Source organism: Acidovorax sp. 59 (assembly GCF_002754175.1).
Taxonomy (GTDB): domain Bacteria; phylum Pseudomonadota; class Gammaproteobacteria; order Burkholderiales; family Burkholderiaceae_C; genus Acidovorax; species Acidovorax delafieldii.
Window position 1 is genome coordinate 4,038,053 of the sequence record NZ_PEET01000001.1, and the last position, 224,136, is coordinate 4,262,188.

Below are 224,136 nucleotides of genomic sequence, written 5' to 3' on the forward strand. Positions count from 1 at the left end.
CCCCTTCCACCGCAGTGTCGCCATCGACCACCGCCCCGGTGTCGGGGTGCAGACGCAGGTTCTGGCCGGTGTTTGACACCACCCGGATACGGTCGGCTGCCGGGTTGAAATCAAAGCCGAAGACTGCGCCTTGCAGCGCCAGCGCGGCGGGTGCAGGGCCCACCGGGCGCAGCGCGCCGGTGGGGATGTCGAGCGTGTACAGGCGGCCCGCCTGCGACAGCGCATAGAGCACGCCCTTGGCCACGCGGAAGTCGATGCCCACCAGCCGCTCGCCTGGCGCCAGGCCCGTCACGGGGCGCCGCTCCAGGATGCGCTCGGGCTGCGCGGCCTGGAAGGTAATGAGCTCATGCGAGGCCGTCACGGCCACCAGGGTATCGCGCAAACCGGTGTCGTGCCGGGGTGCCGCACAGCCGGCCAGCAAGGCCAGGGCGGCTGCAGCGAGGGTGGTGCGCAGCGTGGAGGAGGGAAAAAACGGATGCATGAAAGACCTCGCAAGTGTTACAGGTTTATACCTGATCGGTAGCGCCCGTGGCGTGGGCAAGGGCAAACCCCAAGCCCCACATTCACTTTGTTTTTGATAGCAACACAGGTATTCATTACAGGCGACTGCGATGGTTTTGCGAATAATTTCAGCACCACCTTCTGTTGCACTTTGGCGCCAGTGCACCAGGGTCGTGCGGCGCGGCATTTGTAACAAACACGGCTATGCAGATCGGGCATGGGACCATCCTCAACGCTCATGACACATTTTGTTGTTATTGCCTACACTGCACCGACTCCAGCGCCCGTTCAACGGACGCGCGGCGGCCGGTGGGCACCGTTATTGCTTTGCGCAGAGGCCCCCGTTTGATCACGCTTTGATCCTTTTCGATACCCAAGGACCCCCATGCCGGCTGCTTCCACCTTCAAATCCCTGTCGATTTCCAGCCGGCTCAGCCTGGGGTTCGGCTGCATGCTGGTACTCCTGGTGGCGGTGGCGGCAGTGGGCCAGCTGTCCGTGGGCAAAGTGCACGATCAGATGACGCAGATCACCGGAGTGGGCGCCAACAAGGCCAAGCTGGTCAACGGCATGCTGGAAAGCGTGAGCGCCATCGGCATCCAGAGCCGCTCCGCCGCCATGCTCAACGACATCGACCCCAAGCAGGCGCGCGAGCAGATCGGGGCCGTGGGCAAGACGCTCAAAGAATACGCCACGCAAGAAGCTGCTTTGACCCAGTTGCTCACCCCTGCCACGGCCACCCCCGCAGAACTCAAGCTGCTGACCGAGGTGCAGGCCCTGGGCGGCAAGACCCGCCCCGAACTGGACAGCGCCATCAAGGCCGCTGACGACGGCGACACCGTGAGCGCCACGCTGGCGCTGATGACACGCGTGGCCCCCGCAGAAACCGCCTGGCGCGCCAAGCTGCGCGAACTGATCGAGCTGCAAAACACCTTGAATGCCGAGGCCACGGTCTCGGCAGAGCAAACCCAGAGCAGTGCCCGCGTGGTGGGTGGGCTGCTGGTGCTGCTGGCCATCGGGCTGGGCGCGCTGATTGCCTGGCGCATCACGGCCAGCATCACCGCCCCCATTGGCCGCGCAGTCGTGGTGGCCGAACGCATTGCACGCGGCGACCTCACCTCGCAGGTCGAAGTGCGTATCCACGACGAAACTGGCCGCCTGCTCGAAGCCATTGCCGCCATGCAGGAGCGCCTGCGCACCCTGGTGGGCGAAATCGGCCAGACCGCCGACTCCATCCTGGTGGCCAGCTCCGAAGTGGCTTCGGGCAACCTGGACCTGAGCCAGCGCACCGAACAGACCTCGCACAACCTGCAGGGCGCCGCGACAGCGCTGGTGGACCTGACCGGCACGGTGTCGCAAAGCGCCGACTCGGCCCGCCAGGCCAACCAGCTCGCGTCCACCGCGTCCGATGCGGCCACACGCGGCGGCGAAGTGGTGGGCCAGGTGGTGCGCACGATGGACACCATCAGCGCCAGCTCGCGCAAGATCGCCGACATCATCAGCGTGATCGATGGCATCGCGTTCCAGACCAACATCCTGGCGCTGAACGCCGCCGTGGAGGCCGCCCGTGCGGGCGAGCAGGGCCGCGGCTTTGCGGTGGTGGCGGGCGAGGTGCGTAACCTGGCGGGGCGCTCGGCCCAGGCCGCGCGCGAAATCAAGGCGCTGATCGGAACCAGCGTGGACCAGGTGCAAGAGGGCAGCGCGCTCGTCAACCACGCCGGCAAGACGATTGAAGAACTGGTGCAGTCGGTGCGCCGCGTCTCCGACATCATGGGCGAGATCACGGCGGCCACGCAGGAGCAAAGCCAGCGCATCGGGCATGTGAGCCAGTCGGTGGGTGTGCTGGAAGAAATGACCCAGCAGAACGCCGCCCTGGTGGAGGAAGGCGCAGCCGCTGCCGACAGCCTCAAGGATCAGGCCGGGCGCCTGACACAGATGGTGGGTACCTTCCGCCTGACGCGCGACGGCGGCGACGAAAACAGCTGGGGCACAGCCAGCGCCTCCGCATCGCCCACCGCAGTGCCAGCGCCCACGCGCACGGCAGCCCCGCGCCATCTGGCCTCAGCCCCATCATCCCGCGCTCCCGCACTGCCACGTAGCTGACGGGACCTTCAATCGGGCGCACTCCACGCCAGGGGCGCCAAGCAAGGACCGCCCCGCAGCGAGGGCGTCGCCCCCCTAAGGGGGAAGGCGCACAGCGCCTCAGGGGGGAGTCACACTGGATCGCAACGCCGCCAGGTCCAGCACCCGCAGGCCGCCGTACTCCACCCGGATCGCCCCCTGCGCCTCCAGCGCCGCCAGCGCCTCGTTCACCCGCTGACGCGACAGCCCCACCAGATAGGCCAGCTCTTGCTGCGTGATACGCAGCACCTCGCCCACGCCCGGGTACAGCACGGGGTTGAACAGCGACGCCAGGCTGCGCGCCACACGCACATCGGGATTGTTCAGGCGGTCGATCTCGCGGGCTGCAATGAACTGGCCCAAGCGCTCGTTGAGCTGGTTCATCACAAAGCGGTTGAAGCCGATGGAGTGGTCCAGCAGCCAGTGAAAGCTGTCAATCGGCAGCCCGGCCACCACGCTCTTGCGCAGGGCCTGGATGTTGTAGCGGTAGGGCTCGCGCTTGATGGTGGTGCCCTCGCCAAACCAGCCGCCGGGCGGCAGGCCCGCATAGGTCATGGTCTGGCCCTGGGCGTTGTCGGTGCTCATCTTGAGCAGGCCCTCCACCACCCCAAACCAGTAGGTCACCGGGCGCCCCACTCGGCACACATAGTCGCCCGCCTTGGCGTCCCCCACCAGCAACGAGGCCACGGCGCGCTCTCGCTCGGCGGGCAGCAGCAAGTCGAGCCACGGAATACCGTCAAGCTCCTGCGGCGTGGGCGAACGGCGCCGCTGGTGCAGCGACAGGTCCTGGTGGGTGCGTGGGTCCATGGCGCAAAGGTTCTCACGAAAAAGGGCGCCCGAAGCCGCCCCGGCATGCGGGAATACCACGATCCCAATTGTCGCCAGACCGACAAAAAAATGCCAATCGTGACGGGATGATGTCGCCTCGCGCCCCGCCCGTACAGGGCCGGAGCCCCCGAGGAGACAAGCACCATGACCCAACACCCTTCCATCACCGCACGCACCGTCCCACCCGCGCCCACCGCGCCGCGCCCCCTGGCCCGCCGCCAGGTGCTGGCCGCCGCAGCCGCCACCGCAGCGGCCGTCGGCCTGCCCGGGCTGGGCTGGAGCGGCGCGGCCCGCGCGCAGGAGGGCGCAATCAAGATCGCGCAATCCACCGCCCTCACCGGCCCGCTGGGCGACCTGGGCTCGGCCATGCACCAGGGCGCCAAGGCCGCATTTGCGGGCATCAACGCGCGCGGCGGCGTGCATGGCAAGGCCATCGAACTCGTCACGCAGGATGACACCTACGACGTGCCCAAGGCGCTGGCCAATGTGGAGCAGTTTCTGGCCGACCCTGGGTACTTTGCGCTGTTCAACTGCATGGGCACGCCCATGATCGACGCCATGCTGCCCAAGGTGATCGAAAGCGGCATCCCGTTTTTTGCACCCTTCACCGGCGCACAGCTCAGCCGCACCAAGAACGCCCGCAACGTGTTCAACATCCGCGCCAGCTACGCCGACGAGGCCGAGAAGCTGGTGCAGCACCTGTCCACCATCGGCATCCAGCGCATTGGCATCGTCTACCAGAACAACTCGTTCGGCAAAGAGGTGTTCAACGCCGCCAAGCAGTCGATGGACCGGCTCAAGCTGCCTGAGGCCGTCACGGTGACCGTGGAGAACAATGCCTCGGACGCGGGCAGCGCCGCAGCCAAACTGGCGGGCGGCAACCTGGAGGCCATCGTGATTGGCCTGGCGGGCAAGCCCACGCTGGAGTTTGTGAAGGCGTTCCGCGCGCTCAAGCGGGGCGTGACGCTGTACGCGCTGTCGGTCATGGGCACCCCGGCCACCGTCAAAGCCCTGGGCGCGGACGCCACGGGCATGGCGATTTCGCAGGTGGTGCCCCTGCCCTCCAACGTGGTGATGCCCGTGGTGCGCGAATTCCAGGCCGCCTGGAAGGCCTCCGGCGCCACGGCCGAGCCCTCGCACCTGGCGCTGGAGGGCTACATCAACGCCCGCGTGTTTGCCGAGGCCCTGCAGCGCGCAGGCCGCAACCCCACGCGCGCGGCCTTCATCGACGCCACCTGGAACCTGAAAAAGTGGGACCTGGGCGGGTTCGAGATCAGCGCCAGCACGCCCGACCGCAACGCCTCGCGCTTTGTGGAGCTCACGCTGGTGGGGCGCGACGGGCGGTTCTTGCGATAGCCCTGGGTCCCCCCAGTTCTCAGCGAATGTGAGCGGCACAGGTGGCTCAGCGCATGCCCACACAATTGCTATCAATTAAATAGCTGCCAGCGCATATTGCACTAGCGCTACCGGCCAATTTTGCCCAAATACTGCTATTGCGAAGCCAATCCGTACCGGTAGCCCTTGAACGACCAGATGGTGCGGCCGGGCTCGATCTTCTCCAGCAGCAGGCCCGGCCCGGCCGGGTCGCCCTCGTGCAGCACCTGGCCGTTGACGATGGCCATGCGGTACACCGGGTTGCTGGAATAGGTGACCCCAGAGATCTTGAGCGACGGCAGCTGTGCCCGCACAGCCTCGGGCAGATCGGCCTGGGCAAACACGGTGCCCGTAGCCGCCGGGGCTGCTGAAGGAGCTGGACTGGCCGCAGCCATGTCGGGTACACGCGGCGCTGGGGCCGCAGGCACGCGCTCACGGGGGGCGGGCTCTGCAGGGCGTGACCGTTCGGAGTCTGTGGCGGGGGAGCGCGGCGCGACCGGGCTGCTGGACACCGGCGCGGGCCGCTCCCGCTGCGGTGCCGCCGCGCGGGGCGCGGCTGCCGGAGGGGGCGTCACCGCCGCCACCACCGCAGGGGCCGCTTCGGGGGCTGCTGGCAGAGCTGCAGGCGCTGCCGGCGGCGCCGTGGACGCTACCGCCGGCATGGACGGCGCCACAGCGGCGGATGTGGCGGGCGCGGCAGCAACAACGACGGTGCCCGCAGGCACCGGCCGCTGCATAAACCACCAGGTACCACCGGCCGCCACAGCAGCCACAACCACCACCGCCACGGCCACCAGCACCGGGCTGATGGCCGATCGCCCTGCCACCGGCACGGCACCGGGGACAGGCACCGCCGGGGTATGGATGCCGGGCACGGCGCCACGGCCGCGCTCAGCTTCTGCGCGCCGCAGCGCATCAAGGATGTAAGACACTGGGTTCAGCCTCCGGTGCGCAAGCGCGGTTCGCTCACGCCGTTGACACGGTTGAGCAGCATGAGGGTCAAGGGGCCCGCCCGGCCGTCCGGGGTCACCCCCTGGGCGAGCTGGAAGCGCTGGATGCGGGACTGGCGCTGGGCCGGCGTGGTCGCGCGGCCGGCTGCAGGTACGGCAGCCCGCGTGCCCCCGGCTGCAGCCGTGGCCAGTTGCTGGTCCAGCCAGGCGGCGCCAGCGGGGGTCTCCGCCAGGTCGCCTTTGTCGGGCATATCGGGCGGCGTGCGCCACAGCGTGGCGATGTCGCCGCGCCACACCTGGGCCAGCTCGGCCACGGGCACACGCACCGTGCGGCCCCCGCCTTCCAGCGTGGCCGTGTCGCCGTCCAGGCGGCGCAGCACGGCCGACACCGCCACGTCGCCCTCTTCGGACGGGAACAGCGTGAGCAGCACTGGGCGATCGATCTGCCGCACCAGGTTCAGGCCGGCGCGGCGGTTGCGATAACAGCGCAAGCCGTCGCGGGGCAATGCGGCGCAGGCGTCGGCACCATCGGCCACACTGGCACCCCAGGCCGAGGCCAGCGCCTGCCAGGCGGCGGTGTCGCTGGCGGGCAGTGCGGCCACAAACTGCTGCAGGTCCGACAGGGCCACCGGCGCTGCCCCGCGCGGGGCCGAAGCCCCTGACGCAGGGGCTGCGGGCATTACCCCCGCTGTGCTGGCAGCGCCGCTCGTTGGCGCGCTGGCAGATGTTTTGCTGGCCATGGCGCCCGCAGGCACGGCGGATGTCACGGCGCCTTGCCGAGACCATTGCGGCCAGGCCCCCAGGGCCCATCCGCCCGCCACCAGGGCTGCTCCCGCCACCACGCCCAGGCCCGTAACCGCCCAGCGCGGCCACAGGCCACGGGCGTTGCGCGCAGCAGCGGCCGACGCTGGCGCATCAAACACCTCAGCCGCCGCGCGCTGGACGATGCGGGCGCTGACCTCGCGCACCCCGGCGGCATAGGCACCCAGCAGCGCCCGGTCGCACAGCAGGTTGATGCGCCGGGGAATGCCGCGCGACAGCGCATGCACCCGCCGCAGGGCGCTGCGACTAAAGGGCAGCGGGCCTTGCAGGCCCGCCACGGCCAGGCGGTGGGCGATGTATTGCTGGGTCTCCTGCGCGCTCAGCGCATCGAGGTGAAAACGCGCAATCACCCGCTGGGCCAGTTGCTCCAAGGCCGGGCTGGCGACCATGGTGCGCAGCTCTGGCTGGCCGATCAGGATGATCTGCAGCAGCTTGCGCTCGCTGGTTTCCAGGTTGGTCAACAGGCGCAGCTGCTCCAGCACGTCGGCCGACAGGTTCTGCGCCTCGTCAATGATGAGCACGGTGTTGCGCCCGGCGCCATGCGCCGCGAGCAGCGAGGCATTGAGCGGGTCGATGTAATCCTTGACCGTTTCCACGCCTGCCACCGAGGGCCGGTGCGGCACGCCAAACTCGTCGCAGATGGAGCGCAGCAGCTCGCCCACGGTGAGCTTGGGGTTGAAGATGTAAGCGACGTTGCAATGCGGCGGGATCTGCTCCAGAAAGCAGCGGCACACCGTGGTCTTGCCCGCACCCACCTCGCCGGTCAGCAGCACAAAACCGCCGCCGGCGTCCAGGCCATACAGCAGGTGCGCCAGCGCCTCGCGGTGCCGCTCGCTCATGAACAGGTAGCGGGGGTCGGGGGCGATGGAGAACGGCGGGTGCTGAAGGCCGAAGAACGGGGCGTACATGCCCCGGAGGATACCGCCCGCCCGTGGGCAGGGTTTTACCCACCCGGGAGTTACCCCTAAATTGTCGTCGGCAAGACAAGATGACGTCAAAGTGGGTCCTAGCATTCCCCCATCGCGCAATCACAAGCTTGCGCGCCCGGCAGTCGCCGGGCTGACACCTTCTCACTTTCAGGAACCTGCAATGTTGACCACGTTCCCGCAACTGCTGCTCAAGCATGCCGCCGAGCGCCCCAATGCCCCGGCCCTGCGCGAAAAAGAATATGGCATCTGGCAAACCCACAGCTGGGCCGACCTGGTGCGCCTGGTGGAACAGGTAGCGGCCGGCCTGCACCTGGCGGGCCTGAAGCGCCATGAACACATGGTGGTAGTGGGCGCGAATCGCCCCCGCCTGTACGCCACCATGCTGGCCGCCCAGTCGCTGGGCGCCATCCCCGTGCCGCTGTACCAGGACGCGGTGGCGGCCGAATGCATCTTCCCGCTCAACAACGCCGAGGTGCGCTTTTGCCTGGTGGAAGACCAGGAGCAGGTGGACAAGCTGCTCGAAATCCGCGAGCAATGCCCGCAAATCTCCAACATCTTCTTTGACGACCCCCGCGGCCTGCGCAATTACGCAGAGCCCGGCCTGGCATCGCTGGATGCCCTGATCGAGTCCGGCAAGGCCTTTGCTGCAAAGAACCCCGGCTGGTTCAAGGCCGAGGTGGCCAAGGCCCAGCCCGGCGACGTGGCTGCAATGTTCTTCACCTCCGGCACCACGGGCAACCCCAAGGGCGTGGTCCACACCCACAGCACGCTGCTGGACCGCGCCAGTGCGGGCGCCGAGTTCGACAAGCTCACCAGCAGCGAAGAAGTGCTGGCCTACCTGCCACCCGCCTGGATCGGGCAGAACATCTTCAGCTATGCCCAGTGGCTGGCCTGCGGCTACGTGGTCAACTGCCCCGAGTCGGCCAGCACGGTGACCATCGATCTGAAGGAAGTGGGCCCCACCTACTACTTTGCGCCACCGCGCATCTTTGAAGGTCTGCTCACCAGCGTGATGATCCGCATGGAAGACGCGGGCGCCTTGAAGCGCAAGATGTTCGAGGCCTGCATGCGCGTCGCCAAACGCGTGGGCCCGGCGCTCATGGATGGCGAGCCCGTGGGCACCCTCGACCGCATCAAGTACGCGTTGGGCAATGTGCTGGTGTACGGCCCGCTGCGCAACAACCTAGGTTTCAGCCGCGTGCGCGTGGCCTACACGGCGGGCGAGGCCATCGGGCCTGACCTGTTCACCTTCTACCGCTCCATCGGCATCAACTTGAAGCAGCTGTACGGCTCCACAGAAACCGCCGTGTTCGTGTGCCTGCAGCCCGACAACCAGGCACGCGCCGACACGGTGGGCGTGCCGATTCGCGGTGTGGAAATCAAGGTGGCCGACAACGGCGAGATCCTGGTCAAGTCGGCAGGGTTGCTCAAGGAGTACTACAAGAACCCGGCCGCCACGGCGGAGGTGCTGACGGCCGACGGCTGGTACCACACCAGCGATGCGGGCTTTCTGGACGCCCACGGCCACCTCAAGATCATCGACCGCGTCAAGGACGTGGGCCGTATCATGGGCGGCGCCAACGACGGCGCCATGTTTGCGCCCAAGTACGTGGAGAACAAGCTCAAGTTCTTCCCGCACATCAAGGAAGTGGTGGCCCTGGGCGACAAGCGTGAGAAGGTCTGCGTGATGGTCAACATCGACTTCGACGCCGTGGGCAACTGGGCCGAGCGCCGCAACCTGCCCTACGCTGGCTACACCGACCTGGCCCAAAAACCCGAGGTCTACGAACTGATCCGCGAGTGCATCGAGAAGGTGAACGCCGACTTGGCCACCGACACCATGCTGGCTGGCAGCCAGGTCAGCCGCTTCCTGGTGCTGCACAAGGAGCTGGACGCCGACGACGGCGAACTCACCCGCACCAACAAGGTCCGCCGGGGCTTCATTGCCGACAAGTACGGCGTGCTGGTGGATGCGCTGTACGCAGGCCGCACCGAGCAGTACATCGAGACCCAGGTCAAGTTCGAGGACGGCCGCACCGGTAGCGTGAGCGCCACGCTCAAGCTGTCGGACACGAAGACATTTGCGCCTGTGAAGAGTGCCGCATGAAGCCCGCGCTCTACCCGCTGGAGAAGCCCCCCACCATGACCACTAAAAAGATCGGCGACGTCATCCTCGACGTCAAGAACATCAGCCTCCGGTTTGGCGGCGTGAAGGCGCTCACCGACATCTCCTTTAACGTCAAGGAGCATGAGATCCGCGCCATCATCGGCCCCAACGGCGCAGGCAAAAGCTCCATGCTCAACTGCATCAACGGCGTGTACACGCCGTCCGAGGGCTCCATCACCTTCCGGGGCAAGACGTTTGACCACATGAACTCGCGCCAGGTGGCCGAGATGGGCGTGGCGCGCACGTTCCAGAACCTGGCGCTGTTCAAGGGCATGAGCGTGATCGACAACATCATGACCGGCCGCAACCTCAAGATCAAAAGCAACCTGCTGATGCAGGCGCTGCGCATCGGCCCGGCCGAGCGCGAGGAAATCCGCCACCGCGAATACGTCGAGCACATCATTGACTTCCTGGAAATCCAGGCCTACCGCAAGACACCCGTGGGCCAGCTGCCCTACGGCCTGCAAAAGCGCGTGGACCTGGGCCGCGCCCTGGCCATGGAGCCGCAGGTGCTGCTGCTGGACGAGCCCATGGCCGGCATGAACGTGGAAGAAAAGCAGGACATGTGCCGCTTCATCCTGGACGTGAACGACGAGTTCGGCACCACCATCGTGCTGATCGAACACGACATGGGCGTGGTGATGGACATCAGCGACCGCGTGGTGGTGCTGGACTACGGCAAGAAGATCGGCGACGGCAGCCCCGACGAAGTGCGCAGCAACGAAGACGTGATCAGTGCCTATCTCGGCACCTCGCACTGATCAGGAGAAGACAACATGGCATTCTTTCTTGAAACACTGATCGGCGGCCTGATGGCCGGCATGCTGTATTCGCTGGTGGCGCTGGGCTTTGTGCTGATCTACAAAGCCTCGGGCGTGTTCAACTTTGCACAGGGCGCCATGGTGCTGTTCGCAGCGCTGGCCATGGCCCGTTTTTCCGAGTGGATCCCCAAGTGGACGGGCATCAGCAGCCCCATCGTGGCCAACCTGGCGGCCTTTGTGATCGCAGGCGCCATCATGTTTGTGGTGGCCTGGCTGATCGAGAAGCTGGTGCTGCGCCACCTCGTGAACCAGGAGGGCGCCACGCTGCTCATGGCCACGCTGGGCATTACCTACTTCATGGAAGGCCTGGGCCAGACGCTGTTCGGCAGCGACATCTACAAGATCGATGTGGGCATGCCCAAGGAGCCGATCTTCATGCTCGACAGCCTCTTTCAGGGCGGCATCCTGATCAACAAGGAAGACGTGATTGCCGCCGCCATTGCCGCCGCGCTGGTGGCCCTGCTGTCGGTGTTCTTCCAGAAGACTTCCACCGGCCGCGCGCTGCGCGCCGTGGCCGACGACCACCAGGCCGCCCAGTCCATCGGCATTCCGCTCAACCGCATCTGGGTGATCGTGTGGTGCGTGGCCGGTGTCGTGGCCCTCGTGGCCGGGATGATCTGGGGCAGCAAGCTGGGTGTGCAGTTCTCACTGACCACGGTGGCGCTGCGTGCGCTGCCCGTGGTGATCCTGGGCGGCCTCACCTCGGTGCCCGGCGCCATCATCGGCGGGCTGATCATCGGCGTGGGCGAGAAGCTCTCCGAGGTGTACCTGGGCCCCTTCGTGGGCGGGGGCATCGAGATCTGGTTTGCGTATGTGCTGGCGCTGGTGTTCCTCTTGTTCAGGCCACAGGGCCTGTTCGGAGAAAAGATCATTGACCGCGTGTAACGCATAACAACAAGAACAGGAGACTTCCATGCTCTACCGCGAAAACGGCCAGTTCAAGACGAGCTACCGCGCCGATCAGCAGATCTTTCCGATCGCGCAGGATCGCATTGCCATCGGCATCATCCTGGCCATTGCCTTCATCGCCGTGCCCATGCTGGCCAGCGACTACATCTTCCGCGCCATCCTGATCCCCTTTGTCATCATGGCGCTGGCGGCCCTGGGGGTGAACATCCTGGTGGGCTACTGCGGGCAGATCTCGCTGGGCTCGGGCGCCTTCATGGCCGTGGGAGCCTACGGCGCCTACAACTTCTTCGTGCGCTTTCCAGGCATGCCGCTGATCCCTGCACTGATCCTGGGCGGCCTGTGCGCCACGTTTTTCGGCATCCTGTTCGGGCTGCCCAGCCTGCGCGTCAAGGGGCTGTACCTGGCCGTGGCGACGCTGGCGGCGCAGTTCTTCAGCGACTGGATGTTCCTGCGCATCAAGTGGTTCACCAACAACTCCGACTCGGGGTCGGTGTCGGTCAACAACCTGCAGGTGCTGGGCATGCCCATCGAAAGCGCCACCAGCAAATACCTTTTCTGCCTGGCGTTGCTGGTCATCGTGGCCCTGCTGGCCAAGAACCTGGTGCGTGGCGCCATTGGCCGCGAGTGGATGGCGATTCGCGACATGGACGTGGCCGCCGCCGTGATCGGCATCCGCCCCATGTACGCCAAGCTCAGCGCGTTCGCGGTCAGCTCGTTCATCGTGGGCATGGCCGGTGCACTGTGGGCCTTTGTGCACCTGGGCGCGTGGGAGCCAGCAGCCTTCTCGGTGGAAATATCGTTCCGCCTCTTGTTCATGGTGATCATCGGCGGGCTGGGCTCGATCATGGGCGGCTTCTTTGGTGCGGCCTTCATCGTGGTGCTGCCCATCGTGCTTAACCAGTTCCTGCCGGCCTTCATGGGGCTCTTTGGCATCGAGGTGTCCACGGCGGGCGTCTCGCATGCCGAGCTGATGATCTTCGGTGCGCTGATCGTGTGGTTCCTCATCGTCGAACCCCATGGCCTGGCCAAGCTGTGGTCCACCGCCAAGCAGAAGCTGCGCCTGTGGCCCTTCCCCCATTGACCGGACGGCATTGCAGGAAACCCCTTACTCGCAAGTCCCGATACGTGCCTGTCGCATTGCCGCGTTAACTGTCTATCTGTCCTGTTTTTTCCCGTGCTTCAACACATTCATCCAAAGGAGACATCCATGAAGCTTTCGAAAATCGTGATCGCCGCTGCGGTGGTTGCTGCCGGTGCATCGTCCATCGCGACGAGCGCTTTCGCACAAGCCAAGGAGCAGTTCTTCCCGCTGCTGTCGTACCGCACCGGCCCCTATGCGCCCAACGGCGTGCCATGGGCCAACGGCAAGCAGGATTACATCAAGATGATCAATGCCCGCGACGGCGGCATCAATGGTGTGAAGCTGACTTTTGAAGAATGTGAGACGGGCTACGCCACGGACCGTGGCGTGGAATGCTATGAGCGCCTCAAGAGCCGCCCTGGCGTGTCGCTGTTCGACCCCCAGGCCACCGGCATCACGTTTGCGCTGACCGAAAAAGCCCCCGTGGACAAGATTCCGCTGATGACGCTGGGCTACGGCCTGTCGGTGGCGCAGGACGGCCAGGCATTCAAGTGGAACTTCCCGTTCATGGGCAGCTACTGGACCGGCGCCGACATCCTGATCCAGCACATTGGCAAGGCCAACGGCGGTCTGGACAAGCTCAAGGGCAAGAAGATTGCGCTGGTGTACCACGACAGCCCGTTTGGCAAGGAGCCTATCCCGCTGCTGCAGGAGCGCGCCAAGATGCACGGCTTTGAGCTGCAGATGCTGCCAGTGACAGCCCCTGGCGTGGAGCAGAAGGCCACCTGGCTGCAAGTGCGCCAGAGCCGCCCCGACTACGTGCTGCTGTGGGGCTGGGGCGTGATGAACTCCACCGCCCTGAAGGAAGCCCAGGCCACCGGCTACCCCCGCGACAAGATGTATGGCGTGTGGTGGGCTGGTGCCGAGCCCGATGTGCGTGACGTGGGCGAAGGCGCCAAGGGCTACAACGCGCTGGCCCTGAACACCTCGGGCCAGCAGCCCAAGGTGATCCAGGACATCCTGAAGAACGTGCACGACAAGGGCCAGGGCACGGGACCCAAGGACGAAGTGGGCTCGGTGCTGTACACCCGTGGCGTGATCATCCAGATGCTGGCCGTTGAATCGGTGCGCCGCGCGCAGGAGCGTTTTGGCAAGGGCAAGGTCATGACTGGCGAACAAGTGCGCTGGGGCATGGAAAACCTGGCCCTGGACCAGAAGAAGCTGGACGCGCTGGGCTTTGGCGGCGTGATGCGTCCGCTGTCCACCAGCTGCGCCGACCACATGGGCTCCACCTGGGCGCGCGTGCACACCTGGGATGGCAGCAAGTGGAACTTCTCGTCCGACTGGTACCAGGCCGATGAGCAGATCCTGAAGCCCATGGTCAAGGCCGGTGCGGACAAGTACCTGGCCGACAAGAAGATGACGCGCCGGGATGCGGCGGATTGCCAGTCTTGAGCTCATCCCCCTGAGCGGCTGCGCCGCTTCCCCCTTCTCTCTTAGCGCTTCGCGCTGCGGGAAGGGGGACGCCACCGGTGCGGCGGGGCGGCCCTTGCACGGTGGCACTGGTATTTCAGGCTGCGACCGTTTCAACGGCCAGTGATTCGCGGTTGCGCTCTCGGGAGCAGCCGCCAATCCAAAGGGTTGACCCACAGCCTTTTGGATTGGTACAGGAAGGCAAGACCATGGACTCCAACAGCAATATCGTTCTCAACGTCAACGGCATCGAGGTCATCTACAACCACGTGATTCTGGTGCTCAAGGGCGTCTCGCTGCAGGTGCGCGAGGGCTCCATCGTGGCCATTCTGGGCGGCAATGGCGCGGGCAAGACCACCACACTGCGGGCCATCTCCAACCTGCTGCAGGGGGAGCGCGGCGCGGTCACCAAGGGCTCCATCGAGCTGCGTGGCGAGCGCATCGAGAACCTGTCGCCCGCCGACCTGGTGCAGCGTGGCGTGGTGCAGGTGATGGAGGGGCGGCACTGCTTTGCCCACCTGACGATCGAAGAGAACCTGATGACAGGCTCCTACACCCGCACCAGCAAGGCCGAAATCGCGGCCAACCTGGAGAAGGTCTACAACTACTTTCCGCGTCTCAAGACGCGCCGCACCTCGCAGGCGGCCTACACCTCGGGTGGCGAGCAGCAGATGTGCGCCATCGGCCGCGCGCTCATGGCCAACCCCAGCATGGTGCTGCTGGACGAGCCCTCCATGGGCCTGGCCCCACAGATCGTGGAGGAGGTGTTCAACATCGTGAAGGATCTGAACACCAAGGAGAAGGTCACCTTCCTGCTGGCCGAGCAGAACACCAACATGGCCCTCAAGTATTCGGACTACGGCTACATCATGGAAAGCGGCCGCGTGGTGATGGACGGCGCCGCGAGCGACCTGGCCAACAACGAGGACGTCAAGGAGTTCTACCTGGGCGTGGGCGGCGGCGAGCGCAAGAGTTTCAAGGATGTCAAAAGCTACAAGCGGCGCAAGCGCTGGTTGGCTTAGGGAGCCTCCTGAGGCGCTGACGCGCCATACCCCTCAGGGGGACGCCACCAGCGCGGCGGGGCGGCCCTTGCGCGGTGGCGCTGGCCTTCGGCAGCGTGGGAGACCAGGGCTGTACTCCTTTTCAGACTGCGGACGAATTCACTCTTAAATTTATAGCTGCTTACGCTTGATCGAAAAGCGCTAGAGGCATATTTCACTCAAACAATCTCACAAGGAAACCCAGGCATGAGCACGTTCTATGACGCCCTGGAAACACGCAGCCCCGCAGAGCGCGAAGCGGCGCTGATGGCTGCGCTGCCGCAGCAGATCGCCCATGCCCAGAAGGCATCGCCCGCTTTTGCCAGCATCCTGGCTGGTGTGGATGCCACCACCATCACCGGCCGCGCAGCCCTGGCGCAGCTGCCCGTCACGCGCAAGTACGAGCTGCTGGAGCGCCAGCAGGCAGGCCGCGCGGCCAACGTGTTTGGCGGGTTCAGTGCACTGGGCTTCGGGCCGGGTATGACCCGGGTTTTTGCCAGCCCCGGCACCATCTACGAGCCCGAGGGCACGCGTCGCGACTACTGGCGCATGGCGCGGGCGATCCACGCAGCGGGCTTTCGCAGCGGCGAGTTGATCCACAACAGCTTCAGCTATCACTTTGTGCCTGCGGGTTCGATGATGGAGACCGGCGCCCACGCGCTGGGCTGCACTGTCTTCCCCGGTGGCACGGGCCAGACCGAGCAGCAAGTGCAGGCCATGGCCGAGCTGAAGCCTGCGGGCTACATCGGCACGCCCAGTTTTCTGAAAATCATCGTCGAGAAGGCTGCAGAGATGGGCGTGGCGCTGCCCACCGTCACCAAGGCCCTGGTGTCGGGCGAGGCCTTCCCGCCCTCGCTGCGCGACTGGTTTGCCGAGCGTGGCATCGCGGGCTACCAGTGCTATGCCACCGCCGACCTGGGCCTGATTGCGTATGAAACCTCGGCCCGCGAAGGCCTGGTGCTAGATGAAGGCGTGATCGTCGAGATCGTGCGTCCCGGCACGGGCGACCCCGTGCCCGAGGGTGAGGTGGGCGAGCTGGTCATCACCACGCTCAACCCTGACTACCCGCTGATCCGCTTTGGTACTGGCGACCTGTCGGCGGTGCTGCCGGGCCAGTGCCCCACCGGCCGCACCAACACCCGCATCAAGGGCTGGATGGGCCGGGCCGACCAGACCACCAAGGTGCGCGGAATGTTCGTGCACCCCGGCCAGATCGCCACCATCGCGCGGCGCTTTCCACAGGTGCAGCGCGCCCGGCTCGTGGTCAGCGGCGAGATGGCCAACGACCAGATGGTGCTGCAGGTGGAGACCACCGAAACCGCCGAGGGCCTGGCCCACCAGCTCAGCGACGCCATCCGCGAAGTGACCAAGCTGCGCGGCGAGGTGCAGATGGTGCCCCCGGGCACACTGCCCAACGATGGCAAGGTCATCGAAGACGCGCGCAGCTACAAGTAGCCCCTGAGAGCCCGCTGACGTTCTCGCAGGGGCCGCAGGAGCGCTGCGTGAGCCGGTGCTGGCAGCGCCGGCACGCATGCTAGCGCCCAAAAGATGTGCATGCACATCAATGGCCAGGACATCGCGCCTGCACTTGCGACAGCGCAAAACATGTCCACTTTGCGTGCCGGGGTACCGCAGTGTTTACCCTTACAAATGCTATCTTTTGAATAGCATTCAAGCCAATAAATATCTGCGCTACAGACCTTTTTGGCTTAAAGACCATATGGCTTGTGTGCTACGTACTATCCGCAATGTTGCCGGAAATGCCCCTCGCTATCATGGCCCGTCATTTACAGGAGCACCCATGAAAACAACGCTGAAACTCGCCCTCGTCGCTGCCGCTGCAGTGGCCGCCTTTGGCGCCCATGCGCAGGATTTCCCCGCCAAGGACAAGACAGTCACCCTGGTGGTGCCCTTTGCGGCGGGTGGCCCCACCGACCGTGTGGCGCGCGACCTGGCCGAGGCGCTGCGCAAGCCTTTGGGCGCGACCGTTGTGGTGGACAACACCGCCGGCGCAGGCAGCTCGATCGGTGCCGCCCGTGTAGCCCGCGCCACACCCGATGGCTACACGCTGCTGCTCAACCACATCGGCATGTCCACCATGCCTGCGCTGTACCGCAAGCTGTCGTTCAGCGTACCCAACGACTTTGAATACCTGGGCATGGTCAACGAAGTGCCCATGACGCTGATCGCTCGCCCCACCATGCCCGCCAACAACTTCAAGGAGTTGACCGCCTGGATCCAGCAGAACAAGGGCAAGATCAACCTGGGCAACGCGGGCCTGGGCGCGGCCTCGCACCTGTGCGGACTGATGTTCAAGTCCGCCCTGCAGACGGACATGACGGATGTGCCTTACAAGGGCACGGCCCCTGCCATCACCGACCTGATCGGCGGCCAGATCGACCTGCTGTGCGACCAGACCACCAACACCACCAGCCAGATCGAAGGCAAGAAGGTCAAGGCCTATGCCGTGACCACCGCCAAGCGCCTGACCACGCCCGCGCTCAAGGACCTGCCCACCCTGGCCGAATCCGGTCTGAAGGACTTCAACGTGAGCATCTGGCACGGCCTGTACGCCCCCAAGGGCACGCCAGCCGATGTGCAGAAGAAGATCAACGAAGCCCTCAAGGTCGCGCTGAAGGACCCTGAGTTCATCAAGAAGCAGGAAGCCCTGGGCGCTGTGGTCATCACCGACAAGCGCATCGATGGCCCGGAACACAAGAAGTTTGTGGCGGCTGAGATCGACAAGTGGGGCGCCGTCATCAAGGCCGCTGGCACCTACGCGGACTGATGCTCCCGCACCCGGCAGGGGTCTGAACGCAGCCCTGCCAGTCCCCCAAAAAAGCCGCCGCGTTGCGGCTTTTTTCATGGGTGTGTGGTGGGGTGTTACTCGCACCATGCGCAAGACATAGCGCCTGGCAAATCCCATGCGCCGACAGGATTGGGGTTATCCATCTGCCCCCAATGCGCCAACGCGCGTAGAACCAGGGCAGACCTTTCTCCTCTCCCCGACATCAAGGATCGATCTCCATGGCACGCATTCCCCTCCACGCACCCACTCGCCCATCCGGTGCGACAGTCGCCGTGCACCCACTTCGTGCGCGACGTCGCCAGGCGCTGACCCTGGCCGCCAGTGCGCTGGCACTGGCCTGCGCGGCGGCGCTGCTGCCCACCATGGCGCGCGCCCAGGGGGCATGGCCCACCAAGCCGGTGCGCATCGTCGTGCCCTTTGCGCCCGGTGGCACGACCGACATCCTGGCCCGCGCCATGGCGCCCGAGCTGTCCAAGGCCTTCGGCCAGCAGTTCATCGTGGACAACCGTGCCGGCGCCGGCGGCAATGTGGGCGCGGAGATCGTCGCCAAGTCGCCCGGCGACGGCTACACGCTGTTGATGGGCACCGTGGGCACCCACGGCATCAACCGTGCGCTGTACGCGAAGCTGCCGTACGACCCCATCAAGGACTTTGTGCCCATCACCATGGTGGCGGCTGTTCCCAATGTGATGGTGATGAATGCCGACAAGGCCAAGGCCCAGGGCATTCACAACGTGCAGGATTTCATCCGGGTGGCCAAGGCCAACCCCGGCAAGATGAACATGGCCTCCAGCGGCAACGGCACGTCGATCCATCTGGCCGGCGAGCTGTTCAAGAGCATGACCGGCACCTTCATGCTGCACCTGCCCTACCGTGGCTCGGGCCCGGCGCTCATGGACATGGTGGCGGGCAATGCGGACGTGATGTTCGACAACCTGCCCTCGTCCATGGCGCAGATCAAGGCCGGCAAGCTCACCGCGCTGGCCGTGACCAGCTCCGAGCGCTCGGGCGCCCTGCCCGATGTGCCCACCGTGGAGCAGGCGGGCGGCCCCACACTCAAGGGCTACGAAGCCAGTTCCTGGTTCGGTCTGCTGGCCCCGGCGGGCACACCCGCCGACATCGTCAACCGCATTCAGCAGGAAGTCGCCAAGTCACTGGCCACGCCCGCCATGAAGGAGCGGCTGCTGGCACAAGGCGCCATCCCCGGCGGCAACACCCCGGCGGAATTTGCCAAGCACATCGACAACGAGCACAAGAAGTGGGCTCAGGTGGTGAAGACGTCGGGGGCCAAGGTGGATTGAGGGTTGGCGCCACCGCATCAGCCGTGGCGCGACCATTGGCTGCGGCGCCAGCCGAACGTACGCAGCCAAGCTTAACAACGCTCGCTAGCGGCAGACGTACTCGCGATCAGGTCACACACCCCACACTACATCCACGTCCGCCGCAGCACTGCGCTTGAGCATCTCGATGAACGGCGCAGCACGCTGGCGCAGGCGCACGGCCTCGTTGATTTCTTCAGCCGCGGCCTCATCGTTTTCCTGGGCTTCGGGCTGGGCTTCGTCGGCGATCACGGCCGCCTCCAGCGCGGCAATGGCGCCGGGAATCTGGGCAGCGGTCACGATGCCGCTGGCGCCGGGTGTCTTGCCGATGATGGTCACGATCTGGCGCCCCTGGGGTTCGAGCATGATCAGGTCGGCGGTGGCACGGGATTTGAACTTGTAGAGCATGGTCAAGGCCTATCGGAAGAGGTTGCCAGGGTCCGCATACATGTAGTCGCGGGTGAACGGATAGCTCGATTGTGCGCCGGGCAAAAGGCCTCTGGCCGTGTCGCCATCCGGCTTGATGGCCAGCATCTGGTGCAGCGCCATCCAGCCACGTTCAAAACCCAGGGCGCTGCCCGCAAGGTACAGGCGGTACGCACGCAAGACCTTATCACCCGGTTCCTCCCCTCCCTGTGCGACCAGCACCTCACGGGCTGCAGGCAATCGGACTTCGAGCCCGTCGGACCACGCCCACAGCGTGCGCGCATAGTGCGGGCGCAGGTTCTCGGTGTCCACCATCTCCAGGCCCGCGCGCGCCATGTCGTGCAGCACCGCGCTCACATGCAAAAGCTCGCCGCCGGGGAAGATGTACTGCTCGATAAAGTCACCCATGCCTGCGCCCAGCTGCGCGTTGTCTGAGCCCCCGGCCGTGATGCCGTGGTTGAGCACCAGCCCGCCCGGGCGCAGCAGGCGGGCCACGGTTTCAAAATAACGCAGCATCTGCGCGCGGCCCACATGCTCGAACATGCCCACCGACGCGATCTTGTCGAAGGGCTGCTCCACCTGCAACTCGCGGTAATCCACCAATTGCATGCGCACGCGCCCCTGCAGCCCACGCTCTTCAATGCGCTGCTGCACATGCGCATGCTGGTTGCGCGACAGCGTGATGCCTGTGGCATCCACGCCGTAGTGCTCAGCCGCCCACAGCAGCAGGCCACCCCAGCCCGCGCCAATGTCCAGGAACCGGTCGCCGGGCTGCAGCTGCAGCTTGCGACAGATGTGGTCGATCTTGGCCTCTTGTGCCTGGGCCAGTGTCAAGTCGGGCGATCGGTAGTAGGCACACGAATACACGCGGCGCGGATCCAGCCACAGCGCGTAGAAGTCGTCCGACAGGTCGTAGTGAAACTGCACATGGCGCGCGTCGTGCGCCAGCGTATGCGACGCCATGGACCGCGCGCGTGCCAGCACCCGCCGCCACCAGCCGAGGTGTTGGTCGCGGGCCGGGTCGCGGGTCAGCAGGCCTGCGGCCGCAACCATCAGGTCGCGCATCCCGCCTTCCAGCGCCACACGCCCCTCGACGATGGCAGCCCCCACGCTGCCGATTTCGCCTGTGGCCAGCGCCACCAGGGCCATGCGGTCGCGAAAGCGCAAGGTGACGGCGGGCTCGGGCGCGCCCAGTTGCTGGCCCGCAGGCAACTGGACCGCCATCGGCACCGGCAAGGCCGCCAGCCGCCCCTCCAAGGTGTGCAGCAAGTGCTTCATGCGGAGCATCTTGAAAAATTTGCTGCACTGCGTCAACACCCCGCAATGGCATCAGGGGTTTCGCCGGGAAGGCCCCATTGACAGTATTTTGTTTAAGCCTAAACTATTTTGACATGAACATCCTCTGCATTGGCGGTGGGCCCGCCGGTCTCTACTTCGCACTGCTCATGAAGCAGCAAAACCCCTCGCACCGCGTCACGGTGGTCGAACGCAACCGGCCGTTCGACACCTTCGGATGGGGGGTGGTGCTGTCGGACCAGACGCTGGCCAACCTGCAGGCGGCGGATGCGCCCACGGCAGCCCTGATCGGCGACGCATTCAACCACTGGGACGATATCGAGGTGTTCTTCAAGGGGCGCAGCGTGCGCTCCACCGGCCACGGCTTCTGCGGCATTGGCCGCAAGCGCCTGCTCAACATCCTGCAGGACCGGTGCCTGGCGGTGGGCGTGGAGCTGGTGTTCGAAACCGACGTGGCCGACGACCAGGCGCTGGCTGCGCAGTACAACGCCGACCTGGTCATCGCCAGCGACGGCCTCAACAGCCGCATCCGCACCCGCTACGCAGCCACCTACCAGCCAGACATCGATCTGCGCCAGTGCCGCTTCGTATGGCTGGGCACCAAGAAAAAGTTCGACGCTTTTACGTTTGCTTTCGAGCAGACCGAGCATGGCTGGTTCCAGGCCCACGCCTACCAGTTTGACGCCGACACCTCCACCTTCATCGTCGAAACGCCCGAGGCCGTGTGGAAGGCCCACGGCCTGGACCAGATGGAGCAGCCCGAGGCCATTGCATTCTGCGAAAAGCTGTTTGCCCAATACCTGGACGGCAACGCGCTCATCAGCAACGCCACGCACCTGCGCGGTTCGGCCAACTGGATCCGCTTTCCGCGCGTGATCTGCAACACCTGGGTGCACCGCGAGACCGTTGGCGGCAAGCGTGTGCCCATCGTGCTGATGGGCGACGCAGCGCACACGGCACATTTCTCGATTGGCAGCGGCACCAAGCTGGCGCTGGAAGACGCCATCGACCTCGCCAACGAGTTCGCCACCGGCCTGCCCATGGACGAAGTGCTGCAGCACTATGAAGCGCGCCGCAGCGTGGAGGTGCTTAAGATCCAGAACGCCGCGCGCAACAGCACCGAGTGGTTTGAAAACGTGGCGCGCTACGCCGGCATGCCCGTGGAGCAGTTCACCTACTCGCTGCTCACGCGCAGCCAGCGCATCAGTCACGAGAACCTGCGGCTGCGCGATGCCGCGTGGCTGGAGGGCTATGAGGCCTGGCTCGCGGGTGGCAAGGCCGCGATTCTGCCCATGCTCACGCCCTTCACGCTCAAAGGCCTCACGCTCAAGAACCGCATCGTTGTCTCGCCCATGGCCACCTACAGCGCAGTCGAGGGCGTGCCGCAGGACTTTCACCTGGTGCACCTGGGCGCGCGCGCCCTCGGCGGCGCGGCGCTGGTGATGGTGGAGATGACCAGCCCCACGCCCGAGGGCCGCATCACCCCCGCCTGCCCCGGTCTGTGGAACGACGCACAACAAGCCGCCTTTGCGCGCGTCGTCAACTTTGTGCACGGCAGCAGCACGGCCAAGATCGGCCTGCAACTCGGCCACAGCGGCCCCAAGGGGTCCACCCGCGTGGGATGGGAGGGCACGGACGAGCCGCTGGAGGCGGGCAACTGGCCCCTGCTGGCCGCCAGCCCCATCGCCTATGGCGCGCAGAACCAGACACCCGCCGCCATGACCCGCGCCGACATGGACCGCGTGACCGCCGCTTTTGTGGACAGCGCCCGCCGGGCCATGGCCTGCGGCTTTGACTGGCTGGAGCTGCACTGCGCACACGGCTACCTGCTGGCCAGCTTTTTGAGCCCCGCCACCAACCAGCGTACCGATGCGTACGGCGGCAGCCTGGAGAACCGCTGCCGCTACCCGCTGGAGGTGCTGACCGCGCTGCGCGCCGTGTGGCCGGCCGACAAGCCGCTGAGCGTGCGTATCTCGGCCCACGACTGGCTCCCTGACGGAAATACTGCCGACGACGCCATCGCCATTGCGCGCTTGTTCAAGGCCGCAGGCGCGGACCTGATCGACGTGTCCTCCGGCCAGACCACGCGCGACTCGCGCCCCGTCTACGGCCGCATGTACCAGACGCCGTTTGCCGACCGCATCCGCAACGAAGTGGGCATTGCCACCATGGCGGTGGGCGCGATCACCGAGGCCGACCACGCGAACAGCATCATCGCGGCCGGCCGCGCCGACCTGTGTGCCATGGCCCGCCCCCACCTGGCCGACCCGGCCTGGACGCTGCACGCCGCTGCGCAACTGAGCCCCGTGGCCGCAGCGCACACCGACTGGCCCGTGCAATACCACAGCGGCCGCGACCAGATGCTGCGCGAGATTGCCAAGCAAAAGCAGATGGCCGCGCAGGACGCCCCGGCGCAGGAATCCAGCAAACCCGCAGCCATCGAGTAAACCACCATGGACCTCGAAGCCCGCCTGCACGGCGCCGCCCCCAGCGAACACCCCGAGGCCCTGCGCCTGTGGCTGCGCCTGCTCACCTGCACCCAGCTCATCGAAAAGCAGGTGCGCAGCCACCTGCGCGCGCAGTTCGACACCACCTTGCCGCGCTTTGACCTGATGGCACAGCTGGAGCGCGTGCCGGACGGCATGAAGATGAAGGAACTCTCGCGCCGCATGATGGTGACGAGCGGCAACATCACCGGCATCACCGACCAGCTCGTGGCCGAAGGGCTGGTGGAGCGCATGGACGTGGAGGGTGACCGCCGTGCGTACCTGGTACGCCTCACGCCACAAGGCCGCGAGCAGTTCAACACCATGGCACGCCAGCACGAGCAATGGATCGTCGAAGCCTTCGCCACGCTGGGCGAGCGCGACATAGCCACCTTGTACCGCCTGCTGGGTAAGGTGAAAGAGCACACACAAAACAATTCTTTGGAGGCAGCCGAATGAAACACTACATCGGGGCGAACAACCCCATGCGCGATCAGTTCAACCCGCAGGCCAGCTACGTCGCTGAGCACTTCGCATGGAGTTTTGCCGATGGCGTGGGCACCGTCACGCTGAACCGGCCGGACCGCAAGAACCCGCTGACTTTCCAGAGCTATGCCGAGCTGCGCGACTTCTTCTACGCGCTGCGCTTTGCCACCGACGTGAAGGCCATCGTCATTACCGGTGCGGGCGGCAACTTCTGCTCGGGCGGCGACGTGCACGAGATCATCGGCCCGCTGACCACCATGACCATGCCCGAACTGCTGGAGTTCACGCGCATGACGGGCGACCTGGTCAAAGCCATGCGCGCCTGCCCGCAGCCCGTGCTGGGCGCCATCGACGGCATCTGCGCCGGTGCGGGCGCGATGATGGCGCTGGCCTGCGACATGCGCTACGGCACCGAGGCCACCAAGACCGCCTTTTTGTTCACCCGCGTGGGCCTGGCCGGTGCCGACATGGGCGCCTGCGCACTGCTGCCGCGCATGATCGGCCAGGGCCGCGCCAGCGAACTGCTGTTCACCGGCCGCGCGATGACGGCGCACGAGGGTCTCGCCTGGGGCTTCTTCAACGATCTGTATGAGAGCGCCGACCTGCTGGCCAACGTGCAGGCCACGGCGCGCACGCTGGCCGACGGTCCCACCTTCGCCCACGGCATGACCAAGACCATGCTGAGCCAGGAGTGGAGCATGACCATCGAGCAGGCCATCGAAGCCGAAGCGCAGGCCCAGGCCATCTGCATGCAGACCGAAGACTTCCGCCGCGCCTACGAAGCGTTCGCCGCCAAGCAAAAGCCCGTGTTCCAGGGAGATTGAACCCATGCACGTCGCAACGCCCCCGGCCCCCCGCCCGCCCTCGACGGCGCACCTGGCCCTGCCCTTCTTCGACGATGCCCACCGCGCGCTGGCCGAGGGCCTGCTGCCCTGGGCCGCTGCGCAAGAGGTCGATGAAACCGACGACCGCGCCGCCTGCCGCGACTGGGTGCAGCGCCTGGGCGCGGGCGGCTGGCTGCGCTACTGCGTGCCCGCGGCGCACGGCGGCGCGCTGCCGGCGCTCGACTCGCGCGCGCTGGTGCTGCTGCGCGAGACCCTGGCCTACCACTCGCCGCTGGCGGACTTTGCGTTTGCGATGCAAGGACTGGGCAGCGGTGCGATCACGCTGGCGGGCAGCCCCGCGCAGCAGGCGCACTACCTGCAAGGCGTGGCGCGTGGCGAACTGATTGCTGCGTTTGCGCTGAGCGAGCCCGAGGCGGGATCAGATGTGGGCGCTATGCAAACCATAGCTGCCAGCACAGATTCGACTAGCGCTACAGGCACTTTTTGCTTGAACGGCACCAAAACCTGGATCAGCAACGGCGGCATCGCCGACTTCTACTGCGTGTTCGCTAAGACCAACCCGAGCGGCGGCACGCGCGGCATCAGCGCCTTCATCGTCGATGCGAACACGCCGGGCCTGGACGCCTCGCGCCATATCCATGTGATGGCGCCCCACCCGCTGGCCACGTTGCAGTTCACCAACTGCAACGTGCCCGCCACCGCGCTGCTGGGCGACGAGAGCGGCGGCTTCAAGCTGGCCATGCGCACGCTCGACATCTTCCGCGCATCGGTGGCCGCCGCCGCACTGGGCATGGCGCGCCGCGCACTGGCCGAGGCCGTGCACCACGCCCGCCAGCGCCGCATGTTCGGCCAGACGCTGGCGGACTTCCAGCTCACCCAAGCCAAGATCGGCGAGATGGCCGCGCTGGTGGACAGCGCCGCGCTGCTCACCTACCGCGCGGCCTGGCTGCGCGACACGGGCCAAGCCCGGGTCACTGCAGAAGCAGCGATGGCCAAGATGACCGCCACTGAAAACGCCCAACGCGTCATCGACATGGCGCTGCAGCTGCACGGCGGGCGCGGCGTGGAAGTGGGCAGCAAGGTCGAATCGCTGTACCGCGACATCCGCTCGCTGCGCATTTACGAAGGCGCCACCGAAGTGCAGCAGCTCATCATCGGTAAGGCCGTTTTGCAGGAGTAATCGCATGAAAGCCCCCTCCGCCCAGCCCGACCATTTCGTGCACGACCGCATGCCTGCACCCGAGGCCTGGCCCACGCTGCGCTACGACCTGCCGGAGCTGCAGATCGCCAACCAGGCCAACCTGGTGCAGGCGCTGTTCGACCAGGCCGAAAGTGCGGGCCACATCGACCGCCCCCTGTTGCGCGGCCCGCACCGCACGTATACCTACCGCGACGCCCGCATCGAGGCCGCGCGCATTGCCGAGGTACTGACGCAGGACCACGGCCTCGTGCCCGGCAACCGCGTGCTGCTGCGCGGCGGCAACACGGTGGAGATGGCGCTGGCCTGGCTGGGCACGGTCTACGCCGGTCTGATTGCGGTGGCCACCATGCCGCTGCTGCGCGCGGTGGAGCTGGGCAGCATCATCGACCGCGCCCAGCCTACGCTGGCGCTGTGCGACGGCCGCCTGCTGGCCGAACTGCAGACGGCGCAAACACAGCTCCCGGTGCTGGCTACCGTCGTGCCGTTTCACACCGCGCCCGATGCGGCAGACCTGCTGCAGCGTGCGCAGGGCAAGCCCGGCACCACGCCGCCCTGCCCCACGTCGGCGGACGACATCGCGCTGATGGCGTTCACCTCGGGCACCACAGGCTCCCCCAAGGCGGCCGTGCACACGCACCGCGATGTGCTGGCAGGCTGCGAGGCCTGGCCGCGCCATGTGCTCAAGGCCACGCCCGACGACATCGTGGCGGGTTCTCCTCCGCTGGCGTTCACCTTCGGCCTGGGCGGCTTGCTGGTGTTTCCGATGTGGGCCGGGGCCAGCGTGTACTTTCCGGACCAGCCCTACACCCCCGAAACCATGGTGCGGCTGATGCGCGACGCGGGCGTGACCATCTGCTACACCGCCCCCACCTTCTATCGGCAGATGGCACCGTTCGCCAAGCAGATCGGCCTGCCCCAGCTGCGCACCAGCGTGAGCGCGGGCGAAGGCCTGCCCGACGCCACACGCCAGTTGTGGAAGGAGGCGACTGGCCTCGACATGACGGACGGCATCGGCGCCACCGAGATGTTCCACATCTTCATTTCCTCGCCCGGTGGAGAAAGCCGGCGCGGCGCCATCGGCAAGGTGGTACCCGGCTACACCGCGAAGGTGGTAGATGACAACGGCAACGAGCTGCCGCGCGGCACCGTGGGCAAGCTCGCGGTGATCGGCCCCACGGGCTGCAAGTACCTCGACGACCCGCGCCAGGCCAAGTACGTGAAGGATGGCTGGAACTACCCGGGCGATGCGTTCACGCAAGACGCTGACGGCTACTTTTTCTACCAGGCACGCGACGACGACATGATCATCACCGCCGGCTACAACGTGGGCGGCCCCGAGGTGGAAGACGCCCTGCTGCGCCACCCGGCCGTGGCCGAGTGCGGGGTGATCGGCGTGCCCGACGAAGAGCGCGGCATGGTGGTCAAGGCCATCTGCGTGCTCAAGCCCGGCCACACCGGCGACGCCGCCATGGTCAAGACCCTGCAGGACCACGTGAAGGCCACCATCGCCCCGTTCAAATACCCACGCGTGGTGGAGTTTGTGACAGCCCTGCCACGCACCGAAACCGGCAAGCTGCAGCGTTTCAAGCTGCGCCAGGGTGCGGCCGCATCACCCTCCACCACATCGCCCACTTCCACAAAAACAACATGACGATGAAAAACACCCTTTTGCAGCCCGAAGGCTGGGTCACCCCCAAGGGCTACGCCAACGGCGTGGCCGCACGCGGCACCATGGTCTTTACCGGCGGCCAGATCGGCTGGAATGCGCAGCAGCAGTTTGAGAGCGACGACTTCATCGACCAGACGAGGCAGACGCTGCTGAACGTGCGGGCGGTGCTGGAGGCTGGCGGCGCAGGCCCCGAACACCTGGTGCGGCTGACCTGGTACGTGACCGACCGCAACGAATACAACAGCCGCTTGAAGGAGCTGGGCGCGGTCTACCGAGAGGTGCTGGGCAAGAACTTTCCGGCCATGGCCTGCGTGCAGGTGGCGGGGCTCATGGAAGAGCGCGCGAAGATCGAGATTGAAGCAACCGCTGTAATCCCGGACTGAGCTTTTCCAGCCACCGCTGCAGCGCTTGCCCATACAGAATGAACGCCAGCGCCGCCCCAATCAACGGCAGCGCGGCAAACACCCAGCCCGTGAGCAGCTCGCCCCCCAGCGCCACGCCCACCAGCAAAGCCACCGCAGGGTTCACAAACGAATAGCTGCCCGCCAGCGCGGCCGACGTGTTCTGCAGCAGCCACAGGTACGCATTGAGCGCTACCAAGGTGCCAAACACCAGCAGGTAGACCCACGCTGCCCACGACTTGGCAGTGACCTGGCCCAGGGCGCTCAACGGCTCAAACCACAACGCCACCACCAGCCCCATGGAGCCCCCCGCAAACCACTGCGCGGCCGATGCCATGGCGGGCGCAGGTAGCGACAGCTTGCGCGATGCATACGAGCCCACGCTCCAGCACAGAGGTGCACCGAAGGCCAGCAGCGCACCGAGCCAGGTGGCTGAAAAGTCGCCCTCCAGCGCCAGCAGCAGCGCACCCACCACGCCCAGGGCCAGACCGATCCAGCTGGTGAACGGCACGCGCTCGCCGCCCCAGCGCGACCAAAGTGCCAGCCACATCGGCATGGTGGTGACCACCGTGGCCATCAGGCCCGAGCCAATGCCCAGCTTTTGCGCAAAACCCATCAGGTTCATGGCCAGAAACACCATGCAGCCGCCCACCACAGCCGAGTTGCGCCATTGCACCCACGTGGGCAATGCATGGCCTTGCCACAGCGCAATCAGCAGCATCACCCCCCCAGCACACAGAAAGCGGATCGCATTCATCAGCAGTGGCGGCATGCTCTGCAGCGCAATACCAATGGCGAAATAGGTAGTGCCCCACACGATGTAGACCAGGAGCAGTGCCATGGCCACCGCCCCTTTGCGCTGTGCATGGGCTTGCGCATTGAAAATTGCCGGCATATTCTTCACCTGACCGAATAATTTATGGAAGCCGCGAGGTTTTCGGAATTTTTACCAAAATCGAGCGGTTATGCAAGCAAATATTCAGACAGATGACATGGACGCCAGAATTATTTCGGCGCTAGGCGCCGATGGCCGACGTTCCTATGCCGATGTGGGGGCCGAAGTGGGACTGTCCACCGCCGCCGTGCATGAGCGCGTAAAGAAGCTCCTGGACAAGGGCGTGATTCGCCGGTTTTCGATCAGCGTGGACCCGGAACGCGTGGGGCTGAACTTCACCGCGTTTGTGGCGATCCGCAACGATGGCGGCGCGCACTGCCGCGACATTGCGCCGCGCCTGCGCGGTATCCCCCAGGTGGAGGAGTTGCACAGCGTGGCTGGCGAGCACGACTTCCTGGCCAAGATCCGCACCACGCACGCGCGCGGGCTGGAGGACGTGCTCTACCAGATCAAGGCGATTCCCGGCGTGGCGCGCACCACGAGCACCGTGGTCCTGAACACCGAATTCGAGGACCGGCCGCTGGACCTGGGCTGGGTGAATGGCGACAAGGGAGGTTGATGCGTTGGGGCGGCCTCGGCTTGGTCGCGCGGCTTTTTACGCAGCCACCGGGGCGAGTTCAGCCGCAGCGGCAACCGCCGCCGGAACTGGCACCAGCCGCTGCACCAGCGCCATGTAGTAGCCCAGCGGGGGCGTGACCAGCCCCGGCACCTTGGCATGGTCGTCATAGCGGCGCAGACGGATGGCCTCCTGCGCAAAGGGCTGGGCCGCAAACTGCATCGCCTCTTTGGGCGTGAAGGGCCCGCCCTGAAGCACCAGGCTGTGCTGCGATGCGGGCGACAGTGTCTCCCAGTACCCCGGCTCCATGGTGCACAGGTAGCGCTTGGCATCCACATGCAGGCGGATGGGCTCCAGCACCGCGTCGGGCAGCAGGCCCCGCAAGAACGGGATGGCCATGTACTGGTGCAGGTCGTCCTGCTCGGCCGAGTCGCCCCCGGGCGCCAGCAGGTGGCCGAGGTCGTGCAGCAGGGCCGCGACGACAGTGGCCGGGGTTTCACCCGATTTTTCGGCCCACTGTGCACACTGCAGCGCATGCTCCAGCTGGCTGACCGCCTCGCGGCCGTACTGGTTCACGCCCCGGGTAGCGAGCAGGTGGGCAATGTCTTCAAGGTTCAATGCCATGGTGTGCTCCTTGTCAGACCAGTGCCTTGCGGATGCGGGCCGACACCAGGTCGATGACGCTCACCGTGACCACGATGATGAGCATCACGGCGCAGGTTTCGGCGTATTGGAAGCCCCGGATGATTTCCCACAGCACCACCCCAATGCCTCCGGCGCCCACCATGCCCACCACCGAGGCCGAGCGCACGTTGGCCTCGAAGCGGTAAAGCGTGTACGAGATCCACAGCGGCATGACCTGCGGAATCACGCCATAGATGATTTCATGCAGTGCGCTCGCACCGGTGGAGCGGATGCCTTCCACGGGCTGCGGATCAATCGCCTCCACGGCTTCGGAGAACAGCTTGGCCAGGGTACCCGAGGTGTGGATCCACAGGGCCAGGACACCCGCAAAAGGCCCCAGGCCGACGGCCACCACAAACAGCATGGCAAACACCATTTCGTTGATGGCGCGGCACGCGTCCAGCACGCGGCGCACCGGCTGGTAGACCCACCAGGGCACGATGTTGGACGAAGCCAGCAGTGCCAGCGGCACGGCGGTGACCACCGCCAGCGCCGTGCCCCACAGCGCGATCTGCAGCGTGACCAGCATCTCCTGCACATAGATCTGCCACTGCGAAAAATTGGGCGGAAAGAACTCCGCCGCATAGCTGACCATGTTGCCCGAGTCGTTCCACAGATCGAACGGGCGCATGTCGGCGCCCTTCCAGGACGCCGCCAGCAACACCAGCAGGATGCCCCACGACAGGTACCAGGCCAGGCTGCGCTTGGGCGACGTGGTGTTGGCCAGCGTGGCCAGCGAGGGATTCAAAGCAGAGGACATGGAGACACCCGGGTCGCAACAAGAAACCTACGGATTACTTCAACGACGCCAGCTGCTGGTCGATCTCGGCCAGGCGGGTCTTCTTGTCAGAATCAGCCAGCGTCGCGTCGGCCTCGATCTTGTTGCGCTTGCCGAACAGGTCCAGCTGGCGGATGGGGGTGAGCTGTGCGTTCGTTGATGGCTTGAAGCCCGAGAGCTTGGAGATCTTCATCACGATCTCCTTCTCGCGCGCATCGGTCTTGGCGTAGTTGTAGAAGAAGTCGCGGATCTTGGTCTTGGTGGCCTCGGGCAAGTCCTTGCGCATCACCAGCGGGTCCAGCGGAATCAGGGGCGAGGTCCAGACGATCTTGATGTCCTTGAACTTCTCGGGCTGGCGCTCCTTGATCTTCTCCAGGTTCTCGCTGTTGTTGGTGGCAACATCGACCTGCTTGTTGGCCACGGCCAGCGCGTTGGTCTCGTGGTTGGCACTGCGCGTGATCTTGAAGTGCGTCTTCGCGTCGATCTTGTTCTGTGCAAAGGCGTAGTAGCCGGGCACCAGGAAGCCCGAGGTGGAGTTGGGGTCGCCGTTGCCAAAGCTCAGCGACTTGCCGTTCTTGAGCACGTCATCCAGGGTGGCCAGGGGGCTGTCCTTGTGCACGATGAGGTGCGAGTAGTAGCCCTGCGTGCCGTCTGCGTTCACCATCTGCGCGAAGACTTCGCCATTGGCGCGGTCCACGGCTTCCATGGCCGACTTGTTGCCCAGCCAGGCCACCTGCATTTTGTTGAAGCGCATGGCTTCGATGAGGCCTGCGTAGTCGGATGCAAAGAAGGCGTTGATCTTCAGACCGGTCTGCTTGGCCATGTCATCCAGCAGGGGCTGCCAGTCGGCCTTGAGGTTTTGCGAGGCCTCGGTCGAGATCATGCCGAAGTTGATGTCCTGAGCCAACGCGCCCGTGGTCAAACCCAGCCCGATCGTCAGGGCGGCACACAGTTTCTTGAACATGTTGAAAACTCCAGAGAAAGGAATTGAAAAGAAACAAAAGACCGTTCAGGCGGCCTGGACCATGGCGGGCGTCCACTGCGGGACGGGTGTTGGGGCATGCACGGGTGCTGGTGGGGCACCCGCTGCATCCGACAGAATTTCGTCGGCGTGCACGCCATACAGGCTGCGCAGCAGTGCGGGCGTGAGGGCCGCCGACGGGCCGTCGTACACCACCTGGCCGTGGTGCAAGGCCACCACGCGGGGGCAGTATTTGATGGCCACATCCACCTGGTGCAGCGACACGATGACGGTACAGCGGTCCTCGCGGTTGATGCGGGCCAGGATGTCCATGACCTTGCGCGAGGACTCGGGGTCCAGCGAGGCGATGGGCTCGTCGGCCAGCACCACCTTGGCGCCCTGCACCAGCGTGCGGGCAATGGCCGCGCGCTGCTGCTGCCCGCCGGACAGGGTGGAAGCACGTTGTGCATGGCATTCGGCAATGCCCACGCGGTGGAGCGCTTCCAGCGCCAGTGCGCGCTCCTGCGGCTTGAACATGCGCAGCCAGCCGCGCCACCAGGGCGTGCGGTGCAGCAGGCCCACCAGCACGTTCATCAACACCGGCAAGCGGTCCACCAGATTGAACTGCTGGAACACAAAGCCCACCTGCGAACGCACCTTGCGGATGTCGCTGTGGATGCGCCCGCCCTGCTGCACGCAGCGGCCGTCCACCTCGATCAGCGAATCGCTGGCCGCATCGGCTACCACCAGGCCCGCCACATGACGCAGCAGGGTGGACTTGCCCGAGCCCGAGGCACCAATCAGCGCCACCATCTCGCCGCGCTGCACGGTGAGGTTGATGTCGCGCAGGGCGTGTTTGCCGTTGGCGAAATGCTTGTTCAGTTGGTGGATGTGCAGTGCGGCGGTCATGGCAGCCTCCTGGGGGTTAAGTCGTCTAGACAACCGGAGTGTGGTTGTCGGGCGTGACAGTGCTTTGACAGTTGGGAGAAGTTTGGATGTCAGGAAACGACCTGCACGCGCTCTACAGGACGCGCTGCCCTTCACGCCACACCCCACGCACCACGGCCTGGCGACCGCCATCAGGCAGCTCAGCCATGTGCACCTGCACCAGGTCGGCGCGCAGGCCGGGCGCCAGCGCGCCCCGGTCGGCCATGCCCGCGGCCTTGGCGGGGTTGCAGGTGACGGTGGCCACGGCCTGTGGCAGGGGCAGGATGTCGTCCTGTACCAGCCGCATCACCGCGCTCAGCAAGCTGCCGGGCACGTAGTCGGACGAGAGGATGTCCAAGAGCCCCCGGCGTGCCAGATCGGCCGCCGCCACATTGCCCGAGTGCGAACCACCGCGCACCACGTTGGGCCCGCCCATCACGGTGAGCAAGCCACGTTCGTGCGCGGCCTGGGCTGCGGCCAGTGTGGTCGGGAACTCCGACATCGCGGCCCCTTCGGCATGGGCCTGCTCCACATGGGCCACCGTGGTGTCGTCGTGGCTGGCCAGCGAGATGCCGTGCGTGCGGCAGTAATCCACAAAGTACGCACGGTGTGGCTCGGCGTACTGCGCCTGCAGCGTGGCAGCGTGCGCCACCTGGCGCTCGAATTTCTCGGCGCTCCAGCCCTTCTTGCCGGTGTAGTAGGTGCGCGCCTGCTCGATGTTCTCCCACTGGCGCTGACCTGGGGTGTGGTCCATCAGCGAGATCAACGACAGGCGCGGGTGCCCGTGGAACGGCTCGAACAGGTCGATGGTGTTGGGCGCAGGCAGCTCGCAGCGCACATGCAGGTGGTGGTCGGCCCGCAGCAGGTTGCGCTCGGTGCAGGTGTCGATGGTGTCGAGCACGCGGTTCCAGGCGCTGCCGCGCAGGCTGTCCACGTCGGCCTCGCCCACGCCCAGCGCGTCGAGCACTGTCGTGATGCCTGCGGCCGCAATCTCGGCGTCGTGCGCAAGCAGCGCAGGCATCTCGGCCCATTGCACCTTGGGTCGCGGCATCAGGTGGCGCTCGAAATTGTCGGTGTGGATTTCGACCAGCCCGGGCAGCAGGTAGTCGCCCCCCAGGTCGATGCCTTGCAAGGCCGCGGTGGCCCCGCTGTCCAGCGAGGCAATGCGCCCGCCATCCACGTGCAGGCTGCCCAACACCACTTCGCCCGGCAGCACCATGCGGGCGTTCTTGAACACGGTCGCGGTCATGCCGATGCTCCCCGGAAGTCACCCACATTCACGCGGCGCGTGGCCACGGCAGCGCCGACCTGTGCATCGTGAAAGATGCCCACCAGGGCCGACCCGCGCGCCACCGCCTCGCGGATCATGGCGATCACGGTCTCGGTGTTGGCTGCATCGAGCGATGCGGTGGGCTCGTCCAGCAGCAACAGCGGCTTGGGCTTGATCATGTTGCGGGCGATGTTGATGCGCTGCTGCTCCCCGCCCGAGAAGGTGGCGGGTGGCAGATGCCACAGCCGCTCGGGGATGCGCAGGCGGGTCAGCCACTGGCGGGCGGTATCGCGCGCGGCCTCGATGCCCGCAGGGTCGTCTCCGGCGTCTTCCGCCAGTGGCTCGGCCACCACGTCCAGCGCCGACACACGTGGAATGACCCGCAGGAACTGGCTCACGTACCCCACGGTGTCCCGCCGCAGCTGCACCAGCGCACGCGGCGTGGCCTGCGTCACATCCACCACGGCGCCATCGGCCGAGCGCACCGTGATGCGGCCCGCATTGGTCCGGTAGTTGGCATAGATCATCTTGAGCAGCGTGCTCTTGCCCATGCCCGAGGGGCCGTCCAGCACCACACATTCACCGGGCTGCACGGCCAGGTCCACCTGGGCGAGCACGGGCAGTTCAATGCCGTTCTGGTGGTGCAGGGTGAAGCGCTTGGCCACTCCTTGCATCTGGAGAATGGGCGCAATGGAAGGGGGCTGGTTCATGGCTGCAGTACCGAAGAAACGAGGAGCTGGGTGTAAGGGTGTTGCGGGTCGTCAAGCACCTGGTCGGTCAGGCCAGCCTCCACCACGCGGCCGCGTTGCATGACCACCATGCGGTGGGCCAGCAGGCGTGCCACGGCCAGGTCGTGCGTGACGACAATGGCCGCCAACTGCATCTGCCGCGTGAGCTGGCGCAGCAGGTCCAGCAGGCGCGCCTGCACCGACACATCGAGGCCCGAGGTGGGTTCGTCCATGAACACCAGGCGAGGCTGGGTGACCAGGTTGCGCGCAATCTGCAGGCGCTGGCGCATGCCGCCCGAAAACGTGCGCGGTGCATCGTCGATGCGCGCCGCGTCGATCTCCACGCGCTGCAGCCATTCCGTGGCCGTGGCGCGCAGGCGGCCATAGTGGCGCTCGCCCAGGCCCATCAGGCGCTCGCCCACGTTGGCACCGGCGGACACATCCATGCGCAGGCCGTCCGCCGCGTTCTGGTGCACAAAGCCCCAGTCGGTGCGGGCCAGCAGACGCTGCTGCGCTTCGGTCATGGCGTAGATGTCCTGCAGCTCGCCGCTGCGCTGGCGGAACTGCACCGTGCCTTCGTCCGGGGCGCTGCGCGCCGCAATGGCGTTGAGCAGGGTGGACTTGCCGGAGCCCGACTCGCCCACCACGGCCAGCACCTCGCCGGGCCACAGGTCAAAGGACGCGCCTTGCAGCGCCACGCGATCGCCATAGCGCTTGCTGACATTGCGCACGCTCAGCAGCGGCGCAGAAGATTCGGGGTGATTCATGTGAGGGTCTCGACAACAAAGCTCAGGCCATGCTGCGCAAAGCCCAGGGATTCATAGAAGGCATGCGCGCCCTTGCGGCGGGCGTTGGACGAGAGCGCGAGCTTGTAGCAGCCCGCGTCGCGCGCCTGCTGCATGGCGTGGGCCATCATCTGGCGGCCAATGCCTCGGCCCTGCTGGTCCTGCGCCACCACCACGTCTTCCACGATGGCCGAGGGCGTGCCCCGGTGCGCCAGGTTGTGCATGACGAGCAGCGCATAGGTGCCCACCACGGCGCCGTGCTGCGAGGGGTCGCAGGCCACCCACAGGCGGTAGCTGGGGTAGCGGGCGAACTGGGCCCACACGGCCTGGGCTTCTTCCAGGGTCAGCACGTCGGCCGGGCTGTCTTCAATGGCGGCATACAGCGCCAGCACGCTCTCCAGGTCTGCCTGCCGGGCTTCGCGGATGTGCACGGTGCTCATGCGGCGCCGCCTTCCACGCGCGCCGTTTCGGCCTGCTGCGCCTGGCGCTCTTGGCAGTAGTCCGAATCGGAACAGACATGCATGCGCCCGCCCTGGTCGTCGGTGATGACCTCGTCCAGAAAGCTGTCGGTGGCGCCACACAGCGCGCAGGCAGCATCCCAGCGCTGCACCTCGAACGGGTGGTCCTCAAAACCCAGGCTCTCCACCGGCGTATAGGGCGGCACGGCGTAGATGCGCTTTTCGCGGCCCGCACCAAACAGCTGCAGCGCGGGGTTCATGTGCATCTTGGGGTTGTCGAACTTCGGGATAGGCGACGGCGCCATCACATAGCGGCCGTTGACCAGCACGGGGTAGTCGTAGGTGGTGGCGATGTGGCCATAGCGTGCGATGTCTTCGTAGAGCTTGACGTGCATGAGCCCGTACTCGGCCAGGCCGTGCAGGGTGCGTGTCTCGGTCTCGCGCGGCTCCAGGCGCTGCATGGGCTCGGGCACGGGCACCTGGTAGACGATGACCTGGCCTTCGGTCAGCGGCGTCTCGGGGATGCGGTGGCGCGTCTGGATCAGCGTGGCCTCGCGCGTGCGGGTGGTGGTGGCCACAGCCGTGGTGCGTTCGAAGAAGCGGCGGATGTTGACCGCATTGACCGTGTCGTCCGATCCCTGGTCGATGACCTTGAGGCAGTCCTCTGGTCCGATGATGGACGCGGTGACCTGGATGCCGCCCGTGCCCCAGCCATAGGGCAGCGGCATCTCGCGGGAGCCAAACGGCACCTGGTAGCCGGGGATGGCCACGGCCTTGAGGATGGCGCGGCGGATCATGCGCTTGGTGCGCTCGTCCAGGTAGGCAAAGTTGAAGTGGCCGTCCACCGGTGCGGCGTCGGCGGGCAGGCCCATCACGGCGGGTTCCATGGGCGCGTTCATGCGGCATCCTCCTCAGCGGGGGTGGTGGGGTGGGCGGCAGCGGCGCGCATCTTGCGCACCAGCTCCAGCTCGGACTGAAAGTCCACGTAGTGCGGCAGCTTCAGGTGCTGCACAAAGCCCGAGGCTTCGAGGCTGTCGCTGTGGCCCAGCACGAACTCCTGCATCTGTGCGGGCGACTCCACCGGCTCGCCCAGCTCATCCGCGCGCAGGGCGCGGTCCACCAGGCTCATGGCCATGGCCTTGCGCTCGCTGTGGCCAAACGCCAGGCCATAGCCGCGCGTGAACTGCGGGGGCTGGCTCTTGCTGCCTGCAAACTGGTTCACCATCTCGCACTCGGTGATCTCGATGTCACCGATGTCGATGGCAAAGCCCAGCTCTTCGGGGTCGATCTCCACCGCCACCGTGCCCAGGCGCACCTCACCCACAAACGGGTGCGAGTGCGAGTAACCGCGCTGCGTGGAATACGCCATGGCGAGCAGGAAGCCCTCATCGCCGCGCGCCAGGTTTTGCAGGCGTGTGGCGCGGTTGGCGGGGAAGCGCAGTGGCTCGCGGGTCAGGTCTGTAGGCGCCGGGTCGCCCGGGGGCACGGGGCGGGTTTCGATCAGGCCTTGCTGGTTGAGCAGGTCCACCACGCGCGGCGTGGGGCCAGATGGCACAGCCGCTGCCGCAGCGACAGGCCGCGTCACCGTGCCTTCGGCCAGCAGCTTGAAGTCGAGCAGGCGCTGCGTGTAGTCGTAGGTGGGGCCCAGCACCTGGCCACCGGGCAGGTCCTTGAAAGTGGCAGAGATGCGCCGGTCCAGCACCATGCGGCTGGTGTCCAGCGGGCAGGTGGTGCCCAGGCGCGGCAGCGTGGCGCGGTAGGCGCGCAGCAAGAAAATGGCTTCCACCAGGTCGCCCGCCGCTTGCTTGATGGCCAGCGCGGCGAGTTCGGGGTCGTACACCGAACCCTCGGTCATGACGCGGTCCACCGCCAGCTTGAGCTGCTGGCGGATCTGCTCCACAGAGAGTTCAGGCTGTGCGGCGTCGCCCCGACGCTGGCGGGCCAGCAACTGGTAGCTGTTGAGAATGGCGGCTTCTCCGCCTTTGACGGCTACGTACATGCTCAGGCCTCCTGAAGGGCAGTGGCACCGCGCGTTGCCCGCGTGGTGCGTGGCAGACCCACGATGTGGTCCGCAGTGGCCAGTAGCAGATCCACACCACGTGGAAACACCCCATGGTTGGCCGCCCACTGGGCCTCGAAGTCGTCGGGCAAACCATCCACCTGCAAGGCCGCCACCTCCTGGATGCCGGGGCCACGCAAGTGCCACGCATCACTCGCGTCCGCCGTGGTGGCGGCGGCACGCGATACATCGACCACGCAAGTCGCTGACTGGTCGGGGTAGATGTCGGTGCCCAGAGCCAGACGGTTCAGGGCCGGCAGCGCATCACCCTGGGCCACCCACACAAAACGGGCTTGTGCAGCGTCGGCCACCACAGTGCAGCCCGTGTGAAAGCGCAGCCAGGCACCGGCATCACTGGCTGCCAGCCTGGGCGAGAGCCACAACGTGCAATCGCTGTCGAGCAGGGCCAGCAGCACGGCCGCCGACGCGGCATGCCCCACGGCAGGAGCCTCCGCGTCGTGTTCTACCGCCACCGTGCGGCCGGGGTGCGACAGCGCCTGCAGCACGGCGCGGAACACCGCCTGGCTGCCAAAGGCTTCGTTCGAGAATCCGGCACCCAGCGATGCCAAGGGGGTCGTGTTCATTCGGTGTCCTCATCGTTGTCAGAACCGCTCTCGCGCGCCACGGTGAAGAAGTCCACCTTGGTGCTGGCGGCACGGGCCTGGCGCTCGGCCTGGGTGGTGCGCAGGTGGGCGCGGATGGGTTCCAGCAGCTGGGCGTCCAGCACCGGTTGTTGTGCGGGGTCTTGCAGCAGCGCGTCGGCCAGCGCGGCCAGCTGCACCTGGCGGTGCGAGCGGCCCAGCACGTAGGCCACGCCCACAGTGGCCTCAGCGGCGTCCGATGCGTCGGCCACGCGCAGCGCGCAGCGGGTGACGGTGACCTCACCCAGGTTGAAGCGCTCGCCCGTTCCGCCAGCGCGGCCCTGCACCATCATCAGGCCGGTCTCGGGCGCACGCAGCCAGCGCGCGGGGCGCGTGGCATGCTCGTGCAAGGCAGATTCGAGCAGCCCCAGCGGTGCCCGGGCCAGCAGCGCCATCCAGTGCGCGCGGCCCAGGGGGCGGCCCGGTCCCGGGTTGTCAAAGGCTTGAAACATGGAAGTGGTACCCTGAAAGTTGTATAGACAAATTGAACAACTGGCGCCAGCTTAAAGAGCGCGCATGTAGGTTTCATGACAGCCAGCACCACCTCTCTCACGACCCCGCTACAGGTCCTGCAAGCACCACCACTGCGCCCTGCGCGCGACAGCTTCTGGACGCGCATAGCCGCCGAGCTGGCCGAGGCCATCGGCAGCGGCGTTTATCCGCCGGGCCAGCGACTGCCCTCGGAGCACGCGCTGGCCGAGCAGTTCGGCGTGAACCGCCACACCATCCGCCGCTCGCTCGCCAGCCTGTGCAGCCAGGGGCTAGTGCGCATCACGCAGGGCAGCGGCACCTATGTGGAAGACTTTGCGGTGGACCTGGTGCTGGGCAAGCGCACGCGCCACCAGCAGGGCCTGGCACAGGCGGGGCTGCGCGGCAGCCTGGTGGTGCTGCAGGCCCAGACCACGCGCGCCACGGCGGCGCTGGCGAAGGCGCTGCAAGTGCCCGCGCGCAGCCCGCTGCTGGCGCTGCGCGTTCGGGGCGACGCCGAGGGCCAGCCCCTGCACATCAGCGAGCGCTACTTTCCCCTGCCGCGCTTCGAGAACCTGGCGGCCGTGGTGCGCGAGACAGGCTCCATCACCGCAGGCTTCACCGCCCACGGCGTGGCCGACTACACCCGCCGCGAAAGCCGCATCACCGCCGAGCTGCCGAGCGCCGAAGTGGCCGCCCAGTTGCGCCAGCCCACCTCACGCCCCGTGCTGCAGGTAGAGAGCTTGAACGTGGACCTGGCAGGCAGGCCCATCGAATGGGCGCGCGCCTGGTTTGCGGGCGACCGCGTGAAACTGACCATTGACCACGATGAACACGCCTGACATGCCACCCACCCACCACCGCTATGCGGTCTATTTCGCACCCAACCCGGGCAGCCTGGGCTGGCTGGCCGGCAGCCACTGGCTGGGGCGCTGCGCCGCGCTGCTGCAGCCACTGCAACAGCTCGCCATCGACGGCGTGGCGGCGGACGACCTGCACCGCCTGACCGCAGCACCCCGCCGCTACGGCTGGCACGCCACGCTCAAGGCGCCGTTTGCGCTGGCGCCCGGCACCGACTGGATCACGCTGCACCAGGCCGTGCAGTCCGTGGCGCGCTGTCTGCAACCCTTTGTGCTGCCGCCCCTGCAGGTGCAACGCATCGACGACTTTCTAGCGCTGGTGCCCCCGGCGTTGCACCCCGCCAATGCGCAGATCCAGGAGACCGCCGCCACCTGCGTGACGGCGCTGCAGCCCTTGGCCGCACCCTTGTCCGACGCCGACCTGGCCCGGCGCCGCTCGGCGGGGCTCACTGCCCGGCAGGACGCGCTGCTGCAGCAATGGGGCTACCCCTTTGTGCTGGACGAGTTCCGCTTTCACATGTCGCTCACCGGCAGCCTGGCGCAGGTGGACAAACAGACGCAGGCGCTGGTGTTCGAGGCCGCGCAGGAGTTCTTCTCGGACCTTCCCATGCTGAAGTTCAACAGCCTGGCCTTGTTCGCAGAGCCCATACCCGGCGCCGACTTTGTGCTGCTGGATCACCTGGAGATGGGCGCATGACCACCGGCAGACTGATTTACTGCATGGGCCCCTCGGGTGCGGGTAAGGACAGCCTGCTGAACTGGTTACGGACACACCTGCCCACCCCTTGCCCCGTGCACTGGGCGCAGCGCACCATCAGCCGTGCCGCGACGTCTGCCGGCGAAGTGCATGAAAGCGTTTCGCCCCAAACGTTTTTTGCGCTGTGCAGCGACCACGCCTTTGCCCTGCACTGGCAGGCCAACGGCCTGGGTTACGGCGTGCGGCATGCGCAACTGGCGCCGCTGGCGCAGGGTCACTGGGTGCTGCTCAATGGCTCGCGCGCCTACCTGCCCGAGGCCCTGGCGCGCTTCCCGGGCCTGGTGGCTGTGCACATCACTGCCAGCCCGCAGGTGCTGCGCGAACGTCTGCTGGCGCGGGGCCGCGAGACGCGCGAAGAGGTGGAGGCCCGCGTGCAGCGCGCGCTGGCCTACAGCCCGCCGCCGGGCGCGGCCAGCCTGGAGGTGCACAACGACGGAGTGCTGGGCGATGCGGGCCTGCGGCTGCTGAACGCGTTGGAAAATTTACCGGGCTGGCCCCAGCGCAGTGGCAAACTTTCGCCCATTGTTTCCGTACTTTCCAGCACGCCATGACCACCATCACGATCTATCACAACCCCAAGTGCGGCACGTCCCGCAACACCCTCGCCATGATCCGCAACAGCGGCATGGAGCCCGAGGTCATCGAATACCTGAAAGCCCCGCCCGACCGTGCCACGCTGGTGGCGCTGATTGCAGCGACCGGCGAGCCGGTGATCAACGCCGTGCGCACCAAGGAAGCGATCTTCACCGAGCTGCAACTGGACGCACCGGGCGTCACCGACGCGCAGCTCATCGACGCGATGCTGCAGCACCCCATCCTCATCAACCGCCCCATAGTGGTCACGCCCCTGGGCACGCGGCTGTGCCGCCCGTCCGAGAAAGTGCTGGACATCCTGCCCGCACCGCAGCAAGGTGCCTTCACCAAGGAGGATGGCGAAGTCGTCATCAACGCGCAGGGCCAGCGTGTCTGAGGCAACCTCGCGCGCCCCCGCCATGGCCCACCGCGCGGCATGAGCGCCGCGTCACAACGCTGGACCGTGGCGCGCCTGGGCACGGCCCAGACGCTGGCCTGGGCCTCGTCCTACTACCTGCCTGCCATGCTGGCCGCGCCCATGGCGCGCGACTTGGGTGTGGCCACCCCCACGGTGTTCGCGGCGTTTTCCGTGGCGCTCATCGTGTCGGCACTACTCGGGCCTTTCGCGGGCCGAGCCATCGACCGCCATGGCGGCCGCCCGGTGCTGATGGGCACCAACCTGCTGTTTGCAGCTGCTCTGGCGGGCATGGCCCTGGCGCAAGGCCCGGTGGGCCTGTTTGCCGCGTGGGTGCTAATGGGCGTGGCCATGGGGTCGGGCCTTTACGAGGCGGCGTTTGCCACGCTGGTGCGGCTGTACGGCCAGGGCGCGCGCAGCGCCATCACCGGCATCACGCTGATCGCGGGGTTTGCCAGCACCGTGGGCTGGCCGCTGTCGGCCTGGATGGAGACGCAATGGGGTTGGCGCGGAGCGTGCGCGGGCTGGGCCGCATTGCACTTGCTGGTGGGGGTGCCGCTCAATGGCTGGCTGCCGCGCGCCGACGCCGCAGAAAAGGCCACCGAACCATCGACGGACGCCATCGCAGCGCCCGCCACAGAACCGGCCGTATCCGCCCCGCCCACTCCAGCACGCCCGCTGCGCACCACCGTGCTGCTGTCCTTTGTGTTTGCGGTCACCTGGTTCACCAGCACCGCCATGGCAGCCCACCTGCCCCACCTGCTGCAGGCCAGCGGTACGTCGCTGCAGGCGGCAGTGGCAATGGCCGCGCTGGTGGGCCCTGCGCAGGTGGCTGCACGCCTGCTGGAGTTTGGTTTTCTGCGCCGCCTGCACCCGCTGCTGTCGGCCCAGCTCGCTGCCGCCGCGCACCCCGTGGGCGCGGGCCTGCTGATGGTGCTGGGCGGGCCTGCGGCTGCAGTATTTACCGTGCTGCACGGGGCAGGCAACGGGATACTGACCATTGCCAAGGGCACGCTGCCACTGGTGCTGTTTGGGCCAGCAGGCTACGGCGCGCGCCAGGGCCTGATGATGGTGCCCGCCCGCGTGGCGCAGGCGTTTGCACCGGTGCTGTTTGGCATGCTGCTGGACAGCGCCGGGGCAGCGGCCCTGTGGCTCACCACACTGCTGGGCCTCGCCGCGTTGGGAGCGCTGTGGCTGCTGCGTCCCGTGGCTCGGGTCTGAACGATCAACCGCACGGCACCACAAACGCCTTGCGCGCAGCGAGCGCTGCGGGGCGCGAGTGGCAGCCTTCCAGGTGGTCATTGACCAGCCCCATGGCCTGCATGAAGGCGTACACCGTGGTGGGGCCCACAAAACTCCAGCCACGTCTCTTGAGGTCCTTGGACATGGCCATCGACGCGGGCGATGTGGACAGGGTGCGCGCCACGTCGCGCGTGAGGCGCTCGGGCCGGTCGGTGGCAGCGGGCTCGTAGCGCCAGGCGTAGTGCGCCAGCGAACCAAACTCGCGCCGCAGCTCCAGCACACGGTGGGCATTGTTGATGGTGGACTCGATCTTGCCCCGGTGGCGCACGATGGCCGCGTCCTGCACCAGGCGCTCGATCTCGGCCGGGCCGAAGGCTGCCACCTGCTCGGCGTCGAAGTTCGCGAACGCGGCACGAAAGCCCTCGCGCTTGTTCAGGATGGTGAGCCAGCTCAGGCCCGATTGAAAACCCTCCAGGCAGATCTTCTCGAACAGCCTGCGGTCGTCGGCCACCGGAAAGCCCCACTCGGTGTCGTGGTAGTGGCGGTACAGCGGCGTGGACTGGCACCAGGTGCAGCGCGGGCAACCGGCCTCGTCAGCGAACAGGCCGTCGGCCAGCGCAGGTGGGCGAGCAGGATCGGGAGCGGTCAAAGGGGTCATGCGCGGCATTCTAGAAAGCGCAACAGCCAGGCTGCTGACAGGGCGAACGCAAAGGGTTCAATCTGCCCATAAACTGCGCTGCATGCGCCAGCCACCTTCCCGCCTGCGGGCCACTTTCAGCCTGATGTTTTGCCTGGTGCTGGCCGGCTGCGCCAGCACCACCGGTCCCTCCAACGCGCTGGGCTACTACTGGCAGTCGCTGCGCGGGCACATGCAGATCATGCATGCCGCAGAACCGATTGACGAATGGGTGGCGCGCAAGGACATCTCGCCCGCCCTGCGCGAGCGCTTGCAGCTGGCGCAACGTGCGCGGGCCTTTGCGGTGGCAGAACTCGGCCTGCCCGACAACGCCAGCTACCGCCGCTATGCCGACCTGAAGCGCCCCGCCGCCGTGTGGAACGTGGTCGCCGCGCCGCCCTATTCGCTGGCGCTGCACACCTGGTGCTTTCCGGTCACGGGCTGCATCGGCTACCGGGGCTATTTCACCGAAGCTGCGGCGCAGGCCGAGGCCGCCGAACTGTCCGCACAGGGCCTGGAGGTGGAGGTGTACGGCGTGCCCGCCTACTCCACGCTGGGCTACATGAACTGGGCGGGCGGCGACCCGCTGCTGTCCACCTTCATCGCCTGGCCCGAGGGAGACTTTGTGCGCCTGCTGTTCCACGAGCTGGCGCACCAGGTGGTCTATGCCCAAAACGACACCTTGTTCAACGAGTCCTTTGCCACGGCGGTGGAACGCATTGGAGTGGCGCGTTGGCTGGCCACGCAGTCCACCCCCGCCGCGCGCGAGGCCTACGCCACCAGCGAAGCGCGGCGCAGCGCCTTCCGCATGCTCACCCGGGCCACGCGCACCCGCCTGGCGGCCATTTATGAGCAGAAGGAGCTTCAAGCGCTAGAAGATCATGCCTTGAGTGCTATGAAAAAAGAAGCAATGCAAGCGTTTCGAGACGACTATGCCGCACTGCGCGCACGCTGGCTGGACGCCCCCGGCGGCACGCCCCCCCGGGCCACCACTGCCCAGGTGGCAGGCTACGACCGCTGGGTGGCCCAGGCCAACAACGCCAGTTTTGCCGCCCAGGCCGCCTACGACGAACTGGTGCCCGCGTTCGAGGCCTTGTTTGAACGCGAGGGGCGCAACTGGCCCCGGTTTTATGATGCCGTACGGCAACTGACGCAGCAGCCCCAGCCCGAGCGGCACGAGGCCCTGCGCGCCCTTTTACCTGACCCCCAACACCTCAAGGAGACACCCGGTGCCTGACATCCATATCCACCGCGACCACCACCTGGGCTTCAAGGAGGCCCGCAAGGTCGCCTTCTCCTGGGCCGAAAAGGCAGAAGAAAAATTCGACATGGAGTGCACCTACGAAGAGGGCGAGACGGAAGACCTGCTTACATTCACCCGCTCGGGCGTCAAGGGCACGCTGCTGGTGGATGCGCACCAGTTCGAGATGAAGGCACAGCTCGGCTTTCTGTTCGGCGCGTTCAAGGACCGCATCGAGGCCGAGATTGGCGAACAGCTGGATGCACTGCTCAATGCACCGCACCCCAGTGCCAAGAAGCCAGCGGCCGACAAGAAGAAAGCGGCGGCAGACGCGGATGCTGACAAGCCGGCCCCCAAGGCAGCGGCCAAGCCTGCCGCCAAGGCCAAGAAGGCCTAGCCACCGCCATGACATCCCCTGCGAACGGGACCGCCGCCCACAGCCCGGCGTTTGACACCCTCTCCACGCTGCTCCACACCCGCTACAGCTGCCGCGCTTTTCTGCCCGAGCCGTTGCCGCGCAGCACCATCGAAGCCATCCTGGCCACCGCTCAGCGCACAGCATCGTGGTGCAACGCGCAGCCCTGGCAGCTCACCATAGCCAGCGGAGCCACGCTGGAGCGCCTGCGCAGCGCACTGCAGTCGCACATGACCACCGCCGCCCCCAACCCCGACCTGCCCTGGCCCCGCGAATACCGGGGCGTGTACCAGGAACGGCGGCGCGAATGCGGCTGGGGCCTGTACGAAGCCCTGGGCATTGCCAAGGGTGACCGCGAAGCCTCGGCCCGCCAGGCGGCGCAGAACTTCACGATGTTCGGCGCACCGCATGTGGCCATCGTCACCAGCGACGAGGCACTGGGCGTCTATGGTGCGGTGGACTGTGGCGCCTATGTCAACAACTTCATGCTGGCCGCGCACAGCCTGGGCGTGGGCTCCATCGCACAGGCGGCGCTGGCGTCCTACCCCGGCGTGCTGCGCGAGGTGCTGGGCATTGGCAACGACCGCAGCATCGTCTGCGGTATCTCCTTTGGCATGGCGGACCCAGCCCACCCGGCCAACCATTTCCGCACCACACGCGCCGACTCCGCCAGCAGCGTGGTCTGGAGGGACTGAGAAGGGGTGACCGGACAGGCGTCAGGCCACAGCGCGCAGCAGGGGGTTGTCCGTGCGCAGCAGCCCAAACAGGTTCTTGGGGTCTGACAGCTGGGGGATGAGTTCGATGGGTTGGCCCATGCCCAGCTCGGCGGCCGTATCGCGCAAGAAGCGCAGCGCAGAAAAGTCCTCCAGCGCAAAGCCTACGGAGTCAAACACCGTTATTGCAGCATCGCTGGCCCGGCCGGTGTGTTGGCCTGCCAGCACTTCCCACAGCTCGGTCACCCCAAAGTCGGCCGGCAGCTGCTGGACGTCGCCTTCGATGCGCGTCTGCGGCGCGTATTCCACAAACACCTGGGCCTGGCGCAGCACGTCGGCATGCAGCTCGGTCTTGCCGGGGCAGTCGCCCCCCACGGCGTTGATGTGCATGCCGGGCGCCAGCATGCCGGGCGTGAGGATGGTGGCGTTGGTCTTGTCGGCCGTCACCGTGGTCACGACGTCAGCGCCGCGCACGGCCTCGGCCGTGCTGTTGCAGGCCACGGTGCGCAGGCCCGTGCCTTGCAGGTTGGCCTGCAGCTTGGCGGTGGCGGCCGGGTCGGTATCAAACAGCCGCAGCGTGGTGATGCCCAGCAGGTGGTGGAAGGCCAGTGCCTGGAACTCGCTTTGGGCGCCGTTGCCGATCAGCGCCATGGTGCGGCTGCCAGGCCGCGCCAGGGCGCGGGCGGCCACGGCCGACATGGCGGCGGTGCGCAGGGCGGTGGTGAGCGTGAGTTCGCTCAGCAGCAGCGGCGCGCCCGTGGCCACATCGGCCAGCACGCCAAACGCCATTACCGTAGGCAGGCCCCAGCGCGTGTTCTTGGGGTGGCCGTTGACGTACTTGAACGCATAGGTCTGGTCATCGGCAATGGGCATGAGTTCGATCACGCCGTCGCGCGAGTGGCTGGCCACACGTGCGGATTTGTCGAACGCGCCCCAGCGCAGAAAGTCGGCCAGGATGTAGTCGGCAATGCCGCGCAGGCAGGCCTCGACGCCCTTGCGCTGCACCATGTCGATGACATCGGTGGCACTGAGGTAGCGGGTGGAAAAATGATGGTGTGAGGGCATGGCGCTTGTCTCCGAATGGGAATGGATACGGCTCCAAGCAGTGTCCCGAAGCGCCAAAACAATGGGAATCGCCCAATCTGCTGCATATTGCTGGGCTGTTTGCCGGTATGGCATCACAAATTGCCACTTTGTTCAAAAGCCCCAGAGCACCTTCTGGCAGCACCAGCGCGCTATCCTCGGCGGCATCCTCCGTCCAGCACCATGACGCAACCCCAAGTAATCATCAGCGAAGTCGGCCCGCGCGATGGCCTGCAGTCCGTCAAAGCCACCATGCCCACGGCCGACAAGCTGCGCTGGATCGACGCCCTGGTGGCGGCCGGCCTGCGTGAGATCGAAGTCGGCTCGTTCGTGCCCGCCCGCCTGCTGCCCCAGATGGCCGATGTGGCCGAAGTGGTGCGGCACGCGCTCACCCACCCTGGCATAACCGTGATGGCCCTGGCGCCCAACCTGCGCGGCGCCGAGGCGGCGCTGGCAGCAGGGGTGCACAAGGTCACCCTGCCGGTGTCGGCCAGTGCTGCCCATTCGCTGGCCAATGTGCGCAAGACACGCGAGGCCATGGTCGAGGAGGTGCGCGCCGTGGCACAGCTGCGTAACGCGCAGGCGCCCGGCGTGCTGGTGGAGGTGGGGTTGTCCACCGCCTTTGGCTGCACGCTGCAGGGCGTGGTGCCCGAGGACGATGTGATCTGGCTCGCAGGCCTGTGCGCCGAGGCCGGCGCCGACGAGGTGGGCCTGTCGGACACCACCGGCATGGCCAACCCGGCGCAGGTGCGCCGCCTGTTCACGCGCCTGCGCGCCGAGCTGGGTGCCAAGGCCGGTGCGGCCCACATGCACAACACCCGCGGGCTGGGGCTGGCCAACTGCCTGGCGGCCTACGACGTGGGGGTGCGCACCTTTGATGCGTCGCTGGGCGGCCTGGGCGGCTGCCCCTATGCGCCGGGCGCGTCGGGCAACGTGGTGACCGAAGACCTGGTGTTCATGTTCGAAGCCATGGGCATTGCCACGGGGGTGGACCTGGAGCGCCTGATGGCCGCCCGCGTGCCGCTGCAGGCGGGGTTGCCGGGCGAGGCGGTCTACGGCATGACGCCGGAAGCCGGGCTGCCCAAGGGGTGGGTCCAGCGTTAGGCGCCTCTGCCCCCAAAGAAAAAGGCGACCAAGGTCGCCTTTTTCTTTGGGGGTCACCGCCGTATCAGCTCAGCGAGGTGATCAGGTCCACATACAGTTGCTTGGCCTCGTCGGCACCCGTGCCCTTGAGCTTTTCCCAGGCGTCCCACTTGGCACGGCCCACCATGTCGGAGAAGCTGGGCTTCTTCTCGGTGTTGTCGCCGGCGGTGGCTTGCTTGTACAGCGCGTAGATCTTGAGCAGCGTGGCGTTGTCGGGACGCTCGCTCAGGTTCTTGGAATTGGCCACGGCGGCTTCGAAGGTGGCATTGAGGTCGGCCATGTCGGTGTGCTCCTTGGGATGTGTGGGGGGAGGGAAAGAACGGTGTCGGCAAGGGTTTGCTGCGTTGTATCTTACGGGCTGAGCACGGCCCGGGGCCGCTCAATCCATAGAGGCAAGCCCCCAAAAATCAAACAATAGGTGTACATCTGATGGTGACCCGCATTCCAGCCCCCCGCAAAGCCGCCCCAGGCCGCAGCACGAGCCCCCTGCGCACCATGCGCGACCAGGCGCCTGAGGTGGCACGCAAGGCCGCCCAGGCCCTGCCCCCCGCAGCCCGCAAGGCCGCCACCGTGGTGCAGAAGAACGTGCGCCGCGCGGCCACCGGCATGCTGGGCCTGTCGGGCGAACGCATGAGCAAGGTCGATACCGCCTGGCTGCGCATGGATTCGCACAGCAACCTGATGATGATCAACGGCGTGTGGACCCTGTCACCCGGCATCACCTGGGAGGCGTTGTGCGAACGCGTACAGCAGCGCCTGCTGCAGTACCCGCGCTTTCGCCAGCGGGTGGTGGAAGATGCCGCAGGCGCCACCTGGGTGGAGGACCGCAACTTCGACATCGCTGCGCATGTGCTGCGCGAAAAGCTGCCCCACCGCACAGGCCACAGCATGCAGCGCGCACTGCAGGACCGCGTGGGCGAACTCGCCATGCAGCCGCTCGATACACGCCGCCCGCTGTGGCAAATGCACCTGATCGAAGACTTTGTGGGTGATGACGGCGCGAAGGGCAGCGCGCTCATCGTGCGCATCCACCACTGCATTGCCGACGGCATTGCACTCATCTCGGTGACCATGTCGCTGGTGGACGGCGGCTCGGAGCCCCCCAAGCGCAAGGCGCGGGCAGACAAGGAAGCCGCCACCGCCGAGGACTGGATCGCCGACGCACTCATCAAGCCCTTCACCGGCCTCACCGTCAAGGCCCTGGACCTGGCGGGCGACAGCGCCGCCAAGTCGTTGCAGATGCTGGGCGACCCGGAAAAGGCCATGCACCACGGGCTGACCGGCACCATGGATATGGCCCGCGTGGCCTACCAACTCGTCAGCGACGCGGCGGCATTGGCGCTGATGCCAGACGACTCGCCCACGCGCCTGAAGGGCCAGCCCGGCAGCGCCAAGCGCGTGGCCTGGTGCCCGCCGATTCCGCTCGAAGAGGTCAAGGCCATCGGCAAAGCACTCAACTGCTCCATCAACGATGTGCTGCTGTCGTGCGTGGCGGGCGCCATCGGCGGCTATCTGCGCAGCCAGGGGGACGACCCTACGGGCCAGGAGATCCGCGCCATGATCCCGGTGAATCTGCGCCCCATGGAAGAGGCCTGGAAGCTGGGCAACCGCTTTGGCCTGGTGCCGCTGGTGCTGCCGATTGGCGTGGCCAACCCTGTCGAGCGCGTGTACGAAGTGCGCAAGCGCATGAATGCGCTCAAGGGCAGCACCCAGCCCATCCTGGCGTTTGCCATGCTCGCCGTGGCAGGCCTGATGATCAAGCCCGCACAGGACGCACTGCTCAACCTGTTTGGCCGCAAGACCACGGCGGTGATGACCAACGTGCCCGGCCCCAAGGAGCAGCTCACGCTGTGCGGCGCACGCGTCACGCAGTGCATGTTCTGGGTGCCGCAGTCGGGTGACATCGGCCTGGGGGTCTCCATCCTCAGCTACGGCGGCGGCGTGCAGTTTGGCGTGATCACCGACACCACCCTGTGCCCCGAGCCGCAGCAGATCATCGACGCCTTTGCGCCCGAGTTTGACCAGCTGTCGCTGCTCACGCTGATGCTGCCGTGGGGCGACTGAACGCATCTGCGTTGCCAGAGCCACCACCCTGCGTGCGTCTGGGGTGGGTGGTGGCCTTGCTGCTGTCTGCGGGCGGGGCACACGCGGCCGTGGAGGAGGAAAGCACCCAGCGGCCCTACGTGGTGCGCGCCCAGCCCGGAGAGACACTGCGCGAGGCCCTGCATGCTGCAACCCCCATTTCGGTGGGTGGACAGCGCTTTCATGGCTACACCCGCTGGAACGTGCGCTGGACCTTCCGCTGGTGGCGCGAAGCCTCGGGCCGCTGTGCGATCACCGAAGTCAACACCCGGCTGCGCACCGAAGTGCAGCTGCCCGACCTGCAGGCCGCCAGCCCGTCGCAGCAGGCGGTTTTTGACCGCTATTTGCAGGCGCTGTCCCACCACGAGCAAGGCCATGTGCAGATCGGGCGCGACGCAGCGCAGGCCATTGACCAGGCCATCCGCCAGATGCCCGCAGCGTCCGACTGCGCCACGCTGGAGCGCGAAGCCAACGCCTTGGGCCACCGGCTGCTGCAGGACCACGTGGCGCGCGAAAAGCAGTACGACCAGCGCACCCGCCACGGTGCCACACAAGGCGCACGGCTGGACTGACCATGGGGGTGGCCGCCAGAAACGTTCCCATCTTTCCTATCGACCGACAGGCTCACCCGTTGCGCTGAGGAGGCGCCGCCACCAGCGCATCCGTCAGGCGGGACACTGCGGCCACCACCGCGGCCACGGGTTCGCCCATCTGCGCACGCACGATGGCGCCCTCCACCACCAGGGTGAGCGCCTGCGCGTCCTGCGCACGGTGGGAAGGCGCTGGCAACAAGGCAGCCAGCAACGCCGTCATGTCGCGCTTGTGGCGCTGCGCAATCTCCAGCACCTCCGGCACGGTGTCTCCCAGCTCGCTCACGCTGTTGATGAACGCACAGCCCCGAAAGTGCTTGCTGCCCAACCATTCCGCCAGGGCAGGCGCCAATGCCCGCGTGCGATCCGCCCCTGTGGGCAGCGCGTGCGCATGGCGCTGCAGCGCGTCGGCGAACCAGCCCATCCAGCCCGCATGCCGGTACTCCAGATACGCACAGATGAGCGCGTTCTTGCTCGGGAAATGCCGGTAGAAGGTCACCTTGGTCACGCCAGACTCCGCAATCACCCGGTCGATGCCCGTGGCGCGGATGCCATCCCGGTAGAACAGCGCGTGCGCCGTGTGCAGCAGGCGGTCTCGGGCGGGCAGGTCTTGCCAGCCGACAGGGAGAGGATCAAAGGTCATTCGCTCATTGTAGACAAGTCTGTCTACATGGCTTTATGATGACACGTAGACAGACCTGTCTACATCAACCCTTCACCGTCGAGGTTCCCATGGAAACACGCCCGCCTTTGCCGCCCTTTACCCAACACACCGCCGTCCAGAAAGTGCGCCTGGCCGAAGACGGCTGGAACTCGCGCGACCCGGCCCGCGTGGCCCTGGCCTACACAGAGGACACGCGCTGGCGCAACCGCGCCGAGTTCCCCGTGGGCCGCGAGGCCGCCCGGCAGCTGCTGGAGCGCAAGTGGGCACGCGAACTGGACTACCGCCTCATCAAGGAGCTGTGGGCGTTCAGCGGCCACCGCATCGCCGTGCGGTTTGCCTACGAGTGGCATGACGACGCAGGCCAGTGGTACCGCAGCTACGGCAACGAGAACTGGGAGTTCAACGACGCAGGCCTGATGGCCGTGCGCCACGCCAGCATCAACGACCGCCCCATCCAGGCCGCAGACCGGCTGTTCTTCTGGCCGCTGGGGCGCCGGCCGGACGACCATCCGGGGCTGAGCGACCTGGGCCTTTGAGAATCGGCGGACGCCCAGGGGACCGGCAAGCGCTCAGGGCTGCGACGCCACCTGTGCCAATGCCAGTTCCCATAACGACTCCGCCACCGGCGACATCTCGGCGCGCTGGCGGTACAGGCGGATCTGCACCGGCACGTTCCAGTCAGCGCCCCCGGCGGCCACCAGTGTGCCGGTGCGCAGCTCCTCGGCAATCAGGCTTTCGGGCAGCCAGGCCACACCCCGCCCTTCCTGGGCCAGGGTCTTGAGCAACACCGCGTGGTGCGCGGTGAACACCACCGCCACCGGGCCGTCAGCACCGTCAGCAAACACCCCGCGCATGCGGGCCCGCATGATGCGGCCCAGGCCCGACGCCTCGCTGTAGGCCAGCACGGGCACCGAGGCCTGCTGGCCCAGCGCATGCAACGGCTGGCCTGCTGCGCCGCCGGGCTGCGGCGCACTGACTGGCAGCAGCCGGTCGTCCGCCAGGCGGCACATGGGGTACTGCGCCTCGTCCAGGCGCCCCGGCACCTCGGCGTGGCCATGGCACAGCACAAACTGCACACGCCGCTGGAGCATCAGGTCTTCGCAGGCCTGCGAGCTGTCGGACATGGTCTGGATGGGCCCCAGCCGCAGCCGGGCCTCCATGCCCACCAGCCAGCGCGGAAAGAACGTGAGCGAGAGCACGTGCGTGGCCGCAAAGCGCAGGCTGGCAGCCGCCAGGTCGTGTGCAGCACGGGCCTTGATGCGGGCAGCCTCCAGATTGGCCAGGATGGTTTCGAGCAGCGGCAGAAAGCGCTGGCCTGCCGCCGTGAGCGCCGCGGGATGGGCACTGCGGTCGAACAGCTCCACGCCCACCCAGTCTTCCAGGGCGCGGATATGGCGGCTGAAGGCGGGCTGGGCAATGGCGCGGGCCTCCGCCGCGCGCGAGAAATTGCCCGTCTCGGCCAGGGCGAGGAAATCCTCCAGCCATTCCAGGTCCAGGGGTCGGTTGCCGGGTCCCATGTGTCTCCGCGATGGATCGGTAGATAGTTGTATGCGATTCGAGTATTGGACCGCTGCAGCATGGCGCGGAATGATCCACCCCGTTGTTCACCAGCTTTTCCAACGGAGACAAGAAAGCATGCCTGCCATCTCGAATTATCGCGGGATCATCCCCGCCATCTCGTGCCCCTTCACCCCCGACCACCGCATCGACGAGCCCGCGCTGCGCAAGCTCGCCGCCTGGCTGGCGGGCCACGAGGGCGTGGTGGCCGTCATGACCAACGGCCACACCGGCGAGGTGTTCTCCCTCACACCGGCTGAACGCGCCGAGGTCACCCGCATCGTGGCCGACGAACTCAAGGGGCGCACGCCTGTCATTTCGTCCATCGTCTGCGAAGGCCTGGCCGACGCGGCCGACCATGCCCGTGCTGCCGTCGAGGCTGGTGCCGTGGCGCTGGACGTGATGCCCCCGCACCACTGGCTGCGCTTTGGCTTCACGCCCGGCCATGCACTGCAGTACTTCGAGGCCATCCACAAGGCGGCGCCCAACGCCGATCTGGTTTGCCACGTCTACCCGGCCTGGACGCGTGCCTCGTACTCGTCGCAGCTGCTGGCCGACCTGGCCCGGTTGCCCTACCTGCAGGCCTTCAAGGTGGGCCAGCGCGACATGAACAAGTACGCCCGCGACATCCAGGCGATCCGCGAGGCCGACGCGTCCAAGGCCATCCTGACCTGCCACGACGAGTACCTGCTGGCCTCGATGGTGCAGGGCGTGGACGGCGCGCTGGTGGGTTTTGCGACCTTCATCCCCCAGCTCATCATCGATCTGTGGAATGCGGTGAAGGCCGGCGACTTGAAGAAAGCCATGGCGGTGCAGGCTGTCATCACGCCCCTGAAGGACGCGGTGTATGGCGGCGGCGAGCCCACTGGCGAGGCCCACGCCCGCATGAAGGGTGGCATGTACCTGGCAGGCGTGATCGACGACGCCACCGTGCGCCCACCGACCGAGGCGCCCAACGCCAAGGAAGTCGAAGCGCTGCGCGCTGCGGTGAAGCAGGCCGGCCTGCTCAAGCGCTGAGCGGTCCCTGCGAGGCTCGGGGGATTTTGAGTCCCCCGCGCCTCATTGCACACAAGAAAACCGACAAGGAGACAAGACACCATGCAACGCCACCTTTTCCTCCGCGCCGCCCTGGGTGTAGCCACACTCGCGATGGCGGCCAGCAGCTTTGCGCAGGCTTACCCCACCAAGCCCATCCGGATGGTCATCCCCTTTCCGCCAGGCGGCACGCTCGACACCGTGGGCCGCATGCTCGCGCAAAAGCTGGGCGACCAGATGGGCCAGAACTTCATCGTCGAGAACAAGGCGGGCGGCAATGGCGTGATTGGCGGCGACGTGGTGGCCAAGGCCCCGGCCGACGGCTACACGCTGCTGTTCAACGCATCCACCTTCACCACGGCGCCCATGACCATGAAGTCCGTGCCCTACGGCGTGGTCAAGGACTTCACGCCCGTGGCGCTGGTGGCCAAGGCCCCGCTGTCGGTGGCCATCAACAAGAACCTGCCGGTCACCGACATCAAGTCGCTGATGGCCTACGCCAAAGCCAACCCCGGCAAGATGACTTTCGCCGTGGGCTCCATCGGGTCGGCCGGGCACCTCTCGACCGAACTGCTCAAGCGCGCAGGCAACCTTGACTACCTGATCGTGCCCTACAAGGGCACGGCGCCTGCGTTCCAGGACCTGATCGGCGGACAGATCGACGGGTTCATCGATCCGATCCTGGGGTCTCTGCAGTACCACAAGAGCGGCATGCTGCGCGTGGTGGCCGTCACCTCCGCCCAGCGCGCAGCGAGCTTGCCCGACGTGCCCACGGTGGGCGAGACGATTCCGGGCTACGAGTTCTACAGCTGGTATGGCCTGTGGGGCCCGGCCAAGCTGCCGGCGGACATCACCCAGCGGCTGAACACCGAGGTGAACAAGGCCCTGGCCGAGATGACGCCCAAGCTCAAGGAGCAAGGGCTGCTGACCACGCCGGGCAGCGTGGAGGACTTTGCGAAGTTCCAGCGCAGCGACATGGAGCGCTCGCAGAAGATCGTCACCGAAGGGAACATCCGTGTCGAGTAACGCCCGCCACGCCGTCGTCACCGGCAGCAGCAGCGGCATAGGCCGCAGCATCGCCGAGTCGCTGCTGGCTGGCGGCTGGCGCGTGACGGGCCTGGATGTGGCCCAGCCGACGGTCGTTCACCCCTCGTTCACCCATACACCGGTCAACCTGGCCGATGGCACCGACATCGCCCGCGTGGCCGCTGCGCTGCCCGGCGTGGACGCGCTGGTCCATGCGGCCGGCGTGCTGCGCGTGGGGCCGCTGGGCCAGCTCGACCATGCGGGGGGCGAGCTGATGTGGCGCCTGCATGTGGATGCCGCCACCCGGCTGGCCGATGCCATCGTGCCCGGCATGGCCCAGCGCGGCCAGGGGCGCGTGGTGTTCATTGGCAGCCGCGTGGCGCAGGGCATGGCCGGGCGTGGTCAGTACGCCGCGACCAAGGCCGCACTGATTGCACTGGCGCGCAGCTGGGCCGCCGAGGTGGCCGCGCAGGGCGTGACGGTGAATGTCGTCTCGCCCGCAGCCACCGCCACCGGCATGCTGAACGACCCCGCCCGCCAGGGCAGCGCGCCGCGCCTGCCGCCCATCGGCCGCCTGATCGAGCCTGCCGAGATTGCCGCACTGGTGGGCTTTCTTCTGTCTGAATCTGCCGCCGCCATCACGGGGCAGGACATCGCGATCTGCGGGGGCTCTTCGCTCGCCCGCTGATCTTTCCTTTTGATCCCGCCCCTTTCCCTCTTTGCCAACCAACGCGACCACCATGAAGATCGTCAACATCCTCGAATCGACCCGTCCCATCAAGTCGGACATCCGCAACGCCTACATCGACTTCTCGAAGATGACGCTGAGCCTCGTGGCCGTGGTCACCGACGTGATCCGCGATGGCAAGCCGGTGATCGGCTACGGCTTCAACTCCAACGGCCGCTACGGCCAGGGCGCGCTGATGCGCGACCGATTCATCCCCCGCGTGCTGGAGGCTGAGCCGGCCAGCCTGCTGGACGAGACGGGCGAGAACCTGGACCCGCACAAGGTCTGGGCCCGCATGATGATCAACGAAAAACCCGGCGGCCACGGCGAGCGCTCGGTGGCCGTGGGCACGATCGACATGGCCGTGTGGGACGCCACAGCCAAGATTGCGGGCAAGCCGCTGTATCAGCTGCTGGCCGAGCGCTACGGCAACGGCACACCCAACCCGCGCGTGTTCGTCTACGCCGCTGGCGGCTACTACTACCCCGGCAAGGGCCTGGACGGCCTCAAGAAGGAAATGGAAAGCTACCTGGCGCGCGGCTATTCGGTGGTCAAGATGAAGATCGGCGGCGCCACGCTGGCCGAAGACTGCGAGCGCATCGAGTCAGTGCTCAAGATCCTGGGCCCGGGCCAGCAACTGGCAGTGGACGCCAACGGCCGCTTCGACCTGAAGACCGCCATCGACTACGGCAAGGCCCTGTCGCAGTACCCGCTGTTCTGGTACGAAGAAGCGGGCGACCCGCTGGACTACGAGCTGCAGGCGAAGCTGGGCGAGGTTTACAAGGGCCCCATGGCCACGGGCGAGAACCTGTTCTCGATGCAGGACGCGCGCAACCTGATCCGCCACGGCGGCATGCACAAAGACCGCGACTGGCTGCAGTTTGACTGCGCGCTGAGCTACGGTCTGGTGGAGTACCTGCGCACGCTCGACATGCTCAAGGAATACGGCTGGTCTCCCAGCCGCTGCATTCCACACGGGGGCCACCAGATGTCGCTGGCGATCGCGGCAGGCCTGGGCCTGGGCGGCAACGAGAGCTACCCCGATCTGTTCCAGCCCTACGGTGGCTTCCCCGATGGCGTGAAGGTCGAGAACGGCTACGTCACGCTGCCGCCGCTGCCGGGCATCGGCTTCGAAGGCAAGTCGGACCTGATCGCAGAGATGCGCGCGCTGGCGTCCTGACGACTGGACACACAAAAAAGGCACGCCCAGGGGCGTGCCTTTTTGCATCCAGCACCGCGTTCAGGTCGCAGAACAGGTAAAGCTCTCGGCCTTGGCCGGATCGCCCGTGCCGTTGTAGCGCGGGAACTTGGGGTACTCGCACACCGGGCGCTGGGCCACGGGGGTGCTGGTGCCGGGGGCGAACTTCGTGGCGACCAGCTTGTCAGGCGCCGCGCCCTTTTCCACCCAGGCGTCCATGGCGGCGAGCAGGTCGATGGAGCGCGGCTCGGTGCCCGCGCCGTCCAGGTCATGCCCGTTGGAGGGCGAGGTGACCATGCGCGCAAAGCCCTGCACCTTGCTGGCGCCCAGGCGCTGCTTGACCGTGTCGAAATAGTCTGCCGTGCGGTACAGCGACACGCAGGTGTCACCCAGGCCGTACCAGATCAGCAGCTTGCCGCCGTTGTCGGCAAAGGCGGAGATGTCGGGGTCCGTGCCATCGATCATCTCGGCCAGCCGCGCGTACTGCGCCTGGTACTGCGTGGGGTCGTGGCTCAGGATGTTGGCGTTGGGGTTGCCCTCCACCAGGCGCGCGGCCTCCGTCACGGCCATGTGGTTGAACGAATCGGGCGCGTCAAAGCTGGTGCCGAACATGTACGACTGCCAGTCGGAGGTGGACGCCCCGCCCCGGCCATAGCGCGGGTAGCCCACGGCACCGCGCGACAGGGTCACGGGTGTCTTGTGGTCGCTGTAGATGAGGCGTATGGATTCGATCTGGCCGGCCGTGAGACAGCTGTCGTTGTCCGCCCCCTGGCACAGCAGCTCGGTAGGCACGTAGTTGCACGCCTCGATGTTGCCGATGACGCCGTCCTTCAGGCCATCGAGGCCATCACACGCCGCCACCTCGGCCTTGGCATACAGCGCGATCTTGGCGGGGCTCATCCAGTTGTCGCGGCTCTTGAAGATGTGGCGCAGCACCGTGGGCCCCAGGTTGACCTGATGCGCCTGCTGGCTGATGGCGGGCTCCATGACCACCACGCCGTCGTAGTCCTTGGGGTACTTCTGCGTGGAGATGAGCCCCGACCGACCGCCGTTGGAATGGCCCATGTGGTAGCGCCGCACGGGGCGCTTGCCATAGAACTCGGTGGCGATCGTGGTGCCCACCTCCAGCACGAAATGGTTGGCGTCGAACGCGTGGTTGCGCAGCGCCACGTCGCTCTTGCCCCAGGCAAAGCCGCGGATCTGGTGGCCGGAGTCGGAGCTGATCTTCACGTACGGGTTGGCCGACGGGCCCACCAGCTGCTGGTACCACGGGTCGTCGGTGGGGACGAAGCCGTCGAAGCCGCCGCCGCCAATGGTCAGCGTCTTGCCGTTCCACTGGGCCAGCGTGGGCAGCTCCACCGCCCAGTTGATGGTGGACTCGGGCGACGAGACGATCTGCCCGCGCACGATGCACACGTCGGGCAACGTGCCCTCGGCCTTGCGCAGCTCGGTACGGGTGACCTTGGCGCCATGGGGCAAGGCGGTGGATGCGTAGGCGGCGCAGGCCTCAGCCAGGGGCTTGCTGGCCAGCGGGGGATTGGCGTCGCTGCGGCCGCCGCCGCAGGCGGTCAGGGCCAGGGCTGCCACAGCACCCAGGGTGCAGGCAGCGGTCCATCGCACTGCGCGTGCCAGGGGGTGAGGGTGGCGCCGGGGCGCCACGGCGAAGGGGTGGGGGTTCGGGAACATGCAAGGGTCTCCTGTTATGACGGTTCTTCAGGAGCCCAGGCCGGGCGGCGGTCTGGCCCACACCGGTGTCTGGACTCCGGTGCGGACGATAGGAAAAGGCGGCGCGGTTGCAGCCTCTGCAAATGCAGAGGGAGCGGGAAACTACCGAGCCCTGCAAACCTGCCCGGGCCCCCCGCAGCCGCTCGCTACTGGTGGCGCAGTGCGGCCACCAGCTCCAGCTTGTTGCTCACGCCCAGCGCGGCATAGGCCGTGCGCAGGTAGGTGCGCACCGTGGCGGGCGTGAGGCCCAGCGTGGCCGCAATGTCTTTGTGCGAGCGGCCCTGGGCGTACAGCATGGCGGCACTCAACTCGCGCGGTGCCAAGGCTTGCTTGTGCTGGCGCGACGCCAGGCTCACGGCCACCAGTGGCCCGCAGGGCTCCAAGCGCAGGCGGCAGGCCTTGCCCACCGACAGGGTGCAGGGCGCGCCCGCCAGCGCCTGCGCCACCACCGGGGGCAGGCGGGTGCCGTGCCAGCCGGGGCTGGCTTCGCCCAACACCCGGCTGATGCGCAGCCCGGCAAACAGCAGTTCGCCCGACGGCCGGGCCAGGGCAAAGCTGTCCCAGGGGCGGCCGGGCGTGTCGCTTTGCAGGCGCTGCAGACGGTGGTGCCATTGCTGCAGCAGGTGCAGGACGAATTCGCCGAACAGCACGGTCTCTCCGTCCGAGAATTCCGGCCGCGTTGGCGGGCGGTAGATGGAGACAAAAAACATGAGCCCGCTGTGGGGCAGCTCGGCCGTGAGGGCCATGCAGTGGTACAGGCCGTGGCGCTGGCTGAAGGCGGCCACCTCCGGGTGCTCGGGTAACGGGCCCACCACGTCACGCTCACGGATCACCACCCCCAGCTCCTGCATGGACTGCAGCCCAAACAGGTCCACCGCCGCCAGCGCATTCCACTCCTCGGCAAAACTGCGGCTCAGGCCAATGCTGCCGTGCAGCCAGTTGCGGGGTGCCACCTGCACATCGCCCGCCGAGACCTCGCCCCACCAGGCGGAATCAAAAGGCACCAGCCCCTGCAAGGTCTGCATGGCCTGCTGCAGCAAGTCCTGCGGGGCCACCTGCTGGGCTTGCTCCGACAGCCGGAGCAGGCTGCGGCTCAGCGCGCGCAGAGGGTCAGAGGCCATGGTGTCTCCTGGTTTTTGGGGCGATGGTAGCCGCCCCACGGTGGCAACCCCAACCCTCCTGAACCCGTACTACCCGCCAAACCCCTGCGCACCAACTACCATATTGATAGCATCTCAGGCATATAAAACTAACGCCCGAGGCCTCTGGAACACAAAATCAGACCGTCAACCCGTTCACCGCCTGGAACATCGACTGCCGTGCCTGGCTGATGATCTGGCCCTTCCACACGTCCGTGTCGGTGTAGAAGGCCGCCAGCATTTGCGCCTTGATCTGGGCAGCCTTGTCAGCCGGAGTTTCGGGGTGCAGTTGGAGCCATTGCTCGGCACGGATGGCGTTCATCACGTCGAGCACGGGCACGGTGCCGTACTCCATGGCAATGCCGGTGTATTCGGCATGGGGGCACTCGTCGTAGATCGAGGTCCACATCAGGCCGGTGAGGAAGGCCGAGGTGGACGAGCCGTCGTAGATCGACGTGACCGGCGTGGCGCCGCCGCCGTCCCACCAGGCGCGCGCCCGGGCCACGGCCACGGCGTTGTCATTGCCCGCGTAGATGCGCTCGCCATGGCCGCTGGGGCCCAGGCCCGTGTGCAGGTCGATCCAGGCGATCTTCGACGCGGCCGCACCGTGCTGGCGCAGCACCTGGCGCAGCGTGCGGTTGCTCCAGGTGGGCTCGGTGCCGCCAAAGAACACGCCCTGCGGAAACTCGTGCTGCCCTTGCGAGATGGCGGCCTGCCACGCGGCCTCGCCCTTGGTGGCGATGTACTCCGCCACCGCTGCCTGGTTCTCAGGGCCTGGTGGCCACTGCTCGGGCAGCAGCAGGGGCTGCACCTCGCGGTAGGCCGTGTTCACGGGCAGGGGCTTGCTGAAGTCCTGGAAGTTGCGGTTCAGGTCCACGTTCTCGTGTGTGAAGCGGCGCACGTGCGAGAAGCCATACGGGTTGAGCGCGTGGATGTAGAGCGTGGCCACACCGGCATCGCGCGCCTTGGCGCGCCACTCGGCATCGTGCAGCGCAAACACCTGCACGCCGCTGCCGCAGTAGCCCTCGACGCCATGGCAGGCGCTGCTCACGATGAGCAGCTTTTTGGCATCGGCCGGGCCGTCGCGCACCACGTCCATGGCCAGGTCTTCGCCGTCGCGGCCTTGGAGCGGGTGGGCGTGCGATTCGATGGACAGGCCCGCGGCTGCGGCGGCCTCCAGAAACTTTGTGCGCGCCTGGGCGTAGCTGGGCGAGAAGGCTTCAACGATTCCGATCATGGGCAGGGCTTTCAGGAGTCAGTGGGAAGACAAAAAGAAAACCCGGGCACGCGCGCTGCGCACGCCCGGGTGGAGGAGGATCAACAGCTCGTCAAGCTGCTTCAGGCCGCTTTGGCGGGCTGGGCCAGCCATTCCTCGGCCAGCTTGACCCAGTAGGTCGCGCCCAGCGGGATCAGGTCATCGTTGAAGTCGTAGCTGGGGTTGTGCAGCATGCAGGGGCCGCCGCCGTGGCCCATCTCGCGGTGGGCGCCGTCGCCGTTGGCAATGAAGCAGTACGCGCCGGGCTTGGCCTGCAGCATGTAGGCAAAGTCTTCAGCGCCCATGGTGGGCTCCTGGACCACCACACGCTCTTCCCCCACGATGCCGGTCATGACCTTGCGGGCAAATTCGGCCTCGGCGGGGGAGTTGACGGTGGGCGGGTAGTTGCGCACGAACTCGAACTCGCAGCTGGCATCGTGCGCAGCACAGTGGTTCTCGGCGATCTGGCGCATGCGCTTTTCGATGAGGTCCGTCACCTCGGTGGTGAAGGTGCGCACCGTGCCCTGTAGCTCGACGCTGTCGGGAATCACGTTGGTAGCCTCGCCCGCGTGGATCATGGTGACCGAGATCACGCCGGCGTCCACGGGCTTCTTGTTGCGGCTGATGATGGTCTGGAAGGACTGCACCATGCCGCAGGCAATCGGCACCGGGTCGATGCCGGTGTGCGGCAGCGCCGCATGGCCGCCCTTGCCACGCAGGGTGATCTTGAACTCGCTGGTCGATGCCATCACCGGGCCGGGGCTCACGGCAAAGGTGCCCACCGGCATGCCGGGCCAGTTGTGCATGCCGTACACGGCTTCCATGGGGAACTGCTCGAACAGGCCGTCCTCGATCATCACGCGGGCCCCGCCACCGCCCTCTTCGGCGGGCTGGAAGATCAGGTACACGGTGCCGTCGAAATTGCGGTGCTTGGCAAAGTGCTGCGCCGCCGCCAGCAGCATGGCCACGTGGCCGTCATGGCCGCAGGCGTGCATCTTGCCCTGGTGTTTGCTGGCGTGGGCGAAGGTGTTGAACTCCTGCATGGGCAGTGCGTCCATGTCGGCGCGCAGGCCAATCGCGCGGCCACTGGCGCCACCGTCGCGCCCCTTGACGATGCCCACCACGCCCGTTTTGCCCATACCCCGGTGGATGGGAATGCCCCACTCGGTGAGCTTTTGCGCCACCACGTCGGCGGTGCGCACCTCTTCGAAGCACAGCTCGGGGTGGGCGTGAATGTCCCGGCGCACCGCTGCAATACTGGCCGCCTGGGTGACGATGGAGTCAATAACGTTCATGATATGTGTCCTTACGATCTCACAGTCTAGCCCGACAGCAACACACGTGCCAACCCGGGTTATTCGCTAGCCACCCATGATTTCTGCCCACGCCCTCGAACTTGCGCAAACCCTGGTGCGCATGAACACCGTCAGCCACAACTCCAATCTGGAGCTGATCCATTTCATCCGCGACCACCTGGCCAGGCTGGGCGTGAAAAGCCGCCTGACCTTCAACGACGACAAGACAAAGGCCAACCTGTTCGCCACCCTGGGCGAGGGCAAGCCGGCGGGCGTGATCCTTTCGGGCCATACCGACACGGTGCCGTGGGATGGACAGGACTGGACCATGGACCCGCTGAGTGCCCTGGTCAAGGACGGCAACCTGTACGGGCGCGGCAGTGCCGACATGAAGGCCTTCATTGGCATTGCCGTGTCGCACGCAGAGCAGTTCCTGAACAGCGACGCGCCTTTTGCGGTCCATCTGGCATTCAGCTACGAAGAGGAGATCGGCTGCTTTGGCGTGAAGGAACTCATCGCCGACCTGCGCGACGCGAGCATCAAGCCCCTGGCCTGCATCGTGGGCGAGCCCACCAGCATGATCCCCGCCATCGCGCACAAGGGTGTGTACCGCTACAAGTGCTGCGTGCGTGGCAAGGAGGCGCATTCGTCCCTCACGCCGCATTCGGTCAACGCCATCGAGATGGCCGCCCGCGTGGTGGGCCGGGTGCGCGACATGGCGGAAGACTTTGAAAAGAACGAGCCCCGCTTTGAGGGCTTTGACGTGCCGTTCTCCACCAGCAGCGTGGGCCAGTTCCACGGCGGCATTGCCGACAACGTGGTGCCGCGCGACGCCGAGTTCCGCTACGAGTTCCGCGACCTGCCCACGGCCAACGCCGCGCAGATGCAGTCCGAGGTGGTGGCCTACGCCAAATCGCTGGAGCCCGCCATGAAGAAGGTGGCGCCCGCAGCGGGTTTCGAGTTCGAGACCATCTGCGAAATCCCGAGCTTCCTGGGCAGCAAGGACGACCCGGTGACGCGCCTGGCGCAAGAGCTGTCGGGCGAAAAAGGCACCACCCTGGTGGCCTTTGGCACCGAAGCGGGGCTGTTCAAGAACGCGGGCATCTCCACCGTGGTGTGTGGCCCCGGCAGCATCCAGCAGGCCCACCAGCCCGACGAGTACGTGAGCCTGGAGCAGCTGGGACGCTGCGAGGCGTTCATGCAGGGGCTGGCGCGCACGCGCACGCTGGGCTGATCGCTTCGGGGCGGCGGGGGCCGGCGCGCGCCCGCCACCCGTTCGGGATCAGGTCCTGACCCGGCCGTCCCCGGTCAGCATCGACATCTCGACAAACTTCGAGGCTGCGTGGCTGGTGCCACTGAACGACACCGGAAAGCCCGAGATCACCTGGTTGCCGATGGACTCGGTGCCCGTGATGAAGCTCTCGCGCGTGATCTTTCCGCCGGCCTGGGCCTGGCGCAGGCCCTCGGCGAACACGCGTGCAGCCAGATAGCCTTCCATGCTGGAGTAGTTGGGCTGCACCTTGTCGCCGCCCTTCTTGATGGCCTCCAGAAACTCGCGCGTGATCTGGCGCGAGGGCTGGTAGGGCGAGGGCACCACCTGCGACACCACCACACCCGCACCGTCCTTGCCCAGCTCGTCGGCCAGCGCCTGGGTGCCCACAAACGACACGTTGTAGAACGTGCCGCCAAAGCCCGCCCTGCGCGCCGCACGCACAAACGCGGCAGCCGACGCGTAGGCCGTGATCTGTACCACGGCATCGGGCGTGGCGGGCACCAGCTTGTCCACGGCCGCTTTCACGTCCGTGGAGTTGCGCTCCACGGTGGCCGTCGCCACAGGTGTCAGCTTCAGCTCGGCCAGCGCGCGGTTCACGCCATCGAGCCCCGCCTTGCCGTAGGCGTCGTTCTGGTAGAACACCGCAATCTTCTTGAGCCCCAGGTTGGTGAGCTGGCGCACGATGAGTGCGGTTTCGTCGTAGTAGGAAGCACGCACATGAAAGATCAGCCGGTTGAACGGCTGGCGCAGCGCCTCGGCACCGGTAAAGGGGCCAAAAAACGGCACCTTCTCCTTGGTGAACAGCGGCAGCGCCGCCAGGCTGGTGGGAGTGCCGATGTAGCCAAACAGGGCAAACACCTCGTCGGCAATCAGCTTGCGGGTGTTCTCGGCGCACCGGTCGGGCTCATAGCCGTCGTCCATGGTGCGGATTTCCACCATGCGCTTGCCCACGCCGCCCTGGGCGTTGAGCTGGTCAAAAAAGAGCTTGGCACCCTGGTTGAACTGCACGCCCAGCTGCGCCGCCGGGCCGGTGAAGGCGGCCGACTGCCCCAGCACGATGCGCCCCTCGCCCTGCGCACGCGCCAGGCCGAACCCGCCCAGCGCCACGGCGCCCATGCCCACCGAAAACTGCCTGCGCCCCAATACTGTCTGGTTCATGGTGAAATCTCTGCTCTTGTAAGAAGAAAGAAAGGGCATGCCCCTCTGCACTGCCGGTAGGCAGCCCCTTGGAAACGGGGGACCCATATGCACGCCCGTTCCAACCCTGACAGCCAGTTTAACGATCCAGCCCCCGAATGCCCACGCCTTCTGACGCTAATTCCCCTCCATCGGCACTGATTCAGGTGCGTGGCGCTTGCCCCCACGACTGCCCCGACACCTGCGCTCTGCTCACCACCGTGGACGAGCACGGCGTGGCCACCCGCGTGCAGGGCAACCCCGACCACCGCCACACCGATGGCGCGCTGTGCGCCAAGGTGAGCAAGTACACCGAGCGCAGCTACCACCCCGAGCGCGTGCTCACGCCGCTCAAGCGCACGGGCGCCAAGGGGGCCGGCCAGTTCGTGCCCGTGGCCTGGGACGAAGCCCTGAGCGACATCGCCCAGCGCCTGCAGGCCATCGCCGCGCGCGCGCCCGAAGCCATCCTGCCCTACAGCTACGCGGGCACCATGGGCATGGTGCAGGGCGAGAGCATGGACCGCCGCTTCTTCCACAAGCTGGGTGCCTCGCAACTGGACCGCACCATCTGCGCATCGGCCGGCGCCGAGGCCTTGGTGCAGACCCTGGGCGGCAAGGTGGGCATGAAGGTGGAGTTCTTTGCCGAATCACAGCTCATCATCATCTGGGGCAGCAACTCCATCGGCAGCAACCTGCACTTCTGGCGCTACGCCCAGCAGGCCAAGCGCAATGGCGCCAAGCTGGTGTGCATCGACCCGCGCAAGAGCGAGACGGCCGACAAGTGCCACGAGCACATCGCCCTGCGCCCGGGCACCGACGCCGCGCTGGCCCTGGCGCTGATGCACGAGCTGATCGCGAACGACTGGCTGGACCACGACTACATCGCCCGCCACACGCTGGGCTGGGACCCGCTGCGCGAGCGCGCACTGCAGTGGCCGCCCGAGCGCGCGGCCGAGGTCTGTGGCGTGCACGTGGAGCAGATCCGCCAGCTCGCCCAGGACTACGGCACCACCCAACCCGCCGCCATCCGCCTGAACTACGGCATGCAGCGTGTGCGTGGCGGCGGCAATGCGGTGCGCGCCGTGGCCTGCCTGCCTGCGCTCACGGGCGCCTGGCGCCACCGCGCGGGCGGCGTGCTGCTGTCCAGCTCGGGCCAGTTCCCGGCGCAGCGTGCCGTGCTGCAGCGGCCCGACCTGATGCCCGCCAAAACGCCGCGCACCATCAACATGTCCACCATTGGCGACGACCTGCTGCTCGAGGCCTCGCCCGCGTTCGGCCCGAAGGTGGAGGCCATCGTGGTCTACAACAGCAATCCTGTGGCCGTGGCGCCCGACTCGGGCAAGGTGGTGCAAGGCTTTGCGCGTGAAGACCTGTTCACCGTGGTGCTGGAGCACTTCCAGACCGACACGGCCGACTACGCCGACTACGTCCTGCCCGCCACCACGCAGCTGGAGCATTGGGACATCCACCTGAGCTACGGCCACACCGACGTGCTGCTCAACCGCCCCGCCATTGCGCCCCAGGGCCAGGCACGCAGCAATGCGCAGATCTTCCGCGACCTGGCGGCGCGCATGGGCTTTGCCGAGCCCTGTTTTGCCGAGAGCGACGAGGCCCTGTGCCGCCAGGCGTTTGGCGACGCAGTGGACTACGCACTGCTCGAGAGCCAAGGCTTTGCCACGCTGGCGCTGCCCGATGCGCCGTTCGCCGAAGGCAACTTCCCATCACCCTCTGGAAAGTGCGAGTTCTACAGCGCACGCCTGGCCGCCCAGGGCCTGGACGGTCTGCCCGACCACCTGCCCAACTACGAACTGCAGGGCTCGGACGCCCGCTACCCGCTGGCCATGATCTCGCCGCCCGCGCGCAACTTCTTGAACTCCACGTTCGTCAACGTGACAAGCTTGCGTAACATCGAGGGCCGGCCAATCCTGGAAATCCACCCCGACGATGCCGAAGCACGCGGCATTGCCAACGACGCCGTGGTGCGCGTGTTCAACGACCGGGGCAGCTACCTGTGCCACGCCACCGTCTCGCGCCGCGCACGGCCGGGCGTGGTCAACGGCCTGGGCATCTGGTGGCGCAAGCTGGGGCTGAACGGCACCAACGTGAACGAGGTGACCAGCCAGGCGCTGACCGACCTGGGCCGCGCGCCCACGTTTTATGACTGTCTGGTGGAAGTGGAGGCCACAGGCGCCGCCGATGTCGGCATGGATGCCGGGGCCCGCGTCGGCACCACGGCCTGAGGGCAGCTTGAGATGCCGAGTTTGCTATCTATTCAATAGCTGCCCGTGCAATATCCACTAGCGCTTGCAGCCATTTTTACCCTTAACCTGCGCAAACACCCGTTCTGCGCAGGATCTGCGGCTGTGCAGGGTTCCTTCGCGGCCCCTTACCCCAACAGCTTCAGCAACGCATGGGCGCCCTGCTCTGACGATGCCGGATTCTGCCCCGTGATCAGCGTGCCGTCGGTCAGCACATAGGGCGCCCAGTCGGGGCCTTTGGAATACACGCCGCCGTTGGCCTTGAGCATGTCCTCCACCAGGAAGGGCACGATCTGGGTCAACTGCACCGCGTCTTCTTCGCTGTTGGTAAACCCCGTGACCTTCTTGCCCTTGACCAGCGGCGACCCGTCGGGCGCCTTGGTGTGGCGCAGCACGCCGGGTGCGTGGCACACCAGCGCCAGCGGCTTGCCTGCGGCAAAGGTCTTTTCGATGAGGGCAATGGACTGCGCGTCTTCCGCCAGGTCCCACAGCGGGCCGTGGCCGCCGGGGTAGAACACGGCATCAAAGTCCTCGGCCTTCACGCTGGACAGGGGCACGGTGCTGGCCAGCTGCTGCTTCGCTGAAGCATCGGCCTTAAAGCGGCGCGTGGCATCGGTCTGGGCGTTTTCGTCGTCGCTTTTGGGGTCCAGGGGCGGCTGGCCGCCGTGGGGCGATGCGAGCGTGATCTGCACGCCTGCATCCTTGAACACGTAGTACGGTGCCGCAAACTCTTCCAGCCAGAAGCCCGTCTTTTTGCCGGTGTCGCCCAGTTGGTCGTGGGACGTCAGAACCATGAGGATGTGTGCCATGGAGGTCGCTTTCGGTGTGAGGGAATTGATCGGAAAAAGCAAACCACCACCGTACCAGCCATCGGGCCCGTTGTCCCGCGATGCGGGCAGGTTTGCGGCATTGGCTTACAGCACGGTGCTACCGCGCTGCGGGCCCTCAACCTGTCAACGCAGCTGCCTGGCCAGAAACTCCGCCACCTCGTTCTCCAGCGTGGCGTGATAGGCCACCCGGTCAAAGCCTTCGGGGTTGGCGGCGGCGTCGCCCGCCTCGGACGCCAGCGGCCAGACAGACTGGGCCATGAAGGCGAAGTGGCCTGCACCCGGCACCGTACTGGCCTGTGCAGACGGCAAATTCGCTGCCACATAGCCGCCATGGTAGGGGCCCACAAGCACGGCATCGCGCTCGGCCACCATCAGCCGCACGGGCACGCTGATGGCCTTCAGGCTGTCTGGCGTGAACACCACGGCCATGGGCGCCATGGCCACCACGGCGCGGATGCGGGGGTCTGCCACCGAGACCAGCGGGCCATCGAGCACGGGGGCGCCAGCCTGCGTGGGTGCCGCTGTGGCGGCCGCAGGTGCCTCCTTGGAAGTCTGAGCGGCCTGGCCACGGGCGGGCAGCTTGCCCAGGCTGCAAAAGCCGGGGTCGTCCGACACGCTGCGGCAGTGCTGTGCCGCACGGGCCGGTTCGGCCTGCGCACCGGCCAGGGCCAGCACGGTATAGCCACCTGCCGAATGCCCCACGGCACCAATGCGCCCGGCCGGAATGCGGGGGCCCCATTCGGGGCTGGCCAGCAGCGCGTCCAGCACGCGGCTTACCTGGCGGGGGCGCTCGCGGAAGTAGCGGCCCGAGGTAATCATCGACCGGTCTTCCCAGTTGTCGCCCGGGTGGCGCAACGCCGCCACCAGATAGCCGTCGGCCGCCAGGCGCGTGGCCAGGTTGTGGTGGCCCAGTTCATGGCCGCCCGTGCCGTGCGAGATGAGGATCAGGCCCTTGAGGGGCGCGGTTGCCACCGGGGCGCCCGGCGTGACCACGGGCCGCCAGGGCCCCATGGGCTGGGTGCGCGCCACCACCGGCGTGGGGTAGAACAGCGCCACGGTCACGGGCTCTGCGCCCGGTACCACCAGGGTGCGCAGGCCGGCGTGCTGGGCCGATGCCGGCGCGGCCCAGGCCAGCATGGCCACAAAAGCTGCCAGCAACGGGGCTCGGGCGTTGCGCCACGCGGAGCGGAGGGCCAGGATGAGGATGAGGGTCACGGTGCGCCTTTCGTCAAATGCCACCCAAGGAGGTGGCTTGACGGCACTGTAGGCGGCGCAAGGGGCGGGCTCCAGCGCCCTGCGACGAAACGCTGCTGCGCGGCGCGAAATGCAGCGCAGGCGGGGCAAGCAGGAGAGAGGGCCTGGGACCCCGCCCTCCCCGTCCACCTCCATTTACAGCGCCGCTTCGAGGATGCGGCGGCTCACCGCCGGGGTGATCTCGCGCTGTTCGCCCAGCGTCACCATGCCGTGCGCTTCCAGCTGCGTCACCACGGTGTTCACCACCTCGCTGCCCAGGCCGTAGCCCGACAGGCGGGTGGCGATGCCCATGCTCTCAAAGAAATCGCGCGTGCGCTCGATGGCGGCAGTGATGCGTTCGTCCTCGCTGCCGGTGGTGATGCCCCACACGCGCTCGCCGTACTGCAGCAGCTTGGCGCGCTTGGCCACCCGGCGCTCGTTCAGCAGCGCGGGCAGCACGATGGCCAGGGTGCGCGCGTGGTCGATGCCATGCAGCGCCGTCAGCTCGTGGCCGATCATGTGCGTGGCCCAGTCCTGCGGCACGCCCGCGCCAATCAGGCCGTTGAGCGCCATGGTGGCGGCCCACATCAGGTTGGCGCGGTCGTCGTACACCGGCTCGGGGGCAGTCAGCAGGCGCGGGCCGATCTCGATAAGCGTCTGCAGGATGCCTTCGGCAAACCTGTCCTGCACGGGTGCGTTGACCGGGTAGGTCAGGTACTGCTCGACCGTGTGCACAAACGCATCCACCACGCCATTGGCCAGTTGCTGGGGTGGCAGGGTGTAGGTCTTGGTGGGGTCGAGCACCGAGAACACCGGGTAGGTGTGCACGCTGCCAAACGACAGCTTGGCGCCCTTGGCGCGGTGGGTGATGACGCCGCCGTTGTTCATCTCCGAGCCTGTGGCGGGCAGCGTGAGCACGGAACCAAACGGCATGGCGCCCTTGATGTTGCGGCCGTGCTTTTCGAGGATGGCCCAGGGGTCATCGCCTTCAAAACGGACAGCGGCTGCGATGAACTTGGTGGCGTCGATCACCGAACCGCCCCCCACGGCCAGCAAGAAGTCAAACCCGCCTTCGCGGATCTGCGCCACGGCCTTCATCGAGGTCTCGTAGCTCGGGTTGGGCTCGATGCCGTTGAAGGTGGCGTGCTGGCGCTCGCCCAACGCGGCGCGCACCTCGGCCAGGGTGCCGGTCTTTTCGGCGCTGGCACCGCCCACCAGGATCAGCACCTTGGCGGCAGCGGGCACGAGCTTGGCCAGGTCGGCAATGCGGCCTTGGCCGAAGGCGATGTGGGTGGGGTTGTGGAAGTCGAAATTCAGCATGTTGGTCTTTCTCCGTCAAAGGCCGTCGCTGCATCACCAGGAACCCGGCCGCGCGGGTGGGCGCAGGGGGCGCGCCGCCCTGGGTAGCGACAGCAAGGGCGCGATTGTGCGGCGCACGGGGTCCCGGTGCCGGTCGCGCGTGCGATAGCCCTGCCGCCAGCAGAGCCTCATGCAGCACGTCGGGCGTAGCGCATGCGACTGCTGCTAGCGCTGGGAGCCTGTTGACGATCCAGCGGGGGTCGTCAACAGGCACTCAGTGCGGCGCCCGCTCCATCAGCGCCTGCAGCCGCTCGGCCATGAAGTCGCGCAGCGCCCGCACCAGCGGCGTGAACTGGCGGCGGCTGGGCGCCACCAGGAAGAGCGGCACGGCCTCGGTGGTCCAGCCGGGGCACAGCGGCACCAGGCGCCCGGCGGCCAGGTCGTCGGCCACATCAAAGTACGACTTGTACGCAATGCCCCGGCCCAGCACCGCCCAGCGGCGCACCGCGTCGCCGTCGTTGGCCACGTTGCGGCTGCGCACGCGCACCACCACTTCCTGGCCCGATGCGTCCCAGAAGCGCCAGCGGTCGTGCACGTCCTCGCCCAGCATGAAGCACAGGCCATCGTGCGCGGCCAGGGCGTGGGGCGTATCGGGTGTGCCGTGCGCGGCCAGGTAGGAGGGGGCGGCGCAGAGCACGCGCCGGTGTTCGGCGACCAGCGGCAGCGCCACCAGGCTCGAATCCTGCGGCTTGCCGTAGCGGAAGGCGGCATCCACCGGTTCGCCGTAGACATTGGCCATGCGGTCCGACAGCTGCAGGCGGATGTCGATGCCGGGGTGCAGCGCCTGGAAGGCATCCAGCCAGGGCAGCAGCACATTGCGCCCCAGGTCGGACGGGGCCGCCAGTTGCAGCAGGCCACGCAGCTCGCCCGCCCGGCCGCTGGCGAGCTGGCCCTGCACCTGCTGCAGCGCGGCGAGTGCGGGGCGGCAGTGCTCCAGAAACAGCGCGCCCTCCTGCGTGAGCCGCAGGCTGCGCGTGGAGCGCACGAACAGCGCCACGCCCAGCTCGGCCTCCAGCCGCTTGAGCGCGGCGCTCGTGGCGGCGGGGGTGAGGTCCAGTGCACGGGCCGTGGCCGAAAGGCTGCCGCTGTCGACGGTGCGCACAAAGATGTCGAGGTCTTGCAGGCTTTTCATGGCGAGGGTGGATGGGAAAGGGAAGACGACGGCAATGGAACGACACCACCACCAGGGGCTAATATTCAAATTTTCTTTGAATATTCTTTCAATCAGCCGTCTATTTAAAAATTATTGCAGAAAGCCCACCATTCACGTCATGTTCCACACCGGCCTGCCGCCGACCCGAGCCCCTGCCATGACCACCACCCCACACACCGCCACACCCGCCCTGTTCCGCCCCCTGCAGATGGGGCCGCTGGCACTGCCCCACCGCATCGTGATGGCGCCCATGACGCGCGCCCGCAGCAGCCAGCCAGGCGACGTGCCCAACGCGCTCATGGCCGACTACTACGCCCAGCGCGCCAGTGCGGGCCTCATCGTCAGCGAGGCCAGCCAGGTGTCATGCCAAGGCCAGGGCTACAGCTTCACGCCCGGCATCTACAGCGACGCGCAGGTGCAAGGCTGGCGCCGCGTGACCGAAGCGGTGCACGCCGCGGGCGGGCGCATGGTGCTGCAGCTGTGGCACGTGGGCCGCATGTCGCACGCCAGCTTCCATGCCGATGGGCTACCCGTGGCGCCCTCGGCCCTGGCCCCGGCGGCACGGGTATGGGTGGCAGGCGAAGACGGCGTGGGGCGCATGCTCGACTGCCCCGTGCCCCGCGCGCTGGAGGCCGCCGAGATTCCTGGCGTGGTGGACGACTTCCGCCGTGCCGCCGCCAACGCCATGCGCGCAGGGTTCGACGGCGTGGAGATCCACGGCGCCAACGGCTATCTCCTTGACCAGTTTCTGCGCACGACCTCCAACCACCGCATCGACGCCTATGGCGGCCCGGTGGAAAACCGCACCCGCTTCGCCCGCGAAGTGGCCGCTGCCGTGGCCAGCGAGGCCGGCGCCGAACGCACGGGCATGCGCCTGGCCCCGTTCATCACGCAGCGCGGCATGGACTGCCCGGAGATCATCCCCACCATACTGCACCTGGCGCGCGAGCTGGACACGCTGGGCCTGGCCTACATCCACCTGGCAGAGGCCGACTGGGACGACGCCCCCCGCATTCCAGATGAATTCCGCCAGGCTCTACGCACAGCCTTCAGCGGCCGTGTGATGGTGGCGGGCCAGTACACCCCCGAACGCGCGCAACAGATCCTCGCGTCCGGCATGGCCGACCTGGTGGCGTTTGGCCGCCCGTTCATTGCCAACCCCGATCTGCCTGCGCGCTATGCCGCCGGGCTGCCACTGGCCCCGTTCGATGCGGCCACGCTGTTTGGCGGCGATGCACACGGCTACAGCGACTACGCACCGGCCCATGCGCTGGCTGCGCCCAAGGCCCGGGCTGGCGCGGCTGAAGTGGCCTGAAAACGGCACCACGCGCCCGTCCGAACCTCGCATATCCCCAGCTTCAACGCCCTTTGCACCTCAAGGAACCCTTCATGAAAGCCGTTGGCTACCAAACCGCCCACCCCATCGACCACCCCGAGTCGCTGCTCGACATCACCCTGCCCGACCCGGTGGCCACGGGCCGCGATCTGCTGGTGGAAGTGCACGCCGTTTCGGTCAACCCCGTGGACACGAAAGTGCGCAAAAGCAGCTCACGCAGCGGCGACGGGCCCGACTACAAGGTGCTGGGCTGGGACGCCAGCGGCATCGTCCGCGCCGTGGGCCCCGATGTGACGCTGTTCCAGCCCGGCGACCGCGTCTGGTACGCGGGCTCCATCGCACGCCAGGGCACCAACAGCGAACTGCACCTGGTGGATGAACGCATCGTGGGCCATGCCCCCCAATCGCTCGACTTTGCCGAAGCCGCCGCGCTGCCGCTGACCACCATCACCGCGTGGGAGCTGCTGTTTGACCGCCTGGGTGTGGCCCCTGGCAAGCAGCCCACCCACAAGACCCTGCTCATCATTGGCGCGAGCGGCGGCGTGGGCTCCATCCTCACGCAGCTGGCGGCGCGGCTCACCAGCCTCACGATCATCGGCACCGCATCGCGCCCCGAAACGCAGCAGTGGGTGCGCGACCTGGGCGCCCACCACGTCATCGACCACAGCCAGCCGCTCACGCAGGAGCTGGCGCGCATCGGCCACCCCATGGTGGACATCATCGTGAGCCTCACGCAGACCGACGCGCACTTCGACCAGACCGTGGAGGCCATCGCGCCCCAGGGCCAGTTCGCGCTGATCGACGACCCGGTGTCGCTCGACGTGACGAAGTTCAAGCGCAAGTCGGTGTCGGTGCACTGGGAGCTGATGTTCACGCGTGCGCTGTTCGGCACCGCCGACATGATCGGCCAGCACCGCCTGCTGACGGAGGTGGCGCAGTTGGTGGATGCGGGGCTGATTCGCACGACGCTGGACCAGCGCTTTGGCGCCATCAATGCCGAGAATCTGAAGCGCGCGCATGCGCTGATCGAGAGCGGCAAGGCGCGGGGCAAGCTGGTGCTGGAGGGGTGGGCCTGAAGAACTGCGGGCCACGCAGGTGGCGTAGCACCACCCGCGCGACAGATTGTGTGTCGGGCTGAAAAATACTGTATTTATAAACAGTCTTTCAGGTATAAATCAGGGCACCACAACCCGAGGAGACCTCCCATGCTGGACCACATGACCTTCCGCGTCACCGACATTGCCCGCACCAAGGCGTTCTACACCGCTGCCCTCGCGCCTTTGGGCTACAGCCTGTGTTTTGAAGGCAACTACGGCTCGAACATGCTGGGCTATGCCTACCCGGCTCCGTCCGAGCCCGACGGCAAGAAGGCGGATGTGTGGTTCATCGACGGCCCCTCGCCCTACGGCGGCCCGCCCGCCACCACGGGCTGCCACCTGGCGTGGCGGGCCACCACGCGGGCCCAGGTCGATGCCTTCTACCGCGCCGCCATCGAAGCCGGGGGCCAAGACAACGGCGCCCCGGGCCTGCGGCCCGACTACCACCCCCACTATTACGGCGCGTTTGTCATCGACCCCGAGGGCAACAACATCGAAGCGGTGTGCCACCTGCCGGAGTAAGAAACACCGCTGCACCCTCCGCAGAGGGCGCGTCGCCAAGCGAGTGCACCCGTGGAACTGGCTTTGCCAGGCCACCAGGTGCGTCCCCCTGGGGGGAAGCGGCGCAGCCGCTCAGGGGGGTCAGTCGAGTTTCACGCCTGCCGCTTTGATGATCTCGCCCCAGCGCTTGGACTCGGAGCGTGCCATGGCGCGGAACTGCTCCGGCGTGCCGGGCAGGGCTTCCATGCCGAAGTCGGCCATGCGCTTGACCACGGCGGGGTTGAGCAGAGCCTTGTTCAGGTCGCCGTTCAGGCGCGCCGTGATCGCAGCGGGCAGACCGGCGGGCGCCAGGATGCCCTGGAACGCAAACACTTCGGTGTTGGGCACACCGGCTTCTGCCAAGGTGGGCACGTCCGGCAGCGCGGCCACGCGCTTGGCCGAGCCAATGGCCAGCGCACGCACCTTGCCCGAGGTGATGACGGGAAGGCCAGCGGCCAGGTCCAGGAACATGCAGGGCACCTGGCCGCCCATCACGTCCTGCAGCGCAGGCGCCGCGCCGCGGTAGGGGATGTGGGTGAGGAAGATCTTGGTGCGGTTCTTGAACATCTCCATCGCCAGGTGGTGTGGCGAACCATTGCCGGGCGATGCGTAGTTGAGCTTGCCGGGGTTAGCGCGCGCGTAGGCGAGGAATTCCTTCACCGTCTTGGCTTCAAACGCCGGGTGCACCACCAGCGCCAGCGGGAAGCGGCTGATGCCACCCACGTAGGTGAAGTCCTTTTCAGGGTTGAACGGCAGCTTGGTGAACAGGTGTTCGTTGTAGGCCAGGATGGCGTTGTCGGCCGACATGAAGGTGTTGCCGTCGGGCTTGGCCGTGGCCACCATCTGGCCGCCGATGTTGGTGGAGGCGCCAGGGCGGTTGTCCACCACGATCTGCTGGCCCAGCGTCTGGCGCATGGCCTCGGCCACGGTGCGGGCCAGCACGTCGGTGCCGCCACCGGCGGGGTACGGCACCACCCAGCGCAGGGGCTGGTCGGGCCAGGCGGACTGGGCGGCGGCCCAGGGCGCGGCGGTAGTAGCGCCTGCGGCGGCCAGGGCGGACAAGAGGGTACGGCGTTGCATGGGGTTGTCTCCTTGATACTATGAATTTGATAGCTGCAAGCGCATGTTCCTCTAGCGCATGCAGCCGTTTTTATTCAAATTTTGCTCTGCGGGGCCTCAGGCGGCCGGTGCGGCAATGGTCTGGTCGATGGCGCCGAAGATGCTGGCGCCGTCCTTGCCCTTGACCTCGATGCGGATGGTGTCGCCGAACTTCATGAAGTCGGTGCTGGGCTTGCCGTCCTGGATGGTTTCGATGCAGCGCTTTTCTGCGATGCAGCTGTAGCCCTTGGGCCATTCCATGCGGCCGTTCTGCTCCACGCCCTTGTTGCTGACGGTGCCGCTGCCCACGATGGAGCCGGCGCGCACGTTGCGCGTCTTGGCGATGTGGGCAATGAGCTGGCCGAAGTGGAAGGTCATTTCAGGACCCGCGTCGCACATGCCGACCTTGCGGCCGTTCCAGGTGGACTGCACGGTGAGGTTCACGCGGCCGTGGTCCCAGGCGTCGCCCAGCTCGTCCAGTGTGACGGCCACGGGGCCGAAGGCGGTGGCGGGCTTGCTCTGGAAGAAACCAAAACCCTTGGCCAGCTCGGCCGGGATCAGGTTGCGCAGGCTCACGTCGTTGGCAATCATCACCAGGCGGATGCCGTCCAGCGCCTGGTCGGCGTTGGTGCCCATCTTCACGTCGCCAGTGATGACGGCGATCTCGGCCTCGAAGTCGATGCCCATGGCTTCGCTGGGCACCACGACATCGTCGCAGGGGCCGATGAAGTCGTCGCTGCCGCCCTGGTACATCAGGGGGTCGGTGTAGAAGCTTTCGGGCACTTCGGAGTTGCGCGCTTTTCGCACCAGTTCGACGTGGTTGATGTACGCAGACCCGTCAGCCCACTGGTAGGCGCGGGGCAGCGGGGCCATGCACTGGGCGGGGTCGAAGGGGAAGGCGTGGCGCGCGCGGCCGCTGTTGAGCTGGTCGTACAGGTCCTGCAGCTGGGGTGACAGGAAGCCCCAGTCGTCCAGCACCTGCTGCATCTTGCTGGCAATGCCGGTCGCATAATGGGCCGTGCCCAGGTCGCGGGAGACGACAACAAGTTGGCCGTCGCGCGAGCCGTCTTTGTAGGTAGCGAGTTTCATGGTGGCAGGACCTTTGTCTCAGAAGGGTTGATGGGCACCGCTAGCGAAGATTACGCTTGGGTAAATTGATTTAACTAAACAAAACTCGCAAATTTTAGTGCACATGGACAAAGAACGTGCAGGAATTCAATCGGTCGAGGTGGGTTTTGCCCTGCTGGAGGGGCTGACACGCTCGCGCGGACCGCTGATGCTCAAGGATGTGGCCGCCTCGGCGGGCATGAGCGCGGCCAAGGCGCACCGTTATCTGGTGAGCTTTCAGCGCCTGGGCCTGGTCACGCAAGACCCCCGCACCGCGCGCTATGACTTGGGCCCGGCCGCACTCAAGCTGGGGCTGGCCTCGCTGACGCGGCTCGATGGCGTGCGCCTGGCCCGCGAACGCATGCCCGCGCTGATGGAAACCATCGGCCACACGCTGGCGCTGGCCGTGTGGGGCAACCACGGCCCCACCATCGTGCACTGGGAGGAATCGCCCCAGGCCGTCACCGCCAACCTGCGCCTGGGCGACGTGATGCCGCTGCTGTCGTCGGCCACGGGCCGGTGTTTTGCGGCCTTCATGTCGCCCGAGGTGGTGGCGCCGCTGCTGAAAGAGGAGCTGGCCCGCGCCGTGAAGATGCGCCGCACCGACCTGCCCGCCACCATGGCCGAAGTGAACGCACTGCTGGCCGAGGTGCGCGAGCGCGGCGCCGCCCGCGTGGTGGACACGCTGCTGCCGGGCATCGTCGCCTTCTGCGCGCCGGTTTTCGATGCCGACGGTCACCTGGAGCTGGGCATCACCACGCTGGGATCCATCGCCACCTTTGACCCCGAATGGGGCGGCGCCATTGATGCACCGCTGCGCGCGGCCGCAGCCCAGCTGTCCAGCGACCTGGGCGCAGGCAGCGCCTGACGGCCCCGTACCCGGACACACAAGCAGCGAGCAGATGCCACGGCGCGCGCTGGTTTTCATCACGGCCCTGGTGCTGGCCCTGCACTGGCTGGTGCTCAGCGGCGTACCCCTGGCCTGGGACAGCCCCGCGCAGCCGTCCCGCCAAGTGTTCAGCACGCGCAGCATCGCGCCCGCACCGCCCCCACCAGCCGTTGCGCCCTCCGGCGTGACCGCCGCGCCCGTCGCCGCACCGCAGCCCCCGGCCCGTAAAAAGGCTCCCTCCCCCAAGCGCCCCCCAGCCCCTGTTGCCACAGACCGTCCCGAGGCGCCACTGGCTGCCGCCCCTGTCACAGAAGCCGGCGCGCCTGCGGACCCTGGTGCCGCAACCACCGTGGCCAGCGCAACCCCTGAGACGCCTGCCGACGACGCCGCCCCTGCGCCCGCGCCTGCGGCATCTGCACCGGCCGCCCCCCCAGAGCCCACGGCTGAAGACGCCCAGCCCGGCACGGGCGTGGACATCCGCCCGCCCGGAGGCACCGGCCGCAGTGCCAGCGCCCCACCGCCGCCCGTGCGCATGCCTGCCCCGACGCGCCTCGCGTTTGATGTGAGCGGCCAAGCCAAAAAGTTCGCCTACAGCGCCCGGGCCGAACTGCTGTGGCAGCACGACGGCAATCGCTACGAGGCGCGCCAGGAGATCAGCGCCTTCCTGGTGGGCACCCGCACGCAGCGCAGCGTGGGCACGGTCACGGAGCAAGGACTGCTGCCCGAGAAGTTCTCCGACAAATCCCGCAGCGAGCAGGCCGCGCATTTTGACTACGACAAGGGCCGCGTCACCTTCAGCGCCAACACGCCCGATGCCGTGGCAGGCCCCGGCGTGCAGGACCGGCTGAGCCTGTTCATCCAGCTGGGCGCGATGCTGGCCGCAGACCCGGGCCGGTTTGTGCCTGGCACCCAGATCACGCTGACCACGGTGAGCGCCCGCAGCGCCGACCGCTGGACCTTCACCGTGGAAGGCCCCGAAACCCTGGACGTACCCGCCGGGCCCACGCCTGCCCTCAAGCTGCTGCGCCTGCCCCGCAAGGACTACGACCAGAAGGCCGAACTCTGGGTGGCGCCGGGGCTGGGTTATCTGCCCGTGCGCATCAAGCTCACCCAGGCCAACGGCGATTTCGCCGACCTGCTGCTGCGCGCCAGCAGCCCACCCTGAGAACCTGTTCAAAGCACTGCCTCCGATCGCTCGCGCCGCACGGAGTGTTGCGCCCATACGCCATCCGGGCAAAAAAGCCCCGCGAACCCGGCGTGCTCCGTTTTTCATGAAATACTGCAACGCAGCAGGGGACAAAAGCCGTGGCTTGGCCCGGGGCCCTTGAACTCTGCGCACCCGCTGTCATCTGACATCTATATCGACAAAGGGAACACGATGCACATGCTCTACGACTCAGAATCCTTCGTGGTGGTCCATATGCTGCCCGATGCCGTGGAGAAAAAGAGCGCCCAGGTGCTCAACGACACCGCCCCCGCCGTTCCCCAGCTTGCGCGCCATGGTTTTGAAATCGTGGACAAGCGCTCCGGCAAAGAGGTCTACCTGGACGGTTCCTGGGCCGAGATGTTCCAGGAACAGATCCTGGCCTGGCAGCGCGACACGCCGACCCAGGAAGAAGTGGAAGACGCGCTAGACCGTTACGCGGGCCTGGCACAACACCCGGTGGTGGTGCACTGACGCCGCAACCAAGGCCCGTGCGTTAGTTCAGCCCGCCGCGCCTTCGGGTGCGCCGGGCGGATAGATCCGCCGGTACAGCGGGTCCACCAGCATCAGCACCGCAATCAGCCGACACACCTGGAACGCCGTGACCACCGGCACTCCCAGCTGCAGCACCTTGGCCGTGATGGCCATCTCGGTGATGCCGCCGGGCGAAGTGCCCAGCAGCAAGGTGACCCAGGGCAGCCCCGTCGCCCAGGCCAGGGCAGCGGCAAACAGTGCGCACACGCCCATCAACGCCACCGTGCCCAGCGCCACCGACGCCAGCCAGCGCGGCGCAGTGTGCAAGAACTCCGCGCGAAACCGCACGCCCAGGCTCACCCCGATCACGAGCTGCGCTGCGTTGACCATGCCCTGGGGCACCGCCGACAGGCTCTGGCCCGCCATGGTCAGGCCCATGGACACCAGCATCGCCCCCATGAACCAAGGGTTGGCGCGGCCCAGCCGGTCCATCAGCAACGCCCCTGCACCGGTCAGCAGCGCCATCAGCGCCAGCCCCGGCCAGTTCACCACCCGTAGCGTGGGCGGCAGGATATCGAGGCCGTGCAGGCCGCTGAACTGCAGCGCGAACGGAATGGTCAACGTAACGATGAGCAGCCGCAAGCTGTGGCTGGCGGCCACCAGGTCAGTGCGTGCGTTTTCGCGCTCGGACAACAAGGTCATCTCGGACGCCGCCCCAATCGCGCCGGCAAAGTAGCTGGTGGCGCGCAGCATCGGTGCAGGAACACCGTGCATGCGGGGCGCATGCACGCGGTAAAGCCAGGCACCAAACAGCCAGCCCAGGAACAGCGCCCACGCAATGCCCAGCACGATGGCCCACCACAGGCCGCCGATCAGCGCGACCACCTGGGGCGTGAAATACAGGCCTAGCGCGGCGCCAATCGTCCATTGCCCGGCGTTGCGCAGCGGGCCCCAGCTTTCGGTGGGGCCGCCGGCCATCGACACGACAGAAGTAGCCAGCAGTGGGCCGATCATCCAGGGCAGCGGGGTCTGCAGGGCCACACAGGCAGCGGCAGCGGCCCACGCCAAGGCCAGGGTGGCCAGGGTGCGAACAATAAAGAGGGGGCGCATACGGGAAACGGCAGGCAGGCAAGCAAACAGGCGCGGCGGGGCGCGCGCGCAACCCCGCAGTATCGCGCGAGCCGCTGGCCCCGCAGCCGCCAAGGCGCTGCCCAGACGGAACGGCTGGCATCGCCACCGGGCAACGGCCGCGTGGCACCGGGCGCCAAGCTGCCCCTGGGGCAGCAGGCGCCTAAATTTCAGCCCTAGCGGCCTCTTGCGCTAGTCGAATATGCGCTTGAAGCTATATTTTTGATAGCAATCAGATCGCACCCCGCCGCGCAGCCATCTCCTGCCCCATCGCCGCAAAGGACGCGGGCGGCAGCAAAGCGGCAGCAGCAGGGTAGGCCACGCCTTCTTCGGCGGCGATGTGGGCGTCATACCGCATTGCAAAACGGTCCAGCGCGGCCTCGTCCTGGGGCGTGAAGCCGGTGGCGCTTTCATCCAGCAACGCTTGCAGCCCGGGCCGGGCCGCTGCCCAGTCGGTGGTCATGGCCACGTGGTCGTGCTGCAGGCGCGTGACCAGCGCCCGGACCTCGGGCGTGGCCTGGGCGAGCAGCAGGGGGAACACATGCAGTTCTTCGTCCTGGTGGTGCAGCGGTGCGGCGATGTCGAAATAACGCAGCACATCCCGCGCGGCCTGGCGGGCATCGTTGTCAACGCCCTGCTTTCGCACATGCTCACGCAAGCGGCCCAGCAAACCCAGCGTGCGTTGCACGCGCTCGTGGCAGGCCTCCAGCATGGCAAAAGGCTGCTCAAAGCCCACGGCCGGTGCGCTGAAGCCGGGCAGATGCCTTGGCGCGGCAGCAGATACGGGTGCAGATACGGGTGCAGATGCGGGTGCAGATACGGGTGCAGGTGCGGATGCGGACGCAGGTACGGACGCCTGTGCCATGGCAGGCCTCAGCCAAACCGCACAGGGTGGCCCTGGCGGTCAAACGGAATGAACGCCCCATGCGCCCCACCCTTGATCGCATCCACCATGCGCTGCAAGGGCGCCTCGGCATCGGCGCTGCTGGGCGCCTGGTTCAGCGTGCCGGACATCGCCGCCGCAAACACGATGGCCCAGTCGTGGCCGGGGGCGGTGAACTGGCGGGCCTCGGTCACCAGTGCGTCGAACGATGCCAGTTCCTGCGGCGTCTTGTCCACACACATCAGCGGCACCAGGGCACCGCCCTGCCCGGCCTCGAAGCGCGCGCGCTGCGCCGGGGTGGCGTCGTCGGGCAGCTCCACCGCCGCGAAGACGAACAGCAGGCGCTGCGGCTCGGGTTGCATGCGCGCAGCCTGCAGCAGGTCGTCAAAACTGGAAATATCCATGAAAAGGTCTCGCAATCAATGAAAGGTGGGGGCCACCGGCGCGCTTCAAAATCCAGGCACCACGCCCCGCTTGGCATCCAGTGTGCTCACATAGGCGCCTGCCGCAGGGCGTGCGCGCACCGCCTTGCGCGACAACACGGTGCCGATGCTGATGAAACACAGGGCCTGCTCGGAGGCCGCCAGCTGAAACAAGGCCCGCAGGCTCGGCGCCTTCAGCGCCTTGCCGCTGGTCAGTGCCGAACCGTAGCCTTGCGCGGTGGCCATCAGCAGCATGTTCTGCACGGCACAGCCCGCAGAGACGGTGCGCTCGGCCAGATCAATCTCGGCGTCGCCCCGCTCGGCATCCACCACCGCCAACAGCAACACCGGGGAGCGGTACGCCTTCTCGCGTGCCTGCTCGGCCTGCTCGGGGGTGGCGGCAGAGTCGCGCTCCAGCAGGGCCTGCGCAAACACATCGGCCAGCGGCGGACGCGCGGCCTGCGGCACCAGGATGAAGCGCCAGGGCAGCAGCTGGCCATGGTCTGGCGCGTGGGCTGCGGCCTGGAGGATCTGCGCCAGCTCGGCAGCATTGGGGCCTGGCCCGCCCAGGCGCTTGGGCAGAATGGTCTGGCGTGACTGGATCAACGCCGCCGCCAGCCCGGCCACATCGTCAGGCGCACTGGCCCGCGCTGCAGCAGGCTGCGCGCGAGACGAAGGGTTCAACGGCCAGGGAATGACAGACATGGGGAATCCTTCCAATGCTTACCGTGTGTGCCGGGAAGGCCGATGCGGGACCCGACCGTTCATCCACAGCTCCCCAGGTGCCCACACTGCGTGCAGTAGTCGCAGCCGTCCTTGCGGATGACCGCATGGGCGCCACATTCGCTGCACTTCTTGCCCGCCATGGCCTGGGGCACGGCCACGGGCAGCGGGGCGGGCTCGTCCAGCGGCAGTTGCTGCTGCACCGGGTCGGCCACGCGGCGCGCCAGGATGTTCTGGATGGCATAGGCCATGGCCGCCACCTCGGAGTCGTGCCACATGGGCACCAGCGTGCCGTCGTCCTTGCGGTGGGTGCCCAGGCGCACCGGGCCGCGGTCCCAGGCGACTTTGCGCATGTCCGACAGCGCCCGCTCCAGAAAACCGCCGCGCGCTGCGAGCGACAGCATGCGCATGCTGGACGTGATCCACTGCTGCGACTCGCCGCTCTGGCCCACCGGCATGAAGAACTCGATGGCGCGGTCCACCGTACCGTTGCCCACGCCCGTGGGCACGGGCAGGAAGGACACGATGAGGTACAGGGTCTTGTGGCCTTCCTGCGTCCAGTATTCAAGCTTCTCAGCCACCGCCGAAAGGCCCCCTTGCGGACGGCTTTCGATCACGGTGCGCATGGGGTCCACCGGGGGTGCGGGTGGCGCCACAGGCGCCGCAGCGGGCGCGGACGCAGGTTCCGCATGGGTTTCGAGCACCGAACCCAGAATGCTGTTGGGCCGGTAGGTGGCCAGGCCCTTGAGCTTGGCGCGCCAGGCCTGCAGGTACAGGTCCTTGAACCCTTCGTAGGGGTAGTCCGCGGGAATGTTGACGGTCTTGGAGATGGCCGTGTCCACAAAAGGCTGCACGGCTTCCATCATGGCGATGTGGCCTTCGGCCGGCATGGCCAGGGCCGAGACGAAGTAGTCCGGCAACGCCTCCACATCCCCACCCAGCTCGCGGTACAGGCGCCAGGCATGGTCTTCCACAGCGTATTCGGTGGTGCTGCCGTCGGACTCGCGCTTCTTGCGCTTGTACATCCACGAGAACGGCGGCTCGATGCCATTGGAGGCATTGTCGGCAAAGGCCAGGCTCACGGTGCCCGTGGGCGCGATGGACAACAGGTGGCTGTTGCGGATGCCGTGCTGGTGGATCGCGGCCTTGAGCGATTCGGGCAGCCGGCTCGCAAACGTGCCTTCCGCCAGGTAGCCCCGCGCATCGAACTTTGGAAACGCACCTTTCTCGCGCGCCAGATCCACCGACGAGGCGTACGCGGCGTCGCGCATGCACTCGGCAATGCGCGCGGCCATGGTGCGGCCCTCAGGCAGGTCGTAGCGCAGGCACAGCATGGCCAGCGTGTTGCCCATGCCGGTAAAGCCCACGCCAATACGGCGCTTGGCCATGGCCTCATCGCGCTGCTGCGGCAGCGGCCAGTAGGTCACATCGAGCACGTTGTCGAGTGCACGCACCTGCAGCGCCACGGCTTGGGTGAATGCGTCAAAGTCAAACGCGGCCACGCCCCCAAAGCCAAAGGGGTGCCGCACAAAGCGGGTGAGGATGATGGGGCCCAGGTCACAGCAGCCATAGGACGGCAGCGGCTGCTCTCCGCAGGGGTTGGTCGCCGCAATGTCTTCGCAGTAATGCAGGTTGTTGTCTTCGTTGATGCGCCCCAGGAACAGGATGCCAGGCTCGGCAAAGTCGTAGGCCGACTTCATGATCGTGTCCCACAGCTCGCGCGCGGCCACGGTAGCGTAGACCCACAGGCCATCGGCGCGCTGGCGAGCGCCCTGGGCCAGCAGTGCGGTGCCGGGGCGGGCCTTGTGCACCAGCTCCCACGGTGCGTTGTTCTGCACGGCCTGGATGAACTCGTCCGACACCCCCACCGACACATTGAAATTGTTCCAGCGGCCTGGCGTGCGCTTGGCGGTGATGAACTCGTGCACATCCGGGTGGTCGATGCGCAGCACGCCCATCTGCGCACCCCGGCGTGCGCCAGCGCTCTCCACGGTGGAGCAGGACTGGTCGAACACGTTCATGTAGCTGCACGGCCCCGATGCCATGGAGGCGGTGGCCTTCACCTGCGCGCCCTTGGGACGGATGCGGGAGAAATCGTAGCCCACGCCCCCGCCACGGCGCATGGTCTCGGCCGCCTCGCGCAGCGCTTCGTAGATGCCCGGAAAGCCTTCGTCATCCACGCCCTGGATGCAGTCACCCACGGGCTGCACAAAGCAGTTGATGAGGGTGGCCTGGATGTCGGTGCCTGCTGCGCTCATGATGCGGCCTGCGCCGATGGCGCCCGCCTTCAGGTTGGCGAGGAACAGGGCCTCGTACTTTTCGCGCAGCTCGGGTTTTTCGACCGAGGCCAGGGCCCGTGCCACGCGCTGGTACAGCTCGTCGGCCGTGGTTTCGCCGGGTTTGAGGTATTTCTCCCGCAGCACATCCAGGCTGATGGGCTGCAGGGACGAGGTGGGGTTGAGTGGGGGCTGGGGTTCGCGTTTCATGGGGGCCGATGATTTGGGTTTCAGGCTGAAACGGGGTTGCGTTCCGTCAAGGAGCGCTCATTCCACTCCGAATGCAGCGCCATGGCAAGTCGGTGGCCGCTCACTCGTCCACCAGCACCTGCCCATCATGCTCCACGTAGGGCTGGTAGGGGCCGGTGCCGCTGTGGTCCGACTGCGAAGCGGGCACAAATCCACCGGTCTGGACATCGAACACATGCACTTCGCCGTCCTCGATCACATAGTGCCAACCGTGCAGGCTGATCTGGCCCGACTGCACCCGGCTGCGCACCATGGGGTACTCCATGAGGCGCTCCAGCTGCAGCACCACTGCGCGCTGTTCGGTGCGGCGCAATACCTCGGGACCCGGCTGCATGGGCAACAGGGCCTCGCGCCCCAGGTCCAGCCAGCGGTTGAGGTTGGGGGCCTCGGGCGACACCTCACCATACATCGCCTTGATGGCCCCACAGTGACTGTGGCCGCACACCACGATGCGGCGCACCTGCAGATTGAGCACTGCGAACTCGATGGCCGCCGTGGTGCCATGGTGGCCATGCGACCCGTCGTACGGCGGGATGAACGCCCCCACATTGCGCACCAGAAACAGCTCGCCCGGCCCCGCACCAGTCAGCAGATAGGGCACCAGGCGGGAGTCGGAACACCCGATGAACAAGGTGGTGGGATGCTGCCCTTCGTCCACCAGCGCCTGGAACTGCTGGCGATACTGGGGGAAAGCGTCGTCATGGAAGCGGCGCAAGCGGTCCAGCAACTCGTCGGGCATGGGCAGGCAATCAGATAACGGTGGTGCGTGGAGCAATTACTGTACGAGCGGTGTGTCGGCCGCGTCCAGCGCCACCCCTTCGACCACGGCGGCGCCCGCCAGCAGCTGCAAATATTGGCGCAACGCATTCACCCAGGCCTGTTGGCGCAGGGTGAGCGCGATGGCCTGGCGCACTTCCTCAAACGAGGGCTGCTGCCCGGGGTCACGGGCCACCACCTCCACCACATGCAGGCCAAAGCGGCTGTGCACCAGGCGCGCCAGCACGCCGATCTCGGCGCCGCCAAACACCTCGCGGGCGAACTCGGGGGCGCAATCGGCGCGGGTGAGCCAGCCCAGGTCGCCGCCCTGCTGGCCACTGGGGCAGTTGGACCACTGGGCTGCTGCCTTGGCAAATTGGGCACCGCCATCGTCCGCGCAGCGCAGCTCAATCAGCAAGGCCTCGGCCCGCAGGCGCAACTGCTTCACATCTATCCCCGGCGTCACGGCAAAGAGCACATGGCGCAGCTGGGCACGCTCTCCCTGGGCGTGTGCCGCAGGGTGGGCGTCGTGGTAACGGCGGCAGGCTTCTTCTGAAGGGTCAGGGAGGTCCAGCTCACGCTCCAGCAACTGCTCAATGGCATTGGAGGCCTGGACGCTGATAGCCCCCTCAACACCCGGCACATCGCTCGCGGGCAGAAGGCCCGCCTGTTGCGCCGCCTGGCGCAGCAGCTCGGTACACGCACGCTGGCGCAGGGCCTCTTCGTCCAGCGACTCGTGCGGGGCATTGAGGGCCACGCCATTGACGCGTGCCACCTCGGCTGCCACCAAGCCCCTGCCCCCCATGGCGCCGGCTTGTGGTGCCAGGGTGGCTTGCAGAGGCACATCGTCCATCGTTGCCACCAGGGCCTCGTAGGCCGCAGCCTGCGTCGGGGTCAGCGTGCTGGCAGGTGCTGCCGCCACGCCGCTGTCAGTGGAGCCGCATCCGCAGCTCCCGGTTCCACATCCGCTCATGGTGTGCTCCTTGATAGTCGGTGGATTTCAGGCGCGGCGGTCTTGCGACTGCATGTGGCCTGGGGGCAGGTTCAAGCGGCGCGCACGCACCACCTGGTAGGGGCGCAGCACATAGGCCAGCGTGCCAAAGCCACTCCACACATGCACCAGACGGGTGAAGGGGAAGATCAGGAAGATGCTCATGCCCAGGAACATGTGGGCCTTGAAAATCCAGCCCGCCTCGGCCAGCAGCTCCACCCCGCCACTGCGGAAGGTCACCACCCGTTGCCCCCACTCGGCCAGCTTCATCATCATGGAGCCATCCAGATGCTGCGCCGACAGCGGAATGGTGGCCAGGCCCAGTGCCAGTTGCAGCCACAGCAGCACCAGAATCAGGATGTCGCTGGTCTTGGACGTGGCGCGGATGCGAGGGTCCGACAGGCGGCGGTGCAGCAGGATGGACAGGCCGATGAAGCCCAGCGTGCCCGCGATCCCGCCGGAGACCATGGCCATGAGCTGCTTGGCGCCCGCACTCATGAAATGCTCGTACACAAAGTGCGGCGTGAGCATGCCCACCGTGTGGCCGAAGAACAGGAACAGCACGCCGATGTGGAACAGGTTGCTGCCCCAGCGCAGGCTGCCGGTGCGCAGCAGCTGCGACGAATCACTCTTCCAGGTGTACTGGTCACGGTCAAACCGCGCCCAGCTGCCGATGAAGAACACGGCCAGGCAAATGTAGGGATAGATGCCAAACAGCAGGGTGTCAAGCCAGGTGGTCATGCTGAGACTCCTTCGGGTGCCCGCTCGGCGCGGGGGGTACGAACAAAATGCAGGGGCTGCGGCTGGTCGGGCTTGGACTGGCCCTGGGTGCTGCAACCGCCAAACGCTTCGGGCTCGGCCCAGACCTCGTCCATGGGCGGCTCGGGCGTGAGCGCCACCGACTGCACACGCTGGCCCGAGACTTCGAGCACGGCGGCGATCACGCTGGCGTAGGGACTGTTGCGCGCCACGAGGGCGCTGAACAGCGCATTGAGGATGTGGGCCATTTCGCCCAGAAAATCCCTGGCCACTTCGGGCGGCTGGGTAGAGGCGAACTCCAGCACCACCGGCAGGTGGTCGGGCAGCTCCTCGGCCTGGAACTGCAGGCCTGCCTTCTCGTAGGTCTGCAACAGGTCGACGAGCGCCGGGCCCCGGTCACGCGAGTCGCCGTGCACATGCTCGAACAGGTGCAGCGAGGTCTGGCGGCCGCGATCAAAGTTGTCCACGTAGCGGGCTTCGGCTTCCAGCGGGTCGAGTGCAGCCAGGTGCTCGCACACCGCCTTCAACTCCTCCATGCGCTCGGCCGTCAGGGCTTGCTCGGCCTGCAGGGCGTCGATGAGCTGTGGCATCACGCTGCGCAGCTGCGCATCGGGGTAGCTCAGCAGGTAGCCCAGGGCGCGCAGGGTCAGGCGCACGGAGGTCGGGTTCTTCTTGAACATGGTGATTCCTTCCGTGTCGCTCAAACAGTCGCTTTGATGGGAATGGTCCGCGGCTTCTTGCCACCGAACATACTGGTCTCGGTGGCGCCGTCGGAGCAACCGTTGCCAAACGAGAAGCCGCAGCCGCCGCGGATGTCGAACGCGTTTTCTGCGTATTCGCGGTGGGCCGATGGGATGACGAAGCGGTCCTCGTAATTGGCAATCGCCATCACGTGGTACATCTCCTCCACCTCCGCCATCGACAGACCCGCCTGCTTGAGCACCGACAGGTTCTGGCGCTGCTCCACATGCTTGTCGCGCTGGTAGGTGCGCATGGCCAGCATGCGCTCCAGCGCCCGCACCACGGGCCCGGTGTCACCGGCGGTGAGCAGGTTGGCGAGGTACTGCACAGGAATGCGCAGCTGCGACACGTCGGGAATCTCGCCATTCACGCCCACATGGCCGGCATTGGCAGCGGCCGTGACGGGCGACAGGGGCGGTACATACCAGACCATGGGCAGCGTGCGGTACTCGGGGTGCAGCGGCAGGGCCACCTTCCAGTCCACCGCCATCTTGTAGACGGGGCTGTTGCGGGCGGCGTCCATCCAGCTGTCCGGGATGCCGTCGATGCGGGCCTGCTTGATGACATCGGGATCGTTCGGGTTCAGGAAGATGTCGAGCTGGGCCTGGTACAGGTCCCGGTCGCGCTCCACGCTGGCGGCTTCCTGGATGCGGTCTGCGTCGTACAGCAGCACGCCGAGATACCGGATACGGCCCACGCAGGTCTCGGAGCACACGGTAGGCTGGCCCGCTTCGATGCGGGGATAGCAGAAGATGCATTTCTCGGCCTTGCCCGATTGCCAGTTGTAGTAAATTTTCTTGTAGGGGCAGCCTGAGACGCACATGCGCCAGCCACGGCACTTGTCCTGGTCGATCAGCACGATGCCGTCTTCCTCGCGCTTGTAGATCGAGCCGCTGGGGCACGATGCCACACACGCCGGGTTCAGGCAGTGCTCGCAAAGGCGCGGCAGGTACATCATGAAGGTGTTTTCGAACTGGCCGTAGATGTCCTTTTGCACATCGTCGAAGTTCTTGTCCTTGCTGCGCTTGCTGAACTCGCCGCCCAGGATTTCTTCCCAGTTCGGGCCCCACTCGATCTTCTCCATGCGCTTGCCGGTGATCAGGCTGCGCGGGCGGGCCGTGGGTGCGGCCTTGGTTTCAGGCGCGGACTGCAGGTGGTCGTAGTCGAACGTGAAGGGCTCGTAGTAGTCGTCGATCTGCGGCAGGTTGGGGTTGGCGAAGATGCGCATGAGCAGCTTCCACTTGCCGCCCTGGCGGGGCGCGATGGAGCCGTCGGGGCTGCGCACCCAGCCGCCATTCCACTTGTCCTGGTTTTCCCATTCCTTGGGGTAGCCGATGCCGGGCTTGGTCTCGACGTTGTTGAACCAGGCGTATTCCACCCCGGGGCGGCTGGTCCAGACGTTCTTGCAGGTGACGGAACAGGTGTGGCAACCAATGCACTTGTCCAGGTTCAGCACCATGCCGATTTGTGCGCGAATTTTCATCGTGTTTCTCCTTGGCTTCAGGCGTGGGCTGCGGTACCGGAGACAGGCTCATCGTCGAGCCAGTCCACGCGGTCCATCTTGCGCACCAGCACGAACTCGTCGCGGTTGGTGCCGATGGTTCCGTAGTAGTTGAAGCCGTAGCTGTACTGTGCGTAGCCGCCAATCATGTGGGTGGGCTTGAGCACGATGCGCGTGACCGAGTTGTGGATACCGCCACGGGTGCCGGTGATCTCGGAGCCTGGGGTGTTGATGATCTTCTCTTGCGAGTGGTACATCATCACCATGCCGGGGTTCACGCGCTGGCTCACCACCGCGCGGGCTGCAATGGCGCCGTTGGCGTTGAAGAGCTCGACCCAGTCGTTGTCCACGATGCCCGCGACCTTGGCGTCGTCTTCGCTCAGCCACACCACGGAGCCACCCCGGTTGAGCGTGAGCATCATCAGGTTGTCGCTGTACGTGCTGTGGATGCCCCACTTCTGGTGCGGCGTGATGAAGTTCAGCGCAATCTCGCGGTTACCGTTGGGCTTCTTGCCTTCGACTTCTTCCAGTGTCTTGAGGTGTACCGGTGGACGGTAGCTCACAAAGCCTTCGCCGAAGTCACGCATCCACGGGTGGTCCTGGTAGAACTGCTGGCGGCCCGTGAGGGTGCGCCATGGGATGTACTCGTGCACGTTGGTGTAGCCCGCGTTGTAGCTGACCTTCTCGCTCTCCAGGCCGGACCAGGTGGGCGAGCTGATGATCTTGCGCGGCTGCGCCTGGATGTCGCGGAAGCGGATCTTCTCGTCCTCGCGGTGCAGCGCCAGGTGCACGTGGTCGCGCCCGGTCTGCTTGCCCAGGGCCTCCCAGGCCTTGCAGGCCACGTGGCCGTTGGTTTCGGGGGCCAGCATCATCACCACTTCGGTGGCGTCGATGTCGGTCACGATGCGGGGCATGCCCTGTGTCACGCCCTCTTCCTTGACGCGGCCGTTCAGGTCACCCAGCTGGCCCACCTCGGTCTGCGTGTTCCAGCCAATGCCCTTGCCGCCGTTGCCCACCTTCTCCATCAACGGGCCCAGCGCGGTAAAGCGTTTGTAGAGGTTGGGGTAGTCGCGCTCCACCACGGTGACCTGCGGCGCCGTCTTGCCGGGGATGAGTTCGCACTCACCCCGCTTCCAGTCGCGCACACCATAGGGCTGGGCCATTTCGCCGGCCGTGTCGTGCATGATGGGTGTGAGCACCACGTCCTTTTCCACGCCCAGGTGGCCCACGCTGACCTCGCTCACGGCCTTGGCGAAGCCCTTGTAGATCTCCCAGTCGCTCTTGGCCTGCCAGGCAGGGTCCACCGCTGTGGACAGCGGATGGATGAAGGGGTGCATGTCGCTGGTGTTGAGGTCGTTCTTCTCATACCAGGTGGCCGTGGGCAGCACGATGTCGGAGTACAGGCAGGTCGTGCTCATGCGGAATTCGAGCGTGACCAGCAGGTCCAGCTTGCCTTCGGGCGCGTTCGTGTGCCACTGCACTTCCTCGGGCTTGGCTTCGTCCTTGCCCAGATCCTTGCCCTGCACGCCGTGGGTGGTGCCCAGCAGGTGCTTGAGGAAGTATTCATGCCCCTTGCCCGACGAGCCCAAAATGTTGGAGCGCCACACGAACATGTTGCGCGGCCAGTTGGCGGGGTGGTCCGGGTCTTCGCAGCTCATCTGCAGGCTGCCGTCTTTCAGTGACTGGACCACGTAGTCCTTGGCGTCCATGCCCCGGGCTGCGGCGTCCTTGGCCACCTGCAGCGGGCTGGTCTTGAGCTGGGGGGCGGATGGCAGCCAGCCCATGCGCTCGGCGCGCACGTTGTAGTCGATCTGCGCGCCGTGATAAGCCTTCTTGTCGGCCAGCGGCGAGAGGACCTCCTCCATGCCCAGCTTCTCGTAGCGCCACTGGTCGGTGTGGGCATAGAAGAAGCTGGTGCTGTTCATCTGGCGCGGTGGGCGGATCCAGTCCAACGCAAAGGCCAGCGCCGTCCAGCCGGTCTGTGGGCGCAGCTTTTCCTGGCCCACGTAGTGCGCCCAACCGCCACCACTCTGACCGATACAGCCGCAGAGCATCAGCATGTTGATGATGCCGCGGTAGTTCATGTCACTGTGATACCAGTGGTTCATGGCCGCACCGATGATGACCATGGACTTGCCGTGGGTCTTGTGCGCGTTGTCGGCAAACTGGCGGGCCACGGTGATGATCTGATCGCGCGGCACACCGGTGATCTTTTCCTGCCAGGCGGGCGTGTAGGGACGGTCGCTGTCGTAGGTGACGCCCTGCTCTTCGCCGGGCAGACCCCGATCAATGCCGTAGTTGCCAGCCAGCAGGTCGAACACGGTGGCCACCATCACCCGGCCCTGGGCTTCGTGCCCAGCCAGCTCCAGGTGGGACACCGGCACGCGGCGCACCATCACGTCGCCGCCTTGTTCGTTGGCCGTGAAGTTGGGCGTTGCCACGCCGCCGAAGTACGGGAAGGCCACATCAGCTACTTCATGGGCCTGCGCGCCGTCCTCGATCACCGAAAGCTTGAGCTTGACAGTGTTGCCGGTGCGCGCTTCCTTGTTCTCCAGGTTCCACAGGCCCTGGTCGGCACGTCCGTCGGCCCCCCAGCGGAAGCCGATGGAGCCATTGGGCAGCGTGACCTGGCCCAGTTCGTCGTAGCCCACGGTCTTCCAGTCGGGGTTGTTGGACTGGTCGAGCTTGTTCGGAAAGTCGCTGGCGCGCACATAGCGGTCGGGCACCATCACCGTGCGGCCATCCGGCAGCGTCTTTTCCTTCAGCACCACCAGGAGTGGCAGGTCGGTGTAGCGGCGTGCGTAGTCATCAAAGTACGCCGAGCGGCCCTTGCCGCCGTCCTTGAAGTAGAACTCCTTCAGGATCACATGGCCCATGGCCATGGCCACGGCAGCGTCGGTGCCCTGCTTGGGATGCATCCACAGATCGCCCAGCTTGGCGACTTCGGAGTAGTCGGGCGTGATGGACACCACCTTGGTGCCCTTGTAGCGCACCTCGGTCAGGAAGTGCGCGTCGGGCGTGCGTGTCTGGGGCACGTTGGACCCCCAGGCAATGATGTACGAGCTGTTGTACCAGTCGGCCGACTCGGGCACGTCGGTCTGCTCGCCCCAGGTCTGCGGGCTGCTGGGGGGCAGGTCGCAGTACCAGTCGTAAAAACTCATGCACACGCCGCCGATGAGGCTGAGGTAGCGGCTGCCAGCGGCGTACGAAATCATCGACATCGCCGGAATGGGCGAAAAGCCGATGATGCGGTCCGGCCCGTGCTTCTTGATGGTGTACACGTTGGCCGCAGCAATCATCTGGTTGACTTCTTCCCAGGTACTGCGCACGAAGCCGCCCAGGCCGCGCTGCTTTTGCCATTCGCGCTTGGAGGCATCGTTTTCGACGATGCTGGCCCAGGCATCCACCGGGCTCTTGGCCAAGGCGATGGCAGCGCGCCAGTGCTTGAGCAGGCGACCACGCACCATGGGGTATTTGACGCGGTTGGCGCTGTACAGATACCAGCTGTAGCTGGCGCCACGCGCGCAGCCACGGGGTTCGTGATTGGGCAGGTCGGGCCGGGTGCGGGGGTAGTCGGTCTGCTGGGTTTCCCAGGTGACGATGCCGCCCTTGACGTAGATCTTCCACGAGCAGCTGCCCGTGCAGTTCACGCCGTGCGTGGAGCGCACGATCTTGTCGTGTGCCCAGCGGTCGCGGTAGGCATCTTCCCAGGTGCGGTCTTCACCGTTGGTTTCGCCATGGCCCTGGGCAAAGGTCTCGCGGGGTTGGGAGAAGTACGAAAGGCGGTCGAGGAAATGGCTCATCGGGGGCTCCTTGTTCTGTTCTGTTCTGTTCAGGGGTCATCAGCAAGGCATGGCGGCGTTCTTGCGCGCGTAGTGCCACCAGGTGATCACGATGCAAACGAGGTAGAAGGCGAAGAACGTCCACAGCGCGGCATGGGGGCTGCCGGTCAGCGCAATGGAGCTGCCATAGCTCTTGGGAATGAAGAACCCGCCGTAGGCCGCCATGGCGGCCGTGAAGCCCAGCGTGGCGGCGCCCAGGGTGTTGCCTTCCTTGTTGGCCTGGGCCGCGGCTGCAGTGTTGCGGGGGTCCACACCGCGCATGGCTTCGGTCAGGAAGATCACGGGGATCATCCGGAAGGTGGAGCCATTGCCGATGCCGGTCGTGAGGAACAGCACCAGGAAGCACACGAAGAAGCCTGCAAACTGACCTTCATTGCCTGCGGATGGCAGGAACACCGTGACGCCCACCACGGCAATCGCCATGACGATGAAGTTCCACAGCGTGACGCGCGCGCCGCCGAGCTTGTCGGCCAGCCACCCGCCAAACGGCCGGACCACCGCACCCACCAGCGGCCCCAGCCAGGCGTAGGCCAGGGGGTTGATGTTAGGAAACTGGCTCTTGATGAGCAGCGGGAAGCCTGCGGCATAACCGATGAACGACCCGAAGGTGCCGAGGTACAGCACACACATCAGCCAGTTGTGCTTGCGCTTGAAGATGGCGGCCTGCGCAGCGAACGAGGCACGCGCATCGGCAATGTCGTTCATGCCGAACCAGGCGGCCAGCGCCGTCAGCGCAATCCATGGCACCCAGATGAAGGCGGCGTTCTGCGTCCACACCTGCGCGGTCTGGCCGTTCTTCACAATGGTCTGTGCATCGCCACCAAAGACCCCAAAGATACCGGCCGTAACGACCAGAGGGCTGAGGAACTGCACCACCGACACGCCCAGGTTACCGAGGCCCGCATTCACACCCAGCGCGGAGCCCTTGCGCTCCTTCGGAAAGAAGAAGCTGATGTTGGCCATGCTGGAGCTGAAGTTGCCGCCGCCCAGGCCACACAGCAGCGCGAGAATGAGCATGGTGGGGTAGGCCGTGGTGTTGTCCTGCACCGCAAAGCCGATGCCGATGGCCGGGATCAGCAGCGAGGCGGTGGAGATCGCCGTCCAGCGGCGGCCACCGACCAGCGGCACCATGAACGAGTAGAAGATGCGCAGCGTGGCGCCCGAGAGCGCGGGCGCTGCCGCCAGCCAGAACAGCTGGTTGGTCGAATACTTGAAGCCCAGGCCCGGCAGGCTCACGGCGACTACGCTCCAGACCTGCCAGATGGCAAAGGCCAGGAACAGCGCGGGCACCGAGATCCAGAGATTGAGCTTGGCGATGGCTTCGCCTTCGCGCTCCCAGAACGATTTATCCTCCGGGGCCCAGAGGGTGAGCAGACGCCCCTGGCGCCCGCTGGTGGTGGTGGCAGACATGGTGAGTTTTCCTTGAAAAATCAACGGGCGGCAGGTTGCGCAACAGCGCCCTGCGAACCCATGAGACGGGTGTTGCGCACTTCGGTGAAGTACATCCAGATGAGCGAGACCCACACCACGCCGTACATCAGCATGAAAGCGCTGGAGCGGATGCCGGTAAGGTCCATCAGCGCACCGAACAGGATCGGCAGCACGAACCCGCCCAGGCCACCAGCCAGACCTACGATGCCGCTGATGGCGCCGATGTTGTGGGGGTAGTCGTCGCTGATGTACTTGAAGACACTGGCCTTGCCGAAGGCCCAGCAAATGCCCAGCAGAAACATGAGACCGGTGAACAGGTACACGTTCAGGCCGATGTGGAAGGTCTTGGGGCCGTTGACGGTGACGATGGTGAAATCAGTCTGGGGGTAGCTCAGCAGGAACAGGCAGATCCAGCTCACCCACATCACCCACCAGGTCACGCTGTGGGCGCCGTACTTGTCGGACAGCATGCCTCCAATGGCGCGCAGCACACCACCGGGCAGCGAGAAGCACGCGGCCAGCAGCGCCGCCACGCGGATATCAAGGCCAAACTCGCCCACGTAGTACTGCACCATCCACAGCGACAGCGCCACATAGCCGCCAAACACGATGCTGTAGTACTGGCAGTACTTGAGGACCTTGGGATCCTTGAGCGCCTTGAGCTGATCGGTGAACTTAACGTTGCTGGGCACCAGGTGGGCCGGGTCGCTGTAGCTGAACAGCCAGAACAGCACCAGGGTGCCCAGCATGATGGCCGCATACACCTGCGGCACCATGGTCCAGCCGAAGGCCACCAGCAGCACCGGCGCCACGAACTTGTTCACGGCTGCACCCGAGTTACCCGCACCATACACACCCATGGCCGTGCCCTGGCGATGCTTGGGGAACCAGCGCGCCACATAAGGCGTACCCACTGAGAACGAGCCCCCCGCCAAGCCCACGAACAGGCCGATCGTCAGGAAGTGCCAGTACTCCGTGGCATAGCTCATGAGCCAGATAGCAGGCACGGTGGTGGCCATGACGGCCGCCATCACGATGCGGCCACCGAACTTGTCGGTCCAGATGCCCAGGGGCACCCGCACCAGCGAGCCCGTGAGCACGGGCATGGACATCAGCAGCCCAAACTGCGTGGAGTTCAGGTTCAGCATCTTCTTGATGGGGATGCCGATGACGCCAAACATCATCCACACCATGAAGCAGACCGTGAAGGCGAAGGTGCTAACGATCAGCACCGACCAAGCCTGGCGAGTGCGCTGCGGGCTGTCGCCCGGGGGCAGGGTTGCATTGGCCATTGCGCGATTCCTCTCTTTTTGCATGAGAGGAATGGTCGCGTTTGTGGCGACCTTTGCACATCCTTCACTAGAGGGTGTGCGGCGCGGCAGAGGGACTAGTTACCCGGTGCAGGGCATCGTCCGAAAGAACTATGGAGTATGTGTTGTACGGCAGTAGCGCCTGCACGCCACGCGCAGGAACCCGCGCTATTCGGCGCGCTGCCGGTCCGAGGCGTACACCGCTGCCTGCACGCGCGAGCTGAGGCCCAGCTTGCGCAGGATGTGCTGCACGTGGATCTTCACCGTGGTCTCGGCGATGTCGAGCGTGCGGGCGATCTCCTTGTTGCTCGCACCCCGGGCGATCTCGCGCAGCACGTCTTCCTCGCGCGGCGACAGCGGGGTGAAACCGTTGGGGGCAGCCACCGCTGCGTCAGCCGGGGCCATCGGCGAAGGTGGGACCTCGGGCGCACCCTGCGACTGGAACGCCGCCACCAGCTTGCCCATCAGCTCGGGGCTGACCACGGGCTCGCCCCGGGCAGCGCGATGAATAGCCTGGGCCAGCAGCTCGCCGTCGATGGTCTTGAGCAGGTATCCCTGGGCGCCGTTGCGCAGCGCGGTTGCCAGGTCCTGCGCGTCCTCGCTCACAGTGAGCATGAGCACGCGCGAGGTGGGTGACACCTCGCGCAGGCCCTGGATGGCATCCACGCCCATGACGCCGGGCAGGTGGTTGTCGAGCAGGATCACCTGCGGCTGCAGCTGGGGCGCAAGCCGCAGGGCCTGCGCGGCATCCCCCGCCTCGCCCACCACGGACAGGCCCTCATACTGGCACAGCAGCGCGATCAGCCCGCGACGGAACAGCGTGTGGTCGTCCACAACCAGCAGCGTGACCGGCGGTGTCGTCGGCGCTGACGCGGGGGTTGTGGCAACGGGCGATACGGAGGTCGTCATGGCATGATGGCTTGTTGGGGGGCTACGGCGTATATCGAACCCGCTGAATGGGTGGATGCGGCGGGCTGGTGAGGCGGCGTGGGTGCGATCGAGGGAAGCTCGATGCACACGCGGGTGCCCTGCCCCGGAGCGGACTCCACCTGGACCACCGCGCCAATGCGCTGGGCCCGTTCGCGCATGATGCCCAGGCCTACATGCAGCGAGTCCGGTGGCACGGAGGCCACCTCAAAGCCAGTGCCGTTGTCCTGCACCTCAAAGCGCCAGCGTGGATGGCGGTGCACCAGCACATCCACCCGCGTGGCGCCCGAATGTTTGCGCACGTTCGACAAGGCCTCCTGCACCATGTGCAGCACCTGGATCTGCACGTCCTGCGCCAGCGGCAAGCCGTGGCCCACCATGCCCAGCGTGGTGGCCATGCCGGTCTGGTGCTCAAACTTGGACAAGGTGGCGCGCAGCGCTGACTCGATGTCTTCCTCGCTGGTGCGGGTGCGGAAGTGCACCAGCAGCTCGCGCACATCGGAATAGCACTCGCGCACACCCACATCCAGCTCGCCGATGCTGCGGTCGCGCTTGGCCTCATCGCCGCGCGCCACGGCATCGCGCAGCAGCTGGGTCTGGATCTTGAGGAAGGCCAGCGACTGGGCAATGGAGTCGTGCAGCTCCCGGGCCAGCAGGCTGCGCTCCTCAGCCACCGCCGCCTCGCGCTCCAGCGCGGTGGCACGCAGGCCCTCCATGGCACTGGCCAGGTGGCGCGTCATGGCTTCGAGCAGGTCGCGCAGTTCATCAGTCAGCTCCACCGGCGAGCGGAAGAACAGATCCACCTCGCCCAGCAGGCGCTGCAGCATCTGCACCGGGATGGTGACCATGGTCTGGAACCCCGCCTCGCGGCAATGGGGCAAGGCAACCGTGGTGGACGGTGTGATGGGAATGACCCGGGTGCGCGCCTGGGCCTGCGGCTGGCCGCACAGGCAGGTGCCCGTGTGCAGGCAGTGTTCGCCTTCGGCCATGGTGCGCGGCAGGCCGTCGCCCGCCAGCAGCACATAGCGTTCGTTGGCCTCATTGGACCAGCGCACGGCAGCTGCGTCGGCCCCCGCCACGCGGCGGATCTGCTGCACAAAACCCTGGGCCAGCAGCTCCAGGCTGCCCGCCGTGCTGGCCAGCGCGCTCACCTCATACAACGCGGCCAGGCGCTGGTTCTGCACAGCGATGCTGGCGGTCTTTTCGCGCACCTTGTGCTCCAGCTCGTCGTGCGATGCCTGCAGTGCATGCGCCATGAGGTTGAAGCCCGCCGACAGCTGACCGAACTCGTCATCCGTATCCACCGGCAGCCGCGTGCCCAGCTCGCCCTGGCGCAGTCGGGCCTGAGCCTGCTGCAGACGTGCCACGGGATTGATGACCAGCAGATAGCTCACCGCCATGAAGGTGACGGCAGCCACGATGGCCAGCGCCATCATGAACAGCTGGAACAGGTGAAGCGCGGCAGTCCAGCCCGCGATCTGGATCTCGATGGCATCCACAAAACCATCGACCTGCTGCACAAAGGCATCAGCCTCTGCCAGGTTCCGGGCGCGGTCCGGGGGCGATGCGCTGACCCACCCGGTGCGGGCCTCGGCCCATCGGGCGCGGATGCCATCGAACCGCGTACGTGTCTCATCGCTCCACGGCACAAACAGGGGGCGCGACGGATCGCCCGTGCGCAGCAACTCCAGGCTGGCGTCGAACTGGCGGGCGCGTTCTTGCACGGCCTCGGGTGGCTCGGTCTGCAGCACCAGCACCATGCGCAACATGTTCATGCGCAGGCGGCCCGCCTCGTTGACCGCAGCTGCGCCGCCCTCAAGCTTCCAGGTCACCCACAGGGTCAGGCCGATGGACGCGAGCGCCACCAACAAGAAGCCCGCGCCCATGGCAAGAAGTTTGGTGGAGAGCGTGGGACGGGAGCGCATGGCGCAGTGTAGGGAAGGGGCATCACCACAACCTTGACCTGGGTCAAGAGCGGCCCGCGTAGCATGGAGCCATGCAACGACTACCCCTCCCTCTCCTGCGTACCTGGCTGGTGCTGGGAAGCGTCACCGTGGCGCTGGCTGGCTGCGCCTACGCCCCTGCCACCGGCACGCCGCTCTCCCCCCTCTGGACCGACCGCTTGCAGAGCCTGCTTCCCGCCGATGTACTGCTGCTGGGCGAGCAGCACGATGCACCCGACCACCAGCGCCTGCAGCGCGAGGCCGTGGCGTGGCTGTCTGCGCGCGGGCAGCTGGCGGCCGTGGTGATGGAGATGGCCGAGCGGGGCCACAGCACCCGGGGCCTGCCACGCGATGCCAGCGAAGCGCAGGCCCAGGCCGCCCTGCAATGGGACAACGCCGCCTGGCCATGGCAGGCCTATGGCCCGGTGGTGATGGCGGCCGTGGGCGCCGGCGTGCCCGTGCTGGGAGGCAACCTGCCCCGCGCCCGCATGCGGGCCGCCATGGCGGAGACCGCCTGGGACCGGCACCTGCCCGCCCCCGCGCTGGCGCAGCAATACCAGGCGCTGCGCGACGGCCATTGCGGGCTGCTACCGGAGTCGCAAATTGCGCCCATGGCCCGCATCCAGATCGCCCGCGACGCGAGCATGGCCCGGACGGCCCAGGAAGCGTTGCGATCCGGCCAGACGGTGCTGCTGGTGGCTGGCGGCGGCCATGTGCTGCGCCACCTGGGCGTGCCAACGCATTGGCCGGCAAATCTGGTGTCAAAAGTAGTGATCGCGCAGGTGGAACATGCGCCGGCCGCTATCAAATCAGGTGCACAAGCAGATGCCGTGGTCCAGACCCCGGCGCTGCCTCCGCGTGATGTGTGCGCAGAGTTGCGCGAGCAGTGGCGCCCTGCGCCCCCCGGACAGAAGGTCTGAGCGCACTCAGGGCCTGTTCACCCTATTCAGCCCTGCGCGGCGGCAGCAGTCTCCGCCTGCGCGCGCAGCAGCGCCACAAAATCGTCGGCGGGCACAGGGCGGCTGCACAGGTAGCCCTGGTAGGCGTCGCAGCCCCGATCACGCAGAAAGGCCAGCTGGCCCTCGGTCTCCACCCCCTCGGCCAGCACCGACAGGCCCATGCTGTGCCCCATGGCGATGATGGCAGCGCTGATGGCCATGTCGTCCTCGCTTTGCGGAATATCGCGGATGAATCCCTGGTCGATCTTGAGCACGTCGATGGGAAACCGCTTGAGCTGCGCCAGCGACGAATAGCCGGTGCCAAAGTCATCCACCGCGATGCGCACCCCCAGCTCGCGCAGGCGCACCAGCACCTGGCGGGCTTCTTCGGTACGTTCGGCCAGGGCGCTTTCGGTGATCTCCAGCTCCAGCAGTGCCGCGGGGAACCCGCTGGCCTGCAGCGCGGCCGCCGTGCAACCGGCCAAGTCGGTCAGGTGGAACTGGCGCGGCGACACATTCAGCGCCAGGGTCAGCGGGGGCAGCCCGGCATCACGCCATTGCTGGCCCTGGCGGCAGACCTCGCGCACCACCCATTCCCCCAGCGGGCCGATGACGCCAGAGGTCTCGGCCACGGGAATGAAGCGCGCGGGGGAGATCAGCCCCTCTTGCGGGTCGTTCCAGCGCACCAGGGCTTCGGCGCCCTGGATGCGACCGGTGGCAATGTCGATCTGGGGCTGGTAGTACATCTGCAGATGGCCCTGGGCCAGCGCCAGGCGCAGGCGCGACTCCAGCTCCAGCCGCTCGCGGGCCGCCTGGGTCATGGCCTCGTGGAAGAAGCACCACGCCCCCCGGCCGCGCGCTTTGGCGCCATAGACCGCCGCGTGGGCGCCCTGCAGCAGCAGCTCGGTGGTGCCAGCGTGCTCCGGGAACATGCAGATGCCCACACTGACGCCCGCCACCACCTCGAGCCCGTCGGGCGAACGCCAGGGCTCGGCCACGGCGCGGATCAGGTGGCGCGCCACGGCGGCGGCGCCATCGGCATGGCGCAGGTTGCGCGCCACCACGGCCAGCTCGTCGCCGGCCATGCGCCCCAGCACGTCTCCGGGCCGCAGGGCGGACTGCACCTGCCGCGCAATGTGCTTGAGCACCTCGTCGCCAGTGGCATGGCCGTAGCTGTCGTTCACGTCCTTGAAGCGGTCCAGGTTGAGCAGCAGCACGGCGATGTGCTCGCCACTGCCCTGCGCCTCCTGCACCGCCAGCTCCAGCTGGTGCCCGAACCAGGTGCGGTTGGACAAGCCCGTGAGCGGGTCGTTGTGCGCCAGGTATTCCAGTTGCCGCTGCTGGGCCTTTTCTTCGGAGATGTCGGTGAACATGCACACGTAGTGCGTGATCTCGCCCGCCGGGTCGCGCACGGCCGACAGGGACATGTGCTCCGGGAAGATCTCGCCGTTCTTGCGGCGGTTCCAGATCTCGCCCTGCCAGTACCCGGTTTCGGTCAGCGCCGACCACATCGCCTCATAAAAAGCCTTGTCGTGGCGGCCCGACTTGAAGACGCGCGGGGTCTTGCCCAGCAGCTCCTCCTCGGTATAGCCCAGCAGGCGGGTGAACGCCGCGTTGACCGACAGGATGCGGCTGTGGGCGTCGGTCACCACCACGCCCTCCATGGTGTTGTCCACCACCGTGGCCGCCAGGCGCTGGCGGGCCTCGCTGCGCTGCAGCGCGGCCCGCGCGGCCTTGATCTCGTCGAGGTCCTGCACCACACACACGAGGTGCGCGGGCTCATCGCCCACTTCGGGCGCCAGCGTCACGGTGCACAGCACAGGCGCCCGGCGGCCGTTGTCCAGCCGCAGGCAGTGGCGCTCGCCCACATAGTGGTCGATCTCGCCAGCCAGCAGGCGCTCCAGTTGCGACGCCGCCCAGTCAGGGTCCTGGGCGATCATCACATCGCGAAAATTGAGGCCCAGCGTCTGCGCGGGCGTGGCCCCCAGCAGGTCGCACAGGCGGGCGTTGGCCCACAGAAAGCTGCCGTCCAGCGCCACCCGCGCAAACCCGGCCGGCGCATGGCGCACGATCTGCGTCAGCTCCTGCGCCATGGCCATGCGCACCTTTTCGGCGCGGCGCATGCGCCGCAGCAGCCACCAGGCCAGGCCGCTGGTCAGCGCCACATAGCCCCAGCCCTTCCAGGTCTGAAAACGGGTCAGCAGGGCCGGGTCGGTCACCCAGTGGGCCAGCAACACATCGCCCGCAAACACCCAGGCCACCCCCAGCACCAGGTACAGCAGCATGCCCCGCCAGGGGACCAGTGATGAGGCATAGCCCTCGTTGCCCATTGCGCTTCTTGCGCTCCTTGTTGATTTCACGGTTTCACGGCCTTTGGCCCTTGCTGCGACAATTGCACAGCTATGACCAACGCCTACATCCTTACCCTGTCCTGCCCCGACCGCCTGGGGCTGGTGCACGCCGTCTCCGGCTTTTTGCTGGAGCATGGCGGCAACATCGAAGAAGCCGCGCAGTACAACGACCACGCCACGGGCCTGTTCTTCATGCGGGTGCAGTTTGCCTGCGACCAGCACGACCACCCCACCCTCAAAGCGCGCCTGACCAGCTTTGCCGAGCCCTACAACATGCACTGGAGCCTGCACGCCACGGCAGCCCCCATGAAAACCGTGCTCATGGTCAGCAAGGAAGGCCACTGCCTCAACGACCTGCTGTTCCGCTGGAAGAGTGGCCTGCTGCCCATCGACATCCGCGCCATCATCAGCAACCACCGCGACTTCTACCAGCTGGCGGCCAGCTACAACGTGCCGTTTCATCACATCCCGATGACGGGCAGCACCAAGGCCCAGGCCGAAGCCAAACAGTTTGAGATTATCGAGGGCGAAGGGGCCGAGTTGGTGGTATTGGCCCGTTACATGCAGATACTTTCTCTTGACCTATGTCAAAAGTTGGCCGGTCGGGCCATCAACATCCACCACAGCTTCCTGCCCAGCTTCAAGGGCGCCAAGCCGTACTACCAGGCCCATGACCGGGGCGTGAAGCTGATCGGCGCCACGGCCCACTATGTGACGGCCGACCTGGACGAAGGCCCGATCATCGAGCAGGACGTGGCCCGCGCCGACCACACCGACACCGTGGAAGACCTCACGGCCCGCGGCCGCGACACCGAAAGCCAGGTGCTGGCCCGCGCCGTGAAGTGGCACAGCGAGCACCGCGTGATCTTGAACGGCCACAAGACAGTCATCTTCCGCTAGTCCAGCTTTCCCATGGCCACGGCAGCCCCGTCCTCCTTCCTCAGCAGCGCCGCCCGGCGCATCCCGCCCATCCAGTGCCTGCTGACCTTCGAGGCGCTGGCCCGCCTGCGCAGCGTGACGCAGACGGCCGACGAGCTGTGCGTGACGCCCAGCGCCGTGAGCCACCGCGTCAAGCAGCTGGAGCAGATCCTGGGGGTGCGGCTGTTTGGCCGGGCCGATTTTTCGCTCACCACCGAGGGCAGCGCCTACCTGGCCCATGTGCGCGAGGGGTTGGGTGCGCTGCAGCGGTTCCCCGGCCAGGCGGCCGCGCCTGGGCGGCGGCGGCTCAAACTGGCCGTGACGCCCACGTTTGCGCGCACCATCCTCATCCCCCGCCTGCGCCAGTTCACCGAGGCCTATCCCGAGATCGACCTGGCGCTGCAGGTCTCCATCCCGCTGCTGGACGTGGTGGCCGAAGACGCCGACCTGATGGTGCGCTTTGGCCCCGGCCACTATGCCGACGTGGAGCATGTGGAGCTGGCGCGCGACGTGGTCACGCCCCTGGCCTCGCCCGCGTTCGTGCGCGAGCATGGTCCCTTTGACCGGCCCGAAGACCTGGAGGGCGTGCCCCTGCTGCGCAGCCCGCTGGAGCCCTGGCGCACCTGGTTTGCTGCCACGGGTCTCGACTGGGCCGAGCCCAGCGAGGGCTCGCAGTTCAACGACATCGGCCTGATGTGTGATGGCGCCGCTGCCGGCATGGGCGTGGCGCTGGTACGCCTGAAGCTGGGCGCGCCCTGGCTGGAGAACGGCACACTGGTGCGCCTGTTTGACACCGACACCGCCAGCCCCCACGCGCACTACCTGTGCTGGCGCACGGGCACCATGGACCGGTGGGAATGCGCAGCGTTTGCCGAATGGCTGCGCAAAACCATGGCGTAGTAGAGGTATCCCCCTGAGTCGCCTTGGGCGCCTTCCCCCTTCTCTCGGCTACGCCGGGAAGGGAGACGCAGCCCTTGCTGCGGGGCGGCCCTTGCTCGGCTGCCCTCGCCCGAGTCACGCCCGCCTCCATCAGGCTCAGGCAAATTTGCCTCCAGCGCTTGTCCAACAAGCGCCAGAAGCTATCAATTGATGAGCGATCCGGTGTTTTTCACAATCACCTGAAGAAAAGCTCAAGCCCGGGCACCGAGCCATCCCCTACAGTGACAGCCATGAACACTGCCGCCGACCCCACCGTAGCCCTGTCCGAACGCGCCGCGCGCCAGGCCGAGGTTGTCCAGGCCCTGGGCCGCGTGCTGCCCGCCCACGCACTGCTCTGGCACAACGAGGACACCACGCCCTACGAATGCGACGGCCTCACCGCCTACCGCCAGCGCCCGCTGGTGGTGTGCCTGCCGGAAACCTACGACGAGGTGCAGGCCGTGCTGCAGGTGTGCCACCGGCTGCAGGTGCCGGTGGTGGCGCGCGGTGCGGGCACGGGCCTGTCGGGCGGCGCCATGCCCCACGCCCTGGGCGTGACGATGTCGCTGGCCAAGTTCAACCGCATTCTCGACATCAACCCCGAAAGCCGCACGGCCGTGGTGCAGTGTGGCGTGCGCAACCTGGCGATCAGCGAGGCGGCAGCCCCCTACAACCTCTACTACGCGCCCGACCCCAGCAGCCAGATCGCCTGCACCATCGGCGGCAATGTGGCCGAGAACTCGGGCGGCGTGCACTGCCTCAAATACGGCCTCACCGTGCACAACGTGCTCAAGGTAAAGGGCTTCACGGTGGAAGGCGAGCCCGTCGAATTCGGCAGCGAGGCACTCGACGCCCCTGGCTACGACCTGCTGGCCGCCGTGATCGGCAGCGAGGGCATGCTGGCCGTGACCACCGAGGTCACCGTCAAGCTCATCCCCAAGCCCCAGCTGGCGCGCTGCATCATGGCCAGCTTTGACGACGTGCGCAAAGCGGGCGACGCGGTGGCCGCGGTCATCGCGGCCGGCATCATCCCGGCCGGCCTGGAGATGATGGACAAACCCATGACCGCTGCCGTGGAGGACTTTGTGCACGCGGGCTACGACCTGACTGCGGAAGCCATCCTGCTGTGCGAGAGCGACGGCACACCCGAAGAGGTAGAGGAAGAAATTGGCCGCATGAGCGACGTGCTGCGCGCTGCAGGCGCCACCGCCATCTCGGTCAGCAACGACGAAGCCGAGCGCCTGCGCTTCTGGAGCGGCCGCAAGAACGCCTTCCCCGCCAGCGGCCGCATCAGCCCCGACTACATGTGCATGGACTCGACCATCCCGCGCAAGCGCCTGGCGGACATCCTGCTCGCCATCCAGGAGATGGAGAAAAAATACCAGCTGCGCTGCGCCAACGTGTTCCACGCGGGCGACGGCAACCTGCATCCGCTGATCCTGTTCGATGCGAACGATGCCGACCAACTGCACCGCTGCGAGCTGTTTGGCGCCGACATCCTGGAGACCAGCGTCGCCATGGGCGGCACGGTGACGGGCGAGCATGGCGTGGGCGTGGAGAAGCTCAACAGCATGTGTGTGCAGTTCTCTGCAGCGGAAAACGCACAGATGTTCGGGCTCAAGCACGCGTTTGATCCGGCAGGGTTGCTGAACCCCGGCAAGGTAATCCCCACGCTGAACCGGTGCGCGGAGTACGGGAAGATGCTGGTGCGTGGGGGGCAGATCAAGCACCCCGACCTGCCGCGTTTCTGATCGCCATGAAGGCGCTGCAAGGGCTGGCCTTTCTTCTGCTCATGCAGTCGGGGGGCGAGGCGCTGTCTCACTTTTTGAAGCTCCCGGTCCCAGGGCCGGTGGTCGGCATGGTGCTGCTCTTGCTGGCCTTGCGTTGGCAGCCCGTTCGGGATGCCGTAGCCCCGGCGGCGGGCTTCTTGCTCCAGCACCTGTCGCTGCTGTTTGTGCCGGTGGGCGTGGGGGTCATGACCCACCTGGCGCTGCTGAGCACCTATGGCCTGCAGCTGGTGGCGGTGATTGTGCTGTCCACCTGGGTCGGTATGGCCGTGACGGCGCTGGTGCTGCGTCTTTTGCAGCCCAAGGAGACCCATGGCGAACTTCGTTGAGCTGTGGGTGTACCTGGCATCGGCCCCACTGTTCGGGCTGACCGCAACGCTGGCGGTGTATGTGCTGGCGCAGGCGCTGTCGGTGCGCTCGGGGCACGCGCCCTGGGCCAACCCGGTGATGCTGTCAGTGGCCATTCTGGCCACGGTCATGCTGGCCACCGGCACGGCCTATCCCACGTACTTTGCGGGCGCGCAGTTCATCCACTTCTTGCTGGGCCCTGCGGTGGTGGCGCTGGGCTGGCCCCTGTGGCAGCGCCGCGCGGCCTTGCGCTCGCGTTGGGGCCGGCTGGTGCTGGCCTCGCTGGCGGGTGGCAGCGCGGCGGCCGCCAGCGCTGTAGGCCTGGGCTGGGCACTGGGCCTGCCGGGTGATGTGCTGATGTCGCTGGCCCCCAAATCCGTCACCGCCCCGGTCGCCATGGGCATTGCCGCACAGATCGGCGGCGTGCCCGCCCTGGCCGCCGTGTTCGCGGCGCTGACGGGCATGGTGGGGGCGCTGTCTGCGCGCTGGTTGTTTGGCTTGATGCGCCTGCCCACCGACGCGCAAGGCATGGCACTGCGGGGCTTTGCGCTGGGCACGGCGTCACATGGCATCGGCGCGGCGCATGCGCTGCAGGTGCATGCCGAAGCGGGGGCGTATGCAGGGTTGGCGCTGGGGCTGCAGGTGGTGCTGGCTGCGGTGCTGATGCCGCTGGTGTTCCGGTTGTTGTGAGGGGTGCGGCAGGGGCATCACCTCTTGTCCCACGCTGCGCCGCGCTCAGCGGCCCTCACCCGCCCCACAAAGCCCGCCCCATCTCCCCCACATGCGACACAGCAAACAGCACCAGCCCGATGAGCCCGCCCACCACGGTGCCATTGATGCGGATGTACTGCAGATCCTTGCCAATGTTCAGCTCGATCAGCTGAGTCATCTCTTCCGTATCCCACCGCAGCACCGTGTCCTCGATGTGCTGCGCAATGAACGCCGACACATCCGGCGCCAGACCCTCCACCCAACGCTCCAGCCTGTCATTGAACGACTGCCGCAGCGCCGCGTCCCCCGCCAGCGACTCGCCCAGCCATAACCCCAGCTTGCCCACCTGCCGCGCCAGCACCGAGTTGGCATCGGCCAGGTCGCGTTGCAGAGCGCCGCGCAGATCCAACCACAAGGTCTGCACATAACCTGCCACCGTGGCGTCGGTCTGCAACCATGTGCGGATCTCCTCGCCCTTGCGCTCCCATTCCGGGTCGCTGCGCAGGCGCTCGATAAAGCGCTGCACCGCCACATCAAACTGCGCACGCAATGCGTGCTGCGGGTTGGCGGCCACATCGGTCATCAGGCTCTCCAGCGCGCGGGCCAGCAGGGCCGAACCCTTGTCGCCCAGCCAGTCGCTGGGCAGCAATTTCTCGGTGCGCGGGTGGTCCTTCTTCAGCCAGACCACGATGGACTGCGCGACCCAGGTGCGGGTTTGCTCGTTCTGCAGCAGTTCGATGAGCTTGGCCAGCACGTCGTCCAGCAGCGCCTGGTGACGGCCGTTGTGCGTGAGGGTGTCGAGCACCGCCGCCAGGGCGCGCGACATATCCACCTGCCCGATCAAGGCACGCGCGGCCTTGTGGATGAAGCGCTCCACCTGCGCGTCCTGCACCGTCTCCAGCGCGGCCGATGCCAGGCGCGTGGCCTGGTGTCCCAGCAGCGCGGCGTTGCCTGGCGCCGTGAGCCACTGCGCCAGACGCTCGGCCGGGTCGTGCCGGCGGATCAGCGACACGAGCGAAGGCACGTCCAGGAACTTGTCGCGTACAAAGGTGGCCAGGTTGCGGCCGATGCGCGCCTGGTTGCGCGCGATGACTGCGGTGTGCGGAATCGGCAGGCCCAGCGGGCGCCGGAACAGCGCCACCACCGCAAACCAGTCCGCCAGCGCACCCACCATGGCGGCCTCGGCCATGGCCTTCACACCGTTGAGCCACAGTCCGCGTTCGACCACGCTGGTGGCGATGAACACCGCCGTCACCAGCAGCAACAGTCCCAGCGCCTGCCGTTTGGCACGCCGCAGGGCTACGGTTGCGCTGTCAGTCTCTGGCTTCATCCGGGCCAGCCCGCCGACCTCGACCCCAATGCGTCAGGCAGTCGCCGCAATCTGGTCCAGCGCCTTCGACAGGTGGCCCACCGTGCGGTCCACGTTGTGCCACTTCTCCAGGCCAAACAGGCCAATGCGGAAGGTCTTGAAGTCCGGCCCCTCATCGCACTGCAGCGGCACACCCGCAGCCGTCTGCAGGCCCACTTCCATGAACTTCTTGCCGTTCTGGATGCCGGAGTCGGTGGTGTAGCTCACCACCACGCCGGGCGCCTTGAAGCCGTCGGCCGCCACGCTGGGGAAGCCGCGCGATTCGAGCAGCGCGCGCACCTTGGCGCCCAATTCGATCTGCTCGTCACGCACCTTGGCAAATCCATATTCACGCGTCTCGCCCATCACCTCGCGCAGGCGCACCAGCGCATCCGTGGGCATGGTGGTGTGGTACGCGTGCTGGCCCTTTTCGTAGCCCTCGGCAATCTGCATCCACTTCTTGAGGTCGCACGAGAAGCTGCTGCTCGTGGTGCCCTCGATGGCTTCGCGCGCACGCTCGGACAGCATCACCATGGCGCAGCAAGGCGATCCGCTCCAGCCCTTTTGCGGTGCGCTGATGAGCACATCCACGCCCGTGGCCTGCATGTCCACCCACATCGCGCCCGACGCCACGCAGTCCAGCACAAACAGCGCGCCCACCTCATGCGCAGCTGCCGTCAGCGTGCGGATGTAGTCGTCCGAAAGGATGATGCCGCTGGCCGTTTCCACATGGGGCGCAAACACCACCTTGGGCTTTTCTGCCCGGATGGTGGCGGCGACTTCTTCAGCGGGGCATGGTGCCCAGGGCGCCTGCGGGCCACTGCCCTGCTGGCGCGCCTTGCACACCACGGAACCACCGCCCAGGCCCTTGTCGGCATCAAAGATCTGCGTCCAGCGGTAGCTGAACCAACCGTTGCGCACGATGAGCACCTTTTCCTTGTTGGCAAACTGGCGCGCCACGGCCTCCATGCCGAAGGTGCCGCTGCCGGGCACCAGCACGGCGGTGTGGGCGTGGTAGACCTCTTTGAGCGTGCCCAGGATGTCCTGCACCACGCCGGTGAAGCGCTTGGACATGTGGTTGAGCGCGCGGTCGGTGTAGACCACCGAAAATTCGAGCAAACCATCGGGGTCGATATCGGGCAAAAGGCCAGGCATAGAGGAGTCTCCGCGTGTGAAACTGAGGGAGGAAAAAGGGACGATCAGGTCAGCTTATCATGGCCCCGCGCCACCCCAAGGCCGCGCGCCATGCAGCAAAAACCCTTCCGATTCCTGCCCACCGCACTGCCCGGCATCGAAGCGATGCAGGCCGACTCCCGCCTCGTCTTCGGCAGGCACATGCACTTGCAGTTCGGCCTCGGCGTGATCGAGCGGGGTGCGCAGAAATCGGCCAGCGGCCGGGGGATTGTGGAATCGGGCCCAGGCGACACCATCACGGTCAACCCCGGCGAAGTCCACGATGGCATGCCGCTGGACGAGCGTGGACGCGCCTGGCGCATGCTCTACCTGGAGCCCGCCCTGGTGGCGCCATTGGCGGCAGAGGTGCATCCGGGCCCGCACGGCTCCGCCTTCGAATTCCATGCTCCGACCATGCGCGATGCGCGGCTGGCGGACCAGGTACTGGCGCTGTTCGACGCGGCCACCCACCGCCCCAACCACTCGGCCGCAGCGCTGCATGTGGAGGAATGCCTGTTGCGGGTGCTGAGCGGCCTGCTGCGGCCGAAGGGCCACCAACAATCCGCCGCGTCCATCGCCAGGGCTCGCACCATGATGGACGACGATCCCACCGCGGCCTGGAGCCTCGCGCAACTGGCCGATGCGGCAAGTTTGAGCCGCTACCAGCTCGTGCGCCAATTTGCCCAGGCCACGGGCCTGACGCCGCACGCCTACCTGCTGCAGCGCCGACTGCAGCTTGCGCGCCATCTGATGGGTGCGGGTACGCCCCTGGCCGATATCGCCGCAGCCAGTGGCTTTGCCGACCAAAGCCACCTGACGCGCCTCTTCACGCGCAGCTTTGGCATCACACCGGGCGCCTACGTCCGCGCACGCGGCTGACAGCCCGGACCCTGCAATTTCGTTCAAGACCGTTGTGCGGGGGTTGGCGGATGCTGCGGGCATCGCCACTTCACGCCGCCGCCGCGCGGCCTCTCGCCATGGGCATCGAATTTCTCATCACCTCTCTCATCGTGGTCGTCTCGCCGGGGCCAGGAACCCTGCTGACCGTGGCGGCCGGACTCTCGGGCGGCGCGCGGGCCGCCGCCGTGACGGCGCTGGGCTGCACGCTCGGCATCGTGCCGCACCTGCTGGCGGCGATCACCGGGCTGGCCGCACTTCTCAACGCCAGCGCCACGGCATTCGAAGTCCTGCGCTACGCGGGGGTCGCCTACCTGGTCTACATGGGCTGGGCCACGTGGCGCTCGCCCGCCACACTGGAGGTGCGCGCCGACGCACCCGCACGCACAGCCGGTGGGCGTATCGCGGAAGCCATGCTGATCAACCTGCTCAACCCCAAGCTGTCGCTGTTCTTCCTCACCTTTCTGCCGCAGTTCATCGCACCGGGTGAATCGCAGCCCGCGTGGCGCATGGTCCAGCTCTCGCTGGTCTTCATGGCCATGACTTTTGTGGTGTTTTTGGGCTATGGCGTCTTTGCCGCCCGGTTTCGTGACCAGGTGCTGCAGCGCCCCGGCGCGCTGGTGTGGCTGCGCCGCGGCTTTGCGGCCGCGTTTGTCGGGCTCGGCGCAAAGCTCGCCCTGATGCACCGATAGGCACCACCGTGCCAGGTGCCGTGCTGCTTCACCAGGTATCGATGCAACGTGGACCCAGCGGAGCCACCTGCGCCGACGCCAGCCCCCGCGCCAGCCAGGCCCGCGTGTCCGCCGGGTCGATCACCGCGTCGATCTCCAGCGTGGCGGCCATGTGCATCGCCTCGCCGTTGGCGTAGGACTTGGCCAGCAGCTTGGCAAACAGCGCGTCGCGCTCGGCGCCCTCGGGCAGCGCCTCCAGCTCCTTGCGAAAGCCCAGGCGCACGGCGCCTTCGAGCCCCATGGCACCGAACTCGCCCGTGGGCCAGGCGACAGTGAACACGGGCGCATGGAAGCCCCCGGCCGTCATGCCCATGGCGCCCAGGCCGTAACCCTTGCGCAGCACCACGCTGAAGGTGGGTACGCGCAGGCTGGCTGCGGTGACGAACAGGCGGCTCACGTGGCGCACCTGGGCCGTGGCTTCGACCTCGGGGCCGACCATGAAGCCGGGCGTGTCCACCAGGCTCACGATGGGCAGACCATGCGCGTTGCACAGCTGCATGAAGCGCGCGCCTTTGTCGGCCGCATCGGCGTCGATGGCGCCGCCCAGGTGTTGCGGGTTGTTGGCCAGCAGGCCCACGGGGCGGCCTTCGATGCGCGCGAGTGCGGTGTGGATGCCCGCGCCAAAGCCGGTGCGCAGCAGCAGCAGGCTGCCGTCGTCCACCAGGCCCGCCATCGCCGTGCGGGTGTCGTACACGCGCAGGCGGTTTTCGGGCACCACGGCGCGCAGCAGGCGCTGGTCGGGTGCAGACCACTGCGATGTGCGGCCCTGGAAGAACGACAGGTAATGGCGCGCGGCCTGCACCGCCCCGGCCTCGTCATCGACCAGCACGTCGATCACGCCGTTGGCATGCTGCACGCGGCTCGGTCCGATCTGCTCTGGCTTGAAGATGCCCAGACCACCACCTTCGATCATGGCCGGGCCGCCCATGCCGATGTTGCTGGCGCGCGTGGCAATGATCACGTCGCTGCAGCCCAGCAGCGCCGCGTTGCCCGCAAAGCAGCGCCCGGCGGCGATGCCGATGACTGGCACCTGGCCCGACAGCGCCGCGTAGCTCGCAAACGTGTGCACATGCAGCCCCGCCACCACGGGCATGTCGGTGTCGCCCGGGCGCCCGCCGCCGCCCTCGGCGAACAACACCACCGGCAGCTTCTGCGCCAGCGCGATGCCGAGCATGCGGTCGGTCTTGGCGTGGTTGCGTGCGCCCTGGGTGCCCGCGAGCACGGTGGCGTCGTAAGACATGACCACGGTGCGGGACTTCTCGTCGCCAAACAGTGCGCCATTGATGCCGCCGATGCCTGTGACCATGCCGTCGGCGGGTGTGTTGGCAATCAGGTCCTCCTTGCTGCGGCGGCGCGCCTGCGCGGCGATGGCGAGGGCGCCATATTCGATGAAGCTGCCGTCGTCGCACAGGTCGGCAATATTCTCGCGCGCGGAGCGGCCACCTTGGGCGTGGCGTTTGGCCATGGCGTCGGGGCGCGCGGCGTCGAGCGTGAAGGCGTGGCGGTCGATCACGCGTTGCAGGTCGGCGCGGATGTGGTCGGGGTCGTGCGCAGCGCTGCCCTGCACTTCGACATCGGCCGCATCGTCCACCGCGTCCAGCACCAGCAGCGGCTGCCCCTGCGCGACGTAGGCACCGGCCACGGCCAGCAGCGCGCCGACGCGGCCCGCGTGTGGGGCCAGCAGCACATGCTCCATCTTCATGGCTTCGAGCACGGCCAGCTCGGCGCCTGCGGCGACCACGTCGCCCTCGGCCACGCTCAGCTGCACCAGGCGGGCGGGCATGGGGGCCAGCACGGCACCTTCGGGTGCAGGCATTGAGAAATTTGAGTATTTTTGGCCGCTAGCGCTTGATGGATAAGCGCTGGCAGCTATGTTTTTGGAAGCACCCAGCAATTCAGGCAACACGGATTCCAGCCAGCGCGTGTGCACCTGCTGGCTCTCCATCTCGGGCCGTGTTGCCAGCGCCTGCAGCAGCGCGAGGTTGGTGGCCACGCCCTCGATGCGGCACTCGGCCAGCGCGCGCTGCGAGCGGCGCAGCGCATCCGCAAAGTGCGGGCTGCGCGTGTGCACGATGAGCTTGGCCAGCAGCGTGTCGTAGTGCGGCGACGGCGTGGCGCCTGCTGCGCCGTGCGTGTCCACGCGCACGCCGGGGCCTGCGGGCAGGTCAAAGCGACTGAGCGTGCCGCTGCCTGGGGTGGCGTTGCCCTGTGCGTCCAGCGTTTCGGCGTTGATGCGCCACTGCACGGCAAAGCCCAACACGGCAGGCAGTGCGGCAGGGTCGAGGCCGATGTCCTGCAACGTGCGGCCTGCGGCCAGTGCGATCTGCGCCTGCACCAGGTCCACGCCGGTGACCTCTTCGGTGATGGTGTGCTCCACCTGCAGGCGTGGGTTACATTCGATGAACACAAACGGCAGGTCGTTCGAGGCCAGGTCCACCAGAAACTCGAACGTGCCCAGGCCCTCGTAGGCCACGGCGCGCGCCATGGACAGTGCGGCGGTGGTGATGCGCTCGCGCAGCGCTGCGGGCAACGAAGGGCTTGGCGCGATCTCCACCACCTTCTGAAAGCGCCGCTGCAGCGTGCACTCGCGCTCGCCCAGCGCGATCACCTCGCGCCCATCGCCCAGCACCTGCACCTCGATGTGGCGCGCGGTGCCCATCAGGCGCTCCACGTACACGCCGTCCACACCAAAGGCGGCCTGCGCCTCGCTGCGGCAGCGCGCGTAGGCAGCGGGCAGTTCATCGGCCGACGCCACCGCGCGCATGCCGCGCCCGCCGCCACCGCCGATGGCCTTGATCACGATGCCTGCATGGGCGTGCTGCGCGAAGAAGGCCCGTGCCTCCTCCAGAGACACGGCCGCCTGCGTGCCGGGCATGAGCGGCACGCCCTGCTGCTGCGCCAGCGCACGGGCCTGCGCCTTGTCGCCGAACAGCGCGAGCTGCGCAGGCGTGGGGCCGATGAAGCGCAACCCGGCCTCGGCGCAGGCACGGGCGAAGTCGGCGCGCTCGCTCAAGAAGCCGTAGCCCGGATGCACGGCATCGCAGCCCTGCGCCTGGGCAATGGCAATGAGGCGCGCACCGTCCAGGTACGCCGCCGGGCCGGTAGTGCCCAGCGCCACGACCGCACTGGCTGCGTGTACATGGGGGCTGGCGGCGTCATCGTCGGCATACACGGCCACGCTGGCAATGCCCAGGTCGTGCAGGGCGCGCACGGTGCGCAGTGCGATTTCGCCCCGGTTGGCAACCAGCACTTTGGTGAACAGAACAGAAGATGGCATGGGGAAGTCGCTATATTTTGTATAGCTACCAGCGCATATTCATCCAGCGCCAGCAGCCAATTTCTCGTCAAATCACGCAATATCCCTTAGCAGGCGGCGCAGCACCTTGCCCGCGCCCGTGGCGGGCAGCGCATCGATGAAGCGCACTTCGCGCGGGGCCTTGTAGGGCGCCATGTTCTCGCGGCACCAGGCCACCAGCGCGGCGGCGTCCACATCCTGGCCGGGCTTCTTGACGATGAAGGCGCGCACCACCTCGCCCTTTTCCGCATCCGGCACGCCGATGACGGCGGCCTGGGCCACGGCGGGGTGCTTGATGAGCAGGGTCTCGACCTCTTCGGGGAACACGCTGTAGCCCGAGACCTTGATCATTTCCTTGAAGCGGCCGATGAAGGTGAGGTAGCCGTCCGCATCGATCTTTCCCATGTCGCCGGTGTAGACCCAGCCGTCACGCAGCGTCTTGGCCGTGGCCTCGGGCTTTTTCCAGTAGCCCTTGAAGTTGCCGGGGCCGTGGATGGTGATCTCGCCCACCTCGCCAGCAGCCAGCGGCGCGCCGGTGTCAGGGTCCACGATGCGCAAGGTGTTGCCCGGCACGGGCTTGCCCTGCGTGCCCCAGCGAATGGCGTCCACCGGCATGGCGGTGTCGACGGTGTGGGTTTCCGACAGGCCATAGGCCGCCTCGTGCGCAATGCAGTGGGGCGCGAACTGCTGCCACTGCTGGGCCAGCGCCTCGGTGAAGGTGATGCCAAAGCTGGTGACCGGGTTGCGGCGCAGCGCGCTCCAGTCCATATCGCGCGCGCCGGGCACTTGCATCAGGGCGCCGTTCATGGGCGCGATGCTGTACCACCAGGTCACGCGGTGGCGCTCCAGCGCCTGGGCCACGCCCAGCGGGTCGAAGCGGTACAGCAGCACGGCCGTGGCGCCGGTGTACACGGGCAGGTTCACGCCCATCACCATACCGGCGATGTGGTACAGCGGGGCCACGGCCAGCAGCGTTTCGTGCGGCGTCATGCCATTGCAGTCGGCCGACGCAGCGGTCTTGAAGGTGGCATTGCCGTAGCTCAGCATCGCGCCCTTCGGCAACCCGGTGGTGCCCGAGGTGTAGGTCATGAGCGAGATGTCATCCATCGACAGCGCCACGGGCGCAGGCCGCGCACCGGTGCGGGTGGCGGCCAGGAAGTCTTCGCAGCCCGCAGGCACCGGCGCCATGGCGGCGCGCATGGCCAGCAGCTCGGCGGGTACGTCGATGCTGGGCGTGCTCTCGGACAGCAGCTCGGCATAGCGCACCACAAACACGTGCTCCAGCGCGGTCTTGGCGCGCACCTTGTCCACCACGGGCAGCAGCACATCGGCCGCGACGATCACGCGCGCCTGCAGGTCGGTGAGCTGGTATTCCAGCTCGTGCTCCTTGTTCAGCGGCCCGCAGGGGCAGACGATGGCGCCGATCTTCTGGATGCCGTAGTGCGCCATCACGTACTGCGGGCAGTTGTTCATGAACAGTGCCACGGGCTCGCCCTTGGCCACACCCAGCGCCTGCAGGCGCGCGGCAAATGCCTCACTGGCCGCATCAAGCTGCGCCCACGTGAGGGGCTGGCCGTACCAGAGGTAGGCGATGCGGTCGGGCGTTTCGCGCGCGTGGCGGCGCAGGTGTTCGTGCAGCGGCAGCTGCGGTGCGGCAGAAGGCATGGGGTTGTCTCCGAGGTGTCTGGAATCGCTGGTTCTTGGCGGCCACTCAGGGTTTTCTCTGAGCGCCCTCACCCGCCAGCGTCTTGCCAATATATACCGCTCGGTAGAACAATGCTACCCATGGGTATAACTTCAACGTCGCGCAAAGGACACCGATGAACCAGCAGCCCCCCGTGCAGGCCAGCGGCCGCCAGAAGGCCGCCACGGCCGGGTCGGACGAAAAGCGCGAGCGCATCCTGCGCGCGGCCGAGGCGCTGTTTGATGCGCAGGGCTACGCCAACACCACCATCGAGCAGATCGTGCAGCAGCTGGGCGTGACCAAGCCCTTTGTGTACTACTACTTTCGCAACAAGCAGGAGATCTTCGAGACGCTGTCGTGGGCGCCTGCCGTGGCGTGTTTCACTGCGATGGACTTTGCGGCGGACGATGACCGGCCTGCCCACGTGAAGGTGACGGAAGGCATCGAGCGGCTGATCCGCGCCACGCTGGAGCACCACCCCTCGGCCTTCTTCCCGTACCGCGAGCCGCAGGTGTACCGGCCCGAGTACCTGGCGGCGCAAAAGGACCTGGCGAACCACTTCTACGACCGGCTGTGCGCGCTGCTCGAACAGGGCCGCCAGGACGGCATGTTCGAGTTCAACGACACCAAGATCACCGCCCTGGCCGCCTGCAGCATGCCCGGCTTTCTCTACAACTGGTACCGCCCTGACGGCCGCCTGTCGCAAGACGAGGTGGCGCAGGAGCTGGCGCAGCTGGCCTGGCGTGTGCTGGGGCTGCGGCGAACCCGCAAGCGCAACTCAGCCTGACGCGCACCGCAGCACCCTTACACCAAGCACAACAACCACCGGAGACAAAACCCATGAAAACCGTGTTCCTCACCCCCCTGGCCGCTGCGGCGGCACTACTCATCGGCACGGCCGCCAGCGCGCAGGAGACCTTCAAGGTCGCCTACATCGACCCGCTGTCGGGCCCGTTCGCCAACGTGGGTGAGCTGATGCTCACCCACACGCAGTACGCCATCGAGGACATCAACGCCAAGGGCGGCGTGCTCAAGGGCACCAAGCTGCAGCTGCTGCAGTTCGACAGCAAGCTCTCGGCGCAAGAGAGCCAGAGCGCGCTGCAGGCCGCCATTGACCAGGGGGCCAAGGCCATCGTGACGGGCGGTTCGGGCTCGTCGGTGGTCACGGCGCTGGTGCAGGCAGCGGCGCGCCACAACCAGCGCAACCCGGGCAAGGAGATCCTGGTGCTGAACCACTCCTCTATCGACCCCGAGCTGACGGGCAAGGCCTGCAACTTCTGGCACTTCCAGTTCGAGGCCAACACGGCCATGAAGATGAAGGCCATCGCCAACTACATCAAGAAGCAGCCAGACATCAAGAAGGTGTACCTGCTGAACCAGGACTACGCGCACGGCAAGCAGTGGGCGCACTATGGCCGCGAGATGGTGGGCCTGGCGCGGCCCGACATCCAGTTTGTGGGCGAGGCGCTGCACCCTATCGGCCGCGTGAAGGACTTTGCGCCCTACCTCGCCAAGGTCAAGAGCACGGAGGCCGACTCGGTCATCACCGGCAACTGGGGGCAGGACATGACGCTGCTGCTCAAGGCGGCGGGCGATGCGGGCTACAACCTGCGCTACTTCAACCACAGCGCGGGCTCCATCCCCGGCACGGTGCTGGCGGTGTCGCAGGCCAAGCAGGGCCAGCTGACCTGGGTGGCCGAATGGCACCCCGGCCAGGCCGACACCCCCAAGGTGGACGCGCTGGCCAAGACCTACAAGGCCAAGACGGGCAAGGACTTTCTCGCGCCGCGCATCGAGATGACGCCGCGCTTCCTCGCCGCAGCCATCAACAAGGCCCAGTCCACCGACCCGGTGAAGGTAGCCCGTGCGCTGGAAGACCTGACCCTCGAATCGGTGGTGGGCCCCGTGCGCATGCGCGGCGAAGACCACCAGCTGCTGCTGCCCCAGGTGGTCAACACCATCGCGCCGGTGGACGGCAAGGCCGTGAAGGTGGGCTGGGAAGGCACGAACTATGGCTTTCGCACCGATGCCGCCTACACCGGCAATGAGCTGGCGCAAGGCACGGATTGCAAGATGAACAGACCGTAGCCCCCCTGAGTCGCCTTCGGCGCCTTCCCCCTCGGGGGGACGACGCCCTCGCTGCGGGGCGGCCCTTGCTCGGCGTCCCTGACCTAGGCAGCGCCCATTTCGCCGGCCGAGGGCATTGCAGCCGCAGGGGATGCCAACGCGACTAATATGGCCGGCCATTCATTGACCCGACCCACAAGGACCGCGCCCATGCCCGACTTTCGCAGCGACACCGTCACCCAGCCCACGCCCGCCATGCGCGAGGCCATGTTCAAGGCCCCGCTGGGCGACGATGTGTTTGCCGACGACCCCTCAGTGAACGCACTGCAGGACCATGCCGCCGAGCTGCTGGGTTTTGAGGCCGCGCTGTTCGCCCCCTCGGGCACGCAGACCAACCTGATCGCGCTGTGGGGCCACTGCCAGCGCGGCGACGAGGCCATCGTGGGCCAGAGCTGGCACACCTATCGCTGGGAGGCGGGCGGCATGGCCGTGCTGGGCTCCATCCAGCCCCAGCCGGTCGAAACCCAGCCAGACGGCACGCTGCGCGTGGCCGACATCGCCGCCGCCATCAAACCCGACGACCCGCACTTCGCGCGCACCCGCCTGGTGGTGCTGGAAAACACGACCGGCGGCCAGGTGCTGCCGCCCGCCTACATCGCCGAGGTGGCGCAACTGGCGCGCAGCCGGGGGCTGGCCATGCACCTGGACGGCGCACGCATGTTCAACGCTGCCACGGCCAATGCCGCGCGCAACGGCACCGATGTGTATGCGGAAGCGCGCGCGCTGTGCAGCCACTTTGATTCCGCATCGCTGTGCCTGAGCAAGGGCCTGGGCGCGCCCGTGGGCTCGCTGGTGCTGGGCTCGCGCGACTTCATCCGGCAGGCGCGCCGCACCCGCAAGATCCTGGGCGGTGGCATGCGGCAGGCGGGTGTCCTGGCGGCTGCCGGCCACTACGCGCTGCAGCACCACGTGCGGCGCCTGGCGGAAGACCACGCCCGCCTGGACCGGCTGGCCCAAGGGCTGGCCGAGGCCAATCGGAGCCACACTGTGCTGCAGGGCAAGCTCACCGTGCTGCCGTGGCAGACCAACATCCTCTTCACCGACCTGCACGCAGAGGTGGCCCCAGCATTCACCGCCTGGCTGGCGCAGCACGGCGTGCGCGTGACCAGCAGCCTGTATGGCGGCGCCACCCGGCTGCGCTGGGTGACGCACCTGGATGTGAGTGAGGCGGATGTGACAGCGGCGCTGGACTGCGTGGCGCGCTTCACGCTGCCGGGCTGAGCCCGCTCAGGCGGCGGGGTAGGTCCGGCCACCAAACACGCCGGTGCCCACGCGCACCAGCGTGCTGCCTGCCTGAATGGCGGCCTCCAGGTCGGCCGTCATGCCCAGGGACAGGGTGTCAAACTGCCCCAGGCCTGGCTCTCCCACTGCCGATATCTCATCAAATAGCCTTCTGGCGCTAGTGTGGATTGCCAATTGCGCTTCAAATTCAGGAGCATGGTCCGGAATGCTCATGAGCCCCCGCACGACCAGTCGTGGCAGTTTTGCGACAGCACGCACCAGGTCCAGGGCCTCGGCCGGGGCCACGCCCGACTTGGTGGGCCCACCGTCGATGTTGACCTGGATACATACCTGCAGCGGCGGCAGGTGATCGGGCCGCTGGCCTGACAGGCGCTCAGCGATCTTGAGCCGGTCCACCGTGTGCACCCAGTCGAAGTGCTCGGCCACCAGGCGGGTCTTGTTGCTCTGGATAGGGCCAATGCAGTGCCACTGCAGCGCCACACCGGGCGAGGCAGCCCGCACGGCGGCAATCTTGTCCACGCCCTCCTGGATGTAGTTCTCGCCAAAGGCGCGCTGGCCTGCGGCCACCGCCTCCAGCACTGCATCGGCGCCAAAGGTCTTGGAAACGGCCAGCAGGCCCACCTGGCCCGGGTCACGCCCGGCAGCCCGGCACGCCTGGGCGATCCGGCCCATAACCTGTTGGAGGTTGTTAGCAATCGTGGTCATAATGTTTGGCAAGCGTACCAAACGATAGAGGGACTCCGTGGACATTACCCAATTGCTCGCGTTCAGCGTGAAGAACAAGGCCTCCGACCTGCACCTCTCCGCCGGTCTGCCGCCCATGATCCGGGTCCACGGCGACGTGCGGCGTATCAACGTCGATGCGCTGGACCACAAGACGGTGCATGCCATGGTGTACGACATCATGAGCGACGCGCAGCGCAAGACGTATGAAGAGTTCCTGGAGGTGGACTTTTCCTTCGAGATCGAAGGCCTGGCCCGCTTCCGCGTCAATGCCTTCAACCAGAACCGGGGCGCGGCCGCCGTGTTCCGGACGATTCCAAGCAAGATCCTGACGCTGGAGCAGCTCAACGCCCCCAAGATCTTTGGCGATCTGGCTTTGAAGCCACGGGGCCTGGTGCTGGTTACCGGCCCCACGGGCTCGGGCAAGTCCACCACGCTGGCCGCCATGGTCAACTACCTCAACGAATCCGAATACGGCCACATCCTCACGGTGGAAGACCCGATCGAATTCGTGCACGAGTCCAAGAAGTGCCTGATCAACCAGCGTGAAGTCGGCCCGATGACGCTGTCCTTCGCGGCGGCCCTGAAGTCCGCACTGCGCGAAGACCCGGACGCCATTCTGGTGGGCGAAATGCGCGACCTGGAAACCATCCGCCTGGCCATGACGGCTGCTGAAACGGGCCACTTGGTGTTTGGCACGCTGCACACCTCGAGCGCCGCCAAGACAATCGACCGGATCATCGACGTGTTCCCCGCCGAAGAAAAGGAAATGGTCCGTGCGATGTTGTCCGAATCACTGCAGGCCGTGATCTCGCAAACGCTGTGCAAGACCAAGGACGGCTCCGGCCGCGTGGCTGCGCACGAGATCATGCTGGGCACCAGCGCCATCCGCAACCTGATCCGCGAGGCCAAGGTGGCGCAGATGTACTCCACCATCCAGACCAGCAACAGCGTGGGCATGCAGACACTGGACCAGAACCTGACCGACCTCGTGCGCCGCAACATCATCAGTCCGGCCGAAGCACGCAGCAAGGCCAAGATCCCCGAGAACTTCCCCGGCTGAGCCCCCGACAGCACACCCCCATGAACGACTTTGCGGCCCCTGAAGGCGCCGCATACCGGAGCGCGATATGAAAGGCATTTTGAGCCTTCTGAAAATGAAAGCCCGCAGCGGCAAGCCATCGGACGACCACACGGATTCCGTGCTGTTTTCCACCGCGTTTGCGGGCCAGGGTGTGGACGACTCCATGCTGGTGCCCTGGGAGGCACGCGCCGTGGAAGTGGGCGCCAAGCGCCTGCCTACCAGCCGGGGCGGCAAACTGCTGCAAGGCCTGTGGGCCAAGGACAAGTACATGGCGCACTTGGACAAGGACGCCGTGGAGCGCATGGAGCGCTTTTTTGAATTTGCGGCCGTCCCGTCCAATCGCGACGTGATTCGCCAGGATGAGTACGGCAACTTCATGGTGGTGCTGCTCACAGGCACCATCGCCGTGGACCGCGTGCAGCCTTGGGGCGAACAATTGCGCTTGGCCGAGACACGCCCTGGGGACATCCTGGGCGAGATGTCGCTGCTGGACAGCGGCATCCGCTTTTCGGCCTGCACCACACTGACCGACTGCGAGATCGCCGTGCTCTCCGCCGAGGCCATGGACGACATGATGACCAAGGATCCGCAACTGGCCGCCAGCCTGATTGCCCTGCTGGCGCGCAAGCTGTCGCTGCGCCTGCGCGTGGTGAGCGCACGCCTGAGCGACAACCAGAAATGATGCACCTATCCACGACACAAGATCGTCCGGCAGACGACCACCCCCGGGAGAACTTCTGATGGAACGCGATCAGGCCAGTAAATTCATCAATGACCTGCTCAAGCTGATGGTGAGCCGCAACGGCAGCGACTTGTTCATCACGGCAGAGTTTCCACCCGCCATCAAGGTCGATGGCAAGGTGACCAAGGTGTCGCCGCAACCCCTCACGTCCAACCACACGCTCACGCTGGCGCGCGCCATCATGAGCGACAAGCAGGTGGCAGACTTCGAGCGCACCAAGGAGTGCAACTTCGCCATCTCGCCCGCTGGCATCGGGCGCTTCCGCGTCAACGCTTTCATCCAGCAAGGCAAGGTCGGCATGGTGCTGCGGACCATTCCGCTCACGCTGCCCACCATCGACGGCCTGGGTGTGCCGCAGGTGCTCAAGGAAGTGACGATGACCAAACGCGGCCTGTGCATCCTGGTGGGTGCCACGGGCTCGGGCAAGTCCACCACGCTGGCCGCCATGGTGGACTGGCGCAACGAGAACTCGTTCGGCCACATCATCACGGTGGAGGACCCCATCGAATTTGTGCACCCACACAAGAACTGCGTGGTGACGCAGCGTGAAGTGGGCCTGGATACCGACAGCTGGGAAGCAGCGCTGAAGAACACGCTGCGGCAGGCGCCCGACGTGATCCTGATGGGCGAAATCCGCGACCGCGAGACCATGGAACATGCGGTGGCGTTTGCCGAAACCGGGCACTTGTGCCTGGCCACGCTGCACGCCAACAGCGCCAACCAGGCGCTGGACCGGATCATCAACTTCTTCCCCGAAGAGCGCCGCGCCCAGTTGTTGATGGACCTGTCGCTCAACCTGCGCGCCATGGTGTCGCAGCGCCTGATCCCCAAGCAGGACGGCAAGGGCCGCGCCGCAGCGGTGGAGGTGATGCTCAACACCCCACTGATCTCCGACCTGATCTTCAAGGGCGAGGTCTCCGAGATCAAGGAGATCATGAAGAAGAGCCGCAACCTGGGCATGCAGACCTTCGACCAGGCGCTGTTCGATGCCTACGAGGCCAATGTCATCAGCTACGAAGACGCGCTGCGCAATGCCGACTCGCTCAACGACTTGCGCCTGCAGATCAAGCTCAACAGCCAGCGCGCCAAGTCACCCGACCTGGCACAGGGCACCGAGCATTTCGCGATCGTTTGACCCCAGAGCCAGGTCCACACACCTTCGCGCAGCTTCACCCGCCCTCCTGGGCGGGTTTTCGTTTTCACGCATACTTTTGCATCATCTTGCCATCACACCATGCCAAGCACTAACCCCCGCAATTACGACACCACTCCCTCCCGCAAAGTCGCCTTTCTGGGCCTGGGCGTGATGGGCTATCCCATGGCAGGCCACCTGGCGCTGGCTGGCCATGAAGTCACTGTGTACAACCGGACCGCTACCAAATCCGTAGCGTGGTGCGCAGAGTACGCGGGCACCAAGGCTCCCCAGCATGCAGCCACGCCCCGCGAGGCGGCGGCAGGCGCCGACATCGTGTTCTGCTGTGTGGGCAATGACGACGACCTGCGCTCGGTCACCCTGGGCGCGGACGGTGCCTTCGCTGGCATGAAGCCCGGCGCGATTTTTGTGGACCACACCACGGCCTCGGCCGAGGTGGCCCGCGAGCTGTATGCGGCCGCCCAGGCGCTCGGCCTGCAGTTTGTGGATGCGCCCGTGTCCGGCGGCCAAGCCGGCGCTCAGAACGGCCTGCTGACCGTGATGTGCGGCGGCGATGCAGCAGCCTTCGAGGCTGCTCAGCCCGTGGCCATGGCGTTCTCGCGCGCCTTCACGCTGCTGGGTGCCAGCGGCTCGGGCCAGTTGGCCAAGATGGTCAACCAGATCTGCATCGCCGGGCTGGTGCAGGCCCTGTCGGAAGCCGTGGCGTTTGGCCAGAACGCCGGGCTGGACATGAAGCAGGTGCTGGAAGTGATCGGCAAGGGCGCTGCCCAGAGCTGGCAGATGGACAACCGTGGCAAGACCATGGTGGACGGCAAGTTCGACTTTGGTTTTGCCGTGGACTGGATGCGCAAGGACCTGGGACTGGTGCTGGACGAAGCCAAGCGCAACGGATCACGCGTGCCGGTGACGGCACTGGTGGACCAGTTCTATGCCGATGTGCAGAAGATGGGCGGCAACCGCTGGGATACGTCCAGCCTGATTCAGCGCTTGAAGTAACCCCCTCAGCCGCCTGCGGTGTCTACCCTGACAAAGGGCAGACCCGGCGGTCGGGCAAAGCAGGCGTCGTCGCAGCCTCACCCCCGGGCGCAACGCCGGCGACGTGTGGCAGCGCGGCGGAGCCCCAGCGCTGCGCTGCAAGAAAAAAGTCCCAGACCACGCGCTGCGGTCTGGGACTGGGACCCTACGGTCTGATGCCCGCCCTTAGCCGCCAGCCGGCTTGGTGTCCGTGGTGACCGGCGCAGGCTGCGGCGCGATGCGGCGCAGCTCTTCCTCCGAAACGATCTCGAACACGCGCACCACCTTGCGCACATCGGCCACGCCTCGGGCGATGTCCGTGGCGCGGTTGGCCTCACGCTGTGACACACGGCCCATCAGGTAAACGGTGTTGCGCTCCGTCACCACCTTGAAGGAGTTGGCCGAGATGTCCTGCGCATCCACCAGGCTCGCACGCACCTTGCCGGTGATGAAGGTGTCCGTGGACCGCTGGCTCAGCGTAGAAGGGGGCATCACGGCCAGATCGTTGACGACCGAGCGCACGTTTTCCACCTGCGACACCATCTGCTCCACCGCCTGGCGGTCCTGGGCCGTGGCGACTTCACCGGTCAGCAGGGCCTGGCGGTTGTAGCTGGTCACGTTGACATGGGCCCGGTCGCCCAGGGCTTCGCGGATGCGGTTGGCCGCGCGCAGCTCAATGCCTTCGTCTTCGATCTGGGTGCCGGCCGTGCGGCGGTCCACCGCCATCACGCCGCCGACCACAGCGCCGCCCACGATCAGGGGCGCGCAGGCCGATAGTGCGGCGGCCAGCGTGGCAGCAGCCAGGGCAGTGCCCACCACGCGGCGGGTGCGGTTCAGGGTTGTCGGGTTCATAGTGGGATCTCCTGTTCACCAAGTAACTGTGCGTCCACGCCGTCGCTGATGCAATGCAATACCAGCGTGTGGACTTCGCGCACGCGTGCCGCACGGTCGTGGGGCACGCTGATCAAGACGTCGGTCTCCCGCAGCATGGCGGCCAGTTTGCCGCCGGTGCGGCCCGCCAACACCACCACGGTCATGTCGCGCTCGTGCGCGGCCTCAGCGGCAGCCAGCAGGTTGGGGTCGTTGCCGTGCACCGTCAGGGCCAGCAGCACATCGCCCGCCTGGCCCAGGGCGCGCACCTGGCGCGCAAACTGCTGGGTGGCATCGTTGCTGCCCGCAGCCGCCGTGAGCAGTGTGTTGTCGGATGTGAGCGCCAGCGCGGCCAGCTCGGGACGTTCGCGTTCAAAGCCCGCCACGCAAAAGGCGGCAAACTGCTGCGCTTCGGCGGCGGACGGGCCGTTGCCACAGGCCAGCACCTTGCCGCCGCTGGTCACGCAGGCCAGCACCGCCTGTACGGCTGCTGCAATGGGATGGCTCAGGGTCTGCGCGGCCTGGTACTTCAGGTCGGCGCTGTCGATGAAATGCTGTTGGATGCGTTGCTCAAGCATGAGGGCCCGATGATACCCGCCGCGTGTTACAGCTTTTGTAGCAAAGGGTAGCCACCTGCATTGCGCTGGCGACCGGTACGGCGCCCGCCGCTACTGCGCATCGAACGCCGCCTTGAGCCACTGCACCCCCTCCTCCACCAGCACCACGTCAAAACGGCAGGGCGGTGGCGACGGCAAGCGCATCAGGTAGTGCCGTGCGGCAAAGATGATGCGCTGCTGCTTGGTCGCGCTGATGCTGGCACCGGCGCCGCCAAAGCCGCCATGCGCGCGGCTGCGCACCTCCACAAACACCAGGGTGCCATCCCGGTCACGCATCACCAGATCAATCTCGCCCCCGCCGCGTCCGGGCGTCCGATAATTGCGCACCGCCAGTTGCAGTCCCGCTACCTGCAGATGGGCCAATGCCTGGTCCTCGGCAGCGTTGCCCCGCTCACGCGTGGTGGCTTTTTTGGCAGCCCCTGGGGTGGCAAGGGCCGGTGGTCTTTTTCCAAGGAAATTCATTGAGCGCATCTTTCGCTTCAGCCCAGAGCGCGGCGCACGACGCCGCCGCTGCGCAGCATTATCCGCAGGGCGCGCTGTACGTGGTGGCCACGCCCATCGGCAACCTGGCCGACATCACCTTGCGCGCACTGCATGTGCTGCAACTGGCCGACACGGTGGCCTGCGAGGACACGCGCCATACGCAGTCGATGCTGCGCGCCTACGGCATCGACAAGGGCGCCAGCCAGCTGCTGGCTGTGCACCAGCACAACGAGGCCGAAGCCGCGCAGAACGTGGTGCACCGGCTGCAGCAGGGCCAGCGCGTGGCCTATGTGAGCGACGCAGGCACCCCCGGCGTCAGCGACCCCGGCGCACGTCTGGTGGCTGCCGTGCAGGCGGCGGGCCTGCGTGCCGTGCCACTGCCGGGCGCCAGCAGCATCACCACCGCATTGAGCGTGGCCGGTGCCGTGGCCCACAGCACCGAACACGGCGGCTTTGTGTTTGCAGGATTCCTGCCCGTCAAGAACGCGGAGCGTGCCAACGTGATTGCGCAGCAGCTGGCCCAGGAGCCCCGGTGCGTGGTGCTGCTCGAAGCGCCCCACCGCATCGGCGAGCTGGCCCAGGCCCTGGCCGTATTGGGCGAGCGCCCCGTCACCCTGGCGCGCGAGCTGACCAAACAGTTTGAAGAAGTCACCACCCAGCCCGCGCAGGCGCTGACGGCGTGGCTGGATGGGTCGCCCCAGCGCTCGCGCGGCGAATTCGTGGTGCTGCTGCACCCGGTCCCTGTGGTCAGCGACGCGGGCGACAGCCACCGCGTGCTGCGCCTGTTGCTGGCCGAGCTGCCCCTGAAGACCGCCGTGCGCCTGGCCGCCGAGATCACGGGTGCATCACGCAACGTGCTGTACGACACCGCGCTGGAGTGGAAGCGCGAGGATGGCGTACAGGACTGACTCCAGATGCTCCCGGGCCGTGTTTGCGATGTTTTCGGGCGGTAGCGCTGGTGCAATATGCCGCAAAAGCTATCCAATTGATAGCAAACTGGATGGCGTGACTACCGCGAAACCGCCAGGCCCGCAGCCACCCCGCCGAACAGATCACCCTCCACTTGCGGAGTTGCCGGGAAGGCAGTGCGCAGTGCCTGGCGCAGGGGCCGCAATGCCGACGACCCCCCGGTCAGGTAGATCGCATCCACACCCCCATCGCCCAGTCCCGCCATCTGCAGGCAGTCGCGCGCGCAGGCCACCACCTGTTCCAGCGGCTGCGCCAGGGACTGCGCCAATCCGGGCGGCGTGATGGCGGCGCCGAGCCCGGCCTCGACCCAGTCCAGCGGCATGGGCGCCTCGGCATCGGCCAGAGAAGCCGCGATCTTGGCCTGCTCCACCGTGTTGGCCAGGCGGTGGCCCAGCCGCTCGTTCAACACCCGCATCAGCCGGGCATGCAGAGCGGCGTCGGCATAGTCGGTGCGCAGGTTCTGCGCATCACGCAGTGCGCGCGGCGAATACAGCCACTGGATCAGGTGCCAGGTCGAGAGGTCGAAAAACACGCGGCTGGGCACCTCGCGCCCCGACGGACCGATGTGGCGAAAGCCCAGCAGCGGCATGAGCAGGTCCAGGCTGAGGCGCCGGTCAAAGTCCGTGCCACCGATGTGCACGCCAGTGGTGGCCAGCACATCGCTGCTGCGGTCCGCGCGGGCCATGCGCTCGGGGCCCAGGCGCACCACCGTGAAGTCCGACGTACCGCCGCCAATGTCCACCACCAGCACCAGCGACTCCCGGTCGATGCGCTGCTCGTAGTCCAGCGCGGCCGCAATGGGCTCGAACTGGAAGCTCACGTTCTCGAACCCTGCAGACAGCGCGGCCTGACGCAGTGCGTCCTCGGCCTGCTGATCGCGCTCGGCATCGCCGTCCACAAAATGCACCGGCCGCCCCATCACCACCCGCCCGGGCATGCCACCGAGTTCGTCGCGGGCCTTCTGCGCCAGCATCCGCAAGAAGAGGCCGATGATGTCCTGGTAGCTGACCAGCTGGTTGTGCACTGCGGTCTTGTCCTGCAGCAGCGCACTGCCCAGCAGGCTCTTGAGCGAGCGCATCAGCCGCCCTTCCGTGCCAGCGAGGTACTGCGCCACCGCATCGCGCCCAAAGTGCGTGCGCTGGTCTTCGGCGTTGAAGAACAGCGCCGTGGGCAGCGTGTGTGCATCCCCCTCCAGCGCCACCATCCGCGACAGGCCCGTGCCCTGCCGCACCGCCATCGCGGAGTTGGAAGTGCCGAAGTCGATACCAAGGGTGGTGTCCTGCAGAAGGGGCATGGGGAACGTGGAGAGAGACAACAAGGAAGGCAATGCGCGGTACGGGCGGCAACCAGCACCAAGGCAACGCAGGATTTCGGCATGCGCACCTGCCATGCAGGGTGTGGCCCTGCTTCGGCGGTACGAAATTGAAAAAGCCCTTGATTCTTGCAAATCAAGGGCTTTTGTTTGGTGGCCTGGGGCGGAATCGAACCACCGACACAAGGATTTTCAATCCTCTGCTCTACCGACTGAGCTACCGGGCCTGAGCCTCAAATTATAGCCAGAAAAATCAGCGCTTCCGGCAAAAGGCACAAATTAATTGATCAGCCGCGCTTGCCGCGCCCCAGATCCACGCCCAGCTGGCGCAGCTTGCGGTACAGGTGGGTGCGCTCCAGACCCGTCTTTTCGGCCACGCGCGTCATGGAGCCGCCTTCGCGGGCCAGGTGAAACTCGAAGTAGGCTTTCTCGAAACCATCGCGCGCTTCGCGCAGGGGGCGATCCAGGTCAAACCCCTGGTGGGCGTGGGGGCCGGGGTCCACCCCCGCCATCACCGCAGAAACGGCAGGCAGCTGCGAGAACGTCGGATCGGCCGGAGCGGCAGCGGGTGCGGACACAGCAGCCACGGGTGCAGCCTGGTGGGCCGCGTTGCGGGCCAGGCCCTGCTCCACGGCCTTGAGCAGCTTTTGCAGGGTAATGGGTTTTTCGAGGAACGAGAAAGCGCCGATGCGCGTGGCCTCCACCGCCGTGTCGATGGTGGCGTGGCCGCTCATCATGATGACCGGCATGGTCAGCACGCCCGCAGTCGCCCACTCTTTGAGCAACGAGACGCCGTCGGTGTCGGGCATCCAGATGTCCAGCAGCACCAGGTCATAGCTGTTGCCTGCCCGGGCGGCTCGGGCCTGGGTCGCGTTTTCTGCGAGGTCTACGCTGTGACCTTCGTCGTTCAGGATTTCCGACAGCAGATCACGAATGCCGAGCTCATCGTCGACCACCAGAATGTTTGCCATGTGTGTTGAAGCGCCTTGGGGAGGTACTGCGGGGCGGTGTTGTTATGACGCCACCGCTGGTTCAGGGGCGAATGATAACGACACTTGGGCGCCGCGCACCACGCCTTCTTCGGTGCGATTGGACAGTTCGATGCGCGCTCCGTGCTCATCTGCGATCTTTTTGACGACGGCCAAACCCAGTCCGGTGCCACGCGGTTTGGTGGTGACATAGGGTTCGAAAGCGCGCTGCAGGATGTGGGACGGAAAGCCCCCGCCGCTGTCCGACACCGTGAGCCGCACACGGCGTGACGATTCGCTCCAGCGGGTGCTGATGCGCACCGGCGGCACGGGCTCGGAGGCCCCGGCGCGGGCCTGCTCGGTCGAGTCCTGGGCGTTCTGCAGCAGGTTGTGTACGACCTGGCGCAACTGCTGCGCATCGCCCGCAATCCAGGGGCAGCGCGGGTCCAGCTCGGCTTCTACAGGCACGGTGGCGTTTTCTGCCCCATACAAATGGAGCACGTCGGCTACCAGGGCATTGAGGTCCAGCGCATGCAGTTCGGCGGCAGGCAAGCGCGCGTAATCGCGGAACTCGTTGACCAGTCGCTTCATCGCATCGACCTGGTCCACGATGGTCTTGACGGACTTGGCGAGGATGGCCTGTTCAGGGTCCGGCAGCTTGCCCGACAGCTTCATTTCAAGGCGCTCGGCCGACAGCTGGATGGGGGTCAGCGGGTTCTTGATTTCGTGCGCAAGCCGGCGCGCCACCTCGCCCCAGGCCTGCGCACGCTGGGCCGAAACGATCTCCGAAATGTCGTCAAAAACCAACAGTCGGGTGGCATCGGGCAGCTCGGCGCCCCGCGCGACCAGGCTGGTGGCGTGTTGTCCGGCGCCGCCGGAGGAGGCATGCAGCTCGAACGGCTGCTGCCAATGGTCCAGGCCATGGCGTTCATGGTCCCCCAGAAACGCATCGAAATGGCCCTGGACCGACGCGGCAAACTCCGCGAGGCCCGGCACTTCGGACAGCGGCCGCCCCTCATAGGCGGCCATGGGAGCGCGCAGGATGCGGGTGGCGCCCGGGTTGGACGAACGGATCAGCCCCTGCGCATCCAGCACGATGACACCCGCCGTAAGGTTGTCCAGAATGGTCTGCAGGTTGGCGCGGGAGGCATCGACCTCGCCCATGCTCTGCTCCACCGCCTGGCGCGCGTCTGCCAGTTGCTGGGTCATGAGCGCGAACGAGCGCGTCAGCCCACCCAACTCATCTTTGCTTTGCAGCGCGGCCTTGGGACTCAGGTTGCCGGCAGCCACCTCGCGCACCCCCTCTGCAAGCACCAACAAAGGCCGCGCCAGCTGGTTGCCCAGCAGCACCGCCAGCAGCACCGCGCCGAACACCGCCAGGAACAGACTCAGCGTGAGCGTGCCCACATACATACGCCGCAGCCCGCCCCGGGCCAGCGCACGCTCCTGGTATTCACGATTGGCCTCCTGCACGACGATGGCATTGGCCACCAGGGCGGGCGGCAGGGGCAAGGTGGCCTGCAGATAACGCGGCTCCATCAGCAGACCCACGCTGGGGCTGCTGACCAGGGCCAGCACCTTGACCCGCGCGTTCTGCGCCGCAGCCGGGTCGGCGATGTCGTCCAACCCTTCAATCTGCGCCGTGGCGCGCTGCTGGCGCGCCGTGCGCAGCAAGGCAGCGCCGGGCCGCTCGGGGTTGAGACTGAAGCGCGACTGTCCCGCGCTGGCCACCGCCTGACCGGACGCGTTCCAGAGCACCACGTCGGTCGCGCCGAGCTGGTCGCGAATACGCTCCAGCACCAGGCCCGCAGCAGCATCAGGCACCTGGGCCACCTGGGCGCTGGCATTGCGAGTCTTGGCGGCCATGTCCGTGGCCAGCGAGTCCAGCGACACGCGGGCCAGGTTGACGCCCGCAGACAGAGCACCCTCCACCTTCACGTCGAACCAGCTTTCGATGGAGCGCGTGACGAACTGATAGGACACCACATAGATCAGCAGCCCCGGCATGAGCCCCACCAGCGCAAAAATGGCTGCGAGCTTGACCAGCAGGCGGCTGCCAAAGCGCCCCTTGCGCAGGCGCAAGCCCAATCGCACCGCCACCCAGCCCAGCACCAGCAGCAGCAGCAGCGCCACAAACACGTTGACGCCGAAGAGCCAGGCGTAGTTGCGCTCGTACAGCACGCGGTTGTTGGTGGCCAGCGTCAGCAAGAACAGCAGTACCAGACCGATGGCCGACATGATGGCGGCGCCCACGCCCACGGCCCAGCGCACTGCGCGGGACTGGCGGGCGGTGGCGTGGGTCGATGCCGAAACGCCGGTGGATGGGGGGGACGTGCTCACTTGGCTGGCTCTGCGCCCAGGCGCTGGCTGCGGGACACCAGCAGGTTCCAGCCCGACCGGCCGACCGCACCGATCTGGAAAGGACGGGGCAGCTGGGACATGTCGAGGCGGAAGCGGAAGTTCACCGTATGCACGGCATCGGACTCGATCACATCGCGTTCGGCGATCTTCCAGCGTGAAAAACGCTGAATCGACGACAAGGCATCGGCGTAATTGTCAAAATTCTGACCCAGCACCACGCCCAGCCCGCTGTTGGTGAAAGGCGTGGAGGAGATGTTGAGACGCCAACGGCGGGTGAGCGGCTGGTAGCTCAGGCGGAAGTACCGGGTGGTCTCGGCCACCTGCCGGTCGGACCAGTACCAGCGGTCGCGCAGCACCTGGGCGTCGGCCACGAAGAACATGGGAATGCCTTTTTGCAAGGCGTCTTCGGCCAGCTCGGGCAGTTCAAATTGCAGGTTGGCGCTCAGGTACAGGCCATCGTCCCCGCGTTCGAGGCGCAGGTCACCCACCTCGGAGGAGGCCGCCTGTGCGGCTACGGCCTGCGGCACCCAGCAGAGCACCGTCCCCCAAAACAGCACAAACCACGCGCACACCATCCACCAGCGCATGCCCCGGGGCTCATTGCGCCGATTTTTGCAACAGTGCGTAAAAAAAGCCGTCGTGGTCACCGGTCAGATTGTCCGGGACAGCCCCGACCTTGTCCGCGTTGCCGGGAATTAAATGCCCCGGCGACGGCAGCATTTGCGCATCGGTGTTGTGTGCAAGAAACGTTTGCACCTGGGCATCACCCTCTGCCCGGAAGACGGAACAAGTGCAATACAGCAGGCGCCCGCCGGGACGCAACAGCGGCCACAGGGCCTTGAGCAGGGCCGCCTGCAGGGTTGCCAGCTGGGCAATGTCGGATGCACGGCGCAGCCAGCGCACGTCTGGATGGCGACGCACAATGCCGGACGCGGTGCACGGAGCGTCGAGCAGGATGGCGTCGAACGGCACGCCGCCGCACTGCGACTGCCACCAGTCTTGCGGGCGGGCGGCATCGGCCACCAAGACCTGGGCCATCAGCCCCAGGCGCTGCAGGGTTTCACCAATGCGGACGCTGCGTGTGGCATCGATCTCCAGCGCCGTCACCTGCAAGGGAGACTGCGGACCCGCCATCTCCAGCAGGTGCGCCGTCTTGCCGCCGGGGGCTGCGCAGGCGTCGAGCACGCGCAAGGGCTGACTCAGATCCAGCCCTTGCAGCAGCAAAGGAGCCGCCTGCTGGGCGGCGGCGTCCTGCACGGACACCCAGCCCTCCGCAAAGTGTGGCAGCGACTGAACGGGCACCGCCTGACGCAGCGCGACGCCATACTGGCCCACCGCAATCGCTCCTAAACCAATAGCATCCAAGGCATGTAAATACTGCGCTACCGAGCATTTTTGTTCGTTCACCCGCAACACCATGGGTGCGTGGGCATTGTTGGCCTGCAGGATCTGCTCCCAGTGCTGGGGGTGGTCCTTGCGCAGGCGCTGCACCCACCACGCCGGATGGTTCCAGCGCGCCACGGGATCGTTGTCGGTGGCGGCCACCAGGGTGTCGCGCTCGCGCAGAAAACGGCGCAGGCAGCCGTTGATGAACGAGGCCTGCGCGCGGGTGGCCGGGTGGTGCTTGGCCGCCTCCACCGCCTGGTTCACCAGGGTGAAGGGTTCGTAGGGCGAGGCCTGCGGGTCCCAGCACAGCGCCAGTGCGCTGCACAGCAGCGCATCGGCGGCGGGTGCGGGGGCACGGGCGGCCAGCTGTCGGCGCAGGGCCTCGGCCCGCCCGGCCTGGCGCAATACCTGGAACAACAGGGCCTGCGCGCCAGGGCGCAGCGCGATCTCTATGGCGGCCAGCGCTGCCGTGCCGGACTGCCCACCGCGGATCGCCTGCAAGGCGCCAGCCACCGCTGTCAGCAACCGCCACAGAGGAACCGTCGGGGCACTCGACGAAGTCGCCCTATCGGGTGAGACCGCAGCAGAACCCGCCTGCGGAGACTGCTGGCCGGAGCCTGCGCGCACGGGACGCGGCGCATTGCCACCGGTGCGGCGGGGACGGTGGTGGGGAGGTGGAGTCATCGTGATCCTGAAAACGGGTTACAGCGCACGTGCCGCCTTGAACCCGAACACCCAGGCCAGCAGGCTGGCCGGAAACTGGGCAATGGCACTGTTGTACTGCACCACGGCCTCATTGAACACGCGAATCGCTTGCTCGTTCTGCACGGCGTGTTCCTCCCAGCGCACCTGCCACACGGACAGGACCACGGGCGCAGACCCTGGGGTCACCGTAGCGGTATCTGCAGCCGAGGCCAATGATGTTGGCTGTGCAGGGTCGGCCAGCAACTTCTGCAAGGCGGTGGCCCAGGTCGCTCGCAGCACTTCGCGGGCGGCGGTCAATGCTGCCACCGCGTCACCCTGCAGCGGGCGGGCGCGTGCCACGGCCAGCGAGGCACTCAATTGCGTCACGGCACCCTGCAGCGCGGCCAACTCTTGCGCACCTGCATCGGCCAGCAAGTTGCCGCGCTGTACGGTCTGCGCCGCGCCGAACTCGCCGAGCAAGGCCACCAGCCGCACCATGTGTGCGTCAAAACTGCCGAACGACTGAACGACAGCCGAGCGCAGGCGCATCAGACGGTTGTAGGCCCCCAGGGCCCAGAACAGAAAGACGGCAAAAGCAATCCAGAAGAGGGGCGACGACCACAGCATGCACAGTTGCCGGAGCGGATGCTGCTGCACCCGTCGCGGCCCGAAAAACAGAAAGTTGAAACAAACGACGGGCGGTGAAAAGACACGCGTCCATCAAAAACGCCCCCGGCCTGCCTGGGACAGGACGGGGGCGCTGTGGCGACCGCAGCAGGGCCTGGGGGAGGCCTTGCTGTTTTCTATCAGTCTGCCGCTGCGTCTGTGGCAGTGACGCTGCCACTGTCCACATCCGAGGCGTCCGACTGGGCTGCCATTTCGGCGGCTTCGGCTTCGGCGATGGCGCGGCGCTCGGCGTCGTCCATGGCGTCCTTGGCCTTGCGTGCCTGGTGGTAGGCCAGACCCGTACCGGCAGGGATCAGGCGACCCACGATCACGTTTTCCTTCAGGCCACGCAACTCGTCGCGCTTGCCCATGATGGCAGCCTCGGTAAGCACGCGGGTCGTTTCCTGGAAGGAAGCGGCCGAGATGAACGAGTCGGTAGACAGAGATGCCTTCGTGATACCCAGCAACAGGTTGCTGTAGGTCGCAGGGATCTTGCCCTCGGCCTGCAGTGCCTCGTTGGTGTTGAGGATCTCGGAGCGCTCGACCTGCTCGCCGGCAATGTAGTTCGACTCGCCGACGTTCTCGACCACGACGCGGCGCAGCATCTGGCGAACGATCACCTCGATGTGCTTGTCGTTGATCTTCACACCCTGCAAGCGGTACACGTCCTGCACTTCATCGACGATGTAGCGCGAGAGTTCTTCGATACCCAGCAAACGCAGAATGTCTTGTGGGTCGGCCGGGCCGTCCACAATCGATTCGCCCTTGTTCACCACCTGGCCTTCGTGCACCAGGATGTTCTTTTCCTTGGGCACGAGCTCTTCGAACACGCGACCTTCAGGGTCAGTGATCTGCAGGCGAACCTTGCCCTTGGTTTCCTTGCCGAACGACACGGTACCGGTCATTTCGGCCAGGGTGCCCTTGTCCTTCGGTGTACGGGCTTCGAACAGCTCGGCCACGCGGGGCAGACCACCGGTAATGTCGCGGGTCTTCTGGCCTTCGACCGGAATACGCGCCAGCACTTCGCCGGGGCCCACGTCCTGGCCATCGCGCACCTGGATCAGAGCACCGACCTGGAAGCCGATGGTCACCGAGTGGTCGGTACCAGGGATCTTCACTTCGTTGCCCTGGGCGTCGATCAGCTTCACCTGCGGACGCACCACCTTGGCGGCACCACGGCGCTTCGGATCGATCACCACCAGCGTGGACAGACCGGTCACTTCATCGACCTGCTTGGCCACCGTCAGGCCTTCTTCGACGTTCTCGAACTTGGTCTGGCCGGCGAACTCGGTGATGATGGGTCGCGTCAGCGGGTCCCAGTTGGCCAGGATCGTACCGGCCTTGATCTGCTGGTCGGCCTTCACCGTCAGCGTCGCACCGTAAGGCACCTTGTGGCGCTCACGCTCGCGGCCATGCTCGTCCTGGATGATGATTTCACCCGAACGTGCAATCACCACCAGCTCACCCTTGGTGTTGCTCACATAGCGCATCGTGGCGTTGAAGCCGATCACGCCGTTGGACTTGGCTTCCACGCTCGACGCGATGGCTGCACGCGAAGCGGCACCGCCGATGTGGAACGTACGCATGGTCAGCTGCGTGCCGGGCTCGCCGATGGACTGGGCAGCGATCACACCCACGGCTTCGCCGAGGTTGATCAGGCCACCGCGGCCCAGGTCGCGGCCGTAGCACTTGGCGCACAGGCCGTAGCGGGTTTCGCAGGTCAGGGCCGTGCGCACCTTCACTTCGTCCACGCCAGCGGCTTCGAGCTCTTCGATCAGGTCTTCGTCCAGCATCACACCAGCTTCGACCAGCACCGCGCGGTTCTCGGGGTGCAGCACGTCCTCAGCCGCAGTGCGGCCCAGGATACGCTCGCGCAGCGATTCGATCACTTCACCGCCTTCGACGATGGCGCGCATCAGCGAACCATTGGCCGTGCCGCAATCTTCTTCGGTCACAACCAGGTCCTGCGTCACGTCCACCAAGCGGCGGGTAAGGTAACCGGAGTTCGCCGTCTTCAGCGCCGTGTCGGCCAGACCCTTACGGGCACCGTGGGTGGAGATGAAGTACTCCAGCACGTTCAGACCTTCGCGGAAGTTCGCGGTAATGGGCGTCTCGATGATCGAGCCATCTGGCTTGGCCATCAGACCCCGCATACCAGCCACCTGACGGATCTGGGCAGCAGAGCCGCGGGCACCGGAGTCGGCCATCATGTAGATGGAGTTGAAAGACTCCTGGTCCACTTCCTTGCCGTGGCGGTCGGTGACCTTTTGCTTGGACAGCTGGGCCATCATCACCTTGGACACTTCGTCGCCGGCCTTGCCCCAGATATCCACCACCTTGTTGTAGCGCTCGCCAGACGTCACCAGACCGGACACGTACTGCTGTTCGATCTCTTTGACTTCCTTCTCGGAGCGCTCAATGATGCCGGCCTTCTGCGGAGGCACCAGCATGTCGTCGATGGCAATGGAGATACCGGCACGCGTAGCCAGGCGGAAACCGTTTTGCAGCAGCTTGTCTGCAAACACCACGGTTTCCTTCAGGCCGCACTTGCGGAAGCTCACGTTGATGAGCTTGGAGATTTCCTTCTTCTTCAGCGCCTTGTTCATGTTGCTGAACGGCAGGCCCTTGGGCAGGATCTCGGACAGCAGTGCGCGGCCTGCAGTGGTTTCCACCAGCGAGGTCGAGGGCACAAACTCGCCCGTGGCCTTGTCCTTGGTCCACTCGGTCATGCGCACCGTGATCTTGGCAGCCAGTTCGACCTGGCCAGCGTCCAGGGCACGCTGCACTTCGCCGGTATCAGCGAACACCAGGCCTTCGCCCTTGCCGTTGATACGGTCACGGGTGGCGTAGTACAGACCCAGCACCACGTCCTGCGAAGGCACGATGGAGGGTTCGCCCGAGGCGGGGAACAGCACGTTGTTGGAGGCCAGCATCAGCGTGCGGGCTTCCATTTGTGCTTCCACCGACAGCGGGACGTGCACAGCCATCTGGTCACCGTCGAAGTCGGCGTTGAAGGCCGCGCAAACGAGGGGGTGCAGCTGGATGGCCTTGCCTTCGATCAGGATGGGCTCAAAGGCCTGGATGCCCAAACGGTGCAGCGTAGGTGCACGGTTCAGCATCACGGGGTGTTCCTTGATGACCTCTTCCAGGATGTCCCACACCACGGGGGTGCCGGATTCGACTTCCTTCTTGGCGGCCTTGATCGTCGTCGCGATGCCCATGGCTTCGAGGCGCGAGAAGATGAAAGGCTTGAACAGCTCCAGCGCCATCAGCTTGGGCAGACCGCACTGATGCAACTTGAGCGTTGGGCCCACGGTGATCACGGAACGACCAGAGTAGTCCACGCGCTTGCCCAGCAAGTTCTGGCGGAAACGGCCGGACTTGCCCTTGATCATGTCGGCCAGCGACTTCAGCGCACGCTTGTTGGCGCCCGTCATGGCCTTGCCACGGCGGCCGTTGTCCAGCAGCGAGTCGACGGCTTCCTGCAGCATCCGCTTTTCGTTGCGGGCGATGATTTCAGGGGCCTTCAGCTCCAGCAGGCGGCGCAGACGCGAGTTGCGGTTGATGACCCGGCGATACAGGTCATTCAGGTCGGAGGTCGCGAAGCGGCCGCCGTCCAGCGGCACCAGCGGACGCAGGTCCGGTGGCAGCACGGGCAGCACTTCGAGCACCATCCACTCGGGCTTGATGCCCGACTTCTTGAAGGCTTCGAGCACCTTCAGGCGCTTGGCGTTCTTCTTGACCTTGACTTCGGAGCCGGTCAGGTCACCGCGCAGGCGTTCGATCGACAGGTCGATGTCGATGGATTCCAGCAGGTCCTTGATGCCTTCGGCGCCCATCTTGGCGATGAACTCGTCGCCGTATTCCTTGCGCTTGGCGTCGTAGTCGTCCTCGGACATGATGCTGAACTTCTTCAGCGGGGTCATGCCGGGGTCGGTCACCACGTAGGCTTCAAAGTACAGCACGCGTTCGATGTCGCGCAGCGTCATGTCGAGCACCAGGCCCAGACGCGAAGGCAGCGACTTCAGGAACCAGATGTGAGCGCAAGGTGCGGCCAGATCAATGTGGCCCATGCGCTCGCGACGCACCTTGGTCTGCGTGACTTCAACGCCGCACTTCTCGCAGATCACACCGCGGTGCTTGAGGCGCTTGTACTTGCCGCACAGGCATTCGTAGTCCTTGATAGGACCAAAAATCTTGGCGCAGAACAGACCGTCACGCTCGGGCTTGAATGTGCGGTAGTTGATGGTTTCGGGCTTCTTCACTTCGCCGAAAGACCACGAACGGATCTTTTCGGGCGAAGCCATGCCGATGCGGATGGCATCGAAATGCTCGTCCGGCGTGAATTGCTTGAACAGGTCGAGTAGCGATTTCATAGTGACTCTTTCCTTTTCTGCTTAGGAGCGTTCCAGCTCGATGTCCAGGCCCAGCGAACGGATTTCCTTGACCAGCACGTTGAACGATTCCGGCATGCCGGCTTCGATGGCGTGTTCGCCCTTGACGATGGACTCGTACACCTTGGTACGGCCCACGACGTCGTCGGACTTCACGGTCAGCATTTCCTGCAGCACATAGGCGGCGCCGTAAGCTTCCAGCGCCCACACTTCCATTTCCCCGAAACGCTGGCCACCGAACTGTGCCTTACCACCCAGCGGCTGCTGCGTGACGAGCGAGTAAGGACCGGTCGAGCGGGCGTGCATCTTGTCGTCCACCAAGTGGTGCAGCTTCAGGTAGTGCATGTAGCCGATGGTGGTCGGGCGCTCAAAGCGCTCGCCCGTGCGGCCATCAAACAGATAAGCCTGTGTACGGGTCGGTGTCAGGCCCTTGCGCTCAGCAATATCGTCCGGGTAGGCGATCTTGAGCATGTCCTTGATTTCTTCTTCCGAAGCACCATCAAACACGGGGGTAGCGTAAGGCACACCACTCGTTAGGTTTTCCGCCATGGCCATCAGGTCGTCGTCGCTCAGTTGCGACAGGTCTTCCTTGCGGCCGCGCGAGTTGTACACCTCTTCGAGGAAGGTGCGCAGCTCGGACGCCTTGGCCTGCTCCTGGAGCATGTTGCCAATGCGCTGACCAATGCCCTTGCCAGCCCAGCCCAGGTGGACTTCCAGCACCTGGCCGATGTTCATCCGCGAGGGCACGCCCAGCGGGTTCAGAACGATGTCGGCAGGGGTGCCGTCGGCCATGTAGGGCATGTCTTCGACCGGAACGATCTTGGACACCACACCCTTGTTACCGTGGCGGCCGGCCATTTTGTCGCCAGGCTGCAGACGGCGCTTGACGGCCAGGTACACCTTGACCATCTTGAGCACGCCAGCAGGCAGCTCGTCGCCTTGCGTGAGCTTCTTGCGCTTTTCTTCAAAGGCCAGGTCGAAGCTGTGGCGCGTTTGCTCCAGCGCGTTCTTGATGGATTCGAGCTGGGTGGCGACTTCGTCTTCCGCAGGGCGGATGTCGAACCAGTGGAACTTTTCGACGGAAGCCAGATAGGCCTTGTCGATCTTCGTGCCCTTGGCGAGCTTCTGTGGGCCGCCGTTGGCCACGCGGCCGGTCAGCAGCTTCTCGATACGATCAAAGGCGTCGGCCTCCACGATGCGCAGCTGATCGTTCAGGTCCAGACGGAAGCGCTTGAGTTCATCGTCGATGATCTGCTGGGCACGCTTGTCGCGCTGGATGCCTTCACGTGTGAACACCTGCACGTCGATCACGGTGCCGGACGAACCCTGGTCCACGCGCAGCGACGTGTCCTTCACGTCGGAAGCCTTCTCGCCGAAGATGGCGCGCAGCAGCTTCTCTTCAGGCGTGAGGGTGGTTTCGCCCTTGGGCGTGACCTTGCCGACCAGCGTGTCGCCGGGTTGCACTTCGGCGCCCACATAGATGATGCCGGACTCGTCCAGACGGTTCAGTTGCTGTTCCGACAGGTTCGGAATGTCGCGTGTGATTTCTTCTGCACCCAGCTTCGTGTCGCGAGCCATGACCACCAGCTCTTCGATGTGAATCGAGGTGTAGCGGTCTTCGGACACCACGCGTTCGGAGATCAGGATCGAGTCTTCGAAGTTGTAGCCGTTCCAGGGCATGAACGCGATCAGCATGTTCTGGCCGATGGCGATTTCGCCAAAGTCCGTCGATGCACCGTCGGCCACGACGTCACCCTTGACCAGCTTGTCACCCTTCTTGACGATAGGACGCTGGTGGATGTTGGTGTTCTGGTTGGAACGCTGGTACTTGATGAGGTTGTAGATGTCCACACCCACTTCACCGGCCACGGCTTCGTCGTCATTCACGCGGACCACGATACGGGTGGCATCCACGTAATCCACGATACCACCACGTGTAGCGGTCACCACGGTGCCCGAGTCCACAGCGGCCACGCGTTCAATGCCCGTACCAACCAGGGGCTTTTCAGGACGCAGCACTGGCACGGCCTGGCGCGACATGTTGGCGCCCATCAACGCGCGGTTCGCGTCATCGTGCTCCAGGAATGGCACCAGCGAGGCGGCCACCGACACGATCTGCGCGGGCGACACGTCCATGTACTGCACGCGATCTGCGCCGCACAGAATCGACTCACCCTTTTCACGGGCTGAGACCAGTTCGCCCGTCAGACGACCGTCCTTGTCGAGCTGCGCATTGGCCTGCGCAATCACGTATTTGCCTTCTTCGATCGCCGACAGATAGTCGATGTCGTTGGTCACCTTGCCGTCCACCACACGACGGTACGGGGTCTCAATGAAACCGTACTCGTTCAGGCGGGCGTACAGAGCCAGCGAGTTGATCAGACCAATGTTGGGACCTTCAGGCGTTTCGATAGGGCAGACGCGACCGTAGTGGGTCACGTGCACGTCACGCACTTCGAAGCCTGCACGTTCACGGGTCAGACCGCCTGGGCCGAGGGCAGATACACGGCGCTTGTGCGTGATTTCAGCCAGCGGGTTGGTCTGGTCCATGAACTGCGACAGCTGCGAGGCACCGAAGAATTCCTTCAGGGCGGCCGAGATCGGCTTGCTGTTGATCAGGTCGTGGGGCATCAGCGGCTCTTGCTCGGCCTGGCCCAGACGCTCCTTCACAGCCTTTTCGATACGTGCCAGGCCCGTGCGGTACTGGTTTTCGGCCAGTTCGCCCACGCAACGCACGCGGCGGTTGCCCAAGTGATCGATGTCATCGACTTCGCCGTTGCCGTTGCGCAGATCCACCAGGATCTTGACCACGGCCAAGATGTCTTCGTTGGACAGCACCATGGGGCCGGTGGATTCGTCGCGGCCAATCTTGGCGTTGAACTTCATGCGACCCACGCGCGACAGGTCGTACGTGTCGGGGTTGTAGAACAGGCGCTGGAATAGGGCCTGCACGGCGTCTTCTGTCGGCGGCTCGCCGGGGCGCATCATGCGGTAGATGGCCACGCGGGCAGCGAACTCGTCCACCGTTTCATCGATGCGCAGGGTCTGCGAGATGTAGGCGCCTTGGTCCAGTTCGTTCGTGTAGATGACCTGCAGGTCTTGCACGCCGGCAGTGCGCAGCTTCTTGAGCAGCGCTTCGGTCAGTTCTTCATTGGCCTTGGCGATGATTTCGCCCGTGTCGGCGTCCACAATGTTGCGAGCGACCACACGGCCAATCAGGAAGTCTTCTGGCACGCTGATGTGCGTGGTGCCAGACTGCTCCAGTTCGCGGGTGTGACGGGCCGTGACGCGCTTGTCCTTGGCCACAACCACCTTGCCCGACTTGTCGGTGATGTCGAAACGTGCCACTTCGCCACGCAGGCGCTCGGAGACAAACTCCATCTGCGCACCGCTGTCCATCAGACGGAAGTTGTCGTTGACGAAGAAGTTCGCCAGGATGGACTCGGGGTTCAGGCCGATGGCCTTGAGCAGAATCGTGACCGGCATCTTGCGGCGACGGTCCACGCGGAAGTACAGGATGTCCTTAGGGTCGAACTCGAAGTCGAGCCAGGAGCCGCGGTACGGGATGATCCGAGCTGAGAACAGCAGCTTGCCCGAGCTGTGGGTCTTGCCCTTGTCATGCTCGAAAAACACGCCTGGCGACCGGTGCAGCTGCGACACGATCACGCGCTCCGTGCCGTTGATGATGAACGAGCCCTTGTCGGTCATCAGGGGCACTTCACCCATGTAGACCTCTTGCTCCTTCACTTCCTTGACCACCTTGGACTGCGACGTCGAGGACTCGCGGTCATAGATGATCAGTTGCACCTTGGCGCGCACGGCCGAGGCGAACGTCAGACCACGGGTCTGGCACTCACGCACATCGAAGGCAGGCTTTGCCAGGTTGTACTCAATGAACTTCATCTCCACAAAACCGTTGTGGGAGACGATAGGGAAGGCAGCGTCGAATGCAGCCTGAAGGCCTTCGATGGTTCTTTTCTGGGGTGCTGTATCTGCCTGCAGGAAAGCGGTGTATGCGTCCTTCTGCATCTGCAGCAGATAAGGAACTTCGAGCACGCTATCGCGGGTGCCGAAACTTTTGCGAATTCGCTTGCGTTCGGTGTAGGAATAGGCCATGAGATCTCCGGGCAAAGACATGAGTCCTGGGTCTTCGACGACTGACCCGCAAGGAGCGTGGTCCTTACGGGCTTGGCGGTTGGCCACTACCAACCATGGCGGACGGTGATGCGTTGCACATCACCCGAACCAAGGCGTCTTCTGCTGTCGGGGTTGTCAGAAGACACTCGAAAGCCTCGTTGCAGACGGGGCTTACGGGTGCTCTCTGAAAGCACCAAAGGCTGGAGGCCCTTTGAGGAGCACTCCAGCCCTTGAGCAAGACCGAATTACTTGAGTTCGGCCTTGGCGCCGGCTTCCACCAGCTTCTTGACGGCTGCTTCGGCGTCGGCCTTGGCAATGCCTTCCTTGACGTTCTTGGGAGCGCCGTCCACCAGGTCCTTGGCTTCCTTGAGGCCCAGGCCGGTGATTTCGCGCACTGCCTTGATGACGGACACCTTGTTGGCGCCGGCTTCGGTCAGCACCACGTTGAATTCCGTCTTTTCTTCAGCAGCAGCGGCGCCAGCACCACCACCAGCGGCAGCAGGAGCAGCCATAGCTGCAGCGCTCACGCCAAACTTCTCTTCAATGGCCTTCACCAGGTCATTGAGTTCCAGAACCGTCATGCTGTCCAGCGCGGTCAAAAATGCGTCTTTATCGAATGCCATTTTGATATCCTAACAATTGTGTTGGTTGACTGCCCAGCTATCAAGCTGCTGCAGGTTCGGTGGCCGGTGCGGCTGCGCCTTCGCCTTTTTTCGCCGCCAGTGCGCCCAGCACAACGGCTGTACGCGACATGGGGGACATAAGCAAGCCACAAATCTGAGCCAGCAGAACTTCCTTGGAAGGAATGTTGGCCAGTTGCTTCACGCCGTTGACGTCCAGGGCTTTACCACCGAAAGCGCCACCGCGAATCACCAACTTGTCATTGGTCTTCGCAAAGTCAGCCACCACTTTCGCGGCAGCCACGGCGTCTTCGGAGAAGCCATAGATCAGGGGACCGGTCATCTGGTCTGCCACCACGTCAAACTGGCTGCCTGCCACAGCACGGCGGGCCAGGGTGTTCTTCAGAACACTCAGGCTCACACCCTTGCTGCGAGCATCAACGCGCAGTTTGGTCATGTCGGCGACCGTGATGCCACGGTATTCCGCGATCACAAGCGTTTGAGCTTTAGCGGCGAGGCTGGTCACTTCACTGATGACCGCTTCTTTCTCACTGCGATTAAGACTCAAGGTCTACTCCTTAAATTGCGCACTCAGGCTTGCACCCTCCTGCGCGCTCTTGTTGCAGCGACCAACTGTTTCGGAACGAATTCCATCTGCAGCGGGATCGCCATCTGCGTTGGCCCCGCAAGGGGATTAAGTGCGGCGAGCCACACACCAACGGTCTTGGATGGCCTGCAGGCAGGTATTGCACCACCCACAGCCCACCACATCAGGCCCTTTGAAAAAGGCCCGAAGATTTCAATCGCAATTACGCTGCGATGGATTGCGTATCCACGCGGACGCCAACGCCCATCGTGGAGGACACAGCGACCTTGCGCAGGTACAGACCCTTGCTCGAAGCTGGCTTGGCCTTGTTCAGTGCATCGATCAGCGCAGCCAGGTTGCCTTGCAGCTTTTCGTTGTCGAACGAACGGCGGCCAATAGTGCTGTGCACGATACCGGCCTTGTCCACGCGGAATTGCACCTGACCAGCCTTGGCGTTCTTCACAGCAGTGGCAACGTCAGGAGTCACGGTGCCAACCTTGGGGTTAGGCATCAGACCACGAGGGCCCAGAATCTGGCCCAGAGTACCCACAACGCGCATAGCGTCGGGGGCAGCAATCACCACGTCGAACGGCATGTCACCAGCCTTGACCATGGCAGCCAGGTCGTCCATGCCAACGATGTCAGCACCCGCAGCCTTGGCTTCTTCCGCCTTGGCGCCTTGTGCAAACACAGCGACACGGGTCGTCTTGCCAGTGCCATTGGGCAGCACCACGGCGCCACGCACCACTTGATCCGACTTCTTGGCATCGATGCCCAGTTGCACTGCCACGTCGATGGATTCATCGAACTTGGCCGTTGCAGCTTCTTTCACGAGCGCCACTGCGTCTGCAAAAGCGTACAGCTTGGTGCTGTCAACCTTGCCCTGCAGGGCCTTTTGCTTTTTCGTCAACTTGGCCATTTACAAACCCTCCACCGTCACGCCCATCGAGCGTGCGGAACCAGCCAGCGTACGGACAGCAGCGTCAACGTTAGCGGCGTTCATGTCCTTCATCTTGGTCTTGGCGATCTCTTCGAGCTGTTCGCGCGTGATCTTGCCAACCTTGGTCTTCAGGGCATTGGAAGAACCCTTTTCGAGCTTGATGGCCTTCTTGATCAGAGTCGTCGCAGGCGGCGTCTTGATGATGAAGGTAAAGCTCTTGTCTGCGAACGCCGTGATGACCACGGGCAGTGGCAGACCCGGCTCCACACCTTGGGTCTGCGCATTGAATGCCTTGCAGAACTCCATGATGTTGAGGCCACGTTGACCCAGTGCTGGGCCGATCGGTGGGGATGGATTGGCCTTACCAGCTGGAACTTGCAGCTTGATAAAACCGACGATTTTTTTCGCCATGCTTTACTCCTGACGGGTCATAACGCTTGTGTTGCACCATGCAACCACCAGCTCCCCGGGTTAACGACTCACTGTGACGACGCCCGCACCGAGCCGAAAAGTGCGGCGTCCAAAATCTTTGCCCTGACTGCCGAGGCAGGCAGGCTTGTGCTCGACAGATTTATGTCTTTTCGACCTGTCCGAACTCCAGCTCCACAGGGGTCGAGCGACCGAAAATCATCACAGAGACGCGCACGCGACTCTTTTCGTAATTGACTTCCTCGACAGAGCCATTGAAGTCCGTGAAAGGACCTTCCTTGACGCGCACCAACTCGCCCACCATGAACTCGATCTTGTGGCGTGGTTTGTCGGTGCCTTCCTGCATCTGGCTGACGATCTTTTGCACTTCGTCTTCCGAGATGGGGGCAGGCCTGTTCTTGGCGCCGCCCACGAAACCTGTGACCTTGTTGGTGTGCTTCACCAAGTGCCAGGTATCGTCATCCATCACCATCTCAACGAACACATAGCCAGGGAACAAGCGACGCTCCGTCGTCTTGCGTTGGCCGTTCTTCATTTCCACGACTTCTTCGGTCGGCACCAAGATCCGACCAAATTTGTCTTGCATGCCAGAACGGCCGATGCGCTCCTGAATGTTGCGTTCGACCGCTTTTTCCATGCCTGAATAGGCATGGACGATGTACCAGCGCAGGTCTGGATTGGCCGAGGCAGAAGCGCCTGCAGGAGCTTGTGCTCCCGTGATTTCCGCAGCGGTCGTCATGACTTTCTCCAACCCAAAATCAAGTCGTACAAGACCCACTCCAGCGTCTTGTCCGTGAACCACAGAAAAAGCGCCATGATGACCACGAAGGCGAACACATAGGCAGTCATCTGCAAGGTTTCCTTGCGCGTGGGCCAGACCACCTTTTTCACTTCGCGCCATGCATCTTTGGCAAACGCGACGAACTGGCGCCCCGATTCCGACACCAAAAACACCGCAGCAGCCGCAACCAGCCCGACGATCAATGCCGCCCACTGCACGACAGCGCCTTGCTTGCTCAACAAATAAAAGCCCGCAACGGAGGCAATGACCAACGCCACTACCGCTGCGAGCTTGGCCTTGTCTGCGCCTGTATTGACAGTTTCAACCTGTGAAGTGGCCATCTTTGAGTATTTCCTGCTTCCTAGTCACGGCATCACTTAAGACACCGAAGCCCGCCAGGGTCTGGCGGGCTTGTTGGGGGCCACATTCAAGTGGCAGGGGCAGTAGGAATCGAACCTACAACCTTCGGTTTTGGAGACCGACGCTCTGCCAATTGAGCTATACCCCTGTATACCTTGTTTGATTAAGCAATGATCTTGGCCACGACGCCAGCGCCCACGGTACGGCCGCCTTCGCGGATAGCGAAGCGCAGACCTTCTTCCATGGCGATGGGGTTGATCAGCTTCACAGTGATCGACACGTTGTCACCAGGCATGACCATTTCCTTGTCGGCTGGCAGCTCGATGGCGCCAGTCACGTCGGTCGTGCGGAAGTAGAACTGGGGACGGTAGTTGTTGAAGAAAGGAGTGTGGCGACCGCCTTCGTCCTTGCTCAGCACATACACCTCAGCCGTGAAGTGGGTGTGGGGCTTGATCGAGCCGGGCTTGCACAGCACTTGGCCACGCTCCACGTCTTCGCGCTTGGTACCGCGCAGCAGCAGGCCGACGTTGTCGCCAGCTTGGCCTTGGTCCAGCAGCTTGCGGAACATTTCCACGCCGGTGCAGGTGGTCTTTTGCGTGTCGCGGATACCCACGATTTCGATTTCTTCGCCGACCTTGATGATGCCGCGTTCCACGCGACCGGTCACCACGGTGCCGCGGCCGGAGATGGAGAACACGTCTTCCACGGGCATCAGGAAGGCACCGTCCACAGCGCGCTCAGGCGTGGGGATGTAGGTGTCCAGGGCTTCGGCCAGCTTCATGATGGCTTCTTCACCCAGCTTGCCTTTGTCGCCTTCCAGGGCGAGCTTGGCGGAGCCACGGATGATGGGGGTGTCGTCGCCTGGGAAGTCGTACTTGTCCAGGAGTTCGCGCACTTCCATTTCGACGAGTTCCAGCAGTTCTTCGTCGTCCACCATGTCGCACTTGTTCAGGAACACGATGATGTAAGGCACGCCCACTTGGCGAGCCAGCAAGATGTGCTCGCGGGTCTGGGGCATGGGACCGTCAGCAGCGGAGCAGACCAGGATAGCGCCGTCCATCTGGGCAGCGCCGGTGATCATGTTCTTCACATAGTCGGCGTGACCGGGGCAGTCCACGTGAGCGTAGTGGCGGTTGGCCGTTTCGTATTCCACGTGGGCGGTGTTGATCGTGATGCCGCGGGCCTTTTCTTCGGGCGCAGCGTCGATCTGGTCGTAGGCCTTGGCTTCGCCGCCGAACTTGGCGGACAGCACGGTAGCGATCGCTGCCGTCAGCGTCGTCTTGCCATGGTCCACGTGACCGATCGTGCCCACGTTCACGTGGGGCTTGGTCCGCTCGAATTTTCCTTTTGCCATTTTTCCGACTCCGAAAAAAATCTAAATCAACACAACAGGATCTCGGCGCAACCAGAACCGGACGCACCAGAAAATGGTGCCCATGGCGGGAATCGGACCCGCGACCTCTCCCTTACCAAGGGAGTGCTCTACCACTGAGCCACATGGGCAATTGGCGCCGCTCGCACAACACCAAAAATCTCTACTCAACAAACCAGCACAACAAACAATGGAGCGGGAGACGGGAATCGAACCCGCGTCATTAGCTTGGAAGGCTAGGGTTCTACCATTGAACTACTCCCGCGCAGACCACCGGCCTTTGCGAACCCAACTTTGCACCCGCAAAGTCAAGCATCACTCTCAACACTGCTCACTCACTGGTGGAGGGGACTGGATTCGAACCAGTGTAGGCGTAAGCCAACAGATTTACAGTCTGCCCCCTTTAGCCACTCGGGCACCCCTCCGGAGAATTTCGAATTATAGCACCAAATTTTTACGCATTCAGAAATTAAACGTATTTGACGCTCTTCACAAACGCTGTAAGCGCTCGCTGCTGCATGTACCGTTGGTGCGGCTGGCGGGGATCGAACCCACGACCCTTGGCTTCGGAGGCCAATACTCTATCCACTGAGCTACAGCCGCATACCTCTGATTGACGCAGCCTTTGATTATTGCACGCGGCAAGCATCCAAACAAACAAAGCCCTGGCGCTCAGCCCCCACAGGATGCAGCAGGCACTTTCGTACCGACCAGCGACAACCCCACACCACGCAAAAATGCGTCGGTGCTGGCGCCACCTACGCCAATGAGATCAAAGCCACCATCATTCAGAATCCAGTTGCGGATCAGCCCATCAAAAAGGGCATGCAGGCTGATGGCCGCGTCCACCGCCGACATCGACAGCACCACCCCTTGCGACTCAGCAGCCAGCGCAAAGTCGCGCGCCAGCTGCTGCGTAAACCCTTCGGAGGCCGCCACATGGCGCTCGCGCAGCCCCATCAGCTCGTTCACGTATTCCACCTTGTACAACGCAATCTCGAAAACCCTTCGGGTGTGCTCGTCCGAGGCCACACTGCGCAGTACCAGCGCCATCACCGCCCGAAGGCGTTGCAAAGGATCAGCGCAAGTGCTGTCTTCAAAACTGGCAAAACCCTGCTCTAGCGGCAGCGTGACACGGTCCATCATGGCGCTAAACAGGTCTACCTTGTCCTTGAAGTGCCAGTAGATCGCACCACGCGTGGCTCCCGCCGCCTGGGCAATATCACTCAGCGACGCGCGGGACACCCCTTTTTCCCGAAACACCAACTCAGCCGCATCGATCAACCCGTTGCGGGTTGCGATTGCATCTTCTTTTGTCCGGCGCGCCATAGTTAAACATCCTGTTGAGTCTCCAAAACCCCTACGACTGCCCAGGGGCATCTGCAGCAGTCAACAATTATACATTCATGTCTGTATGTATAATTTCTGATCAAACTGTCGGGGCATTGAGCGAAGCGCTCCAGACCTCCCACTTTTTTTCCAGATCCCTTTTTTTGACGCCCACCCAAAGGACTCTCATGCCTCAACTGCGTGACGCATCCGGCACCCCTTACTTGCGTGCCACCACCACCCGACGAGTGCTTTCGCTGGCTGCCATCAGCGCAGCAGTACTGCTTGTATCCGCCTGTGGCAAGGCCGATGGACAGGCCGCCGGGGCGGGCGGTCCCAAGCCGCCCCCGGTCGAAGTGGGAGTCGTTACCGCCACGCCCGGCGACGTGGGGCTGATCACCGAGCTGCCTGGCCGCGTTGAGGCATCGCGCGTGGCCCAGGTGCGCGCCCGGGCCGCAGGCATCCTCCAGCAGCGGGTGTTCAAGGAAGGCAGCGACGTCAAGGCGGGACAAGTGCTCTTCCGCATTGATCCCGCTCCCTACGCCGCAGCGGCAGAGAGCGCGCGTGCTAGCCTCGCCAAGGCCCAGGCCAATCTGGCACAGGCCAGCGCACAAGCTGAGCGCTATCGCCCCCTGGTTGCAGCCAATGCCATCAGTAAGCAGGACTTTGTAAACGCAGAGGCGGCCGAGAAACAAGCCCAGGCCGACGTGGCGGCCGCTAAGGCTGCTGTGCGCACCGCCGACATCAACCTCAGCTATGCCAGTGTGACCTCCCCCATCTCCGGCCGCATTGGCCGCGCACTGGTCACCGAAGGCGCCTTGGTCGGCCAGGGCGAAGCGACCGCATTGGCTGTGGTGCAGCAGATTGACCCGGTGTACGTGAACTTCACCCAATCGGCCGGTGACGTCTTCCAACTGCGCCGCGCCATGGAAAGTGGGCAGTTCAAGCGCGCTGGCGGCAGCCAGGCAGCCAGCGTCAAGCTGGTGCTCAGCGACGGATCTGAATACGCACAAGCTGGCAAGCTGCTGTTCACGGACTTGTCGGTGGACTCCACCACCGGCCAGGTCACCCTGCGCGCAGAGGTGCCCAATCCCAAGGGCGAGTTGCTGCCCGGACTGTATCTGCGTGTGCGGATTGAACAGGCACAAGCCAGCAACGCCATCACCCTGCCCCAGCAGGCTGTCACGCGAACCCAGCAGGGCGACACGGTCAGCGTGGTTGGCGAGGACGGCAAGGTGTCGCAGCGCACCGTCAAGATCAGTGCCGCACAGAACAACCGCTGGGTGGTGCTGGACGGTCTGAAGGCGGGTGAAAAAGTGATGGTGGACGGCTTCCAGAAGCTGCAGATGCTGCCTCCCGGAACCCCGGTAAAGCCCGTTCCATGGCAAGCACCGGGCACGCCTGCGCCGGCAGCAGCGACTGCCGCAGCGCCAGCCTCCGCAGAGGCGCCGACAGCGCCCGCTTCGGCAGCATCCAAGCCATAAGGGGCAATCCAGCATGGCCAAATTTTTCATTGACCGCCCCATCTTTGCGTGGGTGATTGCGCTGTTCATCATGGTGATGGGCGGCGTAGCCATCACGCAGCTACCTATTGCACAGTACCCGCCGGTGGCACCACCGTCCATCGTCATCAACGCGGCATACCCCGGCGCATCGGCGCAAACCCTCGAAGACAGCGTGCTGTCGGTCATCGAACGCGAGATGAACGGCTCCCCCGGGCTGATCTACATGGAATCGGTCGCGCAGGCCGATGGTTCCGGCAGCATCACGCTGAGTTTCCAGCCCGGCACCAATGCCGACCTGGCGCAGGTGGACGTGCAAAACCGGCTTTCACGGGCCACGCCGCGCCTGCCTTCTGCCGTGACACAACAGGGGGTGCGCGTGGACAAGTCGCGCTCCAACTTCCTGCTGTTCACCATGCTGTCGTCCAGCAACCCGGCCACCGACACCGTGGCCTTGGGTGACTATGCGTCGCGCAACGTGGTGCCAGAACTGCAACGCCTTAAGGGTATTGGCCAGGCCCAGCTGTTTGGCACGGAGCGCGCCATGCGCATCTGGATCGACCCGGCCAAGATGGTGAGCTACAACCTGTCGGCAGCAGAGATCACTGCAGCCATACGCGCCCAGAACGCCCAGGTGGCCAGCGGCACCATTGGCGACCTGCCCAATGTCGCGGGCCAAGGCATTGCCGCCACCGTGGTGGTCAATGGGCAACTGTCCAGCGTTGAACAGTTCGGCAACGTCGTGCTGCGTGCCAACACCGATGGCTCCACCGTGCGCATCAAGGATGTGGCGCGTGTGGAACTGGGTGGCCAGGCCTACGCCACCGCCGCACGCCTGAACGGAAAGCCCGCCGTGGGCATCGGCGTTCAGCTGTCGCCCAGCGGTAACGCACTGGAGGCCGCCAAGGACGTGCGCGCGAAGATGGATGAGCTGTCACGCTACTTCCCCGAAGGTATGAGCTGGAGCATTCCTTACGACAGCTCGCGCTTCGTAGACATCTCCATCAAGCAGGTCGCTGAAACACTGGTCGAGGCCGTGGTGTTGGTGTTCCTGGTGATGTTCCTGTTTCTGCAGAACTGGCGCTACACCATCATCCCGACGATCGTGGTACCGATTGCGCTGCTGGGTACGTTTGCCACACTGCTGGCGCTGGGGTTCTCGATCAACGTGCTGACCATGTTTGGCATGGTGCTGGTGATCGGCATCGTGGTGGACGACGCCATCGTGGTGGTGGAGAACGTTGAGCGCATCATGAGCGAAGAAGGCCTGTCGCCGCTGGAAGCCACGCGCAAGGCCATGCGCCAGATTTCGGGCGCCATCATTGGCGTGACGGTGGTGCTGATCTCGGTGTTCGTGCCGCTGGCATTTTTTGCAGGCTCCACGGGCAACATCTACCGCCAGTTCTCGGCGGTGATGGTGGCATCTATTGGCTTCTCAGCCTTCATGGCCCTGTCGCTCACACCGGCACTGTGCGCCACGCTGCTCAAACCAGTCGAGGCGGGACATCACCACGAAAAGACTGGCTTCTTTGGCTGGTTCAATCGCGGCTTTTCGCGCACTGCCAAAGGCTATGAGGGCTTTGTGGCCCGCATGCTGCGGCGCGCCGCGCGTTACCTGGTGATCTACGCAGCCATCATCGGTGCTGTGACCGTGGTCTACATGCGCCTGCCGACCTCGTTCCTGCCCAGCGAAGACCAGGGCAACATCATCGTCAACGTGCAATTGCCACCTGGCGCCACGCAGGAGCGTACGCTGGCCGTGATGGAGCAGGTCGAAGGCTTCATCCTCAAGCAGCCCGAGGTGCAAAGCATGGTGGGTGTGCTGGGCTTCAGCTTCTCCGGCCAGGGGCAGAACGCGGCCCTCGCCTTTGTGACCCTCAAGGACTGGAGCGAGCGCCATGGCCCCGGTCAGTCGGCACAGGACGTGGCCAACCGCGCCTTTGGTGCGCTGATGGGCATTCGCGATGCTTTCATCTTCCCGTTGAGCCCCCCGCCCATTCCCGAGCTGGGCAACGCCAGCGGCTTCACGTTCCGCCTGCAGGACCGTGGCGGCGCAGGGCACGAGGCCCTGGTGAAAGCCCGCAATCAGTTGCTGGGCATGGCCTCGCAGAGCAAGGTGCTCACGCAATTGCGCCCCGATGGTCTGGAAGACGCTCCGCAGTTGCAGATCGACATAGACCGCGACAAAGCCAACGCGCTGGGTGTGCCGTTTGATGCCATCAACTCCGCGCTGTCCACCGCGCTGGGCTCCAGCTATGTGAACGACTTCCCGAACCAGGGCCGCCTGCAGCGGGTGGTAGTGCAGGCCGATGCGCCGGCGCGCATGCAGCCCGACGATCTGCTGCAGATCAATGCCACCAACAGCCAGGGCAAACCGGTGCCGCTGTCGGCGTTCGCAACCACGCGCTGGGTGACCGGCGCGCAGCAAACCGTGCGCTACAACGGCTACCCCGCCATGCGCATTTCCGGCTCGCCAGCGCCGGGCTACAGCACGGGAGCTGCCATGGCCGAGATGGAGAAGCTCGCTGGCCAACTGCCCCAAGGCTTCGGTTTTGAATGGACCGGCCAGTCGCGCGAAGAAAAGCTGGCAGGCTCGCAGTCGCTCATCCTGTACAGCTTTGCCATCCTGGCCGTGTTCCTGTGCCTGGCTGCGCTGTACGAGAGCTGGTCGATCCCGCTGGCCGTGATCCTGGTGGTGCCCCTGGGCGTGCTGGGCGTGCTGCTGGCCACCTTGCTGCGCGGCTATGCCAATGACGTGTACTTCCAGGTGGGCCTGATCACCATCATTGGCCTGTCAGCGAAAAACGCCATCCTGATCATCGAGTTCGCCAAGGACCTGCAGGCCCAGGGCAAGGGCGTGATCGAGTCGGCGCTGGCCGCCGCGCATTTGCGGTTCCGCCCCATCGTGATGACCTCGATGGCGTTCGGCCTGGGCGTGCTGCCACTGGTCGTCGCGTCGGGTGCGGGCTCTGCCAGCCAGCGGGCCATCGGCACCGGCGTGCTGGGTGGCATGGTCACAGGCACCGCACTGGCCGTGTTCTTTGTGCCTGTGTTCTTTGTGGTGGTGCGCAGCCTGTTCAAAGGCAGCGCGCGCCAGCAGGAAATGAACCGCCGCCATGCAGAAGAAGCAGGAGTTGGAACCCATGAATAAGAACCGAAGTACCCCCATGGCGTTGGCAGCAGCCACGGCGGCTGCGCTGCTGGCTGGCTGCTCGTTCATCCCCACCTATGAGCGCCCGCAGCCCCCCGTCCCCGCCACCTACGCCGGCGGGGCGGCAACGACCGACAGCGCAGCTGCGCAGTCGGGAGCCACCGTGCCCTGGCAGAACTACTTTGCCGAGCCACGCCTGCAACAGCTCATCGACATTGCGCTGGCCAACAACCGCGACCTGCGTGTGGCCATGCTCAACATCGAGCAAGCTCGGGCCACCTACCAGGTGCGCCGGGCCGACCTGTACCCGGGCGTGGGACTGGCCGCCAATGCCAGCCGGGCCCCTGCCACGGGCACGGGCAACCTGACCAACTCGTTCAGCGTGGGTCTGGCCGTATCCGCATGGGAAATCGACTTCTTTGGCCGCATTGCGAGCCTCAAGGAGCAGGCACTCGCCCAGTACCTTGCCACGGAAGAAGGCCGCAACGCCGCACAGGTGAGCCTGGTGGCGGCAGTGGCCAATGGCTGGCTGACACTGCTGGCCGACGAGGAGCTGCTGGACCTGTCGCGCCAGACCCTTGCATCGCGCGAGGAGTCGGTGCGCCTGACCCGGATGCGCCTGGACGCGGGTGTGGCATCCGAGCTCGACTTCCGCCAGGCCGAGTCGCTCACCCAGGCGGCCCGCGCCACGCTGGCGCAACAGCAGCGCCAGCGCGCGCTCGACGAAAACGCGCTGGTCCTGCTCCTGGGCCAGGCACTGCCGCAAGACGTGCGCGCCAGTCTGGCCGGTGGCAAGCTGGCCGACGCGCCTGTGATGGCACCGTTGCCTGCCGGCGTGCCGTCGGAGCTGCTCACCCGCCGGCCGGACATCCGCCAGGCGGAGCAGCAACTGATTGGCGCCAACGCCAACATCGGCGCTGCGCGGGCGGCGTTTTTCCCGCGCATCTCCCTGACGGCGCAGGCAGGCACAGCCAGCGGCGAACTGTCCGGCCTGTTCAAGAACGGCTCCTGGGGCTTCACCATCGCGCCATCCCTGCTGCTGCCCATTTTTGACGCAGGCCGCAACCAGGCCAACCTGGACAGCGCCCGGGTCGGCCGGGAGATTGCCGTGGCGCAGTACGAAAAGGCCATCCAGACCGCGTTCCGCGAGGTCTCGGATGCACTGGCGGGGCAAGCCACGCTGGGCGAACAGGCCCAGGCCCAGCAACAGCAGGCCCAGGCAGAGGCCGCGCGCCTGCAGCTGGCCGACCTGCGCTACCGCAACGGCGTGGCCAGCTATCTGGATCTGCTGGACGCACAACGCTCGCTGTTCACGGCCCAGCAGGCAGTGGTGCAGGTGCGGCTGGCGCAACTGCAAAACCAGGTGTCGCTGTACAAGGCACTGGGGGGTGGAGCGCCCGACACCAGCGCCCGGCTCCCCTCCTGACGCCCTGCGCGGGAGCGAGCGCAGCCCCTGGGGCGCCGCGCTCGCTCTGGGGCAAACCCGTGGTTGTCTGCATCCAGCGGGGATGGGAATAACCATCCCCGCAGATATAATTTAAGGTTAATTACACCGAAGCCCCCGATACACCTGAGGACGACATGAGCGACAACCACCACGAAGAAGCCCATACCGGCCCGATCAAGAACCCCAAGCAGTTGCTGGTCGCGGTACTTTTCTCGTTTGTGATTCCGATCTTTGCCATCATTGGCTTGGTCCTGTATGTGACGTCGGCGGACAAGCCCGCTGCCGGTGCCGTCAACCCCGAAAAGGCCATCGCCGAACGCATCCAGAAGATCGGCATGGTCGAAGTGCGCGACGCCAACCGCCCCCTCAAGAGCGGCGAAGAAGTGTTCAAGGCCCAGTGCTCCGCCTGCCATGCTTCCGGCGCTGCGGGTGCCCCCAAGTTTGGTGATGCCGCTGCCTGGGCTGCGCGCATTGGCACCGGGTTTGAAGCCCTGGTGCAGTCGGCCCTGAAGGGCAAGGGCGCCATGGCCCCCCAAGGTGGCGGCGACTTCAACGACACCGAAATTGCGCGCGCTGTGGCCTATATGGCCAATGCGGGTGGGGCCAAGTTTGCCGAACCTGCTGCTCCCGCAGCCGCTGCCCCAGCCGCTCAGGCAGACGCAGCGCCAGCCGCCGCTCCTGCACCAGCACCCGCAGCAGCCCCTGCAGCTGCTGCGCCCGCTGTAGCGGTAGCTGCCGCACCTGCAGCCGCCGCAGCAGGCGCTGGCGAGGCTCTGTACAAGCAGGCTTGCCAGGTGTGCCACGCTGCCGGTGTGGCCGGTGCTCCCAAGTTTGGTGACAAGGCCGCCTGGGCCGCTCGCCTGCCCGCAGGCATCGACGCGCTGTACACCAGTGTCGCCAAGGGCAAGGGCGCCATGCCTCCGCGTGGCGGCTCCCAAGCCTCTGACGCCGATCTGCGCGCCGCGGTGGAGTTCATGGCAGCCGCCGCCAAGTAAGGCAGCGCCTCACCCTGCACGGGCGGGGTAGAACCCCCACCCGGAAAGCCGGTCCTTGCGACCGGCTTTTTTTTCGTCTTGCAGGTTATCCAGTGCCGTGGTGAGCCGCTCTGAGTGCCTGCAACTCCGGGTTGAAGGCGGTGGGGCGGAGCTTCAGGTTGGCGGAGGGGCACCGGCTTGCGACCGGGCGCGCGGACTGCAGACATACCCGTAGCGTGCCGGAAGGTCCTGCGCCTGCACGTCCTGCGGCGTCCAGCGTCCGTCGGTCACAGCCTCTGCAGCCAGTGCCACATCCAGCGTGTGCACCAGCCCCAGGCCCAGGTCTGTCTCCAGGTACACACGGCCCTGCTCGTCCAGCAGGCAGTGGCGGACCGACGCCTCCCGGCCCGTATGGCTGATGGCGCGCAGGTCTTGCGGCTGCAGACGCCAGACCCAGGGCGTGGCCTCCAGCTCGACATACACGCGCTGGGGGCCGTTTTGAAAGAACCACTGCCCCTGGTCGTCATGCTCGTAGTTGCGGGCTATGAACGCGATGAGCTTGTCGTGCTGCAGCAACGACCCTTTGCTGTGCGGAAACGCACCCGCTGCCTGCACCGCGTCGTCGCGCAGATACCAGTGGCCACGCGCATCCAGGCCCAGCCAGCCGTAGCAGTCGGGCACGTTGGGCCATTTGGCCAGTGCCTGTTTGACGATGTCATCCATGGGCGGATTGTGCGCCGTGCAGCGCCAGCGCCCCACTGTGCTCGGCCAGCCACCCTCCCACTGCGTCGGGCATGGCGCGCACATGCCCCGGTGGCAAGCCGCGCGGGAACCCCACATGCCCGCCATGCGGCGGCTGCCAGAGCGTCACATGGCGTCCCACCTCGCGCACGTCCGGCAGACTGCCAGCGGGCACAAAGGGGTCATTGCGCGCGTTCACCACCAGCGCCGGAATGCGGATGCGGTGCAGCAGCGGCTTGGCCGACGCGCGCAGCCAGTAGTCCTCGGTATTACGGAATCCGTGGACGGGCGCGGTGAACACGTTGTCGAACGCGTACAGGTCCCGCGCGGCCAGCAGCGCCTGCCGGTCAAACAGCCCCGGGTGCTGGGCCAGCTTCTGCAGCGCCTTGGGCACCAGGGTGCGCATGAACATGCGCGTGTACACCAGCCGGTTGAAGCCGCGCCCAATGGCATGGCCGCCCGCTGCCAGGTCGATGGGCGAGCACACGGCCGCCACCGCATCCGCGCTGCGCGCAGCGTCAGTGCCCACTTCGGCGGCCCAGCGCAGCAGGGCGTTGCCGCCCAGTGACACTCCTACCGCCATCAGCGGCCCCTGGTGGTGCACCCGCAGTTGCTGCAGCATCCAGCCGATCTCCGCATGGTCGCCCGAGTGGTAGGCGCGCGGGGCACGGTTGATCTCCCCGCTGCAGCCGCGAAAGTGCGGCAGCGCGCAGGCCCAGCCGCGCTCGCGGGCCAGGTCGGCAAAGGCTTCGCAGTAATGGCTGCGTGATGAGCCCTCCAGCCCGTGGAACACCACCAGCAGCGGCCTGGGAGCGTCAGCCACCACACCGTCCTGGAGAAAGTCCACATCGACAAAATCGCCATCGGGGGTGTCCCAGCGCTCACGGCGGTACTCGGGACGCGGGCCGAACACACGGCGTGCGTACAGCGCGGGCCAGATCGTTTGCAACTGGCCACCGGGGAGCCAGCGAGGCGCTATGTATTTCATAGCTGCCAAGGCATATGTTGTCGGCGCATACAGCCAATTTGGCCCCAAATTCTCACGCAGGGGCCTCTCAATGCAGAACGGGGCGCTGCGCCAGCACATCCACCTGGGCGTCGGGCGCCACGCCCGGGCTGGCGTGGTGGGCCACCATGCGCCAGCCTTCGGGGGTCTTGTGGTACACGTTGGTGGCCATGACCACGGCCTGGTGCAGGCCGTCAGGCAGCATCACCTCGACCTGCTCGACCACGCTGTGCACGGCACTCGACAGCGCCACCACGCGGTGCACCTGCGCCGGCCGGGCACGCACCGTGCCATGGGAGAACATGGCCTCGAACGCGGCACGGATGGCGGCGGGCCCCAGCAGGCGCGGTCCGCCCGGGTGCACACAGACAATCTCGTCATCGTCCGCCCAGCACGACATCAGCAGCTCGATGTCACCGCGCTGCAGCGCCTCATAAAACGCGGTTTCGGTTTCATCCGAAGAGCCACCCAGGGTGGCTGCTTTTGATCGGGCGCGGGGCATGTTAATTCTGGTGGTAAGTGGGTCGGAACGGCGTGACAGGTACAACGCCAGCCTGCTATTGTGCGGCGGCGGTGCAATGCCTGGCTGCCTACCGATTTTGTACGGGCCCGGGCGGGGGCCACCATCGCTGGTCTGCGACCAGTTTGTGGACTGGCGCCCTCCGGTTTCTGGCACAGTCATCCCATTTCTCCATCGGCGGACTCCACCATCATGATGATCCAACGTCTTCTTGCCCTCCTCACCTTGCTCGCCGCCACGCTCACGCTGAGCGGCTGCGGCTACAACGACTTCCAGCGCCTGGACGAGCAATCGAAGGCCGCCTGGAGCGAAGTGCTCAACCAGTACCAGCGCCGTGCCGACCTGGTGCCCAACATCGTCGCCACCGTGAAGGGCGAGGCCAACTTTGAACAGGAGACGCTGACCAAGGTGGTCGAGGCCCGCGCCAAGGCCACGGCCATCCAGGTCACGCCCGAGACGCTGAACAACCCCGAGGCTTTCAGCAAGTTCCAGCAGGCCCAGGGAGAGTTGTCCAGCGCCCTGTCGCGCCTGATGGTCGTGTCCGAGCGCTACCCCACCTTGCAGGCCAACCAGGGCTTTCGCGACCTGCGGGTGACGCTGGAAGGCACCGAAAACCGCATCACCGTGGCCCGCAACCGCTACATCCAGACCGTGCAGGAGTACAACGTGCTGGCCCGCAGCTTCCCCACCAACCTCACGGCCATGGCCTTCAGCTACGCCCCCAAGCCCAGCTTTACCGTCGCCAACGAGGCGCAGATTTCCGTGCCGCCCGCGGTGGACTTCTCCGCATCCAAGGCCAAGCCCTGAACAACCCCTTGCAGGGCCTGATGTGAGCTGAATATGCTGCTAGCGCCTATTCGATATGCCCTGATAGCTATATTTTTTATAGCTGCATGGCCTATCTTTGGCTGGGCCCAATCGCAGCCGCTGGCTGTGCCCCCGCTGACCGGCCACGTCATTGATCAGACCGGCACGCTCAGCGCCGCAGACACCCAGGCGCTGGAGGGCCAGCTGGTCGCCCTCGAAAAGTCGCGCGGCTCGCAGGTCGTCGTGCTGATGGTGCCCACCACCGCACCAGAGGACATCGCCGCCTATGCAAACCGCGTCGGCAACCAGTGGAAGATCGGGCGCCGCGACGTGGGTGACGGCGTGCTGGTGGTGGTGGCCAAGAACGACCGCAAGATGCGCATCGAGGTTGCCAAGTCTCTGGAAGGTGCCATCCCCGACATCGCAGCAGCACGCATCATCGACGGCGCGATGAAGCCCCGCTTTCAGCAAGGCGACTTTGCCGGCGGCCTGAGCGCTGCGGTCACGCAGATCGGCGCGCGCATTGCGGGCGAAGCCCTGCCCGCCCCGGCTGAGAGGTCCGCCCCTGCCGCTGGGGGCAGCAGTCATGGCCTGTTCGACTGGACGGACTTTGCCATCTTCCTGTTCTTCGGCGTCATGGTGGCCGGCCCGTTGGCTCGCAGCCTCCTGGGGGCTGCGCTGGGCGGACTGGCGGTAGGAGGCGGCGTAGGCGCCCTGGCGTTCGTGTTCACCTCCAGCCTGCTGCTGTCGGTGGGCGCGGGCGTGATTGCGCTGCTCTACACCTGGCTTTTTGGAGGCAGCAGCGGCCCCATCAGCCTGGGGCATGGCGGCGGAGGCTCCGGGGGCTGGAGCAGCGGCAGTTCGGGCGGATTCAGCAGCAGCAGTGACAGCGGCGGCTTCAGTTCGGGCGGTGGGGGCGATTTTGGTGGCGGTGGTGCATCGGGAGACTGGTGATGGGTGTTGAGAACAGCGGGCAACCAACGCACACGCTATGGCGTTCCATCTGGAGGCTCGTCCACCATCGCTGGCACGACGCCTTCGGCCGATCCGCCATCCCGTTGCAAGCACTGCAGCGCCTCGGCGCGCAGGTCGCTGCCAGCGAGCGGCAGCACACCGGGCAGATTCGCATCGTGGCGGAAGCGGGGCTCCCCTGGAGCTACCTGCGCCGTCACGCCAATGCACGCGAACGCGCGCTGATGCTGTTCAGCAAACACCGCGTGTGGGACACCGAACACAACAACGGCGTGCTGATCTACCTGCTGATGCCGGAACATGCTTTCGAGATCGTTGCCGACCGGGGCCTGGCACGACATGTCCCACCCACCGCATGGCAGGAGATGGCGACGAAGATGTCGGCCCAGTTTCAGCAAGGCCGCTACGAAGAAGGCCTGGCGCAGGCCTTGGGCGCGGTAGGAGCCCTGCTGGTGGAGCACTTTCCGCGCGCCACCGATTCGCCCTCCGTCAACGAGCTACCCGACGCGCCGGTCGTGCGCTGAATACCGTCTGGCGGCCATCCCGAGCATCTACAACGCGACGCGAACCAGAGCGCCCAGAGGGCAGCCATTGTGTGTATGGGCGGGCTGCAGCTCAGCCAGACGACACGTGCAGTTCAGGCGCAAACTGCTTTCCATGGGCATTGAATTGAACACCCCACATCCAGCCCCAGCAGGCCACATTGCGGAGCTAACCCGCTGACTCTGCGCAGGTGCGCCCGTCACACGCCTTCGGCTCTACAGCCCTGCAGCCCTGCACTCTGCAACCGTCCTGAATATGTACCCGGGTTATCCATCAGCAGGTACCTATATCCGGCCGAACCAGTGCCCCAAGCCCACGGACTGGCCCTCATCCCATCTTCATTGTTTCCAATACTGGAACAGTTAGTTCGCGACCCGGTGGTTTTTCTCTGCACCCCACCGGCGTACAGTTCATCCCATCGATGAGCCGAACCCGCAAGGCGACTCACCGAACCCGGTCCCAGGCAGCTTTCTTTGTTTTTGGCGCTTTGTCCCGGTTTTTTGAGCCGCTTCTTTAACTTCAAGGATTTCCATCATGAACAACACCGCACGTTTCCTGTCTATCGCCGCTGTCGCCGCTTTCGCTTCTTTTGGTGCCCAGGCTGACGAAGCCGATGCTTCGCAGTTCGCCACCAAGTTTGAAACCAACCGCACCCGTGCTGAAGTGGCTGCAGAAGCTGCTACCGTGGCCCAGACCCGCTCGATCGAGCCCGCTGGTTCGCGTGTGGTGACTTACAAGTCCACGGCTGACCGCGCTGCCGTGCGTGCCCAGGCTGCTGAAGCAGTGCGTACCGGCCAGATTTCTTCGGGTGAGCGCGGCTGATTCACCAGGGGCGGCTGAATCTGCCGCCCTGGTTGCGCCGTATCTCTCAGTACCCAAGTCCTCTTTTTAGAATTTTCCGGAGTTTCACCATGAACAAGTCTGTCCGTTTCCTGTCCGTTGCTGCTGTCGCCGCTTTTGCCGCTTTTGGTGCCCACGCTGATGAGGCAGATGCTTCGCAGTTCGCCACCAAGTTCGAAACCAACCGCACCCGCGCTGAAGTGGCTGCCGAAGCTGCTACCGTGGCCCAGACCCGCTCCATCGAACCCGCTGGTTCGCGTGTGGTGACCTACAAGTCCACGGCTGACCGTGCTGCTGTGCGTGCCCAGGCTGCTGAAGCCCTGCGCACGGGCCAGATCTCTTCTGGCGAAATCGGCAACGCGATGTAATTGCCAAAGGCCCCATGCGGACTGCATGAGGGCTTTGTGAAAAGTGCCAATGCAAAAGGCCGGGGCCCTGTGAGGGGCCCCGGCCTTTTTTAGCCTGGCGGGCAGCCGTTTCGTTTCGGAGCAGCGCTAAAAGTCACCGATCATCCACATCAAACGGAACTCATGGCAATCCACGGCTGGGGGGAGCGTATGCACCATGGCAAGGCCAATGCTGGAGGGCATCCACACAGCGCAGAAATAAAAAAACCCGGCATTGCCGGGTTTTTTGCCGCACAGGGGTGCTCGCAAAAGCTTACTTCTTCTGGCGGAACTTGCGCAGTGCCGCAATCTGGGCTGCCATAACAGCCAGCTCGGACTGGGCCTTGGCCAGATCGATGTCGCTCTTGGCGTTCTTGAGCGCTTCTTCGGCTGCAGATTTGGCTGCGTTGGCCTTCTCGTCGTCCAGGTCCTTGCCACGGATGGCGGTGTCGGACAGCACGGTCACGCAGTTGGGTTGCACTTCCAGAATGCCACCGGCCACGAAAACGAACTCTTCGCCACCGTCAGCCATTTCGATGCGCACCGAGCCCGGCTTGATGCGGGTGATCAGCGGGGTGTGGCGGGGGTAGATGCCCAGTTCGCCAGCTTCGCCGGGCAGAGCGACAAAACGCGCTTCACCGGAGAAGATGGACTCTTCGGCACTGACCACATCAACGTGGATGGTGTTCATCATTGCTCCTAGGAAAAGGTGGGTTGCTTGATTGCTGAAGGCCGCGCTGCCATGGGCTGCCCGGCCGACGGCTCATCAGGCCACCTTCTTGGCCTTTTCGAAGGCTTCGTCAATGGTGCCCACCATGTAGAACGCTTGCTCTGGCAGGTGATCGCATTCGCCGTTCACGATCATCTTGAAACCGCGGATGGTTTCCGACAGGGGAACGTACTTGCCTGGCGAACCCGTGAACACTTCAGCCACGTGGAAAGGCTGCGACAGGAAACGCTGGATCTTGCGAGCGCGGGCCACAGCCAGCTTGTCTTCAGGAGCCAGTTCGTCCATGCCCAGGATGGCGATGATGTCGCGCAGTTCCTTGTAGCGCTGCAGCGTACCTTGCACGGCGCGGGCCGTGGTGTAGTGGTCTTCGCCCACCACGTTCGGGTCCAGCTGGCGGCTGGTGGAGTCCAGAGGATCCACGGCGGGATAGATACCCAGCGAAGCGATGTCACGCGACAACACCACGGTGGAGTCCAAGTGAGCAAACGTCGTGGCAGGCGATGGGTCGGTCAAGTCATCCGCTGGCACATACACGGCCTGGATGGAAGTGATCGAACCGACCTTGGTGGACGTAATACGCTCTTGCAGGCGGCCCATTTCTTCGGCCAGCGTAGGCTGGTAGCCCACGGCGGAAGGCATACGGCCCAGCAGAGCGGACACTTCGGTACCGGCCAGCGTGTAGCGGTAGATGTTGTCCACGAAGAACAGCACGTCACGGCCTTCGTCACGGAAGGATTCCGCGATGGTCAGGCCGGTCAGGGCCACGCGCAGACGGTTGCCTGGGGGCTCATTCATCTGGCCGTACACCATGGCGACCTTCGAGTCTTCGAGCTTCTCGAGGTTCACCACGCCGGAATCGGCCATTTCGTGATAGAAGTCGTTCCCTTCACGGGTACGCTCGCCCACACCAGCGAACACCGAAAGACCACTGTGGGCCTTGGCAATGTTGTTGATGAGTTCCATCATGTTCACGGTCTTGCCCACGCCGGCGCCGCCGAACAGACCCACCTTGCCGCCCTTGGCGAACGGGCACACCAGGTCGATCACCTTGATGCCGGTTTCCAGCAGCTCTTGCGATGGCGACAGTTCGTCGTACGCAGGGGCCTTGCGGTGGATGGAAGCCGTCAGGTCCTGGCTGACCGGACCGCGTTCGTCGATGGGCGTGCCCAGCACGTCCATGATGCGGCCCAGCGTCGCCTTGCCCACAGGCACGGTGATGGGGTTGCCGGTGTTGGACACCATGATGCCGCGACGCAGGCCGTCGGACGAACCCAGGGCAATGGTACGCACCACGCCGTCGCCCAGCTGCTGTTGCACTTCCAGCGTCAGCGACGAGCCTTCGAGCTTCAGGGCGTCATAAATCTTGGGCATCTGGTCGCGGGGGAACTCCACGTCCACCACAGCGCCGATACATTGAACAATCTTGCCTTGCACTTGAGCCATTTTTCGCTCCAATAAAGTAGTTTGTTGAGCTGCTTACACAGCAGCGGCGCCAGCCACGATTTCCGAAAGTTCTTTCGTGATCGCTGCCTGGCGCGTCTTGTTGTAGACCAGCTTCAACTCGCCAATGACGCTGCCGGCGTTGTCGGTGGCAGCCTTCATGGCCACCATGCGCGCCGACTGCTCGGACGCCATGTTTTCCGCAACCGCCTGGTAGATCAGGGACTCGACATAACGGACCAGCAGCTCGTCGATGACGCTTTGCGCATCGGGCTCATAGATGTAGTCCCAGCCGTGTTCCGTCTTCTCAGCCTGCATCTGCTCGGAGGACAGGGGGAGCAACTGCTCCACCACCGATTCCTGCTTCATGGTGTTGATGAACTTGGTGTAGCTCAGGTACACCGCGTTGATCTTGCCTTCTGCGTATGCATCGAGCAGCACCTTCACCGGGCCAATCAGCTTGTCCAGGTGGGGGGTGTCGCCCAGACCCGTCACGTGCGAAACCACCTTGGCGCCCACACGGTTCAGGAAACCCAGGCCCTTGTTGCCAATCGCCACGGCTTCGGTCGAGACGCCAGCACCTTGCAGTTCACGCAGCTTGGTCGTCACGGCACGCAACACGTTCGTGTTCATGCCGCCACACAGACCCTTGTCGGTGGTGATGACGATGACGCCAGCGGTCTTGGCATCGTTCACTTTCATGAACGGATGCACGTACTCTGGGTTGGCCTTGCCGAGGTTGGCTGCAATGTTGCGGATCTTCTCGCTGTATGGGCGGGCAGCCCGCATCCGGTCCTGCGCCTTGCGCATTTTGGATGCGGCCACCATTTCCATGGCTTTGGTGATCTTCTTGGTGTTTTCCACCGATTTGATCTTGCCGCGTATTTCCTTGCCTGCTGCCATGATGGCTCCTCGTCCGGTTTAAGCGAACGACTTCTTGAACGCGGCGATCGCTGCGGTCAATTCGGCTTCTGCGTCCTTGTCCATGGCCTTGGCCTGCTCCAGCTTGGCCAGCAAAGCGGCGTGGCTGGTCTTCAGGAACTGGTGCAGGCCGTGTTCGAAGTCGAGCACCTTCTTGACGTCGATGTCGTCCATGAAGCCCTTGTTCACAGCGAACAGCGTGGAAGCCATCAGCGAGATGGGCAGTGGGCTGTACTGTGCCTGCTTGAGCAGTTCGGTCACGCGGGCACCGCGGTCCAGCTGCTTGCGGGTGGCTTCGTCCAGATCGGAGGCAAACTGCGCGAACGCAGCCAGTTCGCGGTACTGGGCCAAGTCGGTACGGATACCACCGGACAGGTTCTTCACCAGCTTGGTCTGGGCTGCACCGCCGACGCGCGACACCGAGATACCGGCGTTGATAGCGGGGCGGATACCGGCGTTGAACAGGCTGGTTTCCAGGAAGATCTGACCGTCGGTGATCGAAATCACGTTGGTAGGCACGAAAGCGGACACGTCGCCAGCTTGCGTTTCGATGATGGGCAGTGCCGTCAACGATCCGGTCTTGCCCTTGACTTCACCCTTGGTGAAGGCTTCGACGTAGTCGGCGTTCACGCGGGCTGCGCGTTCGAGCAGACGGCTGTGGAGATAGAACACGTCGCCAGGATAGGCTTCGCGGCCTGGTGGGCGGCGGAGCAGCAGGGACACTTGGCGGTAGGCAACGGCTTGCTTGGACAGATCGTCATACACGATCAGCGCGTCTTCACCGCGGTCGCGGAAGTACTCGCCCATCGTGCAGCCCGAGTAGGCCGACACGTACTGCATGGCGGCCGATTCGGAAGCCGATGCGGCCACCACAATCGTGTACTCCATGGCGCCGGCTTGTTCCAGAGCGCGCACCACGTTCTTGATCGAAGAAGCCTTCTGACCAATAGCGACGTAGATACAGGTAACGCCCTGACCCTTCTGGGCAATGATGGCGTCGATGGCGACGGCCGTCTTGCCGGTCTGGCGGTCACCAATGATCAGCTCGCGCTGGCCACGGCCCACGGGCACCATCGAGTCGATGGACTTCAGGCCGGTCTGCAGAGGCTGGTCCACCGATTTACGGGCGATCACACCAGGAGCAACCTTTTCGATCACGTCGGTGAGCTTGGCGTTGATGGGACCCTTGCCGTCGATCGGCTGGCCCAGGGCATTCACCACGCGGCCGATCAGTTCGGGGCCGACGGGCACTTCCAGAATACGGCCCGTGCACTTCACGGTGTCGCCTTCGGAGATATGCTCGTACTCGCCCAGAATCACGGCGCCGACGGAGTCGCGCTCAAGGTTCAGCGCCAGACCGTAGGAGGGCTGGCCGTCCTTGGTCGCGGGGAACTCGAGCATTTCGCCCTGCATCACGTCCGACAGGCCATGAACGCGCACGATACCGTCGGACACGGACACCACGGTACCCTGGTTGCGGATATCGCTGCTGGCGGCCAGACCTTCGATGCGGCTCTTGATGAGTTCAGAAATTTCTGCGGGATTGAGTTGCATGACTCTTTCCTTCTTTCTTTGGTTCGCTGTCCTCGCCGCGCATTACGCGATGAGGGCCGCTTTCATTTGTTCAAGACGGGCCTTGACCGAAGTGTCCAGCACCTCGTCACCCACCACTACGCGAATACCACCGATCAGGGACTCATCCAGCTTCACAGCGAGGTTGAGCTTGCGGCCGAAGCGCTTTTCCAGCGCTGCGCTGACCTCAGACAGTGCAGCACTGTCCATCGGAAATGCGCTGTACACCACGGCATCCGAAGATCCGTTGCGACGATTCACGAGGGCACGAAACTGCGCAGCCACTTCCGGGAGCGCATCAATGCGTCCGTTGTCGATGACTGTGCGCAGGAAATTTTTGGCCATATCCGGCAGGGCCGAGCGGGCGACCCCGGTGAATACAGCGAACACCTGGTCTGCCGTCACCTTGGGGTTGTCCGCCAACTGACGCAGCTGGGGGTTGGCGGCAATCGCCGCCAGTTCGTCCATCCAGGCAGCGGTGCTGCCCAGATCGACGCCCGCGCCCGCAGTGGCAGCCTTGAACAAGGCATCGGCGTAAGGGCGGGCAATGGTGGCGAGTTCAGCCATGTGTGTCCCCTTACAGCTCGGTCTTCAGGCGGTTGAGCAGGTCGGCATGGACGCCAGCATTGACTTCCTTGCGGAGAATCTGCTCGGCACCCTTGACGGCCAACGCTGCCACCTGCTCACGCAGGGCTTCGCGGGCTTGGACCGTCTGCTGCTCGGCTTCAGCGCGGGCAGCAGCAACAATCTTGTTGCCTTCCTCTGTGGCGCGGGCCTTGGCTTCTTCGATGATGGCCTGGGCACGACGGTCGGCGTCCGCAAGACGCGAGGCCGTCTCGTTGCGCGCCTGTGACAGCTCCTTCTCGACGCGCTGGTTGGCAGCGGTCAGTTCGGATTTGGCACGGTCGGCAGCTGCGAGGCCATCGGCGATTTTCTGGGCTCGCTCATCCAGCGCCTTCGCGATCGGGGGCCACACGAATTTCATCGTGAACCACACGAGGATCAGGAAGACGATGGCCTGAACGAACAGGGTCGCATTGATACTCACGGCAACACCTTTCTAAAGTGGCGTTGAACGGGAATTACTTGGGCAGGTTGGCCAAGAGCGTGGAAACGAAGGGGTTGGCGAAAGCGAACAGCAGAGCGATAGCCACGCCGATCAGGAACGCAGCGTCGATCAGACCAGCCAAGATGAACATCTTGGTTTGCAGTTCGTTGATCAGTTCAGGCTGACGTGCCGACGATTCGAGGAACTTGCCACCCATCAGGGCGATGCCGATGGAAGCGCCGATAGCGCCCAGACCAACGATCAGACCACAAGCCAGAGCGACGAGACCGAGAATGTTTTCCATGATGACTCCTGAGTTAAAAAGAAAAGTTAAGGAAAGAAAAAACGAAAGGGGAACTTAGTGCGCGTTGTGCGCCTGACCGAGGTAGATCAGCGCCAGCATCATGAAAATGAACGCTTGCAGCGAGATCACCAAAATGTGGAACAGCGTCCAGATGGTGCCAGCGATGACGTGGCCCACAGGCAGCAGCACACCCGACAGCGACAGGGCCGCAGCACCACCCATGAGGGCGATGAGCATGAACACCAGCTCGCCAGCGTACATGTTGCCAAACAACCGCATGCCGTGGGACACGGTGTTGGCGACATATTCAATGATCTGCATGAGCAGATTCACCACGCCCAGGATCAGGGCGAAGATAGGATTCTTGCTGGTGCCGAAAGGGGCCGACACCAGTTCGTGTGCCCAGCCGCCAGCACCCTTGATCTTGACGCTGTACCAGAAGCGCAGGATCAGGATGGCAAAAGCGAGGCCCAGCGTGGTAGACAGGTCAGCCGTGGGCACGACACGCAGATAGGCGTGGTGAGGATCGTGGCCGGCGGCGCCATAGATTTGCGCCCAGATGGCGGGCAGCAGGTCCACAGGCAGCATGTCCATGAAGTTCATCAAGAAGATCCAGACGAACACCGTCAGACCCAGGGGCGCAATGAACTTGCGGCTTTCAGCGTTGTGAATGTTCGCCTTGGCCTGGTTGTCCACCATCTCGACCAGCATCTCGACCGCTGCCTGGAAGCGTCCAGGCACACCAGAGGTTGCCTTCCGGGCAGCTGACCACAGAATCAAAAGGGTGAGAGCCCCCAGAACCAAACCGACGATGATCGAGTCATAGTTGATGACAGTGAAATCAACGATCTTGGTCTGGTTGACGTTTTGAAGATGCTGCAGGTGGTGAACGATGTATTCACTTGCAGTCGGAGCGTGCGCTTCTGCGGCCATCGGACAACTCTTCTCTCTATCAATCGGTTTTTCGGACACCAGGCCGCACCAACAGTGCCACCCAGTACGTTTTCATTGCGACCACCATGCCAATCAGCAAGGCAATCCAGCTCAAGCCCGGCACCAGCCGAGGTGCCGCCGCCAGCAGCGCCACCGTCAACATGATCTTGGCGATTTCCCACCCAAAGAACCCCACCATGGCAGCCCGCGGATTGGATGACGCCTTGTGGCGCAACACACCGCGGGCAAACAGTGCAGCCGGAGCCACCACTGCCAGGGCACCGTAGGCTGCAGACCAACCCACCACCGCCCTGCCCGTCAGAACCCAGGCCACCAGGGCCACCAGCATTCCGACCAGCGCCTGACCTGCCACCACCTTCCACACCGAGAGGGGCGGATGGCGACTGCGCCACTGCTGCGCCTCTTGGGCCGTCAGGGGCTTGAAGTCAGATTCTTCAGCCTCAGTTTCAGTCTCTGGCGGGATTGTTTTCATTGATGAATGACGCCCGCGTTACAGACCGCAACTTTTACAAAGCCTCTAATTATAAGTAAAAACCCATGGCACCAGACAAAAACCCGCAAACGTGCCTGTGGGCTTCGTGTGCGCCTGCTCTGTTGTGGTGATGCGCCAACGGCTTTTGCGCTCCAAAAAACTCGCGCAATGCACCGATCTGGCGCACGCCAAACACACAATTCAGACACCCTCATCAGCCCGTGGCGCACAATGACAGTGCATGCCTAGCTATTGAAACTGCAGCATCCCTACCACCGCGATCCACCATGACATCCTCCAATCCGCCGCCCGCCAACGGCCTCGATACGCAGGCAACAGATCCACGCAAAGACTCGCTGATCGAATACCCCTCCAAGTTCCCGATCAAGGTCATGGGCGCCAAGGTGGATGGGTTCGTGCACGCGGTGACCGAACTGGCCCGCCAGTTTGACCCCACCTTCGACGCCGCCACCATTGAACTGCGGGACAGCCGCGCAGGCAATTACCTCGGAGTAACCATCACCATCACGGCGACCAGCCGCGAGCAGCTGGACGACCTGTACCGTGCGCTGTCATCGCATCCGCTGGTGAAAGTGGTGCTGTAGCCGCCCCCCGGCAAGTTGCGCCATGACGATTGACATCCGCCTGCTGGGCCGTGCGGACTACGCCAGCACTGTGCAGGCCATGCAGGACTACACGACCACACGTACGCCCTCTGACCCGGATACGCTTTGGATTTGTGAGCACCCGCCGCTTTACACCCAAGGCATTGCAGGCAAAAACGATCATGTGCTTGACCCAGGCGAGATCCCCGTCATCGCAACCAACCGGGGTGGGCAGGTCACCTTCCACGGACCGGGCCAGGTGGTCGCGTACCCGCTGATCGACCTGCAACGCGCAGGCTATTTCGTCAAGGAATACGTTTATCGCGTCGAAGAGTCCGTGATCCGTGCGCTGGCGCACTTCGGCGTCACGGGCCACCGGGTTGCCGGCGCACCCGGCATTTATGTGCGCCTGGATGATCCGCGCAGCCACGCCATGCTGCCCCAACGCCCCCAAAAACGAACGGGCTCGGAGGCGCCCACGCCCGACTTCGAAGGCCTGGGCAAGATCGCGGCGCTCGGCATCAAGGTCAGCCGCCACTGCACCTACCACGGCGTGGCGCTGAACGTGAACATGGACCTGGAGCCCTACGGCCGCATCAACCCTTGCGGTTACGCAGGATTGAAAACGGTGGACCTTTCTACAATCGGGGTCCACACCACCTGGGAAGAAGCCGCGCAGGTGCTGGGCCAGCAGCTCAGCATCCGGTTGGCGCCCTGAACTCTGCCTACAGCCATGAGCACCCCTGAAGTCGTCCGCGAAGCGCAATCCACCGAAGCCTACAACCCGCTAGCCAAGCAAAAGGCTGCGGCCAAGCTGTCGCGCATTCCGATCAAGGTGGAGCAGGGCGAAGTGCTGAAGAAGCCCGAGTGGATCCGCGTGAAGGCAGGCAGCCCCACCACGCGTTTCTACGAGATCAAGGAAATCCTGCGCGAGCACAAGCTGCACACGGTGTGCGAAGAAGCGTCTTGCCCCAACATCGGTGAATGCTTCGGCAAGGGCACGGCCACCTTCATGATCATGGGCGACAAGTGCACGCGCCGCTGCCCGTTCTGCGACGTGGGCCATGGCCGCCCCGACCCGCTGGACAAGGACGAGCCGCTGAACCTGGCCAAGACCATTGCCGCGCTCAAGCTCAAGTACGTGGTGATCACCAGCGTGGACCGCGACGACCTGCGCGACGGCGGCAGCGGCCACTTTGTGGAATGCATCCAGAACATCCGCGAGCTGTCGCCCCAGACCCAAATCGAGATCCTGGTGCCCGACTTCCGCGGCCGTGATGACCGCGCGCTCGAAATCCTGAAAGCCGCGCCGCCCGACGTGATGAACCACAACCTGGAAACTGCGCCCCGCCTGTACAAGGAAGCGCGCCCCGGTTCGGACTACCAGTTCAGCCTGAACCTGCTCAAGAAGTTCAAGGCCTTGCATCCCAACGTGCCCACCAAGAGCGGGATTATGGTCGGCCTGGGCGAGACGGACGAAGAGATCCTGCAGGTCATGCGTGACATGCGCGCGCACAACATCGACATGCTGACCATCGGCCAGTACCTGGCACCCAGCAACAGCCATCTGCCCGTGCGCCGCTACGTGCACCCCGACACCTTCAAGATGTTCGAGGAAGAGGCGTACAAGATGGGCTTCAGCCATGCGGCAGTTGGCGCCATGGTGCGCTCCAGCTACCACGCGGACCAACAGGCGCACGCCGCTGGCGTGTAAGCCCTGTCCACCCGGCCCGGTCGCAGGTCACCCATGGGCCCGAATGGTCTGCTCTCGCTGCGCCGCTACGGCGCATCACCGGGCAGCCACAGCCATGACCATTTCCAGATTCTGCTGGGACTCTCCGGAGCGCTGGACCTGGAGGTGGCGGGCCGTGGCGTGCGCGTGGTACCCGGCGGCGGCTGCGTGATTGCCCCGGGAGATCGGCACGACTTTGAATCGTCCCGTGGCAGCCTGTGCCTGGTGCTGGACAGCGCACACCCCGACTGGGCGCGCTGTACCGGCCAACGACGCTCGACCAAACCACCCGCCGATGCACTGCCACTGGCGCACTATCTGGCGAGCGCACTGCAACAAGACCGCCCGCTGGCACAAACCTACGGCCCTGCGCTCTTGCTGGAGGCGTGGCTCGACAGCACCCATTCCGACTGTTCCACGCCCGTCCCCACGCGCGGCCGCACCATCAACTGGCCCGCCCTGCAGCAATGGGCGGCGCAGCAATGGCACCGTGAACTGACCGTGGCCGACCTGGCGGCGCAGGTGCATCTGAGCCCCAGCCAGTTTTCTGCCCGATGCCGGGACGACCAGGGCATGGGCGCCATGGCCTGGCTGCGCGGCTTGCGCCTGGCGCAGGCCCGGGTGCTGCGCAGCACGGGCATGGCGGTGGCCGAGGTGGCGCTGCGCACGGGCTACCGCTCGCCCTCGGCTTTGACTGCCGCATTGCGCCGGGCTGAGCAGCACACATAACGGCCGGCGACGGCTGGCAACCAGGCCAAAACCTTGGCGCGCGACGACTCACCGGTGTTGCGCGACGACTCACCACAGCGGGCGCGCGTAAGCTCGGCGCCATGCAAGCCAACCTCTATGCCCTGGGCGCCATTGCGCTGTGGGCCTCTCTCGCTTCCCTGGGGGTGTCCCTCACCCACATTCCGCCCTTCCTGCTCACAGGCGTTGCGCTCATCATCGGCAGCGTGCCGGCCTGGCCGTTTGTGCTGCGTGACCCTGCACAGTGGCGCATCCCGCTGCGCACGCTGGCGTTGGGCGTGTACGGCCTGTTTGCGTACCACTTCCTGCTGTTCATCGCGCTGCGCCATGCCCCGCCGGTGGAGGCCAACCTCGTCAACTACCTGTGGCCGCTGTTCATCGTGGTGCTCTCGCCGGTGGTGCTGCCCGGTGTGGCGCTGCGCTTGCCACATGTGCTGGCGGCGCTGCTGGGTTTTGGCGGCGCCGCCATTGCCATTGCCGGCGGTCGCGAGTTGAGCGGCACGCTGGCCTGGGGCTACCTGCCCGCGCTGGCAGCGGCTTTCATCTGGGCCACGTATTCGCTCATGACCAAGCGCGTGGCAGCGTTCCCGACCACGGCCATTGGCCTGTTCGGGCTGGTGTCCGGCGCGCTGTCGCTGCTGTGCCATGTGGCGCTGGAGCCGCCGGTGGCACTGCAGCCGCGCGACTGGGGGCTGCTCGCGGTGCTGGGCCTGGGGCCGCTGGGGGCGTCGTTTTTTATGTGGGACAAGGCGCTCAAGCTGGGGGACGCACGGCACATCGGCATCCTGAGCTACATCACGCCACTGGCGTCCACCGCGCTGCTGATCCTGGTGAGCGGCCGCGCATTCACCTGGAGCATTGCGCTGGCCACGGCCATGATCATCAGCGCGGCCGTGATGGGGATGCGGGCACGCTGACGCAGTAATTTCAGCGAAATTGGCTGGGAGCGCTAGAAAAATATGCTCGGACAGCTATCAATTTTGAAGTAACTACCCCCCTCAGGCGGTCAGGTCCTCCGCCCGTCAAGCGGTCAGCAGCACAGCAGGTTCATCGCCCGCCAGCACCTGCTGCGCCCAGGGTGCGAGCTTGCGCGTGTCAGCGCGCAGCACCTCCTGCTTCACAGCCAGGATCTGCGCGGGGTGCATGGAGAAGCTGCGCAGCCCCAGGCCCAACAGCAGCCGCGTCATGGTCACATCGCCCGCCGTTTCGCCGCACACACACACGCTCTTGCCCTGGCGCTCCCCCTCGGCAATCACGTCGCCCACCAGGCGCAGCACGGCAGGGTGCAGCGGGTCGTACAGGTGGGCCACGGCCTCGTCGGCGCGGTCGATGGCCAGGGTGTACTGGATCAGGTCGTTGGTGCCGATCGAGAGAAAGTCGAAGTACTTGAGGAAGGTGCGCACCATGAGCGCGGCGGCGGGCACCTCGATCATGGCACCCAGCTGTACAGGACCATAGGGCTCGCCACGTGCATCCAGCTCACCCCGGGCGAGGTCCACCTGGGCGAGCGTCTGCTGGATTTCGTGCGTGTGCGCCAGCATGGGGAACAGCAGGTTGACCTTGCCATGGGCCGCCGCACGCAGCACAGCGCGCAGCTGGGTGCGGAACATGGCCGGGTCGGCCAGGCTCCAGCGGATGGCGCGCAGGCCCAGGGCCGGGTTCAGGTAGCTGTCCTTGTGAGCCTTGTTGTCCAGAGGCTTGTCCGCGCCCACGTCGATGGTGCGGATGGTGACGGGCAGCCCCTGCATGCCGTCAATGGCCTCGCAGTAGGCGCGGTACTGCTCGTCCTCGCCGGGCAGGTTGCCGCTTTTGCCCATGAACAGAAATTCGCTGCGGAACAGGCCCACGCCCACGGCGCCTGCGCGCACGGCGGCGGCGGCGTCGCCGGGCTGCTCGATGTTGGCCAGCAGCTCGATCTTGTGGCCGTCGATGGTGATGGCAGGCGTGTGGCGCAGGCGCGCCAGACGTTCGCGCTCCAGCTCAACCTGGCGCTGGCGAAATCCGTATTCGGCCAGGATGATGGGCGAGGGATCAACAATGACCACGCCCGCATCGCCGTCGATGATGACCCAGTCGTCCTGGCGCACCAGCTGGCTGGCGGCACGCGCGCCCACCACGGCGGGGATGTCCATGCTGCGCGCGACGATGGCGGTGTGGCTGGTCTTGCCGCCCACGTCCGTCACAAAGCCCGCGAACACGCTTTGCTTGAACTGCAGCATGTCGGCGGGCGAGAGGTCGTGCGCCACCAGCACCAGGGGCACATCCACCGTGTCGTCCAGCAGCAAATCTTGCTGTGTCTTGCGACGCGGGCTGCTGGCCGGTGGTGCCACCGGGCTGGCCACGCCTTTCATGTAGCGCAGGATGCGCTCAACCACCTGCTCCAGGTCCGCCTTGCGCTCGCGCAGGTACTCGTCTTCCATCTCGTCGAACTGGCGCGCAATCACCTCAAGCTGGGTGGTGAGCGCCCACTCGGCGTTGTACAGGCGCTCGGTGATCCAGTGTTTGACGCCGCCCGTGAGGGCTTCGTCCTGCAGCAGCATCAGGTGCACATCCAGCAACGCGGTCAGCTCGTGCGGCGCGTCGGCGGGCATGTCGGTCTGCAGTCGCTGCAGCTCCTCGACCACGGCGTTGCGGCCCTGGCGCACCCGCTCGATCTCGCCCTCGACCTGGGAGGGCTCGACAAAGTAGTGCGCCACATCCACCCGGCTGGACGCCACCAGCACGGCCCGGCCAATGGCAATGCCGCGTGCAACTGCGAGGCCGTGGACGGAGAAGGTCATGGTGGTGTGATCAAAGGTTCGACGGGGTCAGGACACGGGCGAGGTGGGCAGGCTTATTCACCCTCGCCAAATTTGTCGGCAATGAGTGCCAGCAGGGCGTCCATGGCCTCCTGTTCGCGGTCGCCGTTGGTTTCCAGCTCCACTTCAGAGCCCAGCCCAGCGGCCAGCATCATCACGCCCATGATGCTCTTGGCGTTGATGCGGCGCTCCCCCTTGCTCATGAAAACGTCACACGGAAAGCTGCCGGCCAGCTTGGTGAGCTTGGCCGATGCGCGGGCGTGCAGGCCCAGTTTATTGCTGATGGTCGTACGGGTCTTGATCATGTCGGTTACGGCGGTTCTGGTTCTGCGGCGCGGAAATGGCCACCTGCATCACCCCTTGGGTACCACCCACCACGGCGCGGGTCACCACGGAATCGAGCGGCTCGGCCCGGTAGCTCACGGCGCGCAGCAGCATGGGCAGATTGACACCCGTCACCAGGCGCGAACGCACGCCGTCTACCAGGCGCTGCGCCACGTTGCAGGGCGTGGCGCCGAACACATCGGTCAGCACCAGGGTGGTGTCGGTGCCCAGCTGGTCCAGCATGATGCGTGCCTGGGCCAGCGATTCTTCGGGGGGCTGGTTGGGCTGCACGTCGAGCGCAGCCACGCTGCTGCCGCAGTCGGCAAACACGTGCAGCGCACATTCGCGCAGCGCATGGGCCAGTGGGGCGTGGGCAATGATGAGGATGCTGGTGGGGCTCATGGTCACGACTTACGCCACACGGGTATCAACGAAGGGCAGGTCATGAAGAGGCCGCCGGTGGTTGCATCGATGGTTGCGCAAGTGTTCATGGTGTGGGGGTTGTCAGCACATTATGGCGCCGCCCCCGAAGCAGGAACCATGCGTAGGCGCTGGCGTTGCATGCCAGGTACACCGCCATGGCCGCCTGGAACGCCGGCACGGTGGCCAGCCCCGCGGCTGCAAAGGCGTCCACCGCCAGCCCGATGCCCCACTGCACCACAAACACGCCCACAAAAATCACGAGGTTGTAGGCCGACAGCGCCCGCCCTGCCAGCGCCTGCGGAAACGCCATGGCCACGGCGGGCTGCGACAGCGACACAAAGGTGCACGACACGCAGAACAACGCCCAGGCGCCGCCCCCGGCCTGGGGCCCCGCCAGGATGATGCCCAGCAGCACCACCGAGCACAGCGGAAGGCCCATGGCCATCAGCCGGTCGGCACCAAACCCCTTGCGCAGCAGCCAGGGGTTGACCATGCCCCAGGTCCAGAAGGTGCACAACATGGACACGTTGATCCAGAACAGGCCCGTCGCCGACTCCAGGGCGGTGTAGCCCGCCACGCGCTGCATCCACGGCCCGGCCCACAAGGTCTGCATGGCCACCATGCCGCCGTAGCAGAAGAACCCCAGCGGCGCGAGGCGCTGGAAATAAGGGTGCCGCCACACCACGCCATAGCCCTGGGGCAAGGCCTCTGCGGCGCCGGAATCGGCCTTCGCCTGCCCCGCCAAACCCCAGCCTGGCACCCACAGTGCAATCACCACCATCGACAACGCGATCAAAACCGCCAGCCCCCAGAACAGCGGGCGCCAGCCCACCAGCGGCAAGGCCCATTGCACCGGCAGCGTGGAGGCCACCATGCCCAGCGAGCCCGTCATCAACATCCACGAGTTCGCCCGCATCTGCGCCACCGGCTCCAGCCACCGGCGGTAGCCAGTGAGCGGCGCCATCAGGCAGGCGCTGACGCCCGCGCCGCACAACACCCGACCGGCGAGCAGCCCCGAAAACCCCGTAGCCGCCGAAAACACCAGGCTCCCCACCACGGCCACGCCCAGGAAGCCCAGTGCGACCTTCTTGGGGCCGTGGCGGTCCAGCCAGGTCCCCAACGGCAGCTGCGTGGCCGAGAAGCCCAGAAAGTACCCGCCCGCCAGCAGCCCCAGGTCCCGCGCCTGCAGCGAGAACTCCTGAGCCAGCGTGGGCGCCAGGGTGGCCGTGACAGCACGCACCAGCGCCGACAGAAAGTAGGCAAAGGCAAACGCCAGAAAGACGATGACGGCCGCCCGCCGTGGCAACACGCCGCCGCTGCTCATCGTCATGGCAGCGCCAGGCCAGCGAAGAACTGGTCGGCCACCTCCGGCCGGGGCTTGGCGGTGTAGACGACGGCGTGGTACAGCCGCACCTGCGGCCCTGCCGCGCGTGCAAACCACACGGCCTGCGCGACCACCGCACTGCCATCGGGACGCTGCCCCTGAGCCACGGTACGCACCGACTGCGGCAGGGGCAAGGTGCCGCGCGGCGCGTAGGGTACGTCTTTGGCGCCCGCTTCGGCCCCTGCCCCCAGGCGCGCCAGCATGGCAGCCCGCCAATGGGTGAGCGCTGCGCCCACCTGGGCAGGGTCGGCCAACGCGGCATGGGACACAGCAAAGGTGGCGCCATCGGCATCACAGCCCACCATGGACAGCTCCACCGGTGCACCTGCCAGCTCCACGGTGCGAGTGGCCTGGTCGGGCTTGCACGGCAGGGTGATGGTCAGGTCCGCTTCGGGCAGCGGCACGGTGCGCCAATTCAGTGCGGGGCTGCAGCCCGCAATCAGCAGGGCAGCGGCCCCGGTCAATGTCCATTTCATCGGGGCATTATCGGCAGAGTCCCCGATGTCGCCCCTGCCCTGCGTTCTGCGGCGAACTTTTGCGGGAAAGTCGAGTCCAGCCTTGGTGTGGCGAGCGCCGCTCGCGCTGCGAGCGGGCCACTCCGGCACAATGTGGGGTGGGGCACAGGCCCCGTGTTTCTTTTGGGATGGGTGGTGAAGTCATGGCGATCAAGCATTGGGCAGCAGGTGTGGCGGTGGCAGCGTTTGCCGCTGTGGGCGCCTATGTGTACCTGGACACAGGCCGCGCCGAAGCGCCTGCATCGACCTTCGTGCTGCTGGATGGCTCCAGCAAATCCACCGCCGACCTGAAAGGCAAGGTCACCCTGGTCAACTTCTGGGCCACGAGCTGCACCACCTGCGTGGCCGAAATGCCCGAGATCATCGCGACCTACAACAAATACAACAGCAAGGGTTTTGACACCCTGGCCGTGGCCATGAGCTACGACCCTCCCAGCTACGTGGTGAACTTTGCCGAGACACGCAAGCTGCCCTTCCAGGTGGCCATCGACAACACCGGCAACGTGGCCAAGGCCTGGGGCGATGTGCGCCTGACGCCCTCCACCTTCATCGTGAACAAGCGGGGCGAGATCGTGAAGACCTATGTAGGCGCCCCCAATTTCCCGGAGCTGCACCAGTTGATCGAGAAGCTGCTGGCAGAAACCTGAGCAGCGGGGCGGACACAACGCTCCCGCATGCACCACAGCCCGTTCAGGGCATCAAAAAGGCCAACTTCGATAGAAATTGGCCTTTTGCGCTAGTGGATCATGCCTTGATCGCTATGCAAAACATAGCAACATGATCCTCCAGTGATTGCGTCACTTCGCGCGGAAGTTGTCGTGGCAGGCCTTGCAAGTGCCTGCAGTGGCACCAAAGGCGGTTTTCAGGTTGTCCAGGTTGCCGGTCTTGGCCGCAGCGGCGAGTTTCACGGTCTCGGCTTCCAGCTTCTCGGCATGGTCCTTGAACTTGGCCTGCTCGGTCCAGATTTCTGGCAGTGCCTTGGTGGGCGCGCCCTTGTCGGTGCCGGGACCAAAACCTGCCCATGGCAGCTTGGCCATCTGGGCCACGATGTCGGCATTCTCCTGCGCCACCTTGGCATCGAACGGCGCGCGGCCGTTGGCCATGGCGCCGAGGCGGCCGAAGTGCTGGCCCATCACAAACAGCGCACTCTGGCGGTATTTGATGGCATCTTCGGCTTTGGCAAATTGGGCGGAGGCGGGGGCGGACAGGGTCAGGGCCGCAGCCGCCAGGGTCAACGCAGCAAATGCTTTCATCGGAACTTCCTTTTTCGTGGGTGGAACAGAATGGTGCCTTCCAAGCCTGCGCAGTATGCCGGTTTGGGCGCGTTTGTGCTGTGGCTGGGAGGTTACAGGTCCGGCCGCCCTGCCGCACAATGCCGCATGCTTCCTCATCCATCCCTCACTTCGGCGCACCGCCTTTGACCACCATGACGCAGCACACCGTACGCATCTGGGACCTTCCAACCCGCATTTTTCATTGGGCCCTGGCGGTCTGCATCGTGGCGCTGGTCATCACCGCCAATGTGGGAGGCAATGCAATGGTCTGGCATTTCCGCCTGGGCTACACGGTGCTGGCGCTGCTGGTGTTCCGGCTGGTCTGGGGATTGGTGGGCGGCCGCTGGTCGCGCTTTTCGGCGTTCCTGTACTCGCCAGCGCGGCTGCTGCGGTACCTGCGTGGCACGCCACACCCGGAGGACGGCATCGGACACAGCCCTCTGGGCGCGTTGTCGGTGTTCGTGCTGCTGGCCGTGCTGGCAGCCCAGGTGGGCACGGGTTTGCTGAGCGACGACGAGATCGCCTTTGCCGGACCGTTGACCCAATATGTCTCGAACGCCGTCGTGGGGCTGGCCACGAACTACCACAAGGACATCGGGCAGTTCCTGGTGCTGGGGCTGGTGGCGCTGCACGTGCTGGCCATCATCTTTTATGTGCGCGTGCGCAAGCAGCAGCTCATCCGCCCCATGCTGGACGGCGACAAGACGCTGCCCGGGGCGGCGGCGCCTTCGCGGGATGATGCCCTGAGCCGTATCGTCGCCTTGGTGGTGCTGGCACTGAGCGCTGGCGTGGCCTGGTGGGTGTCGTCCCTGGCGGCACCGGCGTTCTGAACGAAGTCGCTACACTGGCGGCTCCTTCGTTTGCACGCCTTGCGCTTTGGACAAGCCCTCCATCTCCCTGAGAACCCCCTCTTCGCCCGCCGAGTGGGATGCGGTCAGAGACATCTTTCGCGAGTACGCCAGCACGCTGGGCGTTGATTTGTGCTTTCAGGACTTTGAGTCCGAACTGGCGCAGCTGCCGGGCGACTACGCCGAACCTCGTGGCGCCCTGCTGGTCGCCGAAGTGGAAGGCGCCTTGGCAGGCTGTTGCGCCCTGCGCCCGCTGGATAACGCCGACTACCCCAACGCCAGCGAAATGAAGCGGCTGTATGTGCGCAAGGCGTTTCGCGGCTTTGGCCTGGGTCGCGAGCTGGCCGAAGCCATGCTGGACCGGGCGCGGCAAGCAGGTTACGCGTGTGTTTTGCTCGACACCCTGGACGATATGGAGTCGGCCCGCGCGCTGTACACCGACCTGGGCTTCGAAGAAATCCCGCCCTACTACCACAACCCCATACCCGGGGCACACTACCTCAAGGTCGATATTTTTTGACCATTTGAGGCGCAAGCGCATGATGTACATGCGCTTGCAGCTATTGATTCAATAGCAATCAGCTGGGTCTCACGCCGCCTTGGCCTGGGCCAGCAGGGTGTCAGCGTCGCTCACTTCAAACTTGCCCGGTGCTTCGACGTTGAGCGTGACCACCTTGCCATCGCGCACGAGCATCGAATAGCGGTTGCTGCGCAGGCCCATGCCCTTGGAGGTCAGGTCCAGGGTGAGGCCCGTGGCTTGCGCGAAGGCGGCGCTGCCGTCGCCCAGCATGCGCACCTTGCCGTCGGTCTTCTGGTCGCGCGCCCAGGCGCCCATCACGAACGCGTCGTTCACGCTCACGCACCAGATTTCATCCACGCCGGCCGCCTTGAACTCGGCGGCCTTCTCCACATAGCCAGGAACATGCTTGGCCGAGCAGGTGGGTGTGAAGGCACCGGGCAATGCAAACAGGGCAATCGTCTTGCCCGCCGTCGCCTTGTCCACCGCCACGGGATTCGGGCCGATGCTGCAGCCTTCGCCCTCGACTTCGGAATATTCCATCAGCGTGGCTGCGGGCAGGGTGTCACCGACTTTGATCATTGTTTTCTCCTAGGGATGTTGGGATGGGGTGTTGGAACCCGAGAACGCAGTGCCATGCAAAGCTCCTCCTGGGCACGGTGTGAACCGTTCGCATCAAAAAGGTGGCCCACAAAGCAAAACGACCCACATTGTGGGTCGTTTTGAAGGGCCTTGCCGCCCAGGGGCTTGCGCCCCCGGAGCGGGCATGGACAGCTGCTTACAGCAGGCCGGCCTTTTGCACCAAGCGGGTCGCCACCCAGTTCTTGGTCTTGGAGAGCGGACGGCTCTCGGTGATTTCGATCACGTCGCCCAGCTTGTACTCGCCATTTTCATCATGGGCGTGGTACTTGCTCGACTTCGCAACGATCTTGCCGTAGAGCTCATGCTTCACACGACGCTCGACCAGCACGGTCACAGTCTTTTGACGCTTGTCGCTGACCACCTTGCCAATCAAGGTGCGCTTGAGGGATTTTTTAGGTTCCGTCATATGGGCTCCTTACTTGGCGGCTTGCTTTTCAGCAAGAATGGTCTTGGCACGTGCGATATCACGGCGGGTGGTGCGCAGCGTGTTGGTGTTACCCAGTTGCTGCGTAGCCTTTTGCATGCGCAGGCCGAAATGGGCCTTTTGCAGTGCCTTGATTTCGGCTTCGATGCCGGCAACGTCTTTTTGGCGCAATTCAGTAGCTTTGGTCATTTTCATGGTCTCCTGAATTACGCGCCAAGGTGACGGCTGACGAACGTGGTGCGCAGCGGCAGCTTGGCAGCAGCCAGGCGGAAGGCTTCGCGGGCCAGTTCTTCGGGCACGCCGACGATCTCGAACACGATCTTGCCGGGCTGGATTTCGGCCACGTAGTACTCGGGGTTACCCTTACCGTTACCCATACGCACTTCTGCGGGCTTTGTAGAGATTGGCTTGTCCGGGAACACGCGGATCCAGATACGGCCGCCACGCTTGACGTGACGGGAAATCGCACGGCGTGCAGCTTCGATCTGGCGGGCCGTCAGACGGCCACGATCGGTACACTTCAGACCGAAATCACCGAACGCAACGGAGGCACCCCGTGTTGCGACGCCAGTGTTACGGCCCTTTTGCTCCTTGCGGTATTTACGGCGAGCAGGTTGCAGCATCTTTATTCTCCTTTACCGTCCGCTGCTGTAGCGGGCGCGGCGACTTTGCGTACGCGCTTAACGGCGGTGTTATCAGCGCCACCAGCTTCCGCTGGCTTGTCGCTGCCGTCGGCCGGAGCGGCGTTGCCACCGACAGGACGACGTGGGCCACGGCCTGCGCCTGGACGGTCGCCACCTGGGCGGCCATCACGGCGTGGGCCGCGTGGGCGGCGCTCTTCGTCTGGACGAGGCGTTTCCACGGCGGGCAGGTCATTGCGGCCCAGCGTGTCACCCTTGTAGACCCAGACCTTGACGCCGATCACACCGTAGGTGGTCTTGGCTTCAGAGGTACCGTAGTCGATGTCCGCACGCAGCGTGTGAAGTGGCACGCGGCCTTCACGGTACCACTCGCAGCGAGCGATTTCGATACCGTTCAGACGACCGGACGACATGATCTTGATGCCCTGGGCACCCAGACGCATGGCGTTCTGCATGGCGCGCTTCATGGCGCGGCGGAACATGATGCGCTTTTCGAGCTGTTGCGTGATGCTGTCGGCGATCAGCTTGGCATCGATTTCAGGCTTGCGCACTTCTTCGATGTTCACTGCGACGGGCACGCCCAGACGCGACGCGAGTTCCTTCTTCAGGTTCTCGATGTCTTCGCCCTTCTTGCCGATCACCACACCAGGACGTGCCGAGTAAATGGTGATACGGGCGTTCTTGGCAGGACGCTCGATCAGGATGCGCGACACAGCCGCGTTCTTGAGCTTGGCCTTCAGGTACTCGCGCACCTTGATGTCTTCGGCCAGCATGCCCGCGAAATCGCGGTTGCTGGCGTACCAACGGCTGGACCAGTTGCGGCTGACCGCAAGGCGGAAGCCGGTAGGATGGATTTTCTGTCCCATAGTCTTCCCGAGCCTTTAGTTGCCAACCGTCACGTACACATGGCACGTGGGCTTGCTGATGCGGTTGCCGCGGCCTTTGGCGCGCGCGGTGAAGCGCTTGAGCGTGGTGCCTTGTTCGACGTAGATGGTCTTGACCTTCAGTTCGTCGATGTCAGCGCCATCGTTGTGTTCGGCGTTGGCGATGGCCGACTCCAGAACCTTCTTGACGATTCCCGCAGCTTTTTTCTGCGTGAAGTTCAGGATGTTCAGAGCCTGGTCCACTTTCTTGCCGCGGATCAGGTCGGCGACCAGACGGCCCTTGTCGACCGACAGACGGACGCCCCGGAGGACTGCACGTGTTTCAGACATGGTCGTTCCTTACTTCTTCGCTTTTTTGTCAGCGGGGTGACCCTTGAAGGTGCGCGTCAGGGCGAATTCGCCCAGCTTGTGGCCCACCATCTGGTCGGTGACATAGACCGGCACGTGTTGCTTGCCGTTGTGCACGGCGATGGTCAGACCGATGAACTCGGGCAGAACCATGGAGCGACGCGACCAGGTCTTGACTGGTTTCTTGTCCTTGGTGGCGACGGCCTTTTCGACCTTGGCCAGCAAGTGATGGTCAACAAATGGACCCTTTTTGAGAGAGCGAGTCATCTGTTACCCCTTACTTCTTGCGACGCGACACGATCATGATCTGTGTGCGCTTGTTGTTACGGGTGCGATAACCCTTGGTCAGATTGCCCCAAGGATCGACTGCATGGCGGCCTTCGCCGGTGCGGCCTTCGCCACCACCGTGAGGGTGATCCACAGGGTTCATGGCCACGCCGCGAACCGTAGGACGAATACCCATCCAGCGCTTCACACCGGCCTTGCCCAGTTGGCGCAGGCTGTGCTCTTCGTTGGCCACTTCACCAATGGTGGCGCGGCATTCGATGTGGATCTTGCGCACTTCGCCGGAGCGCATACGCACTTGAGCGTAAACGCCTTCGCGGGCCAGCAGCGTTGCCGAAGCACCTGCCGAACGGGCGATCTGAGCACCGGCACCGGGCTTGAGCTCGATGCAGTGGATGGTCGAACCCACGGGGATGTTGCGGATAGGCAGCGTGTTGCCAGCGCGGATCGGTGCTTCCGAACCGGACAGCAGGGTTGCGCCCACTTCCAGGTTGCGGGGAGCGATGATGTAGCGACGTTCGCCGTCGGCATAGCACACCAGAGCGATGTGGGCCGTACGGTTGGGGTCGTACTCAATGCGCTCAACCTTGGCCGGAATGCCGTCCTTGTTGCGCTTGAAGTCCACCACACGGTAGTGGTGCTTGTGACCACCGCCCTTGTGACGGGTGGTGATGTGACCGTTGTTGTTACGACCGGCCTTCTGGAATTGTGGCTCCAGCAGGGGGGCGTACGCTTCACCCTTGTACAGGTGGTCACGCGTGACCTTCACCACGGCACGTTGGCCGGGCGAGGTAGGTTTCATCTTAACGACAGCCATGATTACGCGGCCTCCCCGGAGAGGTTCAGCTCTTGACCTGGCTGCAGCGTGACGTATGCCTTGCGAACGTTGTCGCGGCGGCCCACGGTCTTGCCGAAACGCTTGGTCTTGCCTTTGGTGTTCACCACAGAAACGCCCTTGACTTCCACCTTGAACATCAATTCCACAGCGGCCTTGATTTCGGGCTTGGTAGCGTTCTGCAGCACCTTGAACGTCACTGCATTGGACTTCTCGGCAACCATGGTGGCCTTTTCGGACACGATGGGAGCGACCAGCACTTGCATCAGACGACCTTCGTCAAACTTGAGTGTGCTCATGCGAACATCTCCTTGAGTTTGTCGATTGCACCCTTGGTGACGAGCACTTTCTTGAAACGCACCAGCGACACGGGATCGGCGTAACGGGGCTCAACGACGAGCACGTTTACCAGATTGCGCGAGGCCAGGTACAGGTTTTCGTCCACTTCGTCGGCAATCACCATCACCGATTGCAGGTTCATCGCCTTGAACTTGTCAGCCAGGACCTTGGTCTTGGGGGAATCAAGCTTCAGCGAATCGACCACAGCCAGACGGCCTTCGCGGGCCAGCTGCGACAAGATGGCAGACATACCGGCGCGGTACATCTTCTTGTTGATCTTCTGCGTGAAATTTTCGTCAGGCATGTTCGGGAAAATCCGACCACCCCCACGCCACAGAGGCGAGGAAGTCATACCTGCACGTGCGTTACCCGTACCCTTTTGCTTGAAAGGCTTCTTGGTCGAGTGACGGACTTGCTCGCGGTCCTTCTGGGCGCGAGTGCCTTGGCGTGCGTTGGCCTGATAGGCCACCACGATCTGGTGCACCAGATCTTCGTTGTATTCACGACCGAACACGGTTTCAGGAACATCCAGCTTGGATGCGCCTTGGCCTTGGTCATTCAGGAGTTCGAGCTGCATTAGTTCGCTCCTTTGGAGGCTTTGGCCTTGATCGCTGGACGCACCGTCACGAACCCACCCTTGGAGCCCGGAATAGCGCCCTTGATCAAGAGCAGTTGACGCGCTTCATCGATGCGGATGACATCGAGGTTTTGCGTGGTCTTGGTGACATCGCCGAGGTGGCCCGTCATGCGCTTGCCGGGGAACACGCGACCTGGGTCTTGTGCCATACCGATCGAGCCAGGCACGTTGTGCGAACGGCTGTTACCGTGCGACGCGCGCTGCGAGCTCATGTTGTGACGCTTGATGGTACCGGCGTAGCCCTTACCGATGGACGTGCCTTGCACGTCGACCTTTTGGCCCACGGCAAACACATCGGTGGCAGGAACCGTAGCACCCGCGGCGTACTTGCCAGCGGTTTCTGCGGTCACGCGGAATTCCTGGATGATTTCACCGGCTTCCACACCTGCCTTGGCAAGGTGGCCGGCTTCTGGCTTGGTCACGCGCGATGCTTTGCGCGAACCGAACGTGACCTGCAGGGCCACGTAGCCATCGTTCTCTTGGGTTTTGACCTGGGTAACGCGGTTGTTGGACACATCCACCACCGTGACAGGCACTGCGTCCCCATCATCGGTGAACAGACGCATCATGCCCACTTTGCGACCCAGCAACCCGAGGGAGTTGCTCAGACTCATTGGTTTTCTCCAAAACTCTCACCGCCGCAACTTCAATTGGCTACGGCGTTTCCGCAAACTCTCGCTTGCGTGCATGAAAGAAGGTTAATAAAACTCCGCTGATGCACACCATTTAACAGGCGCAAATCGAGCGAAGCCCTAAAGTATAACGCGAACTGCTTTTTCAAGCAAGTTCGCGTTATTTCAGTCACTGCAGGACGGGCGAACCCGTCCCACAGCAGCTACTGCTACATCACTGCAGCTTGATTTCGACGTCCACGCCAGCTGGCAGGTCGAGCTTCATCAGGGCATCCACGGTCTTGTCCGTAGGGTCCACGATGTCCATCAGACGCTGGTGCGTGCGGATTTCGAGCTGGTCGCGGCTGGTCTTGTTGACGTGCGGCGAGCGCAGGATGTCGAAACGCTTCATGCGCGTCGGCAGGGGCACGGGACCCTTGACGATGGCGCCGGTGCGCTTGGCGGTGTCAACGATCTCGGCAGCGGACTGGTCGATCAGCTTGTAGTCAAACGCCTTCAGGCGGATGCGGATTTTTTGCTTGGACATGGCAAGTTCCTTTTCTGCTTATGAATTAAGCAATGATCTTGGCCACGACGCCAGCGCCCACGGTACGGCCGCCTTCGCGGATAGCGAAGCGCAGACCTTCTTCCATGGCGATGGGGTTGATCAGCTTCACAGTGATCGACACGTTGTCACCAGGCATGACCATTTCCTTGTCGGCTGGCAGCTCGATGGCGCCAGTCACGTCGGTCGTGCGGAAGTAGAACTGGGGACGGTAGTTGTTGAAGAAAGGAGTGTGGCGACCGCCTTCGTCCTTGCTCAGCACATACACCTCAGCCGTGAAGTGGGTGTGGGGCTTGATCGAGCCGGGCTTGCACAGCACTTGGCCACGCTCCACGTCTTCGCGCTTGGTACCGCGCAGCAGCAGGCCGACGTTGTCGCCAGCTTGGCCTTGGTCCAGCAGCTTGCGGAACATTTCCACACCGGTGCAGGTGGTCTTTTGCGTGTCGCGGATACCCACGATTTCGATTTCTTCGCCGACCTTGATGATGCCGCGTTCCACGCGACCGGTCACCACGGTGCCACGGCCGGAGATGGAGAACACGTCTTCCACAGGCATCAGGAAGGCACCGTCCACAGCGCGCTCTGGCGTGGGGATGTAGGTGTCCAGGGCTTCGGCCAGCTTCATGATGGCTTCTTCACCCAGCTTGCCCTTGTCGCCTTCCAGGGCGAGCTTGGCAGAGCCACGGATGATGGGGGTGTCGTCGCCTGGGAAGTCGTACTTGTCCAGGAGTTCGCGCACTTCCATTTCGACGAGTTCCAGGAGTTCTTCGTCGTCCACCATGTCGCACTTGTTCAGGAACACGATGATGTAAGGCACGCCCACTTGGCGAGCCAGCAGGATGTGCTCGCGGGTCTGGGGCATGGGGCCGTCAGCAGCGGAGCAGACCAGGATAGCGCCGTCCATCTGGGCAGCGCCGGTGATCATGTTCTTCACATAGTCGGCGTGGCCGGGGCAGTCCACGTGAGCGTAGTGGCGGTTGGCCGTTTCGTATTCCACGTGGGCGGTGTTGATCGTGATACCGCGGGCCTTTTCTTCGGGCGCAGCGTCGATCTGGTCGTAGGCCTTGGCTTCGCCGCCGAACTTGGCGGACAGCACGGTAGCGATCGCTGCCGTCAGCGTCGTCTTGCCATGGTCCACGTGACCGATCGTGCCCACGTTCACGTGGGGCTTGGTGCGTTCAAACTTACCTTTTGCCATTTCAATTCTCCAAAGAGCAATCCCTGTGTAGTGGTTTTACGTCTGCATCTGGTTGCTGATTCACTCCGCACAGGGAACAGAGTGGCACCGGATCGCAGACAAAACAAAGCCCGGACCAAAAGGGCCCGGGCGAAGTGCTTACTTACTTGGCGCGCGCTGCCATGATGGCTTCAGACACGTTGCGAGGTGCTTCGCTGTAGTGCTTGAATTCCATCGTGTAGGTGGCACGGCCTTGCGACATGGAGCGCAGGGTCGTGGAGTAGCCGAACATTTCGGACAGGGGTACTTCGGCCTTGATGGCCTTGCCGCCACCGACCATGTCGTCCATGCCCTGCACCATGCCGCGACGGCTGGACAGGTCGCCCATCACGTTACCGGCGTAGTCTTCAGGCGTTTCCACTTCCACGGCCATCATGGGTTCCAGAATGACCGGACCGGCCTTCTTGCAGCCTTCCTTGAAGCCGAAGATGGCAGCCATCTTGAACGCCAGTTCGTTCGAGTCCACATCGTGGTACGAACCGAAGTGCAGCGTGACCTTGACGTCCACGACGGGGTAACCAGCCAGCACGCCTTGCGTCACAGCTTCGTTGATACCCTTTTCCACGGCCGGGATGAATTCGCGAGGCACCACACCGCCCTTGATCGCGTCCACGAACTCGATGCCCTTGCCGGCTTCGTTGGGTTCGATCTTGAGCACGACGTGGCCATACTGACCCTTACCACCGGACTGGCGCACGAACTTGCCTTCGGCTTCTTCCACCGTCTTGCGGATGGTTTCGCGGTAAGCCACTTGGGGCTTGCCCACGTTGGCTTCCACACCGAATTCGCGCTTCATGCGGTCCACGATGATTTCGAGGTGCAACTCGCCCATGCCGCCAATGATGGTCTGACCGGATTCTTCGTCGGTCTGCACGCGGAACGATGGATCTTCAGCGGCCAGGCGCGACAGGGCGATACCCATCTTTTCCTGGTCGGCCTTGGACTTGGGTTCCACAGCCTGACGGATCACAGGCTCAGGGAACACCATGCGCTCCAGCGTCACCACGGCGGCTGGATCGCACAGGGTTTCACCGGTTGTCACGTCCTTCAGACCCACGCAGGCAGCGATGTCACCGGCGCGGATTTCGTCCACTTCCTGGCGCTCGTTGGCGTGCATCTGCACGATACGGCCGATACGCTCCTTCTTGCCACGCACGGGGTTGTACACGGTGTCGCCCTTGGAGAGCACGCCGGAGTACACACGCACGAACGTCAGCTGGCCCACGAACGGGTCGGTCATCAGCTTGAATGCCAGGGCGGAGAACTTCTCGTTGTCGTCCGCCTTGCGGGTGACTTCCTTGTCGTCTTCGTCGAAGCCAGGCACTGGAGGCACGTCCAGCGGCGAAGGCATGAGTTCGATCACGGCGTCCAGCATGCGCTGCACACCCTTGTTCTTGAACGCAGTGCCACACAGCATGGGCTGGATTTCACCAGCGATGGTGCGAGTACGCAGGCCTTGGGTGATCTCTTCTTCCGACAGATCGCCCTCTTCCAGGTACTTGTTCATCAGGTCTTCAGAGGCTTCAGCAGCGGCTTCGACCATCTTCTCGCGCCATTCAGTGGCAGTGGCCACCAGATCGGCAGGGATTTCTTCGAAGTTGAACTTCATGCCCTGGGAGGCTTCGTCCCAGATGATGGCCTTCATCTTGCGCAGGTCGACCACGCCCTTGAAGTTTTCTTCGGCACCGATCGGGATCACGATTGGCACGGGGTTGGCCTTCAGGCGCAGCTTCATCTGGTCCACGACCTTGAAGAAGTTGGCACCGGTGCGGTCCATCTTGTTCACAAAGGCCAGACGTGGCACCTTGTACTTGTTGGCCTGGCGCCAGACGGTTTCCGACTGGGGCTGCACGCCACCCACGGCGCAGTACACCATGCAGGCACCGTCCAGCACGCGCATGGAACGCTCCACTTCAATCGTGAAGTCCACGTGGCCGGGGGTGTCGATGATGTTGATGCGGTGCTCTGGGAAGGACATGTCCATGCCCTTCCAGAAGCAGGTCGTCGCAGCCGAGGTGATCGTGATGCCACGCTCTTGCTCTTGCTCCATCCAGTCCATGGTGGCCGCGCCGTCGTGCACTTCACCAATCTTGTGGTTCACGCCGGTGTAGAAAAGAATACGCTCGGTCGTGGTGGTCTTGCCAGCGTCAATGTGGGCCGAGATACCGATATTGCGGTAACGCTCGAGGGGGGTCTTGCGAGCCATGGTGGATCCTTGGATGGGTCGTGTTATTCGGGGGGCGGGCCCAGCATTCTGGCGCTGCAACCCGTCAATTTTGTGACTGCCTGAAATCGACACAAGGCTGCAGGCAAAACGCCAGCAGCCTTGGGCCTATATCAGGGCAAATCCGCGTTTTAGAAGCGGAAGTGGCTGAATGCCTTGTTGGCTTCGGCCATACGGTGCACTTCGTCACGCTTCTTCATGGCGCCGCCACGGCCTTCGGTGGCTTCCAGCAGTTCGTTGGCCAGGCGTTGGGCCATCGACTTTTCACCGCGCTTACGGGCGGCTTCCTTGATCCAGCGCATGGACAGGGCCAGACGACGGACAGGGCGCACTTCCACGGGCACCTGGTAGTTGGCACCGCCCACGCGGCGGGACTTCACTTCCACCATGGGCTTCACGTTGTTGATGGCAACGGTGAAGGCTTCCAGAGGGTCCTTATCGGGGTGCTTCTTCTCGATCAGTTCCAGGGCGCCATAAATGATGCGCTCTGCAACTGCCTTCTTGCCGCCTTCCATGATCACGTTCATGAATTTGGACAGCTCTACATTGCCGAACTTGGGATCCGGCAGGATTTCACGTTTGGGGACTTCGCGACGACGTGGCATTTTTACCTCTATCTTTGCTTCAGTTGGCATCTTTTCAGACACCGCGAGAGCCAATCTCTGGACTCCCACTTACTCGACCCGCGCAGAACACCTGCGTTTGGGGTCACTACGCTGCACCTCCGCGCCACGCGGAAAAACAGCACCGAAAATTCTTCAGACCGAAAGGGCCAGGGCTTACTTGGCCTTTGGCTTCTTCGCGCCGTACTTGGAGCGGGCTTGCTTGCGGTCTTTCACGCCTTGCAAGTCCAGCGAGCCACGCACGATGTGGTAACGCACACCGGGCAAGTCCTTCACACGACCGCCGCGAACCAGCACCACGCTGTGTTCCTGCAGGTTGTGGCCTTCACCGCCGATGTAGGAGATCACCTCAAAACCGTTGGTCAGGCGCACCTTGGCGACCTTACGCAGAGCGGAGTTAGGCTTCTTAGGCGTCGTGGTGTACACACGGGTGCACACGCCACGGCGCTGTGGAGAGTTTTCCATCGCAGGGCTCTTGGACTTGGTCTTTTCGACCTCGCGCCCCTGACGGACCAGTTGATTAATGGTTGGCATGAAATACGTCCCTAAACGTGAATTTGCTTCGTGAAAGCGAAAACGTGAATCCCTTCGGAAATTCCGAAAAGCCTTCTAATGTAGCAGGATGCCCCCTGAAAGGCAAGCCCACTGCGGCTTGCAGCAGTTTCTGACACCTGCAGCCATCCCGGTGATCTGACAGGAACTGGCCGCAAAAGGAGCGAAAAACAGGTCCGGCATATGCCGGACCTGCGCAGCCAGCTATGGTTTCAGAAGTGGTTCGCCACCTTCTGCAACGCAGGGTCACTTGATCCAGAGGCGGATGGCATCCCAGGCACGGCCCAGGATGCCGGCCTGCTCCACCGCCTCCAGCGCCACCAGGGGCACTTCGCCGATGGACTGGTCGCCCAGCATGACCTTGAGGGTGCCAATGGCCTGCCCCTTGGTGTAGGGCGCTACCAACGGGTCGGGGCGAGCGATCTGGGTGGTGACCTTGCCAGCGCTGCCGGCGGGCACGGTGACCACGATGGCCTCCTCGCGGCCGATCTTCAGCACGCTGTCCTTGCCCTTCCAGACGGCAGGGGTCGCCACCGGCTTGCCTGCGTCAAACAACTTGACCGCCTCGAACGCGGTGTAACCCCAGTTCAGCAGCTTCTGGCTTTCGTTCGCGCGCGCGTTTTCGCTCGCGGCACCCAGCACGATGGACAGCAGGCGGCGCTGGCCCACGCCGGGGAATTCACGCTTGGACGTGGCCACCAAGCAGTAGCCCGCCGCAGCGGTGTGGCCAGTCTTGAGGCCATCGACCGTGGGATCGCGGAACAGCAGCGAATTGCGGTTGCTGCCGTTCGATGCAGGAGTACCCGGGTAGCTGTACTGCTTGGTGGAGTAGTAGTGCATGTACTCCGGGAAGTCCTTCATCAGCCGCATGGCCAGCACGGAGAGGTCGCGCGCCGTGGTGGTGTGGCCGGGCTCCGTCAGGCCTTCGGGGTTCTTGTAGCTCGTGCCCTTCATGCCCAGCGCCTGCGCCTGGTCGTTCATGAGCTTGACGAAGTTCTCAGCCGTGCCGCCCACGCCTTCGGCCAGGGCCATGGTGGCGTCGTTGCCGGACTGCACGATCATGCCCTTGATGAGGTCTTCGACCGGCACCTGCATCTTGGGGTCGATGAACATGCGCGAGCCGGGCATCTTCCAGGCGCGCACGCTCACGGGCAGCTTCTGGTCCAGCGCGATCTTCTTGGAGCGCAGGGCGTCGAACACCAGGTAGCCCGTCATGAGCTTGGTGAGCGAGGCCTGCTCCACCGGCGCGTCGATGTCCTTGGCGGCCAGCACCTGGTTGGCGGTGACATCCACCAGCAGGTAGGTGCGCGCGGCGATTTCGGGGGGCTGGGGTGCCTGGGCCAGGGCGCCAAAGGCAGCCGGGGCCACCGCAGCAAAGACGGCCAGGGATCGCAACGCAGACAGGATTCGTTTCATGGGGCAGGAGGGGGCTGGAGAGGCTCGAAAAAAGGGTGGGAGAGACGGCGGGAGAGGGAAGACGACGGACGGCCGGAGCCGGTCCGGGCGGCGCCCCTCAGGCGCCCGATTGCAGGTGGCGGACCACCAGGTTCTTCAGAAGCGGCAATTGTCCGTGAAAGAAATGACCGCCTGCGGGGACGACTGTGACAGGCAGTATCTGGGGCCGGGCCCAGTCCATCACAGCGGACAGCGGCACGGTGTCGTCCTGCTCGCCGTGCACGACCAGCGTGCGCAGGTGGGCATCGGGCGGCACCGGGGCCACCGTGAAGCGGCTGGCGGCCGTGCCGACCAGCACGGCCTTCTGCACGCGCTGCGTGGGCCACAGTGCCTCCAGCGCATGGCTGGTGACAAACGCACCGAAAGAAAACCCCGCAAGCGCCAGGGGTTGCCCCTCGGCGGCGGGAGCCACCTGCTCTACCACCGCCAGCAGGTCCTGCAACTCGCCCCGGCCTTCGTCGTACACGCCGGCCGTGGCGCCCACGCCGCGGAAGTTGAAGCGCACCGCCGTCCAGCCACACTGCACAAACGCGCGCGCCAGGGTCTGCACCACCTTGTTGTCCATGGTGCCGCCAAACAGCGGATGCGGGTGGGCGATGATGGCGACGCCACGGGGCGCCGCGCCATCGGCCAGGGTGGCGCTGTCGCGCACGGCCTCGATGGCGCCTGCGGGGCCGGACAGGGTCAGGCGTTCGGTCTGGGCATTCACGGATTTGCTACTCAATCAATAGCAGCAGGGGCATGATCCACTAGCGCCTGCTGCCAAAATCGTTCCAAGACAGGGATGGAGCCGCGCTCAGCGGCCAAGTTCCGCTGGCGTGACCAGACGTTCCACCACCTGGCCGTTCTTGAGGTGCGATTCGACGATTTCGTCGATGTCCGCCGCATCCACATAGGTGTACCAGGTGCCCTCGGGGTAGACCACCGCCACGGGGCCACCCGCGCAACGGTCCAGGCAACCGGCCTTGTTCACACGCACCTTGCCCGCACCCGCCAGCCCGGCGGCCTTGACCTGGGCCTTGCAGCGGTCAAAACCCGCCTGTGCGTTGTGGTGCGCGCAGCTGTCTTCCCCGTTGGTGCGCTCGTTGAGGCAGAAGAAGATGTGGCGCTGGTAGTAACCGGGCGCTGCGGCCGGTGCGGAAGGGGTGTCGCTCATCCCTGCATTTTAAGGACCCCTGCCTCTCCCAGCGGGCGAGGCCACGCCCCAAGCCCCTGCCCGGCCACACAGAAAGCCGGAGGCCATCGCCCTGCGACTCAGGCACCGCCCTCTCGCCGGGACACCCGAAACACCACATACAGCAGCGTCAGGTAGGGCCACAGCCAGCCCAGCCACTGGCCCAGACCATAAAAGCGGATGAAACGGCCCTGCTCCCAGATCTGCAGCGTCTGGGCAAAGTAGGCACTGGTGGGCGCCTGGTTCAGCAGTGCCAGATGCCAGGTCAGCGCCAGCAGCAGCACGGCAGCGCAGGCACGGCGCGGCAGGGCCAGCATCAGCAGGGCCAACGCCAGCGCCGCCCACACGCCCACGCGCACGGGCAGGTCCATCCACTCCCAGGCGTGCACGGGGCCCCAGCTGAGCGCGGCGGACAGCGCGGTCAGCACAATGCCCACCCCGACCACCGCCAGCGCAAACAGGGCGCGCCGCCCCATCTGGCGGATCACGCAATACCCCAGCAGACAGGGGATGAGCAGCCCCAGGGTGACGCACAGCAGCTCACCACTGGGTGACAGCGGGTCCAGCTCGGTCTCGCGCAGGGGCAGCCACTCCAGGAACGGCGTATCGGCCAGCAGGTCGATGAGCGCGGCCTCCAGTCGCTCCAGCACCTGGCCCAGGCCAAAGGGCACCGCGGCCGGAAACAGCAGCGCCAGCGGCCACAGCGCCAGCAGCACCATGCCGCCCGAAGCGTCGGACACAAACCAGCGCGCCCGGAAGTCGCTCCAGCGGTCCAGCGCCCCCAGCCGCTCCAGCAGCGCGGCGCTCAGCGCACCGGCCAGCGTGCCCAGCGCGTTGAGCGCCAGGTCCAGGTTGGAGGGCACGCGCCGGGGCAGGTAGATCTGCAGAAACTCCATGCACAGCGACAGCAGCGTGCCCACCAGCGTAGCCAGCGCCACCGCCCACAGCACACGCCGCCAGCCCGATCGCAACAGGCCCAGCACCAGCAAAAAGCCCAGGGGCGCGTAACCCACGAGGTTGGTGACCACGTCAAACCCCGTCCAGTACGGGGGGGGCAACCGGGCCAGCAGGAAGACCAGGGGGTCGATGCCCTGTTCGCGCCACCCGTCAAACGGGAACAGGCTGGCAAAAACGATCAGCGCCGTATACGTCAGCGCGAGCGGCCAGGCAGAGGTTTTGTGCATGCGCCCTCTGCGTCTCCGTCAAAAGGGTTTGACCACCACCAGCACCACGGCCACCAGCAGCAGCAGCACCGGTGCTTCGTTGAACCAGCGGAACCACACATGGCTGCGGCGGCTGGTGCCGTCGGCCAGCTTGCGCAGCAGCACGCTGCACGCATAGTGGTAGCCAATGACCAGCACCACCACGGCCAGCTTGGCGTGCATCCAGCCATTGCCGGGGCCCCGGCCGATGCCGTAGCCCAGCCACAGCCACAGTCCCAGCGCAATGGCGGGCACGGCCAGCAGGGTGGTGAAGCGCATCAGCTTGCGTGCCATGAGCAGCAGGCGGTCGCGCTCGGCGGCCGAGCCGGGCGCCACCATCGCCAGGTTGACGAAGATGCGCGGCAGGTAGAACAGGCCCGCAAACCAGCTGGCCACGAAAACGATGTGAAAGGCTTTGACCCAGAGCATGGGGGCAGTTTACGGGCCTACGCCACTCCGACGGGACAACACCAAAAAAAAGCCCGGCAGATCCGCCGGGCCGGGAAAGCCTGTGCCGCATCGCTGCAGCCCAGGTCCCGCTCAGGGAGGAAAAGCGGGGGGCGGCAAGCCGCCCGGCACCAATCTAGCACTGGGCATGGGCGGTTACAAGCGGCTTTTCCAGAGCGCGCCCGAGGCGCCAACAACCGCCGCCCGTCCCCCTGCCACCGGGGGGCGAACAGGTGCACAGCGCCACAGGGAGGGCTTCATAATCCGATGATGCATCTCCAAAGCCCTGCCCCCTTCCCCCAGAACCGCCCGCGCCGCCTGCGCCGCGATGCCTTCACCCGCCGCCTGGTGCGCGAGAACGTGGTCACCGCGGACGACCTGATCTACCCTGTGTTCGTGCACGAGGGCACCAACCGCAGCGAGGCAGTGACCTCCATGCCCGGCGTGGACCGCCTGAGCCTGGACCTGCTGCTGCCCGTGGCCGAAGACTGCGTGAAGCTGGGCATTCCGGTTCTGGCGCTGTTCCCGGCGATCGACCCGTCGCTCAAGACGCCCGACGGCAAAGAGGCCCTGAACCCCGACGGCCTGATCCCGCGCGTGGTGCGGGCGCTGAAGAAGGAGTTTCCCGACCTGGGCGTGATGACCGACGTGGCGCTGGACCCCTACACCAGCCACGGCCAGGACGGCGTGCTGGACGAGACCGGCTACATCATCAACGACGAGACGGTGGAGATCCTCACTGGCCAGGCGCTCACGCATGCCGAGGCGGGCGTGGACATCGTCGCCCCCAGCGACATGATGGACGGGCGCATCGGTGCGATCCGCGAGGCGCTGGAGGTGCAGGGCCACATCCACACCCGCATCATGGCCTACAGCGCCAAATACGCCAGCGCCTTCTACGGCCCCTTCCGCGACGCGGTGGGCACGCGCGGCGCTTTAGGCAAGGCCGACAAGAACGTGTACCAGATGGACCCCGGCAACAGCGACGAGGCCCTGCGCGAGGTGGCCATCGACATCGCCGAAGGCGCCGACATGGTGATGGTGAAACCCGGCATGCCCTACCTGGACATCGTGCGCCGGGTGAAGGACGAGTTCCACGTGCCCACCTTTGCCTACCAGGTGAGCGGCGAGTACGCCATGATCAAGGCCGCTGCCGCCAACGGCTGGCTGGACCACGACGCCGTGATGATGGAAAGCCTGCTGGCCTTCAAGCGCGCAGGCGCCGACGGCGTGCTGACCTACTTTGCGCGCGACGTGGCACGAAAGCTACAAAAATAATAGCTGTCAGCACATATTCCACTAGCGCTACCGGCGCTTTTGACTGAAACCACGGTGTCCATGCGCATCTTTCACATCCACAGCAGCGGCGTGCAGGAGCTGACCGCCCTGCCCGCCCAGATGCCGGCGCAGGGTTTCCTCTGGATCGCCTGCGCCCGTCCGGCCTTTCAGGCGCGGCTCGCCGAGATCCAGGGCCGCCTGCAGGCGCTGATCGGGCTGCAGCTGGTGGACCTGCATGTGTCCGACCTGCTCAACGCCCAGCTGCCCTCGCACTACGACTACACCTCGCAGTACGACCTGCTGGTGTTCCGCCGCCTGGCCACGGTGCAGGGCGATGCTGCGCAGGCCGGGCAGCCCGGGCCTGCTGCCCCCGCCACACCGGCCGTTGCCGCCGAGCCCGACAACAACCCCAACGCCCCGGTCAAGCGCAGCGGCCCGCCCGTGCTGCGGCGCATCGACACCAGCCCCGTGGGATTTGCGGTGTTCGACCAGCTGCTGCTGACCGTGCACCCCACCGACTGCGCAGTGCGCGATGCCTACGCGACGCGGCTGCTGGCGGCCACCCCGGCCAATGGCAATGGCAATGGCAATGGCAATGGCAATGGCAATGGCAATGGCAATGGCAATGGCAATGGCAATGGCAATGGCAATGGCAATGGCAATGGCAATGGCAATGGCAATGGCAATGGCAATGGCAATGGCAATGGCAATGGCAATGGCAATGGCAATGGCAACGGCAACGGCAATAGCAATGGCACCAACGCCACCGCCAGCCATGCTGCCGCCCACGGCAATGCCCACGCGGGCCCCGGCATGGGCGAAGGCCGCAGCAGCCCGATCTCGGGCGCGCGCCTGCCCACCAGTCCCGCCGACCTGATGCTGCGCGTGGTCAACCAGATGGTGGACGGCTACCTGGACCTGCGCCGCGAGCTCACCCGCCAGCTGGACCACTGGCAGACCGAACTGCTCAAACCCCGCGCGCGGTACGTGAACTGGACCTCGCTGCTCGAAGCGCGCCTGTCGCTGCACATGCTCGACGAGATCTGCGAAGACCAGCGCACCGCCGTGCAGGACTGGATCGACGCGCTGGAAACCTGGGCCCTGCCCGACACCCCGGCGGGCCTGCGCGAGCTGGACCTGCTCAAGGTGCGCAGCCGCGACGTGCTGGAGCACATCGAGCGCGTGGTGCACCACGTGCGGCGCCTGGAGCAGAGCACCGAAACCGCCGTGCAGATGCACTTTTCGGTGCAGAGCAACCGCACCAACGACATCATGCGCACCCTCACGGCGCTCACGGCCGTGTTTTTGCCGCTGAACCTGATCGCGGGCATTTTCGGGATGAACTTCGAGTTCATTCCGCTGGTGCACAAGGCCGATGGTTTCTGGTGGGCCATGGGGTCGATGGTGTTCATCGCGGTGGCCCTGGTGCTGCTGTTCTGGCGCAAGCGGTATCTGGCCAGGACACGATGACATCCCCCTGAGGCGCTACGCGCCTTCCCCCTTCTCTCGACTCGCTGGCGCGATTCGGGAAGGGGGACACCGCCAGTGCGGCGGGGCGGCCCTTGCACGGCGGTCGCTGGTAGGGGCAGCGCCGGTTTCAACGGCTGCCAGCTAGAAGGCAGCCAGGGCACAAGCCTCAATGCACCGGCGATGGCCCACTCACGGCCGGGCCACCCGAAACAGCCCCGCCGCGTTGTCCCACGCCACCTTGCGCGCCACATCGGTGGGCAGGCCGCCCAGCCACTGGCGGTAGCCCTGCATCAGGCTCTCGTAGTGCTGCCAGCGCTGGTTGACCCAGGTGTCCGAGCCGACCACGAAGCGCGTGGGGTACTTGAGCAGCAGCGCGCGCCAGGCGGGGCACAGCTGGTTGTCGTCGCAGACCAGGCCGGGGCGGTACGAGAGTTCGCCCACCAGGCCGGGGTAGCGGGCCATCAGGGCGTCCACCCGCCCCACCGGCGCGCCGCCGATGCCGGTGTGGGCCCAGATCAGCCGGGCCTTCTGGCCTTGGGACGGGGTGTTGGCCATCAGCAGGTCGATGGCGGTGTCGTCCACATGGGCCAGCACCACCAAGTCCCGCTGCTCGGCCAGGGCCATGAGCTTTTTGGCCACGGGGCCGTTGGCGTTGGCGCTGTCGTAAAGATGGAATTCGCCCAAGCCCCGGTACGGGCCGGCCGGTGTGCCCCGGGCCAGTTCCGTCTGCACCATGTCGTAGATGGTGTCGTCGGCAAACCAGCCGGTGTAGTCGGCGCGGTTACGGTACAGCCGCACAAACGGCACCACAACCACACCGGCCTCACGGGTCTGCGGCAGGCCCGCCAGGGTGAGCGACCCGGCATTGGGCCGCGAGTTGGCCACGATGGCGCGCACGCCGCTGGCCTTCATGCGCGCCAGCACATCGGCGGGTGGGTGCGGGCCTGAGCGGCCGTCCCACGCTTCCTCGTTGTAGTGCAGGTGGGCGTCAAACAGGGGGCCGGTGTAGTCGGCCGCGTGGGTGGTGGCGCATAGCGCTATTAAACCCATAGCTGCCACCGCATGACGGACTAGCGCTTGGGACCAAAAACGCCTGAAATCCGCCATATCCACCTCCGTTGGTCGTTCGCTACCGTGTCGCCGTCTCTGTCACTGGGGCGGTCTCAGCCCAGGTGCTTGGCAAAAAAGGCCAGGGTGCGCTCGCGCGCCGTGTTGGCGGCGGCCTCGTCGTAGCTACCGCGCTGGTCGCAGTTGAAGCCGTGGTCGGCGGCGTACACATGCACTTCGACCTCTGGGTGGGCCTTGCCAAAGGCCTGCACGCTATCGAGCGGAATCCAGTGGTCGCGCTCGCCAAAGTGGGCCAGCAGCGGCACCTTGGGCGTGCGTGCCACTTCTTCCGGCGTGGTCACGCCACCGCCGTAGTACGGCACGGCGGCCGACAGGCCCTGCAGCAGGCAGGCCGAGCGCCAGGTCAGCAGGCCGCCCCAGCAGTAGCCCACGATGCCCACCTTGCCGCCGCTTTGCTGCGCGGCGTAGTCGATGGCGGCCTGGATGTCGGGCAGCACGCCCGGCGCTGGCAAGGCTTCGACCGCGGCCTTCAGGCCCATGCCGGCCTGCATGTCGTCACCGGTGTAGCCCAGCTCCACCCCTTGCTTGACGCGGTGGAAGGTGGATGGCGCCACGGCCAGGTAGCCGCTGGCGGCGTAGCGGTCGGCCACCGAACGGATGTGCGAGTTCACGCCAAAAATTTCTTGCAGCACCACCACGGCGCCACGGGGCGTGCCCTCGGGCCTGGCGACCCAGGCGGGGGCCACAAAACCGTCACTCGACGTCAGATCGACAAACTGTCCCATGCTGAATGCTCCTTGGATTTGGTACGTATGGTGCGCAGAGGGTCCGCGCTATGGGTGCGGGCGCTGCGCTGCGGGGGGCAGAACCTGTTCCAATGCGCCATTCTTGCAGGAGACCCCACCCCATGGAGAAGATCGCACTAATCACTGGCGCCAGCCGGGGCATTGGCGCCGCCACCGCACGGCTGGCCGCAAAACATGGCTGGGCCGTGGCCGTCAACTACCTCGCCAACGAGGCCGCTGCGCAGAGCGTGGTCGATGCCATCCGTGCAGAAGGCGGCACCGCCATCGCGGTGCAGGGTGACGTGGCGAGCGAGGCCGACATCCTGGCCATGTTCCAGGCCGTGGACACCCAGCTGGGCCGCATCAGCGCCCTGGTCAACAACGCCGGCGTGGTGGACGTGACCGCCAGGGTGGACGAAATGAGCACCGAACGCCTGCGCCGCATGTTCGACACCAACGTGATCGGCAGCATCGTCTGCGCCCGCGAGGCCGTGCGGCGCATGAGCACGCGCCATGGCGGCAGCGGTGGCGCCATCGTCAATGTGTCCAGCGCCGCCTCGCGCCTGGGCTCGGCCCATCAGTATGTGGACTACGCGGCGGCCAAGGGCGCCATCGACACCTTCACCATCGGCCTGGCGCGCGAGGTGGCGGCCGAGGGCATCCGTGTGAACGCCGTGCGTCCGGGCCTGATCGAGACCGACATCCACGCCAGCGGCGGCCTGCCCGACCGGGTGCGCGACCTCTCGCACCAGGTGCCCATGCAGCGCGGCGGCACGGCCGACGAGGTGGCCGAGGCCATCGTCTGGCTGATGTCACCCGCAGCGAGCTACACCACCGCCACCTTGATGGATGTGTCGGGCGGGCGCTAGGGCGCGCAGGGCATCGCACAACCCAGTAGCAAGCACGCTGCAGCGCAGCATGCCCGACCGCCAAACGGTGCAGAAAACACCGCATACTCGCGCACAGCCCGGGCTGCGCCACCCTCATCTGCCGTTGGCCTGAGCCCCCCGAAGAACCACCCTGCCCACTTGCCCTTGGGAGCGCCCTGATGGACCTCAAACCCCTGATCACCCTGCTGGCCATCGTGAACCCGCTGGCCATCGTGCCGTTCTTCATCCACTACACGCAGGGCTTCTCGTACCCGCAGCGGCGCCGCACCATCCAGGTAGCCAGCTTCAGCGTGTTCTGCGTGATTGCCGCCTGTGCGCTGCTGGGCCTGCAGATCCTCGACTTCTTCAACATCTCGCTGCAGAGCTTCCAGGTGGGTGGCGGCATGTTGCTGCTCATCAGCGCGATGAACATGCTCAACGCCCAGCCCGCCGAGGCCAAGCCCAGCACCAACGAATACGAAGAAGGCGCCGAAAAGGCCGCCGCCGGCAGCAGCATTGCCGTGGTGCCGCTCACCATTCCGCTGCTCACCGGCCCGGCCAGCATGTCCACCGTGGTGATTTATGCCGACCGCGCGCAGACCTTCTGGCAGCACGCCGCGCTGGTGGGCTACGGCGTGGTCATCGCGCTGGCCACGGCCGTGTGCTTTGCGCTGGCCGACCCGATTGCGCGCGTGCTGGGCAAGACCGGCATCAATGTGATGACCCGCCTCATGGGCCTCATTCTGGCTGCGCTGGCGGTGGAAGTGATGGCCGACGGGCTGGGCAAGCTGTTCCCCATCCTCGTCGCACGCTGACCCTCCATGTCCGCCCGCCTGCTGCTGCTCGAAGACGACCCGGCCATCGCCCGCACCGTGGCCTATGCGCTGGAGCGCGATGGCCTGACCGTCACGCACAGCCTGCTGGTGCACGACGCGCGCCAGCAGCTGCAGAGCGCACGGTTTGACCTGCTGGTGCTGGACGTGGGCCTGCCCGACGGCAGCGGCCTGGACCTGCTGCGCGATGTGCGCAACACCGCGCCCACCGCCGCCCTGCCCGTGCTGATGCTCAGCGCCCACGGCGAAGAAATCGACCGCGTGCTGGGCCTGGAGCTGGGTGCCGACGACTACCTCACCAAACCCTTCAGTCCGCGCGAACTGGCTGCGCGCGTGAAGGCGCTGCTGCGCCGTGCGGGCCACGGCCACGGCAATGGCAACGGCCACCCGGCAGCGCCCGCCGCCACGGCAGCCGCGCTGTTCCACGACGACGAGACGGGCCAGCGCATCAGCCTGCGCGGCCAGGCCCTGCCGCTGACCCGGCGCGAGTACCGCCTGCTGGCCCACCTGCTGCGCGGCGCAGGCCGCATCCACTCGCGCGACGCCCTGCTGGCCGCCGCCTGGGGCGACGACAGCGAAAGCACCGACCGCACGGTGGACACCCACATCAAAACCCTGCGCGCCAAGCTGCGCGAGCTGGACCCGGCGCGCGAGTACATCAGCACGCACCGGGGCATGGGTTACTGCCTGAACATCTGAAGTCAAATTGCCCGCTGGCGCCCATTTAAGAAGCGCTGGCAGCTATTGTTTTTGAAGTAACGCACCATGCGCCTCGGCATCCGCCTGCTGTTCGCCTTCTTCCTCATCAACGGCATCGCCGCGTTCTTTGTGCTGCGCGTGTTCATGGCCGAGATCAAGCCCAGCGTGCGCGAGGTGATGGAAGACATGATGGTGGACACGGCCAACATCCTGGCCGAGCTGGCCAGCGAGGACCTGGCCGCCGGGCGGCTGGCGGCACAGGCCAACAACAGCAGCACCAGCCCGTTTGCGCAGCATGTGCGGCGCTATGCCGCGCGGCCCATCGATGCGGCCATCTGGGGCTTTTCCAAGCAGTCGCTTGACTACCGCATCTATGTGACCGACACCACGGGGCGCGTGCTGTTCGACTCGGAAAACCGTGCCATCGGTGCCGATTATTCGCAGTGGCGCGACGTAGCCCGCACGCTGCGCGGCGAGTACGGAGCGCGCTCTACGCGCGATGTGGAAGATGACGACACCAGCGGCGTGATGCATGTGGCCGCGCCCATCTACGTGAACAGCCAGATCGCGGGCGTGCTCACCGTGGCCAAGCCCACGCGCACGGTGCAGCGCTTCATCGACCGGGCCGAGCGCAAGGTGTTCATGGGCGGGCTTTTGCTGCTGGCGCTCTCGGCCGCCGTGGGCGTGGCGGTGACGCTGTGGATGGTGTGGAACGTGCGCCGCCTGCGCGACTACGCCCTGAGCGTGCAGGGCCCGGCCGACGGCGAACGCCACGACCAAACTCTTCCGCCCCCCACGGCCCTGGCCGTTCCCGAGGTGCCCGGCGAGCTGGGCGACCTGGCCCGCGCCATGGACCGCATGCGCGCGCGGCTGGAGGGGCGCGACTACATCGAGGGCTATGTGCGCGCCCTCACGCACGAACTCAAAAGCCCCGTGGCCGCCATCCGGGGCGCGGGCGAGCTGCTGCAGGACGAGCTGCCCGCCGCCGACCGCACCGAGTTTGCGACCCAGGTGGTGCAGCAAAGCGAACGCCTGCAGCGCATCATCGACCGGCTGCTGGAGCTGTCCAAGCTGGAGCAGCGCCAGCACGCCGAAGGCCGCGCGCCCGTGGCGCTGCTCGACTGCGCCGAGGCCGCCATTGCCCAGACCCGCGCCCGCGCGGGGCAGCGCGGCATCACGCTGGCATTGGAAGGGCACGGCACCAGCGGCCCGTGGGAGGCCGAACTGGTGACGCTGGCGCTGACCAACCTGCTGGACAACGCGATCGACTTTGCGCCTGCAGGCAGCACGGTGCGGGTGGAACTGGACGGCGCCACAGTGGCCGTGCAGGACAGCGGCCCCGGCGTGCCGGACTATGCGCTGCCGCGCCTGGGCGAGCGCTTTTTCACAACCGCACGACCGGGCGGCGAGCGCAGCGGATCGGGCCTGGGGCTGGCGATTGTGCAGCGCGTGATGGCGCTGCACGGCGGGCAGATGGTGGTGCGCAACACGGCGCCGGGGCTGCGGGTGGAGCTGGTGTACCGCGCCGCCTGAGCAGCGAAAACCACCGCCAGCGATCCCCACTTCACACTGGCCTCACAAACTTCATAGCGCCCTCACAGCGCGCCACAACACTGCCCCCACAACAGTCACTTGTGGAGGATCTTTTGTTCAAACACCCCCTGTTCACCAAGCTGGCGGCGCTGACCGCCATCACCGTGTTACTGCTCTTTGGTCTGGGCCTGATCGAAGACGTGGTGCGCGACCGGCTGCGCTACCGCAGCATCACCGCACAGAGCGTGGCCGAGAGCCTGGCCGGGCCGCAGACGCTGATGGGCCCCATGATCCACAGCGCCTGCGTGGAAAGCTGGGATGAAGAAGTCGGCAAGGGCGAGGAGCGCCGCGTGGTCGAAAGGCGCCGCGAGTTCATCCTGACCGCCATGCCCGAGCAGCTCAAGCTCACCACCGGCGCCGCGATGGAGGAACGCGCGCGCGGGCTGCACAAGGTGAACACCTACAACCTCAAGGCCCACGTGACGGCGCAATGGGGTTCGCTGGCCAGCCTGCTGCCGCAGAGCAACATGAAGAATTCGCGCATGCACTGCGGCGCACCCATTGTGATGATGGCCGTGGGCGATGCACGCGGCATCCGCACTGCGCAGTTCACCATGGGCAGCCAGGCGCTGGCGCTCAAGCCTGGCACCTTCCACCCCACCTACAGCCGGGGCCTGCACGCGGTGCTGCCCGAATCCGTGCGCGGCAAGGCCGATGGCCTGACCGCCACGCTGGACCTGGAACTGGTGGGCACCGAGCGCCTGGCCATCGTGCCGCTGGGCGGCAACACCGAGGTGCTGATGACCAGCAGCTGGCCCCACCCGTCGTTTGCCGGGCGCTTTCTGCCATCGGAACGCGAGGTCAAGAAGACCGGCTTTTCGGCCCAGTGGCGCCTGTCGTCGCTGGCCACCACGGCGCAGGCCGACATTGCGAACGGCAAGCGCATCTGCCTGGGTGCGGATGAGGGCAGCGACTATGCACACAGCGGGGCCACGCCGGGCGACTGCGCCGACAGCTTCAGCGTGGCCTTCATCGACCCGGTGAATCCCTATTCCCTGTCGGACCGCGCGACCAAGTACGGTGTGCTGTTCATCGCCCTCACCTTCGTGGCCGTGGGCCTGTTCGAGCTGATGAAGAAGCTGCGCGTGCACCCGGTGCAGTACCTGCTGGTGGGCAGCGCGCTGTGCAGCTTCTTCCTGCTGCTGTTGAGCCTGTCGGAGCACCTGCCGTTTGGCATTTCGTACGCGGTGGCCGCGAGCGCGTGTGTGCTGCTGCTGGCCTACTACGCCAGCCACATGCTGGGCGGGCTCACGCGCGGTGTGCCACTGGGGGCGGGCATTGCGCTGCTGTATGGCCTGCTGTACGTGCTGCTGCAGCTGGAGCAGACGGCGCTGGTGGTGGGTGCGATTGCGCTCTTCCTGGTGCTGGCAGCGGTGATGGTGTTGACGCGCAAGGTGAACTGGTACGGCCTGTCGCAAGGCGGCACGCCCCCGCGCCCCACCATGCCGCCCATGCAGCGCCCCGCAGCCCCCCGCGCGGAGGCTGCATGAACGCCGCCCCGCAGACCACCCGCTGGGCCCAGTACCTGGCGCAGGCCCAGGCACTGACGCCGCCCGCCAGCACCGGCCCCGCAAGGGGCCCTGCGCTGACCGCCGCCGAAGCGGCCCGCGTGCAGCGCCACCGCGACCAGTTGATGGCAGCCCTGCGGTCGCAGGACCGGCTGGCCTTGCACTGTGCCAAGCAGCAGGTGCTGGACGCCGCCTTTTGCCCCCGCCGCCCCGAGGCGGACCTCGACCCCGGAGGGTCTGTGACCGGCGCTGCAGATTCGCCCGCCCTGCGCCGGGCGCTGCGCGACCTGGCGTGGCGCACGGCGGCCTTGCTGTTGCCGCGCCGCCCGGAGTGCTGAAGGTGCGCCAGGGGACCTTGCGCAGGTCCCTGGGCACAATTTTTAATAGAAATGGCCGGTAGCGCTAGTGCAATATGCGCCAGCAGCTATCAAAAACAGAGCATTTACACCACCACGGTGCGGCTGCGCCCCTCGCGTTTGGCGGTATAGAGCGCAGAGTCGAGCAGGCGCAGGGTGATGTCCAGCGGCCGCAGCGGGTCGAACAGCGTGAGCCCCATGCTGACCGACAGCACCAGCGCCGGCTCGATGCCGGGCAACGGGTGGGCGGCCAGCGCTGCATGCACACGCTCGGCCACCACCTGCGCCTGGTCGAGTCCGGTAGCGGGCAACAGGGCCAAGAACTCCTCACCCCCCCAGCGCCCCAGCACATCGGCCGCACGGAAGACGTCGCGGCACAAGGTGGCAAACAGCTGCAGGGCCTGGTCACCCACATGGTGGCCGTACACGTCGTTCACGCGCTTGAAGTGGTCCAGGTCCATCATCAGCAGGCAAGCCGGCTCGTGGCCCCGCTGCAGCAGCGCCCATTCCTGGCGCAGGCGGTCGGTGAACGAGCGGCGGTTGGCCAGACCGGTCAGCACATCGGTGTGGGCCAGCACGTCCATCTGGTGGCGGGCCGCCTCCAGCTCCACCAGCATCTGGCCCTGGCGGTCATTGGCGCGCTTGAGTTCCAGCAGCCGGATCACCTGGCGCGCCAGGGCACTGAGCAGGTCCTGCACCTTGGCGGACAGTTCGCGCGGCCGGTGGTCCAGCACGCACAGCGTGCCCAGCACAAAACCGTCCGGCGTGACCAGCGGCGCCCCAGCGTAAAAGCGCAGCGGGTTCTTTTGGGTGACGATGGCGTAGTGCGCAAAACGCGGGTCTTGCGCCAGGTCGGGCACGATGAAGACGCCGGACTGCCGGATGGCGTAGCGGCACACGGACTCGCTCAGCGGGGTTTCGCGCAGCGCAAACCCGCGCGCGGCCTTGAACCACTGGCGCTGGTTGTCCAGCAGGCTGATCAGGGCCACAGGCGCTTCGCAGATGTACCCCGCCAGGTCGGCCAGCTCGTCGTACGCGGGCTCCATGGGGGTGTCAAGAATGCCGTAGCGCTGCAGGGCTTGCAGGCGTTCGGTGTCGTCGCAGGGGTCGTCAGAAGGGGTGGTGTCGGCCATGACGCGAAGCGGCCACGCCGCCCCCATTTGCCTTGAGATGGGGCAGCATGCCACACAAGCAGGACGGCTGCACGGGTGAAAGCCCGATGGCCCCCGGGTCACGCCAGAGTGGTGCTCTGGCCGTGCCGTGCCTGCCTCTCGTTTGTTCGTTCAGCGTCTGCTGGCGCTTGCCGCTGCGGGCAGGCAGCGCAGCTGCGTCGCTGTCAGGCAGCCACAGCGGGCGCGATATCGCGTTGGGCAGCGGGCTCGCTGGCACCCGGGGCGTCGGCGTCCGAACACGTGGCCCCACCGCAACCGTGGATCAACGCACCCGGTAACGCGCCGGGAGCGTGCACCACGCCGGTCACAGGGTCAAACCCCACACGGCGCAGGTGCAGGGCCAGCGAGGCATCCATGCTCTGCGCATGCTGCGGAAACCACAGCGCCAGCTCGCTGGCCATGACGCGCAGCACCTTCAGGTCGCCCTGTTCGGCGTGGGCCGTGCCTTCACGCATCACCTGCAGCACCACCTTGTGCTGCATGCTGTGGCAGTTGCCCGATGCAAATCGGGTGGAGGCCATCCAGTCGTCTTCCTGCCCGAAATGCTGCTCGGTATGCTCGACCAGCGCGCGCCAGCGGGGCAGCAGGTCGGCGTCACCGGCCTGGTCCACGGCGGCCAGCAAGTCGACGAACTCCCGGTGGGTGTCATCCATCAGGGGCAGGTCGAGGTTCAACGCATCAGACCATTCGAGGTGGGCCATGGGACTCCTTGGGCGGGCAGATCAAACGAAGGTGCGAGCTTAGAAGCCCCGGCCCGGCCGGGTGTTGATGCAGGTCATGGCCACGCCATACGCAGCCAGGCCCTGCACCGCGCGCGGCGGGCAGGGCCTGGTAGTGCAAGGGACTTGGGCGCCCAGCGCCCGCCCCATCAGCTCTGGCCGTACATGCGCTTGGCGTCGTCCACACACTTGGACTTGAGGTCGCCAGTCATCGTCTCGCAGCGCTCCTTGGCAGCCTTGTAGTTGGCTTCATTCTTCTCGGCGGTGGCGTCCTTGCGCGCCTCGGCCACGTTGGCGGCCTTCTCGGCCGCTGTGTCTGCAGGCTTGGCCTGGGCGGCGGCCACCTTGGCGTTTTCCTTGGCCTTCACATGTTCGGCCTTGGCATCCTTCACGCACACGTCCTTGGCGTTGCCGGTCAGGTCGTCGCACTTTTCCTTGGCGACAGCGTAGGCGGCGTCGGCACGGGCTTCAGCCACCTTCTGGCTGGCCTTGGCGCTGGGCTTGTACTGGGCTTCGAGCTCGGCCTTGGCCACGTCTTCGGTGCCCTTGGCTTCCTTCATACAGATGTCCTTGGCGTTGGCCTTGAGGGCATCGCATTTTTGCTTGTTCATCTTGTAGTCCGCCGAGATGCTGTCCTTGGCGGCCTTGTGCTCTGCGGGGGTCATGGCAAAAGCGGTGGTAGCCATCAGACCGGCGGCGCAGGCGGCGATCAGGGTGCGTTGGAATGTCATGGTTTTCTCCTCGATGGAAATGAATGCAATAGATGTGAATCTTGTGGGGGTGGTGTGCCAGGCGTGCCCTGGCGGGGCGCGGGGCGAAGGCCCCGCAGCGCGGTGGCGCTATCAGTCGTTGAAGCGGAAGTCGGGGTGGCGGTCTTGCCATTCCTTGAGCTGCTTTTCGGCCACGTCGCGGGCGATGCCCTGGCGCTCTTGCAGCTTGCCCAGGAACTGTTCGCGCTTGCCGTCGATGACATCGAAGTCGTCGTTCGTGAGCTTGCCCCACTGCTCGATCATCTTGCCCTTGAACTGCTTCCAGTTGCCCTTGATGGTGTCTTCATTCATGGTGTCACTCCTCAAAAAACTTCGCTTCAGCCATCCACTCGGAGTGCGTGGAACCTTTGCGTGATGCGATGGAATTCACTGTAAAAATGATCTGGCGACGGCGCCGTAGTCCATGCCACGCAGCACACGTCAGCACAGGACTACGGGCGTGACGGACATCGCCGATGAAATGGTTCCCACCCTCTGGAGAAGACGAGCGAGGCCTCCATGCAAGGTACAAAGTGTTGCAATGGCCCATCATTCAGGCCGCCGGCGCAGCGGGCATTGCATAGGCGTGTTTCGCTTGGTAACACTTGTGTTTCCAGGCGGGCGTGGCGTGTGATTTAGTCATGGCTGTGCTGCCAGCGGCAGACTTTTTGAGCACGACCACCATGACACATCGATACGAGGAGACTCTGACAACCGCGGTTGCAGAGGCACCAGAGGGCCTGCCCCTCCCCCCCGAAAACCCCACCACCGCCAGCAGGGCCCACGCGCCCTTGCTGACCGCGCTGTTTGCGTCCACCGCCCTGGCCGCCTGCGGAGGCGGCGGTGGTGACAGCGCGCCAGGCACGGGGACACCCAGTGCACCTGCGCCATCCACCCCCTCGCTGGGCAACTACGCCCATCCCTCCGCCAGCACGGACAACGAGGCCGCCCGCTTTCTGCTGCAGGCCCAGTTCTCGGCATCGACTGCCGAAATCGCGGCGCTGCGCACCACCACCTACGCCGACTGGCTGGAGGGCCAGTTCAATGCGGGCCCCAGCCAGGGCGGCTGGGACTGGCTGAACCAGCGCGGCTACGCAGACATCAGCAACGACACGGCCTACTACGACAACTCCTACCCTGCCGACTACATGATCTGGTACCAGCTCATGAAGTCGCCGGACGGTCTGCGCAAGCGGGTGGCGCTGGCGCTGTCTGAGATCTGCGTGGTCTCGCTCAGCGGCGTGGACATCACCTGGCGCTGCCATGCCATGGCCTGGTACTGGGACCAGCTGGTGAACAACGCCTTCGGCAACTACCGCTCCGTGCTGGAGAACGTGACGCTGAACGCGGCCATGGGCTACTACCTCAATACCCGTGGCAACCAGAAGGAAAACCCCGCCACGGGCCGCCAGCCCGACGAAAACTATGCCCGCGAGGTCATGCAGCTCATGTCCATCGGACTGGTCGAACTGAATATCGACGGGTCCCCCAAGAAGGACGGCTCGGGCAAGCCCATTGACAGCTACACCATGAACGACGTGACCAATCTGGCACGCGTGTTCACGGGCTACGACTACGACCAGACGCAGAACGTGCCGACCACCGTGCCAGGCACCACACGGGTGGTCTCCAACACCACCTTTGCGCGGCTGCCCATGGCGCTCAATGCATCGCGCCACTCTACGCTGGCCGCCACCTTCCTGGGCACCACCGTGCCCGCCAACACGCCCGGCGCCGCGGCACTCAAGACCGCGCTGGACACCTTGTTCAACCACCCTAACGTGGGCCCCTTCATCGGCAAGCAGCTGATCCAGCGGCTGGTCACCAGCAACCCGTCACCCGCCTACGTGGCCCGGGTGGCAGCCGCCTTCAACAACAACGGCGCCGGCGTGCGGGGTGACCTGCGCGCAGTGGTCAAGGCCATCTTGCTGGACGACGAGGCACGCTCGCCCACCGGGCTGACCCAGCCTGGCTTTGGCAAGCTGCGCGAGCCCATGTTGCGCTTTGTGCAGTGGGGCCGCACCTTTGGCATCAACTCGGTGCAGGGCAGCTGGAAGATCGGCGACTTGAGCGACCCCGGCTCGCGCCTGGGCCAGAGCCCGCTGCGTTCGCCCTCGGTGTTCAACTTCTTCCGCCCAGGCTACGTTCCACCATCCACGGCCCTGGCGGCTGCGGGCGCCGTGGCCCCCGAATTCCAGCTGGTCAACGAGAGCAGCGTGGGGGGCTACCTCAACTACATGCAGGGCGTAATCCGCAACGGCATCTTTGTGAATGCCCCGGAGCTGCCCAACAATGCCAGTAGTTCCAACAACGGGTACGACATCAAGGCCAGCTACGCCAACGAGCTGGCCATCGTGGCGGATGCGGACGCGCTGGTCGCACGCATCAACCTGCTGATGTGCGCGGGCCAGTTGTCCGCAGCCACCGTCAAGCTCATTGCGGACGCGCTGAAGGCAACGCCCGTCACCGCCGCCAGCACCGACGCCGTCAAGCTCGACCGCGTGGCGGCCGCCGTCTTCCTGGTCATGGCTTCGGCCGAATACCTCGTTCAAAAGTAAGCCCTGCCATGCACCTGCTTCAACCCGAACTCCACACCCGCCGCGCGTTTCTGCGCCGCTCCACCCAGCTGGGCCTTGCGGGCACAGCCCTGCCCTTTGCGCTCAACCTGGCTGCCATGGGCGAGGCGGCGGCCTTCAACGCCACCGACTACAAGGCGCTGGTCTGCGTGTTCCTGTACGGCGGCAACGACTATGCCAACACCGTGGTCACCTACGACGACGACAGCTACAACCGCTACAACACCATCCGCGGCGGTGGCTCAGGCCAGACGGCGGGTGGCATTGCGTTGGCCAAGGCAGCCCTCGCCCCCACACTGCTGACCCCCACCACGCCGCTGCCCGGCGGCCGCCAGTACGCGCTGCACCCGGCCATGACGGGGCTGGCTGGCCTGTTCAACAGCGGCAAGGCGGCCGTGCAGCTCAACGTGGGCCCGCTGGTGGTGCCGCTAACCCGCGCGCAGTACAACAGTGCCGACCGCGCCACCTACCCCGTGCCGCCCAAGCTGTTCTCGCACAACGACCAGCAGTCGGTGTGGCAGTCATCCTCGCCCGAGGGCTCCACCGTGGGCTGGGGCGGCAACATTGGCGACCTGGCGCTGTCATCCAACGGCAATTCGCTGTTCACCTGCATCTCGGTCACGGGCAATGCGGTGTTCCTGTCGGGCGACTCGGCCCTGCAGTACCAGGTCAGCACCAATGGGGCAGTGGCCATCAACGGTGTGAAGAACCGGGTGTACGGTTCTTCAGCGGTGCAGAGTGCGCTCGCGTCGCTCATCCAGCAGCCACGCACGCAAACGCTGGAGAACGAATACAACCGCGTGACCACCCGCGCCGTGACGGCCGAAAGCCAGATCACCAACGGGATCGCGGGCGTGACGCTGGCTACCACCTTCCCCAACAACAACTCCCTGGCCAACCAGCTCAAGATGGTGGCGCGCCTCATTGGCGCGCGCACCAGCCTGGGCAGCAAACGCCAGGTGTTCCTGGTGTCGCTGGGGGGCTTTGACCTGCACGACAACCTCATCGCGCAACAGCCAGTGCTGATGCAGCGCGTGAGCGAGGCCATGACCGCGTTCTACAACGCCACCGTGGAGTTGGGAGTGGCCGACAAAGTCACGGCGTTCACCGCGTCCGACTTTGGCCGCACGCTCAGCTCCAACGGCGATGGCTCGGACCACGGCTGGGGCAGCCATCACCTGGTGGTCGGCGGCGCCGTCAAAGGCAAGGCCTTCTATGGCAGCGCGCCGCCGGTCAGCATCACCAACACGGCTGCCCCCGAAGACCAGTGGCACGTGGGCCAGGGCCGCCTGCTGCCGTCCACCTCGGTGGACCAGTACGCCGCCACCCTGGCCAAGTGGTTTGGCGTGGCCGACAACGAAATGGCGGGAGTGCTGCCCAACATCACGCACTTTGGCGCAGCGGCGGGGCGGCCGGACTACCCGGTGGACCTGGGGTTCCTGTAACTCGATGGAGCCCCCGTGACCCAGGGGCCTGCAGGTCGCGACCACGGCAAGGGCCTGGGGCCTCCACGGCTCCCCAATAATGGCAGCATGACGACTCCCTCTGCTTCCCCGCTTCGCCCCCGCGTGGTCATCATCGGTTGCGGGTTCGGCGGCCTTGAAGCCGCCCGGGCCCTCCAAGGCGCGGCGGTGGATGTGACCCTGGTCGACAAGACCAACCACCACCTCTTCCAGCCCCTGCTCTACCAGGTGGCCACGGCCGGGCTGTCGGCCCCGGCCATTGCGGCGCCCATCCGGCATCTGTTCCGGCAGCAGCGCAACGTGACCACCTTGCTGGGCGAGGTCATCCGCATCGACGTGGGCCAGCGCACCGTGCACCTGGCAGACGGCGCCGCGCTGCCGTATGACCACCTCATCGTGGCCGCCGGTGCCACGCACAGCTACTTTGGCCGCGACGACTGGGCGGCCTATGCGCCCGGGCTCAAGACGCTGGACGACGCGTTCGAGATCCGCCGCCGCGTCCTGCTGGCGTTCGAGGCGGCCGAGAAGGAGCCCGACCCCGCACGCCGCGCAGACTGGCTCAACTTTGTGGTCGTGGGCGCAGGCCCCACGGGCGTGGAGATGGCCGGCACGCTGGCAGAGATTGCGCGCCACACGCTGCCTGGCGAGTTCCGCCACATCGACCCCGCGAGCGCGAAGATCATCCTGCTCGAAGGCGGTGCACGCGTGCTGCAGGCCATGCCTGAGGCCCTGAGCCAGCGCGCCAAGGAACAACTGGAAAAGCTGGGCGTGGACGTTCGCCGGGGCGCCCGCGTCACCGCCATCGACAGCGATGGCTTGAAGGTCGAATCGCCTGCAAGCGCTAGTACATCAAGCGCAAGCAGCTATCAAATAAATAGCAAATGCATTGTATGGGCAGCGGGTGTGGCTGCGTCACCCCTGGGCCGCCACCTGGCGGATGCCACCGGTGCCAGCACCGACCGCGCGGGCCGCGTGGTGGTGGAGCCCGACCTGACGCTGCCGGGCCACCCCGAGATCAGCGTGATCGGCGACTTGGCGGCAGCCAAGAGCCACGTGGCAGGCCATGAGCCCACGCCCGTGCCCGGCGTGTCGCCGGGCGCCAAGCAGATGGGCCGCGCCACGGCGGCCAACATCCTGCGCCGCCTGGCGGGCCAGCCCACCCAGCCGTTTCGCTACCGCGACTACGGCAACCTGGCCACCATCGGCCGCAACTCCGCCGTGGTGGACCTCACATCGCCCGCCGGGCCAGTGCGGTTCTCAGGCTACTTTGCGTGGCTGTTCTGGCTGTTTGCGCACGTGTACTTCCTGATCGGCTTTCGCAACCGGCTGGTGGTGCTGCTGGACTGGGCCTGGGCGTACTGGAGCTTTGCGCGCTACGCGCGGGTGGTGACGGGCATTGAACGCCATGAGACCGCGCCCCCGTCCCCGACACCGCCGGGCACCTGACGGCCACGCGCGCTACGTGGCGCAACGGCCAAAGCCAGCGCCTTGCCTGCAGGCTCTCGCCACAAAGACCTGTTGCGTTACTGCCCCACCTGCTCCACCCACGCCGCCAGCTCACTGGCCAGCTGGCCCGACGCCGCTGCCAGAGCGGCCACGCCGCCCGCCGCATCGGCCGACTTGGCGGGCTGCTGCACGATGAACACGCGCTGGCCGCGCAGCGATTCGCCCGCCGGGGTCAGCTCGACCACCGTGGCGCGCAGGCGCACCACCCCGGCGCTTTCGCTGGGGCTGGTGAACAAGTGGCTGAACTCCTCCAGCTCGGTGCGCAGCACCAGGGGCAACTTGTTGCCCTGGGCGGGCTCGCGGGCCTGGGCGGCGCCGTCGTCGGCCTTGAGCACGGCGCGGCGCTGGCCCAGTTGCTCGCGCAGGCGCTGCTGCAGCAGCTGTGCAGGCGGCTGGCTCCAGCGGGCCTGGCTGTAGGGACGCAGCTGCTGGGCGTCGGCATAGGCCAGGCGGTACAGCACGGCGTTCCCCCCCTCGGGCAGGCCGGGGGCGTCCATGTCGGCCATCGCCAGCGGAGGCAGGGGCGCACGGCGGTCGGTGGGCACGGTGGCGAGCGTGCCGGGGCCAAAGTCATACAGCACGGGGCGGGCCGGAGGCGCTGGCAGGGCCGAGCAGCCCGTGAGCACCAGCACCGCCGCCAGACCACAGCCCCACAGCGCAGTAGCGCTAGATGAATATGCCTTGGTTGCTATATTTTTAATAGTATTCATGTTCACTCCTCACAGAGGGCCTGCGCCACCAAGGCAGCGCGGGAGGGGGTCCAGCTCACGGGGCGCCGCCAAACCCTGGCTCACCCGGCCCGGGCGGGATGCGCCCCGAGCCATAGATGAACAACTGCGGGTTGTCGCTGATGCTCCCCGCAGCGCGGCCCATCTGGCGGGCGGCGCGGGCCGTGTCGTCGGCGGCGCGGTTCACTCGGGGCAGGGTGGCGGTGCTGAACTGGTCGGCGGCGCGCGCCAGCGACTGGGTGCCAGCGGTGATCTGGTCGATGGCGCCGCCCTCGGCGTTGAGCCGCTGGTTGGTCTTGCCTAGGTCCACCGCCAGGGCCGACACACTGGCGCCCGCCTGCTGCAATGACTGCAGGGTCTGGCGCGCATCGCTGGCCAGGGGCGGCAGCGCGGCCAGGGCCGGGTCCAGGCGCTGGGCCACGGTGGCATCGAGCCGCTGGGTCAGGGTGTTGACGCTGCTGGCGGCCTGGCCGATGCTGGACAGCGCCTCGGTGAGCTTTTGCTGGTTGTTGTCGCCCAGCAGCTGGTTGATGCGGCGCGTGGCCTCTTCGACCTGGCCGAGGATGGCGGGCGCCTGTTCGGCCAGCTTGCCAAACGGCGAGGGTTTGAGCGGCAGGCGCGGCAGGCCGCTGGGGCCGGGGGGCAGCTCGGGGTAGGGCTTCTCGGCATCGTCCAGTTGCACGTGAGCCAGGCCGGTGACGCCCTGGTAGCCCAGCACCGCAAAGGTGGTGGGGCTGATGGGCGCCTGTTCGTTGACCGCAATACGGATCAGCACGTTGCCGCTCACCTGGGGGTCGAACCCGATGCGCGTGACCTTGCCCACGGCCACGCCCTTGTAGCGCACGGTGGCCTGGGGCTGCAGGCCGCTCACGCCGTCGCGGGTGGACAGCTCGTACTGCTCGTAGTTGGCGTTGTCGCGCGTGAGCCAGATGGCCAGGCCTGCCAGCATGGCGGCCACCACCAGCACAAAGATGCCTGCGGCGAGGGCGTGGGATTTGTTTTCCATCAGTGATGTTCCTTGTCGGGCGCAGGCACGGCGGCGGTCTGCACCGGGGCCTGCTGCACAGGGGGCACGGGGGCCATGGCGCGTTGGCCACGTTCGCCCATGAAGAAGTGCTCGATGAACGGATGCGAAAAGTGCGCCACCTCGTGCGGCGGACCAGTGACGATGACCTTCTTGTCCGCCAGCACCGCCACGCGGGTGCTGAGCGCGAACAGCGTATCCAGATCATGCGTGACCATGATGACCGTGAGCCCCAGCGCCGCGCGCAGCTCGCGCAGCAGCGCGCAGAAGTCGTCAGAGCTGCTCGGGTCCAGGCCCGCCGTGGGCTCGTCCAGCAGCAGCAGCGGTGGGTCCATGATGAGCGCGCGGGCCAGCGCCACGCGCTTGACCATGCCCCCCGACAGGTCGGCCGGCATGCGCGTGGCGTGTTCGGGCTGCAGGCCCACCATCTGCAGCTTGACCAGCGCGGCATCGCGCACCAGGTCGTCGGGCAAGGTGCCCTGCTCGCGCAGCGCAAAGGCCACGTTGTCGAGCACGTTGAAGGCCGAGAACAGCGCACCGTGCTGGAACAGCATGCCCACCCGGCTGGCTGCCCCCTCGCGCCCCATCTCGGACGCGGGCCGGCCCAGCACGGTGACCTGCCCGCGCGTGGGCCGGGCCAGGCCCAGGATCTGGCGCAGCAACACCGTCTTGCCCGTACCCGACCCGCCCACCAGCGACAGCATCTCGCCGCGCTGCACGGTGAAGTTCAGGTCCTGGTGCACGGTGAAGGTCTCGTTGCCCTTGCCAAACTGCGTCCAGAGGCCTTGCACATCCACGATGGGCGGCTCGCCGGGCGCGACGGCGATGTGTTCGGGCTTGGCGATGCGCTCAGTCATATGCCGATGTTCTTGAACGCTATGGCAAACAGCGCGTCCACGATGATCACCATGGTGATGGACGACACCACCGACGCCGTCGTGCCTTCGCCCAGGCTCTGGGTGTTGGGCTTGACGCGCAGGCCCCAGTGGCAGCCGATCAGCGCAATGAACGCGCCAAACACCACCGACTTGGCCATGGCCAGGCCCAGGTTGCCGATCTTTACCGCTGCGGGCAGTGCCTGCACAAAGTACGACGGCGAGATGTCCATGGAGATGTCGGCGGCCAGCATGCCGCCCGCCAACGCCGCCAGCGTGGTCCACACGCTGATGAGCGGCATCGCCAGCGCCAGCGCCAAGGTGCGTGGCATCACCAGCCGGAACCCGTGCGGGATGCCCATCACGCGCATGGCGTCCAGCTCCTCGGTCACCCGCATCACACCGATCTGTGCGGTGATGGACGAGCCGGAGCGGCCCGCCACCAGGATGGCCGCCAGCATGGGCCCCAGCTCGCGGATCAGCGAGATACCCAGGATGTTGACGATGAACGACTCGGCACCAAACTGCCGCAGCTGCAGGCTCATCAGATAGGCCAGCACCACACCGATGAGGAACCCCACCAGCGCCGTGATGGGCAGCGCCGTGGCGCCCATGCGGTACAAATGGCCGGACACATCACGCCACGGCCCCTTGCGCGGGGCGCGTGCCAGGCGCCCCAGGTCCAGCACCAGCTGACCCACCATCTCCAGCAGGTGGCGGGCATGGTCCACACCGTGCAGCACCAGCACGCCCAGGTGATCGACCTGTTCGCCCAGGCGCCAAGGCTCAGGCGGCGGTGCAACACAGGTGAACTGGGCCACCCGTGCCAGCATGGTGCGCTGGCTGTCGGTGCAGGCCAGCTCTGCGGGCCAGGCGTGCTGCCAGTGGTTCCACAGCAGCTGCGCGCCCACATGGTCCAGCCACTGCAGCTCCCGCAGGTCCCAGCCCAGCGTGGGGGCGGGGGGTGCGCCGCGCAGCTGGTCCGACACGGCCTCCCATTGCGCCGCGTTGCCCAGCTCGGCCGCACCCCAGCGCCCACGCAGCTGCGCACACGGCCCTTGGGGCGTATCGGCGCGAACGATGTGGGGAGCGTGGTCGGTCATGGGTCTGGCCGCCAGGGCAGCCGCAGGGGTGGGGTCGTCAAGAAGCAGCAAGGAAGAGCGTGCATGGTAGCGGAGCGAATCCTGCACGCGCTGTCGGACACGAGCCTGTCAAGCACAGACAGGCGGCGAAGCGTGTAATTATTATCAAATCAGCGCCAAGCGCAATCAATTCAAGCATCAGCAGCTACCAAAAGTGTAGCAATAGGCACACACCCTATCGACAGGGCCTGCCCCATCCGCACAATGGCCCACCGTTACCACCTTTGATCGGCACCGCCCCTCCTCCATGAGCGACACCACGTTTGACACCATCATCATCGGCGGAGGCACAGCCGGTGCCTTGCTCGCCAACCGCCTGAGCGCCGACGGCCGCCACCGCGTGCTGCTGATCGAGGCCGGCCGCAAGGACGACTACCACTGGATCCACATCCCAGTCGGCTACCTGTACTGCATCGGCAACCCGCGCACCGACTGGCTCTACAACACCGAGCCCGACGCGGGCCTGAACGGCCGCACCCTGCGCTACCCACGCGGCAAGACGCTGGGCGGCTGCAGCAGCATCAACGGCATGATCTACATGCGCGGCCAGGCGCGCGACTATGACCAGTGGGCCGAGCTGACGGGCGACGCCAGCTGGCGTTGGGACAGCGCCCTGCCCTACTTCCGCCGCCACGAAGACCACTGGCGCCTGGACCAGCCCGGAGGCGTGAACGAAAATTTCAAACGCCTGCACGGCAACAAGGCCACCGGCAGCACCGGCGAGTGGCGGGTGGAGAAGCAACGCCTGCGCTGGGACGTGCTCGACGCCTTTGCCCACGCCGCCCAACAAGCGGGCATCCCGGCCACCGACGACTTCAACAGCGGCAGCAACGAAGGCGTGGGCTATTTCGAGGTCAACCAGAAAAGCGGCTGGCGCTGGAACACCGCCAAGGCCTTTTTGCGCCCCACCTGCTATGGCCGGCCCAACTTCGAGATGTGGACCAGCGCGCAGGCGTCCAAGCTCATCATCGAGACCCAGCCCGACGGCAGCCAGCGCTGCACCGGCGTGTTGGTGTGGGACGGCCACGAGATGGTCACGGCCCGCGCGGCGGGCGAGGTGATCCTGAGCGCAGGCGCCGTCAACTCGCCCCAGCTGCTGCAGCTGTCGGGCATCGGCCCCGCCGCACTGCTGCGCCAGCATGGCATCGATGTGGCGGCGGACCTGCCCGGCGTGGGCGCCAACCTGCAGGACCACCTCCAGATCCGCGCGGTGTTCAAGGTGCAAGGGGTGCAGACGCTCAACACCATGGCCAACTCGCTGGCCGGCAAGGCCAAGATCGGGCTCGAATATGCGCTCAAGCGCAGCGGGCCCATGAGCATGGCGCCTTCGCAGCTCGGTGCGTTCACCCGCAGCAGCCCCGACCAGCCCTATCCCAACATCGAGTACCACGTGCAGCCCCTGTCGCTCGATGCGTTTGGCGAGCCGCTGCACAGCTTTCCGGCCTTCACCGCCAGCGTGTGCAACCTCAACCCCACCAGCCGGGGCACGGTGAACATCAAGAGCGCCGACTTCAAGGCCGCGCCCGCCATCGCGCCCAACTACCTCAGCACGCCCGAAGACCGCCAGGTGGCCGCCGACAGCCTGCGCGTCACGCGCCGCATCGTGGCCCAGCCCGCGCTGGCCAAGTACCAGCCGCAGGAGTGGAAGCCCGGCGTGCAGTTTGAAAGCGACGAAGACCTGGCGCGCCTGGCGGGTGACATTGCCACCACCATCTTCCACCCCGTGGGCACCACCAAGATGGGCCGCGACGGCGACCCGATGGCTGTGCTGGATGCTCAACTGCGCGTGCGCAATGGGCGCGGCGGCGTGGTGGCCGGCCTGCGCGTGGTGGATGCGGGCGCCATGCCCACCATCACCAGCGGCAACACCAACTCGCCCACGCTGATGATGGCGGAGAAGGCGGCGGAGTGGATCATCCAGGCAAGGCGGGCGGCGTGAGTACCATCGCGCCGATGTACTCCTCCACTTTCATCTTTGCGACCAAACAGTTCGACGACGCCTTTCACCGCCTGGACGAGGCGATTGCCACCGCCGCCCGTTCCATCGACGGCTACCTGGGCGAGGAGTCCTGGACGGACACGGGCAACGGCCTGGTGTCCAACGTGTACTACTGGCAGTCGCTGGAAGCCTTGCAAACGCTGATGCAACACCCCGCGCACCTGAAGGCCAAGGCCGCGCAGGCGCAGTGGCTCAATGGCTACCAGGTGGTGATTGCGCAGGTGCTGCGCACCTACGGCGACAACCAGCTGACCGGGCTGCTGCCCACGGCCGGGCTGTTCACGCAAGGCACTGCGCCCCACTGATTTTTTCAAGCCCTGGCGCCCAGGTCCCTGCAGCGTTCAGCGGATGCCGCCCACATAGCGCGGCACCTCGGGCCCGGGCTCGGGGGGCGGTGCAGGGCGCGAGCGCACAGCCTGCGCCGCCACGTCCAGCAGCGGACGGCGCGGCGCTGCAAGGGGAGTGGCGTGCAGGGCGTGCTCCAGGCGGTCGGCCCACTCGGCCAGATCGGGCGCGTTGTCGTCCACAGCGCGCTGGCGCGCGAACCGCACGATCTCCTGCGCATAGTCGGCGTTGACCGCCATCCATTCGGTATCGGTCACGCGACCCGTTTTGCGCCGCAACAGCACATGCAGGTGGGCGGCAATTGCCAGCTTGTCGGAATCGGACATGGTCGGCTCCTTAATGCATTGGGGTCATCCATCGGACTGCACCTGCTTGCCCGCGTTGCGCAACGATGCGGGAGCGGGGAAGGCCTGCCGGGTCTCTCGGGGGCTCATTCAGCCGCCCAGGCGCTCGCGGTGCTGGGCAATGTCCAGCCCAGTCTGTTCGCTCTGTTCGTCCACCCGCAGGCCCATCGCAAAGTTGATGACCCACAGCAGCGCGGCCGTCACCACCAGGCTGTAGGCCGCCACGGCGCCCACGCCGATGGCCTGGGTCAGCAGGCTGCCCGCCACCCCGCCCACGGTCTTGCTGGCCAGCACACCGGTGAGCAGTGACCCCACGATGCCGCCAACGCCATGCACGCCAAATACGTCGAGCGAGTCATCCACCCGCAGCAGCCGCTTGAGCCCCGTCGCGCCCCAGTAGCAGGCCAGCCCGGCCACCAGCCCAATCACCACGGCCGAGCGCAGCGTGACAAAACCGGCGGCAGGTGTGATGGCCACCAGCCCCGCCACCAGGCCGGAGCACAGCCCCAGCAGCGACGGGCGCCCGCGCACCACCCACTCACCCAGCATCCACGACAGCGCACCGGCCGCAGCGGCCAGGTGCGTCACTGCCATGGCCAGCCCGGCGCGCCCATCGGCCGCGACCGCAGAGCCCGCGTTGAAGCCAAACCAGCCCACCCACAGCATGCCCGCGCCCGCCATGGTGAGCCCCAGGTTGTAGGGTTCAAACGGCTCGCGCCCATACCCAGCGCGGCGGCCCAGAAACCAGGCGCACACCAGCCCCGCCACGCCCGCGTTCACGTGCACCACCGAGCCGCCCGCAAAATCCAGCGCGCCCATCTGCGCCAGCCAGCCACCCGGCTCCCACACCCAGTGCGCCACGGGCGCATAGACCACCAGTGTCCACAGGCTGATGAAGACGAGCATGGCCGAAAACCGCATGCGTTCCACAAACGCGCCCACCAGCAGCGCGGCCGTGATGATGGCAAAGGTGAGCTGGAACATCGCGTACACCGACTCCGGGATCAGCGGCGCAATGTGGCTCACGGCCAGCTTGCCCGCCTCCAGTTGAAAGTCGAGCCCGGCAAAGCCAGCACGGTCCCAGCCGCCAAGCCAGGCGCTGCCCGGTGTGAAGGCCAGTGAATACCCCGCCGCAAACCACAGCAGGCTGACCAGCGCTGCAATGGCCACCACGCTGGCCATGGTGTTGAGCACGTTCTTCCTGCGCACCATGCCTGCGTAAAACAGCGCAATACCTGGCAGCGTCATCAACAGCACCAGGGCGGTGGAGGTCATCATCCAGCCGGTATGGGCCGCATTCACCGTGTCCTGGGCCACCAGGGCGGGGCGCGTGAGGGGCGCCGCGACTGCAGGAGCCTCTGGCACGCCCTGGGCCAGCGCGCAGGTGCACAGCCCCAGACACAACGACACGACCGCAAACACCCGGTGGTTGACTGCACGCATGCACGCTCCCTTTCGCAATTTGTTACAAGCGCATTGCACGAGCCATGCCAGCCAGTTGCCACCGAATCGGGGCACCGGGCGCCCCCGTAAGCCGTCCGGCGCCCAACAACGGGGGGCGGGAAACCCCCAATGCACCAGCAGGGTGCAGCCGTTACAGTCACGGCACTCGAAAGCGCGCTTCGGTGTGCCAAGCGAGGGGCCCGAGGAGACAACCTTTCTACCAAGAACCACATTCAAAACACCCAACGAGGTGTGAACCCTTTCAGGCGCTGGCGATCCCAGCGCCTTTTTCTTGCCCGCTCGATCCTGAGCGGTCCTGAATCGATAGCAGGCCCGGTGCGACAATCCTGCGATGGAATGGATTTTGATGACCCTGGCCTCGCTGCTCGCGGGCTTTGTGGATGCGATCGTGGGGGGCGGTGGACTGGTGATGGTGCCCGCGCTGTTTGCAGCTTTTCCGGGCGCGCCCCCGGCCACGCTGCTGGGCACCAACAAGGCGGCCTCGGTCTGGGGCACCGCCATGGCCACCTGGCAATACAGCCGCAAGGTGCAGATCCGCTGGTCGGCCATGCTGCCGGCCGCAGCCGCCGGTTTTGCCGGCTCGTTCGTGGGCGCCTGGGCCGTCACCGTGGTGTCGGCCGACTTCCTGCGCAAGCTGCTGCCCCTGGTGCTGCTGGGCGTGCTGCTCTACACCCTGGCCAAGAAGGAGCTGGGGCGGCACCACACCCCCCGGTTTGCGGGCCGGGCCGAGGTGATCGCCGCCTGCCTGATCGGCGTACTCATCGGCTTTTACGACGGGTTCTTTGGCCCCGGCACGGGCAGCTTCTTCGTCTTCTTGTTCGTGCGGCTGCTGGGCTATGACTTTCTGAATGCGTCGGCGTCGGCCAAGCTGCTCAACTGCGCCACCAACATTGCCGCGATTGCGCTGTTTGCCGCCAAGGGCCATGTGTGGTGGCACTTTGCGGTGACGCTGGCCGTGGCCAACGTGCTGGGCAGCCTGCTGGGCACCCACATGGCACTCAAGCATGGCACCGGCTTTGT

Annotated in this window: 215 protein-coding genes and 6 tRNA genes (2 of these 221 only partly in view); 89 read left to right on the forward strand and 132 right to left on the reverse strand. The window is 65.7% G+C overall.

The features are described 5' to 3' along the window. A protein-coding gene (locus CLU87_RS18380; protein ID WP_099731393.1) for a DUF4394 domain-containing protein crosses the window boundary here: on the reverse strand, positions 1-481 show its 5' portion. The gene continues 413 nt to the left of window position 1, outside the view; only the first 481 of its 894 coding nucleotides appear in the window; it begins with the start codon at positions 479-481; the stop codon falls past the left edge of the window. Positions 482-886: 405 nt separating this feature from the next. On the opposite strand from CLU87_RS18380, the gene CLU87_RS18385 reads away from it, so the two are divergent. Continuing rightward, positions 887-2,602 carry a methyl-accepting chemotaxis protein gene (locus CLU87_RS18385; RefSeq protein WP_099731394.1) on the forward strand — a complete coding sequence of 572 codons (1,716 nt, stop codon included), beginning with the start codon at positions 887-889 and terminating at the stop codon, positions 2,600-2,602. Positions 2,603-2,701: 99 nt separating this feature from the next. Here CLU87_RS18385 and CLU87_RS18390 read toward each other — a convergent pair whose 3' ends face one another. Then, positions 2,702-3,427: a Crp/Fnr family transcriptional regulator gene (locus tag CLU87_RS18390; protein WP_056059696.1), complete on the reverse strand. Its 726-nt coding sequence runs from the start codon at positions 3,425-3,427 to the stop codon at positions 2,702-2,704. 165 nt (positions 3,428-3,592) lie between these two features. Here CLU87_RS18390 and CLU87_RS18395 point away from each other — a divergent pair, with 165 nt between their 5' ends. Further along, on the forward strand, positions 3,593-4,804 hold the full coding sequence (locus CLU87_RS18395) for an ABC transporter substrate-binding protein (protein WP_099731395.1): 1,212 nt from the start codon (positions 3,593-3,595) through the stop codon (positions 4,802-4,804). A 134-nt stretch (positions 4,805-4,938) separates the two neighbouring features. Here the strand turns inward: CLU87_RS18395 and CLU87_RS18400 are convergent, their stop codons facing one another. Both CLU87_RS18400 and CLU87_RS18405 read right to left on the reverse strand, forming a co-directional pair. After that, the gene (locus CLU87_RS18400) at positions 4,939-5,754 is read right to left on the reverse strand and encodes a general secretion pathway protein GspB (protein WP_099731396.1); all 816 of its coding nucleotides are present in this window, start codon (positions 5,752-5,754) and stop codon (positions 4,939-4,941) included. A 5-nt stretch (positions 5,755-5,759) separates the two neighbouring features. Then, positions 5,760-7,502, reverse strand: a complete 1,743-nt coding sequence (locus CLU87_RS18405) for an ExeA family protein (RefSeq protein ID WP_099731397.1) — start codon at positions 7,500-7,502, stop codon at positions 5,760-5,762. A gap of 181 nt (positions 7,503-7,683) precedes the next feature. On the opposite strand from CLU87_RS18405, the gene CLU87_RS18410 reads away from it, so the two are divergent. From CLU87_RS18410 to CLU87_RS18450, 9 genes are all read left to right on the forward strand, one after another. Next, positions 7,684-9,630, forward strand: coding sequence for a long-chain fatty acid--CoA ligase (locus CLU87_RS18410; RefSeq protein WP_056745640.1), 1,947 nt, complete (start codon positions 7,684-7,686; stop codon positions 9,628-9,630). Positions 9,631-9,665: 35 nt separating this feature from the next. After that, positions 9,666-10,451, forward strand: a complete 786-nt coding sequence (locus CLU87_RS18415) for an ABC transporter ATP-binding protein (protein WP_056060064.1) — start codon at positions 9,666-9,668, stop codon at positions 10,449-10,451. A 15-nt stretch (positions 10,452-10,466) separates the two neighbouring features. Further along, on the forward strand, positions 10,467-11,396 hold the full coding sequence (locus CLU87_RS18420) for a branched-chain amino acid ABC transporter permease (RefSeq protein ID WP_099731398.1): 930 nt from the start codon (positions 10,467-10,469) through the stop codon (positions 11,394-11,396). A gap of 28 nt (positions 11,397-11,424) precedes the next feature. Then, positions 11,425-12,501, forward strand: coding sequence for a branched-chain amino acid ABC transporter permease (locus CLU87_RS18425; protein ID WP_056059708.1), 1,077 nt, complete (start codon positions 11,425-11,427; stop codon positions 12,499-12,501). A gap of 126 nt (positions 12,502-12,627) precedes the next feature. Next, a complete protein-coding gene (locus CLU87_RS18430) occupies positions 12,628-13,956 on the forward strand; it encodes an ABC transporter substrate-binding protein (RefSeq protein ID WP_056059709.1) in 1,329 nt (442 codons plus the stop codon). Between the two features lie 227 nt (positions 13,957-14,183). After that, positions 14,184-14,996 carry an ABC transporter ATP-binding protein gene (locus tag CLU87_RS18435; protein ID WP_056060067.1) on the forward strand — a complete coding sequence of 271 codons (813 nt, stop codon included), beginning with the start codon at positions 14,184-14,186 and terminating at the stop codon, positions 14,994-14,996. A 225-nt stretch (positions 14,997-15,221) separates the two neighbouring features. Beyond that, on the forward strand, positions 15,222-16,469 hold the full coding sequence (locus tag CLU87_RS18440) for a phenylacetate--CoA ligase family protein (RefSeq protein ID WP_056059711.1): 1,248 nt from the start codon (positions 15,222-15,224) through the stop codon (positions 16,467-16,469). Positions 16,470-16,815: 346 nt separating this feature from the next. After that, positions 16,816-17,802, forward strand: coding sequence for a tripartite tricarboxylate transporter substrate-binding protein (locus CLU87_RS18445; protein ID WP_056059714.1), 987 nt, complete (start codon positions 16,816-16,818; stop codon positions 17,800-17,802). A gap of 248 nt (positions 17,803-18,050) precedes the next feature. Then, positions 18,051-19,124, forward strand: a complete 1,074-nt coding sequence (locus CLU87_RS18450; protein WP_369804342.1) for a Bug family tripartite tricarboxylate transporter substrate binding protein — start codon at positions 18,051-18,053, stop codon at positions 19,122-19,124. A 111-nt stretch (positions 19,125-19,235) separates the two neighbouring features. Here the strand turns inward: CLU87_RS18450 and CLU87_RS18455 are convergent, their stop codons facing one another. After that, positions 19,236-19,550: a DUF1840 domain-containing protein gene (locus tag CLU87_RS18455; protein WP_056059719.1), complete on the reverse strand. Its 315-nt coding sequence runs from the start codon at positions 19,548-19,550 to the stop codon at positions 19,236-19,238. A 9-nt stretch (positions 19,551-19,559) separates the two neighbouring features. Beyond that, positions 19,560-20,846 carry a class I SAM-dependent methyltransferase gene (locus CLU87_RS18460; protein WP_099732240.1) on the reverse strand — a complete coding sequence of 429 codons (1,287 nt, stop codon included), beginning with the start codon at positions 20,844-20,846 and terminating at the stop codon, positions 19,560-19,562. 113 nt (positions 20,847-20,959) lie between these two features. Here CLU87_RS18460 and CLU87_RS18465 point away from each other — a divergent pair, with 113 nt between their 5' ends. The 6 genes from CLU87_RS18465 to CLU87_RS18490 are packed head-to-tail and all read left to right on the forward strand — an operon-like array spanning position 20,960 to position 27,934. Next, the gene (locus tag CLU87_RS18465; RefSeq protein ID WP_099731399.1) at positions 20,960-23,311 is read left to right on the forward strand and encodes a bifunctional salicylyl-CoA 5-hydroxylase/oxidoreductase; all 2,352 of its coding nucleotides are present in this window, start codon (positions 20,960-20,962) and stop codon (positions 23,309-23,311) included. A gap of 6 nt (positions 23,312-23,317) precedes the next feature. After that, positions 23,318-23,809, forward strand: a complete 492-nt coding sequence (locus CLU87_RS18470) for a MarR family winged helix-turn-helix transcriptional regulator (RefSeq protein WP_099731400.1) — start codon at positions 23,318-23,320, stop codon at positions 23,807-23,809. Then, positions 23,806-24,660 (forward strand): enoyl-CoA hydratase family protein, encoded by an 855-nt coding sequence (locus CLU87_RS18475; protein ID WP_099731401.1) that lies wholly within the window; start codon positions 23,806-23,808, stop codon positions 24,658-24,660. The genes CLU87_RS18470 and CLU87_RS18475 overlap by 4 nt, the downstream gene beginning before the upstream one ends. Positions 24,661-24,664: 4 nt before the next feature. Further along, positions 24,665-25,861, forward strand: a complete 1,197-nt coding sequence (locus CLU87_RS18480) for an acyl-CoA dehydrogenase family protein (protein WP_099731402.1) — start codon at positions 24,665-24,667, stop codon at positions 25,859-25,861. A gap of 4 nt (positions 25,862-25,865) precedes the next feature. Next, positions 25,866-27,533, forward strand: coding sequence for an AMP-binding protein (locus CLU87_RS18485; protein WP_099731403.1), 1,668 nt, complete (start codon positions 25,866-25,868; stop codon positions 27,531-27,533). Between the two features lie 2 nt (positions 27,534-27,535). Continuing rightward, positions 27,536-27,934, forward strand: coding sequence for a RidA family protein (locus tag CLU87_RS18490; RefSeq protein ID WP_055400021.1), 399 nt, complete (start codon positions 27,536-27,538; stop codon positions 27,932-27,934). On the opposite strand, the gene CLU87_RS18495 is transcribed toward CLU87_RS18490, so the two are convergent. Beyond that, positions 27,879-28,847 (reverse strand): EamA family transporter, encoded by a 969-nt coding sequence (locus tag CLU87_RS18495; protein ID WP_099731404.1) that lies wholly within the window; start codon positions 28,845-28,847, stop codon positions 27,879-27,881. The two genes, CLU87_RS18490 and CLU87_RS18495, sit on opposite strands and share 56 nt — an antisense overlap. A 97-nt stretch (positions 28,848-28,944) precedes the next feature. Here CLU87_RS18495 and CLU87_RS18500 point away from each other — a divergent pair, with 97 nt between their 5' ends. Then, complete coding sequence (locus tag CLU87_RS18500) at positions 28,945-29,406, forward strand: Lrp/AsnC family transcriptional regulator (protein ID WP_056059735.1); 462 nt, start codon at positions 28,945-28,947, stop codon at positions 29,404-29,406. A 36-nt stretch (positions 29,407-29,442) separates the two neighbouring features. Here the strand turns inward: CLU87_RS18500 and CLU87_RS18505 are convergent, their stop codons facing one another. The 12 genes from CLU87_RS18505 to phnG all read right to left on the reverse strand — a co-directional run bounded on the left by CLU87_RS18505 (position 29,443) and on the right by phnG (position 39,146). Then, positions 29,443-30,027: a phosphonate degradation HD-domain oxygenase gene (locus CLU87_RS18505; protein ID WP_099731405.1), complete on the reverse strand. Its 585-nt coding sequence runs from the start codon at positions 30,025-30,027 to the stop codon at positions 29,443-29,445. Positions 30,028-30,040: 13 nt separating this feature from the next. Then, the gene (gene phnE / locus CLU87_RS18510; RefSeq protein ID WP_099731406.1) at positions 30,041-30,847 is read right to left on the reverse strand and encodes a phosphonate ABC transporter, permease protein PhnE; all 807 of its coding nucleotides are present in this window, start codon (positions 30,845-30,847) and stop codon (positions 30,041-30,043) included. A gap of 34 nt (positions 30,848-30,881) precedes the next feature. Continuing rightward, positions 30,882-31,829 carry a phosphonate ABC transporter substrate-binding protein gene (gene phnD / locus CLU87_RS18515; RefSeq protein WP_056059741.1) on the reverse strand — a complete coding sequence of 316 codons (948 nt, stop codon included), beginning with the start codon at positions 31,827-31,829 and terminating at the stop codon, positions 30,882-30,884. Positions 31,830-31,874: 45 nt separating this feature from the next. After that, positions 31,875-32,735, reverse strand: coding sequence for a phosphonate ABC transporter ATP-binding protein (phnC, locus tag CLU87_RS18520; RefSeq protein ID WP_099731407.1), 861 nt, complete (start codon positions 32,733-32,735; stop codon positions 31,875-31,877). Positions 32,736-32,847: 112 nt separating this feature from the next. Further along, positions 32,848-34,002: an alpha-D-ribose 1-methylphosphonate 5-triphosphate diphosphatase gene (locus CLU87_RS18525; protein WP_099731408.1), complete on the reverse strand. Its 1,155-nt coding sequence runs from the start codon at positions 34,000-34,002 to the stop codon at positions 32,848-32,850. Further along, entirely contained in the window at positions 33,999-34,733 is a 735-nt protein-coding gene (gene phnL / locus CLU87_RS18530; RefSeq protein WP_099731409.1) for a phosphonate C-P lyase system protein PhnL, read from the reverse strand. Before phnL ends, CLU87_RS18525 begins: the two co-directional genes overlap by 4 nt. Then, the gene (phnK, locus tag CLU87_RS18535; protein ID WP_099731410.1) at positions 34,730-35,518 is read right to left on the reverse strand and encodes a phosphonate C-P lyase system protein PhnK; all 789 of its coding nucleotides are present in this window, start codon (positions 35,516-35,518) and stop codon (positions 34,730-34,732) included. Before phnK ends, phnL begins: the two co-directional genes overlap by 4 nt. Then, entirely contained in the window at positions 35,515-35,976 is a 462-nt protein-coding gene (locus CLU87_RS18540; protein ID WP_099731411.1) for a GNAT family N-acetyltransferase, read from the reverse strand. The genes phnK and CLU87_RS18540 overlap by 4 nt, the downstream gene beginning before the upstream one ends. Next, a complete protein-coding gene (locus tag CLU87_RS18545) occupies positions 35,973-36,893 on the reverse strand; it encodes an alpha-D-ribose 1-methylphosphonate 5-phosphate C-P-lyase PhnJ (RefSeq protein ID WP_099731412.1) in 921 nt (306 codons plus the stop codon). The genes CLU87_RS18540 and CLU87_RS18545 overlap by 4 nt, the downstream gene beginning before the upstream one ends. After that, positions 36,890-37,993: a carbon-phosphorus lyase complex subunit PhnI gene (locus tag CLU87_RS18550; RefSeq protein WP_099731413.1), complete on the reverse strand. Its 1,104-nt coding sequence runs from the start codon at positions 37,991-37,993 to the stop codon at positions 36,890-36,892. The genes CLU87_RS18545 and CLU87_RS18550 overlap by 4 nt, the downstream gene beginning before the upstream one ends. A gap of 2 nt (positions 37,994-37,995) precedes the next feature. Further along, positions 37,996-38,637 (reverse strand): phosphonate C-P lyase system protein PhnH, encoded by a 642-nt coding sequence (phnH, locus tag CLU87_RS18555; protein WP_099731414.1) that lies wholly within the window; start codon positions 38,635-38,637, stop codon positions 37,996-37,998. Beyond that, complete coding sequence (gene phnG / locus CLU87_RS18560) at positions 38,634-39,146, reverse strand: phosphonate C-P lyase system protein PhnG (protein ID WP_099731415.1); 513 nt, start codon at positions 39,144-39,146, stop codon at positions 38,634-38,636. Before phnG ends, phnH begins: the two co-directional genes overlap by 4 nt. Positions 39,147-39,221: 75 nt before the next feature. Here phnG and phnF point away from each other — a divergent pair, with 75 nt between their 5' ends. The 5 genes from phnF to CLU87_RS18585 are packed head-to-tail and all read left to right on the forward strand — an operon-like array spanning position 39,222 to position 42,988. Further along, on the forward strand, positions 39,222-40,004 hold the full coding sequence (gene phnF / locus CLU87_RS18565; RefSeq protein ID WP_099731416.1) for a phosphonate metabolism transcriptional regulator PhnF: 783 nt from the start codon (positions 39,222-39,224) through the stop codon (positions 40,002-40,004). Next, positions 39,991-40,719, forward strand: coding sequence for a DUF1045 domain-containing protein (locus CLU87_RS18570; RefSeq protein WP_099731417.1), 729 nt, complete (start codon positions 39,991-39,993; stop codon positions 40,717-40,719). Before phnF ends, CLU87_RS18570 begins: the two co-directional genes overlap by 14 nt. Further along, on the forward strand, positions 40,716-41,330 hold the full coding sequence (phnN, locus tag CLU87_RS18575) for a phosphonate metabolism protein/1,5-bisphosphokinase (PRPP-forming) PhnN (protein ID WP_099731418.1): 615 nt from the start codon (positions 40,716-40,718) through the stop codon (positions 41,328-41,330). The genes CLU87_RS18570 and phnN overlap by 4 nt, the downstream gene beginning before the upstream one ends. Further along, positions 41,327-41,749: an arsenate reductase (glutaredoxin) gene (gene arsC / locus CLU87_RS18580; RefSeq protein WP_099731419.1), complete on the forward strand. Its 423-nt coding sequence runs from the start codon at positions 41,327-41,329 to the stop codon at positions 41,747-41,749. Before phnN ends, arsC begins: the two co-directional genes overlap by 4 nt. A gap of 39 nt (positions 41,750-41,788) precedes the next feature. Continuing rightward, positions 41,789-42,988, forward strand: coding sequence for an MFS transporter (locus CLU87_RS18585; protein WP_099731420.1), 1,200 nt, complete (start codon positions 41,789-41,791; stop codon positions 42,986-42,988). Between the two features lie 4 nt (positions 42,989-42,992). On the opposite strand, the gene CLU87_RS18590 is transcribed toward CLU87_RS18585, so the two are convergent. Then, complete coding sequence (locus CLU87_RS18590; RefSeq protein WP_099732241.1) at positions 42,993-43,667, reverse strand: DNA-3-methyladenine glycosylase I; 675 nt, start codon at positions 43,665-43,667, stop codon at positions 42,993-42,995. An 82-nt stretch (positions 43,668-43,749) separates the two neighbouring features. Between CLU87_RS18590 and CLU87_RS18595 the strand changes: the two genes are divergently transcribed. Genes CLU87_RS18595 through CLU87_RS18605 form a run of 3 tightly spaced genes read left to right on the forward strand, consistent with a single transcriptional unit; the run spans position 43,750 to position 46,035 of the window. Beyond that, a complete protein-coding gene (locus CLU87_RS18595; protein ID WP_099731421.1) occupies positions 43,750-44,922 on the forward strand; it encodes an aminopeptidase in 1,173 nt (390 codons plus the stop codon). After that, positions 44,915-45,322, forward strand: coding sequence for a polyhydroxyalkanoic acid system family protein (locus tag CLU87_RS18600; protein WP_099731422.1), 408 nt, complete (start codon positions 44,915-44,917; stop codon positions 45,320-45,322). The genes CLU87_RS18595 and CLU87_RS18600 overlap by 8 nt, the downstream gene beginning before the upstream one ends. Before the next feature lie 8 nt (positions 45,323-45,330). Then, the gene (locus tag CLU87_RS18605) at positions 45,331-46,035 is read left to right on the forward strand and encodes a nitroreductase (RefSeq protein ID WP_099731423.1); all 705 of its coding nucleotides are present in this window, start codon (positions 45,331-45,333) and stop codon (positions 46,033-46,035) included. Between the two features lie 21 nt (positions 46,036-46,056). Here CLU87_RS18605 and CLU87_RS18610 read toward each other — a convergent pair whose 3' ends face one another. Then, entirely contained in the window at positions 46,057-47,118 is a 1,062-nt protein-coding gene (locus CLU87_RS18610; RefSeq protein WP_099731424.1) for an ornithine cyclodeaminase, read from the reverse strand. A gap of 201 nt (positions 47,119-47,319) precedes the next feature. On the opposite strand from CLU87_RS18610, the gene CLU87_RS18615 reads away from it, so the two are divergent. Further along, entirely contained in the window at positions 47,320-48,240 is a 921-nt protein-coding gene (locus CLU87_RS18615; protein ID WP_099731425.1) for a hydroxymethylglutaryl-CoA lyase, read from the forward strand. A 64-nt stretch (positions 48,241-48,304) separates the two neighbouring features. Here CLU87_RS18615 and CLU87_RS18620 read toward each other — a convergent pair whose 3' ends face one another. Next, positions 48,305-48,559 carry an acyl-CoA-binding protein gene (locus tag CLU87_RS18620; protein ID WP_056745710.1) on the reverse strand — a complete coding sequence of 85 codons (255 nt, stop codon included), beginning with the start codon at positions 48,557-48,559 and terminating at the stop codon, positions 48,305-48,307. A gap of 149 nt (positions 48,560-48,708) precedes the next feature. On the opposite strand from CLU87_RS18620, the gene CLU87_RS18625 reads away from it, so the two are divergent. After that, a complete protein-coding gene (locus CLU87_RS18625) occupies positions 48,709-50,343 on the forward strand; it encodes a wax ester/triacylglycerol synthase family O-acyltransferase (RefSeq protein WP_099731426.1) in 1,635 nt (544 codons plus the stop codon). A gap of 32 nt (positions 50,344-50,375) precedes the next feature. After that, positions 50,376-50,933, forward strand: a complete 558-nt coding sequence (locus tag CLU87_RS18630; RefSeq protein WP_099731427.1) for a DUF922 domain-containing Zn-dependent protease — start codon at positions 50,376-50,378, stop codon at positions 50,931-50,933. A gap of 52 nt (positions 50,934-50,985) precedes the next feature. On the opposite strand, the gene CLU87_RS18635 is transcribed toward CLU87_RS18630, so the two are convergent. Next, positions 50,986-51,594: a TetR/AcrR family transcriptional regulator gene (locus CLU87_RS18635; RefSeq protein WP_099731428.1), complete on the reverse strand. Its 609-nt coding sequence runs from the start codon at positions 51,592-51,594 to the stop codon at positions 50,986-50,988. A gap of 89 nt (positions 51,595-51,683) precedes the next feature. Between CLU87_RS18635 and CLU87_RS18640 the strand changes: the two genes are divergently transcribed. After that, on the forward strand, positions 51,684-52,151 hold the full coding sequence (locus CLU87_RS18640) for a nuclear transport factor 2 family protein (protein ID WP_056059789.1): 468 nt from the start codon (positions 51,684-51,686) through the stop codon (positions 52,149-52,151). A 33-nt stretch (positions 52,152-52,184) separates the two neighbouring features. Here CLU87_RS18640 and CLU87_RS18645 read toward each other — a convergent pair whose 3' ends face one another. Continuing rightward, positions 52,185-53,132: a LysR family transcriptional regulator gene (locus CLU87_RS18645; protein ID WP_099731429.1), complete on the reverse strand. Its 948-nt coding sequence runs from the start codon at positions 53,130-53,132 to the stop codon at positions 52,185-52,187. Positions 53,133-53,250: 118 nt separating this feature from the next. Here CLU87_RS18645 and CLU87_RS18650 point away from each other — a divergent pair, with 118 nt between their 5' ends. The 4 genes from CLU87_RS18650 to CLU87_RS18665 all read left to right on the forward strand — a co-directional run bounded on the left by CLU87_RS18650 (position 53,251) and on the right by CLU87_RS18665 (position 57,140). Next, the gene (locus tag CLU87_RS18650) at positions 53,251-54,189 is read left to right on the forward strand and encodes a dihydrodipicolinate synthase family protein (RefSeq protein WP_099731430.1); all 939 of its coding nucleotides are present in this window, start codon (positions 53,251-53,253) and stop codon (positions 54,187-54,189) included. A gap of 81 nt (positions 54,190-54,270) precedes the next feature. Beyond that, positions 54,271-55,233, forward strand: coding sequence for a tripartite tricarboxylate transporter substrate binding protein (locus CLU87_RS18655; RefSeq protein ID WP_099731431.1), 963 nt, complete (start codon positions 54,271-54,273; stop codon positions 55,231-55,233). Then, on the forward strand, positions 55,223-55,921 hold the full coding sequence (locus tag CLU87_RS18660) for an SDR family NAD(P)-dependent oxidoreductase (protein WP_099731432.1): 699 nt from the start codon (positions 55,223-55,225) through the stop codon (positions 55,919-55,921). The genes CLU87_RS18655 and CLU87_RS18660 overlap by 11 nt, the downstream gene beginning before the upstream one ends. A gap of 52 nt (positions 55,922-55,973) precedes the next feature. Then, the gene (locus tag CLU87_RS18665; RefSeq protein WP_099731433.1) at positions 55,974-57,140 is read left to right on the forward strand and encodes a mandelate racemase/muconate lactonizing enzyme family protein; all 1,167 of its coding nucleotides are present in this window, start codon (positions 55,974-55,976) and stop codon (positions 57,138-57,140) included. Positions 57,141-57,200: 60 nt separating this feature from the next. Here the strand turns inward: CLU87_RS18665 and CLU87_RS18670 are convergent, their stop codons facing one another. The 4 genes from CLU87_RS18670 to CLU87_RS18685 all read right to left on the reverse strand — a co-directional run bounded on the left by CLU87_RS18670 (position 57,201) and on the right by CLU87_RS18685 (position 62,572). Next, a complete protein-coding gene (locus CLU87_RS18670) occupies positions 57,201-58,844 on the reverse strand; it encodes a tannase/feruloyl esterase family alpha/beta hydrolase (RefSeq protein ID WP_233193817.1) in 1,644 nt (547 codons plus the stop codon). Positions 58,845-59,029: 185 nt separating this feature from the next. Beyond that, the gene (locus CLU87_RS18675) at positions 59,030-60,004 is read right to left on the reverse strand and encodes a helix-turn-helix transcriptional regulator (protein ID WP_099731434.1); all 975 of its coding nucleotides are present in this window, start codon (positions 60,002-60,004) and stop codon (positions 59,030-59,032) included. Between the two features lie 157 nt (positions 60,005-60,161). Then, positions 60,162-61,259, reverse strand: a complete 1,098-nt coding sequence (locus CLU87_RS18680) for a M14 family metallopeptidase (protein WP_099731435.1) — start codon at positions 61,257-61,259, stop codon at positions 60,162-60,164. 101 nt (positions 61,260-61,360) lie between these two features. Further along, positions 61,361-62,572, reverse strand: coding sequence for a M20 aminoacylase family protein (locus tag CLU87_RS18685; RefSeq protein ID WP_099731436.1), 1,212 nt, complete (start codon positions 62,570-62,572; stop codon positions 61,361-61,363). A 76-nt stretch (positions 62,573-62,648) separates the two neighbouring features. Between CLU87_RS18685 and argE the strand changes: the two genes are divergently transcribed. Then, positions 62,649-63,806 carry an acetylornithine deacetylase gene (gene argE, locus CLU87_RS18690; protein WP_099731437.1) on the forward strand — a complete coding sequence of 386 codons (1,158 nt, stop codon included), beginning with the start codon at positions 62,649-62,651 and terminating at the stop codon, positions 63,804-63,806. Between the two features lie 48 nt (positions 63,807-63,854). Here the strand turns inward: argE and CLU87_RS18695 are convergent, their stop codons facing one another. Continuing rightward, complete coding sequence (locus CLU87_RS18695; RefSeq protein WP_099731438.1) at positions 63,855-65,003, reverse strand: ABC transporter substrate-binding protein; 1,149 nt, start codon at positions 65,001-65,003, stop codon at positions 63,855-63,857. Positions 65,004-65,140: 137 nt separating this feature from the next. Between CLU87_RS18695 and CLU87_RS18700 the strand changes: the two genes are divergently transcribed. Then, positions 65,141-67,261 carry a molybdopterin-dependent oxidoreductase gene (locus CLU87_RS18700; protein ID WP_099731439.1) on the forward strand — a complete coding sequence of 707 codons (2,121 nt, stop codon included), beginning with the start codon at positions 65,141-65,143 and terminating at the stop codon, positions 67,259-67,261. A gap of 146 nt (positions 67,262-67,407) precedes the next feature. Here the strand turns inward: CLU87_RS18700 and CLU87_RS18705 are convergent, their stop codons facing one another. From CLU87_RS18705 to CLU87_RS18720, 4 genes are all read right to left on the reverse strand, one after another. Then, entirely contained in the window at positions 67,408-68,088 is a 681-nt protein-coding gene (locus CLU87_RS18705; RefSeq protein WP_099731440.1) for a type 1 glutamine amidotransferase domain-containing protein, read from the reverse strand. A gap of 144 nt (positions 68,089-68,232) precedes the next feature. Continuing rightward, complete coding sequence (locus CLU87_RS18710) at positions 68,233-69,324, reverse strand: alpha/beta fold hydrolase (RefSeq protein ID WP_233193818.1); 1,092 nt, start codon at positions 69,322-69,324, stop codon at positions 68,233-68,235. A gap of 174 nt (positions 69,325-69,498) precedes the next feature. Next, the gene (locus CLU87_RS18715) at positions 69,499-70,662 is read right to left on the reverse strand and encodes an iron-containing alcohol dehydrogenase (protein ID WP_099731442.1); all 1,164 of its coding nucleotides are present in this window, start codon (positions 70,660-70,662) and stop codon (positions 69,499-69,501) included. Between the two features lie 253 nt (positions 70,663-70,915). Beyond that, positions 70,916-71,833, reverse strand: a complete 918-nt coding sequence (locus CLU87_RS18720) for a LysR family transcriptional regulator (protein ID WP_099731443.1) — start codon at positions 71,831-71,833, stop codon at positions 70,916-70,918. Between the two features lie 178 nt (positions 71,834-72,011). Between CLU87_RS18720 and CLU87_RS18725 the strand changes: the two genes are divergently transcribed. The 3 genes from CLU87_RS18725 to CLU87_RS18735 all read left to right on the forward strand — a co-directional run bounded on the left by CLU87_RS18725 (position 72,012) and on the right by CLU87_RS18735 (position 74,809). Further along, positions 72,012-73,169: an alkene reductase gene (locus tag CLU87_RS18725; protein ID WP_099732242.1), complete on the forward strand. Its 1,158-nt coding sequence runs from the start codon at positions 72,012-72,014 to the stop codon at positions 73,167-73,169. 74 nt (positions 73,170-73,243) lie between these two features. Next, complete coding sequence (locus tag CLU87_RS18730) at positions 73,244-74,266, forward strand: zinc-binding alcohol dehydrogenase family protein (protein WP_099732243.1); 1,023 nt, start codon at positions 73,244-73,246, stop codon at positions 74,264-74,266. A 129-nt stretch (positions 74,267-74,395) separates the two neighbouring features. Then, on the forward strand, positions 74,396-74,809 hold the full coding sequence (locus tag CLU87_RS18735) for a VOC family protein (RefSeq protein WP_056745754.1): 414 nt from the start codon (positions 74,396-74,398) through the stop codon (positions 74,807-74,809). A 120-nt stretch (positions 74,810-74,929) separates the two neighbouring features. Here CLU87_RS18735 and CLU87_RS18740 read toward each other — a convergent pair whose 3' ends face one another. After that, positions 74,930-75,907 (reverse strand): tripartite tricarboxylate transporter substrate binding protein, encoded by a 978-nt coding sequence (locus tag CLU87_RS18740; protein ID WP_099731444.1) that lies wholly within the window; start codon positions 75,905-75,907, stop codon positions 74,930-74,932. Positions 75,908-76,003: 96 nt separating this feature from the next. Continuing rightward, complete coding sequence (locus tag CLU87_RS18745; RefSeq protein ID WP_056059821.1) at positions 76,004-77,014, reverse strand: fumarylacetoacetate hydrolase family protein; 1,011 nt, start codon at positions 77,012-77,014, stop codon at positions 76,004-76,006. A 103-nt stretch (positions 77,015-77,117) separates the two neighbouring features. Here CLU87_RS18745 and CLU87_RS18750 point away from each other — a divergent pair, with 103 nt between their 5' ends. The 3 genes from CLU87_RS18750 (at position 77,118) to CLU87_RS18760 (ending at position 79,599) form a co-directional block, all read left to right on the forward strand. Further along, positions 77,118-77,900, forward strand: coding sequence for an IclR family transcriptional regulator (locus tag CLU87_RS18750; RefSeq protein WP_056059824.1), 783 nt, complete (start codon positions 77,118-77,120; stop codon positions 77,898-77,900). Between the two features lie 34 nt (positions 77,901-77,934). Then, positions 77,935-79,086 (forward strand): DUF3108 domain-containing protein, encoded by a 1,152-nt coding sequence (locus CLU87_RS18755; RefSeq protein WP_099731445.1) that lies wholly within the window; start codon positions 77,935-77,937, stop codon positions 79,084-79,086. A 213-nt stretch (positions 79,087-79,299) separates the two neighbouring features. Next, complete coding sequence (locus CLU87_RS18760; RefSeq protein WP_099731446.1) at positions 79,300-79,599, forward strand: DUF3567 domain-containing protein; 300 nt, start codon at positions 79,300-79,302, stop codon at positions 79,597-79,599. A 27-nt stretch (positions 79,600-79,626) separates the two neighbouring features. Here CLU87_RS18760 and CLU87_RS18765 read toward each other — a convergent pair whose 3' ends face one another. The 15 genes from CLU87_RS18765 to CLU87_RS18840 all read right to left on the reverse strand — a co-directional run bounded on the left by CLU87_RS18765 (position 79,627) and on the right by CLU87_RS18840 (position 99,463). Then, on the reverse strand, positions 79,627-80,709 hold the full coding sequence (locus CLU87_RS18765; RefSeq protein WP_099731447.1) for an AbrB family transcriptional regulator: 1,083 nt from the start codon (positions 80,707-80,709) through the stop codon (positions 79,627-79,629). 250 nt (positions 80,710-80,959) lie between these two features. After that, the gene (locus CLU87_RS18770) at positions 80,960-81,592 is read right to left on the reverse strand and encodes a hemerythrin domain-containing protein (RefSeq protein ID WP_369804325.1); all 633 of its coding nucleotides are present in this window, start codon (positions 81,590-81,592) and stop codon (positions 80,960-80,962) included. Between the two features lie 8 nt (positions 81,593-81,600). Further along, positions 81,601-82,014, reverse strand: a complete 414-nt coding sequence (locus CLU87_RS18780) for a ribonucleotide reductase subunit alpha (RefSeq protein WP_099731448.1) — start codon at positions 82,012-82,014, stop codon at positions 81,601-81,603. Between the two features lie 45 nt (positions 82,015-82,059). After that, positions 82,060-82,737, reverse strand: coding sequence for a nitroreductase (locus tag CLU87_RS18785; RefSeq protein WP_199170848.1), 678 nt, complete (start codon positions 82,735-82,737; stop codon positions 82,060-82,062). Between the two features lie 59 nt (positions 82,738-82,796). Next, a complete protein-coding gene (locus CLU87_RS18790) occupies positions 82,797-85,241 on the reverse strand; it encodes an adenosylcobalamin-dependent ribonucleoside-diphosphate reductase (protein WP_099731449.1) in 2,445 nt (814 codons plus the stop codon). 100 nt (positions 85,242-85,341) lie between these two features. After that, on the reverse strand, positions 85,342-86,019 hold the full coding sequence (locus tag CLU87_RS18795) for a carbonic anhydrase (RefSeq protein WP_015012284.1): 678 nt from the start codon (positions 86,017-86,019) through the stop codon (positions 85,342-85,344). 36 nt (positions 86,020-86,055) lie between these two features. Beyond that, on the reverse strand, positions 86,056-86,889 hold the full coding sequence (locus CLU87_RS18800; protein WP_369804343.1) for a peptidylprolyl isomerase: 834 nt from the start codon (positions 86,887-86,889) through the stop codon (positions 86,056-86,058). 147 nt (positions 86,890-87,036) lie between these two features. Then, positions 87,037-87,768, reverse strand: a complete 732-nt coding sequence (gene narI / locus CLU87_RS18805; protein ID WP_056059835.1) for a respiratory nitrate reductase subunit gamma — start codon at positions 87,766-87,768, stop codon at positions 87,037-87,039. Continuing rightward, entirely contained in the window at positions 87,765-88,466 is a 702-nt protein-coding gene (gene narJ / locus CLU87_RS18810) for a nitrate reductase molybdenum cofactor assembly chaperone (protein WP_099732247.1), read from the reverse strand. Before narJ ends, narI begins: the two co-directional genes overlap by 4 nt. Positions 88,467-88,486: 20 nt before the next feature. Next, positions 88,487-90,010 (reverse strand): nitrate reductase subunit beta, encoded by a 1,524-nt coding sequence (gene narH / locus CLU87_RS18815; RefSeq protein WP_099731450.1) that lies wholly within the window; start codon positions 90,008-90,010, stop codon positions 88,487-88,489. Positions 90,011-90,027: 17 nt separating this feature from the next. Then, positions 90,028-93,831 (reverse strand): nitrate reductase subunit alpha, encoded by a 3,804-nt coding sequence (locus tag CLU87_RS18820; protein ID WP_099731451.1) that lies wholly within the window; start codon positions 93,829-93,831, stop codon positions 90,028-90,030. Positions 93,832-93,870: 39 nt separating this feature from the next. Further along, complete coding sequence (locus CLU87_RS18825; RefSeq protein WP_099731452.1) at positions 93,871-95,280, reverse strand: NarK family nitrate/nitrite MFS transporter; 1,410 nt, start codon at positions 95,278-95,280, stop codon at positions 93,871-93,873. A gap of 20 nt (positions 95,281-95,300) precedes the next feature. Further along, positions 95,301-96,593: a nitrate/nitrite transporter gene (locus CLU87_RS18830; RefSeq protein ID WP_099731453.1), complete on the reverse strand. Its 1,293-nt coding sequence runs from the start codon at positions 96,591-96,593 to the stop codon at positions 95,301-95,303. Between the two features lie 186 nt (positions 96,594-96,779). Then, positions 96,780-97,520: a response regulator gene (locus tag CLU87_RS18835; protein ID WP_099731454.1), complete on the reverse strand. Its 741-nt coding sequence runs from the start codon at positions 97,518-97,520 to the stop codon at positions 96,780-96,782. Continuing rightward, positions 97,517-99,463, reverse strand: coding sequence for a type IV pili methyl-accepting chemotaxis transducer N-terminal domain-containing protein (locus CLU87_RS18840; protein ID WP_233193819.1), 1,947 nt, complete (start codon positions 99,461-99,463; stop codon positions 97,517-97,519). Before CLU87_RS18840 ends, CLU87_RS18835 begins: the two co-directional genes overlap by 4 nt. A 71-nt stretch (positions 99,464-99,534) precedes the next feature. On the opposite strand from CLU87_RS18840, the gene CLU87_RS18845 reads away from it, so the two are divergent. Further along, positions 99,535-100,401: a ChaN family lipoprotein gene (locus CLU87_RS18845; RefSeq protein ID WP_099731455.1), complete on the forward strand. Its 867-nt coding sequence runs from the start codon at positions 99,535-99,537 to the stop codon at positions 100,399-100,401. Positions 100,402-100,427: 26 nt separating this feature from the next. Here the strand turns inward: CLU87_RS18845 and CLU87_RS18850 are convergent, their stop codons facing one another. After that, on the reverse strand, positions 100,428-102,749 hold the full coding sequence (locus tag CLU87_RS18850) for a bifunctional diguanylate cyclase/phosphodiesterase (protein WP_199170849.1): 2,322 nt from the start codon (positions 102,747-102,749) through the stop codon (positions 100,428-100,430). Between the two features lie 72 nt (positions 102,750-102,821). Here CLU87_RS18850 and purU point away from each other — a divergent pair, with 72 nt between their 5' ends. The 5 genes from purU (at position 102,822) to CLU87_RS18875 (ending at position 107,431) form a co-directional block, all read left to right on the forward strand. Further along, positions 102,822-103,670, forward strand: coding sequence for a formyltetrahydrofolate deformylase (purU, locus tag CLU87_RS18855; RefSeq protein ID WP_056059864.1), 849 nt, complete (start codon positions 102,822-102,824; stop codon positions 103,668-103,670). A 12-nt stretch (positions 103,671-103,682) separates the two neighbouring features. Further along, positions 103,683-104,588, forward strand: coding sequence for a LysR substrate-binding domain-containing protein (locus CLU87_RS18860; RefSeq protein ID WP_056059867.1), 906 nt, complete (start codon positions 103,683-103,685; stop codon positions 104,586-104,588). Between the two features lie 269 nt (positions 104,589-104,857). Then, positions 104,858-106,357 carry an FAD-linked oxidase C-terminal domain-containing protein gene (locus CLU87_RS18865; protein ID WP_056059869.1) on the forward strand — a complete coding sequence of 500 codons (1,500 nt, stop codon included), beginning with the start codon at positions 104,858-104,860 and terminating at the stop codon, positions 106,355-106,357. A gap of 5 nt (positions 106,358-106,362) precedes the next feature. Then, positions 106,363-106,722, forward strand: coding sequence for a CidA/LrgA family protein (locus CLU87_RS18870; RefSeq protein WP_056059873.1), 360 nt, complete (start codon positions 106,363-106,365; stop codon positions 106,720-106,722). Further along, positions 106,706-107,431, forward strand: a complete 726-nt coding sequence (locus CLU87_RS18875; protein ID WP_056059876.1) for an LrgB family protein — start codon at positions 106,706-106,708, stop codon at positions 107,429-107,431. The genes CLU87_RS18870 and CLU87_RS18875 overlap by 17 nt, the downstream gene beginning before the upstream one ends. Before the next feature lie 55 nt (positions 107,432-107,486). On the opposite strand, the gene CLU87_RS18880 is transcribed toward CLU87_RS18875, so the two are convergent. Both CLU87_RS18880 and CLU87_RS18885 read right to left on the reverse strand, forming a co-directional pair. Further along, on the reverse strand, positions 107,487-108,782 hold the full coding sequence (locus CLU87_RS18880; protein WP_099731456.1) for a DUF445 domain-containing protein: 1,296 nt from the start codon (positions 108,780-108,782) through the stop codon (positions 107,487-107,489). 33 nt (positions 108,783-108,815) lie between these two features. After that, positions 108,816-109,955 (reverse strand): aminotransferase class V-fold PLP-dependent enzyme, encoded by a 1,140-nt coding sequence (locus CLU87_RS18885; protein WP_056059884.1) that lies wholly within the window; start codon positions 109,953-109,955, stop codon positions 108,816-108,818. Positions 109,956-110,045: 90 nt separating this feature from the next. Here CLU87_RS18885 and CLU87_RS18890 point away from each other — a divergent pair, with 90 nt between their 5' ends. Beyond that, on the forward strand, positions 110,046-110,852 hold the full coding sequence (locus CLU87_RS18890; protein WP_056059887.1) for an AraC family transcriptional regulator: 807 nt from the start codon (positions 110,046-110,048) through the stop codon (positions 110,850-110,852). Positions 110,853-110,950: 98 nt separating this feature from the next. Continuing rightward, a complete protein-coding gene (locus CLU87_RS18895; protein ID WP_056060091.1) occupies positions 110,951-111,562 on the forward strand; it encodes a LysE family translocator in 612 nt (203 codons plus the stop codon). A gap of 28 nt (positions 111,563-111,590) precedes the next feature. Here the strand turns inward: CLU87_RS18895 and CLU87_RS18900 are convergent, their stop codons facing one another. Continuing rightward, positions 111,591-114,863: a carboxyl transferase domain-containing protein gene (locus CLU87_RS18900; RefSeq protein WP_099732249.1), complete on the reverse strand. Its 3,273-nt coding sequence runs from the start codon at positions 114,861-114,863 to the stop codon at positions 111,591-111,593. 87 nt (positions 114,864-114,950) lie between these two features. Next, positions 114,951-116,561: an AMP-binding protein gene (locus tag CLU87_RS18905; RefSeq protein WP_099731457.1), complete on the reverse strand. Its 1,611-nt coding sequence runs from the start codon at positions 116,559-116,561 to the stop codon at positions 114,951-114,953. 155 nt (positions 116,562-116,716) lie between these two features. On the opposite strand from CLU87_RS18905, the gene CLU87_RS18910 reads away from it, so the two are divergent. From CLU87_RS18910 to ltaE, 3 genes are all read left to right on the forward strand, one after another. Then, positions 116,717-117,367, forward strand: a complete 651-nt coding sequence (locus tag CLU87_RS18910; RefSeq protein WP_099731458.1) for a TetR/AcrR family transcriptional regulator — start codon at positions 116,717-116,719, stop codon at positions 117,365-117,367. Between the two features lie 53 nt (positions 117,368-117,420). After that, a complete protein-coding gene (locus CLU87_RS18915; protein WP_056059897.1) occupies positions 117,421-118,668 on the forward strand; it encodes a branched-chain amino acid ABC transporter substrate-binding protein in 1,248 nt (415 codons plus the stop codon). A 189-nt stretch (positions 118,669-118,857) separates the two neighbouring features. Further along, entirely contained in the window at positions 118,858-119,928 is a 1,071-nt protein-coding gene (ltaE, locus tag CLU87_RS18920) for a low-specificity L-threonine aldolase (RefSeq protein WP_099731459.1), read from the forward strand. A 6-nt stretch (positions 119,929-119,934) separates the two neighbouring features. Here ltaE and CLU87_RS18925 read toward each other — a convergent pair whose 3' ends face one another. Then, a complete protein-coding gene (locus CLU87_RS18925) occupies positions 119,935-120,654 on the reverse strand; it encodes a YggS family pyridoxal phosphate-dependent enzyme (RefSeq protein ID WP_099731460.1) in 720 nt (239 codons plus the stop codon). 37 nt (positions 120,655-120,691) lie between these two features. Between CLU87_RS18925 and CLU87_RS18930 the strand changes: the two genes are divergently transcribed. The 4 genes from CLU87_RS18930 (at position 120,692) to CLU87_RS18945 (ending at position 124,647) form a co-directional block, all read left to right on the forward strand. Beyond that, entirely contained in the window at positions 120,692-121,735 is a 1,044-nt protein-coding gene (locus CLU87_RS18930) for a type IV pilus twitching motility protein PilT (RefSeq protein WP_015012257.1), read from the forward strand. 67 nt (positions 121,736-121,802) lie between these two features. Then, entirely contained in the window at positions 121,803-122,438 is a 636-nt protein-coding gene (locus CLU87_RS18935) for a Crp/Fnr family transcriptional regulator (RefSeq protein WP_015012256.1), read from the forward strand. 58 nt (positions 122,439-122,496) lie between these two features. Then, the gene (locus tag CLU87_RS18940) at positions 122,497-123,633 is read left to right on the forward strand and encodes a PilT/PilU family type 4a pilus ATPase (protein ID WP_056059906.1); all 1,137 of its coding nucleotides are present in this window, start codon (positions 122,497-122,499) and stop codon (positions 123,631-123,633) included. A 99-nt stretch (positions 123,634-123,732) separates the two neighbouring features. Beyond that, positions 123,733-124,647, forward strand: a complete 915-nt coding sequence (locus CLU87_RS18945; protein WP_056059909.1) for an NAD(P)-dependent oxidoreductase — start codon at positions 123,733-123,735, stop codon at positions 124,645-124,647. Between the two features lie 204 nt (positions 124,648-124,851). Here CLU87_RS18945 and CLU87_RS18950 read toward each other — a convergent pair whose 3' ends face one another. The 3 genes from CLU87_RS18950 to CLU87_RS18960 all read right to left on the reverse strand — a co-directional run bounded on the left by CLU87_RS18950 (position 124,852) and on the right by CLU87_RS18960 (position 126,614). After that, complete coding sequence (locus CLU87_RS18950) at positions 124,852-125,517, reverse strand: BON domain-containing protein (RefSeq protein ID WP_099731461.1); 666 nt, start codon at positions 125,515-125,517, stop codon at positions 124,852-124,854. Beyond that, positions 125,514-126,113 carry an SIS domain-containing protein gene (locus CLU87_RS18955; protein ID WP_056059914.1) on the reverse strand — a complete coding sequence of 200 codons (600 nt, stop codon included), beginning with the start codon at positions 126,111-126,113 and terminating at the stop codon, positions 125,514-125,516. Before CLU87_RS18955 ends, CLU87_RS18950 begins: the two co-directional genes overlap by 4 nt. A gap of 90 nt (positions 126,114-126,203) precedes the next feature. Beyond that, on the reverse strand, positions 126,204-126,614 hold the full coding sequence (locus tag CLU87_RS18960) for a YraN family protein (RefSeq protein WP_099731462.1): 411 nt from the start codon (positions 126,612-126,614) through the stop codon (positions 126,204-126,206). Here CLU87_RS18960 and rsmI point away from each other — a divergent pair. Beyond that, a complete protein-coding gene (rsmI, locus tag CLU87_RS18965) occupies positions 126,614-127,543 on the forward strand; it encodes a 16S rRNA (cytidine(1402)-2'-O)-methyltransferase (RefSeq protein ID WP_099731463.1) in 930 nt (309 codons plus the stop codon). The two genes, CLU87_RS18960 and rsmI, sit on opposite strands and share 1 nt — an antisense overlap. A gap of 101 nt (positions 127,544-127,644) precedes the next feature. Here rsmI and CLU87_RS18970 read toward each other — a convergent pair whose 3' ends face one another. The 22 genes from CLU87_RS18970 to CLU87_RS19075 all read right to left on the reverse strand — a co-directional run bounded on the left by CLU87_RS18970 (position 127,645) and on the right by CLU87_RS19075 (position 149,929). Then, positions 127,645-128,898: an Hsp70 family protein gene (locus CLU87_RS18970; protein ID WP_099731464.1), complete on the reverse strand. Its 1,254-nt coding sequence runs from the start codon at positions 128,896-128,898 to the stop codon at positions 127,645-127,647. 169 nt (positions 128,899-129,067) lie between these two features. Beyond that, positions 129,068-129,143: transfer RNA gene (locus tag CLU87_RS18975), tRNA-Phe, on the reverse strand. A gap of 60 nt (positions 129,144-129,203) precedes the next feature. Beyond that, on the reverse strand, positions 129,204-129,887 hold the full coding sequence (locus CLU87_RS18980; protein WP_060986598.1) for a response regulator: 684 nt from the start codon (positions 129,885-129,887) through the stop codon (positions 129,204-129,206). A gap of 42 nt (positions 129,888-129,929) precedes the next feature. Next, positions 129,930-132,224, reverse strand: coding sequence for an ATP-binding protein (locus CLU87_RS18985; protein WP_099731465.1), 2,295 nt, complete (start codon positions 132,222-132,224; stop codon positions 129,930-129,932). After that, positions 132,221-132,832: a DUF4390 domain-containing protein gene (locus tag CLU87_RS18990; protein ID WP_099731466.1), complete on the reverse strand. Its 612-nt coding sequence runs from the start codon at positions 132,830-132,832 to the stop codon at positions 132,221-132,223. The genes CLU87_RS18985 and CLU87_RS18990 overlap by 4 nt, the downstream gene beginning before the upstream one ends. Before the next feature lie 10 nt (positions 132,833-132,842). Then, on the reverse strand, positions 132,843-134,315 hold the full coding sequence (rsmB, locus tag CLU87_RS18995; RefSeq protein WP_233193820.1) for a 16S rRNA (cytosine(967)-C(5))-methyltransferase RsmB: 1,473 nt from the start codon (positions 134,313-134,315) through the stop codon (positions 132,843-132,845). A gap of 18 nt (positions 134,316-134,333) precedes the next feature. Then, positions 134,334-134,942: a LemA family protein gene (locus tag CLU87_RS19000; RefSeq protein ID WP_099731467.1), complete on the reverse strand. Its 609-nt coding sequence runs from the start codon at positions 134,940-134,942 to the stop codon at positions 134,334-134,336. Between the two features lie 179 nt (positions 134,943-135,121). Beyond that, a complete protein-coding gene (gene rpoC, locus CLU87_RS19005) occupies positions 135,122-139,357 on the reverse strand; it encodes a DNA-directed RNA polymerase subunit beta' (RefSeq protein WP_056745839.1) in 4,236 nt (1,411 codons plus the stop codon). A gap of 21 nt (positions 139,358-139,378) precedes the next feature. Further along, positions 139,379-143,491: a DNA-directed RNA polymerase subunit beta gene (gene rpoB / locus CLU87_RS19010; RefSeq protein ID WP_056745841.1), complete on the reverse strand. Its 4,113-nt coding sequence runs from the start codon at positions 143,489-143,491 to the stop codon at positions 139,379-139,381. Between the two features lie 266 nt (positions 143,492-143,757). Further along, positions 143,758-144,135 carry a 50S ribosomal protein L7/L12 gene (gene rplL, locus CLU87_RS19015; RefSeq protein WP_008907085.1) on the reverse strand — a complete coding sequence of 126 codons (378 nt, stop codon included), beginning with the start codon at positions 144,133-144,135 and terminating at the stop codon, positions 143,758-143,760. A gap of 40 nt (positions 144,136-144,175) precedes the next feature. After that, positions 144,176-144,700, reverse strand: a complete 525-nt coding sequence (rplJ, locus tag CLU87_RS19020) for a 50S ribosomal protein L10 (protein ID WP_099731468.1) — start codon at positions 144,698-144,700, stop codon at positions 144,176-144,178. Positions 144,701-144,941: 241 nt separating this feature from the next. Next, complete coding sequence (gene rplA / locus CLU87_RS19025; protein ID WP_056059944.1) at positions 144,942-145,637, reverse strand: 50S ribosomal protein L1; 696 nt, start codon at positions 145,635-145,637, stop codon at positions 144,942-144,944. Then, positions 145,638-146,069, reverse strand: coding sequence for a 50S ribosomal protein L11 (gene rplK, locus CLU87_RS19030; protein WP_008907082.1), 432 nt, complete (start codon positions 146,067-146,069; stop codon positions 145,638-145,640). It abuts the gene before it with no gap. A gap of 160 nt (positions 146,070-146,229) precedes the next feature. Continuing rightward, positions 146,230-146,826 (reverse strand): transcription termination/antitermination protein NusG, encoded by a 597-nt coding sequence (gene nusG, locus CLU87_RS19035; RefSeq protein ID WP_015012231.1) that lies wholly within the window; start codon positions 146,824-146,826, stop codon positions 146,230-146,232. After that, complete coding sequence (gene secE / locus CLU87_RS19040) at positions 146,823-147,209, reverse strand: preprotein translocase subunit SecE (RefSeq protein WP_056641821.1); 387 nt, start codon at positions 147,207-147,209, stop codon at positions 146,823-146,825. Before secE ends, nusG begins: the two co-directional genes overlap by 4 nt. Positions 147,210-147,300: 91 nt before the next feature. Continuing rightward, positions 147,301-147,376: transfer RNA gene (locus CLU87_RS19045), tRNA-Trp, on the reverse strand. 15 nt (positions 147,377-147,391) lie between these two features. Continuing rightward, positions 147,392-148,582, reverse strand: coding sequence for an elongation factor Tu (tuf, locus tag CLU87_RS19050; protein WP_099731469.1), 1,191 nt, complete (start codon positions 148,580-148,582; stop codon positions 147,392-147,394). A gap of 74 nt (positions 148,583-148,656) precedes the next feature. Continuing rightward, a tRNA-Thr gene (locus CLU87_RS19055) sits at positions 148,657-148,731 on the reverse strand. A gap of 60 nt (positions 148,732-148,791) precedes the next feature. After that, positions 148,792-148,865, reverse strand: a tRNA-Gly gene (locus CLU87_RS19060). Positions 148,866-148,939: 74 nt separating this feature from the next. Further along, positions 148,940-149,025, reverse strand: a tRNA-Tyr gene (locus tag CLU87_RS19065). A gap of 102 nt (positions 149,026-149,127) precedes the next feature. Further along, positions 149,128-149,203, reverse strand: a tRNA-Arg gene (locus CLU87_RS19070). A 69-nt stretch (positions 149,204-149,272) separates the two neighbouring features. After that, positions 149,273-149,929, reverse strand: coding sequence for a TetR family transcriptional regulator (locus CLU87_RS19075; protein ID WP_099731470.1), 657 nt, complete (start codon positions 149,927-149,929; stop codon positions 149,273-149,275). 188 nt (positions 149,930-150,117) lie between these two features. Between CLU87_RS19075 and CLU87_RS19080 the strand changes: the two genes are divergently transcribed. From CLU87_RS19080 to CLU87_RS19095, 4 genes are all read left to right on the forward strand, one after another. After that, the gene (locus CLU87_RS19080; RefSeq protein WP_099731471.1) at positions 150,118-151,413 is read left to right on the forward strand and encodes an efflux RND transporter periplasmic adaptor subunit; all 1,296 of its coding nucleotides are present in this window, start codon (positions 150,118-150,120) and stop codon (positions 151,411-151,413) included. 13 nt (positions 151,414-151,426) lie between these two features. After that, positions 151,427-154,582: an efflux RND transporter permease subunit gene (locus CLU87_RS19085; protein WP_056059085.1), complete on the forward strand. Its 3,156-nt coding sequence runs from the start codon at positions 151,427-151,429 to the stop codon at positions 154,580-154,582. Next, the gene (locus tag CLU87_RS19090; protein ID WP_099732251.1) at positions 154,575-156,008 is read left to right on the forward strand and encodes an efflux transporter outer membrane subunit; all 1,434 of its coding nucleotides are present in this window, start codon (positions 154,575-154,577) and stop codon (positions 156,006-156,008) included. Before CLU87_RS19085 ends, CLU87_RS19090 begins: the two co-directional genes overlap by 8 nt. A 155-nt stretch (positions 156,009-156,163) precedes the next feature. Next, positions 156,164-157,024 carry a cytochrome c5 family protein gene (locus tag CLU87_RS19095; RefSeq protein WP_099731472.1) on the forward strand — a complete coding sequence of 287 codons (861 nt, stop codon included), beginning with the start codon at positions 156,164-156,166 and terminating at the stop codon, positions 157,022-157,024. Positions 157,025-157,177: 153 nt separating this feature from the next. Here the strand turns inward: CLU87_RS19095 and CLU87_RS19100 are convergent, their stop codons facing one another. From CLU87_RS19100 to CLU87_RS19110, 3 genes are all read right to left on the reverse strand, one after another. Continuing rightward, the gene (locus tag CLU87_RS19100; RefSeq protein ID WP_099731473.1) at positions 157,178-157,726 is read right to left on the reverse strand and encodes a DUF2946 family protein; all 549 of its coding nucleotides are present in this window, start codon (positions 157,724-157,726) and stop codon (positions 157,178-157,180) included. Further along, complete coding sequence (locus CLU87_RS19105) at positions 157,719-158,732, reverse strand: YheT family hydrolase (protein ID WP_099731474.1); 1,014 nt, start codon at positions 158,730-158,732, stop codon at positions 157,719-157,721. Before CLU87_RS19105 ends, CLU87_RS19100 begins: the two co-directional genes overlap by 8 nt. Positions 158,733-158,799: 67 nt before the next feature. Then, positions 158,800-159,252 carry a nuclear transport factor 2 family protein gene (locus tag CLU87_RS19110; protein WP_056059073.1) on the reverse strand — a complete coding sequence of 151 codons (453 nt, stop codon included), beginning with the start codon at positions 159,250-159,252 and terminating at the stop codon, positions 158,800-158,802. Between the two features lie 213 nt (positions 159,253-159,465). Between CLU87_RS19110 and CLU87_RS19115 the strand changes: the two genes are divergently transcribed. The 5 genes from CLU87_RS19115 to CLU87_RS19135 all read left to right on the forward strand — a co-directional run bounded on the left by CLU87_RS19115 (position 159,466) and on the right by CLU87_RS19135 (position 162,800). Next, complete coding sequence (locus CLU87_RS19115) at positions 159,466-160,077, forward strand: LemA family protein (RefSeq protein ID WP_099732252.1); 612 nt, start codon at positions 159,466-159,468, stop codon at positions 160,075-160,077. Positions 160,078-160,110: 33 nt separating this feature from the next. Further along, positions 160,111-161,031, forward strand: coding sequence for a YgcG family protein (locus CLU87_RS19120; protein ID WP_099731475.1), 921 nt, complete (start codon positions 160,111-160,113; stop codon positions 161,029-161,031). Then, positions 161,031-161,573: a TPM domain-containing protein gene (locus CLU87_RS19125; protein WP_099731476.1), complete on the forward strand. Its 543-nt coding sequence runs from the start codon at positions 161,031-161,033 to the stop codon at positions 161,571-161,573. The genes CLU87_RS19120 and CLU87_RS19125 overlap by 1 nt, the downstream gene beginning before the upstream one ends. 553 nt (positions 161,574-162,126) lie before the next feature. Then, positions 162,127-162,414, forward strand: a complete 288-nt coding sequence (locus CLU87_RS19130; RefSeq protein WP_056746105.1) for a hypothetical protein — start codon at positions 162,127-162,129, stop codon at positions 162,412-162,414. 89 nt (positions 162,415-162,503) lie between these two features. Further along, positions 162,504-162,800, forward strand: coding sequence for a hypothetical protein (locus CLU87_RS19135; RefSeq protein WP_056062211.1), 297 nt, complete (start codon positions 162,504-162,506; stop codon positions 162,798-162,800). Between the two features lie 292 nt (positions 162,801-163,092). Here the strand turns inward: CLU87_RS19135 and CLU87_RS19140 are convergent, their stop codons facing one another. The 9 genes from CLU87_RS19140 to CLU87_RS19180 all read right to left on the reverse strand — a co-directional run bounded on the left by CLU87_RS19140 (position 163,093) and on the right by CLU87_RS19180 (position 170,259). Continuing rightward, a complete protein-coding gene (locus CLU87_RS19140; RefSeq protein ID WP_015012216.1) occupies positions 163,093-163,509 on the reverse strand; it encodes a F0F1 ATP synthase subunit epsilon in 417 nt (138 codons plus the stop codon). Positions 163,510-163,584: 75 nt separating this feature from the next. Next, positions 163,585-164,991, reverse strand: a complete 1,407-nt coding sequence (gene atpD / locus CLU87_RS19145) for a F0F1 ATP synthase subunit beta (protein ID WP_056058846.1) — start codon at positions 164,989-164,991, stop codon at positions 163,585-163,587. A 33-nt stretch (positions 164,992-165,024) separates the two neighbouring features. Further along, on the reverse strand, positions 165,025-165,891 hold the full coding sequence (gene atpG / locus CLU87_RS19150) for a F0F1 ATP synthase subunit gamma (RefSeq protein ID WP_056058853.1): 867 nt from the start codon (positions 165,889-165,891) through the stop codon (positions 165,025-165,027). An 18-nt stretch (positions 165,892-165,909) separates the two neighbouring features. Beyond that, positions 165,910-167,463 carry a F0F1 ATP synthase subunit alpha gene (atpA, locus tag CLU87_RS19155; RefSeq protein WP_056058856.1) on the reverse strand — a complete coding sequence of 518 codons (1,554 nt, stop codon included), beginning with the start codon at positions 167,461-167,463 and terminating at the stop codon, positions 165,910-165,912. 42 nt (positions 167,464-167,505) lie between these two features. After that, positions 167,506-168,048: a F0F1 ATP synthase subunit delta gene (locus CLU87_RS19160; RefSeq protein WP_056058859.1), complete on the reverse strand. Its 543-nt coding sequence runs from the start codon at positions 168,046-168,048 to the stop codon at positions 167,506-167,508. A 10-nt stretch (positions 168,049-168,058) separates the two neighbouring features. Next, complete coding sequence (locus tag CLU87_RS19165) at positions 168,059-168,529, reverse strand: F0F1 ATP synthase subunit B (RefSeq protein ID WP_056058864.1); 471 nt, start codon at positions 168,527-168,529, stop codon at positions 168,059-168,061. Positions 168,530-168,563: 34 nt separating this feature from the next. Further along, positions 168,564-168,833, reverse strand: coding sequence for a F0F1 ATP synthase subunit C (gene atpE / locus CLU87_RS19170; RefSeq protein ID WP_015012210.1), 270 nt, complete (start codon positions 168,831-168,833; stop codon positions 168,564-168,566). 54 nt (positions 168,834-168,887) lie between these two features. Beyond that, positions 168,888-169,766 carry a F0F1 ATP synthase subunit A gene (atpB, locus tag CLU87_RS19175; protein WP_010467223.1) on the reverse strand — a complete coding sequence of 293 codons (879 nt, stop codon included), beginning with the start codon at positions 169,764-169,766 and terminating at the stop codon, positions 168,888-168,890. A gap of 19 nt (positions 169,767-169,785) precedes the next feature. Further along, entirely contained in the window at positions 169,786-170,259 is a 474-nt protein-coding gene (locus CLU87_RS19180; protein ID WP_056058866.1) for an ATP synthase subunit I, read from the reverse strand. Positions 170,260-170,546: 287 nt separating this feature from the next. Here CLU87_RS19180 and CLU87_RS19185 point away from each other — a divergent pair, with 287 nt between their 5' ends. The 5 genes from CLU87_RS19185 to CLU87_RS19205 all read left to right on the forward strand — a co-directional run bounded on the left by CLU87_RS19185 (position 170,547) and on the right by CLU87_RS19205 (position 174,260). After that, positions 170,547-170,864 (forward strand): YbeD family protein, encoded by a 318-nt coding sequence (locus tag CLU87_RS19185; RefSeq protein WP_056058869.1) that lies wholly within the window; start codon positions 170,547-170,549, stop codon positions 170,862-170,864. 22 nt (positions 170,865-170,886) lie between these two features. After that, positions 170,887-171,582, forward strand: a complete 696-nt coding sequence (gene lipB / locus CLU87_RS19190; protein ID WP_099731477.1) for a lipoyl(octanoyl) transferase LipB — start codon at positions 170,887-170,889, stop codon at positions 171,580-171,582. Positions 171,583-171,597: 15 nt separating this feature from the next. Next, positions 171,598-172,578, forward strand: a complete 981-nt coding sequence (gene lipA, locus CLU87_RS19195; RefSeq protein WP_056058875.1) for a lipoyl synthase — start codon at positions 171,598-171,600, stop codon at positions 172,576-172,578. A 33-nt stretch (positions 172,579-172,611) separates the two neighbouring features. Then, positions 172,612-173,325, forward strand: a complete 714-nt coding sequence (locus CLU87_RS19200) for an AraC family transcriptional regulator (RefSeq protein ID WP_099731478.1) — start codon at positions 172,612-172,614, stop codon at positions 173,323-173,325. A 101-nt stretch (positions 173,326-173,426) separates the two neighbouring features. Beyond that, complete coding sequence (locus CLU87_RS19205; protein WP_099731479.1) at positions 173,427-174,260, forward strand: DMT family transporter; 834 nt, start codon at positions 173,427-173,429, stop codon at positions 174,258-174,260. 105 nt (positions 174,261-174,365) lie between these two features. Here CLU87_RS19205 and ptsP read toward each other — a convergent pair whose 3' ends face one another. The 5 genes from ptsP to CLU87_RS19230 form a co-directional block, all read right to left on the reverse strand. Then, the gene (gene ptsP, locus CLU87_RS19210) at positions 174,366-176,123 is read right to left on the reverse strand and encodes a phosphoenolpyruvate--protein phosphotransferase (RefSeq protein ID WP_056058884.1); all 1,758 of its coding nucleotides are present in this window, start codon (positions 176,121-176,123) and stop codon (positions 174,366-174,368) included. A 53-nt stretch (positions 176,124-176,176) separates the two neighbouring features. Then, positions 176,177-176,446, reverse strand: coding sequence for an HPr family phosphocarrier protein (locus CLU87_RS19215; RefSeq protein WP_056058887.1), 270 nt, complete (start codon positions 176,444-176,446; stop codon positions 176,177-176,179). Then, the gene (locus CLU87_RS19220) at positions 176,415-176,867 is read right to left on the reverse strand and encodes a PTS sugar transporter subunit IIA (RefSeq protein ID WP_056058890.1); all 453 of its coding nucleotides are present in this window, start codon (positions 176,865-176,867) and stop codon (positions 176,415-176,417) included. The genes CLU87_RS19215 and CLU87_RS19220 overlap by 32 nt, the downstream gene beginning before the upstream one ends. An 85-nt stretch (positions 176,868-176,952) precedes the next feature. Continuing rightward, positions 176,953-178,212: an MFS transporter gene (locus tag CLU87_RS19225; protein WP_099731480.1), complete on the reverse strand. Its 1,260-nt coding sequence runs from the start codon at positions 178,210-178,212 to the stop codon at positions 176,953-176,955. A gap of 2 nt (positions 178,213-178,214) precedes the next feature. Then, positions 178,215-178,748 (reverse strand): hypothetical protein, encoded by a 534-nt coding sequence (locus CLU87_RS19230; RefSeq protein ID WP_056744131.1) that lies wholly within the window; start codon positions 178,746-178,748, stop codon positions 178,215-178,217. 182 nt (positions 178,749-178,930) lie between these two features. On the opposite strand from CLU87_RS19230, the gene CLU87_RS19235 reads away from it, so the two are divergent. Beyond that, positions 178,931-179,434, forward strand: coding sequence for a TlpA disulfide reductase family protein (locus CLU87_RS19235; RefSeq protein WP_056058916.1), 504 nt, complete (start codon positions 178,931-178,933; stop codon positions 179,432-179,434). Between the two features lie 150 nt (positions 179,435-179,584). On the opposite strand, the gene CLU87_RS19240 is transcribed toward CLU87_RS19235, so the two are convergent. Beyond that, on the reverse strand, positions 179,585-180,040 hold the full coding sequence (locus tag CLU87_RS19240) for a cytochrome c (protein ID WP_056058898.1): 456 nt from the start codon (positions 180,038-180,040) through the stop codon (positions 179,585-179,587). A 173-nt stretch (positions 180,041-180,213) separates the two neighbouring features. Between CLU87_RS19240 and CLU87_RS19245 the strand changes: the two genes are divergently transcribed. Beyond that, the gene (locus tag CLU87_RS19245) at positions 180,214-180,891 is read left to right on the forward strand and encodes a cytochrome b/b6 domain-containing protein (protein WP_099731481.1); all 678 of its coding nucleotides are present in this window, start codon (positions 180,214-180,216) and stop codon (positions 180,889-180,891) included. Positions 180,892-180,937: 46 nt separating this feature from the next. Continuing rightward, positions 180,938-181,429, forward strand: a complete 492-nt coding sequence (locus CLU87_RS19250) for a GNAT family N-acetyltransferase (protein ID WP_056058903.1) — start codon at positions 180,938-180,940, stop codon at positions 181,427-181,429. Positions 181,430-181,498: 69 nt separating this feature from the next. Here CLU87_RS19250 and CLU87_RS19255 read toward each other — a convergent pair whose 3' ends face one another. From CLU87_RS19255 to CLU87_RS19355, 21 genes are all read right to left on the reverse strand, one after another. Beyond that, a complete protein-coding gene (locus CLU87_RS19255) occupies positions 181,499-182,008 on the reverse strand; it encodes a peroxiredoxin (protein ID WP_015012193.1) in 510 nt (169 codons plus the stop codon). A 196-nt stretch (positions 182,009-182,204) separates the two neighbouring features. Beyond that, a complete protein-coding gene (gene rpsQ / locus CLU87_RS19260) occupies positions 182,205-182,474 on the reverse strand; it encodes a 30S ribosomal protein S17 (RefSeq protein WP_056058906.1) in 270 nt (89 codons plus the stop codon). 9 nt (positions 182,475-182,483) lie between these two features. Beyond that, a complete protein-coding gene (rpmC, locus tag CLU87_RS19265) occupies positions 182,484-182,681 on the reverse strand; it encodes a 50S ribosomal protein L29 (RefSeq protein WP_015012191.1) in 198 nt (65 codons plus the stop codon). Between the two features lie 17 nt (positions 182,682-182,698). Further along, positions 182,699-183,115, reverse strand: coding sequence for a 50S ribosomal protein L16 (gene rplP / locus CLU87_RS19270; protein ID WP_015012190.1), 417 nt, complete (start codon positions 183,113-183,115; stop codon positions 182,699-182,701). Positions 183,116-183,117: 2 nt separating this feature from the next. Next, a complete protein-coding gene (gene rpsC, locus CLU87_RS19275; protein WP_056058910.1) occupies positions 183,118-183,999 on the reverse strand; it encodes a 30S ribosomal protein S3 in 882 nt (293 codons plus the stop codon). Between the two features lie 15 nt (positions 184,000-184,014). Next, positions 184,015-184,347: a 50S ribosomal protein L22 gene (gene rplV / locus CLU87_RS19280; protein ID WP_007847806.1), complete on the reverse strand. Its 333-nt coding sequence runs from the start codon at positions 184,345-184,347 to the stop codon at positions 184,015-184,017. Positions 184,348-184,356: 9 nt separating this feature from the next. Then, the gene (gene rpsS / locus CLU87_RS19285) at positions 184,357-184,632 is read right to left on the reverse strand and encodes a 30S ribosomal protein S19 (protein WP_010467177.1); all 276 of its coding nucleotides are present in this window, start codon (positions 184,630-184,632) and stop codon (positions 184,357-184,359) included. Between the two features lie 10 nt (positions 184,633-184,642). After that, complete coding sequence (gene rplB, locus CLU87_RS19290; RefSeq protein ID WP_008906426.1) at positions 184,643-185,467, reverse strand: 50S ribosomal protein L2; 825 nt, start codon at positions 185,465-185,467, stop codon at positions 184,643-184,645. Between the two features lie 2 nt (positions 185,468-185,469). Beyond that, positions 185,470-185,784: a 50S ribosomal protein L23 gene (gene rplW, locus CLU87_RS19295; RefSeq protein ID WP_007847815.1), complete on the reverse strand. Its 315-nt coding sequence runs from the start codon at positions 185,782-185,784 to the stop codon at positions 185,470-185,472. Continuing rightward, complete coding sequence (gene rplD / locus CLU87_RS19300) at positions 185,781-186,401, reverse strand: 50S ribosomal protein L4 (RefSeq protein ID WP_008906425.1); 621 nt, start codon at positions 186,399-186,401, stop codon at positions 185,781-185,783. The genes rplW and rplD overlap by 4 nt, the downstream gene beginning before the upstream one ends. Further along, complete coding sequence (gene rplC / locus CLU87_RS19305) at positions 186,401-187,075, reverse strand: 50S ribosomal protein L3 (protein WP_056058913.1); 675 nt, start codon at positions 187,073-187,075, stop codon at positions 186,401-186,403. Before rplC ends, rplD begins: the two co-directional genes overlap by 1 nt. A 232-nt stretch (positions 187,076-187,307) precedes the next feature. After that, positions 187,308-187,619 carry a 30S ribosomal protein S10 gene (gene rpsJ / locus CLU87_RS19310; protein WP_005796953.1) on the reverse strand — a complete coding sequence of 104 codons (312 nt, stop codon included), beginning with the start codon at positions 187,617-187,619 and terminating at the stop codon, positions 187,308-187,310. Positions 187,620-187,644: 25 nt separating this feature from the next. Then, positions 187,645-188,835 carry an elongation factor Tu gene (gene tuf, locus CLU87_RS19315; RefSeq protein ID WP_099731469.1) on the reverse strand — a complete coding sequence of 397 codons (1,191 nt, stop codon included), beginning with the start codon at positions 188,833-188,835 and terminating at the stop codon, positions 187,645-187,647. Positions 188,836-188,977: 142 nt separating this feature from the next. Then, the gene (gene fusA, locus CLU87_RS19320) at positions 188,978-191,080 is read right to left on the reverse strand and encodes an elongation factor G (protein WP_056057548.1); all 2,103 of its coding nucleotides are present in this window, start codon (positions 191,078-191,080) and stop codon (positions 188,978-188,980) included. Positions 191,081-191,229: 149 nt separating this feature from the next. Further along, positions 191,230-191,703 carry a 30S ribosomal protein S7 gene (gene rpsG, locus CLU87_RS19325; protein WP_005798541.1) on the reverse strand — a complete coding sequence of 158 codons (474 nt, stop codon included), beginning with the start codon at positions 191,701-191,703 and terminating at the stop codon, positions 191,230-191,232. 174 nt (positions 191,704-191,877) lie between these two features. Next, positions 191,878-192,255: a 30S ribosomal protein S12 gene (gene rpsL / locus CLU87_RS19330; protein ID WP_015012185.1), complete on the reverse strand. Its 378-nt coding sequence runs from the start codon at positions 192,253-192,255 to the stop codon at positions 191,878-191,880. Positions 192,256-192,519: 264 nt separating this feature from the next. Continuing rightward, on the reverse strand, positions 192,520-193,689 hold the full coding sequence (locus tag CLU87_RS19335) for a D-alanyl-D-alanine carboxypeptidase family protein (RefSeq protein ID WP_099731482.1): 1,170 nt from the start codon (positions 193,687-193,689) through the stop codon (positions 192,520-192,522). 97 nt (positions 193,690-193,786) lie between these two features. Next, positions 193,787-194,437, reverse strand: coding sequence for an alpha/beta hydrolase (locus CLU87_RS19340; RefSeq protein ID WP_056742095.1), 651 nt, complete (start codon positions 194,435-194,437; stop codon positions 193,787-193,789). 87 nt (positions 194,438-194,524) lie between these two features. Next, a complete protein-coding gene (locus CLU87_RS19345; protein ID WP_015012182.1) occupies positions 194,525-194,884 on the reverse strand; it encodes a ferredoxin in 360 nt (119 codons plus the stop codon). A 98-nt stretch (positions 194,885-194,982) separates the two neighbouring features. Next, positions 194,983-196,086 carry a VanZ family protein gene (locus CLU87_RS19350; protein WP_056057538.1) on the reverse strand — a complete coding sequence of 368 codons (1,104 nt, stop codon included), beginning with the start codon at positions 196,084-196,086 and terminating at the stop codon, positions 194,983-194,985. A gap of 18 nt (positions 196,087-196,104) precedes the next feature. After that, positions 196,105-196,533 (reverse strand): CopD family protein, encoded by a 429-nt coding sequence (locus CLU87_RS19355; RefSeq protein ID WP_099731483.1) that lies wholly within the window; start codon positions 196,531-196,533, stop codon positions 196,105-196,107. Between the two features lie 288 nt (positions 196,534-196,821). Here CLU87_RS19355 and hemB point away from each other — a divergent pair, with 288 nt between their 5' ends. Both hemB and CLU87_RS23555 read left to right on the forward strand, forming a co-directional pair. Continuing rightward, positions 196,822-197,829 carry a porphobilinogen synthase gene (hemB, locus tag CLU87_RS19360; protein ID WP_099732253.1) on the forward strand — a complete coding sequence of 336 codons (1,008 nt, stop codon included), beginning with the start codon at positions 196,822-196,824 and terminating at the stop codon, positions 197,827-197,829. Positions 197,830-197,889: 60 nt separating this feature from the next. Beyond that, positions 197,890-199,299, forward strand: coding sequence for a magnesium transporter CorA family protein (locus CLU87_RS23555; RefSeq protein WP_233193821.1), 1,410 nt, complete (start codon positions 197,890-197,892; stop codon positions 199,297-199,299). A gap of 189 nt (positions 199,300-199,488) precedes the next feature. On the opposite strand, the gene CLU87_RS19380 is transcribed toward CLU87_RS23555, so the two are convergent. After that, a complete protein-coding gene (locus tag CLU87_RS19380; protein ID WP_099731484.1) occupies positions 199,489-200,349 on the reverse strand; it encodes an amidohydrolase family protein in 861 nt (286 codons plus the stop codon). A gap of 113 nt (positions 200,350-200,462) precedes the next feature. After that, on the reverse strand, positions 200,463-201,152 hold the full coding sequence (locus tag CLU87_RS19385) for a dienelactone hydrolase family protein (protein ID WP_099731485.1): 690 nt from the start codon (positions 201,150-201,152) through the stop codon (positions 200,463-200,465). A gap of 122 nt (positions 201,153-201,274) precedes the next feature. On the opposite strand from CLU87_RS19385, the gene CLU87_RS19390 reads away from it, so the two are divergent. The 6 genes from CLU87_RS19390 to CLU87_RS19415 all read left to right on the forward strand — a co-directional run bounded on the left by CLU87_RS19390 (position 201,275) and on the right by CLU87_RS19415 (position 206,992). Then, positions 201,275-202,021, forward strand: a complete 747-nt coding sequence (locus CLU87_RS19390) for an SDR family oxidoreductase (protein ID WP_099731486.1) — start codon at positions 201,275-201,277, stop codon at positions 202,019-202,021. 179 nt (positions 202,022-202,200) lie between these two features. Further along, positions 202,201-202,836 (forward strand): MarC family protein, encoded by a 636-nt coding sequence (locus tag CLU87_RS19395; protein WP_055402029.1) that lies wholly within the window; start codon positions 202,201-202,203, stop codon positions 202,834-202,836. 6 nt (positions 202,837-202,842) lie between these two features. Beyond that, positions 202,843-203,553, forward strand: coding sequence for a winged helix-turn-helix domain-containing protein (locus CLU87_RS19400; protein WP_099731487.1), 711 nt, complete (start codon positions 202,843-202,845; stop codon positions 203,551-203,553). A gap of 66 nt (positions 203,554-203,619) precedes the next feature. Further along, on the forward strand, positions 203,620-205,086 hold the full coding sequence (gene creC / locus CLU87_RS19405) for a two-component system sensor histidine kinase CreC (RefSeq protein WP_099731488.1): 1,467 nt from the start codon (positions 203,620-203,622) through the stop codon (positions 205,084-205,086). Between the two features lie 113 nt (positions 205,087-205,199). Further along, positions 205,200-206,636 carry a cell envelope integrity protein CreD gene (gene creD, locus CLU87_RS19410; protein ID WP_099731489.1) on the forward strand — a complete coding sequence of 479 codons (1,437 nt, stop codon included), beginning with the start codon at positions 205,200-205,202 and terminating at the stop codon, positions 206,634-206,636. Then, complete coding sequence (locus tag CLU87_RS19415) at positions 206,633-206,992, forward strand: hypothetical protein (RefSeq protein WP_233193822.1); 360 nt, start codon at positions 206,633-206,635, stop codon at positions 206,990-206,992. The genes creD and CLU87_RS19415 overlap by 4 nt, the downstream gene beginning before the upstream one ends. A gap of 104 nt (positions 206,993-207,096) precedes the next feature. On the opposite strand, the gene CLU87_RS19420 is transcribed toward CLU87_RS19415, so the two are convergent. From CLU87_RS19420 to CLU87_RS19435, 4 genes are all read right to left on the reverse strand, one after another. Continuing rightward, positions 207,097-208,143 carry a sensor domain-containing diguanylate cyclase gene (locus tag CLU87_RS19420; protein ID WP_099731490.1) on the reverse strand — a complete coding sequence of 349 codons (1,047 nt, stop codon included), beginning with the start codon at positions 208,141-208,143 and terminating at the stop codon, positions 207,097-207,099. 203 nt (positions 208,144-208,346) lie between these two features. Further along, positions 208,347-208,883, reverse strand: coding sequence for a hemerythrin domain-containing protein (locus CLU87_RS19425; RefSeq protein ID WP_099731491.1), 537 nt, complete (start codon positions 208,881-208,883; stop codon positions 208,347-208,349). A gap of 167 nt (positions 208,884-209,050) precedes the next feature. Continuing rightward, positions 209,051-209,632 (reverse strand): hypothetical protein, encoded by a 582-nt coding sequence (locus CLU87_RS19430; protein WP_056057507.1) that lies wholly within the window; start codon positions 209,630-209,632, stop codon positions 209,051-209,053. Between the two features lie 111 nt (positions 209,633-209,743). Beyond that, a complete protein-coding gene (locus CLU87_RS19435) occupies positions 209,744-209,962 on the reverse strand; it encodes a CsbD family protein (protein WP_056057504.1) in 219 nt (72 codons plus the stop codon). A gap of 371 nt (positions 209,963-210,333) precedes the next feature. On the opposite strand from CLU87_RS19435, the gene CLU87_RS19440 reads away from it, so the two are divergent. From CLU87_RS19440 to CLU87_RS19450, 3 genes are all read left to right on the forward strand, one after another. After that, positions 210,334-212,208 (forward strand): DUF1800 family protein, encoded by a 1,875-nt coding sequence (locus tag CLU87_RS19440; RefSeq protein WP_099732255.1) that lies wholly within the window; start codon positions 210,334-210,336, stop codon positions 212,206-212,208. Between the two features lie 8 nt (positions 212,209-212,216). Then, on the forward strand, positions 212,217-213,671 hold the full coding sequence (locus CLU87_RS19445; RefSeq protein WP_099731492.1) for a DUF1501 domain-containing protein: 1,455 nt from the start codon (positions 212,217-212,219) through the stop codon (positions 213,669-213,671). Between the two features lie 87 nt (positions 213,672-213,758). Continuing rightward, complete coding sequence (locus CLU87_RS19450; protein ID WP_099731493.1) at positions 213,759-215,135, forward strand: NAD(P)/FAD-dependent oxidoreductase; 1,377 nt, start codon at positions 213,759-213,761, stop codon at positions 215,133-215,135. Between the two features lie 77 nt (positions 215,136-215,212). Here CLU87_RS19450 and CLU87_RS19455 read toward each other — a convergent pair whose 3' ends face one another. Genes CLU87_RS19455 through CLU87_RS19470 form a run of 4 tightly spaced genes read right to left on the reverse strand, consistent with a single transcriptional unit; the run spans position 215,213 to position 218,925 of the window. Beyond that, the gene (locus tag CLU87_RS19455; RefSeq protein ID WP_099731494.1) at positions 215,213-215,905 is read right to left on the reverse strand and encodes an ABC-type transport auxiliary lipoprotein family protein; all 693 of its coding nucleotides are present in this window, start codon (positions 215,903-215,905) and stop codon (positions 215,213-215,215) included. Positions 215,906-215,960: 55 nt separating this feature from the next. Then, positions 215,961-216,929 carry an MlaD family protein gene (locus CLU87_RS19460; RefSeq protein WP_099731495.1) on the reverse strand — a complete coding sequence of 323 codons (969 nt, stop codon included), beginning with the start codon at positions 216,927-216,929 and terminating at the stop codon, positions 215,961-215,963. Next, positions 216,929-217,804: an ABC transporter ATP-binding protein gene (locus tag CLU87_RS19465; protein ID WP_099731496.1), complete on the reverse strand. Its 876-nt coding sequence runs from the start codon at positions 217,802-217,804 to the stop codon at positions 216,929-216,931. The genes CLU87_RS19460 and CLU87_RS19465 overlap by 1 nt, the downstream gene beginning before the upstream one ends. After that, the gene (locus CLU87_RS19470; RefSeq protein ID WP_099732256.1) at positions 217,801-218,925 is read right to left on the reverse strand and encodes an ABC transporter permease; all 1,125 of its coding nucleotides are present in this window, start codon (positions 218,923-218,925) and stop codon (positions 217,801-217,803) included. Before CLU87_RS19470 ends, CLU87_RS19465 begins: the two co-directional genes overlap by 4 nt. 286 nt (positions 218,926-219,211) lie before the next feature. On the opposite strand from CLU87_RS19470, the gene CLU87_RS19475 reads away from it, so the two are divergent. Together CLU87_RS19475 and CLU87_RS19480 are read left to right on the forward strand one after the other, a co-directional pair. Next, positions 219,212-220,903 (forward strand): GMC family oxidoreductase, encoded by a 1,692-nt coding sequence (locus tag CLU87_RS19475; protein WP_099731497.1) that lies wholly within the window; start codon positions 219,212-219,214, stop codon positions 220,901-220,903. A 14-nt stretch (positions 220,904-220,917) separates the two neighbouring features. Then, positions 220,918-221,268 (forward strand): antibiotic biosynthesis monooxygenase, encoded by a 351-nt coding sequence (locus CLU87_RS19480; RefSeq protein WP_056057483.1) that lies wholly within the window; start codon positions 220,918-220,920, stop codon positions 221,266-221,268. A gap of 36 nt (positions 221,269-221,304) precedes the next feature. Here the strand turns inward: CLU87_RS19480 and CLU87_RS19485 are convergent, their stop codons facing one another. After that, entirely contained in the window at positions 221,305-221,634 is a 330-nt protein-coding gene (locus CLU87_RS19485) for a hypothetical protein (RefSeq protein WP_099731498.1), read from the reverse strand. 108 nt (positions 221,635-221,742) lie between these two features. Next, the gene (locus tag CLU87_RS19490) at positions 221,743-223,095 is read right to left on the reverse strand and encodes an ammonium transporter (protein WP_099731499.1); all 1,353 of its coding nucleotides are present in this window, start codon (positions 223,093-223,095) and stop codon (positions 221,743-221,745) included. A 352-nt stretch (positions 223,096-223,447) separates the two neighbouring features. Between CLU87_RS19490 and CLU87_RS19495 the strand changes: the two genes are divergently transcribed. Further along, positions 223,448-224,136, forward strand: partial view of a TSUP family transporter gene (locus CLU87_RS19495; protein WP_015012153.1) — the 5' portion only. 70 nt of this gene lie beyond the right edge of the window; only the first 689 of its 759 coding nucleotides appear in the window; its start codon is at positions 223,448-223,450; the stop codon falls past the right edge of the window.

Excerpts from the sequence above, each read along its gene's own strand:
- CLU87_RS18770 (WP_369804325.1), bottom strand. The coding sequence starts at position 81,592 with ATGGCACAGGCGTCCGTACCTGCGTCCGCATCCGCACCTGCACCCGTA.
- CLU87_RS18495 (WP_099731404.1), bottom strand. The coding sequence starts at position 28,847 with ATGCCGGCAATTTTCAATGCGCAAGCCCATGCACAGCGCAAAGGGGCG.
- CLU87_RS18820 (WP_099731451.1), bottom strand. The coding sequence starts at position 93,831 with ATGAGCCATTTCCTCGACCGCCTTTCGTACTTCTCCCAACCCCGCGAG.
- CLU87_RS18610 (WP_099731424.1), bottom strand. The coding sequence starts at position 47,118 with ATGCCCTCACACCATCATTTTTCCACCCGCTACCTCAGTGCCACCGAT.
- phnC (WP_099731407.1), bottom strand. The coding sequence starts at position 32,735 with ATGACCGCCGCACTGCACATCCACCAACTGAACAAGCATTTCGCCAAC.
- CLU87_RS18945 (WP_056059909.1), top strand. The coding sequence starts at position 123,733 with ATGCCAAGCACTAACCCCCGCAATTACGACACCACTCCCTCCCGCAAA.
- CLU87_RS19230 (WP_056744131.1), bottom strand. The coding sequence starts at position 178,748 with ATGAAATGGACATTGACCGGGGCCGCTGCCCTGCTGATTGCGGGCTGC.
- CLU87_RS18590 (WP_099732241.1), bottom strand. The coding sequence starts at position 43,667 with ATGACCCCTTTGACCGCTCCCGATCCTGCTCGCCCACCTGCGCTGGCC.
- creC (WP_099731488.1), top strand. The coding sequence starts at position 203,620 with ATGCGCCTCGGCATCCGCCTGCTGTTCGCCTTCTTCCTCATCAACGGC.
- fusA (WP_056057548.1), bottom strand. The coding sequence starts at position 191,080 with ATGGCTCGCAAGACCCCCCTCGAGCGTTACCGCAATATCGGTATCTCG.
- CLU87_RS18470 (WP_099731400.1), top strand. The coding sequence starts at position 23,318 with ATGGACCTCGAAGCCCGCCTGCACGGCGCCGCCCCCAGCGAACACCCC.
- CLU87_RS19435 (WP_056057504.1), bottom strand. The coding sequence starts at position 209,962 with ATGAATGAAGACACCATCAAGGGCAACTGGAAGCAGTTCAAGGGCAAG.
- CLU87_RS18890 (WP_056059887.1), top strand. The coding sequence starts at position 110,046 with ATGCAGCAAAAACCCTTCCGATTCCTGCCCACCGCACTGCCCGGCATC.
- CLU87_RS19450 (WP_099731493.1), top strand. The coding sequence starts at position 213,759 with ATGACGACTCCCTCTGCTTCCCCGCTTCGCCCCCGCGTGGTCATCATC.
- CLU87_RS18725 (WP_099732242.1), top strand. The coding sequence starts at position 72,012 with ATGACCACCACCCCACACACCGCCACACCCGCCCTGTTCCGCCCCCTG.
- phnG (WP_099731415.1), bottom strand. The coding sequence starts at position 39,146 with ATGTTTCAAGCCTTTGACAACCCGGGACCGGGCCGCCCCCTGGGCCGC.
- CLU87_RS18615 (WP_099731425.1), top strand. The coding sequence starts at position 47,320 with ATGACGCAACCCCAAGTAATCATCAGCGAAGTCGGCCCGCGCGATGGC.
- CLU87_RS19080 (WP_099731471.1), top strand. The coding sequence starts at position 150,118 with ATGCCTCAACTGCGTGACGCATCCGGCACCCCTTACTTGCGTGCCACC.
- phnN (WP_099731418.1), top strand. The coding sequence starts at position 40,716 with ATGACCACCGGCAGACTGATTTACTGCATGGGCCCCTCGGGTGCGGGT.
- CLU87_RS19235 (WP_056058916.1), top strand. The coding sequence starts at position 178,931 with ATGGCGATCAAGCATTGGGCAGCAGGTGTGGCGGTGGCAGCGTTTGCC.
- CLU87_RS19335 (WP_099731482.1), bottom strand. The coding sequence starts at position 193,689 with ATGAAACGAATCCTGTCTGCGTTGCGATCCCTGGCCGTCTTTGCTGCG.
- CLU87_RS18525 (WP_099731408.1), bottom strand. The coding sequence starts at position 34,002 with ATGACCGCGACCGTGTTCAAGAACGCCCGCATGGTGCTGCCGGGCGAA.
- CLU87_RS19085 (WP_056059085.1), top strand. The coding sequence starts at position 151,427 with ATGGCCAAATTTTTCATTGACCGCCCCATCTTTGCGTGGGTGATTGCG.
- CLU87_RS19135 (WP_056062211.1), top strand. The coding sequence starts at position 162,504 with ATGAACAAGTCTGTCCGTTTCCTGTCCGTTGCTGCTGTCGCCGCTTTT.
- CLU87_RS19345 (WP_015012182.1), bottom strand. The coding sequence starts at position 194,884 with ATGAGCGACACCCCTTCCGCACCGGCCGCAGCGCCCGGTTACTACCAG.
- CLU87_RS18485 (WP_099731403.1), top strand. The coding sequence starts at position 25,866 with ATGAAAGCCCCCTCCGCCCAGCCCGACCATTTCGTGCACGACCGCATG.
- CLU87_RS18500 (WP_056059735.1), top strand. The coding sequence starts at position 28,945 with ATGGACGCCAGAATTATTTCGGCGCTAGGCGCCGATGGCCGACGTTCC.
- CLU87_RS18420 (WP_099731398.1), top strand. The coding sequence starts at position 10,467 with ATGGCATTCTTTCTTGAAACACTGATCGGCGGCCTGATGGCCGGCATG.
- CLU87_RS18745 (WP_056059821.1), bottom strand. The coding sequence starts at position 77,014 with ATGAAACTCGCTACCTACAAAGACGGCTCGCGCGACGGCCAACTTGTT.
- CLU87_RS18465 (WP_099731399.1), top strand. The coding sequence starts at position 20,960 with ATGAACATCCTCTGCATTGGCGGTGGGCCCGCCGGTCTCTACTTCGCA.
- CLU87_RS19200 (WP_099731478.1), top strand. The coding sequence starts at position 172,612 with ATGGGCCCGAATGGTCTGCTCTCGCTGCGCCGCTACGGCGCATCACCG.
- CLU87_RS19120 (WP_099731475.1), top strand. The coding sequence starts at position 160,111 with ATGCTGCTAGCGCCTATTCGATATGCCCTGATAGCTATATTTTTTATA.
- CLU87_RS18390 (WP_056059696.1), bottom strand. The coding sequence starts at position 3,427 with ATGGACCCACGCACCCACCAGGACCTGTCGCTGCACCAGCGGCGCCGT.
- narJ (WP_099732247.1), bottom strand. The coding sequence starts at position 88,466 with ATGTTCAAGAAGAACCCGACCTCCGTGCGCCTGACCCTGCGCGCCCTG.
- CLU87_RS18935 (WP_015012256.1), top strand. The coding sequence starts at position 121,803 with ATGAAAGGCATTTTGAGCCTTCTGAAAATGAAAGCCCGCAGCGGCAAG.
- rpoC (WP_056745839.1), bottom strand. The coding sequence starts at position 139,357 with ATGAAATCGCTACTCGACCTGTTCAAGCAATTCACGCCGGACGAGCAT.
- CLU87_RS18605 (WP_099731423.1), top strand. The coding sequence starts at position 45,331 with ATGACATCCCCTGCGAACGGGACCGCCGCCCACAGCCCGGCGTTTGAC.
- CLU87_RS18650 (WP_099731430.1), top strand. The coding sequence starts at position 53,251 with ATGCCTGCCATCTCGAATTATCGCGGGATCATCCCCGCCATCTCGTGC.
- CLU87_RS18700 (WP_099731439.1), top strand. The coding sequence starts at position 65,141 with ATGCCCACGCCTTCTGACGCTAATTCCCCTCCATCGGCACTGATTCAG.
- CLU87_RS19090 (WP_099732251.1), top strand. The coding sequence starts at position 154,575 with ATGAATAAGAACCGAAGTACCCCCATGGCGTTGGCAGCAGCCACGGCG.
- CLU87_RS18640 (WP_056059789.1), top strand. The coding sequence starts at position 51,684 with ATGGAAACACGCCCGCCTTTGCCGCCCTTTACCCAACACACCGCCGTC.
- narH (WP_099731450.1), bottom strand. The coding sequence starts at position 90,010 with ATGAAAATTCGCGCACAAATCGGCATGGTGCTGAACCTGGACAAGTGC.
- CLU87_RS19115 (WP_099732252.1), top strand. The coding sequence starts at position 159,466 with ATGATCCAACGTCTTCTTGCCCTCCTCACCTTGCTCGCCGCCACGCTC.
- CLU87_RS18480 (WP_099731402.1), top strand. The coding sequence starts at position 24,665 with ATGCACGTCGCAACGCCCCCGGCCCCCCGCCCGCCCTCGACGGCGCAC.
- CLU87_RS18435 (WP_056060067.1), top strand. The coding sequence starts at position 14,184 with ATGGACTCCAACAGCAATATCGTTCTCAACGTCAACGGCATCGAGGTC.
- CLU87_RS18405 (WP_099731397.1), bottom strand. The coding sequence starts at position 7,502 with ATGTACGCCCCGTTCTTCGGCCTTCAGCACCCGCCGTTCTCCATCGCC.
- CLU87_RS18915 (WP_056059897.1), top strand. The coding sequence starts at position 117,421 with ATGAAAACCGTGTTCCTCACCCCCCTGGCCGCTGCGGCGGCACTACTC.
- CLU87_RS18875 (WP_056059876.1), top strand. The coding sequence starts at position 106,706 with ATGGCGAACTTCGTTGAGCTGTGGGTGTACCTGGCATCGGCCCCACTG.
- rplV (WP_007847806.1), bottom strand. The coding sequence starts at position 184,347 with ATGTCTGAAACACGTGCAGTCCTCCGGGGCGTCCGTCTGTCGGTCGAC.
- CLU87_RS18785 (WP_199170848.1), bottom strand. The coding sequence starts at position 82,737 with ATGTCTGTCATTCCCTGGCCGTTGAACCCTTCGTCTCGCGCGCAGCCT.
- CLU87_RS18860 (WP_056059867.1), top strand. The coding sequence starts at position 103,683 with ATGGCCACGGCAGCCCCGTCCTCCTTCCTCAGCAGCGCCGCCCGGCGC.
- CLU87_RS19490 (WP_099731499.1), bottom strand. The coding sequence starts at position 223,095 with ATGCGTGCAGTCAACCACCGGGTGTTTGCGGTCGTGTCGTTGTGTCTG.
- CLU87_RS18790 (WP_099731449.1), bottom strand. The coding sequence starts at position 85,241 with ATGAAACGCGAACCCCAGCCCCCACTCAACCCCACCTCGTCCCTGCAG.
- rpsQ (WP_056058906.1), bottom strand. The coding sequence starts at position 182,474 with ATGACGGAACCTAAAAAATCCCTCAAGCGCACCTTGATTGGCAAGGTG.
- CLU87_RS18440 (WP_056059711.1), top strand. The coding sequence starts at position 15,222 with ATGAGCACGTTCTATGACGCCCTGGAAACACGCAGCCCCGCAGAGCGC.
- CLU87_RS18885 (WP_056059884.1), bottom strand. The coding sequence starts at position 109,955 with ATGCCTGGCCTTTTGCCCGATATCGACCCCGATGGTTTGCTCGAATTT.
- CLU87_RS18415 (WP_056060064.1), top strand. The coding sequence starts at position 9,666 with ATGACCACTAAAAAGATCGGCGACGTCATCCTCGACGTCAAGAACATC.
- CLU87_RS18990 (WP_099731466.1), bottom strand. The coding sequence starts at position 132,832 with ATGCGCTGGTGGATGGTGTGCGCGTGGTTTGTGCTGTTTTGGGGGACG.
- atpA (WP_056058856.1), bottom strand. The coding sequence starts at position 167,463 with ATGCAACTCAATCCCGCAGAAATTTCTGAACTCATCAAGAGCCGCATC.
- CLU87_RS19205 (WP_099731479.1), top strand. The coding sequence starts at position 173,427 with ATGCAAGCCAACCTCTATGCCCTGGGCGCCATTGCGCTGTGGGCCTCT.
- atpB (WP_010467223.1), bottom strand. The coding sequence starts at position 169,766 with ATGGCCGCAGAAGCGCACGCTCCGACTGCAAGTGAATACATCGTTCAC.
- CLU87_RS18645 (WP_099731429.1), bottom strand. The coding sequence starts at position 53,132 with ATGGGACCCGGCAACCGACCCCTGGACCTGGAATGGCTGGAGGATTTC.
- CLU87_RS19125 (WP_099731476.1), top strand. The coding sequence starts at position 161,031 with ATGGGTGTTGAGAACAGCGGGCAACCAACGCACACGCTATGGCGTTCC.
- CLU87_RS19380 (WP_099731484.1), bottom strand. The coding sequence starts at position 200,349 with ATGGGTTTAATAGCGCTATGCGCCACCACCCACGCGGCCGACTACACC.
- ptsP (WP_056058884.1), bottom strand. The coding sequence starts at position 176,123 with ATGACCTTCTCCGTCCACGGCCTCGCAGTTGCACGCGGCATTGCCATT.
- CLU87_RS18765 (WP_099731447.1), bottom strand. The coding sequence starts at position 80,709 with ATGCGCCCCCTCTTTATTGTTCGCACCCTGGCCACCCTGGCCTTGGCG.
- CLU87_RS18665 (WP_099731433.1), top strand. The coding sequence starts at position 55,974 with ATGAAGATCGTCAACATCCTCGAATCGACCCGTCCCATCAAGTCGGAC.
- CLU87_RS18960 (WP_099731462.1), bottom strand. The coding sequence starts at position 126,614 with ATGAATTTCCTTGGAAAAAGACCACCGGCCCTTGCCACCCCAGGGGCT.
- CLU87_RS19215 (WP_056058887.1), bottom strand. The coding sequence starts at position 176,446 with ATGATCAAGACCCGTACGACCATCAGCAATAAACTGGGCCTGCACGCC.
- CLU87_RS18755 (WP_099731445.1), top strand. The coding sequence starts at position 77,935 with ATGCCACGGCGCGCGCTGGTTTTCATCACGGCCCTGGTGCTGGCCCTG.
- CLU87_RS18735 (WP_056745754.1), top strand. The coding sequence starts at position 74,396 with ATGCTGGACCACATGACCTTCCGCGTCACCGACATTGCCCGCACCAAG.
- argE (WP_099731437.1), top strand. The coding sequence starts at position 62,649 with ATGATTTCTGCCCACGCCCTCGAACTTGCGCAAACCCTGGTGCGCATG.
- CLU87_RS18715 (WP_099731442.1), bottom strand. The coding sequence starts at position 70,662 with ATGCTGAATTTCGACTTCCACAACCCCACCCACATCGCCTTCGGCCAA.
- CLU87_RS19485 (WP_099731498.1), bottom strand. The coding sequence starts at position 221,634 with ATGTCCGATTCCGACAAGCTGGCAATTGCCGCCCACCTGCATGTGCTG.
- CLU87_RS18925 (WP_099731460.1), bottom strand. The coding sequence starts at position 120,654 with ATGACCACGATTGCTAACAACCTCCAACAGGTTATGGGCCGGATCGCC.
- CLU87_RS18410 (WP_056745640.1), top strand. The coding sequence starts at position 7,684 with ATGTTGACCACGTTCCCGCAACTGCTGCTCAAGCATGCCGCCGAGCGC.
- CLU87_RS18750 (WP_056059824.1), top strand. The coding sequence starts at position 77,118 with ATGGACAAAGAACGTGCAGGAATTCAATCGGTCGAGGTGGGTTTTGCC.
- CLU87_RS23555 (WP_233193821.1), top strand. The coding sequence starts at position 197,890 with ATGCGCATCTTTCACATCCACAGCAGCGGCGTGCAGGAGCTGACCGCC.
- CLU87_RS18475 (WP_099731401.1), top strand. The coding sequence starts at position 23,806 with ATGAAACACTACATCGGGGCGAACAACCCCATGCGCGATCAGTTCAAC.
- rpsJ (WP_005796953.1), bottom strand. The coding sequence starts at position 187,619 with ATGTCCAAGCAAAAAATCCGCATCCGCCTGAAGGCGTTTGACTACAAG.
- CLU87_RS18840 (WP_233193819.1), bottom strand. The coding sequence starts at position 99,463 with ATGCGCTCCCGTCCCACGCTCTCCACCAAACTTCTTGCCATGGGCGCG.
- CLU87_RS18695 (WP_099731438.1), bottom strand. The coding sequence starts at position 65,003 with ATGAACCAGACAGTATTGGGGCGCAGGCAGTTTTCGGTGGGCATGGGC.
- CLU87_RS18870 (WP_056059873.1), top strand. The coding sequence starts at position 106,363 with ATGAAGGCGCTGCAAGGGCTGGCCTTTCTTCTGCTCATGCAGTCGGGG.
- CLU87_RS19390 (WP_099731486.1), top strand. The coding sequence starts at position 201,275 with ATGGAGAAGATCGCACTAATCACTGGCGCCAGCCGGGGCATTGGCGCC.
- CLU87_RS18625 (WP_099731426.1), top strand. The coding sequence starts at position 48,709 with ATGGTGACCCGCATTCCAGCCCCCCGCAAAGCCGCCCCAGGCCGCAGC.
- CLU87_RS19465 (WP_099731496.1), bottom strand. The coding sequence starts at position 217,804 with ATGACTGAGCGCATCGCCAAGCCCGAACACATCGCCGTCGCGCCCGGC.
- rsmB (WP_233193820.1), bottom strand. The coding sequence starts at position 134,315 with ATGACTCCACCTCCCCACCACCGTCCCCGCCGCACCGGTGGCAATGCG.
- rplB (WP_008906426.1), bottom strand. The coding sequence starts at position 185,467 with ATGGCTGTCGTTAAGATGAAACCTACCTCGCCCGGCCAACGTGCCGTG.
- rplD (WP_008906425.1), bottom strand. The coding sequence starts at position 186,401 with ATGCAGCTCGAACTCCTGAATGACCAAGGCCAAGGCGCATCCAAGCTG.
- rpsC (WP_056058910.1), bottom strand. The coding sequence starts at position 183,999 with ATGGGACAGAAAATCCATCCTACCGGCTTCCGCCTTGCGGTCAGCCGC.
- CLU87_RS18445 (WP_056059714.1), top strand. The coding sequence starts at position 16,816 with ATGAAAACAACGCTGAAACTCGCCCTCGTCGCTGCCGCTGCAGTGGCC.
- rplW (WP_007847815.1), bottom strand. The coding sequence starts at position 185,784 with ATGAGCACACTCAAGTTTGACGAAGGTCGTCTGATGCAAGTGCTGGTC.
- CLU87_RS19100 (WP_099731473.1), bottom strand. The coding sequence starts at position 157,726 with ATGGATGACATCGTCAAACAGGCACTGGCCAAATGGCCCAACGTGCCC.
- phnE (WP_099731406.1), bottom strand. The coding sequence starts at position 30,847 with ATGTCCTCTGCTTTGAATCCCTCGCTGGCCACGCTGGCCAACACCACG.
- CLU87_RS19355 (WP_099731483.1), bottom strand. The coding sequence starts at position 196,533 with ATGCTCTGGGTCAAAGCCTTTCACATCGTTTTCGTGGCCAGCTGGTTT.
- hemB (WP_099732253.1), top strand. The coding sequence starts at position 196,822 with ATGCATCTCCAAAGCCCTGCCCCCTTCCCCCAGAACCGCCCGCGCCGC.
- atpG (WP_056058853.1), bottom strand. The coding sequence starts at position 165,891 with ATGGCAGCAGGCAAGGAAATACGCGGCAAGATCAAATCGGTGGAAAAC.
- CLU87_RS18585 (WP_099731420.1), top strand. The coding sequence starts at position 41,789 with ATGAGCGCCGCGTCACAACGCTGGACCGTGGCGCGCCTGGGCACGGCC.
- CLU87_RS19425 (WP_099731491.1), bottom strand. The coding sequence starts at position 208,883 with ATGGCCCACCTCGAATGGTCTGATGCGTTGAACCTCGACCTGCCCCTG.
- phnD (WP_056059741.1), bottom strand. The coding sequence starts at position 31,829 with ATGTTCAAGAAACTGTGTGCCGCCCTGACGATCGGGCTGGGTTTGACC.
- CLU87_RS18570 (WP_099731417.1), top strand. The coding sequence starts at position 39,991 with ATGAACACGCCTGACATGCCACCCACCCACCACCGCTATGCGGTCTAT.
- lipA (WP_056058875.1), top strand. The coding sequence starts at position 171,598 with ATGAGCACCCCTGAAGTCGTCCGCGAAGCGCAATCCACCGAAGCCTAC.
- tuf (WP_099731469.1), bottom strand. The coding sequence starts at position 188,835 with ATGGCAAAAGGTAAGTTTGAACGCACCAAGCCCCACGTGAACGTGGGC.
- phnL (WP_099731409.1), bottom strand. The coding sequence starts at position 34,733 with ATGAACCAGCCCCCTTCCATTGCGCCCATTCTCCAGATGCAAGGAGTG.
- CLU87_RS19225 (WP_099731480.1), bottom strand. The coding sequence starts at position 178,212 with ATGAGCAGCGGCGGCGTGTTGCCACGGCGGGCGGCCGTCATCGTCTTT.
- rpsL (WP_015012185.1), bottom strand. The coding sequence starts at position 192,255 with ATGCCAACCATTAATCAACTGGTCCGTCAGGGGCGCGAGGTCGAAAAG.
- CLU87_RS18685 (WP_099731436.1), bottom strand. The coding sequence starts at position 62,572 with ATGAACGTTATTGACTCCATCGTCACCCAGGCGGCCAGTATTGCAGCG.
- CLU87_RS18760 (WP_099731446.1), top strand. The coding sequence starts at position 79,300 with ATGCACATGCTCTACGACTCAGAATCCTTCGTGGTGGTCCATATGCTG.
- rplP (WP_015012190.1), bottom strand. The coding sequence starts at position 183,115 with ATGCTGCAACCTGCTCGCCGTAAATACCGCAAGGAGCAAAAGGGCCGT.
- secE (WP_056641821.1), bottom strand. The coding sequence starts at position 147,209 with ATGGCCACTTCACAGGTTGAAACTGTCAATACAGGCGCAGACAAGGCC.
- CLU87_RS19460 (WP_099731495.1), bottom strand. The coding sequence starts at position 216,929 with ATGGAAAACAAATCCCACGCCCTCGCCGCAGGCATCTTTGTGCTGGTG.
- CLU87_RS18620 (WP_056745710.1), bottom strand. The coding sequence starts at position 48,559 with ATGGCCGACCTCAATGCCACCTTCGAAGCCGCCGTGGCCAATTCCAAG.
- CLU87_RS19160 (WP_056058859.1), bottom strand. The coding sequence starts at position 168,048 with ATGGCTGAACTCGCCACCATTGCCCGCCCTTACGCCGATGCCTTGTTC.
- phnH (WP_099731414.1), bottom strand. The coding sequence starts at position 38,637 with ATGAACACGACCCCCTTGGCATCGCTGGGTGCCGGATTCTCGAACGAA.
- CLU87_RS19430 (WP_056057507.1), bottom strand. The coding sequence starts at position 209,632 with ATGACATTCCAACGCACCCTGATCGCCGCCTGCGCCGCCGGTCTGATG.
- rpsG (WP_005798541.1), bottom strand. The coding sequence starts at position 191,703 with ATGCCACGTCGTCGCGAAGTCCCCAAACGTGAAATCCTGCCGGATCCC.
- rplA (WP_056059944.1), bottom strand. The coding sequence starts at position 145,637 with ATGGCCAAGTTGACGAAAAAGCAAAAGGCCCTGCAGGGCAAGGTTGAC.
- CLU87_RS19455 (WP_099731494.1), bottom strand. The coding sequence starts at position 215,905 with ATGAATACTATTAAAAATATAGCAACCAAGGCATATTCATCTAGCGCT.
- CLU87_RS18800 (WP_369804343.1), bottom strand. The coding sequence starts at position 86,889 with ATGGACGATGTGCCTCTGCAAGCCACCCTGGCACCACAAGCCGGCGCC.
- CLU87_RS19415 (WP_233193822.1), top strand. The coding sequence starts at position 206,633 with ATGAACGCCGCCCCGCAGACCACCCGCTGGGCCCAGTACCTGGCGCAG.
- CLU87_RS18835 (WP_099731454.1), bottom strand. The coding sequence starts at position 97,520 with ATGACGACCTCCGTATCGCCCGTTGCCACAACCCCCGCGTCAGCGCCG.
- CLU87_RS19095 (WP_099731472.1), top strand. The coding sequence starts at position 156,164 with ATGAGCGACAACCACCACGAAGAAGCCCATACCGGCCCGATCAAGAAC.
- arsC (WP_099731419.1), top strand. The coding sequence starts at position 41,327 with ATGACCACCATCACGATCTATCACAACCCCAAGTGCGGCACGTCCCGC.
- CLU87_RS18490 (WP_055400021.1), top strand. The coding sequence starts at position 27,536 with ATGAAAAACACCCTTTTGCAGCCCGAAGGCTGGGTCACCCCCAAGGGC.
- CLU87_RS19255 (WP_015012193.1), bottom strand. The coding sequence starts at position 182,008 with ATGATCAAAGTCGGTGACACCCTGCCCGCAGCCACGCTGATGGAATAT.
- CLU87_RS18865 (WP_056059869.1), top strand. The coding sequence starts at position 104,858 with ATGAACACTGCCGCCGACCCCACCGTAGCCCTGTCCGAACGCGCCGCG.
- tuf (WP_099731469.1), bottom strand. The coding sequence starts at position 148,582 with ATGGCAAAAGGAAAATTCGAGCGGACCAAGCCCCACGTGAACGTGGGC.
- CLU87_RS19105 (WP_099731474.1), bottom strand. The coding sequence starts at position 158,732 with ATGAAATACATAGCGCCTCGCTGGCTCCCCGGTGGCCAGTTGCAAACG.
- CLU87_RS18505 (WP_099731405.1), bottom strand. The coding sequence starts at position 30,027 with ATGGCATTGAACCTTGAAGACATTGCCCACCTGCTCGCTACCCGGGGC.
- phnF (WP_099731416.1), top strand. The coding sequence starts at position 39,222 with ATGACAGCCAGCACCACCTCTCTCACGACCCCGCTACAGGTCCTGCAA.
- CLU87_RS19110 (WP_056059073.1), bottom strand. The coding sequence starts at position 159,252 with ATGCCCCGCGCCCGATCAAAAGCAGCCACCCTGGGTGGCTCTTCGGAT.
- CLU87_RS18895 (WP_056060091.1), top strand. The coding sequence starts at position 110,951 with ATGGGCATCGAATTTCTCATCACCTCTCTCATCGTGGTCGTCTCGCCG.
- CLU87_RS18680 (WP_099731435.1), bottom strand. The coding sequence starts at position 61,259 with ATGATCGGAATCGTTGAAGCCTTCTCGCCCAGCTACGCCCAGGCGCGC.
- CLU87_RS18845 (WP_099731455.1), top strand. The coding sequence starts at position 99,535 with ATGCAACGACTACCCCTCCCTCTCCTGCGTACCTGGCTGGTGCTGGGA.
- CLU87_RS19140 (WP_015012216.1), bottom strand. The coding sequence starts at position 163,509 with ATGAACACCATCCACGTTGATGTGGTCAGTGCCGAAGAGTCCATCTTC.
- CLU87_RS18705 (WP_099731440.1), bottom strand. The coding sequence starts at position 68,088 with ATGGCACACATCCTCATGGTTCTGACGTCCCACGACCAACTGGGCGAC.
- CLU87_RS18825 (WP_099731452.1), bottom strand. The coding sequence starts at position 95,280 with ATGTCTGCCACCACCACCAGCGGGCGCCAGGGGCGTCTGCTCACCCTC.
- CLU87_RS18780 (WP_099731448.1), bottom strand. The coding sequence starts at position 82,014 with ATGGATATTTCCAGTTTTGACGACCTGCTGCAGGCTGCGCGCATGCAA.
- CLU87_RS18980 (WP_060986598.1), bottom strand. The coding sequence starts at position 129,887 with ATGGCAAACATTCTGGTGGTCGACGATGAGCTCGGCATTCGTGATCTG.
- CLU87_RS19470 (WP_099732256.1), bottom strand. The coding sequence starts at position 218,925 with ATGACCGACCACGCTCCCCACATCGTTCGCGCCGATACGCCCCAAGGG.
- CLU87_RS18550 (WP_099731413.1), bottom strand. The coding sequence starts at position 37,993 with ATGTACGTAGCCGTCAAAGGCGGAGAAGCCGCCATTCTCAACAGCTAC.
- CLU87_RS18740 (WP_099731444.1), bottom strand. The coding sequence starts at position 75,907 with ATGCAACGCCGTACCCTCTTGTCCGCCCTGGCCGCCGCAGGCGCTACT.
- CLU87_RS19445 (WP_099731492.1), top strand. The coding sequence starts at position 212,217 with ATGCACCTGCTTCAACCCGAACTCCACACCCGCCGCGCGTTTCTGCGC.
- CLU87_RS18655 (WP_099731431.1), top strand. The coding sequence starts at position 54,271 with ATGCAACGCCACCTTTTCCTCCGCGCCGCCCTGGGTGTAGCCACACTC.
- CLU87_RS19395 (WP_055402029.1), top strand. The coding sequence starts at position 202,201 with ATGGACCTCAAACCCCTGATCACCCTGCTGGCCATCGTGAACCCGCTG.
- nusG (WP_015012231.1), bottom strand. The coding sequence starts at position 146,826 with ATGACGACCGCTGCGGAAATCACGGGAGCACAAGCTCCTGCAGGCGCT.
- CLU87_RS18970 (WP_099731464.1), bottom strand. The coding sequence starts at position 128,898 with ATGCCCCTTCTGCAGGACACCACCCTTGGTATCGACTTCGGCACTTCC.
- CLU87_RS18795 (WP_015012284.1), bottom strand. The coding sequence starts at position 86,019 with ATGCCCGACGAGTTGCTGGACCGCTTGCGCCGCTTCCATGACGACGCT.
- CLU87_RS18880 (WP_099731456.1), bottom strand. The coding sequence starts at position 108,782 with ATGAAGCCAGAGACTGACAGCGCAACCGTAGCCCTGCGGCGTGCCAAA.
- atpD (WP_056058846.1), bottom strand. The coding sequence starts at position 164,991 with ATGGCTCAAGTGCAAGGCAAGATTGTTCAATGTATCGGCGCTGTGGTG.
- CLU87_RS19480 (WP_056057483.1), top strand. The coding sequence starts at position 220,918 with ATGTACTCCTCCACTTTCATCTTTGCGACCAAACAGTTCGACGACGCC.
- CLU87_RS19075 (WP_099731470.1), bottom strand. The coding sequence starts at position 149,929 with ATGGCGCGCCGGACAAAAGAAGATGCAATCGCAACCCGCAACGGGTTG.
- rpsS (WP_010467177.1), bottom strand. The coding sequence starts at position 184,632 with ATGACTCGCTCTCTCAAAAAGGGTCCATTTGTTGACCATCACTTGCTG.
- phnK (WP_099731410.1), bottom strand. The coding sequence starts at position 35,518 with ATGAATCACCCCGAATCTTCTGCGCCGCTGCTGAGCGTGCGCAATGTC.
- CLU87_RS19245 (WP_099731481.1), top strand. The coding sequence starts at position 180,214 with ATGACGCAGCACACCGTACGCATCTGGGACCTTCCAACCCGCATTTTT.
- CLU87_RS18540 (WP_099731411.1), bottom strand. The coding sequence starts at position 35,976 with ATGAGCACCGTGCACATCCGCGAAGCCCGGCAGGCAGACCTGGAGAGC.
- CLU87_RS19180 (WP_056058866.1), bottom strand. The coding sequence starts at position 170,259 with ATGAAAACAATCCCGCCAGAGACTGAAACTGAGGCTGAAGAATCTGAC.
- purU (WP_056059864.1), top strand. The coding sequence starts at position 102,822 with ATGACCAACGCCTACATCCTTACCCTGTCCTGCCCCGACCGCCTGGGG.
- rplC (WP_056058913.1), bottom strand. The coding sequence starts at position 187,075 with ATGAGTCTGAGCAACTCCCTCGGGTTGCTGGGTCGCAAAGTGGGCATG.
- CLU87_RS19440 (WP_099732255.1), top strand. The coding sequence starts at position 210,334 with ATGACACATCGATACGAGGAGACTCTGACAACCGCGGTTGCAGAGGCA.
- CLU87_RS19130 (WP_056746105.1), top strand. The coding sequence starts at position 162,127 with ATGAACAACACCGCACGTTTCCTGTCTATCGCCGCTGTCGCCGCTTTC.
- CLU87_RS18385 (WP_099731394.1), top strand. The coding sequence starts at position 887 with ATGCCGGCTGCTTCCACCTTCAAATCCCTGTCGATTTCCAGCCGGCTC.
- CLU87_RS18455 (WP_056059719.1), bottom strand. The coding sequence starts at position 19,550 with ATGCTCTACAAGTTCAAATCCCGTGCCACCGCCGACCTGATCATGCTC.
- CLU87_RS18955 (WP_056059914.1), bottom strand. The coding sequence starts at position 126,113 with ATGCTTGAGCAACGCATCCAACAGCATTTCATCGACAGCGCCGACCTG.
- CLU87_RS18950 (WP_099731461.1), bottom strand. The coding sequence starts at position 125,517 with ATGAACCCGACAACCCTGAACCGCACCCGCCGCGTGGTGGGCACTGCC.
- ltaE (WP_099731459.1), top strand. The coding sequence starts at position 118,858 with ATGCCCGACTTTCGCAGCGACACCGTCACCCAGCCCACGCCCGCCATG.
- CLU87_RS19420 (WP_099731490.1), bottom strand. The coding sequence starts at position 208,143 with ATGGCCGACACCACCCCTTCTGACGACCCCTGCGACGACACCGAACGC.
- CLU87_RS19475 (WP_099731497.1), top strand. The coding sequence starts at position 219,212 with ATGAGCGACACCACGTTTGACACCATCATCATCGGCGGAGGCACAGCC.
- atpE (WP_015012210.1), bottom strand. The coding sequence starts at position 168,833 with ATGGAAAACATTCTCGGTCTCGTCGCTCTGGCTTGTGGTCTGATCGTT.
- CLU87_RS18425 (WP_056059708.1), top strand. The coding sequence starts at position 11,425 with ATGCTCTACCGCGAAAACGGCCAGTTCAAGACGAGCTACCGCGCCGAT.
- CLU87_RS18910 (WP_099731458.1), top strand. The coding sequence starts at position 116,717 with ATGAACCAGCAGCCCCCCGTGCAGGCCAGCGGCCGCCAGAAGGCCGCC.
- CLU87_RS18635 (WP_099731428.1), bottom strand. The coding sequence starts at position 51,594 with ATGACCTTTGATCCTCTCCCTGTCGGCTGGCAAGACCTGCCCGCCCGA.
- lipB (WP_099731477.1), top strand. The coding sequence starts at position 170,887 with ATGACGATTGACATCCGCCTGCTGGGCCGTGCGGACTACGCCAGCACT.
- rplK (WP_008907082.1), bottom strand. The coding sequence starts at position 146,069 with ATGGCGAAAAAAATCGTCGGTTTTATCAAGCTGCAAGTTCCAGCTGGT.
- CLU87_RS19400 (WP_099731487.1), top strand. The coding sequence starts at position 202,843 with ATGTCCGCCCGCCTGCTGCTGCTCGAAGACGACCCGGCCATCGCCCGC.
- CLU87_RS19185 (WP_056058869.1), top strand. The coding sequence starts at position 170,547 with ATGACATCCTCCAATCCGCCGCCCGCCAACGGCCTCGATACGCAGGCA.
- CLU87_RS18940 (WP_056059906.1), top strand. The coding sequence starts at position 122,497 with ATGGAACGCGATCAGGCCAGTAAATTCATCAATGACCTGCTCAAGCTG.
- CLU87_RS18430 (WP_056059709.1), top strand. The coding sequence starts at position 12,628 with ATGAAGCTTTCGAAAATCGTGATCGCCGCTGCGGTGGTTGCTGCCGGT.
- CLU87_RS18395 (WP_099731395.1), top strand. The coding sequence starts at position 3,593 with ATGACCCAACACCCTTCCATCACCGCACGCACCGTCCCACCCGCGCCC.
- CLU87_RS18730 (WP_099732243.1), top strand. The coding sequence starts at position 73,244 with ATGAAAGCCGTTGGCTACCAAACCGCCCACCCCATCGACCACCCCGAG.
- CLU87_RS18675 (WP_099731434.1), bottom strand. The coding sequence starts at position 60,004 with ATGGCCTCTGACCCTCTGCGCGCGCTGAGCCGCAGCCTGCTCCGGCTG.
- CLU87_RS19240 (WP_056058898.1), bottom strand. The coding sequence starts at position 180,040 with ATGAAAGCATTTGCTGCGTTGACCCTGGCGGCTGCGGCCCTGACCCTG.
- CLU87_RS19000 (WP_099731467.1), bottom strand. The coding sequence starts at position 134,942 with ATGCTGTGGTCGTCGCCCCTCTTCTGGATTGCTTTTGCCGTCTTTCTG.
- rpmC (WP_015012191.1), bottom strand. The coding sequence starts at position 182,681 with ATGACCAAAGCTACTGAATTGCGCCAAAAAGACGTTGCCGGCATCGAA.
- CLU87_RS19385 (WP_099731485.1), bottom strand. The coding sequence starts at position 201,152 with ATGGGACAGTTTGTCGATCTGACGTCGAGTGACGGTTTTGTGGCCCCC.
- narI (WP_056059835.1), bottom strand. The coding sequence starts at position 87,768 with ATGACCACCTGGCTTGACACCCTGCTGTTTGGCATCTATCCCTACATT.
- CLU87_RS18720 (WP_099731443.1), bottom strand. The coding sequence starts at position 71,833 with ATGAAAAGCCTGCAAGACCTCGACATCTTTGTGCGCACCGTCGACAGC.
- CLU87_RS18545 (WP_099731412.1), bottom strand. The coding sequence starts at position 36,893 with ATGAACGCGCCCATGGAACCCGCCGTGATGGGCCTGCCCGCCGACGCC.
- CLU87_RS18830 (WP_099731453.1), bottom strand. The coding sequence starts at position 96,593 with ATGGCCAATGCAACCCTGCCCCCGGGCGACAGCCCGCAGCGCACTCGC.
- rplL (WP_008907085.1), bottom strand. The coding sequence starts at position 144,135 with ATGGCATTCGATAAAGACGCATTTTTGACCGCGCTGGACAGCATGACG.
- CLU87_RS18905 (WP_099731457.1), bottom strand. The coding sequence starts at position 116,561 with ATGCCTTCTGCCGCACCGCAGCTGCCGCTGCACGAACACCTGCGCCGC.
- CLU87_RS18670 (WP_233193817.1), bottom strand. The coding sequence starts at position 58,844 with ATGTTCCCGAACCCCCACCCCTTCGCCGTGGCGCCCCGGCGCCACCCT.
- CLU87_RS18595 (WP_099731421.1), top strand. The coding sequence starts at position 43,750 with ATGCGCCAGCCACCTTCCCGCCTGCGGGCCACTTTCAGCCTGATGTTT.
- rpoB (WP_056745841.1), bottom strand. The coding sequence starts at position 143,491 with ATGGCCTATTCCTACACCGAACGCAAGCGAATTCGCAAAAGTTTCGGC.
- CLU87_RS18460 (WP_099732240.1), bottom strand. The coding sequence starts at position 20,846 with ATGAAGCACTTGCTGCACACCTTGGAGGGGCGGCTGGCGGCCTTGCCG.
- CLU87_RS18850 (WP_199170849.1), bottom strand. The coding sequence starts at position 102,749 with ATGGGCAACGAGGGCTATGCCTCATCACTGGTCCCCTGGCGGGGCATG.
- CLU87_RS19350 (WP_056057538.1), bottom strand. The coding sequence starts at position 196,086 with ATGCACAAAACCTCTGCCTGGCCGCTCGCGCTGACGTATACGGCGCTG.
- CLU87_RS19220 (WP_056058890.1), bottom strand. The coding sequence starts at position 176,867 with ATGAGCCCCACCAGCATCCTCATCATTGCCCACGCCCCACTGGCCCAT.